We start from the raw sequence: 220,724 nt of genomic DNA on the forward strand, positions 1-220,724 counted from the left end.
AGCGGGCAGTACACCGTCGACCTCGCGGAGGGGTTCCCGCTCCTGACCACGAAGAAGATGGACGGCTACCGGTGGAACTCGCTCATCCACGAGGTGCTGTGGTACCTCTCGGGCGAGGAGCACATCCGAAACCTCCGCGAGGAGACGAAGATCTGGGACGCGTGGGCCGACGAGGAGGGGACGCTCGACACCGCCTACGGTCGGTTCTGGCGCCGCTATCCGGTCCCGGAGGACGACGCCGCGCTCCCGGGCGAGACGTGGCCGGACGACGCGCACCGCTGGGTCACCGTCGAGGAGGACGCCGACGGGACGACCCGACGGACCTTCGACCAGATCCAGTACGTCCTCGACACGCTGGAGGAGAACCCCCACTCGCGCCGGATGGTCGTGAACGCGTGGCACCCGGCGAACGCCGCCGTCTCGACGCTGCCGCCGTGTCACTACACCTTCGTGGTGAACGTCCAGGACGGCCGGCTCAACCTCCACCTCACGCAGCGCTCGGGCGACATCGCGCTCGGCGTCCCGTTCAACATCGCCGCGTACGCGCTGCTCGCGAACGCGCTCGCCCAGCGGACCGGCTTCGAGGTCGGGGAGTTCGGGCACACCGTCGTCGACGCGCACGTCTACTGCGGCCGCGGCGACCGCGGGAAGTGGTACGCGAACAACCTCAGGTACGTCCAAGAGCGGATCGCGAACGTCGAGAGCAAGGAGGCGTACCTCGACGTGAAAAGCTGGGTCGAGCGGACCGCGCCGGACGAGCCCAACGGCCAGGAGGGGTACGACCACGTCCCGGGCCTCCTCGAACAGCTCTCGCGGACGCCGCGCGACCGACCGCGGATCGAGATCGCGGACAAGCCCCTCGACGAGCTCACCTACGAGGACGTCTCGGTGGTCGACTACGACTCCGCGGACGGCATCTCGTTCGCGGTCGCGGAGTGATGGGGGACGCCGACGCGCCCGGGTCGGAGCGCGACGCCGGCGCGCCCGAATCGGAGGGCGACGCCGATCCGGACGTGGTACTCGTCGCCGCCGTCGCGGACAACGGCGTGATCGGCGACGGCGGCGGGATGCCGTGGCACTACCCCGCCGACCTCGCGCACTTCAAGCGGCTCACGACCGGGCACCCGGTGATCGTCGGCCGGAAGACGTACGAGCGCATCGCCGAGCGGATCGGCGGGCCGCTCCCCGACCGGACGAACGTCGTGTTGACGACGCGTTCGATCGGCGACGCCGACCTCGCCGACGGCGCGGTCGTCGCGCACGACGTCGAGTCCGCGCTCTCGCGAGCGACCGCCGACGCCGCCGAGCGCGGGGTCGACGCCGTCTACGTCATCGGGGGCGCGACCGTCTACGCGGCCTACCTCGACCGCGCCGACCGGATGGTCATCACGGAGATCCCGGAGCGACCGGCGGGCGACACCCGCTTCCCGGAGTGGGACGCCGACGCGTGGGCCGAGCGCGACCGCGAGACCGACGGCGACCTCGCGTTCGTCACCTACGAGCGGTGCGACGCGGAGTGACGGGCGCCGGGACGTGGCTTTTCGATCGCCCTCGGACCGCCGCTCACTCTAAGAACCGCGACTCGGCGTCGCCCGGGGGCATCATACACCGGTCCTTCTTCCCGAACCAGCGGTACCGGTTGTCGGCGACGAAGTCGTACGCGCGGTCCCGGACCGCTCGCGGTACGAACCGGAACGGGGAAAGCAGCCGGTAGGCCCCGCCGAGCCCCGTCGCGATCCGGATGATCGCCGCCGACTTCACGTAGCTCTCGCCGTCCTCGATCAGGACGACCGAGTCCAGCTCGTCGGTCGCGAGGTCGTGTTCCGCCAGCAGCGACCGTCCCACGTCGGACTGGAGCGAGGCGAACCGGTACTTCCCCTCCGGGTCGCGGGGGAGGACGAACTGTACGAACCCGCTACAGAGGTTACAGACGCCGTCGAAGAGCACGACGGCGGCGTCGTCCGGGATGTCCTCGTCCATTGCCTGACGGACGTACGCGGCCGTCGCAGTTCAGGATTCCGGTGGAGGCGGCGCGAGGCGACGACGGTGCCGTCGCACGGAAAACTTATACGCGTTCCTCGTCGTCACCAACAAGTTGGAACGCAAGACTATGGCTGGAACCCCCTCCGACTCGACCGCCCGGTCGCGGCTCTCGGCGGCCGTCCGACGCCTTGGAGACGCCGTCGCCGCGCGCGTCTCGGTCGACCGCCGCGCGCTGGCCGCGTTCCGGATCGGGCTCGGAACCCTGTTGATCGTCGACCTGCTCCTCCGCTCGCGCTCGTTCACCGCCTTCTACACCGACGCCGGCGTCTTGCCGCTCCGAGCGTTCGCCTCCGACTACGCGACGAACAACTCGCTCCACGCGCTCTCCGGCGAGCCGTGGGCCGTCGCCCTGCTGTTCGCGCTCGCGGGCGCCCTCGCCCTCTCGCTGGCCGTCGGGTACCGGACGCGGCTCGCGACGATCGCCTCGTGGCTGCTGCTGGTCTCGCTCCACGCCCGCAACCCGATGGTGTTGAACTCGGGCGACACCCTGCTCCGCATGCTGCTGTTCTGGAGCGTCTTCCTTCCGCTCGGCGCGCGCTGGTCGGTCGACGCCGTCAGGCGCGCCGACCGCGAGGGCGGCGGCGACGGCGATTCGCCGTCACCGAGTTCGGGCGGGACCGCCGTTGCGAGCGTCGCCACGATGGCGGTGCTGCTACAGATCCTCGTGATGTACCTGACGAACGCCGTCCACAAGTTCGCGAGCGAGCCCTGGATGAGCGGAGAGGCGGTCGCGTACGTCATGCAGGCCGACCAGTTCACCTACCTGCTCGGCGCGTACCTCGCCGATTTCACCGGCCTCCTGCGCGTGTTCACGGTCCTGTGGGTCGCGCTGCTGTTCGCGTCGCCGCTGTTGCTCCTGTTGACCGGGCTCCCGCGCGCCGGCCTCGCCTCGCTGTTCGTCGGCATGCACCTCGGGATGGCGGTCACGATACGGGTCGGCCTCTTCCCGATAATCGTCGTCGTCGGCTTCATCCCGTTCCTCCAGACGCCCGTCTGGGACGCCCTCAAACGGGTAGCCGACCGCCTGAACCTGTCGGCGCCGCTCGCGCGCTGGAAGGCCCGCTCCGAGTCCCTCGCGCGGACCGCGCTCTCCGCCGGCCCGTCGCTCCCCCGCCCGGCCGCGTCTGAACGCCTCGATTCCGTCCGCGGCAGCGACCTCGGCGCGGGCCTCGCCCGCGGGCGCGTCCTCTTCACGACGGTCCTGCCGTACGTCTTCCTCGTGTTGATCCTCTTATCGAGCGCGGCGTCGGTCGGCTACGCCGAGGTGCCGGAGCCCGCCGACGAGGCCCTAGACGCCGCCGAGATGGACCAGTCGTGGCAGATGTTCGCCCCCGACCCGATACACACGACGCGCTGGTACGTCGCGGCGGGCACGCTCGAGGACGGGAGCGAGCGGGACGTGTTCCGCGACGCCCCGGTCACCTTCGACAGACCGGCGCGCGCCGAGACCACCTATCCGACCTCGCGCTGGCGGAAGTACCTGAAGAACGTCTACGGCGCCGACAACGAGAACCACCGCTCGTACCTCGCGAACTACCTCTGCGGGGAGTGGAACCGCACCCACGAGACGGCCGTGGAGAACGTGACTATCTACCAGTCGTACGAGCGAACCAACCCCTACAACGGGACGGTGGAGGCCGCGAACCGGTTCGAGCTGATCGAGTACGACTGCTCGGGCCCGTTCGTTCAGCGCGACTGAGCCGCGCCGACGGCGGTGTTCGGCCCCGCGTCCGGCCTGTCCCTGCCCCGCACGAGCGTCAGGAGCCGTCGCTCGCGGCGTCCACGGGCTCGACCTCGATGAGACGCGCTATCTCCTCGGGGAGGCTCTGGTCGTCCGTCGGCGTCTCGACGGTCACCATCCCGAACGGCGCCACGTCGACGACGGCGAGCTCGACCCCCGGGCGGACGCCGGCGTCGGAGAGGTAGCGCAGCTCGGCGTCGCCCTGGTGGCGGATCCGGCGGACGACGACGCGGTCGCCCTCGGCGGCGTCGACCAGTCGGACGGTGTCGTCCGCCGTCGGCAGCGAGAGGTCGGCGTCGGGGATGGGGTCGCCGTGCGGGTCGACCGGCGGGTTGCCGAGCGCCTCGGCGATGCGGTCGCTCAGCTTCTCGGAGACGTGGTGTTCGAGCCTGTCGGCCTCGTCGTGGACGTCGACCCAGCTGTAGTCGAGCTGCTCGGTCAGGAACGCCTCCAAGAGCCGGTGGTGCCGGAGGATCTCTAACGCGACGACCTCGCCCTCCTCGGTGAGCGTCACGCCCTTGTACTCCTCGCGGTCGACGAGCCCCCGCTCTTCGAGCTTCTTCACCATCGAGGAGACGGTCGGCGCGGTGACCTCGAGGTAGTCGGCGAGGGCCGAGGTCGACACCCGCTCGCCTGTGTCGCGCTCGATGGCGTAGATCGATTTGATGTAGTCCTCCATCACCGCGCTGATGACGTCCGACGACGCCCTCGGTCCGGGCCCGTCGTCGGCGTCGGTCTCGGGGCTTCCGCCCGCTCCGTTCCCGTCGCCCGCGTCGACGCCGTTTTCGTCGCCCGCCACGGTCAGTCACCCCCCGCTCCGGCGTCCGGGGCCGCGTCGTCGGTCTCGATGCTCTCCATCTCGGGGACTTCCCGCCCGCCGCGGGCGGACTGGACCTTCCCGACGGCGACCGCGCAGACGTAGATGCCCACGGCGACGAGCACGATCACCCCGCCGGCGGTGACGCCGCCGTAGTAGGCGACGCCGATGCCGAGGAGGACCGCGAGCTCCGCTAAGACGACCGAGACGACGAGCGACTCGGTGAAGCTGCGGGACACCTGCGTCGCGCCCGCGACGGGCACGACGAGCATCGCCGCCACGAGGATGACGCCCATGATCTGCATCGCGCCGACGACGACCATCGCCGTCAGCATCACCATCACGCGGTTGTACCAGTTGACGGAGATGCCGGAGACGGCGGCCGCGGTCTCGTCGAAGGTCACGTACAGGAGCTGGTTGCGGGTCACCGCGACCGTGCCGACGATGACGACGAACAGGACGAGCAGGATCCCGGCGCTCTGGGGTGACACCGTCGAGAGGCTCCCGAAGAGGAACTGGTTCACGCCGACCGCGAGCCCGCCGGCGTTGAGGCTGATGAGCGTCGTCCCCAGCGCGAACCCCGTCGAGAGGACGATCGCCATCGAGACGTCGTTGTACGCGTCCGTCGTCTCGGAGATGAGCTCGATGAACAGCGCGGCGATCATCGCCACGACGACCGCGGTGAGGTACGGCGACACCCCGAGGTCGATGACGGCGTTGAGGAAGAGGCCGACCGCGACCCCGGCGAACGCCGTGTGCGCCAGTGCGTCCCCGATCAGCGCGAGCTGGCGGTGGACGAGGAAGGTGCCGATGAGCGGCGCCATCACGCCCACGCAGAGCCCGACGAGCACCGCCCGGTGCATGTACCGGTAGCGCGGGTTCAGCATCTCCAGGCCGGAGAGGTAGTACGCCCAGTCCATCAGCCAGTACCACTGGGCCAACACCCAGCGGAGGGCGGCGAAGAGGGCCTCCCCGACGCCGGCGAGGCCGCCCTGTAACGCGAGCGCCGCCGGCTGCGAGCCCGCGGCGAGGGGCAGCGACTGGTCGGCCGCGGCGAGGAGCCACGCGGCGAGCGCGGCGGTCAGCGGGTCGCTCATTCGGCACCCCCGGCGAGGAAGCGCGCCTCGGTCCCGAACGCCCGCGCCAGGGCGTCGCTCTCGACGAACTCCTCGGTCGGGCCGTCGAAGTAGACCTCGCGGTTGAGACAGACGACGCGGTCGGCGTGCTCGACGACCGCGCCGAGGTCGTGCTCGATGAGGACCACGGTGATCCCCGCGTCGTTGAGCGCGTCGAGCAGGTCGTAGAACGCGTCGACGGACTCGGCGTCGACGCCGACGGTCGGCTCGTCTAACACGAGCAGGTCGGCCTCGCCCGCCAGCGCCCGGGCGATGAACACCCGCTGGCGCTGGCCCCCGGAGAGCCGCCCGACGCGCCGGTCGGCGAACGCGCCCATCCCGACGGTCGCGAGCGCGTCGTCGACGACCGCCCAGTCGGCGGCCGTGAGCCGCCCCGAGACGACGTTCGCGGCCCACCGCGCCGTGCGGACGGGGTCGTCGGACAGCCCGTCGGCGAACGCGCCGTCGGCCAGCCGGTCGAGCCCGAGGTACGGGAACCGGCCCATCTTCACCACCTCGCGGACGGTGATCGGCATGTCCCGGGCGGCGCTGGCCTGCTGAGCGACGTAGCCGATCCGCTCGCCGTCGTCGAACCCCGCCGCGTCCTCGCCGAACAGCCGGGCCGTCCCCGCGTCGGGCCCGAGCAGCCCGAGCATGAGCCGCATCAGCGTCGACTTGCCGGAGCCGTTCGGCCCCACGACGGCGACGTACTCGCCGGAATCGACCGTCAGCGACACGTCCTCGACGACCGGCGTCGCCGTGTAGCCGAACGTCACGCCGGCGAGGTCGATCACCGGCTCCGCCGCGCCGGCGGCGCCGGCCTCGGCCGAGCGGTCGGCGCGCTCGACGACCGCCGCCCGGTCCGCGTCGTCCGCGCTCATACCGGCTCGAAGTTCCGCCACTGTTCGACCCACCCGTCCGTCGGCGCCGCGGCCTCGGGCGTCTCGTTACCCAAGACGATCTCGAACGTCGGCATGTTGATGTTGTACGCGATCTCCTCGTACCCCCAGTCCTCCGCGAGCCACTCCTCGCGGATCCCGGCGTACGGCGTGACCGGGAAGTACGCCTCGACGGCGGTCTCGCGGACGAGCTGCTGGGCCGGGCGCTGCGACTCGAAGACGCCGTTCGCGATGTACCGGATGTCGTTCTCGCGGATCACTCGCGTCGCCTCGCGGATGTCCGCGGGCTTGACGTCGCCGCTCGCCGCGAGGCTCGTGACGAGCGGGCGCATCCGGACGCCGTACCGCACGCCGATGTACTGGAAGGCGTTGTGCGCGGCCAGTTGGACCACGTCGCGGTCCGACCGCTCGAACATCGCCTCGTAGTCGGCGTCGATTCGGTCGAGCACCTCGCTTTTGTACCGGGCCGCGTTCTCGCGGATCGTCTCGGCGTGGTCCGGGAGGAGGTCGACGAACCCCTCGGCGATGTTGTCGACCGACCGCTTCGCGCGGAGCGGGTCCAACCAGAAGTGCGGGTCCTTCCCGCGCTGGGCGCCGACGCCCTCCTCGTCGCGGTCGAGCGACGCCGCGAGGTCCACCAGGTCGATGCCCTCGCGGGCGTTTATCAGCGCGGTGTCCGTCCCGTCGGCCTCGACCGTCCGGATGGCGCGGTCCGCCCACGGCTGGAAGTCCTCGCCGACGTGGACGAACGCGTCCGCCTCGACGATCCGCCGCGTGATGCTCGCGTTCGGCTCCCAGCCGTGGCCGTGGAGCCCCGTCGGAACGAGGTTCTCGACGGTCAGCGGGGTCCCCTCGGCGACCTTTCGCCCGAAGTCGTAGAAGCTGAAGAAGGAGGCGACGGCGACCGGCCCGCCGTCGTCGCGCTCGGCGCGTCCCGACCCGACCGGCGCGCTCGGGAGCGCCGTACACCCGGCCGCCCCGGCCAGGGCCGTCGCGCCGCCGATGCGAAGCGCGTCGCGCCGCGTCACCGACCGTCCGTCGTCCGCGTCGGATATCATATTACATACCACATCCAATTATTAGGCTCGTCTAATCCTAGCCTTCTGCGTATATATACCCCTTTCGGTGAGGATGGCAGGCGTCGGCGTACCGGAGTGTCGGCGGAGCGGTCGGCGGGCGCCGCTCCGCACCGTCTCACCCCCAGTCAGCCGTCGAGGAAGGTCGTGCCGCGTCCGATCCGGGTCTGGTACGCGCGCGCTTCGATACCGGCGCCGGCGAAGCCGTCGAGCATCGCGGCCGCGACGTCCCGGCGGTCGCGCTCGCGGCAGGCGGCGATCACGGCGGGGCCGGCGCCGCTGACGGTGACGCCGGTCGCGCCGGCGCCGAAGGCGCGCTCGCGGACGTCGTCGTAGCCGGTGATGAGGCGGGCGCGCTCGGGCGTGACCACGGGGTCGCTCATGCCGGCCCCGACGAGGGCCGGGTCCGAGCGGCACATGCCGACCGCGAGCGTCGCCGCGTTGCCGACGGTCTCCACGAGGTCCTCCATCGAGGCGCTCTCGGGGACGACCCGGCGCGCGTCGCGGGTCGAGACCGCCACGTCGGGGAGACAGACGACGAGGGGGATCGCCGCGTCCACCGAGCTGGTCCCCTCGGCGGTCGTCACGGTGAACCCGCCGAGGATCGAGGGGGCGACGTTGTCCGCGTGCGCGACCCCGGAGACGACCGCCTCGCCCTCCGCCGCGATCGGGACGAGCTCCTTCCGGGAGCGCCCGCGGTCGTACAGCCGGTTGAGCGCCACCGCCGCGCCGGCCGCGCTCGCGGCCGAGGAGCCGAGCCCCGAGGCCGGGCGCACGCCCTTGTCGATGTGGATCCGCGCGGGCGCGTCGAGCGCCTCGACGACGGCGCCGACGGTGTTCTTCTCGGGGTCCTCCGGGATGTACTGCGCGCCGACGCCCGTGACCTCGATCGTCGTCTCGGCCGCCTTCTCGACCGTGACGACGTCCGCCGGTCGCGAGAGGGCCGCCCCGAACACGTCGAAGCCGCTCCCGAGGTTCGCGCTCGTCGCGGGGGCCCGTACCGTTACCATGGCGGGGAGTGTCCCCCCCGGAGCAAAAAGGAGCGGGATCGAACAGATACTGAGACGGGGACCGAATCGGTCGCGGTCGGGCGGAGAGAGACGGGAGAAAGCGGCGTCGCGGGCGGTTCGAGCGGACGGCGCGGTCGGCGGTCGGTCAGCGGCGTTACCGGGCCATCGTCCACAGCAGCGCGCCGACGAGGACGAGCGGGACGCCGAGGAGGATGAACGTCGGCGGCATCGTCGTGTACGGCGCCATCAGGAAGACGACCCCGAAGACGGCCAGGATCGACGCGATGACCTTCTGTGACTTCAGCGGCGCAGCCCCCAGGAGCGACACGAGGAGCCCGAACAGGATGATGTGCCCGAGGTGGTAGTCGAGCAGGAACGTGTCGATGACCAGCGGCGAGAGCATTCTTGGCCGAAGGTCCGAGCGATTCGCGCATTAAAGTTCCGTTTCTCGTGGCCCGGGGCGCTCGCCGCGTGCCGATAGTATAAGGGTCGCCGGTGCGACCGGGGACCGTGCGACTCGTTCAGGTCATGATTCCGGCGGGCAAGCGGGCGGCGGTCGTCCGCGCGCTCGACGACGAGGGGGTCGACTACGTCGTCACCGACGAGACGAGCGGCCGGGAGTACACCGCGGTCGCGACGTTCCCGCTGCCGACCGCCGCCGTCGAGCCGGTCCTCGACCGACTCCGGGAGGCCGGGATCGACGAGAGCACCTACACCGTCATCGTCGCGGCCGAGACGGTTATCTCGCGGCGGTTCGAGGCGCTCGAGGAGCAGTACGAAGAAGACGCCGACCGCGGCGGCGACCGGATCTCCCGCGAGGAGCTTCAGGCGAAGGCGGACGACCTCGCGTCCGGGCTCGGGACCTACGTGCTGATGACCGTCATCTCGGCGGTGATCGCCACGGCGGGGCTCCTGCTCGACTCCCCCGCGACCGTGGTCGGATCGATGGTGATCGCGCCGCTCATCGGGCCGGCGATGTCGGCCGCGATCGGCACCGTGGTCGACGACGAGGCGCTGTTCCGGCGGGGCGTGCGGATGCAGGTCGTCGGCGTCGCGGTCGCGGTCCTCGCGGCGACGCTGTTCGCGCTCGCGCTGCGCTCGCTCGCCTTGGTCCCGCCCGGGCTCGACCCGCTGGAGCTCGCGGAGGTGTCGGAGCGGCTCGCGCCGAACGTCCTCGTGTTGGTCGTCGCGGTCGGCGCCGGGGTCGCGGGCATCGTCTCGCTGATGACCGGCGTCTCGGCGACGCTCGTCGGCGTGATGATCGCGGTGGCGCTCATCCCGCCCGCGGCCGCCGTCGGGATCGGGATCGCCTTCCGGATCCCGCGGCTCGTGCTCGGCGCGGGCGTCATCGTCGCCGTGAACGTCCTCTCGATCAACCTCTCGGCGCTCGTAATGTTGTGGTACGAGGGGTACCGCCCCCAGCGGTGGTTCCGCGAGGACGACGCGCGCTCGGCGTTCCTCAAGCGCGTCGCCGTGCTGGCGGTCGCCATCGCGCTGCTCTCGGTGTTCCTCGGCGGCGTCACCTACGAGTCGTACGTCGCCTCGACCACCGAGGCCGACATCCGCGCGGCCGCCACCGACGAGCTGACCGCGGTCGACTCCGAGTTCGAGCTCCTCGAACTGAGCGTCGAGCGGACGGGGACCGTCCCTCCGCTCGAAACGGACCGGGTGGTGGTCACCGTCGGCGTTCCGCCCGGCAGCACCGTCGCGGGGACCGCGCCGGCGCTCGATGACCGGATCGAGTCGGTCGTCGACCGCGAGGTCGACGTGGAGGTCCGCACGGTGACCGTGGAACGCGCCTGAGACCGGCGGCGCGCGGCGGGACGCCGCGGTGGGGCGAAGAGGAACTACTTTTTACGGGGGTGCCGTGAGACCCGCCAGTGACCGACTCACAGCAACCCGACGACGATTCCATGCGGGAGGTCGTCGAGCGGTCCCGGAGCGGGGCGCCCGCGGTCGGCGAGGCCGTCCGGGACCGCTTCTCCTCCGACGAGGTGTTCCAGCGGATCATCGCGGCCGCGGACGAGGAGGTGACCTCGGGGAGCCGTGAGCTGTTCTTCAGCGGGCTCGCCGCCGGGCTGGCGATCACGATCACGTTCATGCTGTACGCGTCGCTGACGGCGGCGACGGACTCGCACCCCATCCTGAGCGTCCTGCTGTACCCGCTCGGGTTCATCTACATCATCATCGGCGGCTACCAGCTGTACACCGAGAACACGCTGCCGCCGGTGGCGCTCACGCTCGAACGGCTCGCGAGCCTCCCGACCCTGCTTCGCCACTGGTCGATCGTCTTGGCGGGCAACTTCGTCGGCGGCGCGATCGGGGCCCTCGTCCTCTCGTACGGCGGCGTCTTCACCGGCGAGACCGTCGACGCGGCGCGGTACATCTCGCAGGGCGGCTTCGCCGTCGACTTCGTCCCGCTGTTCTTCAAGGCCGCGATGGCCGGGCTCATCGTCGCCGGCGTCGTCTGGGTCGGCTTCGCCTCCACCGACTCCGTCAGCCGGATGCTCGTCGTCTACCTCGCGTTCCTCGCGATCCCGCTCGGCGACCTCTTCCACGTGGTCGTCTCCTTCACCGAGGTCCTCTTCCTGTTCTTCGAGGACGGTATCCCGCTGTACGGCGCCGAGATCAGCCTCCTCGCAGGGCTCGTCGGGTTCGTCCTCCCAGTGCTGCTCGGGAACACGATCGGCGGGGTCGTGCTCGTCACGCTCGTCAACTACTTCCAGACCAGCGAGGAGCGCCTCGAAGAGGCGCGCTTCGAGGGCATGAGCCGCCGCCTCACCGTCCCGGAGTGGGTGTTCGGCCGCGCGGCCGGGCGCTCGTACGTCCCCATCCTGGACGCGACCGAGGCCACGCTGTTCGCCGGCGAGGGGTACCGGATCATGGTGCCGATCACGAACCCCCGGACCGACGGGCCGATCGTCGAGCTCGCGGCGCGGCTCGCGAGCAGCCACGAGGACGGCGTGGTCCACATCGTCCACGTCGTCCAGGCGCCCGAGCGCATGTCGCTGTCCTCCGGCGACGCCGGGCGTCGCATCGCGGACGTCTCCGCGGAGGGGATGGGGAACCTCCGGTCGACCGCGGCCGACTACGACGTGGACGTGTCGACCTCGACGGTCGTCTCGCACCGCTCGTTCGAGGAGATGTTCAACATGGCGCGCCGGACCCGCCCCGACGCCGTGCTGATGGGCTGGGGCGACGACCAGCTGTGGAGCGCCGCCCGCGCCGAGCGGCCGATCGACGAGCTCACCAACCAGCTCCCCTGCGACTTCCTCATCCTCAACGAGCACGAACTGGACACCTCGCGGATCCTCATCCCGACCTCCGGGGGCCCCGACTCGGCGCTCAGCGCCGAGGTGGCGCGGGTGCTCGCCGAGACGACCGGCGCCGAGGTGACGCTGCTCCACGTCGTCGACGACCCGAGCGACAGGGCGCGCGGCGAGGCGTTCCTCGCGGGCTGGGCCGACGAACACGGGCTCGACGACGCCGAACTCGTCGTCGACGACGGCGGCGACGTGGAGGACGGGATCTGCCGGGCCGCCGCCGACAAGACGCTCGTCATCATCGGCGCCACGGAGAAGGGGCTGCTCTCGCGGCTCGTCTCGAACTCCCTCCACCTCGACGTGATCCACGACGTCGACGCCTCGGTGCTGCTCACCGAGCGGCCGAGCAGCCGGTCGCTGCGCGAGCGCCTGTTCGGCTCCGGTCGCCGGGCCACCGACCTGTCTCCCGGGGTCGAGCGCGACCCGGAGCGGTCGGCGGGGACCGACGTGCGGTCGATCGAGGACCACGAGGCGGACGCCGGCGACCACGCGGACGCGACCGGGAACGGCGAGGCGGACGGCGCCCTCGCCGATGTCGGCGGGGCGTCCGCCGACGCCGACGGGGCGTCCGCCGACGCCGACGGGGCGCCCGCCGCAGACGACGACGGCCCGGAGGACGAGCAGCCGCACCTCGACGACACGTTCGTCGCGGACCACGACGCGGCGGACGAGGAGGCCGCGGAGGAGGCGGACGCCGAGCGCGACGGCGACCGATAGGCAAAACGGCTCTTTGCGTTATCTGCGGTTTATACGTCGTCCGGGCGCGAACGGTCGCGTATGAACAGGCGACTGACGGCACTCATCGGCATCGCGGCGCTCGTCGCGCTGGCCGGCTGTGCGGGGTTCGCGGGCACCGCCACCCCGACCGGCGGCGACGACGCGCAACTGGAGCGGAGCATCGAGGTGACGGCCACCGGCGAGGCGGCGTCCGCCCCGGACCGCGCCACCCTCCGGGTCGCGGTCACCGCGACCGGCGGCGACGCCGAGGCGGTCCGCGACGAGCTGGCCGCCGGCGAGGCCGACCTCCGCGCGGCCCTGACCGACTGGGGGCTCGACGAGGAGGCGATCCGCACGGAGCGCTACGACGTGCGGGAGGCCTACGAGACCCGGGACGACCCGAACCGGACGCGCTACGAGGGCGTCCACCAGTACGCGATCGAACTCGGCGACGTCGACGCCGTCGGCGAGGTCGTCGACGTCGCCATCGACGCCGGCGCCGACCAGGTCCAGCGGATCCGGTTCGGCCTGAGCGAGGAGCGCGAGCGCGAGCTCCGCGAGGAGGCGATCACGGCGGCGATGGCGAACGCCGACGACGACGCCGCCGTCCTCGCGAACGCGAGCGACCTCGAAGTGGTCGGCGTGTACGACGTCTCCACGGCGCAGTCCGGCTCGACGCCGTTCGTCGCGGAGCGCTACGCGGCCGCCGGCGGCGACGCCGGAGGCGCGTCCACGAGCGTCCAGACCGGCGACGTGACCGTGCGCGTCTCGGTGAACGTCGTCTACGAGGCCGTCCCGGCCTGACCGGCGGCGACCGCTCTCTTTCCGTCCGACCCGGCTCGGTTACTCCCCGTCGCGCGTGGGGAGGTCTGGCTCGAAGCCGACCGCCTCGACGGCCATGTCGAGGACGGCCTCGACGTTCTCATCCTCGGTGACGCTCATCGTCGCGTCGACGGACTCCGCCTTCACCGCCTCGAAGCGGTCGTGTTTGTTCGCCACCGTGAGCAGCGGCACGTCGGCGCCGAACAGCTCGCGGACCTCCTCGCGCAGCTCGATCTGGACGTCGAGGGGGTAGCCGCAGTCCCCGGAGGGGTCGATGACGAAAACGACGGCGTCGGCGAGGTGTTCGAGGGCGCTCACCGCCTGCCGCTCGATGTCGTTGCGCTCGTCTTCGGGGCGGTCGAGCAGGCCGGGCGTGTCGACGATCTGGTACCGGACGTGGTTCCGGTCGAAGTGGCCGATCTGGACGCCCTTCGTGGTGAACGGGTACTCCGCGATCTGGTTCGACGCGCGGGTGACGCGGTTGACGAACGACGACTTCCCGACGTTCGGGTAGCCGGCGACGACGATGGCGGGCTCGTCGGGCCTGACGTCGGGGAGGACCTTCAGCTGGTCCCGCGAGTCGCCGATGTAGCGCAGGTCGTCTTCGATCTGGTCCATTACGTCGGCCATGCGAGCGAACGCCTGCTTCCGGTGTTTCCGCGCGGTGTCGACGTCGGAGTTCCGAATCTTCGTCGTGTACTCGTCGCGGAGGTCCTCGATCTGGCGGCTGGCCCACATCACCTGCGAGAGCGCCTGACGGAGGCGGTCCACGTCGACGATGGCGTCGGCGAGCTCGTAGTAGAACGGGTCCACGTCGAAGCCGAAGTCGGGCCACGAGGTGACGACGTTCTCTAAGTTGTCGGAGAGCACGTTGCCGGCGGTCCGTAGCATCGACTCCTGCGCCTCGTGGCCGCGCTTCGCGCGCCCGGCCCGCGACGCCCGCGAGAACGCCTTGTCGACGAGTTCCTCCGCGCGCGGAGTCGTCGGGAGGCCCTCAAATATCATTGTTACCCGCGTTTCACCGCCGACGCGTATAAGAGCGTCCGTTCGCGGACCGCCGCGACACGGCGGCACACGGGCGGACGCGGGGTCTGTGGGGACAGCGGGAGCGGCCGGCGCCGAGGGACCGCGTCTGTGATGAACGATAGTCATCTTCTACGCTCATATTTCGAGATATATTTATGCTTCAGAGAAATACAACCGCTCATGGCACGCTCGTTCACGCCGACGTCGTACGAGGACCTCGACCCCGACCGTCGCCCGAGCCTGGCGGCGGCGCTGGTCCCGGTCCTCGCCGTCGTGGCGTTCCTCGGAATCGGCTCGGCCCTCCTCGGCCTTGACCCGCACCCGCCGCTCATCTGGAGTATCGCCTTCGTCGGCGCCTTCGGCCTCTGGCTCGGCTACGACTGGGAGGACCTCTTCGACGGCATCGCCAACGGCCTCGTGATGGGCCTCCAGGCGCTGCTCATCATCTTCACCATCTACGGGCTGATCGCCACGTGGGTCAGCGCCGGCACGATCCCCAGCCTGATGTACTACGGGTTGGAGTTCCTCTCGCCGACGATATTCCTCCCCGCGGCCGCGGTGCTCGCCGCGGTCGTCGCGTTCGCGATCGGCTCCTCGTGGACCACGGTCGGGACGCTCGGCGTCGCCTTCGTCGGGATCGGCGCGGGGCTCGGCGTTCCCGCGCCGATGACGGTCGGCGCCGTCCTCTCGGGCGCGTACGCCGGCGACAAGCAGTCGCCCCTCTCCGACACGACGAACCTCGCGGCCGGCGTCACGAACACCGACCTGTACGCGCACATCCGCCGGATGCGGACCGGCACCGCGATCGCCTTCGGCCTCGCGGTCGTCGGCTTCGCCGCCCTCGGCCTCCGCACGAGCGGCGACATACCGACGGGCGAGATCGCGGCGATTCAGGGCGGACTCACGGAGGCGTACGCGATCACCGTCCTCGCGTTCGTCCCCCTCGTCGTCACCTTCGGGCTGGCGCTGCGCGGCTACGCCGCCCTCCCGACCCTCGTCGCCGGCGTGTTCGCCGGTGCGTTCACGACGATGCTCCTCCAGGGAACCGGCTTCGTCGCCGCGTGGGAGATATTCATGTACGGGACCGCGCCGGAGTCCGGGTCCCAGACGGTGAACGACCTCCTCGCCACCGGCGGGCTCACCGGCTCCGCGTGGACGATCACGGTCGTCGTCGCCGCCCTCTCGCTCGGCGGAATCTTAGAGCGGACCGGGGTCCTCGCGGTGATCGCCCACGCGTTCGTCTCCGGCGTGCGGAGCCCGGGCCTGCTCGTCGGGGGGACGGGCGTCTCCGCGATCTTCATCAACGCGCTCACCTCCCAGCAGTACATGAGCATCGTCCTCCCGGGCGTCACGCTCCGAAACGCGTACGACGAGTTCGGGCTCGACACCGACCAGCTCTCCCGCGCGGTCGAGGCCGCCGGCACGCCGACCGGCGCGCTGTTCCCGTGGCACGCCGGCGCCGTCTTCATGGCGAGCGCCACTGGCGTGCCGACGCTGGCGTACGCGCCGTACTACCTGTTCGCGTTCCTCTCGCCGCTCGTGCTGTTCGTCATGGCCGCGACGGGCTACACGCTCGACGCGAGCCCGGCCTCGGCCGACCCCGCCGCGACCGACGCGGCCGCCGCGCCGGGCAGCGACGACTGACTGACGCGCGCACCGACCGGCCCCGCGTTCGACACGTTTACGCGGCCGCCGCGCCGTCCGTCTCACATGAGCCTGGAGGTCGCCGTCGCCGCCCCGTTCAAGACCCGGGCACAGGACCGGCTCGGCCAGGGGGAGTTCGTCGTCGCGCTGTCCTTGGAGCGGGAGTGGTTCTCGCCCGACCAGGCGAAGCGGCTCGTCGACGTCGCCGTCGGTCGGGGGCTGCTGGCGTCCGAGGACGGCGACCTCGTCCCGCAGTTCGACCCGGCGGAGGTAACCGTCCCGGAGGGGTTCGTCCCCGACGAGTCCGTCCTCCGCGAGCAGTCCACCTTCGAGAGCGCGCTCGACGCCATCGTCGCCGCCGGCGTCGAGAAGCAGCGCGCGGTCGCCGCGATCAACGAGCGCCAGCGGGCGCTCGCGGTCACCATCGAGGCCGCCGCGGTCCTCTACGCCCGCGAGCAGGGCGCCGCGGTCGACCGGCTCGCGGCCGACGTGCGCGAGGCGCTCGCCGCCGACGCGGGCGACGACGGGACCGCGGAGCCGACCGACGCCGACGACCCGGAGGTCGCGTGAGATGGTCGCCGACCGCCTCGACGACGGCGTCCGGATCGCGCAGCTGCTCGCCTCCGAGGTGACCGGCAACGAGAGCGGGCTCCGCGGGCTGACCGTCGCCGACGCCGACCGCGACGTCGAGCCGACGCCGGACGGCGCGCTGGCGTACCGGATCGCCCGCGAGGCCGGCGACCCCGTCGCCGAGGTGTACGTCCAGCCGGACCGCGCGCGGATCGAGGCGCTCACGGCCCCGGACGCGGTCGCCGACGCCGCGGCGGCCGCGGGCCTCCGGGTCCGCCCGAAGGCGGTCCGCCCGCCGCGGACGCTGGTGTTCGTCGAGGACGGCGCGGCCGTGAAGCGATCGCTCGCGGTCCTCGAAGCGCTTCGAACCGGGCCCGACGCCGAGTGATCCGCGCCGGGTGAGAAATTGTCGCCGACGGGCGGGGGAGCCCGTCTCGGGGGTCGCTACTCGGGCTGTCCGCCGTCGCCGACCGCGACGCTCGGGCCGGGCGCGGCGCCGGGGTCGGCCCCCTCGCCGGAGACGTCGAACTCGCGGACGAGCGCGCCGAGCCGCTCGGCCTGCTCCGCGAGCGACCCCGCCTCGCTCGTCGCCTCGCTCATCGCGCTCAGCTGTTCGTCCGCGGCCTCGGCGACCGCGTCGGCCTCGTCGGCCGTCGACCCGCTGATGTCGGCGACCTCCTCGGCCATCGAGACGGTCTCCTCCGTGCTGGCCGCTTGATCGTCGGTGGCGCGGCTGATCTCGCGGATCCCCTCGCCGGCCTCCGCGGCGTTGTCCGACACTCGCGCGAACGCGTCCGCGGCGTCGTCGACGGCGTCGGCGCCGGCGGCGATGTTCTCCTCGGCGCTCCGGACCGCCTCGACGGTCCCCTCGGTCTGCGACTGCGTGGCGCCGATCAGCTCCTCGATCTCCGTGGCCGCGTCCTGCGTCTCCTCGGCGAGCTGTTTCACCTCGTCGGCGACGACCGCGAAGCCGTCGCTCCCGCCCCCGCCGCCGCCGGCGCGGGCCGCCTCGATGTTCGCGTTCAGGGCGAGCAGGTTCGTCTGCTCGGCGATGTCGCCGATGAGGTCGACGATCTCGCCGATGTCCTCCATCCGCTCGTCGAGCTGCTGGACGGTGTCGGCCGCGCTGTCCAGCGCCTCGCGGGACTCCTCGACGCGCTCGATGGCGGCCTCGGCGGTCTCCTCGCCGTCGTCGGCGATGTCGGCCGTCTGCTCGGCGACGTCCACGACGGTCTCGGTCGAGGAGGCGACCTCCTCGATCGTCGCCGAGAGGTCGTTCATCTCGTCGGACACCTGCCGGAGCATCTCGCGCTGCTCGTCGGCGCCCTCGGCGATCTCCGTGACCGACTGGCTGACGACCTCGCTGCGGTCGGCCGCGGTCTCGACGCCGTCGACCGTGTTCGCGCTCGCGGTCGACACCTCCCCGGCGAACGAGCGGACCTCGCCCATCGCCTCGTCGATGTCGTCCATCATGCCGTTGAACGCCTCGCCGATCTGGGCCATCGCCTCGCTCTCGCTGTCCGCGTCGAGCCGGACGGTCAGGTCGCCGTCGGCCGCCCGGTCCATCGCGGCGCTGTACGCGTCGGCCTTCGTCTCCAGGTGGCTGTTCAGGCGTTCGACCTCCTCGCGGCGCTTCTCGACCTCGGCCTTCGCGGCCTCGACGTCCTGGATCTCGGACTGCTTCTGCTCCGCGAGTTCGAGCTGCTCTCGGGCCGCCTCGCGCGACTTCTCGATCGAGTACCAGTTGACCATCAGCGCGCCGACCAGCCCGAGCACGAAGAAGGCGTGAATGCCCCCCCAGATCACCGGGTTCTCGATCGCCGCGGTGTGGTTGTAGACGAGGCTCGAATCGATGAGGCTGAACGCGCCGTGGCCGACCGCCACGTACAGGACGCCGACGGCGAACGGGAGCCAGTCCTCGTACAGCGCGAGCACCCCGACGAACACGAAGAAGCTGAAGTGCGCCTCGATGTATCCGCCGGACAGCTTCACCATCGCCATCGAGACGGTCATCAGGCTGAACGCCGTGAGCACCGTCCGCTGGCGGCGGTCGAGCTGCGACAAGCTCGCCAGCCCGGCGGTGCCGAGGATGACGGCGACGAACCCGCCGAGCATCCACAGCGGCGTCGCGGGGATCTGCGCCCCGGTGATCGATTCGGTCCCGCTGTACAGCCCCATCGCGACCAGGAACGGCACCTGGATAACGGTGGCTATCAGGATGTTCCGGTGTCGTGGCTTCCACATCTCCGTCGGCATCGAAGTGCCGTCCGGGACGTAGCGGAGCACCTCGCGCACCTTCTCCGTCAGCCCGCCCGATCCCCCCGCGTCGACCCCCGTCGCAGTCTCTGCCATATCTGTCGGTTGTCGTATATCATAAAAGCACATCGCCTCCAACTATTATCGCTGATATCGTCGTTTAGGCTCTGAGGGGCCGGAAATTAAGACAATTGGTGGTGTCTAGTTGACACCAGCTACCGGCCGCTATTGCCCCTTCTTCGGCGATAGTCGAACGTGTTCGCGGACGCGAGCGGTGTCGCCCCGGTCGCCTCGTCGCCCTCGGCCGGGTGACGCCGCCGCCGGCGCGGCCGACGGGTTTTACCTTCGGCCGGTCCGCGGTACGGTCGTGACGCTCGATCCGATCCACGTCGAGAACATCGCCCGGCTCGCGTACGGCATCGGCGGCGACGTGGACGCGACGGACCACGACGACCTCGCGGAGCGCGTGTGGCGCGAGTGGCTCCCGGAGCTCCGCGCCGACGGCCGAGTCGTCGTCGAAGCGCTCGGCGACCACGAGCGCCGGCGCGCCGCCATCGACGACGTGGCGCTCGCGGCGCGCCCGTACGAGACGGTCCACGGCCTCGATTCGGGGACGATCAACCCCACGACGTTCAAGAACGGGCTCGTCGTCGACGTCGCGCACGCGGCGATGGCGAGCTCGCCGACCGACCTGGACCTCCACCGCGACCGCACCATCGTCGCCACCGTCCACGCCGGCGACTCGACCGCCGGCTTCGACAGCGAGTGGACCCGCCGCGACGAGGGCCACACCCGCCAGCGCGTGTTTCACGTCCCGCGGGTGAACCGCTACGCGGAGCGGGTCGTCCACGCGCTGGCCCTGTACCTCGCCGAGGGGACCCACGCGCTCGACCACGCCGACGAGGTCGACGAGCTCCTCGTCCTCGACGGCCCCGTCTACCCGAAGGAGCTGTTCACCTGGGCCGACCGCGACCCGGAACTGGGCGCGCTCGCCCGCGAGGCGAAACCCCGCGCGGTGGTCGAGAAGTACGTCCGCCTCGTCGAGCGGTTCGTCGAGCGGGACGTGCCGCTGGCCGGCTTCGTCAAGAACCCCGCGAGCACCACCGCGGTCCGGGCGCTCGCGCGCGCCGGCGTCGAGTCGCCGTGGCCGGACGACACCGCGCTGTTCACCCGCCTGCTGGAGCGGCGCGAGCCGGACGGGGACGGCGTCGGCGGCGCGGGCGCCGCGGGCGACCGCGACGCGGACCGCGGCGCCCGCCTCGACGACGACCTCACCTTCACCACGTGGTTCCGCAGCCGCGGCGGCGCGGACGCGCCGATGGCCGCCGACGGCGACGCGCTCGGCGTCGAGCGCGAGCTCGACCCGGCGCTGTACGAGCCGACGTTCATGGTCGTCTACGACCCCCGGACCGACGTGACGTACAAGCTGGAGGCGCCGTACGCGTTCGCGCGCGATCCGGCGACCCGCGAGCGGCTGACCCGACAGGTGGTCGCGGAGGTGGCCGCGACGCGCGGCCCGCCGGAGCCGGTCGCGAAGGCCGACGAGCTGGCCCGGATCTCGGCCACCGAGAAGGCGGCGCTCCGCCGGAAGTTCGAGGAGCGGCTCGGCAGCGACCAGCAGGCGACCTACGACGACCTGCGCTGGGGGACGGACGGGTACTGAGACGCGGTCGACTTCGTGTAACGAGCTGACTCCGTGACGACGGCGAGACCTCCAAATCCCCAGCCGCGAGGCCGCCGCACACTCGCTGTGCTCCTCGCTCGTTCGCTTCGCTCACTCACTGCGGTGCTTGCGTCGTCTGCGACGGCCTCGCGGCTGCCCCTCTGAGTCCCGCCCCGCACTGCGCCGCACGGCGCCTCACGCCTCCCCAGCCTCGTCGCTGGCGGCGACCGCCGCCAGCGACTCCCTCGCGCGTGCTCCTCGCGGCCGCCGGTGGCGGCCGCTCGCAGGCACGCGCCACCGCGAAGGTGATAGGTGTCCGTAGGAACGTCGCTCCGGCCCTCAGAGCGCCTGCGAGAGCAGCACCACGTAGATGGCGGCGTTGTACACGCCGTGCGCTAACCCCGGGACCACGACGTTGTCCGTCCACTCGTAGAGCGCGCCGAGGACGGACCCGAGCACGACGACGACGCCCACGTACGCCCACCGCTCGGCCGGGGTGCCGGAGACCGAGGGGAGGTGGATCAGGCCGAACGCGAGGCTCGCGATGAGCACCGCGGGGACGGCGTCGAACGCGCGCCGGACGCCCCCTTGGACGACGCCGCGGAACAGCAGCTCCTCGACCGGGCCGACCACCGCGAGCGACACCGCGATCATCGCGAGGTAGTAGGTGACCGGGTCGCCCGCGGGGACGACCGCCTGGTTCTGTCCGGTCGAGAGCCCGACCTGATCGAGCGCGAACAGCGCGCCGTACTGGAACGCGAAGAGGACGGCCCCGCCGCCGACGACGATCGCCGCCTGGCGCGCGTCGGGCCGGGACGCGCGGGCGAGCTCCCACTCGCCCGTGATCGCGAGGTACCCGGCGACCGCGACCGCGAACCCGCCGAACTGGAGCACCGTCCGGAGCAGTTGGTAGCCGGTCGACCCCTCCGCGACCAGCCCGATCGAGACCGCCAACTCCGCCGCCGGGACCGTGATCGCGCTCGCGACGAGGAGGGCGAACACGATCGCGAACAGCGCGCTCGCGACCCGGAGCACTCGCTCGGCGACCGCCGAGCCGGGTGCGTCGTCGCTCATTGGAGGGCGTACGGCGCCCCGAGGCTTAGACGCACCGGATGTCGCTCGGCGGTCGCCGCGCGTCTGACTCGGGAGCGGGCGCGGAAGTCACTCGATCCGCAGTTCGCGCTTCTCGTCGACCGCCTCGGCCTCCGCGAAGTCGCCGCCGCCGAGGAGCCCCCGGGCCGCCTTCTTGCCCCACTCGACCGCGGGCTGCGTGAACGTCGAGACGCTCGCGAGCTCGCCGTACAGCACGCAGGCCGCCTCCATCCCGAACAGCAGCTCGCCGAGCGCGCGCTCGTCGACGCGGTCGACCTCGACGCGCACGTTTGGGACGCCGGCGGCCGCGAGGCTCGCCTCGGTCGCCTCGAACTCCGCGTCGAGCAGGTCGCCGAGCGACGAGCCGCCGAGGTACGCGAGCCCGTCGAGGTCGGTCTCCGGGATCGGCGCGTCGGCGCGCTCGGTCGGGCGCACGAGCGTCACCAGCTTGTCCGGCGGGCCGGCGCGGTACAGCTGGAGCTGGGAGTGCTGGTCGGTCGCGCCGAGCGCGCGGGCGGGCGTCTGCCCGAGCCCGTCCTTCCCGAGGCTCTCGGCCCACAGCTGGGCGAACCACTCCGCGAACGTCTCCAGCGACTCGGCGTACGGCATCACGGCGTTGGTGAGCGCGCCCCGCTCCGCGAGCGCGTACGTCGCCGCCCCGTAGGCGTAGGCGGGCGACTCGTACAGCGACCCCGCGAGCGCGTCCATCCCGTCGCGGCCGCCAGCGAGGACGGCCTCCACGTCGTGGCCCTGGAGCGCGGCGACCGCGAGCCCGACCGTCGACAGCGCCGAGAACCGTCCGGGGACCCCGTCGGGGACCGGCAGCGAAGGCAGGTCGTGGCGGTCGGCCAGCTCTCGGAGGTTCCCCGTCTCGCCCGTGGTGACGAGGGTGCGCTCGGTCCAGTCGACGCCCGCGTCGGCCATCGCCTCGCGGACGACGAGGAAGTTCGCGAGCGTCTCCGCGGTCGTCCCCGACTTCGAGACCACGTTGACGACGGTGTCGTCCAGCGGGAGGCCGGCGAGCAGGCGCCGGGCGTCGTCGGGGTCGACGTTGTCGAGGACGTAGGCGTCCACGTCGCTCGCGAGGGCGTTCGACAGCGTCGCCGCGCCGAGCGCGCTCCCGCCGATGCCGACCGTCAGCACCGCCTCGGGCCGGTCGAACCCGTCGACCGCGGCGTAGATCGCGTCCGGGTCCGCTGTCTCGGGGAGGGTCAGGGCGGCGTACCCGAACTCGTCGTCGGCCATCCCGGTCGCGATCCGCTCGTGCGCGGCCGCGACGCGGTCGTCGAGCCTGTCCAACGTCTCCGTCGTGAGCCCCGGGGTCGTCTCCAGGGCGTTACCGAGGTCCACTCGCATACGTGTCTCACCGCGCGAGAGGGACTTAATAACCGCCGGCGGACGGCGGTCGCCCGTCGCCCCGCCGCCGGTCGGCGCGACGCGCGAGCGACGGGGCTCGGTCGGCCCCCGGTCGATCGGCGCTCGATCAGTCGGCGGCCGCGATCGGTTCCTCCTCCTCGCCGAGCGCGGGTCGACCGACCCAGCGGTCGAACGCCAGCGGACCGGAGCCGAGCGTGAACACCGCCGAGGCCATGCCGAACAGCGCCACGTGCGCGAGGACCGGGTCGTCGGGCAGCCCGAACAGCGTCGTCGTGAACAGGGCGAACGAGAGGGCGGCCGCGCCGCGGGTGAAGAAACCCGCGATCAGCGCGAGGCCGACGGCGACCTCGGTCACGCCGGCGCCGACGACCCACAGCCCCGCGTCGACCGGCACGACCGACGTGAGGTCGTACTTCTCGACGACCTGAAGCGCGCTCCCCGGGTCGGCCAGCTTCTGGATCAGCCCGAGGTAGACGAACGAGACGCCCATCCCGACGCGCAGCACGGTCGGCACGTAGCGCCGCAGCGGTCCGGTCGCCTCGTCGAGGAACGACTTCAGGTGGTGAACGGGGTCGACCCGACCGTAGTACGACCCGGGCGTGCTCGCGACCTCTAGGAGCATGTCGTCGGCGCTCGGCCGCCCGCCGCCGAGGATCCCCAGCGCGACGAACACCGGGACGTACTCCACCGCGAGGACGACGAGCGGGTCGACCGCGACGAGCACCCACGCGTACGTCAGCAGGCCGACCGCGGCGGCGATCCGGGTCGCGAGCCCGAAGAGGAGGGCGAAGCCGAGCCCGATGAACAGGAGCCGGAGGAGCGGGCTCGCCGCGGGGTCGAACGAGAGCGTCGGCGCGAACAGGTACCCCTGGAAGCCGGCGCCGACGAGGGGGAGCCCGACGGCGAGCCGCAGCATCCACGGGACGAGGTCGCCGTACCCGGCGAGCTTCTCCCGGAGGACGACGACGTCGACGATGGTCGGGCGCACCCGGAGGTACGCGGCCAGCCCGGCGACCGCGACGAGCCCGGACCCGGCGAAGAGGGCCGCGTTGAACGGGTCCGAGAGCACCTCGGCGACGAACGCCGCCGCGTCGAGCGGGTCGCCCGAGTCCTCGGTGACGTAGTCGACGTGGGCGGCGACCGGCCGCGCGACGAGCGTCGCGAGCAGTGCGACCGCGGCGGCGGCGACCGATCGGTGACGAACGGACATGCCCGCGTTACGGGCCGGACGCACCTAACGCTATTTCTTCACGAACGTTCGTCAAAGGGGCTGAGACGGTCGGTTCGTCCCCTCGGCGGCGGGCGTTACGGCGCCCGCGCGACGACGCCGAACGTCTCTGTCCGCGTCGCCGCCGAGGCGACCTCGAAGCCCGCGGCCTCCAGCGCGGCGACCGCGTCGGCGGCGGCGAACCGCTCGTCGACGGGCGGGCCCCGCTCGCCGTCGCCGTCGGCCGACCAGTCGAACGTCGCGACGACGCCGCCCGAGCGCACGACGCGCGCGAGCTCCGCGACCGCCGCGTCGCTCGCGAACTCGTGGTACGTCATCGTCGAGACGGCTCCGTCGAGTTCGCCGTCCGCGAACGGGAGGTCCTCCACGTCGCTCGCGACGAGTTCGACGTTCTCCGGCGTCCCCTTCTCGCGGTACCGGTCGTGCATCTCGCGCTGGACGTCGACGCCGTAGACGGTCTCGACGTGCGGCGCCACGTCGTCCGTGTAGAAGCCGGTGCCGCTGCCGAGGTCGGCGACGACCGCGGCGTCGGCCTCGACCAGCGGCCCGACCAGCTCCTCCGCGGACACCCAGCGGTACCGCCCGGGGCGCTCCAGCCGGTCCGCCTGCTCGGCGTCGAACGTGTGGAATCCCATGCGCGGTCTTGTCCGCGGAGTACTAAAACGCGTCCGGTCGCGCGGTGCGGGACCGCCGACTTCCGCCGCGACTCACCACTCCGATTCCAGCGCGTCGAGGAGCCGGTCGACCTCCGTCTCCGTCGAGACCGCGTGGACCGACACCCGGACCCCGTTCGGGTGCGGGAGCGAGCGGACGACGACGTCCTCCTCGCCGAGCCGCTCGACGGTCGCATCGGGGTCGTCGACGTCGATCGTGACGAGTCCCGACTCGTAGGCTCGCGGGCTGAGGAGCCGGTCGTCGGGCACGCCCGCCTTCAGTCGGTCGGTGAGCGACTCGATCCGCGACTCGATCGCGTCGAGCCCGACCGCGTCGATCGCGTCGAGCGCCTCGACGAGGCCGACGTGGGCCGCCGCCGTGGTCGTCCCGATCTCGAACCGCCCCGCCGCCGGCTTGAACTCGATCTCGTCGCCGGTCGGGTCCGCGACGCTCCGGTAGCCGACGGCGCGGGGCGCGAGGTCGGCCGCCGCGTCGCGGTCGACGTAGAGGAACCCGGCGCCCCACGGGCCGAGCGTCCACTTGTGGCCGGCGGCCGCGACCGCGTCGGCGCCCCACTCGTGTACGTCCATGCGCATCTGCCCGGGCGACTGGACCGCGTCGACGAGGGTGAACGCGCCGGCGTCGTTCGCGACCTCGACGAGGTCGGCGACCGGGAGTCGGGTGCCGTGCGTCCACGTGATCGCGCTGAAGCAGACGAGGCGGGCGTCCGCGACGGCCGCGGCGTACTCGTCGCGGTCGAGGCGACCGTCCTCCGTCTCCAGGACGCGCACCTCGACGCCCTCGCGTTCGAGACGCCGCCACGGGAGGACGCCGGCGGGGTGTTCGAGGTCGGTCCGGACGACCACGTCGCCCGGCTCCCAGTCGATCGCGCCGGCGACGCGGTTGATCCCGTCGGTCGTGCTTTCGGTGAGCGCTATCTCTTCGGGGTCGGCGCCGACGAACGCGGCGATCCGTTCGCGCACCCGGTCGTACGTTTCGAACGCGCGCTCGTAGGGGTCGGTCGTCGCGGAGCCGTACTCGTGGTCCTCGACGAACGAGGCCGCCGCCTCGACGACGTACTCCGGGCTCGGGCCGTGCGCGCCGAAGTTGAAGTACGCCGCGTCGCCGAGGGCCGGGACGTCCGCGCGGAGCTCTCTGGGGGTCATACCGTCGTCGTCGAGTCGAATCGTTCTCATGGTGTCGGTTTCGGCGACTCGGGCCGCGGCGGATCGGCCGCCGACCGCGCCCCGGCTGCTTCGGCGTGCTGCGCGTTCGGGACGGCTCAGGCGGCGTGCTTCTCGATCGCGTCGGTCAGGGCCTGCTCGGACTGCGCGCCGACCATCCGGTCGACGAGTTCGCCGTCCGCGAACACGAGCAGGGTCGGGATGCCCTGGACCCCGTACTCGCCGGCCAGCGCCTGGTGGACGTCGACGTCGACCTTCAGCACCGCCGCGTCGGTGTCCGCCGCGACCGCCTCGACGGCCGGTTCCATCATCTGACACGGGCCGCACCAGTCGGCGTAGAAGTCCACGAGGACGACATCGTTATCGGCGACGTGCGCCTCGAACGCGTCCGCGTCGGTCAGCTGGATCGGTTCCGCAGGGGCCGCTTCTGTCGAACTCATACCCACGCCTACGCGCCTCGACGTGATAATGGTTTTGGATAGAACTCACAATACTACGAGACACGACCCGCGTCGTCACTCCGGCCGGGTCGCGGTACGAGCCGGCCCGGCCGCTGTCGGAGCCGGAAACGACGCTGACCGGGCGACCGCCCGAACGCGGCGCGTCGGAGTGCTGAGAGAAACTGAGAAATGCCGGTCGGCGGCGACGCGGCACGCGCTTCGATTACTGGATGTGGCCTTCGCGGCGCAGCTGGTCGGCGTCCTCGTCCTCGTACCGCCACTCGACGTTCGCCTTCTCGTCCTGCCAGTCCCACGGCTCGGCGAGGACCACGTCGCCCTCGCTGATCCACGTGCGGTACTTCATGCGGCCGGGGATCCGACCGAGGCGCTCCACGCCGTCGGCGCAGCGCAGCTGAACGTGGTTGCCGCCGAGGTGTTCCGTCACCACGGCGAACACTTCGTCGTCGTTGGGCATGCGGAGGTTCTTCCGCCCGGATTCTTCGCTCATACCACCCGTAGTGCGCTCGCCCGTATAAGTGATGGGAGACGCGTGTGTACCCCCGTCATGCGGTCTGTTCACACGATTGCCGCGTCGCGGGCGGGGCCCTCACTCCGCGTCGGTGACCGCGGCCGAGCGGTCGTCGCCGGCGGCGGAGGCCTCCTCGCTCGGCGCGTCCTCGCCGGGCGCGCGGCCGCCGAACGCGGCGTCGACCTGCGCGAACGTCTCCGCCTGCGTCCCGGAGTTGTCGACGACCACGTGGTCGGTCGCGATCTCGTCGAACAGCTCCTTGAACCGGAGGTGGATGTCGAAGTCCGCGTCGCTGATCCCGTCGCGCCGCTCGATCCGTCGCTCGACGACGGCCTCGTCGCAGGCGACCTCGACCAGGTCGAACTCGGCGGCGGCCGCGGCGGCGGTCTCGCGGGCGTCCGCGCGGAACCGCGCGTCAGCGAACGTCGCGTCGAGGACGACGGCGTCGCCGGCGTTGACGTCGTCGCGGGCGCGCGAGAGGAGTTCGGCGTAGACGGCCGCGGTCTCCGCGTCGGTGTACTCGGGGTCGTCGAACAGCTCCTTGCGGATCACGTCGGTGCGGCGGATCCGGCCGTCGACGCGGTCGGCGACCCGCTCGGCGACGGTCGTCTTGCCGACGCCGGGGAGCCCGCAGACGACGACCAGCCGCCCGGACGGCGACCCGTCGTCGGTAACCGAAGCGGCCGCGGTCGACGCCTCCGAAGCGAGAGAATCGGACGCGTCACGCTTCGAAGTCGGCGATTCGCTCCGGTCCGGTCGTCGGCCGCCTCCGTCGCTCATCTACCCGTACCCTCCGGGGTGACGCTAAAGAAACTTCGCATCGCCCGCCCCCGCGAGCCCCGCCGCGCTCCGCTTCCGGTCCGTGCGGCGCGGCGCGCGCCGACCGCCCGAGCGGTCAGGCGTCCTCGTCGGACGGCGGCCGCTCCGAGAGCCGGTCGAACCGGTCCTGCGCCGCCTCCGAGCGCGCCTCCGTCCGCTCGGGATCGTAGGCGGCGGACTCGATGCGCTCGCCGTCGAGAGTCACCGAGAGGACGGCGTCGGCGCGTCGCCCGTCCGGCGGGAGCCGCGCGGTGTCCACCACCGCGTCTCCCACCTCCTCCCCGTCCCGCTCGAAGAACACGGTCGCGAGCCCGTCCTCGACGGCGTCGACGACCGCGGTGTACTCGCCGTCCGGGAGGTCGACGTCGCTCACTCGTAGCTCACCTCCAGCACGCGGTCCCCCTCGGCGTTCGAGAGTATCACGGTGTCGCCGGCGTTGTTCCAGACCGGCGACCCCGCCCCCCAGTACAGGTCCCTCTCGGTGTCCGCGCCGCTCCCGGTCCGCAGCGTGACCGTCTCCCCGGCGCCGAGCGCGAACCCCTCCGGGAACTCGTAGCTGTGGCCCGCCTCGTCCGCGACGGTCCACCCGGACAGGTCGATCGGCTCCCCGCCCGTCTTCTCGAAGACCACGTACTCGTCGTTGAGGTTCTCCCCGTCGGCGCCCTCGGCGTCCGCGTTGATCGCGGCGACCGCCAGCGCGTCCGCGCCGGTCGCCGTCCCATCGTCCCCGTCGTCGCCCCCGGTCTCGCTGTCGGTCCCGCCCGCGACCGGGTCGCCCCCGAGGCGAGCGCGCTCGACGACCTCGCCCCCCGCGCCGGGCTCGATCGGTTCGGCGTCGCGGAGCGCGAGCGGGTCGGTGGGGGCGTCGCGCTGCGTCCGCACGGAGACGCCGCTCCCGTCGCTCACGAGGACGACGTTCCCGTGCGTCGCGGTCCAGTACGTCGGGATCGACCGCTCCGCGAACCGCCGGAGCACCTCCTGGGTCGGGTGCCCGTACTGCGAGTCGTACGCGCTCGACACCACGACCGCCCGCGGCGCCACCGCGTCGACGAACGGGCCGCTCGACGAGCTCGACGAGCCGTGGTGGCCGGCCTTCAGCACGGTCGACCGCAGCTCCGCGCCGTACGTGTCGATCAGGTACGCTTCCTGGTCGTCTTCGGCGTCGCCGGAGAGCAGGAAGCTCGTCTCGCCGTGCGTGAGCTTCAGCACGATGCTGTTCTCGTTGCGCGCTTCGCCTTCGAGGTACGGCTCGGGCGGCCCGAGCACGTCGACCTCGACCGCGCCGAACGAGATCGCGTCGCCCTCGCGCGTCTCGTACAGCGTCACGTCGTGTTCCTCGACGGCGTCGAGGTACTCGGCGTACGTCTGCGTGCTCGCGGCGATCCCGGGGTCGTAGACGGCTCCGATCCCGTCGGCCTCCGTCTCGTAGTACCCGATGATCGCCGCGTTGCCGCCGATGTGGTCCGCGTCGTTGTGCGAGGTGACGAGGTGGTCGATCCGCGTGACGTCGTGTCGCCGGAGGTACTCCAGCACGTACTCCCCGTCGTCGTTGTAATGTCCCGTGTCGACGAGCATCGTCTCGCCCCGCGGCCCGCGGATCAGCGTACTGACCGACTGTCCGACGTTGATGTAGTGGACCTCGACGGTCCCGTTCCCCGTCTCGGCCGCGGTCTCGTCGCCCGTGTCCGGCCCCGTCGGCGCCTGATCGCCGGGCGCCGCGCCGGCACAGCCCGCGAGGACGACGATCCCCACGACCAGGAGGACTTCGAGCGCACCCCCTGTTCGTTTCATATCTCCTTAATGCGCTACACAGGGAAAGAGGTACGTGTCCGGTACCGGTCCTGACCGGCCGGTCGACGGAGTCGGCGGTGCCGCCTTTCCGACAGTCTACTCGATCGACGGTTCGTGGATTTCATCGGTCGGTGGTCGATCAGCGGTCGGTCGGCGGTCACCCCAGCGGTGCCCGTCGCCATCTGAGAACACAGTAATCCGAGTTCCTTCGACGGCACACACGTCTCTCGCCGTCGTGCGGTTTTCGGGTATAAGGAAGTGGGTTGGGGCAGATTTGAACTGCCGGCCTCCTCCATGTCAAGGAGGTGTCATAACCGGACTAGACTACCAACCCGCATGGGCTTGCTGACGCATCTTCTCGTTTCCGAGGGACGTAATTGAACCTTTCGTTTCCGCCCGCCCGCCGACGCGGATCCAAGCGCCCGATCAGGAGACGGCGCGGCGACGATTTCGGGTTCGGCCGGGGTCATCCGGCGTCGTCTCGGGCCGTCCGGGGTCGAGCCCCACCGACCTCGCGCGGCGACCTCTCGGCCGCCGGCGCGGTTCCGACCGGTTTTACCCGTTCGGCGAGAGTCCGTGGGTATGGTCGACCTTGCCGCCCGCACGGAGAGGCTCGACGCGTACCTCGCCGAGCGCGGGCTCGAAGCGGTCTGGTTCGCGCGCCCGAACGGGTTCGCGTGGCTCACCGGCGGCGACAACGTCGTCGACGACGACGCGACGACTGGCGTCGCGGCCGCCGGTTACGACGGCGAGCTCCGCGTAATCTCCGACAACATCGAGGCGGAGCGGCTCGCCGCGGAGGAGCTTCCGGACGCGTTCGCGGTCGAGTCGTTCCCGTGGCACGCCGACTCCCTCCCGGAGGCGGTCGCCGAGCGCTCCCCCGCGCCCGCGGCCGCCGACTTCGACGTGCCGGGCTTCGAGGCCGTCGACGGGAGCCGGCTCAGACAGCCCCTCACCGACGACGACGTCGAGCGGTACCGCGAGCTCGGCCGCGAGGTCGCGGCCGCCGTCGAGACGGTCTGCCGGAACCTCGAACCCGAGGACCCCGAGTACGAGGTCGCGGCCGGCATCGACATCTCGCTCGCCTCCCGCGACGTGGACACGCCGGTCGTCCTCGTCGGCGGCGCGGAGCGGGCGCAGTCGTTCCGCCACTACACGCCGACGGACGCGGCGCTCGGCGACTACGCGCTCGTGTCCGTCACCGCCGAACGCGCCGGCCTGTACGCCTCGATGACGCGAACCGTCGCCTTCGACGCCCCGGACCGGTTCGAGGAGCGCCACCGCGCCGCGGCGCGCGTCGCGGCGACCGCGGTCCGCGCTACCGAGGCCGCGGCGGCCGGTGCCCTCTTCGGAGGCGACGAGGCTCCCGACACCGCCGGCGACGTCTTCGGCGTCATCCGGGACGCGTACGACGCGGTCGGCTTCGGCGACGAGTGGGAGAACCACCACCAGGGCGGCGCGGCCGGCTTCGCGGGCCGGGAGTGGTTCGCGACGCCCGGCGGCGACGAGCCGGTCCGGTGGCCGATGGGCTACGCGTGGAACCCGACGGTTCAGGGGACGAAAAGCGAGGACACGCACCTCGTCGCGCCGGAGCTGACCGAGCGGCTCACGAAGACCGGTCGGTGGCCGACCCACGAGGTCGAGCCGGTCGACGTCGGAGGACTCGACGGCGAGCCCGTCGAACTGGCGGCGCCGGTCATCCGATAACGGCGCCTCCAGCGAGGCGCTGGCTCTGGGTATCCCGCTCCGGACCGGGGTGCGCGCCGCGGGTCAGTAGACGTACTCGCTCTCGTCGATGCCGACGTAGTCGCCCTTCACCCGGCGCTTGTTCCACTTGTAGCCGAGCATCAGCTTCAGCGACTCCCAGCCGGACCGGTACGGCTGCGAGAGGAGGTTCCCGCCGGCCTCGGCGGCGAGCATCGCGTCGGCCGCCCCGATGACGCGGTTCCAGTCGTCCGGGCCGTAGTCGGCGACCATGTCGGCCATCGTCACGTTGCGGACGACCTCGTCGCCGATCGCCTCCTTCCAGCGGCGGTTGTAGGCGGCCAGGTCGCCCTCGGCGGCGAGTTCGCCCGCGATGGCGCCGGTGCGGACCGCCACGTGGTCGCCGCCCTCGTGGAACGCCGAGGTCGTCCCCATCGCGCCGCCCGCGACCGCGATGCCGGCGTCTACGGGCGAGTCGATCGGTCGCGTCGACGAGATCGGGTACGTCTCCGTCCCGTTCCGCTTTCCCGCCTCCTCGACCAGCGGGAAGTCCTCCTCGACGTCGTACTCGTCGCCGTACTGCCACTCCAGGAGGCGGCGGACGTACTCGCCGCCCTGCGGGATCGACTCGTCGTCCTCGCGGAGGAGGGCGTACTCCGAGGCGTCCACCTCGTCGATGTCGAGGCCGATCGGCATCGTCAGGCCGACGCGGCAGACCCGGTCCGCGTTCGGGAAGATCCACGGGTACGCGGTCTCTCCGGGCATCACGCCCCACCAGAAGACGATGGCGTCGTTCACCTCCTCGAACACCTCCTCGGGGACGCGCCGGTACTCCTGGTAGGCGATGTGGTTCGCCGTGCGGGAGGCCAACCGCTCGGAGGCCTGCGCGTCCGCCGGCAGGTACTCGTCGAGGACGCGGTTCGTCACCGTCCGCTGCGGGCCGTCGGCGAGGACGACGAAGTCGGCGCCGACGCTCCCCCCGTCCGCGAGGTCGAGCACGTGGCGCGGGCCGTCGTCGACGGGCGCGACCGAGAGGTCGGTGTCGACCCCGCGGACCGAGGTGCCGACGCGGTACTCGGCGCCCGCGTCCTCGGCGCGGTCGCGGAGCCAGTCGTCGAAGCGGGCGCGCTGGAAGGTGTAGCCGAACATGTCGTACGAGGACTCGATACCGGTCGAGGTCAGCGTCGCCGCCTCGTCGGGCCCGCGGAACTCCGCGCGGCTCAGCTCGCGCTGAACGACCCCGTCGTCGAACTCGTCGGGGTGGATCCCCATGATGTCCACCCAGTAGTCCAGGATGCCGGCCGCGTCGGTCGAGTCCGGACCGAGACGGTCGCGGTCGGCCCGTGGGACCCCCTTCTCGATGACCAGGGCGTCCGCGCCGCCGGTCGCGGCCGCGTGCGCCGCGGACGACCCGGCCGGCCCACCGCCCACGATCGCGACGTCTACGCGTTCCATACACCGAGAGGTTCCCGTCCGGCTATTAAATTCACGGTCCCCGGCGCGGCGCGAACCGGCTCGCCGTTCCTGCGCGGCCGCGCGGCGCCGTCCCCCCTCCGCCGACGCCGGTGACCGATTGATCATGTTCGATTATCGGTAGTAAGAGCGCCGGAGAGACACGTTTTTACGGGGGACGGGGATTCATCCGGCACACAAATGGCACGCGAGACGTGGGCGACGCGAGCGGGCTTCATCCTCGCCGCGGTCGGCAGCGCGGTCGGGTTGGGGAACGTCTGGCGGTTCCCGTTCATCACCGGCCAGTACGGCGGATCGTCGTTTCTGATCACCTACTTGGCGTTCGTCGCGCTGATCGGGTTCCCGGCGATCCTCGTGGAGTTCGTCATCGGGCGCCGGACCGACCGGAACCCGGTCGGCGCGCTGCGGGAACTCGGCAGCGGCGTCTGGGGGTCCGCCGGGTGGCTGTTCGTCGTCACCGGGTTCATCATCCTCTCGTACTACAGCGTCGTCGCCGGCTGGTTCCTGCGCTACACGCTCATCGGGATCACCGAGGGGTACACGCTGACCGACCCGGCCGAGGCCGAGGCGCTGTACCAGACGGTCTCGACGGGGCTCGACACGCTCGTCTTCCACGCCCTGTTCATGCTGCTCGTCGTCGGCATCATCGCCGCCGGCGTCAGGCGCGGGATCGAACTGAGCGTGAAGGTGATGATCCCCGCCATCCTCGTGCTCCTCGTCGGCCTGGCCGGATACGGGTTCACGCTCGACGGCGCGAGCGCGGCGTACGCCTACTACCTCTCGCCGGACTTCGGCACGATCGCCGCGAACTGGACGGAGATACTCCCCGCCGCGGCCGGACAGGCGTTCTTCACGCTCTCGCTCGGGATGGGCGTGATGATCACCTACGCCTCCTACCTCGGCGAGGACCGGAACCTCGCTGCCGACGCCGGGATCATCGCGACGATCGACACGCTCGTCGCCGTCCTCGTCGGCTTCGTCGTCTTCCCCGTCCTCTTCACGGTCGGGATCGAACCGGGCTCCGGCGGACCCGGCGCGATCTTCGTCAGTCTCACGGCCGCGTTCGCCGGGATCCCCGGCGGCCGGATCCTCGGGATCGTCTTCTTCGGCATGGTCGGGATCGCCGCGCTCTCGTCGGCGATCAGCATCCTCGAAGTGCTCGTCTCCTACCTCATCGACGAGGTCGGCGTTGCCCGCGTCCCGGCGTCGGCCGCGCTGGGCGCCGCGGTGTTCCTGCTCGGCGTTCCGGTGACGGTCGACTCGATCTTCCTCGGCCTGTACGACGGGCTCGCGTACGGCATCCTGCTCGTCCTCGGATCGCTGCTGCTCGCGCTGTTCGTCGGCTGGGTCGTGCCCGGCGTCGGTCGCGAGGAGCTCCGGACGGGGATGGGCGACGCCGCCGGCTTCGACGGCGCGTGGATCTGGGTCGTTCGACTCCCCCTCGTCTTCGTCATCTTCGTCTCGTTAGTCCTCGGCGTCACCGACTACGTCGGCTTCCTCACCGGCGGCTTCGCCGACTGGCTGGCCGCGCGGTAACCGCGGGTCGCGGGGGTGTCGCCTTCCCGCCTTAGACGTGTTCCTCGCGCGGCTGGACCACGACGAAGCCGTCGGCGCCGTCGAAGCGCATCTGGTAGCGCTCGCCCGACTCCTGGCCGATCATGTCCGAGAGGCTCCGGTTGACCTCCACGTCCGGCGACGTGCCGCCCCACGCGACGGTCGCGCTCGGGTCGGTCGCCACCGGCGGTTCCAAGACGATCGGATCGCCGTGCGTCGTGATCGCGACGTAGCCCGGGCCTTCGAGGTAGACGTTGCTGAAGCCGCCGGCAAGCGCGCCGGCGAGGCTGTCGATGGTGTTGATCTCGTAGGAGAGCGACTCCTCGAACGCGAGCACGTCCTCGCCGTTGACCGTGATCGACTCGCCGGCGCCGAGTTCGATCACCTGGACCTTCTTACCGTCGTCCGCGAAGTAGACGTGGCCCTGCCCCTCGACGGCCATGATCGGCGTCCCCTCGCCGGTGGCGGCCTCCTTGAGGAAGCCGGTGATGCCGCCCTCCGCGGAGGCCTTCCCGGTGAACGACACGTCGCCGGTGAACGCCACCATCGAGCCGGCCTTCGCCATGACGGTGCCGTCGACGTCGACGTCTAAGGTGTAGCTGTTCTCGCGCTGGAAGGGTTCCGCGCTGTCCGTCGGTGCGTTCGCGGCGGTGAATTCGTCTAGGTTCATGGTACGGGGACCGAACCGCAGCGGTTCGGCTGTACGGGAATTCCGCGCTATCGGTTAAGAAGGTATGGGGCGGCGTGCGAGCGCCTCGCACGGGGCGCCCGCGACGCGCCCGGGCTCAGTACACGACCAGCGCGAGGTAGAGCTGTCCGATCCCCGCGACGACCATCACGGCGCCGGCGATCCGCTTCAGCAGGCCGGCGTGGGCCATCACCCGGTTCGCGTTGCTGACGAGGCCGACGCCGGTCGCGACGGTCGTCGCGGCCATCAGGACCGCGACGGTGCCGGCGTAGATGCCTACGAGCAGTACCGCCGTCTCCAGCGGGAGCGCGATGGCGCGGGCGACGACGCTGAGGAACACCGGCGCCACGCAGCCCGCGCCGGCGAGCGCGTACCCCGCGCCGAACACGCCGAATCCGAGTACGCTCGACCGCCGCTCCGGCAGCGGCACCGACACCGACGGCGCGCGCCCGGCGACCACGAGCAGGCCGAAAGCGATCAGTAGCGCTCCGACGAGCGTCTCGAACACGGTGATGTTCGACAGCGTCGAGTAGCCGACTCGGACAGTCGCGCCGGCGAGCAACGCGAACGTCGCGAGCACGCCGACGGCGGCAGCGATACCTCGAACTCCCGCCCCGACGACGGACGCGGAGTCGGCGTCGACGGAGTTCACGTAGAAGCCGACGTACCCGGGTAAGAGCGGGTACGCGCACGGCGAAAAGAACGTTGTTACGCCCGCAGCCACGGCCAGCGGGACGTTCGTCGCGAGCGAGATGTCGGTCATGAGTCGGGTCGCCGCGTCATCCGTCGAGCGCCCGCTCGATGCCCGCGACGAACTCGTCGGCGGTGTGCGTCCCGGAGGTCGCCCACCGGACCCGTCCCGAGGCGTCGATGGCGCGGGCACTGGGATACCTCCCGACGTCGAGCCGCGCCGCGAGTTCGGCTGAGACGTCGGCGGCGACGAGCCAGTCACCGTCGTGTTTACGCCACCAATCCACCACCTTGTCCTCGCTAATCCTCTCGCCGACGGGCTCCGTCGTCACGGAGACGAACAGCACCTCGTCGCCGATCCGATCGTGGGCCGCCGCGAGGGCCGGCATCTGCTCGGCGCAGGGGGGACACCACGTCCCGAAGAAGTCGACGAACGTCGGCCGGCCGGGCGCGGGAAGCGTCACCTCACCGCCTCGGCTCCCGGGCGCGTCGACCGTGTCGAGCGTCACCGGCTCGATCGGCTCTGGAGCGTCGCCGCCCCCGAGTGCGTCCGGGACCCCGCCGGTCGCGACGACCCCGGCCCCGCCGAGCGCCCCGGCGCTCGCGAGCCCCGCCAGCAGGTGTCGTCGCCTCACGCCGTGACCACCCGCCGGAAGTCGTCGACGATCCGTTCCACGTCGGTCGCGGGGCCGCGCGGGTACGCGCGCTCGACGATCCCACGCTTGTTGACGAGGAGGATGAGCCCGTAGTGCGGGAACGTGTACTCCAAGCTCTCGTAGTCGTTGTCGAACGCCTTCTCGATCTTGAGCCCGAACTCCTCGTCGAACAGCTCCTGGCCGCGCTCGTACGTCTCCGGGCGGAGGAAGTGCCAGTTGCCGGCGTCGAGGTCGACCCCGCGCTGGTCCGCGTACTCCCGGAGGACCTCGGCGGTGTCGCGCTCGGGGTCGAACGTGGTGGGGAGGAACGCCGCCTCGTCTTCGAACCCCTCCTCGGCGGCGACCTCCTGCGCGCGCCGAAGGCGGAGGATGAGGGCCGGACAGACGCCGTCGGGGCAGTTGGTGTAGAACATCGTCCACAGGAACGCGCGCTCGCCCTCGAACTGCGCCGTCGATATCTCCTCGCCCGTGATCGGGTCGGGAACGGTGAATTCGGGCATCTCGTCGCCTTGGATCGGGTGGACCGGGTCTCCCCGAGTCTGCTCCGGCGGGCCGAGGATCGTCCCCTCGGGACCGGACTCGCCGAGGACGCCGGCACAGCCGGCCGTGGCGGTCGTCCCAGCGACGGCGCCGGAGGCGGCGAGCGAGCGGAGGAAGTTGCGGCGGTCCATGTCGTTGCCCGACCTACGTGGTCGCTCGTAAATGAACCCCGCGCCTGGTGGCGCGCGATGAACACGACCGATATCGCCCGGAAAGCGGTCCCAGCCGCCGTGAACGGCCGCTCCGGTGCGATCAGACCGGTGGACAAACGTCCGGAACCCCCGTGGTACCGTGACCCTCGCAAGGGTTATCCCCCAACCGGCTGTACGTTTATTCGCAATGGCAAACGGTAAGGTTGATTTCTTCAACGACACTGGCGGCTACGGTTTCATCTCGACTGACGACGGCGACCTCGACGACGACGAAGACGTGTTCTTCCACATGGAAGACGTCGGCGGCCCGGACCTCGAGGAGGGGCAGGAAGTGGAGTTCGACATCGAGTCGTCCCCCAAGGGGCCCCGCGCGACGAACCTCGTCCGCAACTAACCCTTCACACCGCGGACGACGCGTCCGCACGAACCACCGGATTTCGGCCGTCGCTCGACGCGATCGGCGCCGTCTCCGTTTCTCTCACACGTATCACGCCTCCGCGAGCGGCGGCTGATCGCTGCCGCGCGACGGCCGGCCCTCGCGGAGCGACGCGATCGACCGTTTAAATACGAGCGCGGGCCAAGTCGGGCCCAGTGAGCGATCCGATCCCGACCGGCTGCCGGCCGGTCGACGAGCTGTTGGGCGGCGGCTTCGAGCGCGGCGTCGTCACGCAGGTGTACGGCCCGCCGGCCGCGGGGAAGACGAACCTCGCGCTCGCCGCGGCGGTCGAGGTCGCGGCCGGCGGCGACCGCGCCCTCTACGTCGACACCGAGGGGCTCTCCATCGACCGGTTCGAGCAGATGGCCGCCGGCCGGCTCGACCGGGGCGACGGCGACGAGGACCTCGAAGCGCTCGCCTCGCGGCTGGTCATCTCGGAGGCGTACGACTTCGACGACCAGCGCGAGGCGGTCCGCGACGCCGAGGAGCTCGCCGAGGAGGTCGAGCTGATCGTGTTAGACTCCGCGACGGGCTTCTACCGGCTGGAGCGCGCCGGCGACACTCAGGGCGGCGAGTCGCTCCGGAAGGTCGCAAAGCAGGTGACCCACCTCCTCTCTCTCGCCCGGCGTCACGACGTCGCCGTGGTGATCACGAACCAGGTGTTCACCGACCCGGAGGGGGACCGGGACCGCGCGCTCGGCGGCAACACCCTCAACCACTGGACCGGCGCGATCCTCCGCGTCGACCGGTTCCGCGGCGGGAACCGCCGCGTGACCCTCGAAAAGCACCGGTCGAAGCCCGCGGGCGACACCGCGACCTTCCGCATCGTCGGCGACGGGCTCGCGGAGGGCGCGGACGGGTAGCCGACGCGGCGAACGGCCGCGGAAGGCGGAGAAGAAGAGGGCGGTCGGTGGACCGGACGGCGGCCTACCGGCTCACAGCTCGCCGAGCTTCCGGAGGAGCTGGCCGCGGTACTCCTCGTCGGCGTTGACGCCCTTGATCTCTAAGACGTTCCGCTCTAGCTTGTCGAGCGCGACGTGGAAGGCGTGCTCGGCGCCGTACCCCTCGCCGGAGCCGCCGACCTGCCCCTCGTTGGTGCGGAGGCGGATCTGACACTGGATCAGGGGCGTGCCGCGGAGCTTCTCCTTGTGCGCGTGGAGCCGGACGTGCGCGTGGATGACCTGCATCTCCGCGTACTTGTCCGCGACCTGCTCGATGGACTCGACGATGTGTTCGCGGGAGGTCCCCTCCAGCAGGTCGACGTTCGTGATCTGGACGTCCATCGAGTCCTGCTCGGTGAACGTGAGCGCGCGCAGCACGTCGGTCTTCGTCACCATCCCGGCGACGGTGTCGGCGCCCTCGGGGGTGACGACCAGCCCGGAGACGTCGTTGTCGAACATGCGCTGGACGACCGTCTGCGCGGTCTCGTCGTTCGCCGCCGTGACGACGGGGTTCGACATGATGTCGTAGACCGGGATGTCGAGCATCCGGTCGATGTCGCCGGCGCGGTCGCCGCTGCCCTGCCGCTCCTGGTCGCGGACGACGAACTCCACGATGTCGTTCGTGGTGACGACGCCGACGAGGTCACCCTCGTCGTCGAGGACCGGGAGCCGGGAGACGCCGTTCTCTCGGAGGCGGTTGATCGCGCGGCCGACGCTCTCCGTCTCGCCGATGCCGATCACGTCCTCGGTGGCGATCTGGGCGACGGTGATCGCGTCGAGGCTGTCGATGACGGCCTCGAGGATCTGGTCGACGGTGACGATCCCGTAGAGCTTCTCCCCTTCGTAGACGGGCGCGATCTTCACGTCGCCCTCGACGAGGAGCCGAGCGGTCTCGCGTACGTCCTCGTGTCGGTCGACGGAGGGCGCGGGCTTCATCACCGCCGACACCTTCGTGTCGTCCTCCATGCGCGACCGCACCAGCTGTTTCTCGCCGACGACGCCAGCGTACTCGCCGTCCTCGACGACGACGATCCCCTTGGGGTTCTCTCGCTCGAAGATAGAACGGACCTTGGCGAGCCGCTCGTCGACGTCGACCTCCACGTATTCCGCGACCGCGATATCAGAGATGTTCATAGTCCACTCCGAGGGTTCGACGGGCCGGGTATTGAAAGTGCGGGAGTCGTCGCGCACGCCGACACGTCTCGCCCGTTCGCCGGAATCCGCCTGAAGGTATTTGCGTGTCGCCGACCAAGTCGTCGCGTGAAAATCTCGACCGCCCTGATCGCCGCCGGCGTCGCGCTGATCGTGATCCCGCTGCCGGTTCCGATCCCCTTCGTCGGCGTGATCGCCGGCGCGCTCGCGGTGCTGGGCGGGCTCTTCCTCCGCCTCTTCGGCGTGTGAGGCGCCGTCCACCCGGCGTGTGAAAGCTTTTTGCCCGTTACCCCCGCACGGGGATGCGTGTACGACGCCGTCGTCCTCGACAACGACGGGGTGTTGGTCGGACGGACGCCGTTCGACACGCTCCGCGAGGCCGCGTGGGACGCGTTCGTGAGCCTCGGCGTCGAGGATCCCGACCTCTCGCACGTCGACGACGTGGCCGTCGGCGTCGACCCCGCGACCCTGACCGACATCTGCGAGCGGTACGGGGTCGACCCGACGGAGTTCTGGCGGGTCAGGGACGAGACCGCCGCCGCGGCGCAGATCGACGCGGCCCGGAAGGGGCAGAAGACGCCGTACGACGACGTGGACGCGCTCCGCGCGCTCGACGCCTCGCTCGGCGTCGTCTCCTCGAACCAGCAGGAGACCGTCGACGCCCTCCTCGACCACTTCGGGCTGGCGGGCCACTTCGAAGTCGCGTACGGCCGCGAGCCCTCGGTGGCCAGCCTCTCGCGCAAGAAGCCCTCTCCCTACTACCTCGAACGCGCCCTCGAGGACATGGGCGCCGAGACGGCGCTGTTCGTCGGCGACAACGAGTCCGACGTGCGCGCGGCCGACAACGCGGGGATCGACTCCGCGTTCCTCCGCCGCCCGCACCGCCGGTCGACGGAGCTCGCCTGCCACCCGACCTACGAGATAGACGACCTCCACGACCTCGTCAGCATCTGCGGCCGCGCGCCGACCGACGGTCCGGCCTGACCGCCGGCCCTCGCGGACGACGCCGACCGACCGGGGCCCGACCGCAATCCTGAACTACGCGCCCGACGAGTCAGAGCCGTGTCCGCGCCCTCCGCACGCGTCGGGTCGCGCCGACGCACCGACCGAGACGCACTCGACGACGCGACCGCCCGCTACCGCCGCGCCGAGCGCGCGGTCAGTTGGACGCTCGCGCTGCTCGCCGCCGGCGCCGTCCTCGCGGCCGTCACCGCGCTCTCTCTCTGGCCCGGGGTGGCGGTCGCCGGCCTCCTCTTGCTCGCGCTCCGCGCGCCCGCGTTCCGGCGGCGCGGCACCGCGCGGCTCCGGACGGACGCCCCGCCCGCGACGGTCGTGCGCGAGTTCGCGTCCGGGAAACCGCCGATCCTCGCGTTCCAGTGGGCCGTCGCCGACGAGGTGCGCGAGGTCGACGACGGCCCGACCGACTCCGCCGACGGAGACGCGTCCGGAACGGCCGCGACGTACGAGTTCTCGTACCTCTTGGGGCTCAAGACGGTCGAGCTCGACCTCTCCGTCGACGCGAGCGACGGGGACGCGCTCGGCGGCGCGGTCGACGCGGGCGAGTCCGAGCGCCGCCCGGTCGCGACGGTCGAAATCGAGGGGACTGCCGGCGGGAAGCCGTGGGCGTCGTACGCGGTCGCGGTCCGCGAGGCGGCCGACGGCGGGAGCGTGGTCGACGTCGAACTGCGGCCGACGCGGCGGTTCGACCTCCGCCGCCTCCCGCAGGGACGGGTCGCGGAGCGGTACTACGCCGACGTGCTCGCCGCGCAGGGATACGAGGTCGTCGAGCGGTCGGTGTCGATGACGCGGTGACTCACGCGACCGGTTCGGCCTTCGGCGCGTCGACGACGGTCCGGGAGACGCCCTCCGCGTCGGCCGCGCCGCGGACCTCGATCCCGCGCAGTCGGAAGGCCAGCGCCGCGTCGTTCCGGGCCGCTGGCGACCGGGGGCGAAGGACGGTCTCGCCCTCGTCGCCGTCGTCGCGGACGACGACCACGTCGCCGTCCCTGAACGCGACGTACTGGACATCGCGGGTCGACACCTCGACGCGGGCGTTCTGGAGCGCCGTGACGCCGGTCCCGGCGAGCGCCGTCGCGAGCGCGAACCCGGCCACCTCGATCCCCTCCCCGGACCCGGCGGCCAGCTCGATCAGGGCCCCGAGGAGGGCGATCGCGCCCGCGACGGCCGACCAGCCAACCTCGCGTCCGACGGGCGGCGCTCGGCCGCTCGCGAGGCGCCTGACGGTCGTCTCGGCCACGCGAGCGAGCCCCTTCCGAACGCGGATCTCGTCGGGGGCGACCTCGACTCGTCCCACGGTCGTCGCGAACGACCACGTCCCGGTCCGGGTCACGCGGCGCGGGGATCGATCGGCGCTCGTTCGACGGGCGGCGCGGACGGAGCGGGTCCGGCGCGGGGGCCACGCGGAGGGCGGACTGACATCGTCGCCCCGGGCTACGAGCGCCGCCCACCTAAGTGATCCCGTGGCCTCCGGCGCCGCGTCGGATTGCGGTCGCCGACGTGACGGGAGGCTTTTGTCCGCGTCGCCCGGACGCCGGCGCATGGACCTCCCGCCGGTCGGCCTCGGAACGATGGGGATCGATGACCCGGACGCGGTCGCGACCGCGCTCTCGGTCGGCTACCGCCACCTCGACACCGCTCGGATCTACGACAACGAAGCCGTCGTCGGCGACGGGCTCGCCGCGGGGCTGACCGCCGTCGACCTCGATCGCGGCGACGTGACCGTCGCGACGAAGCTGTGGATCGACGACCTCCGGGGCGAGGCGGTCGCGCCCGCGGCCCGCGAGAGCGCGGAGCGACTGGGGGTCGACGCGATCGACCTGCTGTACGTCCACCGACCGCGCGGCGACTACGATCCCGAGACGACGCTGCCGGCGCTCGACCGACTGGTCGAGGAGGGCCTCGTGCGGAACGTCGGCGTCTCGAACTTCGAGCTCGCGGACCTCGACCGCGCGGTCGAGGTCCTCGGCCGCCCGCCCGCCGCCCACCAGACCGAGCTCCACCCGCTGTTCTACCGTCCGGAGCTGCTCGACCACGCCCGCGAGCACGGCTACCCCGTCGTCGCCTACTCGCCGCTCGCCGGCGGGCGGGTGCGCGAGGTCGACGCCGTAACCGAGGTCGCGGACGCGCACGGGACGACGCCCGAGGCGGTCGCGATCGCGTGGGCCGCCGCCAAGGAACCGGTCGTGACGATCCCGAAGGCGTCGAGCGAGGCGCATCTCCGGGCGAACCTCGCCGCGGCCGACCTCGACCTCACCGACGCGGAGGTCGCCGCGATCGACGCCGTCGAGCGCGAGGAGGAGCTGTTCCCCGAATAGTCGATCCATAAATTCGGATCAGATCTGATTCAAATCGGGCTAGATACGCACGATCCCGGTTCACTTTTACCTCGGGACCGCCGACGGTCGCGTATGACCGAGATCATCGACGGCGAGTCGGTCGCGGCCGACGTGCGCGGCGCGGTCGCCGACGAGGTGACGCGGCTCTCCGACGCCGGCGTCGAGCCGGGGCTCGCCACGGTGCTGATGAGCGACGACCCGGCCAGCGAGACGTACGTCTCGATGAAACAGCGCGACTGCGAGGAGGTCGGCATCGAGAGCTTCCACGTCGAGATCGACGCCGACGCCCCCGCGAGCGAGCTGTACGAGACGATCGACGACCTCAACGACCGCGACGACGTCCACGGGATCTTGGTCCAGCTCCCGCTCCCGGACCACGTGGACAAGCGGACGGTCCTCAGACGGATCGACCCGGAGAAGGACGTGGACGGCTTCCACCCGGAGAACGTCGGCCGCCTCGTCGCGGGCGACGCCCGGTTCAAGCCCTGCACCCCCCACGGCGTCCAGAAGCTGCTCGACGCCTACGACGTGGAGACGGAGGGCGCCGACGCCGTCGTCGTCGGCCGCTCCGACATCGTCGGCAAGCCGATGGCGAACCTGCTGATCCAGAAGTCGCCGACCGGCAACGCGACGACCACGGTCTGCCACTCCCGCACCGAGGACTTGGAGGGAAAGCTGGCGGGGGCCGACATCGTCGTCGCGGCCGCCGGGCTCCCCGAGTTCGTCGACGGCTCGATGCTCAAGGAGGGCGCGACCGTGATCGACGTGGGCATAAACCGGGTCGACGCGGACACCGAGAAGGGGTACGAACTCGTCGGCGACGTTGACTACGAGTCGGCCAGCGAGGTGGCGGGGGCGATCACCCCGGTACCCGGCGGCGTGGGACCGATGACGCGCGCGATGCTCCTCTACAACACGGTGAAGGCGGCCGGGCTCCGGCGCGATGTCGACGTGAACTTACCGTAGCGCTCGCCGCTCAGTCGTCGTCGGCCGCGGCGGCGCGGTTCCGGATCTCGATCCGGCCCTCGATCTCGGGGTCGATCCCCCGCTCGCGGGCGTAGTCGGCCAGCACCTCGTACTGGATGTCCGCCTCGTCGATCCGGTGGCGCTGGGCGAGCGTCGGGTACTCGTGTTCCGAGTGGAGCAGGTACTCGGAGACGGCGACCGTGTAGCGGGCGTCGGGGTCGATCGGCTCACCGCCGACGGTGGCCTCCAAGATCAGTTCGGCGTCGTCGTCCCAGACGACCCGGGCGTTCGAGACGTGGCCGTGCCACCAGTCGTCCTCGCCGAAGTCCACGTCGGGCGCGGCCATCTCGCGGAACACGTCGCCGAGCTCCGCGCCCGTGACCGAGGCGAGCGCGACGGGCTCCTCGAACGGGATCAGACTGATCAGGTCCGCCTTCGTCACGCCGCCAGTCCACGGGTCGCCCTGGCGGAGCCCGCCGGCGTTCGACAGGCCAACGTCGGCGTCGTGGACCCAGCGGAACGCGTCCGCGACGAAGTTGCCGACGCGGCACTCCCCGCCGTGGACCACGTCGCCCGTCCGCTCGATCGGCTTCTCTACCGTGTCGACGACCTCGCCGAGGTCGGCCGCGGCCATCCGCTCCGCGAGCGCGGTTTCGAGGCCGGGCGCGGGGTCGGCCCCGTCCGGTTCGTGGAGCGTCGCGGTCGGGGGGTCGGCGTCGAGGTCGATCTCGGCCACCGTCTCCCCGTTGACGCCGGGCCGGACGAGCAGCGTGTCGTCGACGACCTCGTTCCGGCGACTGTGGACGTGGCCGCCGAGGACCGCGTCAACGTCGAGCCCGCGGGCGAGGTCGTCGTCGCCCGCGCCGAGGTGCGAGAGGACGACGACGCGATCGAGGGGGTCGGCGCCGGCGGCCGCGCCCCTCTCGCTCGCCGGCGCCCCCCGGTCCCGGCGCTCGGCGACCGCGGTCCGCATCTCCGCGAGCGCGTCGCGCGCCGCGGCGACGGGGTCGTCGAACGAGAGGTCGGCGGCCATCGGGTTCAGCGAGTCCGTCGCGGGGTCGGTGACGCCGACGAACCCCACCGTCTCGCCGTCGACCTCGCGCGTCGCCCACGGGACGACGCCCTCGGCGCGCCCGAACGGCTCGCCGTCCTCGTCGCGGACGTTCGCGGAGACGAACGTCGCCGGCGAGTCGGCGACGAGGTCGCGGAGCGGGTCGGGCCCGTAGTCGAACTCGTGGTTGCCGAACGTGTCGAGGACGGTGTCGGTCGCCTCGTAGAAGTCGAGGACCTGCCTGCCGGTCGCGACCAGCGAGAGGACGCCCGGCGCGGTCGTGTCGCCGGTGGCGACGACCGCGGCGTCGGGCCCCGAGAGCGCGCGGATCCGGCCGGCCAGGCGGGCCGCCCGCTCGGGGGCGTCGAAGACGTTCTCGATGTCGGAGTAGTGAACGAGGCGGACCATTCGATGTGGGACGGGAGGGGCGAGCGGGGCTTAAAAATCGCGGAGTCGGCCGGCGCCCGCGCGGTCGGGCCGGGGGCGGCTCGCGCGCCGTCCGTTCCCCCGCCCGCGGTTTCGCCCCGTGATCCCCGCTCGCACACGCGCAGGACATTGAAAGCGCTTTTATGGATGTCCGGACTACGACGGGGCACAGCCTCTGTGGGGTCGATGATGTGCCGTTCCGTTAGGGACCGACCACGGGACGGACACGCGAGCCTACACGGAGGATAGGTGAACAACATATGCCCGTTTACGTAGACTACGACACCCCGGCGGACCTCGCGGAGCGATCCCTCGAAGCGCTCGAGGTCGCCCGAGACACCGGCACCGTGAAGAAAGGAACCAACGAGACCACCAAGGCCGTCGAGCGCGGCAACGCCGACCTGGTCATCGTCGCGGAGGACGTCTCCCCCGAGGAGATCGTGATGCACCTCCCCGAGCTCGCCGAGGAGAAGGGGATCCCCGTCGCCTTCGTCGACACCCAGGACGAGGTCGGACAGGCCGCCGGCCTCGAGGTCGGCTCGGCCGCCGCCGCTGTCGTCGACGCCGGCGACGCCGACGACGACGTCGAGGACATCGGCGAGAAGGTCGCGGAGCTCCGATAACCTCCCATGAGCGCAGAAGAGGGCACCGGCGACTCGACGACCGCGGAGGTCATCGAGGTCGTCGGCAAGACCGGGATGCACGGCGAGGCCATGCAGGTCAAGTGCCGCATCCAGGAGGGATCGAACCAGGGCCGGATCATCACCCGGAACGTCCTGGGTCCCGTCCGTCTGGGCGACGTGCTCCAGCTGCGGGAGACCCAGCGCGACGCCGACTCCATCGGAGGCCGATAACCAATGGTCGAGACACGCACCTGCGATTACAGCGGTGAGGAGATCGAGCCCGGCACGGGCACGATGTTCGTCAAGAAGGACGGCACCGTCCTCCACTTCGTCGACTCGAAGGCGGAGAAGAACTACTTCCTCGGCCGCGAGGCGCGCGACGTCGAGTGGACCGAGGAGGGCCACCGAGCCGGAGGCGACGAGCAGTGAGCCACCACGACGAGCGCACGTTCGTGATGGTGAAGCCCGACGGCGTCCAGCGCGGCCTCATCGGCGAGATCGTCTCTCGCTTCGAGGAGCGCGGGCTCAAGCTCGTCGGCGGCAAGTTCGTTCAGCTCGACGAGGAGCTCGCGAAGGAGCACTACGGCGAGCACGAGGATAAGCCGTTCTTCGACGGCCTCGTCGAGTTCATCACCTCCGGCCCCGTCTTCGCGATGGTGTGGGAGGGCGCGGACGCGACCCGACAGGTCCGCGCGATGGTCGGCGAGACCGACCCGACCGAGTCCGCCCCGGGCACGATCCGCGGCGACTTCGGCTTAGACCTCGGCCACAACGTGATCCACGCGTCGGACCACGAGGACGAGGGCGCCAACGAGCGCGAGATCGACCTGTTCTTCGACGACGAGGAACTCGTCGACTACGACCTCGACACCTCGGCGTGGGTGTACGAGGAAGAGGACCACTGACGCCGCTCGCGGATTTCGCTTTTCGCCGCCGCCCCGCCTCCGGAGAGCCATCGCTCGCTCGACACACCGCGTTTCCGGTGAATTCTCCCGGAGAGTTCCGCTCTGTCGTCCGGTTTCTCCCGACGGACCGCACATAAACGACAGCGACGGTCCCCCGCCGGCTCAGGTGTCGACCGCGATCGCGGTCCCGTCGTCGGTGACCACGATCACTTCGTCGCCGCCGTCGCCCGTCACGTCGGCGAACAGGGGCCCGCCGTAGACGACGACATCGGCGGGGCCGCCCCGGGCGAGCACCTCGCCCTGCTGGGTCATCGCGAGCACCTCGCCGGCGCGGTTGACCACGACCGGCGCGCGCTCGCCGTTCCCGTCGACGTCGCCCATCCGCGGCTCGTTGATCCGGGTCGAGGCGCCGTACTGCTGTTTCCAGACCACTTCGCCGTCGAGGAGGTCGACGGCCCAGACGCTCCCGGAGCCGCCGACGTACACCCGACCGGGGTCGGCGTCCCCCACGGCGATCGGGCGGTCCTGGAGCTTCACCTCGTACCGGTCGGAGCCGTCGCTCGTCTCGACGGTCTCGATGTTCCCGTTCGCGCCGCCGAGCGCCAGCACCGGTCCGTCGCGACTGTCCGCCGCGTTCCAACTCAGCGGGTTCACGCTCGGCTCGGTCGTCCAGCGCGTCCCGCCGCTCGCGTCGAGCATGTGGACCGTCGCGGGGTCGCCGGCTGTCGTCAGCACCGCCAGCCCGCCCCGCTCGCCGGCCTCGGCGTCGGGCTCGGCGACGAGCGGTCGCCGGGTCACCTCGCCCGACAGCGAGGCCTCCGCGACCGCGTCGCCCTCGCCGTCGACGACGAGAACGCCCCCGTCGGCCGTGACCGCGGCCACCTCCGCGCTTCCGTCGCCGGTGAGGTCGCCGATGGCGGGGCGGATCCCCGATGGGCCGCCGAGGTCGACCGCGAACCGCCTCGCCCCGTCGGCCGCGTCGACGACGACGAGCCCGCCTGACGCCGTGGTGAGCGCGACGACCGGGTCGCCGCCGAGGGTGCCCGTCGCGAGGCCGCTGACGCCGACGGGACCGTCGCCGGAGCCGTCCCCGTCGTCGCCGCCGCCGCGCTCGGCGTCCGGCCCGGCTATCGGCACCGTCCACGGGGTCTCATCGGTCCCGACGATCGTCGCGCGGACGACCCGCGACCCGTTCTCGACCGCGGGCCGGAGGAGGAGCGGGTCGCCGTCGACGGTCGCGACCACGGCGCCGCTGCCGTCGTCGCCGGCCGCCGGTTCCGACTCCCACACGACCGTCGTCCCCGTGGTGGCGTCGTCGACGCCGACGAACGCGAACAGCGCCACGCCCACGCCGGTCGCCCCGCCGGCAAGCAGGATCAGCGTCGCGAACAGGACGCGTCGGTCCATTTGAACCCCATTCGGGCGTCGCCGTGAAACGGTTGTCGGATGCGGCCCCCCGGCCCGCGTCGCGGGGAGTACTGCCCGGATCCGGCCCTACCGTCCCAGCAGCGTCCCCACGTGGTCGGCGCGCTCCTCGCCGACGAGGTCGCGCAGCGCGGCGGGGTCGCGCTCGCCGTCGGCGTCGACGAGGTAGACGGCGCCGTCGCGGTCGCCGTACGCGCCGTGGAGGTCGTAGACGAAACCGTACACGGTCGCGTCCGCAGCCTCCTCCCGCCCGCGGGCGAACGCGACCTGCTCGTGGACGTTGTGCTCGACGAGGCGGTCGCGGAGCGAGGGGTCGGCGTCGTCGCCCCGGTACTCGCCCGCCGCGTCCCCGCCCGTCTCGTCGGTCGCCCCGCCGACGACCCGCGGATCGCTCAGCCCGTCCTCGACGATCGGCAGCAGCGCCTCGACGTCGGCGCGGACGCCCGGTTCGCTCGGGAACTCGCCTGTGCGGGCCGCCGTGAGCGCGGCGTCGACGGCGCCGCACCCGGTGTGGCCGACCACGACGAGCACCTCGGTGTGGGTGTGTCCGAGCGGATACGCCACGCTCCCGTCGAGGACCCGCTCGCCGTCGACGACGGCGCTGACGCTGTTGCCGATGGTGCCGGACGCGAAGAGGTACCCCGGTTCGTCGACGGCGAACATCCCCTCCTGCGAGACGCGCGAGTCGGAACAGCAGACGGAGACCACGCCCGGCCGCTGTTCGTCGCGGTGCCGGTCGAAGGAGTCGGGCGACAGCGCAGCGACGTGGTCGTCGTTGCGGTCGAGGAGGTCGGCGAGTATCCGGCCGTCCATACCGTCCCGACCGCCCGCGGGAACAAAAAACGCCGTGCGCGGGGCCTCGCCGAAGCGGACCGCGCTCGCCGCGCGGGCAGCCCTCCTCAGGCGACGAGTCCGACGAGGGAGACCGCGATTCCGACGACGAACACCGCGAGGAGCGCGACCGTCGCGATCACGACCGCCGGGGCGAGGGCCTCCTCGTTCTCGTCGAGGACGATGTCTTCGAGGTTCTGCATGTTCGCCCCCTCGTCGCCGCGGGGTTTGAACGCTTCGACCGAGCCGCCGGACCGCGCGGCGTCGCCTCCGCCGACGTGTTTTAGTGCGTCCGGCGTGGCGGATACGCCAACACGATGCCACGCGAAGAGTACCAGACGAAGTTAGAGGGGCTCCGCGACGACGTACTCTACATGAGCGAAGTGGTCGCCGAGCGCCTCCGCAAGGCGCTCGACGCCCTCGAACGGCAGGACGAGGAGTTAGGCGAGGAAGTGATCGCCGGCGACGCCGAGATCAACGACCGCTACCTGGAGTTGGAGGGGCGGTGTACGGACCTCATCGCGTTACAGCAGCCGGTCGCGGGCGACCTGCGGTTCATCGCCGCCTCGTTCAAGATCATCACGGACCTCGAACGGATCGCGGACCTCGCGACGAACCTCGGGGAGTACGCGAAGCGGGCGGACCGCGAGGCGTTCCCCGACGTCGACGTTCAGCGCATCGGCGACGACACGCTGGCGATGCTGGAGGAGGCGATGGACGCCTACGCGGAGTCGGACCCCGAGCGCTGTTACGCGGTCGCCGAGGCGGACGACGACCTCGACGCCGCCTGCGAGGCCGCGAGCGACCTCGTCGTCCGCGACCTCATCGAGCGCGACGAACTCCGCGAGGAGGAGGACGTGGAGGCGACGATGCGGAACGTCTCGCGGCTCCTGCTCACGATCCGCGACCTCGAACGCGTCGGCGACCACGCGGTCAACATCGCGGCCCGGTCGCTGTACATGATCGAGAGCGACGACGCACTGCTGTACTGACCGGCGCCCGGGCCCCTCCGATCTTCCGCCGCGTCGACGGTCCGGCCGCTGTCTCCGTCACCGACCCGGCACAGTCCGCGCCGCCGGCTCGGAACCTGTCACCGAGCCTGACGCTGCCCCCCTGTTATATCCGTCAGACCGGCGATGTCCGACGCATGGTTCTCGGAGCAATCGTCTCGTTCGTCGTCGCGCTGCTGGTCGGCGGCCTGGGCATCTACGTCAGCGGTCGGATCGTCGCGGGCGTCGACGACTACTCGCACGCCGTGGTCACGGCGCTGCTCGGCGCCCTCGCCTGGGCGCTCGGATCGCTGATCCCGCTGATCGGTCCGGTCGTCGCGCTGGTCGCGTGGGTGTGGGTGATCAACTGGCGGTACCCCGGCGGCTGGAGGGACGCGGCGGTCATAGGACTCGTCGCGTGGGCCGCCGCCCTGGTCGTCATCGCCGTGCTGAACGGCGTTCTCGGGCTCGGTATCAGCGCGTTCGGGGTGCCCGGCGTCTGAACCGGCTCTCCCCTTGCGAACGCCGACCCTGGTTCGGGAGGGGCGACCTGGCGTTCAGGTGACGATTTCGATGCGGGCGCCCCCCGCGGCCCCCTCGTCGATGCGTACGTCCCAGCCGTGCGCGTCGACGATGCGCTCGACGATGGCGAGGCCGAACCCGCTCCCGTCCTGTCCTCGTCGTGTGGCCCTTCTCGAAGACGCGCTCGCGCCCGCGCTGCGTCGGCCGGCCTCGATGCTCTCGCTCGCGACCCGATGAGCCGGCGCGGTCCCGGACCGAACGCCGGCCGGAACGGCCGCTCCGGGATCCGCGGAACTCAGTCGGCGGCGGCGGGCGCCGTCAGGGCCTCGGCGCGCGTCAGACCGCGGCCCACCACGCCACGACGACCGCGACGCCGCCGAGGATCGAGCTCAGGACGGCGTGGCGGCGGAGCCGGTCCCGGAGCTGGTGACCGTCGGCGTCGTGGTCCGCGGCGTCGACCGGGCACGTCTCGCTCCCGGTGGTACACTCCGGCAGCAGATCGACGGCGACGTGAAGGAACACGCCGGCGGCGATGCCGAACAGGAGCCCGCGAAGCCCGCTCTCCGGCGAAACCCCGGCGATGCCGACCGGGAGAGCCACGATGCCGACCGCTGCCGCGGGCAACAGCAGGGCGATGACCGACTGCCCCCGCTCGGCGAGGCGACGGGCCGCGGCGTACCCGGCGGGCGCCTTGTGCGAGACGAGCGCGATACCGAGAACGGAGGTGAGCGAGGGCATCGCCGCGTAGATCGCGCCGATGATCGCACCGGCCGAGAGCGCGTGAACCGTCAGTTCAGCCGTCGTTCGATCGACGGGCAGCTCCCGATGTGTGAACAGGTGTCCGACCGTGTGGCCGGCGTACCCGCCGAGGAAACCGATCGCGATGCCGAGACTGCCGAGCCGGCCGTGCTGACCGAGTGCTTGGGGGATCAAGAAGAGCGCGGCGCTGGTCACCATCGCGCCGCTGGCCAGCCCGTACCCCCAGACCGGCTCCAAGGGGTTGCTGCTCCGCACCGCACGCGCTCCGAGCGGTGCGCCGACGGCCATCGCCGCGAACGCGGTCCAAGAGACCGCCACGAGCTTCCAGTTAACACCGTCGACTATCGCTGCCACCGACAGGAGTATGAGCGCCATTAGTCCCGTCGCTCCGACGGCTCGTTCCCGGACGGCCGTCGATCGATCCGTCGCAACTCGGGAGTGATGGTCTCCGGTCACTATTGTGCGGTAATAACTAAATTACCTGAATTAATAAAACTTCGGGGCACGTGTCTAAACCGGACGCGGACCCGCACCTACGGACCGCGGAACAGCCGCGATGACGGTTTGAACGGGGTTACACGGCGGATTACACCCAGAGGTAATCGGCGACGCACCCTCGCCGAGCGGGCCGTGATCTCAGTCGTCCGCCACGGCGGGGGCCGTGCTCGGTTCCGCGTCCGCTCCGGCCTCCTCGGGAGTCGGTTCCCACGTCAGGTCACCTTCGTACTCGAAGGCGCGGTGGTCCCGCGTCGGGTCGACGACCGTCAGCGACAGCCAGCCGTTGTCCAAGAGCCCCGCCACCGACTCGTTGTCGGCCAGGATCTCGGTGACGCGGTTGACCGGCGCGTGGACGACCGTCGAGAGCCGGAGGGGCAGGTGGTACGGCTCGTCGTCGGCGGCCATGACCGACTGGAGCGGGAGGCCGGTCATCAGGTCGCCCCCGTTGCCCTGGTAGACCCCGACGTTCCCGACGGGATTGTGCGTCACCTTCGACCCGCTGCCGTACGCCGCGTTGTCGACCGTCGAGAAGTAGTACTGCGCGTTGATCCACTGGGTGACGACCATCGGTCCGGCGAGGATCGCTTCGAGCGCGTCGCCGTCCGGGTCGGTCGCCCAGTCGTACGAGTGGAGGAAGGCGCGCCCGTCGAGGTCGAGGCCGTCCGTCAGATCGCGGGGTCCGACGACGAAGCCGGCGTTGCCGGCCAGCCCCCACTCGGGGCGCGTCTCGGCCCAGTCGCCGGCGCGGCGCTCGGTCTCGCGGACGCCCGCTCCCGCGGCGGCCCCGCCGGTGCGCTCGTCGGCGGCGCGCTCGCGGGCGGCGTCGAGGTCCGCGCGCAGCCGTTCGAGCTCGGCGGCGTGCGAGTCGGGCACGTCGCGGTCGTACAGCGTCACCTCGTCGGTCGTCGTGTTGTGTTCGGCGGCGAGGAAGACGGTGTCGTCGGGCACGTCGATCCCGCGCTCGCGCAGTCCGTCCCTGACCTCGGGGTCGTTACAGATCGCGGCGAGCACGCGGGCGCTCGGCCCGCCCGGGTTGCCGGCGCAGGCGCCGCAGTCGAGGCTGGAGTCGTAGGGGTTGTTCGCCGTCTCGGCCGCGTGGCCCGTGAAGACGACCAGGCGGCCGAACGACTCCCACCCCATCAGCTCGAACGCGGTCGCGGCGTACTCGACCCGCTCGTCGCGGGACAGCCCCGTCGGAAGCCCCTCGCCGTCGGCGTCGTGTCCGTGGACGCCCGGGTCGCAGAACTCGTGGTCGCCCGGAATCGCGCCGTCGGCGCCGCCGAGCAGGTCGCGTACCCGACCGGGGACGAGCGTGCGCGCGGCGAGCGCGAGCCCGTACCCGCTCCCGGCGCCCTCGACGAAGCTGAACGCGGTGGCGGGGTTCGACCGCAGCGTCTCGACCACCTCGCCGGCGGCCTCCGCGAGGCCGCCCCAGCGGTCGCGGCTCCTGCGCGCGGCGCCGTCCGTCGGGACCTCCTCGACGCGGTGCTGCGGGTCGAGGATCGGCGGACAGGCGTCGACGGACACGTCGGCGCCGTAGCCGCTGTACTCCATCGGGACGCCGAAGAAGCCGGCGTACCCGTGCGTCTCGTAGTCGCCGGTCGCCTCGACGTGCCGGCGGATCACCTCCGAGCGCGTGTCGATACAGAAGACCAGCTGGGCGTCCGGGCGACCCGACGCGCCGCCGTCGGCGCGCGCGCCGCGCTCCTCCCCGCGGGCCTCGCTCTCGGCGGCGACGCGCTCGACGAGCCCGTCGCGGTACGTCGCCTCCCACGCGCTCAGGAACGCGCCGGCGATCTCGTCGCTCGGCTCGACCGCCGGCCCGTCGGTCTCGGGCGGCGAGAGGTCGACCTCGAGGGAGTCCGCCAGCGCGAGCCGCGCCGCGAGGTACCCCGTCAGCGTGATCGGGTACGCGGACTGCCACGCGCCGCCGTCGTCGGCGCGCCGCTTGAGCAGGCCGGTCCACCCGGGGAGCGCGGCGAACTGCGCCTCGAAGACGGCCTCCCACCGCTCGCGGGGATACGGCGCCAGCGCGGTCTCGATCGCCTCGGTCGGCGACGCCGGCAGGTCGGCGACGAGCCCGTCGTCGGGAATTTCGTCGTCGTGGCGGGCCACCGAGCGGAACGCGTCGTAGAACCCCGCCTCGCGGTTCGGCATCGACCACTCGGCCTGCCCCTCGTCGAGGAACGCCGAGAGCCACTTCGTCAGCACGCGGTCGACGCGGTCGGCGCCCGCGTCCGAGCTGTCCGCCTCGCCGGCGCCGCTCGCCCCGCCCGCGTCCTCGGCCGCCGCCAGCCGCTCCAGCACGGCCTCCGGGTCCATCTTGTATCCCCGGTCGGTCAGCTCCGCGTCGAGACGCTCCGGGTCGATCCGCCCCTCGTCGAGGGCCGCCCGGAACGTCTCCGCGCGCGGGTAGCCGCGGCCGCCGAGCAGGGTCGCCGCCCGGCTCACGGCCTCGTCGAACGGCAGGTCCTCGAAACCGGCGAGGGGGTTCGCGGTCACGAACGAGTGGACCGGCCAGACCGAGCCCACCGCGGTCGCGGCCGCGTCGATCTCCGCTTCGATGCCGTCGGCGTCGTCGGTACCGGTCTCAGTTGTCATTGTACTCCTCCGTGGCGGTCAGAACGGTGTTCGAGGCCGGTTGGCCCGCGTTCAGCAGTGCGACGTAGAGGCGCTCGCTCCGCTCGTGGACGCCGGTCTCGACCGCGACGTACGCCGCGAGGAAGGCGACGGCGACGACGGCGTGGACCGCGGTCAGCTCGGTCGGCGCGGAGACGAGCGGGAGCCCGGAGAGGACCCCCGAGACGGCCCGATACGCGAGCGCGTACACGCCGATGGCCGGGAGCGCGACGAGCGGGACCGCCGCGTAGCGGGCCGCCGTCGAGAGGGCGGTCTGCCGGACGGCGCTCCGGGCTGCGTGGAGCGTCGTGAGCGTCACGAACCCGGCGAGCAGCAGCCCGGTGTCGACGCTCGTCCCCTTCCCCGTCAGGAGCGCGAACGTCGCGCCGCCCGCGAGCCCCGTCAGCAGGACGACGACCGCGCCGACGACGCCCGTACCGCCGGCGTCGTGGCCGGTCGCTCCCGGGGCCGCGCGCTCGACCTCGTCGCCCGCGCTCAGGAAGTGGTACGCCTTGTAGAAGCCGTGGAGGATGAGGTGCGTGACGGCGGCGCCGAAGAAGCCGAGCCCGGCCTGGACGATCATGAAGCCCATCTGCCCGACCGTCGAGCAGCCCAGTTCGCCCTTCACGTCGGAGCGAACGGTCTTGAGCAGCTTCCCGCCGAGGGCGCTCGCGGCGCCGACGACCACGATAGTGAGCATCAGCCCGGTCTCGACGGTCACGACGGGCGCGAAGCGGAGCAGCAGGATCCCGCCCGCGTTGACGAACCCGGCGTGCATCAGCGCCGAGGCGGGCGTGGGGGCGGTCATCGAGGAGAGCAGCCAGCCGTGGAACGGGATCAGCGCCGACTGGATCATCGCCGCGAGGACGAGCGCGGCGCCGGCGACGAGCCACGCGGGCCCGCCGAGGGCGTCGGCGCTCGCGGCGACGCCGGATATGGTCGTCTCGCCCGTCGTCCGCCACAGCGCCGTCAGCGCGACGCCGAGCAGCGCGCTGCTGGCGAGGAAGTGACGCCGGGCGACGCTCGCGGCGGCGCGGGCCTGCGGCCAGCCGTCGACCGTGCCGACGAGCCGGGCCATCAGGAGCCCCATCGCCAGCCAGCAGGTCCAGAACAGCGCGACGTGGTCGGCCGCGACGAGCGCCATCACGGCGAGCGTGAACCCGAAGACGCCGAGGAAGAAGTCGGTCTCGTGGGCGCTCCCGGCCATGTAGCGGCGCGAGTAGCTGTGGACGATCCCGCTGAAGAACGTGACCACCACCCACATCAGGACGGTCAGCCCGTCGACGGCGACCGCGCCGGGGACCTCCCACGGTCCGCCGAGTCGGAGTCGGGCGACGAGGACGGCGACGCTCGCGGCGAACAGCGTCCACGCGAGCCGTGTTAGTGCGACGGGAACGGGCGACGCGTTCGCCGTCTCCCGGAGCGCTCCGACCGTCCGTTTCGAGGTGCGTCCTGACATCGTTCGAGCCGTCACGCGACCGCCGCCGGAGTCCGGACCGCGTCCGAATCCGAATTCGGTCGCATCTACCTGCTTCAGAGAACGTAACGTCTATTAAAATTGTCTGTATTCACAATTCGTTCGCAGATCCCAAATTAAAGAACATTATGTTTATTGACTCGCGACCGCACAACGGACGAGCCCGGCCTTCGGCCGCGCTCGACTTTCGCCCGCCCGGCGTCGCCACTCAGGAAACCATAACGTCCCCCGGTCCGGAGGGGCGGTATGGAAGAACTCTCGGGGACCGTCCTCGCCGGCGAGTCGTTCGAGCCGGTGCGGGGGCGGGTCGTCGTCGAGGACGGGCGGATTGCGGCGGTCGAGGAGACGGCCACGGAGTCGACTGACGTCGTGCTGCCGGCGTTCGTCAACGCGCACACCCACCTCGGGGACTCCGTCGCGAAGGAGGCGGCCGTCGGCCTCTCGCTCCACGAGGCCGTGGCGCCGCCGGACAGCCTGAAACACCGCCGGCTGGCGGCCGCCGACCGCGACGAACTGGTGTCGGCGATGCGCCGCACTCTCCGATACATGCGCCGGACGGGCACCGTCTCCGCGCTGGACTTCCGCGAGTCGGGTCTTCCGGGCGCGCGCGCACTCCGCGAGGCGGCCGAAGACACGGGCGTCGACCCGTTCGTCTTCGGCAGCGGCGACCCGGCGGTGCTCGACGTGGCCGACGGCTACGGCGCCTCCGGCGCTAACGACGACGACTTCGCCGCCGAGCGCGCCGCCTGCGAGGAGCGCGGCGTCCCCTTCGCGATCCACGCCGGTGAGCCCGACGCGACCGACATCCACCCGGCGCTCGACCTGGACCCGGACCTGCTCGTCCACATGGTTCACGCCGAAGAGGAGCACCTCGAACGGGTCGCGGACCAGTCCGTTCCGGTCGCGGTCTGCCCGCGCGCGAACGCGGTCCTCGGCGTCGGGACGGCGCCGATGCGCGACCTGGTGGACCACGCGACCGTCGCGCTCGGCACGGACAACGTCATGCTGAACCAGCCGTCGATGTTCCGCGAGATGGCGACCGCCGCGAAGCGGTTCGACGTCACCGACCGGGAGGTGCTGCGGATGGCCACCGCCGCCGGCGCCGAGATCGCCGGGCTCGACTGCGGCGTCGTCGAGCCCGGGCGGCGGGCGGCGCTGCTCGTCCTCGACGGCGACTCGGACAACATGTCCGGGACGGCCGACCCGGTCAGCGCGGTCGTTCGGCGCGCCACCGGGCTGGACGTGAAGCGGGTCGTCGGCTGACCGCCCCGGTCAGTCGCCCTCGTGCCGCTCCGCGTCGAACCGCCCGAAGGGGGTGGTCTCGTGGGTCCGCACGAGCACCTCGTCGGCGACCGTGACGCCCATGTCGAGGAGCGCCTGCGCCACGGGCGTGATGTCGCTGTCCGACTCGCCGACCACCGTCACGAGCAGGTTCTGCTCGCCCGTCACGAGCTCCTGGACCGACACCACGCCGTCGATCTCCAGGATGTCGGGGATGAGCTCGCCGCGCTCCGGGATCGACGCGGTGCAGTAGAGCAGCATCCGGAGCGGGTACCCCGACCGCTGGTAGTCGACGCTGGCGCTGTACCCCTTGATCACGCCCTCCGACTCGAGCCGCTGGATGCGCTTGCGGACGGTGCTGTCCGAGGTGCCGGTCCGCTCCGCGATGTCCCCGGACGACGTGTTCCGGGCGTCGGCCTGGAGCGCGTAGAGGATCGCCCTGTCGACGTCGTCGATCGCGCCGTTGTCCATACCCCGTCGATAGGCGCGTGTCGCTTTATACGTTGGCGCGCGGCGTCCGGCGGCGCCTCGCTCGCGCCGATCCCGACGCCTACATACGGACTCCGCCAGTGGGTCGGGTATGGCGCCCTACACCGTGGACATCGACGTGCGGTTCCGCGACATCGACGCGCTGGGTCACGTCAACAACGCCGTCTACGCGACGTACGTAGAGCAGGCGCGGACGCGATTCTTCCGCGACGTGCTCGACATCGACATCTCGCAGTCGTCGACCGTGCTGGCGTCGCTGTCGATCGACTTCCGTCGCCCGATCGAGTTACCGGACGAAACCGTGACGGTCACCGTCGAACTGGCCGACTTGGGGCGGTCGAGCGCGACGATGACCCACGAGATCCGCGTCGGCGACGCGGTCGCCGCGGAGGCCGAGGCGACGGTCGTCGCGCTGGACCCGGAGACCGGAGAGCCGGCGCCGATCCCTGAGGAGCACCGGGCCGAGATGGAGTCGTACCACGACCTCTGAGGGGCTCGGGGGACCGGGTCCCGCCGGCCGGTCCGCGCCGGACGCACACCTTCTTGACGCCGCGGACGGATCGATCGGTATGAGCGTTCGACTGTACGCCCTCGACGGGTGTCCCTGGTGCGAGACGGCGGCCGACGCCTTGGAGGAGGCGGGCGTCGACTACGAGACGGAGTGGGTGGAGGCGCTCCACTCGCGGCGGAACGAGGTCAAGCGCGTGAGCGGCCAGCGCGGCGTCCCGGTCCTCGTCGACGAGGAGCGCGGCGTGACGATGGCCGAGAGCGCGAACATCGTCGAGTACGTCGAGAGGACCCTCGCATGAGCATCTACACCGGCCGCGGCGACGAGGGCGAGACCGACCTCCGGGACATGAGCCGGGTGTCGAAGTCGAGCCACCGCATCGAGGCGTACGGCTCCGTCGACGAGGCGAACGCCCTCCTCGGGACGGTCCGACCGACGGGCCACGACGACGTCGACGACCTGCTGGAGACGATACAGAACCACCTCCACATCGTCCAGGCGGACCTCGCGAACCCCGACCCCGACCCGGACGACCCGCAGGTGGAAAGCGATCACACCGCGGAGCTCGAGGACCGCATCGACGCGTTCGACGAGGAGCTGGAGCCGCTCCAGTCGTTCATCCTCCCGGGCGGCGGCGAGGCCGGGGCGGCGCTTCACCACGCGCGCGCCGTCGTGCGACGGGCCGAGCGCCGCGTCGTCGACCTCGCGCGCTCGGAGCCAATAAACGAGGCCGTCGTCACCTACCTCAACCGGCTCTCCGACCTCCTCTTCACCCTCGGGCGGGCGGTCAACGCGCGCGACGGCGAGCCCGAGGAGTCGCCCACGTACTGAGTCGCCCCGAGCGCGCGATTTTTCCCCGTTCCCCGCGAGGTGGTGGTATGACGCTCGACAGCTACGCGGCGGCGGTCGACGGGCTCGACCCGGACCCCGGCGAGGTCGAGACGGCGGAGCTACTGGTGACCGACGACGTGCTCGTGAAGGCGTTCGTCCTCGGCCCCAACGCGGCGGTCGACCCGCATGAACACGCCGACGCCACGAACGTGTTCCACGTGCTGGAGGGGGAGCCAACCGTGGTCCGCGACGGCGAGGAGGCGGCGCTCGCGGCGCCCGCGGTGGTGCCGAACGAGCGGGGCGCGGTCCACGGCGCCCGCAACGACACCGACGAGCGAGTCGTGCTCACGGCCAGCATCGCACCCCTCCCCTGATGGACGGCGAAATCGATCCCGAGGCGCTGTCGGCGCTGCTGGACGAGGGCGACGGCTCCCCCGACGAGTCGCTGCGTATCGTCGACATCCGCGATCGGCGCGCGTTCGACCGCGGCCACCTCCCCGACAGCGAGTGTATCCCCTTCCCGGAGCTGACGAGCCGGGTCGCGGAGCTGGAGGGCGCGGACCGGATCGTCACCGTCTGTCCCCACGGCGTCGCCAGCCAGCAGGCGGCCCAGCTCATCGGGACCTACGAGGGCACGCAGGACGCGCGCGTCGAGAGCCTCCGCGGCGGCATCGAGGGGTGGCAGGAAGCGGTCGGCGAGCTGATCGAGTCGCCGGCGCCCGAGGGGGACGACGGCGCCGACGAAGGCCCAACGTCTCCCTTCTGACGCGGCCCGACCGCCCCGGGACCGGGCTTCTCAGACCGCGCGAACCCGAACCCGCCAGAAGTCGCGGAACGCGTCGTCGAGCGCCGCCTCCGGCTTCCCGGTGGCGTCGGAGACGTCGGTGACGTCGGCGCGGTCGCGCACCCGCCCGAGGACGCTGCGCTCGCCGACGGCGATCACGCGGTCGAGGTCGTTCGCGTCGGCGACCTCGGAGAGCGCCTCGGTCGCCCGGTCGAGGTGGTCGTCTATCTGTCCCTCGCGGCGGCGCTCGAAGCGCCCCTGCGAGAACCCACCCTTCGAGTGGGCCTCCTTCACGTCGCTGGCGAACCCCTCGAAGGCGACCCGATCGGCGCCCTCGTAGGTGCCCACGGCGAAGGTGTCCGAGCGGACCAGCGCGAACGCGAACCGGCCGGTCGGGCGGAACCACGACTCGTCGAGCCGGAAGCGGTCGCTCCACCGGTCGAACGGGTCGGGCGCTATCGGCGGGGTCAGGGCGACGCTCACCGCGCCGGTGTCGTCGGCGAGGACCACGGCCGGAGCCGCGCGCCGGACGAGCGCCGCGCGCTCGCCGAACCAGTCCGCGACGGTCGCCGGGACGGAGTCGGCGTCGGGGACGAACGCGGTCAACAGCCCCTCGGGGTCGTCGCTCTCGACGGCGCGGAAGCGGTCGAGCGCGTCGGTCAGCTTCGGTCCGCGCAGGTCGCTCACGCGCCGGAACTCGACGGACGCCTCGGTCCCCTCCGCGCGCTCCAGCCGCTCCTCTAGCGACTCGATCCGGTGTTCGAGCTCGTTGACGCGCTCCTCGGCGCGCTGGCGGTCGGCGACGGCGTCGGACCGGCGCTCCTCTTCGGCCTCCGCGCGCCGTTCGAGGTGTCGCTTCTCCTCCTCTAACTCCTCGATGCGCTCCTTCAGCTCGGCGCGCCCGAGCAGCCTGTCGATCATACCGAATCGGCGACCCCCTGCGACCTAAAAGGTGTGTCTGCGGCGGCACCTATTCGTAACCGAACGACGCTGTGGCGCGTGCCTGCGAGCGGCCGCCCTCGGCGGCCGCGAGTCGCACGCGCGAGGGAGTCGCTGGCGGCGCCAGCCGCCAGCGACGAGGCTGGGGAGGTGTGAGGCGCGGTTGCGGTGCCGTGCGGGGCGGGACTCAAAGGGGCAGCCGGGAGGCGGTGTTCACGGCCGAGCTGCTGACGCTTATTTATAAGCGAGCGGTTGGAAATTTGGCGGTGTTCGCCGCTCTACCGTCAGCAGTCACTCATAGCTGAGCGGCCGAGGACTCGAGAACGTTCTCCACCCCTCTCTGACCGGCTAGTTATGAACAGCAGCTACGATCGACGGGAAATCCGGAGTCACTTCTCGCGTATCACGCGTTCACGAACGGCTCCCAGCCCTCCCAGCGCAGCAGCTTCTCGGCGCGGTCCGCGTCCGCCAACAGCACGTTCCGGCGGTCCGGGAGCGTCTCGTCGGCGAGCTCCCGGGGAATCGCGAGCGTCCCGCTCGGCACGTCGTCGTCGCCGGCGACCGGAATGTGGCCGCCGCCGACCTTCATGACGAGCGGGGCGTCGAGTCGCTCGACCCCCTCGCCGTCCGCGTACAGCTGCTCGTTGACGTGCTCGTGGTCCGCCCGCTGGATGACGGCGCGCTCGCCGCCGTGGGGTTCCACGTACAGTTCCCCCAGGTAGTAGCCGCTCGAGAATCGCTCGAACATACTATGCGTGCTACTCTCTGCCATGACGGGATATAAGCGTTTCCCGCGACTCGCGCGCGCTGAGATTCGGCGGTGGCGTCCGCTACGGAGCGAGCACGTCGCCGTCGTTCGCTCGGTAGTACGCGGCCAACGGCGTGCCGCGCCCGCCCTCGGCCTCGAACAGGTCGGCGAGCCACGCCACGGCGTCCGGGTCGTCGTTCGCGGCGTACCCGAGGAAGTTGTCCCTATCGCCGTGGATCGCGAGGTACGCCGTCGTCCGCCCCTCGACGGTGCTCAGGTACCACGCGAACGGGAGGTCGGTGACGACGCTCACCTCCACCCCGGCCTCGACGATGGAGCGCGCCCGCTCCGGGCTCTCCGCGGCCAGGTACTCCGCGACCGACTCCGTCAGGACGTACGACAGCTCCAGCGACTCCTCGACGACGGTGCGGCGGTACAGCGTCGAAACGAACCGCTCGTCGTTGGCGGCGATCGATGCCCCCCGGAGCCGGTCGGCCGCCTCGACGACGCGCTGAAGCCGGGACAGCACCGTCGCCGGCGGCGTCCCGGCTATCGTCACCACCTCGGCGTCCGCGAAGAACCGGTGGTTCCGCGGCGACGACGGGAGCTCGTTGAGGACGCCGTTCGCGGTCTCGACGGCCTCCGCGACCGCGACCGCCTCGTCGACGGTGTCCAGGAGGATCCGGCCGGCGTACGTCGCCTCGTAGCCGTCCGCGCCGCGCTCGACGAGCCCGTCCGCTTCGAGGGCCCGGACCGCGCGGTTGACCGTCGACCTGGAGTGCTCGAACGCGTCGACGAGGTCCCGGATCCGCGCGGGGCCGTCTGCGAGGCGGACGAGGTACTGCCGACGACTGAAGGCGAGGTCGAGCACGAGTGAATTGTCGGACAGCCATCAGTAATACGTGTCGTTCGAGGAAGAGGTCTCGCCGCGTGCGGGCACCGGCGCGCGGCGCGGCGCCGCGCGCGCCGGGACGGCTACGAGTCGTCGCGCCGCGCGACCTCGTGGCGGCCGAACCCGTACCGGAGGCGGTTCGCGAGCCGCCGGGAGAACCGCCCCTCGTTCCGCGAGTCGAACCGCTCCGCGAGCGCCTGGTAGATGATCGGGACGGGCACCTCCTGTTCGAGCGCCTCCTCGACCGTCCACGTCCCCGTCGAGCCGCCGGCCACGTGGTCCGCCACGTCGCCGAGGTCGGAGCCCTCCTCGCGGAACGCCTCCTCGCAGAGCTCCAGCAGCCACGAGCGGATCACGGCGCCGTTGTTCCAGGTGCGGGCCACCGACTCCATATCGAGGTCGTAGCGCCCGTCGGTGAGCAGTTCGAACCCCTCGCCGTACGCCTGCATCAGCGCGTACTCGACGCCGTTGTGGACCATCTTCACGTAGTGGCCCGAGCCGGACTCGCCCATGCGGTCGTGGCCGCCCGGGCCGGTGGCCACCGCGTCGAAGACCGGGACCATCGCCTCGTAGGCCCACTCCGGGCCGCCGACCATCAGGGAGAACCCGGCTTCCGCGCTCGCGGGACCGCCGGAGGTCCCGCAGTCGAGGTATGCGGCGTCCGTCGCCTCGGCGCGGCGGACCGACGCCTCGAAGTGGGAGTTCCCGCCGTCGACGACGACGTCGTCGCCGTCGAGGTGGGGCTCTACGTCCGCCAGGGTGGCGTCGACGGCGTCGCCCGCGGGCACCATCAGCCAGATCCGCTTGCCGTCGGCCTCGCCCGACCCGTCCAGCCGCTCGCAGAGGTCCGCGACCGAGTCGGCCGGCTCCGCGCCGTTCGCCGCCGCCTCGGCGGTCGCCTCCGCCGAGAGGTCGAACGCGACCACGTCGTGGCCCGCCTCCAGCGACCGGTTCGCGACGATCTGCCCCATCCGACCGAGTCCGATGACCCCGAGTTCCATGCGCGAGGGGTGGCGACCGCCCGCCGTAGTGGTTCCGGTTCGGCTCCTCGCCCGCCTGCCCGCCGCGGCGCTATTCGCCCGCCTCGGCCTCGCGCTCCCCGAGGTGCGCGCGGAGCGCGTCCACGTCCTTGTTGCCCGCGCCGGTGTTCAGCAGGACGACGGTGTCGTCGGGGCCGAACTCGCCGGACTCGGCGAGCGCGAACGCCCCGGAGACCGCGGCCGCGCAGGTGGCGCCGACCTCCAGCCCCTCGCTCCGCGCGACCTCGATCGCGGCGTCGAGGATCTCGCGGTCGGTCGTCGCCACCGCCCCGCCGTCGGACTCGCGGACCGCGTCGAGGATCAGGTGGCTCGCGCCCGGGTCGGGGATCGCGATCCCGTTACAGGCCGTGTCGACCTCGTCGTCCGCGAGCGGCTCGTGGCGGTCCGCCCCCGACTCGTAGGCGCGGACGATCGGGGCACAGCCCGCGGCCTGCGCGGCGTACATCGGTACCAGCCCGTCGGTCCAGCCGAGGTCGCGCGCCTCGCGGGCCGCCTTGTGCATCCCCACCAGCCCGACGCCGCCGCCGGTCGGGTAGACGACTGCGTCGGGCGCCTCCCAGTCGAGCTGGGCCAACAGCTCCAGCGCCATCGTCTTCTTCCCCTCGTGGCGGTACGGCGTGACGAACGTCTTCGTCGAGTACCACTCGGGGTGCTCGTCCATCGCCTCGGCGTACGCCCGCCCCGCGTCGCCGATCTGCGAGTTGCCGTCGACGGGGTCGGTGACGGTGAGGTCCGCGCCGTGGACCTCCGTCATCGCCTTCTGGGTGAACCCCGCCCGGGAGGGGAGGAACACGTGCGCGTCGAGGTCCGCGCGGGCCGCGTACGCGGCGGCCGCCTGCCCCGCGTTGCCGGCGCTGTTCAGCGCGACCTCCGCCGCGCCGTGCTCGCGGGCCGCCGTCATCGCGGCCGCCTGCCCGCGGTCCTTGAACGTCCCCGTGGGGTTCGCGCCCTCGTCTTTCAGGAGGACGCGGCCGACCCCCATCGCGTCCGCCAGCGCCGGGCACTCGACGAGCGGCGTGGCGCCCTCGCCGAGCGACACCGCCGCCTCGGCCGGGAACGGGAGCAGTTCGTCGTAGCGCCACATCGACCCGTCCGGTCGGGCGTCGAGCGCCTCCGGCGTCAGGTCGATCCGGTCGTAGTCGTACTCGGGGTCGAGGATACCGTCGCAGTCGGGACAGCGGTGCGTCGCCGTCTCCGCGTCGAACGTCTCGCCGCAGTCGACGCAGGTCAGGCCGATGAACGCGTCTGTCGTCTTCATGCGCTGCGGCTCGCGTGCCGGGGACTTCGGTGCTGTGGTCGCGGCGCGATCCGAGGCATTCGGCGTCGCAGTCGCGGGTACTTATGCTCGAAACGAATGAAGGGGTACGCCGAGGGGGACCGTAGCCGTACCTCCACGGGAGATGCTCGCTCCAGCGACCGCGTTCGATCCGCCGCGGGAAGCGAGGTGGAACCGATGAGCCGAACGGAACTGCGGTTGGGCCTCCCGACCGGATCGTGGCTCGGGGACGTGTCCCGACGCGTCCCCGCGGCGACGCTCCGGGTCGCGGAGACGATCGCGGTCGACGGCTCGGCGGCGACCGACGACGACGGCCTGACGGCGACCGACGACGACGGCCTGACGGCGACCGAGGCGGACCTGACGGCGGCCGCGACCGTCCGCGTCGGCGGCACCGACAGGGACCGCGTCGAGGCCGCGCTCCGCGAGCACGACCGGGTCGACCGCGCGACGGCGGTCGAGCGCCGAGGGGACGTTCGCACGCTCCGGGTCGTCGGCCGCGCGCCCGCGTACCTCCCCGCGGCGCGGGCGGTCGGCCTCCCGATAGCGGCGGCGGTCGAGGTCGTCGACGGCCGCGCGGCGGTGAGCGTCGTCGGCGACCGCGACCGGGTCGAGGCGTTCGGTCGACGGCTCGCGGCCGACGGCGTGACGGTCGGCGTCGCCGCCACCGGGAGCGACGAGCCGGAGCGCACGCTCACGGAGGCGCAGCGCGAGTTGGTCTTCGAGGCGGTCAAGAGCGGCTACTACGACACTCCCCGGCGGTGTACCCTCACCGAGCTGGCGGCGGCGAACGACATCGCGAAGTCGACCTGTAGCGAGACGCTCCACCGCGCGGAGGGGCGGGTGATGCGTCGGTTCGTCGACGGCGGAGGGCCGTTCTCGGCGTCGGAGGCCGGAGACGTCGACGACGGGGGCGGCGAGAACGTTCCCACCGAGACGGCCGCGCTCGACGGCGAGGAGTCCGACGCGGCCGAGCGCGCCGGCGACGAACTCGACGGCGAGGAGTTCGACGCGGCCGAGCGCGAGGAGCCGGTTCGGTCCGCGGCGACCGAGCCGTGAGCCCCGCGGTCGCCGCGTCGGTCGCGGCGACTACTCCCCGTCGAGCGCCTGCCACGACAGCCGCGGGTTCCGCGCGGCGCCGACCTGGTCGATCCGGCTCGCGGCGGTCCGGCTCGGCGCCGCGTCGAGCGCCTCGTCGGTGTCGGCGTACGCGAGGTTGAACGCCTCCGCGAGGTCGTCGAGGGAGGACTCCCCCTCTATCTCGGTCGGCTCGGTCAGCATCGCCTCCGGCACCATCTCCGGCCACTTCGTCGTCGGCGGGTGGACGCCGAAGTCGAGCATGCGCTTGGCCACGTCGGCGGCGTCGCGGTCTCCCGCCGTCGCCGCGAACTCGTGGTGGAACGGGCCGAAGGGCACGTCGAGGTCGATCCGCTCGGCGAGGTAGTTGGCGTTGAGGACGGCCTTCGCGGCCGCGTCCGCCAGCCCCTCGTCGCCGAGGCGCGCGATGTACGCGTACGCCTTGATCGCCACGAGCCAGTTCCCGGCGAAGCCGTGGACCTTCCCGATCGTGTGCTCGGGCTGGAACCGCTCGTACCCCTTCCCGCCGTTCGTCTCGCGCACCCGCGGGGCCGGGAGGAACGGCGCCAGCTCGTCGACGACGCCGACCGGCCCGGCGCCCGGACCGCCGCCGCCGTGGGGGGTCGCGAACGTCTTGTGGACGTTGTAGTGCATCACGTCGAACCCCATGTCGCCGGGGCGGCCCCGCCCGAGCAGCGCGTTGAGGTTCGCGCCGTCGTAGTAGAGCAGCCCGCCGGCGTCGTGGACGATGTCGGCTATCTCCGCGATGTCGCGCTCGAAGAGCCCGACGGTGTTCGGGTTCGTCAGCATGAGCGCGGCGGTGTCCTCGCCGACCGCCGCCTCCAGCGCCTCCAGGTCGACGCGGCCGTCGTCGCCGGAGGGCAGCTCGACCACGTCGTAGCCCGCGGTCGCGGCCGTCGCGAAGTTCGTCCCGTGGGCGGACGCCGGGATCACGACCTCGGAGCGGTCGTTGCCGTGGTGCTCGTGGTACGCCTTCGCGACGAGGATGCCCGTGAGCTCGCCCGCGGCGCCCGCTGGGGGCTGGAGCGTCACGGCGTCCATTCCGCCGATCTCGGCGAGGGCCTCCTGGAGCCGGTACTGGAGCTCCAAGTTCCCCTGCGCGGAGCGCGCGGAGCGGTCGGGGTGGATCGCCGCGTTCGGGTCGGCCGCCACGTCCTCCGTGAACTTGGGGTTGTACTTCATCGTACAGCTCCCGAGCGGGTACGGCCCCGCGTCGATCGCCCAGTTCATCTGCGAGAGCCGGGTGTAGTGGCGCGCCGTCTCCGGCTCCGAGGGGTTCGGCAGCGTCAGCTCCTCGCGGGTGAGGTCGTCGGGGAGCGGGGAGTCCTCGCGCACGTCGACCGTCTCCTGGCCCTTCTCCGAGAGCAGCGGCTCGCGGACGCCCTCCCCCTCTCGCTCGTAGTTCGCCTGGTCGTGGATCATCAGAGCACCTCCTCGAAGGCCGCGACGAGCCCGTCCGTCCGCCCGGCGTTCAGGTCGGTGACGCACACCTGAAGCAGGTGGTCGCCGATCGCGTGGACCGCGAACCCCTCGGTCTCTAAGTCCTCGGCCACGGCCGGCGCCGGCTGGTCGACGCGCACCGCGAACTCCCGGAAGTGGTGGCGGTCGTGGACCGGCGCCGCGGCCCCGGAGAGGCCGTCGATCCGGTCCGCGAGGTCGGCGGCCTCGCGCACGCAGTCGTTCGCGAGGTCGACGAGCCCGTCGGGCCCGAGCGTCGCCGCGTGGATCGCCGCGCGGAGCGCGACCCACGCCTGGTTCGTACAGATGTTCGAGGTGGCCCGCTCCTTGCGGATGTGCTGTTCGCGGGTCTGGAGCGTCAGGGTGTACGCGCGGTCGCCGTCGGCGTCCTCGCTCGCGCCGACGAGCCGGCCGGGGACCTGCCGCAGGAAGTCGTCGCTACACGCGAAGATCCCCAGCCCCATGCCGTAGGCGGTCGGCAGCCCGAGCGACCCCGCCTCACCGACGACGACGTCGGCGCCGACCGCGGCCGGCGACTCGAGGACCGACAGCGCGACCACGTCCGAACCGAGGACGAACAGCGCGTCCGTCTCGTCGGCGAGGTCGCCGATCGCCGCGAGCCGCTCCTCGATACAGCCACGGACGGTCGGGCTCTCGGCGTACAGCATCGCCACGTCGTCGCCCGCGCGGTCCGCGAGGGCGTCGACGTCGGCGGTCCCGTCGGCCATCGGGTACGTCTCGACGGTCAGGTCGGCGCCGTCGCAGTAGTTCTCCAGCACCGCCCGCTTCCCGTCGCGGAGCTGTTCGGGGACGAGGACGGTGTCGCCGGAGGTCGACCGGACGCGGTCCGCGAGCGTCGCGGCCTCGCCGAGCGCGGTCGCGGCGTCGTACATCGAGCAGTTCGCGACGTCGAGGCCGGTCAGCTCGACCAGCATCGACTGGTACTCGAAGAGCGCCTGGAGGAACCCCTGGGACACCTCCGGCTGGTACTGGGTGTAGCTCGTGAGGAACTCGGCGCGGTCCGCGAGGTGGTCGACGACGCTCGGGACGTAGTGGCCGTAGTGTCCCCGGCCGAGGAACTCGGTCAGGTCGTCGTTCCGAGCGAACATCCGCGCGCACTCGTCGCGGATCTCGCGTTCCGTCCGGGGTTCGATGCCGAACTCGCCGTCGAAGCCGACGGCGTCGGGAATGTCGAACAGGGCCTCCTCGTCGTCGACGCCGATCTCGGCCAGCATCGCCGCGGTCTCTTCGTCGGTGTGGGGCGCGTACGGCGTGCCGTTCGCCCGGCTCATCGGTGCGTCTCGCCTCGTCCGCGGCGGTTCGGTCGTCTGTCGGCGGCCCGTCCGGGTTCGACTCGTCGGTTCGGGGGTGAAGTGAGGTCGGAAGGTGGCGTGGTCATATTCGTGTGTCGGATGGGTGTGTCGTCCGGTGTCCGCGGTCCGCGCTCCGGGGTGTCCCCGGCGTCACGCGATCTGGTCGTCGTACTCGTCGGCGTCGAGCAGGCCGTCGGCCTCGCCGTCCGCGGCGGGGGCGACCTCCAGCATCCACCCCTCGCCGTACGGGTCCTCGTTGACGAGTTCCGGGCGGTCGAACAGGGCCTCGTTGACCGCGACGACCTCGCCCGAGACGGGCGCGTACAGGTCGGAGACGGCCTTGATAGACTCGACGACGCCGAACGACTCGCCGGCGGCGACCTCGTCGCCGACGTCGGGGAGTTCGACGAACACCACGTCGCCCAGCTCGTCTTGCGCGAAGTCGGAGACGCCGATACGGACCGCGTCGCCGCCGGTCGTCGCCCACTCGTGCGATTCCAGGTACCGTCTGTCGTCGGGAACGTCGAAGCTCATTGGTCAGGGTCGCCGCGGTCCGCTCGGAGGCCTGGCCGCACGGGCGCCGGGCCGTCGGCGCCGTCGCCGGGGGCGACCCGTCGGTCGGCTGCGGGCGGCGTCCGCGATCGGATGGCGGTCCGCGACACGTGTGGATCACCCTTCCGGCGACGAGGAAATAAAAGGTGTGTTCGCGGCGGTCGAGCCGGGGATCGCCGGCCCGAGCCCGCGTCGCGCCGCCCCGTCAGGTCCAGCGGTCGAGCCCGGTCTGGACCTGCGACTCCGCGATGCGCTCGAACCCCCGCTCGACCTCGTCCGCGGCGACGCCCCACTCGTCGACGACGTACTCGCGGGCGGCCTCGACGTCCGGGTTCACGTCGGCGTCGACCGCGACGTCCTCGGCAGGGGGGTCCATGAACAGCTCTCGGACCGCCTCGGCGTTCTGGATCTCGGCGCCGCGCGCCTCCAGGACGCCCCACAGGTCGCCGTGTTCGCGGATCGACTCCACCGCCGTCTTCGGTCCGATCCCGCGGACCCCCTCGTTGAAATCGGTGCCGCAGAGCATCGCGGCGTCGACGAGCTCTTGGCGGTCCAGTCCGAGGTCGTCGAGCGTCGCCGCCAGGTCCATCAGCTCCGGGTCGCCCTTGCTCGTCAGCTGGCGGAGCGTCGTCGGCGCGCCGAACAGGAGGGTGTCGTAGTCCTCGCTGCCGGCGTGGTCGACGGTCCCGGTCGCGGCCATGTGCGCGCACTGCGCTTCCCCCTCCGCGGGCGCCTCGACGACCGGCACGTCGAGCAGTTCGAGCAGCTCGCGGGTCGTCTCCTGGATCGCGTCGGTGAGCCGCTGGGTGCGGGCCTCCAGGCGCGCCGCCTCCACGGCGTCGCCGCGCTCCGCGGCGGCGGCCCTGCGCTCCTCGGCCGCCTCGCGCTTCTCGCGCCGCTCGGCAACCTCGTCCGCCTTCAGGTCCGTGACGGCGCCGTCGAACACCATCACCGGGATCAGGTCGTGCTCGAAGAACTTCGGGAGCCCCTGGACGACCCCGATGAGGTTCGCGACCTCGACGCCGTCGGCCGTCGTGTACTTCTCGTCGCTCGTCCACTTGACCGTGGTCGTGAGGTAGCGGTACAGCCAGTTGTGCGCGTCGACGGCGACGACGCTCCCCTCGATGTCCGCGAAGGGGACGTCGCGGATCGACGCGAGGTCGCGCAGGTCGGCGTTTCCCATCGTCGGTCAGTGGGGCGCGCCGCTATTAAACGCCCTCCGGTCCCGGTCCCGCGCCGCCCGGTCCGTCTCCGCTGCCGTCCGGTCCGCCTCCGCTGCCGCCCGGTCCGCCTCCGCTGCCGTCCGGTCCGCCTTCCACCGGAACTCGCCTGCCGACTTCTGGGCAGTTTATGTGCGTCACGCGCGTACGGGCCCCTGACTGAATGGTCTCCCCGTTCGAGGTGTTGGAGGTCGACGAGGACGCCGACGACGACGCGATCGAACGGGCCTACCGCGAGCGCGTCAAGCGGGCGCACCCGGACCAGGGCGGGTCGCTCGACGAGTTCCAGCTCGTGCGTCGCGCCTACCGAGAGCTGTCCGAGCGCGACGGGGACGGCGATGAGGGCGACGACCGGGCCGACCCGGCGGACGTGGACCTCACGAAGGGAGCCGACGCGCGCGAGCCCGCCTCGACCCGCGTCGAGTTCCTCGACTACGAGGCCGTCGTCGACTACGGCTGGTCGCTTGACGACGACGAGCTGTTCCGGAAGGCCGGCCACGCCGACCTCGCCCCCGACGCCCACGGTCGGCTGCTGGTCCACCCCGACGAGAGCCTGCTGGAGGCGGCCGAGCGGAGCGGCTTCGCGTGGCCCTTCTCCTGTCGCGGCGGCGCCTGCGCGAACTGCGCGGTGTACCTCGCGGAGGGCGAGCTCTCGCAGCCGACCGACCACATCATGCCCGACGACCTCGCCGAGCGCGGCTTCCGGCTCTCCTGTAACGGCTACCCGCTGACCGACGAGCTGTCGGTCGTGTTCAACGTGAAGCAGCGGCCGGAGCTCGACGACCTCATCCTCCCGCCCGGTCCGTTCACGCGCCGCTGAGCGCCTGCGGCGCGCCGCAAAAATCTCCGTGGTTGCCCCCGGAACGCCGAACGCCGGCGACCGCGGGCGACGCCCTCTCCCTCACCCCAGCAGGTACCGGAGCGCCGGCGTGTTTCGAACCAACTCCGTCTCCTCTAACGCCCGGTCGATCCCGACGATCCGGCCCGCGCCCCACGCGCCGAGGCCGAACAGGAGCAGCAGGTACACGAGCGAACTGTCGACGAAGTAGCCGTGCGCGACCGGGAACCCGTCCACGAGTCCGCCCTGCCACGCGGCGGTCCAGAACATCGACATCTGGATCGCGCCCATCAGCGCGGCGAACCGGAAGAAGACGCCGAACAGCAGCGCCAGCCCGATCAGGATCTGTCCGAACACGACCATCGGGTCGACGATAGCCGCGTAGTCCGCGAAGAAGAGGAACAGCCCCTGGAGCGGGTTGGCGTCGGCGACGGCGTTCTGGAGGAACCCGACCGAGCTCCACGCGAGCGGGTCGGCGAGGCCGCCCTCGAACAGCTTCGACAGCCCCGCCTGGAGGAACACCCACGCCATCACGACCCGGAGTCCGAGCATCGAGTACGCCAGCCAGGTCTCCGAGTAGTTGAAGTCCACGTTGCGGCCGAGCAGGTCTGCGCGAAGCGTCCGTTCCGACGGTTGTGTTGCCATTGTGTAACACCTCACGTGAGGAAGTTTCATACACCAGCAATAATCTACCGGCGGAGCCGATGCTCGTCGGTTCTACGCGAAGCGTAATTCAAAACCGCCGAACATATTCGCCTCGGGCTGACGGCCGAGAGCGGGGACGCCCGGACCGAACCGGCCCGGCGGCTCAGAACGACTCGGCGACGGCGGCGACGACGGCGTCCTCGACCGCGTCGCGCTCGCCGGAGAGGAACTCGATTTTGCCCTCGCGGACGCCGGCAGTCGCGATGTCGGCGTTCGGCGCGAGCTCGGCCGCGCGCTCGGCCACGTCGCGGACGGAGACGTCCGCGGTCGTGCGCACGTACAGCTCGTCGGTGCCGACGCCGACCGTCGCGAACGGTTCGCCGTCTACGCGCCGCCGGTGGAGGTCGTCGAGCAGGAGCGGCGTCGGCGGGAAGTCGTAGCGGTGGGTGTAGCCGTCGGTGTCGAGCAGCGCGAACTCGACGCCGTCGACCGCCTCGGTCACGACGTTCGCGTCCGCGGTCTGGATCTCGGTCTCAAGCTTCTCGCGGAACTGCTCGGAGACGTGCGCCGCGAGGTCGCCGCCGTCCGAGAACAGGAGGTCGGCGATGAGCTCCCGCTTGTCCTGGTACGACTGGTAGTACGCCTCCAGCGCGACGGCCTCGCGGAGCTCCGCGACGCGCTCGGCGTCGTAGCCCGCGTCGCGGGCGAGGTCGACGTAGCGGTCGGGGGCGTCCGCCCAGTAGCTCACGGCGGGCAGGTGCCGCAGGTCCTCGCGGACCTCGCCGTTGATCGCCGACGCCAGCGACGCGACGAGCGCGCCCGTCGAGAGCGTCTCGTCGCCGCCCACGTCGGACAGCTCCGGCGAGACGAGCGTGTCGACCGCGTCCCGGGTCTCCGGGTCCGCGACCGCGGCGTCGACGACGACCGCGTCGACCCCGTACACCGACAGCAGGTCGATGCCGTCGGCGGACTCGGTCGTCGAGCCCGCGCCGACGAGCAGGAACAGGGGGAGCTTCTCGTCGTGGCGGTCGCGGTCCTGGAGCATCCGCGTCGCGTCGTTGGTGGCCGCGTCCATCCCGTACACCGGCTCGTCGAGCGGGCGACGGGTGAAGTAGTGGTACTCGGCGTCGCTCTTCGCGTGCTCGTCGCGGATCAGCGGGAGCACGGCGCGCTCGACCGCGGCGCCCGCGACGTAGCCGTCGGCGGTGGCCGGGTGGCGGACGACGATCGGCCGCGATTCGAGGACCGCCCGGCGGACCGCCTCGGCCGCGTCGAGGAGGCCGTCGGCGAGTTCGGCGACCGTCTCGTCGCCGGCCAGCGGCTGGAGCCCCTCCGGCCGCGCCTCGTCCGTGAGCGCCTCGGCCAGGCGGCGGCGGACCGCCTCGGCCGCCTCGCCGTCGAGGAGGACGAGCGCCTCGGACTCGACCTGGATGTCGCCGCGGTGGCTCTCGACTTCCCCGTCGACCCGCACCGCGTCGCCGACCTCGACGTCCGGGTGCGCCCGGACGCCCGGCTCGACGAACGCCGCCACGTCGACGGCGCCGGTCTCGTCGCTTACCTCGAACACCGTCGGGCCGCCGGTCTGACGGACGCCGACGACCTCGCCCTCGATCCGGACCACGTCGCCGACGGCGTCCCCCAGCGTCTCGATCGACACGCGCTCCGGTTCCCCGTCGCCCTCGGCCTCCGGCGTCTCCTCGTCGCCGGTGGTCGCGACGTCGTCGGTCTCGGGCTCTGCGGATTCCGTCTCGCCCCCGGCGGGTTCCGTGTCAACCCCTGTCTCGTCGTCGGACTCCGCGGCCTCGTCCGACTCCGTCGCCTCGTCTTCGGGCGCCGCCGTCTCGGTGCCCGTGTCGGCCTCGGCGGGCTCTGCGTCGGCCTCGGCGGACTCCTCGACCGGCTCGTCGTCGCTCTCGTCGGTCGGCTCCGCGGTCTCGGCGGACTCCTCGGTCGTCGGCTCGTCGTCCGGGTCCTCGTCGGGGAGGTGTTCCCCGGAGGACTCCTGGACGAGGACGCCGCGGAACTCGCGGTCGGCCTGCCGGATCGACCAGGCGAGGTCGACGTTGCCGTTGTCGCGGACGCCCTTCACCTGGACGAACACGTCGTCGCCCGGCTCCCAGCTGAGGCTGTCGAGCCGGCGGTCGAGTTCGGAGCGGTGGAGCAGCCCGGTGACGCCCGGCGCGAGGTCGACGAACACGCCGAACTCGGCGTACCCGTCGACGACCCCCCGGTAGAACCGGCTCGGAACCAGGTCTTCGGGGGAGTCGCCGCGGAAATCGAACACGACGTCTTCCTGGTGCGAGTCGCAGACGCGACCGCCCCCGACGTCGGTGCCACAGATGATACAGGATCCCATTTGAGTACACCGAGAGTCTCGGGCCTAAAACGGTTGTCGAAAGCCCGCTGGCGGCGGCGCGAGCGCCCGGCGCGTCACGCGCCGAGCAGCGTTCGCGCGGCGGCCACGGCGCGGTAGCCGACCCCGTAGCCGAGCGCGGCCGGCGGCACCGCGGCGACGGCCGTCCGGAGCGGTCCCAGCCCGTGGACTTCGCGGAAGCCGACGAACAGAAGCACCGCCGCGTACGCGCCGCAGGCGACCCTGAGCTCCGGGATCGCCGGACCGGCCAGCGCCATCGGCGAGCTCGCGTACGCCACGGCCTGAACCGTCTCGCTCACGCCCCCGCGGTCCCGCAGGGAGAAATGTCCGTCGGCGATCTCGACGCTCGCGACGACGACGGCGACGGTCGCCGCCGCCGCGGTCAGGTGGAGGCCGACGGGCGCCGCCAGCGCGACCACGACGAGGAAGACCACGGCCTGCGAGAGCAGGGGCGAGGAGGGGACGACGACGGGCATCGCGGCGGGGTCCGACGCGATCCACCCGAGCGTGAACGCCGCGGCGACCGCCACCGCGAACGTCAGCGCGGGCGCCTGGTCGCCGGGCGTGATCCCGTTCGCGAACGCCCGCCGCGGCCGGACGAGCACCTCGGCCCACGTGCGCGCTATCCCCCGCGGGCCGCGAGGCCGACCGCCCGACGAACCGCTCATCCGAGAGGTCACGACGGCAGTTCGACCGCGCGGAATAACCCGTTTCCGGTTCGGTCCCGTCCGCGGAGTCGACCCGTGCGTTCGGGGAGGTCGCCTCCAGACTTATCAGCGCTGATACGCGGCGCGCAAACCCTTATAACGGCCCCCGCTGACTGTCGCTCGAATGGCCGCGTTCAGCAACGACGAGCGAGGGTTCACCCCGCTGGCGGGGACGGGGCTGCTGGTCGGGGTCGTCGTGCTGCTGCTCGCTCTCGTCGGCGCGGCGGTGTTCGGGCTCATCGACGGCGTCGCCCCGCCGGACGCCGAGTTCGAGGGGCAACAGCAGAACGGCTCCCTCGTCGTCGTCGCGCTCGGCCCCGAGCCGGTGCCGGCCGAGGAGCTGTACGTCCGCGGCGAGGACCCGGACGGCAACGTCCAGTTCGGCGCGTGGCCCGGCGACGGGATCGTCAGACCGGGCGATCAGGTCGTCGTGCCCAACGCGACCGGCAACGAGAACTTCGAGGTCGTCTGGGAGCCCGTGGCGTTCGACACCCGCGAGACGCTCGGCAGCTACAACGGCGAGGACTCCGCGATAGAGGAGTGGAGCGAGGAGAACGGGGGCGCCGCCGCGGGCGGCGCCGTGGGCGTCTGAGGCCGGTCGGCGTTCGACCCCCGGGCGACGCCCGCCCGCGACCGCTCACGCGACCGCGACCCGCTCGCCGCGCTCGTCGGCGCGCTGGATCGCCGCGAGGACTTTCTGGACCTCGTAGCCGTCCTCGAACGACGGCTCGAACGACCGCCCCTCGGCGACCGCAGAGAGGAACTCGTAGCTCTCGTGGACGAACGTGTGCTCCCACCCGATCACGTGTCCGGGGGGCCACCAGCGGTCGACGTACGGGTCCGACTCCTCGGTGACCAACACCGTCTCGTAGCCGCGGTTCCCCTCGCGGAGGACCTCAAGTTCGTTGAGTCGCTCCAAGGAGAACTTCAGACTCCCCTCCGTCCCGTGGACCGCGACCGTGTGGTCGTTCTTGTGGCCCGCGGCGACGCGGCTCGCCTCGAAGGTCCCGGTCGCGCCCGACTCGTAGCGGACCTGCGCGCCGTACGCGTCGTCGACGGTCACGTCGCGGTACTCGGTCACCTCGCCGTCCTCGTCGTAGACCGGGCGCTCGTCGACGAACGTCGTGAGCCGCCCCGACACGCGCTCGATCTCGCCGACGCGGCCGCCGACGAGGAAGTCCGCGAGGTCGATGGTGTGCGCCCCGAGGTCGCCGAGCGCGCCCGACCCCGCCATCTCGGCGTCCATCCGCCACGCCCACGGCGCCTCGGGGTCGACGAGCCAGTCCTGGAGGTACCGCCCGCGGACCTGTCGGATCTCGCCGAGCTCGCCGTCCTCGATCAGCCCCTTCGCGTGCCGGATCGCGGGGACGAACCGGTAGTTGAATGCGGTCCCCGCGGTGACCCCCGTCGCCGCGGCGGCGTCGCGCATCGCCGCCGCCTCCTCGACCGTCGGCGCGAGCGGCTTCTCGCAGAGGACCGGGACCCCGGCTTCGAGGGCCGCGATCGACGGCTCCGCGTGGACGTGGTTCGGCCCGAGGTTGTAGAGGACGTCCACCTCGTCGATCACCGCCTCCCAGTCGGTCGCGGTGTTCGCGAAGCCGAACCGCCCCGCCGCCTCGGCCAGCGCTTCCTCGTCGCGCCCGACGAGCGCGTGCCGCTCGACTTCGGGCGCCTCCGGGAAGAACATCGGGAGCCGCGCCAGCGCGTTCGCGTGCGCCTTGCCCATGAATCGATACCCCAGTACGCCGATCCGCAGTGGTTCGTCGGTCATTGTCGTGGATTCCTCGGTCGCCGCCTCACTCCGCCCAGTACGCCTCGCCGGGTTCCGTCTCGAAGACCGCGCGGTCGAGCACGTCGACCGCCTTCTCTAACCCCTCGCGCGCCGAGGTGAGCGAGTCCTCGTGTTCGATCGACAGCGCGCCCTCGTAGCCGACGATCCGGAGCGTCGAGACCACGTCCTTCCAGTGCTCCTCGCCGTGCCCGTAGCCGATCGAGCGAAACAGCCACGAGCGGTCGGCCTCCTCGGCGTAGCCCGTCGTGTCGAGGACGCCCTTCACGCGCGAGTTGGCCTCGTACACCCGCGTGTCCTTCGCGTGGACGTGGTGGATCGCGTCGCGCTCGCCTAGGAACCGGATCGCCTCCGTCACGTCGATCCCCTGCCAGTAGAGGTGCGAGGGGTCGAAGTTGGCGCCGATCCGCTCGTTGGTGGCCTCGCGCAGCGCGACCATTCCGGTCGGCTCGTACACCAGCATGTTCGGGTGCATCTCGACCGCCACGTCGACGCCGTGATGCGCGGCGTGTTTCGCCAGGTCGCGCCAGTACGGGACCGCCACCTCGTCCCACTGGTAGTCGAGCGCGTCGGCGTGCTCGGTCGGCCACGGCGCGGTCACCCAGTTCGGCGTCGAGTCGCCTGGCGCGCCCGCGGGGAGCCCGGAGAAGCAGGTCACCGTTTCGACGCCGAGCAGGTCGGCCAGCTCGATCGCCTCGCGCAGTTCGCGGTCGGCCGCCGCGGCCCGCTCCTCGTCGGGGTGGAGCGGGTTGTTGTGCGTCGCCAGCGCGGAGATCCGGAGCCCGTGCCCGTCGAGCAGGCCGCGCAGCTCGTCGCGCGCCTCCCCGTCGCCGAGGAGCCGCTCGCGGTCCGCGTGGTCCTCGCCGGGCCAGCCGCCGACGCCGAGTTCGACGGCGTCGACGCCGAGGCCGTCGAGGTACGCGGCCGCGTCTTCGATCGGTTCGCCGCCGAGGGGGACGGTCAGCACGCCGATGTCCATGCGCGGGCCTACACCGACGCCCCCGATAAGTGTTCAGGGGGCGCCGCCGGGCGGGGCCTCGTCCGGTCGACCGGCGGCCGCGCGGCCGTCTCCGTGACCGTGCGTTTCCGCCCCGCACCGCGTCGCTCCGCCGCGAACGGTCGCGTTAAGTTTGGCGTGAATTGTGGTAGACGGCGAAGGCTTCGAGCCAGTTTTGAGCTGTCTCTAGCGCGACATTGCTGAAACTATTCGCAAATGATGATGTTCGTCGTTCTATCTCCCAAAAGACACGTTCGATAGCATTCCGATTTCCATGTCGAATGATTTGAAATCGATACCCGTCTTCAGCAAGAACTGATCCAAGATAGTCTGCGTCATCGACGAGAAATTCGACGTTATTCAGCTGATAGCGCCGGTGTAGCTCGGTGAGAAACCATCGCGTTGTCTGTTTATTTGCGGTCGGATAGAGGCTCAAGTGAAGGATCTCGTTCGTCTGTGGATCAACCGCGGCGTACAGCCAGAACTTCTGGCCGTGGAGGCGGATCATCTTTTCGTCAACCGCGAGTTGATCCTCGGAGACGGTCGAGATCGGCTGTAGATCGGCCTTATGAACCCAGTTGTGGATCGCGACGTGACTTCGACTGATTCCAAACAGTTCAAGATGCTTACTTACCTCGCGCAGTGACATACCGGCTAAGTGACTGCGGATCCCTAGTTCAATCGCCCAGCGCGGCGTTCGATCTCGCTCCACAAACGACAAGTCGATCCACGTGATACGTTCGCTGAGGCGTTCGATTTCGGCCATAAGCACTCTGAAGTCGAGCGCCTCATCCTCTAAGTTAACGCGACCCCGCGAACCGCATGAGGTTTTAACGGGTGGAACGCGTATGACGGGATATGGGAATCCTCTCGCGCGCCTCCTACGTCGTCCGCTCGAAGGTGAACGCCCTCCTCAACCGGGCCGAAGACCCGACGGAGTCGCTCGACTACTCCTACGAACAGATGCGCGACGAGCTCCAGGACGTCAAGCAGGGGATCGCCGACCTGACGACCCAGAAGAAGCGCCTGGAGATTCAAAAGCGCAAGCTTGAGGAGAACGTCGAGAAGCACAACCGCCAGGCCCGCGAGGCGGTCCAGCAGGACCGCGACGACCTCGCGCGGAAGGCCCTCGAGAAGAAGAAGTCGAAGATGAACCAGATCGAGGAGCTGGAGGGCCAGATCGCCGAGCTGAACAACACCCAGGAGCAGCTCGTCGAGAAGAAGAACAAGCTCCAGAACCGCATCGAGGAGTTCCGCACGAAGAAGGAGACGATGAAGGCGCGCTACGAGGCGGCCGAGGCCTCCTCCCGCGTCTCCGAGGCCATGACGGGCGTCGGCGACGAGATGGAGGACGTGAGCCGCTCCATCGAGCGCGCCGAGGAGCGCACCGAGGAGATGGAGGCGCGCGCCGAGGCGATGGACGAGCTGGAGGACTCCGGCGCCTTCGAGGACGCGCTCTCCGACAAGGACAGCATCGACCGCGAGCTGGAGGGCCTCTCGACGGACAGCGAGGTCGACGCCGAGCTGGAGACGCTCAAGGGCGAGCTCGGGAAGAGTGAATCGGCCGACGACGGCGACGCCGTCAGCGACGAGGACGTCGACGCCGAACTGGCGGACATCGAGTCGGAGATCGACGCGGACGAGTTAGAGAGCGATCTCGACGGCGATTCGAGCGCAAACCTCGACGAGGAGCTCGACGTCGAGCTAGAGGAGTCGGAGTCCGACGCGGACGAGCAGCGGAACTGAGGTCCCGTCCCACCCGCGGTCGGTCCCCGCGGTCCCCGCCTCTCGGTTCTCGTTTCCGAGCCGTTCAGTCCGAGGCCAGGCGCGCGCCGGTCCCCGCGCGGTTCTGGTCCGCGAGTCGGATCTCGCCGTCAGCGAGGTCGACGCCCGCGTACGGGTCCTCGGCGAGCAGCAGCGATCCGTCGAGGTCGGCGTAATCGAGGAGCGGCGCGAGCTGCGCGGCGGCCGCGATGGACGCGTTCGCCTCGATCATACAGCCGCACATCACCTCGAGGCCGTGGGCCCGCGCGGCGGCGATCAGTCGCCGGGCCTCCGGGAGGCCGCCGGCCTTCATCAGCTTCAGGTTCGCGATGTCGCAGCGGTCGGCGATCGCGGGCACGTCCGCCGCGGTGACGCAGGACTCGTCGGCGGCGACCGGGAGTTCGGACCGCTCGTAGACGTAGCGGAGCCCCTCGGGGTTCTCGGCGGGGACCGGCTGCTCGACGAACTCCACGTCGCGGTCGGCGAGCCACGCGCTCTTCGCGACCGCCTCCTTCGGCGTCCAGGCCTCGTTGGCGTCGACGCGGAGCCGGGCGTCGGGCGCGGCGTCGCGGACCGCGTCGATAAGCTTGCGGTCGCGGTCCGTGCCGAGCTTGATCTTCAACACGTCGTACCCGGCCGCGACGGCGTCTGCCGCCTTCTCGCGCACGCGTTCTGTCTCGTCGAGCCCGACCGTGAACGAGGTCTTCGGCGCGTCGCTCGGGTCGAGGCCCCACAGGCGGTAGAGCGGGACGCCGAGCCGCTTCGCCGCCAGGTCGTGGACGGCGATCGAGACGGCGCAGCGGGCGGCGGGGTTGCCGTTCACCACCTGCCGGAGCTCGGCCTCGATCTCGCGGACCGCGTGGGGGTCGCCGACGCGCTCGACCGCGTCGAGGAGGGCCGGCAGCACCGCCGTCACGGTGTCGGCCGTCTCGCCGTAGTGCGCCGACGGCGCAGCCCCGCCGACCCCGCTCATCCCCGCGTCGTCCGTGATCCGCACGACCACGTTCTCCGCCTCGGTCTGCGTCCCGCGCGCGATGGTGAACGGGTCGTCGAGCGGCAGCGAGACCCGTTCGAACTCGGCGTCGAGGCTCATCGGCCGCCGACCCCCGCGTCGACGATTCCGTCCACGATTCGCTCCGCGCCGTCGCGGACGGGGTCGGCGGCCGGGACGCCGACCGCGTCGCCGAACTCGGTCACGGCCTCGGCGGCGGCCGCGTCGTCGCTCACGTCCTTCGTGTTGAGCGCGCCGGCGACGACCGCGGTCTCGCGGACGGGCGCCGCGAGGTCCTCGTAGAGGTCGACGTAGTCGGCCAGCGGCGGGAGGTCGAACGACTCGTAGCCGTGGACGACCTCGCGGCCCGCGGCGTGACACAGGACGAGGCCGTCCGCCATCGACCCGTGGAGGATGCCGCACGTGACGGCCGAGTAGGCGGGGTGGACGATGCTTCCCTGTCCCTCGACGACGAGCAGGTCGTGGTCGTCGCCGACCGCGACGAGCATCTCCTCGACGGCGCCCGCGGTGAAGTCGGAGACGACGCGGTCGATGGGGTTCCCCCAGCCGGCGATCATGATCCCGGTCTGCCCGGTGGGGACGAACGCGGCGTCGATGCCGCGCTCGCGGGCGGCGGCGACGATCTCCAGCGAGGCGGTCATCTTCCCGACCGAGCAGTCGGTCCCGACCGTGAGCACCACGTCGGCGTCCACGTCGCCGGACGCCCCGGTCGCCACGCTGAGGTCGTCGTCGGGCCTCCGCACGTCGATCAGGTCGACGCCGTGCTCGGCGGCCAGCGCGGCCAGGTCCTCGTCCTCGTTCAGGAAGTAGTGGAGGCCGCTCACCACGTCGCAGCCGCCCTCGACCGCGGCCTCGACGTCCGCGCGCCACGACTCGTCGAAGCCGCCGCCGATCGGCGCGATGCCGATGTACAGCGCGTCGAGGTCCCCTTCGGCCGCGTCGTGCGCCTCCGCGAACGACGAGACGATCGGCGCGTCGGAGACGTCGGCGACGTGGTCCGCCACGCGGTCGCCGGCGCTGTCGCGGTCGAGGACGGCGCACACCTCCTGGTCGCCGTAGCGTAACACGCCGAGCGCGGTCTTCGCGCGGTCGGGGAACTTCTCGTGGGCGAGGACGGCGATCCGCTCGTGGTCCATGATGGGTCGCTCGCCCCGGGAGTTGTTAAAAGAGTCGAGGGTCGACCGGGCGATCGACTCGACCGCGCCGATTCCGTCCGACGAGATCCGAACGACGGCTGCGACACTTATAACCGAACTGCGGTGGCGCGTGCCGGCGAGCGCCCGGAGCGAAGCGGAGGCCGCGAGGAGCACGCGCGAGGGACGCGGTGAGCGCTCGAAGAGCGCGAACCGCGAGGCTGGGGAGGTGTGAGGCGCGATTGCGGTGCGGAGCGGGGCGGGACTCAAATGGGCAGCCGGGAGGCGTTCGCCGCCGATCTACTGCCAGCTATTCATCAACGACCGACCGGCGACTACTCAAAAAGAACGACAGCGGACTCGGAAAATCCGTATCAAGCGCTGCCGTCGACGAACTGCTCGGCGCCCTCGTAGAACCAGTAGCCGTTCTCGCGCATCGCGCGGCCGAGCTCCTGGTGGAACTCGACGAAGTCCGCGAACTCCTCCTTCTCGACGTGCTCGAAGATCTCCTCGACGGAGACGACCGTCTCGAAGTCGATCCGGATCGGGTGGTCGCCGTACTGCTCGACGTACTCCGCCGCCGTCAGCGGGAAGTCCTCCTCCTCGTCGATCTTCTTCGCGAGCACGGCGTGGCCGTACTGCCGCATGCCCTCGCTCCCCTGCTCGCCGTCGGGGTCGTGTGGCCAGTCCATGTGTTGAGGTTCGCCGGATCGGGGATAGTGGTTTCGGATGCGGCGGTGGCGGTCGGCCGCGCTTCGCGCGGCTCCACACCCCGACCGGGCGCATAAGACACTTCACGGCCCCCGGTGTGACTCGCGACATGCGCCGCAGAGCCCTCCTCGCGTCCGCGGCCGCCGCCTCGACCGCCTCGCTCGCGGGCTGTCCCACGCCGCCGTGGACCGACGATCCCACTGAAATCGACGGCGCTGAGGTGACGTTCCGGCGCGAGTACGACGGCGAGATCGATGTCACCGGGTCCGGCGGGAACGACGTCGCTGAGGTCCGCCGCCGACTCGATGGCGACCCGCCGCGGCTGGTCGTGGCTGGCTCGCTCCTCGACGGCCCCCGACGCTGCTATCGGGTCACCCTGTTCGAGGCCGCGCTCGACGAGGGGACGCTCCGCCTCCGGATCGTCGCCGAGGACGACCCCGATTCGGACGTCAACCGCTGTTCGGACGTCGCCGAACCCCACCCGTACTCGGTCGCCGTCGCGTTCCCCGAGGCGCCCGTGCCGGAACGCGTCGTCGTCCGACACGGCGACGAGACGGTGCTGGAAGAGCGGGTCTGAAAACTCCGACCCCGCTCAGTCGTCGGCGGACGCGGCGCCGTCGCCCGCGGGCTCGATGTCGACCTCTATCTCCGCCGAGGCGGCCTTGTACTCCGGAATCTTGGCGCGCTCGTCGAGCACGTCGTTGGTGAGTCGGTTCGCGGAGGCGGCCGCGAAGTGCGGCGTGGTCCAGACGACGCCCTCCTTGATGTCCTCGGTCACGTCCGCGCGGACGGTGATCTCGCCGCGCCGGGACTTCAGCGTCACGTGGTCGCCGTCCTCGATGCCGTACCGCTCGGCGTCGTTCGGGTGGACGTCGACGAAGTTCTCCGGGTGCTGCTTCGAGAGCGTCGGCGACCGCCGGCTCATCGTCCCGGTGTTGTAGTGCTCTTCGAGCCGCGCGGTGGTCAACACGAGCGGGTACTCCTCGTCGGGGGTCTCCTTCGGCTCCTGGTGGACGACGCCCTCGATGCGGCCGAGGCCGTCGTCGGTCTCGAACGAGTCCGCGTAGAGGAACGAGTCGCCCTCGTCGCCCTCCTCGTAGCAGGGCCAGTGGATCCCGGTCTCGCCGAGCGCGTCGTAGGTCATCCCGTGCATGATCGGGCACACCTCGCGCAGCTCCTCGAACACGTCCTCGGGCCCCTCGAAGTCGAACTCGTCGCCGTCAAACAGCCGCGTGCCGACCTCACAGAGGATGTCGAGGTCGTGGCGCGTGTTCTCGTGGACCTTGTGGACGCCGCGCATGCGCTGGACGCGCCGGTCGGTGTTGGTGACGGTGCCGTCGCGCTCGGCCCACGTCGTCGCCGGGAGCACCACGTCCGCGAGCTCGGCGGTCTCGGTCATGAAGATGTCCTGGACCACCATGAAGCCGAGCTCCTCGCGGAACCGCCGCTCCGTCTCGTTGCCGTCGGGCTCGCTCATGATCGGGTTCTCGCCCATGACGTAGAGCCCGTGGACGGTGTCGCCGATCGCGTGGGAGATCTCGACGTTCGTCAGCCCGGGCGCTTCGGGGACCTCGAAGCCCCACACCTCCTCGACGCTCTCGCGCGCCTCGTCGTCGTCGACGAGCTGGTACCCCGGGAGGACGTTCGGCATCGCGCCCACGTCGCAGGTGCCCTGGACGTTGTTCTGCCCGCGCAGGGGGTTGACGCCGGTGCCGGGCCGGCCCAGGTTCCCCGTGACCAGCGCGAGGTTGATCTCGTTCTGGACGTTGTCGACGCCGCAGGTGTGCTGGCTCATCCCCATCCCGGTGAAGATGGCGGCGTCGTTCGCCATCGCGTACTTCTCGGCGGCGAGTTCGATGTCCGCCAGCGGGACGCCGCACTCCTCGGCGGCCGCCTCCACGTCGAAGTCCGCCAGCGTCTCCTTCAGGTGGTCGATCCCCTTCGTGCGCTCCTCGACGAACGCCTCGTCGATCCAGCCCGCGTCAGGCTCCGCCTCGTGGCGCTCCAGGATCGTCTTGAGGACGGCGTTCAGGAGCGGGATGTCGGTGCCGGGCTTCAGCTGGAGGTGCATGTGCCGGTCGGTCTCGTCGATCTCGAACGACCGGGTGGTCTTGTTCGCGTGCGGGTCGACCTGGATGACGGTCGCGCCCTCCAGGACGGCCTGCCGGAAGTACTGGCTGTTGGCGATCGGGTGCTGCTCGCCGGGGTTCGCGCCCTGGATCCACAGCACGTCCGCCGCGTCCTCCAGGTCGGCCATGCTGTTCGTCATCGCGCCCATGCCCAGGCTGGTGCGCAGCGCCCAGACGGTGGAGGCGTGACACATCCGCGTACAGTTGTCCACCTGGTTGGTGCCGTACCGGCGCGCCAGCTTCTGGATGAGGTAGTTCTCCTCGTTGAACGTCTTCGAGGAGCCGAAGAATCCCATCCCGTCCGGGCCGTGCTCCTCGCGGATCGACCTCATCTCGTCGACGACGCGGCCGAGCGCCTCCTCCCAGGTCGCCTCGCGGAACTCGCCGTTTTCCTTGATCAGCGGCTCGGTCAGCCGGTCCTCGTGGTCGACGACCTGCGTCGCCGCGCCGCCCTTGATACAGACGCTCCCCTCGTTCACCGGCGCGTCGCCCCACGGCATAAAGCGCATCTCGCCCGGCTCGTCGCCTTCGAGCACGCGGATCCCGCACCCCACGCCGCAGTACGGGCAGATCGTCTTCACCGCGTCGTCCGGTTCACTGGACATCCGTCTCACCGTCCCCGTGTGTGTTCATACCACACGATCTATCGTCGTCGTCCATGAGTGTATCGGTGGTCTGGAGCCCCAGCGTCGCCGAACGCGCGGAGTCCGGTCGCCGCGCCGTCGGCCTCTGCGCGTCCCTAGTTAACATCAGTCGTTTCAAAATTGTTAAGCGTAATTATTATGGAAAAACATTTACTACGGATTGTTAACACGTTACAATTGGGATCAACATGAGAGCAGTTGTTTATCAAGGCCCGTACGAGGTGGCCGTCGAGGACGTGGACGAACCGGAGATCGAACACCCGAACGACGTCGTGGTCGACATCACGACCTCCTGTATCTGCGGGTCGGACCTCCACATGTACGAGGGGCGGACCGCGGCCGAAGAGGGGATCGTGTTCGGTCACGAGAACATGGGGATCGTCAGCGAGGTGGGCGACGCCGTATCGACGCTGGAGGAGGGCGACCGCGTCGTCATGCCGTTCAACGTCTCCTGCGGCTTCTGTCAGAACTGCGAGGAGGGGTATACCGGCTTCTGTACTAACGTCAATCCCGGCTTCGCGGGCGGCGCGTACGGCTACGTCGCCATGGGCCCGTACCCGGGCGGACAGGCCGAGAAGCTGCGCGTCCCGTACGCAGACCACAACGCCCTGAAGCTCCCCGAGGGGCGCGAACACGAGGACGCGTTCTCGCTGCTCGCGGACATCTTCCCGACGGGCTGGCACGGCACCGAACTGGCGAACCTCCAGCCCGGCGAGTCGGTCGCCATCTTCGGCGCTGGCCCCGTCGGGCTGATGGCCGCTTACAGCGCGAAGATCAAGGGCGCGGCCGAGATTTACGTCGTCGATCAGGTGCCGAGCCGACTGGAGCTCGCGGAGGAGCACTGCGACGCCCACGCCATCGACTTCTCGGAGGGCGACCCCGTCGACCAGATCATCGAGGAGCACGGCGGCATGGTCGACAAGGGGGTCGACGCAGTCGGCTACCAGGCGACGGACCCCGACGACGTCGACACTGAGACCGAGGACTACTCCTACCAGCCGGCCAAGGAGAATCCCGCAGTCGTGATCAACAACCTGATACGGGTGGTCCGGCCGACCGGCGAACTGGGGATTCCCGGCCTGTACGTCCCGGAGGACCCCGGTGCGCCCGACGACATGGCCGCGCAGGGGCGGCTCGGCATCGACTTCGGGAAGTTCTTCGAGAAGGGGCTCAAGTGCGGCACCGGCCAGTGTAACGTGAAGGAGTACAACCGGTACCTGCGCGACATGATCATCGAGGGCCGCGCCGACCCGAGCTGGGTCGTCTCCCACCGGGTCGACCTCGAGGACGCGCCGGAGATGTACGAGGCGTTCGACGCCCGCGAGGAGGGCGTCACGAAGGTCCTGTTAGAGCCCTGAGACCGAACGCGTCGCGCCCCGAGAACCGCTATTTTTCCGCGCCCGCCGTCACGCCCTGAGCCACGCCTTCGGGTGGTCGCTCCGGAGGTGCGCCTGGTACTCCCGGACGAGCGCCGGATACGAGTCCGCCACGCAGTGCCAGTCGCAGAGGTCGCACTCCCGTTCCACTCTGTCGTCGTCGCCGCGGACGTGGCCGCCGCGTCTGTAGGTCGGCATTTGATGCTCCGTCGGCTCGGGTCGCCTCGCGCCTGAGTCACGTACGCACTCACCACGGTTCAGACTGTCGACGACCCGCGCGCGAGACGCGCCGCAGAGGGCGGCGACTGGTCCCGCCCGGCGAAACGGGTATGCTACTCCGGGACGTGGTGACGGCCATGTGTCAGTACTGTAACTGGGCATTCCACGACGGGTGGGGGGAGCTCCTGAAGTACGACGAGACGTACCAGTCGGCGGTCGGCGCGGAGACGGAGTCGACCCACGGGTTCCACGACGAGTGGGACGACCTCCGGAGCGAACTGGGGATCTAAATCGGGAACACCGCGTCGGGGTCCGCCGTCGCCTCGCCCTCGTCCGCCACGAGCCCGCCCAACTCCTCTCGGATCCGTTCCTCGTGGAGGTCCTCGCCGATGAACACCAGCCGCGTCCGCCGGTCGTCGTCGGGGCCCCACTCGCCGATCGGTCCGGCCTGGACCGACGGGCCGGCCTGGCTCACGCCGATCACCTCGTCGGTGCCGGCGACGCGGACCACGCCCTTCGCCCGGACGATCGACCCGTCCCAGTCGTCGAGCCACTCGGCGAGCGCGCCCGGGTCGAGGGGGTCGCTCGACCGGTAGACGAACGATCCGACCCCGTGGGCCGCGGCGGCGCCCTCGGAGTGGACGTGGTCGTGGCCGCCTCCGTCACCGTGATGACCTCCTCCTCCGTCCCCGTCGTGGCCATGGCCGTCCGCCTCCTCGTCGGCGATGGCGCGCTTCCAGCCCGCCGACCCCTTCGCCGCCGCGAAGTCGAACCGGCCGGTGTCGAGCACCTCGTCCGGGTCGACCGCGGAGTAGGTGGTCCGGATCCGCTTCGCCCTCGGTCCCAGCCGCTCCGCGACCGACTCGATCCGGTCGAGCACGTCGTCGGGGACCATGTCGGTCTTGTTCACGAGGAGGACGTCGCAGAACTCGATCCCCTCGACGAGCACGTCCGCGAGCGGGCGGTCCGTCTCCGGCTGTGCGCCCCCCGGCAGCGTCTCGCCCGCGTCGAACTCCTTCCAGAAACCGTACGCGTCGAGGACGGTCACCATCGTGTCCAGCCGGAACCGCTCCCGCGGATCGACGTCGCTGTCGTCGGTCCCCTCCGTGAACGCCCGCGCGACCGGTACCGGCTCCGAGATGCCCGACGACTCCACGAGGAGGTAGTCGAACTCCCGGGAGTCGGCCAGCGCCGCGGCCCCCGAGAGGAGGTCGTCCTGGAGCCGACAGCAGATACAGCCGTTCGAGAGGTCGACGACCCCCTCCTCGTCGTTCTCGCGGGCGATCTTCTCGGCGTCGACGTTCACCTCGCCCATGTCGTTCAAGATGACGGCGAGCCGCCGGCCCCCCGGGTTCGAGAGGAGGTGGTTCACGAGCGTCGTCTTCCCGGCGCCGAGGTAACCGCTGAGGACGGTGACCGGGATGCGCGCGTCTGTCATGTATGATACCAATGACCACGTCTGTATGAAATGATCGATCGGGTGGATTAGAGAACGTTCATCCGTCTCACCGCCGTACCGCGAGGCGATGGACCTGAGCGAGTCGACCGTCCGGGACCGCGCCCGGGCGTACGCGGAGACGGAGCCGCTGTACGACGTGGAGCGCCAGCACGTCGAGACGGTCCCGAAGACGTTCGCGGGCGACGAGTACGGGCGCCGCGACGCCCAGTGGATCGTCCGGTGGTACTTCCGGCGGTACCTCGGCGAGTATCCGGACCGGGAGCGACGAGAGCGCGAGGACGCCTTCCGCGACAACGACTTCGGCGACGTGATCGACGCGCTCGACGCCGCCGTCGACGCCCTCGGCGCCGGGGACCCCGAGGGAGACGCACACGCCGACGAGGGGCGCGACCTCGACGCTCCGGCCGACGAGGACTGCGACCTCGACGCCGCCCTCTCGGCGCTCACCGCGCTCGACGGCGTCGACGTCGCGGTCGCGTCCGCCTTCTGTCAGTTCCTCGCGCCCTCGCGGTTCGTCGCGATCGACCGCCGGACCTGGGCGGTGCTGGCCGCGACCGGCGAGCTCGACGGCGACTATCCGGACCCGCCGTCGGCGGCCGACTACCGGCGGTTCGACGACGCCTGCCGGGCCGTGATGTCCCGGACCGGCGTCGACGCGTGGACGCTGTACCGGGCGCTGTGGCGGTCGTTCGAGGAGGTCTCCGGAGGGAGTCCGTAGCGTTACTCGACGACCTCGACGACCGGGTCGTCCGCGATCAGGCGCGTGAGGAGGACGCGCGGCACGTCGGCGCGGTGGAGGATCTCTCCGGCGACCGCCCGCGCCGCGGCGGCGTCCGCGTCGTCGTCGACCTTGTTCACGACCGGGATCGCGGTCGCGCCGCTCGGCGCGCCCTTCAGCCCGCCGGCCGGGCTCGCGAGGACGGTCGCCACGTCGGCCGGGCGGATCTCGTCGCCCGTCTCGCGGCCGGTGATCGCGGCGACCTCCTCCGGCCGGTGGACGAGGTCGTCGGTGAGCGGCTCGCCGACGACGTGCGCGCTCGCGATCGGGACGACGACGTCCGCGTTCGACGGGATCTGCGGCTCGCGCTCGCCGGGGGCCTTGAACTCACGGAGGCGCGCCCCGTCGGCCTTCACGAGCGTCGCGCCGGGCGCGGCGTCGGCGACCTCCGCGACGGTCGCGGTGTCGTACCCGAGGTATCGGTCCGACCGATCGCGCTCGGGGACCAGCCCCAGCGGCCAGTCCCCCTCTCCGACCTCGTCGAGCGCGGCCACGGGGTCCTCGGTCACGCGCACCGCGGCGACGCGGTCGTCGAAGATCGGTATCCGGACGCTCGCGGTCACGACCGCCCGGTCGAGTCGGTCGGCGAGCGCGAACAGCGTCGACTTCTTGCCGCCCGCGCCGACGACGCAGACGGTCGCGTCGCGGGCGTCGAGCGCGGTCGTCAGGTCCATGACCGGCCGTTCGGCCGCCGCCGGGGTCACTCTAACGGTGGGGCTGGCGGGAGGCGGTCGGGCGGGTCCCACCCCGCGCGGCGAACAGATTGATACGTCTCCGCCGCGCAGAGCGCCTGAATGAGTCGGAGCCGAACCCACGTCCTCCGGGTCGACCTCGACGCGGGCGAGACAGTCCGAGAGCGCGTCCCCGAGGGGTGGCGACGCGACTACGTCGGCGGGAAGGGGCTGGGGGCGCGCTACCTCTACGAGGAGCTGTCTCCGGGGACCGACCCGACCGCCCCGGGGAACGCCCTCGCGCTCTTCGTCGGGCCGCTCGCGGGCTACCTCCCTGGCGAGACGCGCTACGCCGCCGTGACGAAGTCGCCGCTCACCGGCGGCTTCCTCGACTCGTACGCCGGCGGCGACTTCGCCGACCGCCTCGCGGGGTCGCTCGGCGACTGTCTCGGCCTGCTCGTGACGGGCGCCGCGGACCGTCCGGTCCGGGTCGAGGTCGAGGGGGGTCGCGCACGGATCGAGCCGAGCGACGCGTGGGGCGACGACGCCGCCGAGACGGCCGCGCGGTTCCCGGACGCCGGCGTCGCCTGCGTCGGCCCGGCGGGCGAGCGCGAGGCGGCCTACGCGACGGTCGCGAGCGACGGCGGCGACCACCAGGCCGGCCGCGGCGGCGCCGGCGCGGTGATGGGATCGAAGCGGCTGAAGGCGGTCGTCGCCCGCGGCTCGCCTCCGGCTGTCCCGGACGACCTCACCGCGCTCCGCGACCGCGACGCAGCGGCGTACGGCCGCGACCCGACCGGCGAGTGGCAGGCCGCTGGCGAGACGGTCGAGACGGTCGACTACGCCGACGAGGTGGGGATCCTCGCGGCGGAGGGGTGGACGGCGACCGGCTTCGACGGCGCCGACGACATCGGTGTCGAGGCCGCGCTGGAGCGCGCGACGGGACGCGAGGGCGAAGATCAGACCGTCCCCGGCGGCTTCCGGATCGACACCCCGGACGGCGAGGTGGTCCCGCGCGGCGCGGCGCCGATCACGCTCGGCGCCGGCCTCGGAATCGACGACTTCGACCGCGTCGTGGCGCTCTGCGGGGTCTGCGACCGGCTCGGCCTCGACGTGATCGGCGCGGGCAACGCGGTCGCGTGGGCGGTCCGCGCGGGCGAGGCGGGGGTCGTCGACTGTCCCGTCTCGTTCGGCGACGCCGACGGCGCGGAACGGCTGCTGGAGTCGATCGCGGCCCGCGAGCCGGTGCGCGGTCTCGCCGTCGACCCGGATCTGCCGGACGCGCTCGCCGACGGGATCGACGCCGCCGTCGACCGGTTCGGCGGCGCGGACCTCGTGCCCACGGTGAAGTCGATGGCGCTGCCGGGGTTCGACCCCCGCGCCGCCGTCGGGGTCGCGCTCGCGTACGCGACGAGCGACCGCGGCGCGTGCCACCGCCGCGCGCGGCCGCAGGACACCGAACCGCTCGCCCGCCCCGACCGCTCTCCCGCCGATCAGGTGCGAGACGTGGTCGGCGAGCAGAACGCCCGCTCCGTGCTGTGGAGCCTCGTCGTCGACGACTTCGTCGGCGAGGCGGTCGGAGCCGACCTCGGCGCGGAGTGGCTCGCGGCGGTCGACCACCCCGCGGTCGACCCCGCCGCGCGCGGCGACGACGCCGCGGACGGCCCTGTCGACGCGCTCGCGAGGACCGGCGAGCGGATCTGGACGCTCACGCGGCTGTTCAACGCCCGCGAGGGGCTCGACCGCGCGGACGACGCGCTCCCCGAGCCGCTCCGCACGCCGGCCGCGGACGGGACGCCCGGGGTCGACGCCGACGCCTTCGACCGCCTGCTGGACCGCTACTACGCCGCGCGGGGATGGGGCGAGCGCGGGCTCCCGACGCCCGAGACGCTCGCCCGCCTCGGCCTCGCGGGGATCGCCGACGACGCGACCCCGCTCGACGAGGGGCCGATCGACCCCGCGGCGGGCCGTTCGGACGACTAACCGGCGGAGGAGAGCGGGCACCGACCGCCGACCGCGGGCCCGGGCGGCTCAGCGACGCAGCCCGCCTTCCGACTTGATCCGCATGATGTGCCGGACGTTGAGGTATATCTCTTCGGGCGAGGTCTCCTCGCCCGAGTCGTACAGGTCCGAGACCCGGTAGATGATCGCCGAGAGCTGCTTGCTCTCGGAGCTGTCCCCGCGCACGTCCTCGCCGACCTCGCGGAGGAACTCGCGGACCTCCTCGTCCGCGGCGAACTCGCCGCCTCCGGCGTCGTCCGGCACGACCGGGTCGACCCCCGCGGCCGCGAGGGGGTCCTCGCGGTCGTCGCCGCTCGCGGCCCCGTCGTCCGCGCCGCCGCTTCCCTCGGCGTCTGGGGCGCCCTCGCCCGCGTCGGTCGTCTCGCCGTCCGCCGCGTCGGTCATCGGCCCTCGCTCACCCCGCGGCGGCGCACGACGCCGGCGTTGTTCGCGACGTTCTCGACGAGCACCTTGAACGCGTCCGCGGTCTCGCCGTCCTCCAAGACGACTGGCTCGCCGTCGTCGCCGCCGGTGCGCACGTCGGGATCGAGCGGGATCCCGCCGAGGAACGGGAGGTCGTGCTCCTGCGCGAGCCCCTTCCCGCCGCCGGAGCCGAATATCTCGTGGAACCCGCCGCAGTCGGGACAGCGGAAGCCGGCCATGTTCTCCGCGATGCCGAGGACATTCGTGTCGTGCTTGCCGAACATCCGGAGCCCTTTCACCGCGTCGTCGAGCGCCACGTCCTGCGGCGTCGTGACGATCACCGCCCCCGTCAGCGGCAGCGTCTGGAGGATGGTGAGCTGCGTGTCGCCGGTGCCCGGCGGGAGGTCCATCACGAGGTAGTCGAGGTCGCCCCACTCCACGTCCTCGACGAGTTGGGTGATGATCTTGTGGACCATCGGGCCGCGCCAGATGACGGGGTCGTCCTCGCCCGTGAGGAAGTCCATGCTCATCAGCTTCACCCCGAACCGCTCGGGGGGAACGATCGTCTCGCCGTCCGTCTCCGGCCGCTGTTCCGCCGACACCATCCGCGGCACGTTCGGCCCGTACACGTCGGCGTCGAACAGGCCGACGCGGGCGCCGAGCGCCGAGAGCCCGGCCGCGAGGTTCACCGCGACGGTCGACTTCCCGACGCCGCCCTTCCCCGAGGCGACCGCGATCACGTTCTGGACGCCCGGCAGGACCTGCTCGTCGGCCGAGAGGTCGACGGGGATCGACGCCGACAGCTCCACGTCGAGGCCGGTGTCCGCGAGCGCGTCCCGCACGTCGTCGGCGATCGCCGACTCGGTCGGCGAGAAGGGGGCGCCGAGCGCGAGCGAGACGCGGGCCGTCCCGTCCTCGACCGCGACGTCGTTCACCAGCCCGAGCGAGACGATGTCGCCGCCGAGGTCCGGGTCGCGCACGTCCGCGAGCCGCTCCCGCACGTCCGATTCGTTCATGCCCGAGGGGAGGGCCGTGGGTCGAATAAGGGTTCTGTACCCGGGCGCGCCGCCGTTCCCGGCGCGACCGCGGTCGACCGGTCAGTTGATCCGGGTCCCGGCGTCCTCCCCGCGCAGGAACGGCGCCAGCCCCTCCGCGCCGAACACGTGCGCCGGCGCGTCGAGCGCGAGCAGCTCGCGCACCTTCGCGGCCATCCCCCCCGACACGTCGGTGGCGTCGCTCGCGCCGAGCGCGTCCGCGACCGCCTCGAACGCGTCGATCGCGTCGATCACGTCGCCGTCGCCGTCGAGGACGCCAGGGACCGTCGAGCAGACGCCGACCCGGCGCGCGCCGAGCCCCGCGGCGAGCTCGACGACCAGCTCGTCGCCCGAGACGACCGTCACCCCGTCGCCCGCCGTCGCCACCCCGTCACCGTGGAGAACCGGGACGAACCCCTCGCCGAGCAGCGTCGCCGTCGACCCGAGCGGGAGGTCGAGCCCGCCGCCCGTCCCCGCCGTCCGCGCCGCGAGCGACAGCGGGTGAACGGGCACCGCGGGCACGCCCCGCTCGCGGAGCCGGTCCAACACGTGCGCGTTCAGCCGCTTCATCGCGCCGTGGACCGCCGCCACCGCGTCCGCGTCGCGCGTGCCCGCCGTCGTCGACACGCCGCGTTCGCTGGCGTGGTGGTGCCCGAAGCTCCCGCCGCCGTGGACGACCGCGAGCCGGTCGACGTCGCCCGCCGCGAGCGCGTCGGCCACCGCGTCGCAGGCGGCGTCGAGCGCGTCGCCGTCGAGGGTCTCGGGCCGGTCCTTCTCGGTGATCAGGCTCCCGCCGAGCTTGAGGACGACCGGCGGCACGCCGGCGGCGGGGTCCGCAGCGCCGTCCGCGCCGTCGCCCGCCGCGCCGGGGCCCGTCACGGCTCCACCACCCGGACGCCCTCGGTCGCCAGCTCGGCGCGGAACGCCTCCTCGCAGCCCTGGGTGAACGAGAGCGCGGTCTCCGTCGCGTCGCTCTCGTCGAGCGCGACGATACAGCCGCCGCCGCCCGCGCCGGTGAGCTTCGCGCCGTGCGCGCCCGCGTCCCGCGCGGCCCACACCATGGCGTCGAGCGACCGGGCGGAGACCCCCAGCGCCGCGAGCAGCCCGTGGTTGAAGTCCATCAGCTCGCCGAGCGCCGCGAGCAGCTCCGGGTCGGGCTCGCTCCCGGGGTCGGCGTCGGCGAGGAGCCGCTCGCCCTCCCGGACCAGGTCGCCGACGGACTCGACGGTGTCGGCCGCGAACTCGTGTTCCGCGCGGAGCGCGCGGACGCCGGCGACCAGCTCGCCCGTGTCGCCCGCGCCGCCGTCGAAGCCGACGACGAACGGGAGGTTGGGGGCGTCGATCGGCTCGCAGTCGTCGCCCTCGACCCGGACCGCGCCGCCCATCGTCGAACAGAAGGTGTCCGCCCTGGAGGCCTGCCCGTCCTGGACCTCGAACTCGGCCTGATACGCCCGCTCGGCGAGTTCTCGGCGGTCGAGCGGCTCGCCGAGCGCGCGCGTCGCGGCGTCGATGCCGGCCACGACCACCGCCGCGGACGACCCCAGCCCCGCGCCCAGCGGGATGTCGCTCTCCACGGTGATGTCGAAGCCGGCGTCGGGGGCGTCGGCCGCGTCCCGCGCCTGCTCGACGGCGGCGTCGACGTACCCCATCGCGGCCTCGACGAGCGGCGTCGGCACGTCCACGTCCGGACGGTCGCTCGTCCCCCCGGAGTACTCCACGGTGAACCCGTCCAAGGAGAGGTCCTCCGCCTCGACGCGCACGTGGTCGTCCTCGCGCGGCTCGGCGGTCACCGCGGCGCGTCGCTCGATGGCCGCCGGCACGGCCGGCTCGCCGTAGACGACGGCGTGTTCGCCGAAGAGGTACACCTTCCCCGGCGCCTCGCAAACGGTCATACGACGACGGTCGCTCCGCGGGCTTACAGTCGTTGCGCTTGCCGGAGCGGCGCGTTCCGCGGTCGCACCCCTACTCCGCGTCGCGTACCGGCTCGCCGGACCGGACCGCCCGCCGGAGCCCGACCTCGGCGACGTCGCCGGCGCGCTCGGCGGTCCGTCGGAGCGCACGCGAGGCCCAACGCAGCTCCGCGGCGCTCGGTCCCGCCTCGTCCAACCACCGGTCGAACGAGTCGATCCGCTCGCGCGCCTCGCGGGCGGCGACGACCGCGTCCCGCGCGGCGGCGACGGGGTCGTCGCCGAGGGTCACGCCCACTCCGTCGACGACGACGTCGCGGACCGTTCGGCCGACCTCGCGGAACGCCTCCAGCGGCGGTCCCTCCGGCGGCTCGTCGAGCGCGGCGGCGGCGGCGCCGATCTCCGACGCGACGTCCCCGAACCGGCGGAGCTCGCGCATCGCGGTCCACGACTCGAACAGCTCCGGCCGCGTCGCGCCGAGCGCGTCGACCTCGCTCAGGTCCGCCGCCCCCCGAGACACGGACCGCTCGATCATCGCCGCGAGGCGCTCGACCTGGTCGTCTCTGGAGCCGACCGGCGACTCGTCGGGCGCCGCCTCGAGCGACTCGACGGCGTCCGCGTGGATCGAGCGCGCGGTGAACGACAGCTGGCGGAGCGACTGGCTCACGGAGACCTCCTCAGAGTCTAACATGATCCGCACCGTCGTCTCGGTCTCGGACTCCGCGGCCACGGACATCCCGATCCGACCCCGAGCGGTCCGCTCGACGACGCGCCGCTGCGCCGGGGTGAGCGCCCCGTCGCACTCGATCGTGACCTCTCGAAGGCCGGCGGCGTAGGCCGCTCGCAGCGCCCGCGCGATCACCTCGGGCTCGGCCGACTCGATCCGGCCGGCGGCCGGCGCGTCGGCGTCGCAGCCCTCGGGCGTCTGGACCGCCAGCACGCCGTCGATGTGATCGTGGAGGCTGACGGTGTCGCCGGCGGTGACGCCCTGCGACTCGGCCCACTCTTTCGGCAGCGAGACGGTGTACGTTCCGTTTCCGACGGTCTGGACCTTGCGGGTTTCCATGCTCAGTAGAGTAGCTCCGGGTCGTTCTCGACCATGTACAGGGTTCGCGCCGCGATGTTCACCGCGTGGTCACCGACCCGCTCTAAGTCTCGCACGGTCAACAGCAGCCGAGACACGTCGTCCAACAGCCGCTCGGCGGCCCACCCGTCGTCGTCGGTCTCGGCGATCAGTTCGCGAGTGACGCTCTCGCTCGCGCGCTGGCAGAGCGCGTCCACCTCGTCGTCGTCGGCGGACACTGCCCGGCACGCCGCGGGGTCGCCGGTCTCGTACGCCGCGAGGCTCCGTTCGAGGAGGTCGAGCGACGCCGCGCCGATCGCGTCGACCGCCACCTCCGGGGCGACGGTCTCCCGCGCCGCCAGCGAGTAGTTCGCGAGGTTCACCGCGAGGTCGCCGATCCGCTCTAAGTCGGTGATGATCTTGAACGAGGCGGTGACGAACCGGAGGTCGCCGGCGACCGGCTGCTGAAGGGCGAAGAGGTCGACGCAGCGGTCCTCTAACTCGAGGTACGTCTCGTTGACCTCGTCGTCGCCGGCGGCGACCTCCCGCGCCAGCGACTCGTCCCGGTTCTCGACGGCCTCCAGGCTGTCTCCGAGCCGCTCCGTCACGAGGTCGCCCATCGCGAGCACCTCCGAGCGGAGCCCGTCGAGCGACTCCTGGTACCGTTCTCGGGGCACGGAATCACCCGAACTTGCCGGTGATGTAGTCCTCCACGCGCTCGCTGTTGGGGTCCTCGAACACCTGGTCCGTGTCGCCGTACTCGACCAGTTCGCCGCCCGTGAGGAACACCGCGGTCTGGTCGGAGATGCGGGCCGCCTGCTGCATGTTGTGCGTGACGATGATAACGGTGTACTCCTCCGCGAGGTCGTCGATCAGGTCCTCGATCTTCGCGGTGGCGATCGGGTCGAGCGCGGAGGCCGGCTCGTCCATCAGGATGACCTCGGGGTCGACGGAGAGACATCGGGCGATACATAGGCGCTGCTGTTGCCCGCCGGAGAGGCCGAGCGCGTTGTCGTCGAGCCGGTCGCTCACCTCGTCCCACAGCGCCGCGTCGCGGAGGCACCGCTCGACCAGCTCGTCGCGCTCCTCAGCGTCGCTCCGGTTCAGGAGCCGAGCGAGCAGGCCCGTGTCGAGGTCGCCGTGCTTCTCCGGGCCGTAGGCGATGTTCTCGCGGATCGACTTCGGGAACGGGTTCGGCGACTGGAACACCATCCCGACCCGCTTCCGGAGTTCGACGAGGTTGACCCCGTCTTGGTAGATCTCCTGGCCGTCGAGCCTCACCGAGCCGTCGATCCGGGCGGAGCTGACGCGGTCGTTCATCCGGTTCAGACACCGGAGGAACGTCGACTTCCCGCAGCCCGAGGGGCCGATCAGGGCGGTGACGCTCTTCTCGGGAATCTCCATCGAGACGCCCTTCAGCGCGTGGTCGTCGCCGTAGTGGACGTGGAGGTCGTCCACGGACATCTTCGCTTCGCCCCGGAACTCGTAGTCGGTCCATTCGGACTGGGTCTGTTCGACAGTCTCACCGGGAGTCGTCGTGAGCGGCTGGTCGCTGTCCGTCGTCGCGGTGTCGGTCTGGGTCTGTGGGTTGGTGTTTTCGCTCATTGGTAGTTACGTGTGCTTGAGGCGGCGCCGGAAGTAGTAACGCGTGACGATGCCGACCGCGTAGAACGAGAGGACGACGACGAGCAGCACGAACGCCGTCGCCCAGCGGAACTCGTCCGCGTTGCCGACGTTGCTGCTCGCGCCGACGCCGGCCGTGATGAGGGCGTACAGCTGGTACGGCAGCGCCGACGTCGCCTCCATCAGCGCCGGATTCGCCACGAACGGCGGCGCCGACGTGAACTGGAAGCTCCCGAGGACGTCGACTGTCTGTGAGCCGGGAATGAACGTCCCGCCGGCCATCGTCAACAGGATCGGCGCCGTCTCGCCGGCGATCCGGCCGACGCCGAGGATGACGCCGGTGACGACGCCCGGGAGCGCCGCCGGCAGCACGACGCTGCGGATCGTCTGCCACTTCGAGACGCCGAGGGCGGCGCTGGCGTCGCGGTACTCGTCGGGAACGGAGAGCATCGCCTCGCGCGACGTGATGACCACGAGCGGCAACAGCATGAAGCCGAGCGTGATCATCCCGGCGAGCAGCGACTTCCCGTTACCGAACCGCGGGATGAGGAACGCGAACCCGAACAGCCCGAAGACGATACTCGGGGTGCTCCACAGCCCGTTGGTGGCGACCTCGACGACCTGCGTGAACCGGCCCCGCTCGGCGTATTCGGTGAGGAACAGCGCCGCGCCGACGCCGAGCGGGACCGCCAGCACGACCGCGCCGATGACGAGCCAGACAGTGCCGACGATCGCCGGCAGCACGCCCTGGAAGTCGTTGAACAGGGCGACGCCGTTCATCACGAACGGCACGGAGACCGGCAGCGCGACCGAAACGCCGAAGACCGACATCGTCGGCCCGCTGCCCAACCCGAACTCGGCGCCGTTCAACAGGCCGGGGATCCCCTGGACGACGACGAAGGCGACGAGGATGAAGAGGAACGCGACGATGGAGAGCGCGTTGAGGTAGACGAGCACGTACGCGCCCATGTGGCGCCCGCGAGCACCGAAGCCGCCGTACGCCTTCGCCGACGCCCAGCCGCCGTACAGGGAGGCGAACAGCGTGGACGCGGGGATGAGGAACTCGGCGGTGATGGCGGCCTGCTGGGCCCAGTCGAGCTCCCACGCCCACTCCGGACCGATGACGCCGGTCAGGAACACGAGCCCCGTCAGCGCGAGGAGGGCCCCGAGCGGGAGCGTCGAGCCGACGTCCTCCCGCGGGAGGACGGTGAGCGCGAACGCGAGGCCGCCGACCGCGACGCCGCCGAGGACGCCGACGGCGGTGCCGAGCCCGAGCGTCTGACTCACGACGCTGCCGCCGATGACGACCCACGGGACGGCGGCGCCGAAGCCCGCGATGAGCCCGGCGCTCGGGTCCGGGTCCGTCTCGACGTAGCCGAGCCGCGACCCGGCGCCGAAGGCGATCACCGCGACGCCGAGCGCGGTCAGGAGGCCGCCGAGCAGCGTCACGGTCTGGACGCCGAGCAGCGACCCGGTGAGGCTGACGCGCTCGAACAGCGCCGCCACGGCGAGCGCGAAGAGGGTCGCAGAGAGACCGACGGCCACGCCGGCGACGGCGTCCGTCTCGGTGGTCTCGGACTCGACGAGCTTCGCGTCGGTCTCGCTGGCACCGGCCATCAGACCTCACCTCCCAGCCGCTTGTACATGCGCCACTCGATGTACTGCGCGCCGATCGAGATGACGAGGACGGTGACGAACAGGATGACGCCCGCGACGAACAGGGCGTCCATCTGGAGCCCGTCCGCCTCGCCGTAGTTCCGCGCGATGATCGAGGTCAGCGTCTCCTGCCCGTAGAAGACGTTGACGAGCGGGTCCGTGAGCCGCGGCACGCCGCGAAGCATCACCGTGGCGGCCATCGTCTCGCCGATGGCGCGGCCGACGCCGAGCAGAACCGCGGCCGACACCCCCGAGAACGCCGCCGGGAGCGTGATCGAGGTCATCGTCTGCCAGTCGGTCGTGCCCATCGCCAGCGAGCCGCTCTTCATCGACTCGGGGACGCTGCTCAGCGCGTCCTCCGCCACGGAGACGACCGTCGGCAGCGCCATCAGGCCGACGACGATCCCGACGAACAGGTACGACCCCTGCCCGGTGGTCTGGAACTGGTCGGAGGCCCACGGGCCGAGCACGGTGAAGCCGATGAACCCGTAGACGATCGAGGGGATCCCGGCGAGGATCTCGACGCCGGGCTTGACGACCTCGCGGACGGTGGGCGGGGCGATCTCGGAGAGGAACAGCGCCGCCGAGACCCCGAGCGGCGCGGCGACGGCCGACGCGATGAGCGTCACCATCACCGTCCCGTGGATCATCGGTACCATCGAGTACCGGATCGGCGGCGAGACGGCGTCCCAGTTCGGCTGGATGAACATCCTGAGCCCGGGGACGGTGACGCCGAACACCGTCGCGCTCTCGTACTGGATGACCGGGACCGACTCCCGGAAGATGAACACGATGATGAGCCCGAGGATGAGAATCGTCGATATGGTCATCATCAGCGCGATGGTGTACGCCGTCTCCTCTTGGTACCGGAACCAGCCGATCCCCGCGGCGCCGAGGAAGACGACGAACGGAACGATCGTGAGGTCCGAGACGGCCAAGAACCCGACGAGCGTTCCGAGCAGCGACATCGCCATCACGAGTATGATCGCGAGCGCGGCCGGTTCCGTGTCCTCGACGAACTCGCGGGTCCGCCGGATCTGGGCGCTTACAGCGCTGTTTATTCGTCCGCTCTGAGAGTCTGTTACCTCTGCCATGAATCTGTTATGAGTGCCATTTGCGTCTTGCGTGTATTATAGAAGTGGTGTTTACGTCGAGAGGGGAGTTTGCGCGTCCCGGAGTCTGCGGACGACGGCCCGGGCGGGCCGCGCCGGATCACGTGGCAGCGCGTGACCGAGCGTCGAGGCGGAACCGGTCTACGGCATCAGCAGGTCTTCCGTGGCCACGGACGAGACCTGCTCTTTCATCGTTTCAAGGTCGCTGGTCGGGAGCGGGATGTAGTTGTTCCCCTCGACGAAGACGGTCTGTCCGAACTCGTTGAGGAACATGTTGACGAACGCCGCCTCGCGCGCGTCATACCCGCCGCCGTCGGGGTTGTCTTCCTCGATGAGCGTGTACATGTGGAGGTCGCGGTTCAGCGGGTACTCGCTGTCGAAGATGGTGTTCTCCGCGTCCCGGCTGGTCTCGTACAGCGTGCCGTCGAACTCGATCGCGATGGGCGTCACTTCCGGCCCCGTGAACGCGAGCGCCATGTACGCGATGGCGCCCTCGTTCTGGGCGACGGCCTGCGCGACCTGCTGGTTCTGCCCGAAGCGCGTGTCGACGCCGGACATCGAGGCGTCGGCGCTCCCGAGCATGTTCAGGCGGAACGAGGTGTCCGTCCCGGAGCCCTCGGCGCGGCCGATGACGTAGATCTCCTGGTCGTAGTCGACGCCGTCGATCTCGCTCCAGTTGGTGATCTCGTCCTGGTAGATCGCGCGGATCTCCTCGCCCGTCAGCTGGCTCACGCCGGCGTCGGCGACGTCGGAGCTGATAACGACCGGCTGGCCGTCGCGACCGACGACGTTGTCGACGACCGTGCTCTGGGCCTTCTCCTCGCTCCAGTCGAGCTCGGCCGTGATCGGGCCGGAGGAGTTCCCGATGTCGACGAGCCCCTCGGTGACGGCCTCGCAGCCGGTCCCCGAGTGGCTCAGGCCGACCGTCGTCGGGAACGGCGGCGAGGAGCGCTGGTCGGTCGGCTCGTAGCCGAACTTCGCCGCGAAGTAGTCGGCGATCTTCATGTCGCCCGCGCCGTCGGACGAGAGCTGGTCCCAGCCGGGGACCGAGCCCTCGTCGTTCGACCCCCAGTACTCGCCGTCGCTCGGCGGCGCGTTGGAGTTCCAGTAGGAGCTCCCCGTGTTCGAGATGGGGTACACCGTCGAGGAGCCCTCGGCGTTGAGCAGCGCCGTGTTGAGACCGGAGCCGTCGTCGCCGCCGGACCCTCCGTCGCTTCCGTCGCTTCCGTCGCTTCCGTCGCTTCCGTCGCCGCCGGAACCGCCCGAACCGCCGTCACCACCGTCGCTGCTGCCCCCGCAGCCCGCCAATCCGGCGGACCCGAGCGCCCCGGACGTGATGAGAACTTTCCGCCGCGATACGCCTCCGTCAACCCAGTTCCGGTCTGACATCGAGTGGAGACAGGCAGTAGTGTATTAAGCTGGTTTATATTTCTGATATGTCGGTATCCGTGGCCGGGTAGAGGCGTCTGTAGATCCCATATTAGTAATATCGGGTTCAATAGGATATATAGACAAATATAGCGCTCTGCTGGCCTCTATCGCATAAATACGTATCTGACCGAAGGTATTACTCCGCCGCGTCGAAAACGGACGTGCATGTCTCGACCCGCGACGGAAGACGTTTCAGTCGACGTACTTGTCGACGAGGTCTCCGATCGAGTCGACGCGGATCCGGAGTCGATCCGCCGTCGGCTCGACCCCGTCACCGACGACGGGACCGTGACGGCCGCTGCCTTCGAGTCGACCGTCACGGACGTGTCGCAGATCCTCGCCACCGCCGAGACCCGCGTCGACCTCGCGACGCGCGCTCACGAGGACGCGACCGCGGCCGCCGCCGACGCGCCCGACCTCGACGTCGTCGAGGTCCGCAGACGGGCGTTCGGGGCGCGGCTCGACGACCTCCGGGCGGAGGTCGAGGCGCTCGCCGACGACCTCGGGGCGGCCAGGGCGGACCCCGAGTCGCCGATGGACGTCTACCGCGCCGCGGTCGAGCTTCACGAGGTGACGACCGGCGCACAGGACGTGGTCCGCGTCGCCCACGACCTCGAAACCGAACTCGAGGCGTTCGAGGCGTGGCTCTCTTCCGCGAACCGCCGCCACGACGGGCTCGTCGACGAGGTCGAGGCCGCCGAGGAGTCCGCCGAGTCCCTCGCGGAGACCGTCGGGGCGCTCCGGGCCGCCGAGGAGCCCGACCCGGAGCGACGGTTCGAGGCCGGCGTCCAGGCGCGCGTCCTCGACCTCGTCGTCGCCGACCTCCGCGCCGAGGCCGAGGACCTCCGCGCGTGGGCCGAGCGCGACGGCGTCGCCTTCCCGGACGACGTCGACGCGCGGCTCGACGAGCTTGAGGCCGAGGTGGCCGCACACGGCGCGGCGCTCGCCGACGGCGCGGACCGGGATGACCGGTTCGGCGAGCGGCTCGACGCGCTCGACGCGGAGCTCGCGGCGATCGAGCCGCCCGTCGCGTGGGCGCGGGTGGACGAGACGGTCGCGGAGGCGCGGTCCGCGCTGTCCGACGACGGCGGAGCGCCCGCCGACCGGGCTCGTCAGTAGTTTGACTACCGCGATGTCGCAAGGAGGCGACGCGTCGACGCGGGCTCGCGCCGCGACCGCGGTCGCCCTCCTCCTCCTGCTCGCCGGCTGCGGCGGCGTCGTTCCGGGCGGGGCGGCACCGCCCGACGCCTCGCCGCCAGACTCGCCGCCGATCGACTCCGAGCCGAACGAGACCGCAGACGAGCGGCTCGTAGACGTCCCGTTTCCGGCGGGGTTCTCCCGGACGGGGATCGACATCGCGACGGCGCGCGAGCGGTCCGTGACCTTCCTCCGAACGGAGCCGGTGACAGGGGCCGCGGTCGAGCGCTTCCGCGCCGGGGCGTACGCCGACTACGAGTACGACGCAACCTCGGAGCGGACCCGGTTCCGACTCGACGTTCACAACGGGTACGTCGACGTCACGCGCAGCGAGGTGTACGTCGACGGGGGCGTCCGGTACAGCCGGAGCGCCCGGAACAGGGACGTCTCCTTCGAGGCGTCCAACGGCTCGCTGGCGGAGACGCGGTACCGCGCGGCCGACTCGATGTGGGCGGTCGCCTCCCGGATCCTGACCGTGGCGGACTTCCGCGCGGTCCGGACCGTCGACGAGGACGGCGAGCGGCTGATCCGCTACGCGCCGACGGACATCGCGGTCCGAAACGCGACCGACATCCGGGGCTACCTGACCGTCGACCGGAACGGCGTCGTCCGAGAGGCCGTCCTCGCGTACGATCGGGCGGGCGAGTCCAAGCGGTTCGAGTACGCGGTCGCTCCCCGCTCCGCCGACAGTGAGGTCGCGCCGCCCGCGTGGCTCCCCGCGGCGCGAGCGGACGCCTAGGCGCCGGGAAAGCGTTGATTCATCCGCAACGCGACCGAGGAACCGTGCCCCGCCACACCTTCGCCCTCTGTTGCGTCCTCTTGATCGCGACCGCCGGCTGTACCGCGCCCGGCGGCTCCGCGGCCGACGCGACGGTCGAGAACGCCGAGTCGACGTCGTACCGGATGACCGCATACCTGATCGACGACCGGGTCGCCGCCGGTGACCTCACCGTCCGCGTGACGGACGGCGCCGGGACGCGGGAGACGATCGAACTCGTTCGGCTGGACGCCGCGGGACCGTACTACGACCTGTTGCTCGGTGCGGCGCGGAACGCTACGGTGCGCCGGCTGTCCGCGGAACTCGCTGAGCCACTCCTTCGTGTTTTCCGACGGCCCGGAGAACGGGTACCGGTCGACCTGCTCGTGACCGAGACGCCGCGACGGAACGCGAGCGACCGGTTTAAGTGGATCTGCTGATGGATCGGAACCGATGCCCTCCACAACTCGCCGCGCGTTCGCCGCCGGGCTGTCGACAGTCGTCGCCGCCGGGTGCGTCGGCCGCGACGACGCCGACGCCGCCCCCCACTGGGTGAGCGTCTACCTCGCCGACCGCGAGGCGACGCGCGACGTGACCGTGACGGTCCTCGACGCGAGCGGCGCGACGCTGTTCGAGGAGTCGTACCGGCTCTCCGACGACAACGAGGCCAAGGAGGACGCGACGTTCCCCGGGCCGGCCGAGCCGGAGACGGTCGTCGTGACCGTCGACGACGCCCGGTTCGAGCGCGACTGGCCCGGGTTCGAGCGGGCGTCCCTCCCCTGCGACGGGCCGAACAGAAGCGGCGTCGAGCTCTGGATCGAGTCCGCCCCGGACCAGGGCCCCGACCTGCGGCTGGAGGCCGACTGTCAGCACGTCACCGAGGCGTGAGCCGGGAGCGACGCCGGAGGAAACGGCTTCGGAACGTTATATATCAATATATACGGGTCTTAGCGGCGCTTAATAGGTGCTCAGCCGTATCGATGGGCAATGGGTCGCTTCCACCCGGACGTCGAACCGAACCACCTCGATATCGACATCGACGAGTACGAAGACGCGTACGTCGTCGGTGACGTTCACGGCTGTCCCGAGCCGCTCGACCGGCTGCTGTCGAAGCTACGCGTCACCGACGACGACCTCGTCGTGTTCGTGGGTGACCTGGTCCGGAAGGGCCCCGACAGCGCGGCGGTCGTCGAGCGCGTCCGCGAGGCGGACAACATGTTCACCGTCCGGGGGAACAACGAGGAGAAGCTGCTGCGCGGCGACAAGTCGCTCGACGCGCTGTCCGAAGCGGACCTCGAGTGGATGGCGTCGCTGCCGGTCGCGATCGAGATCGGGGACAACCTGATCGTCCACGGCGGCGTCGACCCGCGCGAGCCGCTCGACGCGCACACGATCGATGACCTCCAGACCACCCGGTCGCTGGTCCCGGGCGGCAGCTACGACTCTCCGTACTGGTACGAGGAGTACGAGGGGCCGCCGCGCGTGTTCTTCGGTCATACCGTCCTCGACGACCCGGTCCTCACTGAGGGCGCGGTTGGCCTTGATACCGGCTGCGTCTACGGCGGGTCGCTCACGGCCTACGACCTGCGGAACGAGTCCGTGACCGCCGTACCCGCGCTCCGCGGCGGCGTTGAGCGCAGCGACGCCAAGATCGTCGACGTGGCCGAGCTGGGCTGAGCCGCTCGGCGCCCGCTCGGCCGGCAGCGACCGCGAGAGTCCTCCTCGGAACGCCGCGCTCTCGCCGATACGACGCGCTCGCTCCCGGCATCGACGACCGGCCGGCCGCACGCCTGTCACCTCGACGATCGCGTCGACGGCCGACTGACATGGGCGGCGGTCGACGGGCTCCCGCCGGGCGGCCCGCCCTCTCCCAAAGCTTATGTCTCAGCTACGAAACCAAATTCCTGCTATGTCAACACCAGCCACAGACGCCGGGGACGGTCGCGTCGACGGCGACACGACGCTGGCGGCGCTCTCTCACGCGTCGGCGCTGTTCGCCTCCTTCCTCGGGCCGATCCTGTTCCTGATCCTCGCGGACGACGACGACGAACTCGTCACGCAGAACGCGAAGAACTCGCTGAACTTCCAGATCGTCGTCTTCGCCGCGCTCATGCTCGCCGCCGTGCTGAGCTTCGTGTTCGTCGGGCTTCTGCTGTTCCCGATCATCGCGGTTGTCGACCTGGTACTGGTGCTTCTCGCGACCGTGAAGGCCAACGACGGACAGGTCTACTCGTACCCGTTCACGCCGGACATCGTCTGAGGTCGTCGTCCCTTCAGCGCGATGCCGGCGGCTAGCGGGCGGTGACGGAACGAAACGGAAGTGGACTCGAAAACCGACCGCGTTAGAGTTCGTCCTCGAAGTCTTCGAGGGCGAACACGGTGTCGGCCCCGCGGCGGTCGAGCGTCTCGTTGGCGAGGAGCCAGTAGACGACCGACAGCGCGCGGCGGCCCTTGTTGTTCGTCGGGATGACGAGGTCGACGTTCGACAGCTGGTTGTTGGAGTCGCACATCGCGATGACCGGGATGCCGACGGTGATGGCCTCCTTGACGGCCTGCGCGTCACCGATCGGGTCGGTGACGACGACGACGTCCGGCTCGATGTAGCCGGCGTAGTCGGGGTTCGTCAGCGTGCCCGGGATGAAGCGCCCGGTGCGGGCGCGGGCGCCGATGGCGTCCGCGAACTTCTCGGCCGGGAACCGGCCGTACTGCCGCGAGGACGTGACCAGGATCTGCTCCGGGTCGTAGCTCTCGAGGAAGTCCGCGGCCGTGCGGATCCGCTCGTCGGTCAGGCTCACGTCGAGGACATACAGCCCGTCGTCGCGGACGCGGTGGATGAACCGCTCCATGTCCTTCGTCTTCTGCTGGGTCCCGATGTGGACACCGGCGGAGAGGTAGTCCTCGACGGGAATCAGCAGGTCGACGTCGTCGTCGGGCATGACGTCGTCGTCGAACGGGGAGGCCTCCTCTTCGGCCTCCTCTGCGGCCTCGCTCTCGGCGTCGGCAGACGCCCCAGTTTCGGCGTCGGCAGACGCCCCCTCGGCGCCCGCGTCGGCGGTCGGTTCCTCGGTCGTGTCGGCCTCCTCCTCGACCGCCGCGTCGACCGCCTCGGTCTCCGCGTCGTCGTCGAGTTCGACCGCGTCGTTGTCTTCGCTCATGCGTGGTGTGGGCCCGTCATACCGCGTCGTCCGCGATGCGGACCAGTTCGTTCAGCTTGGCGGTGCGCTCGCCGCCGACCGTGCCGGTCTTGATGTAGCCGGCGTCGGTCGCCACGGCGAGGTGTGCGATGGTTGCGTCCTCGGTCTCGCCCGAACGGTGGGAGATGACCGTCTCGTACCCGTTGCGGGCGGCGAGTTCGACCGCGTCGAACGCGTCCGACAGCGTTCCGATCTGGTTCGGCTTGATCAGGATGCTGTTGGCCGCGCCCGCGTCGATCCCGTCCTGAAGTCGCTCGACGTTGGTGACGAACAGGTCGTCGCCGCAGATCAGCGTCCGGTCGCCGACCCGCTCGGTCAGCTCCGCGAACGCCTCGTAGTCGTTCTCGTCGAGCGGGTCCTCGACGTACGCGAGGTCGTACTCGTCGACGAGGCCGGCGACGTACTCGATCTGCTCGTCGGCCGACTTCGTCTCGTCGCCGTAGACGTACGCCTCTCGGTCGTCGTCGTACAGCTCGGCGGCGGCCATGTCGAGCCCGAAGCGGATCTCGAAGCCGACCTCCTCCTCGACCCGGTCGACCGCCTCGTCGACGACCTCGAACGCCTCCGCGTCCGAGATCGGTGGCGCCCACGCGCCCTCGTCGCCCTTCGCCGCGGGCACGCCGCGCTCGTCGAGCACGTCCGCGACAGCCGCGTGGACCGCGGCGTTCGCGAAGACGGCCTCCGAGACGCTCGGCGCCCCGACGGGGGCCGCGAGGAACTCCTGGATGTGGGTCGCCTCCTTGGCGTGCTCCCCGCCGCCGACGACGTTGCCGAGCGGAATCGGGAAGTTCTCGCCGCGGAACGCGCCGCCGAGGTGCTGGTACAGCGGCGCGCCCAGCACGTCGGCCGCCGCCTTCGCCGCCGCCATCGAGATGGCGACCGCGCTGTTGGCGCCGATGGCGGAGAAGTCGTCCGTCCCGTCGGCGGCGCGCAAGGCGTTGTCGACCGCGCGCTGGTCGCCCGCGAAGACGCCTTCGAGGCGCGGCACCGCGTGCTCTCGGGCCTTCGCGATGGACTCGCTCGCGGGCAGTTCGATCGCCTCGTACTCGCCCGTCGAGGCCCCGCTGGGGGCCGCGCCGCGGCCGAAGCCGCCGGACTCGGTGAGCACGTCGGCCTCGACCGTCGGGTTCCCGCGCGAGTCGAGGACGCGGCGGAGCGAGACGCTGGTGATCCGCGTCATCAGCTCTCCCTCCGGACCGTGAACGGGAGCGCGCCCGCGTCGTACTCCTCCGCGGCGACGAGGATCGGCTCCGTCTGGTCGGTGTCGATCAGCACGGGCGCCCCGTAGGACACCTGTAGCGCTCGCGCGCCGAGGATGCGTGCCTTCTCGTATCGATTGTATCGCTGTCCTGACATGGTTACTGGTACGGCGAGACGACGTCGACCAGGTCGCGGTGGCTGACCAGCATGCGCCGGCAGCAGTGCCGGTCGACCCCGAGGTCGTCGAGCACCTCGCCGGGGTCCTCGTCGCCCTCGCGAGCCCGCTCTTTGAACTCCTCCCAGTGTTCACCCACGACGTTGCCGCACGTGAAACACCGGACCGGGATCATCATGACTGGATCACCTCAGCGGTAGGACTTCTGGTAGCGAGCGCGCGCGCCGGGTCCGCCCCACTTCTTGGGTTCGGACTGGCGCACGTCGTTGACCAGCAGGGTGCGGTCGAAGTTCATGTACGCGTCGCGCAGCTCGGCGTCGCCGAGGTGCTGGACGAGGCCGCGGGCGATCGCGGTCCGGGCCGCGTCCGCCTGCCCGCTGAAGCCGCCGCCCTCGACGTCGATGTCGATGTCGACGCCCTCGCGGAGCTCCTCGCCCGCGATGCGGAACGGCTCCAGCATCTTGAGCCGCGCCTGTTCCGGTTCGACCAGCTCGACTGGCTGGGAGTTGATGCGCACGCGGCCCTCGCCCTCGCGCACGGTGGCGCGGGCGACGGCCGTCTTCTTCTTGCCTGAGGTGTTCGTTACCATGTGACGTTGGCTCCCAGAGACTCGGAGATGTCCCCGAGCGTGGTGAATTTGATGTTCGAGAGGCGGTCGAGCGAGGTGCCGTCGAGGACGACGCTCTCGACGTCCTCGTCGCGCTCGTAGGGGTTCCCGACGTACACGCGCACGTTCGAGAACGCCTCGCGACCGTCCTCCGACTTGTACGGCAGCATGCCGCGGATGGCGCGCTTGAAGATCCGGTCCGGGCGCTTGGGGTAGTAGGGCCCGCTGTCCGAGCCGAGCTCCGCGCGCTTGTGGTACGTCTCCATCGTCGACTCCTCGTTGCCGGTGATGACGGCGCGCTCGGCGTTGACGACGGCGACGGTCTCCCCGGCGAGGGCGCGCTGCGCGACCTCGGAAGAGACGCGACCGAGGATACAGTCGCGGGCGTCGACGACGACGTCCGCGTCGATCTTCGCGAGACTCATCGGATCACCCGCACGTCGCTCCCTTCGGGGTTCTGTTCGATGAACTGTTCCAGCGTCACCGCTTCGCCGGCCTGGTCGATCTTCGTCCGGGCGGTCCCGGAGAAGTCGACGGCGGCGACGGTGACGTTCGTTTCGAGCACACCGCTGCCCAGCACCTTGCCGGGGACGACGACCGTCTCGTCTTCCTGAGCGTACCGCTCGATGCGGCCCAGGTTGACCTCAGCGTGCGTGCGCCGTGGCTTCTCCAGTCGGTCGGCGACGTCCTGCCACACGTTGGCACCGGAGCCACGCGAGACCGACTTCAGATCGGCGATGAGGTTCTGTAGTTTCGGGTTCGTCTTGCTACTCATAGCTGTCCCTCCTGAACGGAGAGTTCGTGGAAAACGGAGTGCAGGGAGCAGGATTTGAACCTGCGGACCTCTACAGGACAGCGCCCTGAACGCTGCGCCGTTGGCCTGACTTGGCTATCCCTGCGTGCACTCCATCGTATTCCGGCTCCCTTCAAACCACTTTCGGTCCCGCCGTCCGCCGCGTCGGCCGCGGGCGCTCCGGCGGTCGGAGCGGGGCCGCGGCTGTCGGCGGGGGCGACGGTCAGGGTGTTGGTTCGAAGGGCCGTCATTTCCTTAGACTGCGACTTTCGTCTGTAGTTCGTCCGCGCGCTCCTCGATGGAGTCGATGGCGCGGAGCAGCAGTTCCTCGACGTCGAACGAGCCGTCCGTCTCGATGTGGAAGACGAACGCGCCCGGCACGTCCTCGACCGCGACCTCCTTCCCGGGGAACCGTTCCGAGAGGTCGTTGTCGAACTCGTCCGTGAGCTCGATGTCGCCCTCGGGCGTCTCGATGACGCCGCGGAGGATGTTCGGCTCGTCGTCGTCGAACTCGCCCCGGTCGCCCTCGACCGTGACGCGCTGGAGGTGGCGGTAGCCGACGGAGACGCCGCCCTGGTGTTTGGCGTGCTCCTTGCCGGTGTCGAGGACCGCGTCGGCCTCGAACTCCAACCGCTGTCCCTCCTTCAGCTCGATGATCGGGACGTTCTCGTCGGCGACCTCGACGAGCGGGTCGCTGCTCTCGATGTCGCCGGAGTACGCCGTCGCCGGGCCTTCGACGTCGAGCGCGAGGGTGACCTCGTCGCCGAGTTCGAAGTCGTCGAGCGGCGTCGTCAGGGGCACGAGCCCCAGACGCAGGCCGATCATCTCGTCGAACATGACCGAGGAGTTCTCGACGAACCGAACGGTGTCGATCGAGAACGTCGGGACGTCGGCGATCATCGCGCGGCGGATGCCGTTCGCGAACGCCGGCGTGAGCCCGCGGATCAGCACCCGCGCGCTGCGTTCGTCCCGTTCGACGTACTGGACGTCGAATTCGTCTTCGGTCATGTCAGACTCGCTTGTTCTTCGGCGCCTTCGTCCCGTCGTGCGGGATCGGCGTGACGTCCTCGATGCGCCCGATCTCGACGCCCGCACGCGAGAGCGCGCGGATCGTCGCCTGCGCACCGGGACCGGTGGACTTGTTGAGGTTGCCGCCGGGGCCGCGCACGCGAACGTGCACGCCCTCCAGACCGGCGTCCTTGACGCGCTCGGCGACGACCTCCGCCATCTGCATGGCGGCGTACGGCGACGCCTCGTCGCGGTTCTGCTTCACCACGGTGCCGCCGGACGACTTGGCGATCGTCTCGGCGCCCGTCTCGTCGGTGACCGTGATGAGCGTGTTGTTGAACGACGCGTACACGTGGGCGATGCCCCACTTTCCGTCCTCGGATTCACTCATGGTTGGTTACTCCTGTGACTCCGCGCGCTCGGGGTGGAGATCGTCCGCGAGCGGGCTCGTCTCGTCGAAGGCGATGGCGCCTTCGTCGTCGACGTCCACCTTCACCGACGGGCGCGTGACGCGGGCGCCGCTGACGGTGATGTGGCCGTGGACGATGAACTGGCGGGCCTGCTGGGTCGAGGAGGCGAAGCCCTGTCGGTAGACGACCGTCTGGAGGCGACGCTCCAAGAGGTCGGTCACGTCGAGCGACAGGACCGTCGAGATGTCGTCGTTGTCGCCGAGGATGCCGATGCGGCGAAGTCGAGTGACGAACTCCGCGCCGGCGTCCTGGGCGGCCTCGACGTCGCCCTGCGCCTCGCCGAGCAGCCGTCGGGCCTCCCGACGCATGTTACGCAGCTCGGACTGGGCACGCCAGAACTCCTCTTTGTTCTTCAGGCCGTACCGCGAGAGGAGATCGGACTCCTCGGCGATGCGCTCGCCCTGGTACGGGTGGTTCGGCGTCTCGTAGCCCTTGGTGTTCTTTCCGGTGCTCATTCGTCGTCACCGCCTTCGTCGTCCGCCATCTCCTCGCGGATCTCCTCGACGTTGACCCCGATGGTCCCCTCCGAGCGACCCGTGGACTTGGTGCGCTGGCCGCGGACCTTCTGCCCGCGCTTGTGGCGCACGCCCTTGTACGATTCGATGACCTTCATCCGGTTGATGTCGTGACGGCGCTTCTCGCTGACGTCGGTGCCGACGAGGTGCGTCGTCTCTCCGGTGAAGAAGTCGTTCTGTCGGTTCGTCATCCACGACGGGACGTGGTCTTCGAGGTTCTCGGCGATGTCGACCACCGCGTCGATGTCCTCCTCGTCGAGGAGCCCGAACGTGGCGTTGCGGTCCACGTCGGCCTTCTCGGCGACCAGCCGCGCCGTGCGCGTGCCGATGCCGTCGAGTTCGGACAGGCTTCGCTCGACCGTCTTCGTCCCGTCGAGGTCCGCGCCCCCGATCCGAACGAAGTACTGGAGGTCTTCCTCCTCCTCCGGCGAGTCGTCCTGTGATTCTTCCGTGCTCATGTGTTGGTTGTGGTGAGCCCTACCGACGCGAATCGGCGGTACTCGTCCGTTCGAGCGTTGCGGCGGGGATTCGAACCCCGGAGGCAGTGACGCCACAGAGTTAGCAACCCTGCGCCTTGGGCCAGGCTTGGCTACCGCAACCCGCGTTGTATCATCGCCCTTGCGGACTCGGGGCCCGACGCCCCTGCAGTTCGTGCGTTCGTATGCTCCCGCCTTCGGTACTTAAACATCACGAAACGGTCGAGTCGCTGTGGGGGTCTCGCACGGTCAGTTCGCGCGCAGTCCCGCGGGTTCGCGTCTCCGTTCGCGGGGCCGGTCCCCCGTTTCCGTGAGGCGTAGTGTTTAGTGGGTCCCGCGGGAGGGTCCGAGCATGAAGGCCGTTCAGTTCGCCGACCACGGCGACCGCGACGTGATCGAGTACGGCGAGTTCCCCGACCCCGAACCGGACCGCGGCGAGGTCCTCGTCGACGTGAAGGCGGGCGCGTTGAACCACCTCGACGTCTGGACGCGACGCGGGATGCCCGGCATCGACCTGGAGATGCCGCACGTTCCCGGCAGCGACGCCGCGGGCGTCGTCGAGGCCGTCGGCGACGGCGTGACGCGCTTCGAGCCGGGCGACCGCGTCGCCGTGAGCGCCGGCGTCTCCTGCGGGGACTGCGAGTTCTGTCGCAACGGCGAGGAGTCGCTGTGCGTCTCCTTCCACATCATCGGCGAGCACGTCCGCGGCGTCCACGCGGAGAAGGCAACGGTGCCCGCGGCGAACCTCGTCCCGGTCCCGTCCGGCGTCGACTGGGAGGTCGCCGGCTCCGCGTCGCTCGTCTTCCAGACCGCGTGGCGCATGCTCCAGACGCGCGCCGACATCGAGGCCGGCGAGAAGGTGCTCGTCCTCGGCGCCTCCGGCGGCGTCGGCCACGCCGCGGTCCAGATCGCCGACCACGCGGGCTGTGAGGTGTACGCGACCGCCTCCACCGAGGAGAAGCTCTCGCACGCCGAGGACTGCGGCGCAGACCACGTCATCGACTACGAGGCGAACGACTTCGCCGAGGAGGTCGCCGCGCTCACCGGCAAGCGCGGCGTCGACGTGGTCGTCGACCACGTCGGCGAGGCCACCTACCCGAACTCGCTGAAGTCGATGGCGAAGGGCGGCCGGCTCGTCACCTGCGGCGCCACGACCGGCCCGAACCCCGGCGCCGGGCTCAACCGCATCTTCTGGAACCAGCTCTCCGTCATCGGCTCCACGATGGCGACGCCCGGCGAGGTCGACGACGTGCTGGAACTCGTCTGGGACGGCACCTTCGAGCCCCGCGTCCGCGAGGTCCTCCCGATGAGCGAGGCCGCGCGCGCACACGAGATGATCGAAAACCGTGAGGGCTTTGGCAAGGTGGTGCTAAAGCCGGACAGTGAGCTCTGAGACCGACAACGACGACGCGGACGCGACCGCCGACGGTACCACCGACGGCGGCTACGTCCACGTCCCGGGCACCGACGACGGCGCCGACGCGACCGACAGCGCCGGCGCCGGCGGCCCGACCGCCGCCGACGAGCCCGCCGCCGACGGCTTCGGCCGCAAGGGGTGGGCGCTGACGGCGGCGATATTCATCTGCGCGCTCGTCATCCCCGGGATCATCTACGTCTACCCGTACGCCGCGGGCTGGTTCGGTCTCCCCTTCTTCGCGACGTACCTCGCGCTCCCGCTCGTCCCCGCGCTCCTCCTCGGCCTCGTCGCGGTCTGGTCGATGACGGCCGCGACGGCCGACGACGAGCCCTGACCGAGCGGGGCCGGATTGCCCGCGAACGGACGGCCCCGCCGCGGCCGAACGACAACCGTTTTGAACGACACCCGCGCAGTGGTGATATGTTGATCACCGTCTCCGGCCCGCCCGGCAGCGGGAAGAGCACTAACGCCGTCCAACTGGCGGACGCGCTCGGCCTCGGACACGTCTCCGGCGGCGACATCTTCCGCGAGATGGCGGCCGAACGCGACATGACGCCCGTCGAGTTCAACGAGTTCGCCGAGGAGGACCCACAGATCGACCGCGACCTCGACCGCCGGCTCCGCGAGATCGCCGTCGAGCGCGACGACGTGGTCCTCGAATCGCGGCTCGCCGGGTGGCTCGCGGCCGACCACGCCGACTTCCGGTTCTGGTTCGACGCGCCGCTGTCGGTCCGCGCCGAGCGGATCGCGGCGCGCGAGGCGAAGCCGGTCGACCGCGCGCGAACGGAGACGGAGCGCCGCGAGGCCTCCGAGCGCAAGCGGTATCGGGAGTACTACAACATCGACATCGAGGATCTCTCGATCTACGACGCCGCGTACAACACCGCCCGCTGGGGCCCCGAACCGTTCCTCGACGTCCTCGTCGCGACCGTCGAGGCGTACGACCCCGAGGACGACGAGGGGAAATCGCCCGTCGAGGGCGTCGCGTACGACTTCTGAGTCCCCAACCCGCCTCCGCATGACAGACGCCTCAGACTCCGACGCCGACGCGCTCGCCGACGGGGAGGACCCGCTCAGGGCGCCGCCGGGCGAGCGCTCGGTGCCGGAACTGCTCCGGTTCGGCGTCGTCAACCTCGACAAGCCCGCCGGCCCCTCATCGCATCAGGTGTCGGCGTGGGTGCGCGACGCGATAGACGAAACGCTCGCCGCGCTCGATCCGGCCGGTCCCCCCACCGGCGGCGTCGCCCACTCCGGAACCCTCGACCCGAAGGTCACCGGCTGCCTCCCCACGCTGACCGGGGACGCGACGCGCATGGCGCAGGTGTTCCTCGAAGGCGCGAAGGAGTACGTCGCGGTGCTGGAGCTCCACGGGGCCCCGCCGGCGGACTTCCGCGAGGTGGTCGCGGAGTTCGAGAGCGAGGTGTACCAGAAGCCGCCCCGAAAGAGCGCCGTGAGCCGTCGCCTCCGCACGCGGACGGTCCACGACCTCGACGTGCTGGAGGTCGCCGACCGCCGGGCGCTCCTCCGGATCCGCTGCGAGTCGGGGACGTACGTCCGGAAGCTCTGTCACGACATCGGGCTCGCGACGGGGGTCGGCGCGCACATGGGCCACCTCCGCCGCACCGCCACCGACCCGTTCGACGACCGCGACCTCCGCCCGCTCCAGGACCTCGTGGACGCGCTCGCCTGGGCCGAGGAGGGCGACGACGCGCTCCTCCGCGAGGTGGTCCGTCCCGCCGAGGACGCCCTGACGCACCTCCCCGCGGTGGCGGTCGCGCGGTCGGCCGCCCGCAGCGTCGCGACCGGCGCGCCGGTGTACGCGCCCGGCGTGATCGACGCGGACGACGCGGCGGTCCCCGGAACGGTCAGCGGTCGGGAGCCCGACGCCGACGAGGGCGATCCGCCGCTCGTCGCGTGTTTCACCCCGGACGGCACCGCGGTCTGTCTGGGGCGAGTCGTCGGCGACCCGAGCGCGGACGGCGGGAAGGTCGTCGACTTGGAGCGCGTTCTTTTATAGGTCCGCCACCGCGTCGACGCCGGCGACGCGTTCGACGAGAGCGAGGCGGTCGACGCGGCGGGAACGTCACGCGCGACGGTCCGCGCCGAACATGACGGGTACGTCCTCGGCCGGTGCGAGGGGCTGGCCGTCTACGAGGGCGACCCGATCGGGAGTCTCGCCGTCCGGGACGGCGGCGACCCCGTGGCGTCGCGGGACGCCGCCGACGAGTGAAGCGAAGTCCTTAATTACCGGACCGCCGTTCGTCTGCGTGTAGTCAGGGACCGTGGGGTAGTGGTATCCTATGCGGATGGGGTCCGTATGACCTGAGTTCGACTCTCAGCGGTCCCATAAAAATTCTGACTGGTTTCCATTGCCACCAGTCTCAACCCTATCAAGCGCCTGAAAACCGCATTCAGGGGGGTGCGCTATGAACCGCCAGATCGGCGGTTCAGTCGACGGCCGATCATGCCGGTACTGCGACCGGCACGTGTCGGATCGCTTTTGTGCCGTATTCGGCGACGAAGACGGAGTCGCACACCGCTGTCTCGGATGCGACTGCTTCCGTCGCATCAGCCGCGGCAGCGCCGCAGGCGTCGACGTCGACCTCGTCGACCCCGCTGAGGACCCGAACCGTAACCGTGGCCAGCGTGTCGGCGCCCCGCTGCGCGCTGACGGAGGAAACCGATGAGCCGTCCACGAAGCCAGCCGTGGTACTCGGGTGCTCATCGAGCCCTCGAACCGGACGTCGGTCCCGTCGACGAGCACGTGATCTGTGAGTGCGGTCACTGCGACCGGGAACAGAGCTACCGTCTCCCCTGGCCCGTGATCGGTGGCGACATTGCGTATTGCGAGTACCACGTCGCCCGGTACCGCGAACACAATCCCGAGATCTGGGAGCGTGTCCGCCGCCTCGACGGTGTCGACGATCCCGGGATCTACGCAACCGTCGGCAACCGATTTCTGACGCTCAACGAGATTCCAAAGGAGATCGCCGTCGACGGCGAGAAGATGCGCCGAGTCGCGCTCGGCGTCGACGGGTGGGCGCTGTTCGACAGCGCCGAGCCCGACGATGATGGCCTCGTCCATTTCGTGACCGTCGATCGGGACCTCGAACCACGCGAGTGTGTAGAGATAGACCGCTCGTCCGCAGGCGACTTCGTCAGCTGGTTCCGTGAACACGAGGGCGTCCACGACCTCGATCCGGACGCTCGAAAGGCGCTCTACGGGGGTGAGTCCGATGCTGAGTGATCGAGACGACGTCGAGCCCTGGACCACCGCGCATCGCGTCCGGATGCCCAAGGGGTTGGACCGATGACCGACTCGGTTCTCATCCGCCGTCCGATCGCCCGCTGGACCGGCGGCGCCCGCATTGCGGCCTGCCCTCGCTGTCAGGAGTCGGTCGAAGACTCGCTTGGCTCGCCACAGATACCGACGATGCGGCTCGCGAACCAGGGTCCCCGGCGCGTCGACGGCAACACCGTCTGTGTTCGCGGCTACTGCTGTCGGTCCTGTGAGTACGTCCTCGCGATCGGTCCCGGAGATGCGAACGTCGAGGTCGGCTCCTCTCGCGACCGCGGCGGCGAGCCGTGGGTCTCAATCGGGGCCGTCTTCGCCGACGGCTCGAAGCGCCCCGTCGTCGTTCCCGCTGGCGAGGTGGTGCCGTGAGCGACGACTACCTGGAACCCGGGCCGCAGGGTGACCTCGACGAGTTGCTGAACGACGCCGAGCCCGTCACTGGTGACGAGGAGGACTCGATCGAGGCCGTCGTCGATTCCGACGAGGCGCGTGAGCTTCGCGATGCCGCCAACGAGGGAACTCGGCAGGTCCATCCCAAGAGTCCCGAGTCGACCCAGTACCGAACCTTCGACGTCGAGGGACCGATTGAGTGCGTCGAGCCGCGTGTTCACGCGTTCGGCGCCCACCTGCTGTTCTCGCAGCCCGACACGAGTCAGAACGGCCATCCCGGATCGTTGTCGCCGTACGACGCGATCGTCTCGCAGTACGAGCCGAGCGTCGCCGAGGACATCGAGTCGTTCGTTTTTGACGGGGAGCTCTGGGAGATCAACGCGGACAAGACGAAGTACTGGTCCGGCGGCATCGCCGCGCCGACACGCCCCTACGAAACGTTCAACGAGTACCAGATCGCCGTCCGAGCGCAGGACGGTCTCGGTGAGCGGAAGGCGTCGTTCCAGTTCCGCCCGTCGCTTCCGAACGCACGCACAGCTGACGGCGAGCGCATCGGGTCGATGCCGGAGGATCTCCCGTACGGCCTGCGCGTTCAGGCGAACTCCAGCAACTTAGAGCCGGACGAGGTGATCCCGCTGCTCCGTCGACTCGCTGAAGAGCTCGACATCAGTACGCACTACTTCCGCGACGAGTGCGTTCACGACCACTCGAACGCCTATCAGATGGAGATGTACCTCCGCCTGGACCGCAGCGCCGGCGAGCAACACGTCGCCGGACAGGGCGCGGTCCTCGATCAACTCGCGCTCTTCGGGTCGAACAACCGCGGGAGAGGAGAGTACAAGTGGGACAACGAGAAGGTTGTCGGCCATCGCAACGCCGTCGCGCTCGACGAGTCGACTTGGAAGAAGCTCACGGAGAAGCCGAACGGCGTCGGAAAGCTGGTGAAGTACTACCACCCTGAGTTCGCCCGGTCCGAGGAGACGTCGTCGGACGACGATCCGCTCTCGGACCCGAAGCTCGAACTCCAGTGGTCGAAGGACTACTCCGACCTCGCCTCAGTGCCCTGGAGCGAAGAGGGCGCGTTCGACGTCGACGCTCTCCGGAAGGAGCTCGACGAGTCGCTGCTGAACGTCCTCCTCTGGGCAGGCCTCCCGACGCGCGCTGATCCGCGTGTCTACACGGCGGATCACTACTTCGAGGCGACAGAGTCAGAGCGAGATCTCGACCTCGTGGACAACAAGATGCCCAGCGTCCAGGAGGGCGAAGAGCAGCAGGCAGTCGCGCACTTCGCGCGCGGCGACGCGACCGAGTCCGAGCGATCTGTGCTGGCCGCGCTGACCGACGGCGGCGACGGCGCCGACGTCGAGCAGTTGGCCGAGCTCTCGGACACGTCTCGCTCGACGGTCTACCGCGCCGCGGAGAAGTTCGACGACCTCGTTGAGGTCGCGAACGCGAAGATGTCGTTTGAGGACAGCCTGATCCGCGAGAAGTTTCAGGACCTGCTGAGCACTTTCGAGGACGTTACGGACTGGGTCGTCGGCGGTGTTCGGCAGCTGGCGTCGGCGGAGACGGAGATGATCGACCAGGACTCCGCGCTCGCACGCTGGGCTCGGCGCCACGGTATCTCGATCACTGAGTCCGTCGACGGGATGGTCGTCGATCTCGGCGGCCAGCCCCTCTCCCGCGTCGAACTCGTGAAGCTCATCCGCGCCGGCGTCGACGCGGCTGAGGACACCGGCTCGATGGCGTACCGGAAGTTCATCAGCGGTGAGTTCTCCTGGACGGAGAAGGAGAAGGGACGTCGAACGGGTCAGCGGCCGATCAACCGGAACGGGGACGTTCTCTTCTCGTCGAAGCTCCCCCGCTGACCACCGACAGCTGAGTGGCAACACTATCCTGCCCCCTGTTTCGTGTCCACCTCGTAACGTTTTGAGTGGTATCTGAGCCGATTTTGCTCTCGATCGCGGTCGCGGTCGACCTCGACGTCGTCGCGACCCCGGCGGTTGGTCAGGGTTCGATCCCATGGGCTGGGACAGACCCCTTAGGGAGTGTGCCTAAGGGCACCCCCTTCGGGGGAAAATACACAGCAACCGCTTTCAGAAGTTCCACCTGAAGCACTCGAAGCCGGGGTTTGGCCAGCGCGAAAAATTTTCACTCCTAACCACCCGAAGGGTGTTTGGGTACCAACCGGCGCGTATCGCTTCGAACGCTAATAGCGACACAGCACGCGCCGAGAAGCGGGTGCTGTTCTGCTGGCGGCGCTACGCGGCCACAACTTCGTTGAGCCGCCCGAGCGTCTGCTCGACGACCCACTCGCCGACAACACTCCAGAGAGCGTCGACGGCGGTCGACAACTGTGACGTCATGGCGGAGACGTTCGGGTCGACCCAGCCAAACGCAATCAAGAGTCCACCGGCGACGAGCAGGACGATCCCGTATCCGGCCATCGAGGAGATGCTGTCACCGATTATCTTCCCGATTTTGACGAACTTGAGCACGTAGAGCGCACCCATCAGCAGCATCGCGCCCATGAGTAGCTGCTGCCCGGCGCCGAGTGCCTCCAGCGCTTCGAGGAGCCAGCTCATCAGTCTGACCCCTCGTCGCCGCCGTCTCTAAACCGGCCGCCGACGATCACCTGCGGTCGGTCGTCGTCGGGACCGTTGTTCGCGCGGTACTCACGGACCAGCTGGATGACGGCGTAGCCGCCGATCAGGATCGCGATGAGGAACGCGTCGGAGTTGACGAACTCCGCGAGGAGGTCGCCCTCGCCGAGGCCCTGGAGCGCGACGACGCCGGCAACGGCGACTATCGCGATCCACCGCGCGGTCGTGAACTCGTTGGCCTCCCGGAGGAGGAACAGCGAGCCGACAGCGATCCCACCGACCGCGAGGATAGCGCCCGTTTCGGAGCCGATACTGTACAGTCCGGCTTCGTTGGCCGCCACAGCGACGGCGACGCCGATAGCGCCCGTGAGCAGTCTGTTCTCCCCGACCGTCACGAGGCCGCTGCCAGCGGACGAGAGTCCACTTTCGACGGCGGATTCGAGCGCGCCACCGATGCGCGGAACGCGACCCACGAGGCCGCCGACGCTTCCGGCGAACCGCTCGACCGCTTCTCGCGAACTCGCCGGCCGCGTGCCGGCGACGAAGAGCATCCCGACGCTGCCGAACAGGACGATGAGGCTCGGGAGGTTCCCGGTCGTAGCGGCCGCGAAGATGCCGCCACCCGGACCGTCCGTCGACGTGCTCGGCGCCTCCGTCGGCACGATCGACACGAGGCCGACATCGTCGCGACTCACCTCGATCGCGTCTGGCTTCTCGGCAGAGCCGAGCTCGCTGCCGGAGCCGTCCACGACGGCGTACCACTGGCCGTCGGTGCCGGCGACGTACTCGGCGGTCCACGAGTCACCGACGACCGAGGCCGGCTCGACGACGAACTCGGTGTTGGTCGCGTTGAGGCTCTCCGGGACGCGGACGCGCATGGAGTTCCGGTCGGGCGAGACGCGAGCGGAGAGCGTGTTCAGCGTGAGCTTCGAGCCACTGCTCGCGTTCGGCGCGTAGAACTGCTGCGACCCGTCGCTGTAGAGTTCGACGTAGTCGCTCTCGGCGCTGTACGTCTCGTTCTCGGCGTAGTAGACGAGTCCGCCCTGTGGCGTCTCGCCCACTTCGAGGTAGCTCCCGGAGTTCCACGAGTCGAGCTGGATACGGGAGTTCATGTCGAACCCGACCGGCGTCGCGCGGACGACCGAGATCTCGGAGTTGTGCGCGTCGACGCGCGAGCCGGTGGAGCGGACCTCGATGGTCGTTCCCTCCGGCACCGGGTCGCCGGCGAGCGCCGCCACGTCGACGTCGAGCGTCGTCCCCGAGAGGTTCGCGGCCGACTGCGGGACACTCGACCAGCTCCCCGTCTCGTTTAGCCGGTAGTCGAGCGCTCGCATCGAGAGGACCGTGCGAGCGTGCGGGATGGTGAGGGAGGCGTTCGCTCGCGCCGTCGTATACGTCTTCGAGATATTGTAACGCTCGGAGAGCGCTTCGCTCTCGTAGTCGACGGTGCGCGGCGATTCGAGGCCGTGGCGGTACTCGACGTCGACCTGCGGCTCGGGGCCGTCCCCCGAGTAGGAGCCGTCGCCGACGTGGACGGTGACGTTGTTCTGGCCGTCTTCGAGCCACGAGACGCTGCCGCCGAGGTCGACGGTCTCGCCTTCGGCGAGGGTGCCATTGTAGGCGGCAGTCTCACCGTTCAATTCCACGACGGGACCGCGCGTCTGACTGACCTCTGTCCATGACACAGAAACGTCAACCGGTCCAGTAACCGACATCTCGCCTGTATTCGACCCAGTTGGAAGGTCGAGAGACTCCGTAACCGTTTCTCCACCTGAGAGTTTCCCCGAGTGAGATACGGTAGTTCCGCCTATCTCAATCGACGGATCTTCCGTGATCGAGGTTTCTGTCCATGAGAGGTCGTATTCCACCTGATTTGAGGTAGCTCCTGATATTTCTATGGAGTCCGTTGACCTCGATATGTCGATATTCTTTGTCTCCTGTTCGTCAATTGGTGCCGTATATGTGATAACACCTGAATCGTCTGTTACGGACACCTCAGCGGTGTTCTGCGAGATTCGGGTGAAATATGGCTTGTAAAATGTATAATCGTTATATCCGAGTTTTAGGTCGTTATCATTGATGGAGTCAACCTCTCTAAGACCAACAGAAACCGTCTCTCCGGTGGTTTCAAAATTAAACCCGGACAAGCTGAAGTGGGTACTCTCACCCTGAACAACGTTTCCGGTGAGTGCCCCCACTTTCTCACCGTTGGCAAAGGGGTCCGTGTCGCCGTTCGCTAGGTAGACCTCTGTCTCGATAGATTCCCCGTCACTCGCGTAGATATAAGTCTCAAACTCTTGGATAACTGCTGGTGGCTCTTGTCCGGCTTCGTCTGACCAATCCATAACATACGTATCTTGGAGGCGGTCTTTCTGCTGATCTACATAAAATTTGCTATCCGATGGCTCATACTCTCCATCACCGGAGTTATGAGCAAACGTTATTTCCGCATTTGACGGCGCTTCGGTCCCGTCCACGTCAATTTGCTCTGTTGTCGTTCCACCATTGTTGGTCCCCGAAACCGTGCGGGTGTTCGTCTCCGATTTGCCGGTGAGTGTGACGGTTTCATTTTCTGGGGCTGTGTTACCTCCGACATCAATTGAAATAGAGTCCCCGTCACTGGTTGTAGTCATCACAGACTCTGAAACGGTGTTATTGACGCCCGTCACATTGATCGATAGGTCGTCGACGGAGTCGCGCGAGTCCAGTTGGTACGTGTGACGAGTGCCGTCGACGGCCGGCCGGTCACGGATGACCAGCTCGCCGCCGAAGGTGACCGTGTTCGTCGAGAAGCCGCGAACGTAGAACGCCGCGGAGTCGCCGCGGACCTGTATCGTCTCGGTGTAGGTCCCGTTCTCCTCGTGAGCGATACGCGCGACCGACGGAACGCCGCCTTGAGTCCGGTTGAACCACTCCGTCGGCACCGAGACCCAGCGGCCGTCATGCGTCCGGTCGTCGGAGAGGTTCAGCGCCGGTTCGCCGTTGACGGTCGTCGTCTCGACGCGCATCGTCTGCGCGCCGGCCGAGGCATGTACCGTCGGGCTCTCGTCGTCTCGGAGGTGCGACGCCGGGATAGCGTTCAGTCCACCGAGCGGGCCGCGGTTAACGCCGCCGTCGACCTCTTGGAGTTCCGTGCCGTCAGGAGTCACGACCGTGCCGTTGTTCGGCTTGATCTCGGTGTCGTCCGAGGGCATCAACAGCATCGGGCCGGCGGCCATCGCGACGATGACGACCCCGAGCAACCCGACGACTTTCAGCTGCTCGTCGTCGAGATAGTCGTCGATGTTCATGCCGACCTCCATCGCGTGGGGGAGTGGGGGGCTGGCGTACGCGCGGGCGCGTAACAGTCTGGCTGACTCGGTTCGACTCGATTTCGGCGATTGTTTGAGATCAGTTTCATTTGGCGCTCACTCTCCGAACTTCCGGCGAGATGATGCGGAGCTTCCCCGGAACCTTGTATCGACGAGGGAGATCGTCCCAGCCGAACTCGGTGTACTGGCCGCTCGTCCAGAACAGGCCGCGGCCGAGCTTCCACGTCGACGTCATCTCGGTGCTCATCGGCGGTCGAACGCCGATGATCTCGTCACTACCGGTGGGGTTGTCGGTGCCTGAGAGGGTGACTCCCCAGCGCATTTTCTTTCGGATCATCCACGAGATCTCTCTCGGCTTCTGTGTGAGCAGCACGAACGACAGCCCGTTCCGGCGGAAGTCGACGTACTGCTGACTGACGGCGTCGATCTTCGTCGATAAGCCGCCGTTGTCGTTCGATGCGTGGTGTTTGAACAGGTTGCTCGCCTCGTCGCAGACCCACGTCGTCCGCATCGAGCGCTGCTCGTTGACGTTGTGGTGAACGAGCCAGCTGAACCACCAGTGACTCGTCGGCGTCACCTGCTTGTCCTCGAGCTCGGGATCGTGTCGAGCTCGCTCCGCTTCCCAGACGCTGGTGTACTCCAGCGGCGGGCACTCCGATGCCTGTCGGGTGATACGCTCACACCTTCGGAACCTCGGGTCGGGGTAGACGACGTGGAACGCACCCGACATGAGGACGTTGTTGTTCAGGTCGTCGAGGTCGCTGTACCGCTCGACGCGCCAGACGATGTCTTCGAGGTCGACCTCGATGGGCTCGAAGTCGGTCTCGGCGAAGCCTGAGTCGTCCTCCGGCGGGGCGAGTTGGACTTTGTACTCGATACCCTCCGGCAGACAGACGACGGCCCACGGCGCGAGCGGGAGCCACTCGGTCCGCTGCGGCGTCCCTCGCCACACGACGGCCTCGCCGTTGACCTCCATCCACCGCCCGATGAACGTCGACACGCTGGTGGTCTTCCCCCGCCCCATTGGCCCGTGGATCAGCGCGTCCGACCCACCGGTCGTTTCGAGGTCGCTGTCGTCGACGGTCGTGTCCGGGTTGGTTAGATACTCAAAGACGCCTTTGCGGGCGTCGGAGAGTCCGCTGAAGTCCTCGAAGTCGAGTCGGAACCCGTCCATATCGGACGTATGGACGATCGCGTCGAGCATCGCCCGGGGGTGCCGAAGCGTGCTGTGTGGCGGCGTCCCCTCGACCGGGTCTGACGTCCGCTCCAGTCGGTCGAGGAGCTTCGGGAACGGCGTCATCTCCATGTGCCGGACCAGGTTCTCGCCGATGCTGTGCCGCCGCTTGTCGTTTTGGACCTCCCGAGTAGCCTCGATGTTCGTCGCTTCGAGGCCTGAAAGCCACTCGTACAGATACTCCGGGTCCTGTACGACCTCAAGCATCGAGTCCGCCGAGTCCACCGGAATGTCTTCTGGGATGTTCGCTGAGTTGCTCACGATAGGTTGCCTCCAGTAGAGGATGCGACTCGCCCGCTCGGCAGCTCCTCGGCGTTCGAGGAGGCCGTTCGGAGCGCACTGTTCCACGCCGGGAGAACGTCTTGCGCGAGCATCGAGTCGAGGACCGTCGTCTGCTCGTTCGCGAGCGCGGTCCACCACTGGCTCATCGGGTTACAGACGGTCGCGGTGAAGTCGCGGGGGAGGTGTCCCGAGGCCGCGTACGCGACTTCATCCGCCCACTCGACCGCGTCCGCCTGCGATTGGACGCCTTCGCCGAACGGCGTCCGGAGCGCCCGGTGCTGGTCTACCACGCGCTGGTGGAGGCGCGGGCGCATCGCGATGAACCGCTGTCGGTCGGTGTGGCGGATGCCCTCCTGGTCATCTGTGAAGTCGTTCGACTGCGCTCGGATGACGTCGACGGCCTTCTGGAACGCCGGCGAAAGCACGTCCTGAATGATGCGCGTACGCTCAGTGCGTGCTTCAGACGGCGAGGGCGCCGTATCGCCACAGATCGCCTCGCGCTTCGCGGCCGAGTCGAGGCACGCCGCGACAGTCCACTGGTCGTTGATGAGGTGACCGAACCAGTCGTCCGGGACGCGCCCGACGGAGATCGCGGCCGCGACGTGCGACCACACGAGCAGCTCGTGTCGGCTCTTGAACCCGGACCGGAGCCGGGATCGAACGTCTCCCTGCTGCGCCCGAAGCGTTGGGAGCGCGGGAACGTGCGCTGACTCAGCCGTCCGCTCGTCGTCTTCGCGCTGGATCGAGATGATCGACCCGAGCGGGTCGGGTGACGTGGTGGAGCTAATCGTCCGCCACCCCCGATTCGACGTCGTTGTCGAAGTCCCACGGCGCCGGCGCGTCTCCGTCTCCATCGCCGTCGTCCGAGCTCGAGGAGGCGTCGACGTCGTCAGCCATGTCGGTGCCGAACATATCGTCCATCTTCTCGGCCATCTCCTTCCGCAGGGTCTGAACCGTGGACTGAGCACGGTCGAGCGCCTGCCAGTCCATGTCCTGAATCTGCTTGTGGAGGTCCTCGAACGTCCGCCGGGCGACGTACTCCTGGCGCTCGGTCGCGACGGTCGCCCGCACGTCCGAGTAGTGGTACGGCGCCGGCTCGACGGACATCTGCCCGTCGACGGCGACCGTCCCGGCAATGAGCACGGGGACGAGCGCGAGCGCGACAGCAACGAGCTGCGCGCCGAAGACGGCCATCCCGCCGAAATAGCCGAGCGCGCCGCCACCGACCGCGACGGCGAGGAACGACCAGTTGAGCTTCTTCGCGAAGTTCGAGAGGCTCGTTGAGATCGCAGCCGGGAGGGCAGCGATGCCGTCTCCCTCCGGCGGGTCCTCAAGCTCGTCGTCCTCGACATCGACCGTGAGCGACGGCGCGAACGAGAGCGTCGCCGGCGAGTGCGTGAGGACCTCCTCGCTCGTCGGGTCGACCTCGTACATGCGTTCGAGGTCGGAGTCCGCGTCTCCCTCGTCGACGGTCGTCAGGTCCTCTCGTGGGACAGCCGCCGGGTCCGCCCAGTAGCGGGCGATCATCGGCGTGAGCCCCTTCGCGGGCGCGTAGAGCGTTCCTCCGCGGCTGACCACGGTCTTGATGCGGTTCGGAACCAGCCGGCTCGACGCCGCCTCGTCGCCCGTCGGCGTGACCGCGTCGTCGTCGAGACGCCGCTGGAAGAAGCCCGCCTTCTCCGCGTCGGCGTCTCGGAGCCCGAGCATCAGGATCAGCCCGATGAGACCGACGACGAGTCCCACAACGGCGGGGGCGTTCGCGAGTACGGCCGCGGTCGCGAAGGTGGCGAATCCGGCCGCGCCGATGAAGATCACACCCGAGAGGACTAGCCAAAAGCCGAGTCCCTTCTGCGCGCCGATCACGATGCGGTCGAACACGTGGTCGGCGATCTTTCGGCTCGCGAACAGCGAGATCAGCGCCGGGAGGAGGATGAAGATCCCGCCCCACCGGAAGAGGTCGCCCTCGGAGTCGACCGAGAACGCCGGCGACTGCGCGAGCGGGTTACTCTGGTGTTCGAAACGCCAGCGGGCGCCGTCGACGAGCTGGCCGTCTCGCTCAAGCCACATCGTGACCTGAACCGTCTCATCGAAGTGCGGCTGGAGCGCGATTCGGGACGCGTCACGACCCTTCTCGACGTCGATCCCGACGCGCTGTACCTCTTGCTCGGCTGCGTACGACCGCTCCTGCCCGTTCGGTCCCGTAGTGGTCTCGGGCGTCCAATAGACGAGTACGACCTCGTACTCGCCCACAGCGTCAACGTACGCGCTGGTCTCGAAGGTCAGCGTGTTCGTTTCGACGCGCGTCGACGGCGTCAGCTCCTTGTCCTGCGAATTGATGAGCGAGAGCGTCGAGTACTTGACGAACGCACCGCCGGTCCCGAGGCTTCGCTCGGACGGGATCGTGACCGCCTCCGCGGTACTCGGTGGGCGCGTGCCCCCTCTCCGCAGCTCTTCGAGCGAGAACGGTCCAGGTTCTTGCCACGTCGCGTTCGCTCCCGTCTGTGCGGGTCCGTGGGCCTCCACAGCCGCCGTGGCGTCCGCCTGAGTACCCACGGCGGCGCCAGCCACCGGCACGAGCGCACTCGCGACGAGAAACGCGGCGGTCGCAATGACCCACGCGCGCTTCATCGCTCCCCCTCGACGAGATCGACGGCAGTGCGGAACTCAATGGACTCGTATCGGAACCGCAAGAACGCCCATATCAGGCAGTATCCGAGCATAAACCCGGCGTACCCGATAGTGAGCGTTTCCCCGAACCCACCGCCGGCTGTGACGAGTATCAGACCGAGTGCGAGCACCAGACAGGTCGCCCACCCCGCTAGGTGTACACCCCGCAGCGGCGGGAATAGGCTGCTCATTCGCGCACCTCGTCGTATTCGCCCTGTTCGTAGCTTCCGCCGTCGGCGATCGCCTCGATCGGCGGCGAGCGCTCAACGTCACGATTTGCTGTCCGTTCAATCTCTCTCAGTCCAACCGGCCGAAACCGCTCGTCGACGCGGTCGTCGATCGGCGGCGCCGCCTCGATCTCGTCGAGGCGCTCTCCGCAGGTCGCGCAGTACCGCTGTGACTGGACGTCGATCCGCGAATTACAGTTCGGGCATGCGTCGGCCGGAAGGACCTCGTCGCGGAGGTAGAACAGCAGCACCCCGGAGAGAACGCCGGCGAGTATCACGCTGTCAGCGTCGGCGAAGAAGCCGAGTGCGGCCACACCTGCGGCGCCGGCGTAGAGCCCGAAAGCGGTTCCACGCGGTGCGTCGAGGAACCACTGCCGGATCGTTCGACGAGTGGAGAGTTTCATGCGCTCACCTCGTCGAGCGAGTCCATCCGGTCACCGGCCACGAACGCCACGACAAAGCCGATCACCGCAATTCCGAGCAATACGCCAACCAGAGCGCCCTGTAAGATGCTACCGTCCGTCGGGAACGCGAAGCTCGCGGCAGCGGTCGCGATGAGTGCCGCGGCCACGTTCGCGGACCAGAGGCCCGCGAGCCGCTTCTGGGAGGTCTCCGCTCGTGGGAGACTGAAAGGCACGACCGTCGACATCAGTTGTCGTCCTCCGTGGCGGCGTAGGAAGCCGCCGCCCAGGTGACCACGGCAACGAGGCCGACGGCCGCCAGCTCGCCGCCGGTGAGCTTGAACCCGAGGCTGTCGATCGCGATGACGCCGGCGGCCCCGCCGGCGAAGCCGGCGAGGGCCGTCGCCCCGATCTCCCAGAGGACCGGACCGGCCCACAGACCGCCGAGGAGCCCGCCAGCGCCGAGGATCCGGTCCATCGTCATCGCGCCTCGCATCTTTCCGCCCGCCTTCTTCGGCCCGAGCAACAGGTACGCGAAGACATCGGTGTACTCACCGATGACGTACCCGAAGCCCGCGATGATCGTCCATCCGAGGATCGCCTCGGTGGTCATCGCAGCCATGCTACGCACCCTCCGGTTTCCGCGTTGTTCGACCGCCGTTCGTGATCGTGGTTGTGTGAGTCATGAATCTTCGATTGATTCTTCGAGATCGTTTCCAGCGTCCAGGACAAGCTTCGCGAGCAGAATCACGCCCGTCGCGACGAGCGCTTGAACCGCGTACTTCTCCGGGAACGGGAGCTGTTCGCTGACTGTGACGCCGATCGACGAGATGAGGAACAACTGGTTGATGTTCCCCCACAGCCAGAACGCGATCCCGTCCACGAACGGTATGTTGAACAGCGCCGCAACCGCCGCGAACAGGCCGCTTACTATCGTAGCCGGGTTTTTGAGTAGAGACATTTCAGGTTCCGAGTATCCCCGCGAGCCCCGGCACCGCATCCGCGATGACGAGGACGATTCTCTCCGTGACGAACGCGAACACGTACGCGACGACGACCACCTCACCGGCGAGGATAACCGGTGCGAGTGGGCCGCCGATCGATGCGAACGCTGCTCCCGCGTCGATCACCGTTGACACGACGCCGAGGAGGCCGGTCCCTTCGACGGACGATCCGCCGATTATTGCTCCGGCCTCGACTAGTTCAGTCCCGATGAACAGCGGGATATCCACGAGACCCAGCGTTCCGACGAGTCCCGGCCCGGAGCCTTGGAAAACGAACGTGATCAGGTCCAGAATCGTGACCACGACGTTGTTCAGACCACGGAGTAGCGGCGAGAGGATCGCACCGAGGATGAATCCCGTTGGGGAGCTCGCAAAGCGGCGAAGCGTCTCTGGAAGCGTGTACCCCTCGCTACCACTGTCACTGGTCGTGTCAGGTGCGGCCGCCATGTCACCCACCTCCGAGCAGCCTCGAAGCTGCCGCTTGGAGTCCAACTGAGAGGACGTAGACGCTCGCGAGCACGATACCAACGTTGACCGGCAGCGCCAGCACCCCGAACTGCGTGGAGCTGAACTCGAACGCGCTTCCGTAGGCACCTCCAATCCCGCCGATCGTCAGTTCGATCAGGCCGGGCGCTTCTGCGGTCGGATATCGTCCGACCCCGAGAGAGACTTCGAATCCCGTAAGGAACGTCGCGAGCCCGCCGAGGATCGACGTGACCGCGTCCGAGATGGCAGCTACAATGTTGGTTACCCCCACCACCACGGTCGCGAGTATCGACGCGCCGATCGATTGGCCGAGCTTACCCCAATTCACGGGGTTCGAAGCGTTCAGAATCGGAACCGCGCCTGACGTGTCGCCGTTGATGAACTCCAGAAGGCCGTCGCTGCCGGATGCGCTCACCGGGCGTCACCTCCCTTCGTCTGCGGCGACGTCGAGGTCATTCGTCCGCAACCGCCTCCTCGTCGGCGCCGATCACCGGGACGTCGAATGGGAGACCAGGGAACAGGTTCCCGGTCTCCTCTTCGTTCAGGAACCGCGCGAGCAGGAACAGGCTCAGGAGAGCGAGTCCAACCGTCAGCGGCAGCGCGAGGATCCCGGCGATCGTCTCGCCGAACACCGATCTGATTGCCGCCTCCGATATTGCTGAGCCGGCGAGGATCAGGTCGGCAGGTCCGGTCAGGAGCCCGTCGAACAGCGACGCGATCGACTCGCCGGCGCCCTCGAACGGTGAGGTCGCGAACTGCGTGATCGCGTCAATGATGTCGATAATCGCGATGAACGGTGAGGTGATCAGGCCGACGAGCGACGCGCTCAGGAGCGTGGCCACGCTCCCGCCTTCGGACAGGTACGTGACGATACCGTTGAGCGTGTCCACGCCACTGCCACTGCCGAGCGAAAGGGTCGGCATGTTACGCCCCCAAGCGCTCTTTTACCGGGTCCCACAGGCCAGCGAGGTAGGACACGGCGAGGACGACGACGGCGATCAGCCCGTTCGTAGGGTTGATGAGCCCGCTACCACCGACGCCGGCGAAGGCTCCACCGCCGCCCGATTGGTTGACTGTGGTCCCGATCTCGATGTTGTCCGCAGACTCCTCATCGGAGTCGCTCTCATCCTCGGTCACGACGACGCGATAGGAGTCATACTGCTCCGAGTCGGCTGTGAACGTCTGCCGCGCCGTGTCGTTTTCGTCGGCGGACGAAATGGTCCCGGAGTCGACCTCCGTCGAGAGCCCGTCAGCGATACCGTAGACGGTATAGTTGAGCGCGTCGCCGCTCGTGTTCGTGACTTCCAGGTAGACGCTCTCAGTCTCGCCGTCGACGGTCACCTCCTTGTCTGCGAGCTCAGTACCAGACTGCGCGACCGCCGGTACCGCCATCGACGTGAGGAGTGCGAGCGCCAGCAGCGCCGCGAGTCCCGTCTTCTTGATATTCATGCGTCGCCTCCGTAGCCGCCGCTGCTGCGAGTGTGTGTCATTGAATTTCGAAATCGCCCGTTTCCGGCGGGCAAGCCGTACTTATCGGCTAGTTCGACATTGACCGGGTACCGCACCCGGAACCGTTCGAGATACTCAACGAAGCGGTCGCCGACCGCCAGCCCGCAAGGGCCGTCGCTCACGGGTCCCGACCACCTCGGATTCTCTCAGTTACGTCATTCATCGCTGTCTATCGTCCGGAATCGGACGATAGACCGGCCGTAATGTCCCCCTCGGTTGAACCCTCGTCTCAAATGGGACAAAGCAACCTTTCGTCCATGTCAGAGGTATCTTTAAGAGACCCAGACAGTACGGCGCTGCTATGCAGAAGCTACAGGACCACGGCGGATCGGGTGTCGTGACGCTCCCGCGCGATGACCTCGAAAAGGACGACCTCTTGGAGGAGGGCGATCTCCCGGACGAACAGCACCTCGACGTCGATCGGCTCGGACGGCGGACCTACGTGGTCCGGATCCCCGAAGAGGGAGGCGACCTCCCGGAGCTGGCGCAGTGCGAAGTCGTCGAGCGGCTCGCCGCGAAGCGAGCGCTCGATCTTGGTGTGAGACGGGGTACGCCGCAGGCGGACTGACACTCTACTTGTTATCGCGCGTTCTTGTACGAGCACAACGAGCCGAGGTCGGAGCAGATAGCCTTTGTACACAGTCCTAGAATACAACAATAAAAGGAGCAATAACATACAGCTGATAGCAAATTTAACATCAGATGATTCTAATATCACTGTATTAACATGGTTTTCAGAAGTTACGTATTAAAAAAGAGATTAAGAGAACACACCTGCGAACGCACAGGCAATTCCGTCACCCCATGGAATGTGTCCGGTGTCCCTGATGAAGGCATGTTTCTGAGACCTTTCCAGAAGCTACTCACAGAGTACGATAATAAAGCTGCGAGGAATAATAGGTTAGAAAAAGTATTAGATTCGTTAGAAAAATCTGAATGTATTATCTATTCTATTGTGTGTCGTATATCGATTGGAGGAAAATTAGCAGAAATCCCTACCCCTGAAAAGGTAGCTATTGATGAAAAAACTGAATTCTTTGATTGTGGGATCACAATATCAGGACATACCTCACTCGTCATAACAGATGAGAAGATCCAAATGTTCGTTCAAAATAATGAGGATTACCATGACGGGATGTTTCTAGATCACATTCTCTACTCAAATTTGGATGCTGTACTATACAGTGAGGCTGGTGAGTATCTACAAATAGAGAAGGGAGATCTGAAGTACAGATTCTTTGGAAGCGCACGCCGATTTGATGAGAAAGAACGCCACAACGCTGCCCAGTTTATCGCTGAGAGTGCTGGGTTAGACTTGACCTTACATTCTGAGAAACCTCAACATACCGCGAACGAAGACGATGTTAACCCGGTTAGTACTGATTCAGACAAAGAGATAGAGCAGGAAAAATCCTGGAAAGCGCATAAAAAGGCCACAGATAGGGAACCGCCGGTTGAGAAAGGAGATATTGTCAACATCGGCGTGCTGGATATCAATCTTCATCACACAGGTGATAGAAGGGCATTTGGTAAGTACGAAGGCTTCGCTATTCACGTTGAAGAGGTCCCAGCAGATTTGAGTGAGGGTGACTTTATTGATGTGAAAATAATGTATTTCAACCATGGTCGAACTTCTGCTACAGGGGTTTGTCTAACTAATAATTGAGATTTCTGGGGTTTCGAGTGTCTGGGGTAGCATATTCACTCAGATCAAACTATCCGTACTGGATTTAAATACATTAACTCTTCTAGGCGACCGACCGATCACGTCGGCTACATACTCAAGCGCCCGTCGATCCTGTTTGTATGTTATAACGAGGATGTTGGCAGTTCATTCACGCTCGGCAAACTTTTCTAAGTATATCTCTTTTTTTTCTAGTAGATTTGGAACCGTTCGTCGTGGAACTCCAGAATGACGTGAAGCCTTCCGGTGGGACCAGCCCTCCTCCTCGACAGCGACGATTGCGTCGACGGCGTTGCTGAACTTGTCGGTCGGTTGGAGATAGCCGTCGTCATCAGTTGTGAACCCGTACGGTGGCCGTGTGGTCCACTTCCCGGCTTCTTCCGCGGCTCGAAGTCCCTCGACGACACGTTGGCGTATCATGTCGGCCTCGAGCTCGGCTGCCATCCCGAGTGTGTTCAGGAGGATTTTGTCCCGCATGTCGAGGTCGTCGCCCGGTGGAATCTCCAAGTCGTCGTTCCGAACGTAGAGCCCGCAGTTGTGATCCTCGACGATCTCGCCGACGGTGCGATGGAGGTCGCGCATGTTCCGGGAGATGCGCGTGATCGACCGGACGACGATCGCGTCGACGGCGCCGTCCTCGACGAGCGCCATCAGCTCCCGGTAGCCTTCGCGGTCCGTGTCGGTCCCGGTCGACTTGTCTGCGAGGACGTGCTCGGCGTCGACGTCGAGGCCGAGATCCCGTGCGTAGTCGAGCAGGTTGTCGCGCTGTGTGTCAAGCTCTTGGTCGCGGGTCGAAACCCTCGCGTAGACAGCTGCGTTCGCCATGCTCCTGCCCGCATGTCTACCTGTATTAAAACTAAGCCCCTATTCGCCAGATGGGCGAGAAGGATGTGCTTCTCGCCATGGCTGGGCGCAAGGTTGCTTGCCAAATCGAACAACTCAATCTGATTCAAATGGTTAGACGCATGTGTAGCACCCTCAAAATCTGACATTTCACCACGATATCCCAAAGGGTGCTGGGGTGTCACAGTTTACCACTGACCCATCCTCAACGTTTAGATAATGAATACGAATGAACTCTTCACAGTCCTCTAAGCCTGGGCTCTGTTCCAAAATGTCTTCGTCATTTTTAATCTGTGAAGCCTCGTCATCGCTACTTGAAATGAAGAACGGAACAGCAACATCGTAACCTTCTGACCTCTCCTCAAGATGGCCTTTGAATCCCCTTAGCGGGCCCATATATGGAGTCCCTCTGGGTCCGACCTCATCCGAAAGACGAGCATCCGTGGTTATGTACTTCAGCACCAACCTAGTGTCGTCAATAAGAGACTCTGTTTGAAGTTCAGGTGCTACAATAATGTCCTGAAGACTTGTTGCTTCAACATCTGGGTGGCAGAGACGGCGTTTCTTGATGTCTTTCGCGATGCCCGCATCTCGCTCGTCGGCGACTGATTCTTCAAGAAACTCATGGATCGCTGTTCTAAGCCCGTCTGTTGTGAATTCATCCCCTTCTGGGGCGATAATATACAGCGATCCGGACCGTTTCTTAAATCGATACTCTCCAGGGGTTGCTAACGGTGCTATCATCCCCAATTGGTCCGTCTCCAGCTGGAACCCGTATGATAACAGACGAGAGCGGGACCAACTCCCTTCGAGCGGATCTTTATTTTTCGCGTAGTACTTGCTATCAAGGACTGCTACAGGGCGTCCATTTTTACGGACTACGTGATCAGGCTGACTGGATAGGGTTAATTCGTCATCCTCGAACAATCGATATGACTCCTTCGCGATTGAGACATCCTCAACACCTTCTGTGAAAGGTTGTGACTCTATTTTTTCCAGCTCATTCTCTAATGTGAGCCCAACATAAGATTCAAATAGAGATTCCATCCCAATGATGTACTCCATAAGTAGCTCTTCTCGCCCTTGATCAAGGGGCTGCCCGATTGTTGAGGAAAGAATGGTTTTTGATATCTGGAGTACATCCGAATAGTAGTATCGCTGCCGCGGAATGTCTTTTGTGCTCACCTGAGATACGTCTCTGAGCGAGATGCTTCCCCCAACAACACCTCGTTGCTCGAGCCGTCTGACAGAGCGTTCAAGCCTCGAGAAAATTTGCGTATAACTCTGTACTGGATCCGTGGAGGCGTACAAGTGAAACAGCTTCTCAAGTTCTTTGCCAGCCCGATAGATAACATCATTTATCGGAATACTATATTCGATTGTCTTTTCGACGAACTCGTGCTTTGGAACGCCACTTGGCAGGTCAAAATTCAGTAAACTCTTCTCAATATCGATCCTTCCACGACCATCGAGTCCTTCAGTTCGTTTGCGATCAAATGACCGCATAAGTCCATGCCGAAAAACGTCTTCCAGACTATCGAGATAATTGAGCGCGACGACAATGAATACATCCTCAATTCCGATATCATCTGCCAGGAATTCTCGAATTGGAATTCCACGGTATTCTAAACTGCGCCGCTGTTCACCCACTGCTAAAAACATCTCCAAGATCTCGCTCCACCCAATTTTAGGATCAATTTGGAGCGTGGCGTTGGGGGTGAGGTTGACAATTCCGACTACATCCTCGACATCGATTACGAGCCCTTCGTCGCGAATTTCAACCGTAGCAACCTTTGAGTCGTCGCTATTGTTTGTCGGTTGGACATGTTTGACATACGTATTTGCTGCTTCACCTTCAGAGAACGCTGCCCGCTTTAGCTGGCGAACTATATCAGATGGGTAATCCTCAACCGTCCGCTGCCCCTTTTCCTCAACCTGAATATGAGGCTGTAGTGCCTGCTCACCATCTTGGCTGTTGGAATACCCTTCACCCCCATTGTGAGTACTCATCGGCCACTCAGGCGTTGCTCCTCACTTTGGTAACGTTGTTCAGCGAGCTCAATGGCCGGCGACAGGTCGAATGAGTTGAACGACTCGTCTAACTCTCTGTAATGTTCGGGTAGTTGCTCTATCTGTGAGAATGTTGCGTCGTTGAGTAGGCGTGGTAATATGTATATTTTGAACGCCTCACCTACCGCTCGCCCGGGTTCGTCATTATATACCCCAACCCCATGATCAGCTTCTGGTAAAACATTTTGTTTAGTTGCCTGAGATAAGAAATCGACGACATCTTTGTAGTGCATTGGACCGAACTGGTGGATTCCTTCACCCTCGCCACCATCACTAGAATAATTTAGACCTTCATAGTCTTCGTGGAATAACGAGACGAGTTCTGGACTGTCGATAGGCGTGTCGGATAATGCACTATCGGACCAGTCGTGGAACAATTGATCGCGATCCCCGTAATTGTACCCGCCCACCTTGATCATTGCAAAGCGCCGAGTAATGGCGTCATCAAGCTCGTTGACCGTTCGATCTGAGACGTTCATGGTACAAATGATCTTTACACGAGGGTCCAAGGTCACCGTCGTACCATCATCTGTCTCAAACAAAGTCTGCGAACGGTTTTCTATAGCGGTGTAGAGGGGCCCGAAGATCCTTGAGATATCTGCACGTGTGAGTTCATCAATAATCAGCCCCCAATTCTCGTTAAATTCCTTTGTTTGGAGAGCAGCGTGTGAGACACAACCTGGCTCTTTCACATATTCTACTTCGTCATCGGTGTAGTCAGGAGCAATCCGACCAATTATGTCTTGATCTGTCCACGATGGCGCCGCTGTTTCAATGTCATATCCAACAGCGGCTTCCATTGCGAGTTGTTTGGCGAGGGTGGTTTTGCCAGTACCAGTTGGGCCATACAACACAACCGGTTTTTCGACTGAGAGGGCAGCAAGTGCGTTATCCCATACAGAATCAGGAACAGCTACACGGAGGTCACGAGGGTCGTCTTCTCTGGTGACAACGTCCCTTTTCAGTTCGGTCGATATGTGCGGACTCGCAAGGATTGCTTCTCTAACTCGCCCAATTCCTCGGTAGCCATCATATAAGATATCAACTGGTTCCGGTCCAAAATCTTCATCAAGTTCATTTAGCAAATAACGTATCGTATCGGCTTCGGACGCTTCTTTAATAGCCCTCACTGCCGTTTCGACATCGCGACGGATTTCAGAGTTCAGCCGTTTTGCGTCATCTAATTTGTAGTCGGAAGTGCCCTCATGTCGGCTCATAATACACTAATAGGGTATGTAGTAAGTAAATCCATGGAATGACAGTTGATTGGAATTTAGTGGATTTCGTCAAAAGCGACTTTAACATAGCCAGCAACGCCAGTGTGTCCGATCGTTCACCAGTTTCCGGACAACCATTTCTACTTCACCGCGAACCAAGATTTATGCCGATTACGCGCGCTCTCTGCTTCGTCTTCTAGATGCTGTGCCCTCTCCACGGCCGGTTTTAGTTTCTCTTTCAGTTCATCTCGTGAGAGCTTCTGTTCTCTCCTCGGCAAGGCTTTCACAGCACGACAGTCGAGAATTAGCGAATCAATGATGTGTAAGATATCATCATTAATGCCAGATGGTGCTTGGCTCACGTGATCTGCTAAGGCCGAGTTCACGCCCGCACAGGTATCACGTGAGTTCATAGCTTTTGGACCGGTGACGTCTGCTGTATCGAGTCTAGCAACCCGCCCAGCCAGACGCTCTGTCCTAGCATACCACTGTACTATCTTTCGTTTTCTTTCTAATCGATGTTTGGCCACGACCGCACCAAATCCACCAAGAATTCCACTTAAAAACCCGGAAATAACCGGAGATAAACTAGCTATCACTACATCAACCATATGTGTGAGAACTAAAACAGTGACGGTCAGAGTCTGATGCGGTGTATCAGATTCTCCGCCAGTTCCCGGACAAACAACCACACAGCTGGTACACCGAGCTACAAGTAATTCTAGGCGAGGAGGTGGAAACCCATTCAGGGGTAATAATAAGAGGTTCCTATGGCTCCTCAAAAATGAATTTGGAATGGAGCTTGAACAGCTACTCGAAGACATTGCCATCGAAAACGCCGAAATCGAATTTAAGCATGAAAATGAAAGCCACCTAGATATCGTCAAAGAGGCTACCTCCTTCGCCAATAGCGGGAGTGGAGCCATTATCATCGGGGTGGCTGAAAATGAAGACGGATTTGTTGTTACCGGTGTTGAGAATCCACAAAAACTTGAGGAGAACATCAGTCAGACGATTGATCAGCGTGTTTCCCCTCGAATTGAACCTACAATCGGAGTCCATGAACTTGGAGAGAAGTCGGTGGTAATCCTCGAAGTGAGTGGTGGAACTGAGGTACACAGTTACGGAATAGATTCCCCGAAGTTTCCAGCGCGACAGGGGTCAACGACGATCTATCTCAATGGGGAAGACCTCCGTTACCGGTATCGCCATCAAATGTCTGGTGGTCTGGATGAAGACCGTACAAAGGAATCCGACGGCAATCAAGAGCAGGAGAAGCAGACGTTAGAATCGACGTATCATTGGCTGGATCACGGGACACATCTTATTCCAAAAACTGACGGAAATATCGCGAGTGTCTGTACTTTCGGGGAGCTCTATCTCCCACCGAATCCCGTTCGCATGTCCGCTCGAGTGACTCGACCAACAATGGACACCGTTGAGCACGTACTTGCGCGCCTAGCAGAGACCTTTGACCTGGATAATGCTAGAAGTCATTTCACAATCAACCAGAATCAAGCCGCGTGGACTGGAAGCGGGCTCTCGACCTTCTTCGAAGAGATAGAGTCACAAGGACGACGATATGAAAACGCAGATCTTGATCCCTCGCAGTTATACAAGTGCGAAGAAGCAGTCTACGTGGCAAATACGTCTATTCCATACCCGGAATCTGTTCTCATGGTCTATGTCGAGCCGTGGGTTTCCGACAGTTTTGCCCGTCATTTCCAAATTGTGCTAGTCACGGATGGAATGCCTGTAGACACGGAACCACTGACAGAATTAGGTAAAAATGCGGATGTACACTTCGGAACCGCAGAATCCGTTGAGGTAGATTACAAATCTGTCCCGAATCCAGAAGACCTCCCGTTTAGGCCCATAGAGCGCATCCGTAACCACGAAAAAGGCGATGATGGTGGGGAAACAATCGGAATCCTAGCTGAAAACCCCTTCCACGGCAAAGCAGACCTCGCTGCCCGCGTTTTGGGGGTTACAGAGTCCACTCCGCTTATAGAATTCCAGTACGCCTTCGGTCATTTCCTAAATTTGCCTCCCGAGGAACTACCCGAGATCTCTCCTACTCGTTTTCGCGTTGTGGATTACGGAGAACTTGCTGATTTTCCAGTGAACGCACTCCATGCTGACTTCCAACTAAATTGGTGATATTCAGTTGATTACCGAGGTTTAGCACTGTATTCAATCAAACGACAACCACGTTTGAGCTTGAGAACAGGCCCACTGAGTCTTTTATTTTCAATCAATGTGGCTACTCGCCAGCCTGGCTAGATGGACCTGCTTCTCGCCATACTCATCACCGCTCGGTGGATTGTCGCAGATAAGAAGCCTACAGATCCTCAATCAGACCGGAAAGCCGCGCTTCCACTTCCTCGTCGCTAAGGTCGTCAACATCAACATCCACCTCTGGCTCCAACTCTGGAGGCGTATCGAGATCACTACGACCGGTCTCAGTCTCCATCGGTGGGTCTAGGTGGGGCATGGACTATTGTCATGTTGTATCCCAATTCGTTATAACATTTTCCCGTGCCTCACTTTCTGCCTCTTTAATATCATCGAGCTTACCGCGTAAATCGGTTATTTCACCTTCATCGAATTCTCTGATACCTGCCTGTGTGACCTCAATCATGTCCATGTCCTGACCAACGCCCTGTCTTTCTTCGGCCTGTGATTTGGCTTCTACCACTGTGAAAATACACTCCGGAAAGTCACACGCAGAGTCATATTCACGCCGAATGAAAGTTAACCTCGCAGATTGAGTCCCCGATCCGATTACTCCGTAGCCGATGTCGGTGAAGTCCGTATAATCGTTTCCAGCAATTAAATACAAGCGCGACTTTGATTGTGATGTCACTGCGAGCAGAATCTGGACCTGATCAGAGAACTTGTTCTTGTATTCCATCGACTGTTCCAAGACGATCCGCTGTACTTCTACGGGGATCTCAATTTCATCATCTTTCAGATCCTCCAGTTCGTATCCGAGGGGAGAAAGGACGTTATTCGAAATTGTCTCTTGAACGTGATGCTTGTACGCTGTTAGCATCAGCTCTCGTGCGCCCTCAGCCTCTACAACATTGTTTGCTGCTGCGAGCTGCCGAGCAGTATCTGCTATTGAGTCAATCATTACGCTACTCCCGGATCCAACCATCGCAGCCGATAGCTGGTCTGTCTGAATGATTGGTTCAATTTTGGCAGACGTGTCTTCGTATTCAACACCTCCAGACTGTCCGACCGTTACCATCCGGTCAGCTGCGACGATAACACTCGGATCCTCTTCACTCGAGCAAATCGCACCAATTCCAACGGTCATATCTAACTAAACGAAGTCAAATCATAAAAAAGAACCAAGAGCGGAGTGAAAGTATAATTCTCGTCGAAAAATCGCAGACTGCGGCCAGATACCTAACGAAATCACAGGGGGTTTAGCTGCTGGGAGTCACCTGGGGAGCCGCACAGGGCACTGTCTATAACATCGGGTGTTTCCCGTGACAGGCGTTGAGATGCTAGTAACACCAGATCAGCTGTCACACCGGGCCTGAGCATCTTGGATCGTCGAATAGCTCTTGGGTCAGTCAAACAGGCTCGCTACCGGATTTAGTCTACAAGTTAAGACCCATCCGGAACCATCCGGAACACCCCGAGTTCACTTTATGTACTTCCCCGAGAATCCTCGGAGACGTGATAAGCAACGGATCTGTCTTCGAAGACGACCACCTCCCTGATCCGATCGTCGGCCGGAACAGCCACATGAACGAGGTCACAGATGCCCTCGCACCGATCGAAGACGGCCAGCGTGCCGAGAACTGTTTTCTCTTCGGTCCCTCCGGTGCCGGGAAGACGACCGTCGCGAGGGCCGCCGTTCGCGAGCTCCGACGCGAGGTCCTCGACGTCCCGTACGCCTACGTGAACTGCTGGCGGGACTACACGCGGAACGCGGTCCTCGAACGCCTCTCTCACGACCTCGTCGGGACGGCTGTACCACGCTCCGCGTCGACGTCGACGCTCCTTGATCGCGTTCATCGCGACTTCAACGGGCCGGGCGTCGTCATCCTCGACGAGGTCGACCAGCTGCGCGAGACCGAGTTACTCTACGACCTCCACGAGTTTCGCGGGCTCTCGTGGATCGGCATCGCGAACGACGAGGTGGACCTGCTCGCCGATCTCGACGAGCGTGTTCGGTCTCGCGTCTCAGTCGGATATCGGGTCACGTTCGACCGGTACGGCGAGGACACGATCGCGGAGATCGTCCGGCTCCGTGCTCGCGCCGGACTCGGTCCCGGCGCCGTGAGCCAGGAGGTCTGCGAGACAATCGCGCGCCTCGCCGACGGCGACGCTCGCATGGGGATCACGACGCTCCGGGCGGCGGCGCGGAAGGCGAGCAGCGAAGGTTTGTCGAACATCCCAAAGCGGCTCGTCAAGGACTCGATCTCCGAGGCCGAACGCGAAATCGCGCGAAAGACGTACTCGAAGCTCACCGACCACCAGCGAGTCGTCGTCGACGTGCTTCAAGAAGATGGACCGCTGATCCAGCGTGAGCTCCACGAACGGTACTCCGAGCGCCACGACGATCCGGTTAGTCTGCGGTACTTCCGAGACGCACACTTGGCGAAGCTGGAACACTACGAGCTCGTCGAGACGGAGAGCCGGTCCGGAAAGAAACTCTACAGCCTCGCAGAGCCTGCCAACATCGGCCGTGTAGCGCAGCCTTAGCCGGCACGAGGACGGATCACTTTCTCAGAACGAATCTTGAATCAGCAAATAGCGTTTCCTAAGGTACCAAACAGGCTCGCGAAGCCACAGCCAGTTTCTTATCGGCGCACGTGAAAGTCGGCTTTAATGTCGGCCTCCGGCTCACAAACTGAGTTCGATTTTGACGACTTTGACACCGATGTCTCCCGCAGCGATGAGGATGCTGTCATCGAGGCGATCGCCGAGTCCATCAACAGGATGCGCGATCAGATCAATGACGACGATCTCGATGGCATTCTGCGATCAACGCCTGCTCCGTACAAATTCAAGTCCAAGTACACCACCGACCAGCTGGATCCCGAACCGTTCACGAAGGCGCGTGTAATCGAGCCCCTGCTCGAGACACTCGGCTACGATGACTACGGGTATGAAGCGGGCGATTTCTCTGACACACGTGGCGAACAGGCGGACTACGCAATCTCGCTTCGTGACGTCGCCAGCGTCGACTCCTCTCGGCTCCTGATCGAAGCGGAACCGCTCAACAAACCCCTTGAAGACCGCGGTCACGGGCTCGACCAGGTAAAGTCGTGGCTCAGTCAACGCGAGTTCGAGTCTGACTACGGGTTCGCGACGGACGGCATCCGCTGGATCTTCGTCCGCTACGACGCCGACTCGTACACCCACAACGTCATCTCCGATGTCGATCTCCGTCCTGTTTTCCAGCGACTCCACCAAAACGCGTCGACGGCGAACGATCCCGTGACCGAGGTCGTCACCGACGAGGAACGCGAACTCGTCGCGGAGCTGGTGCGGACGTTCGCGAACACGAATTTCCGCTCGATTATCGATGACGCGCAGGATGTCATCAAGGAGAAGCAGGAGGCCGTCACCGACGAGTTCTACGACGATTACATCAAGTACGTGTTCGGCGTCGCGGAGGGCGAAGACGAGCGCCGAGCTCGGAGCCTCGTCGGCGACGGTGTCATGCCACCGGACGACGCCGACGGTGACGACACACGGCTGTTCTCTGTCGACTTGATGAACCGGCTCATCTTCATCAAGTTCCTCGAAGACAAGCGCATCGTCCGACCGGACTTGCTGCGCACCATCCTCGATACCTACGAGAGCGGCGTGTACCCCCAGACGATGTACAAGTCGTTCTTCGACCCGCTGTTCTACGACGTCTTCAACGAGAAGGAAGACGAGCGGGAATCGCACATCGAGGACATCGATCTCTACAGCGAGATTCCGTATCTCAACGGTGGGCTGTTCCGACCGGAACTGAGTAACGACTCCGAGATCGACGAGCGCGGATTCAACGTCCGAGACAGCGTCCTCGAATCGATCATCGAGCTCTTAGAGCGCTACCAGTTCTCCGTCGACGGTGGGCCGACAGACATCGACCCGAGTGTCCTCGGTTCGGTGTTCGAGAAGACGATCAACTACCTCACCACCGACCCCGGCGATCAGAATGCCGACTTGGGTGCCTACTACACCCCGAAGGAGATCACGCGGTTTAGCGCCGAGCAGACGGTTCGTCCCGCACTCAAGGAACGATTCGAGCGCATCTTGATCGAGGATCGAGGGTGGCCCGAAGCCGAGATCAAACAGTACGACACGCTCTACGAGCTCATCGATGGGCTCGCTGCGTCGACAGATCTCATTACGACGTTGCTTGACGACGTCGACGATTTCTACGTCGTGGACCCGTCGATGGGATCGGGACACTTCCTCACGTCCGTCGTCGAGGAGATCACCAACGCTCGGCAGGAGCTGTGGGCAACGATCGACGAGACTCCGCGCCGGCACCGGGTGAAACAGACGACGGTACAGGAGAACATCTACGGTGTCGACATCATGGAGCCGGCCGTCGAGATCGGGAAGCTGCGATTGTGGCTCTCGATCGTCTCCGAACTGGAGGCCGAAGACGTCGATGAGCTGAGCACCGAGCAGCTGGCATTGCCGAATATTCAGTACTTCACAAAGCCGCTTAGTTAGAACGTCTGCTTGCTGAAGGTGTGTCTACGACCCAGCAAGCAGACGGTGAGATCCATGAGGACCAGCTTCTTAACTTTCTCGTCAACCGCCTTGACGAGGAAGTTCCGCTCTCCTTAGCGAATAATGCTCAAATCACTTCTGAGGACATCTACGAGGTCCTCGTCGGCGCTTGCGCCGACGGGACCTCTGTCTCTACGCTCTGTGCTTCGAGCCAGAACACACCCGCTGCGAACACGATCCTCTACCACCTCCGGACGAAGTTCGAGCCGGATCGGCTCGAACGAGTCGCTAACACGCTCCTGCGAAAGAACCTTGATGAACTGCTCCCCGAGCAGGTGGAGGTCTGCGCAGACCTCCACCTGCGGCCCTACTACGGTGACGAAGACGACACAGACGGCCTCTATCATTCGGTCGCAAAGCGTGGAACCACCGCGTTCCACGCCTACGCCACACTCTACGCGCGTGTGAAGAACAAGCGTTACACGCTGGCGGTACGCCGTCTCGAAGACGGCGATACCGCCAGCAGCGTCCTCGCTGAGTTCCTCGGTGTGCTCGACGGCCTTGACGCCGAGGTCAAGGCCGTCTACCTTGATCGTGGATTCTACGACAGCAAGTGCCTCACGCTGCTTCAAGCGCACGATTACGCGTACGTGATCCCGATCATCCGGTGGGGTGAGACGATTCAGAAAGAACTCTCGAAGGGATGGAGCCGCGTCATTCAGCACGACCTGACAGGGAAACTCGACGGTCATAGCTGGACCGTCGAGTTTCCCGTCTACATCGACTGTACGTACCTAAACGGGAAGTACGACGAGAACGGCGTGGCGCGTCACGGCTACGCCGCTGACGCGCCGTTCATCGGCTCACCACGCGACGCTCGATACCACTACAGCAAGCGGTTCGGTATCGAGTCGAGCTATCGCTTGTTTGAGCAAGCGATAGCGACAACAACAACACGAGATCCAACGGTACGGCTGCTGTACGTCGTGGTGAGCCTGCTCTTACAGAACGTCTGGCGGTACCTCCACTACGAATATGTGGCGACGCCCCGCCGAGGCGAGCGTCGCCTCTGGTGGTGGCCGTACAAGGAGTTCGTCAATATGATTCGACGTGCTGCGTGGACGGCCCTCGCGGTGCGTCGGGCCGTCCCCGCGAATCGGCCACCTGACGACCGATTTCACCGCTAACCACCGACCGAGCAAGCCAGCGGAGTGAGTGGCGACGCTGTCGCGTCGGCGGCTAACCGCCGCCGACAGCGACAGCTCTCCATCGATCCGTCTGTGATTCTCTCGTCGAGACCGTCAGTACAACCGCTTCGACACAGAACTCAGACCGCAGAAACAGCTATGCGAGGATGCTTTGTGAGGTACTGAGACTGGCTTGACAGGCACAATATACCCACGAGAAATCCCGATCCGCCACGGATGAAGGGAGAGGATAATCCCCGCTCCGTATCGAAAGATGATCTTCTAGCAGATTACAAACGTGTAGCAGGGGAACTAGACAAAACACCCTCACAATCTGAATATAATGAGTTCGGAAAATATTCTTGGCGAGCAATACGATCTCATTACGGTTCTATGGGCGCCATGCAGGACGCAGCGTCTCTAGAGCGCCTTAGAAAGGGCCGAGTGACTCTTGAGTGTGAAGCTTGCGGAGAAGAGTACAGCGTAAAACACGCAAATAAGGATAAAAGTCGGTTTTGTAGCCGCGACTGTCTCGGTCAATGGATGTCTGAGAACATGACCGGGGAAAACAATCGCTACGATTACAATCAGACTGAATTCACCTGTGAGTGGTGCGGTGAGTCGTATTTCAGAGCTGCGAATAGGGAAGGGGAAACCCGTTTTTGCTCACAAGAGTGCCTTGTCGAATGGCGATCTCGCGAATACTCTGGTGAGAACCACCCTCGATGGAAAGAGAACGGGGACTATTACCGGGGCCCGAATTGGCACCGTCAGAGGTCCAAAGCACGTAAGCGGGATAACCACGAGTGCCAGCACTGTGGGAGTTCCGATTCAGAGCTAGACGTTCACCATATTATCCCATTTAGGGAATTTGACGACTACGAACGGGCAAATAGGCTTCAAAATCTCATTACACTCTGCGATAGCTGTCACTCAAATGTTGAATGGGGAAACATTACTATACAGTCGAAGCTCGGGACATTTTCTCAGTAATTCCTCCACTATATCCAATAGCCGGTGCCGTTCTCCCTCGGGAAATTTCAGTAAAGCGTAAATACGCTATGTTCGGATTCTCTCCGCGCTGATCTGTGCTTCCTGCGAATGACTTCGATAATGCGTCTCACCGGGATTCGTCCAGTTCGTGATTTCTAAATCCCGAGCGTGGACCGTCCGTGACGACACGACAGTTATCTCTCTCCCCTCCGCTCGGTACCACACGAGCGCGTAGCCGCCGTCAGCGTCCGCGAGCGTCTCGTGCTGGTCCTCCCAGAACTTGAACGTCGGTCGGACGCCATTGACCATCGACCCTTTCACGTCCCACGGACGGCCGTCCTCGTCGCTCGCGTCGAACTTGAGTCCGTCCACGACGGGATAATCAAGCGTGAGCGGGTAGCGGTCCGTCGCCCACAGCTCGACGAGCTTCCCGTACCGACCGACGATCGCCGGGTCGTAGCTCACGACGATCCTCGTTTGGGTTGCGGTTGGTCGCCGCGCCGATCGACGCCGACGAACGAATTTCGACCGAACTCCGGCCGCGCGGCCCCCCGCGGATTCGGACCCCCCGCCGGGATCGCACGCGTATAAACAGAGGTATGCGCCGGGGCGGGCGGGTGAATGAACGTACGAACCCCCGCCGGGTCTGTCGATTCACGCGATGGCATCGTTCAGTACCTCGCCGTGGTCGCCGTCCCTGTATTCAGCCATGCGGTCGGAGACCCACGCCGCGGAGTAGCCGACGAGGTCGCCCGCGTCCGCGTACGTCATGCCGTGGTTCTCCACCGCGCGGATCGCCTTGCTGATCGCTTCCTCGCGCCGGACCGAGTCGGCGTCGACGCCCTCGCTCTCGTCGTCCTCGTCGACGAGTTCGATCGCGAACTCGCTCGGCTCGTGTTCCGGGTAGTTCGCGGCCGTGTCGGTCAGGCCCTTGTAGTCGCTCCCCTCTTCCCAGTCGTCCTTGCCACCCTCGCTCTCCAAGAGGCGAGCGCGACCCGGGTCCGACCGCGAGGGCTTCTCGATCGCGAGCGACGCGACCCGGCGGATCGACTTCGCGGTCTTCGTGCGCGTGTGCCCGACGAGCAGCACGCTCCCGCGCTTCGGGTTCGGCCCGTGTTTGGACTCCTTCTTGCGGATGAACAGCAGCGAGTCCGAGAACTGCTCGGCCGCCTTGTTGCCCGAGCCAAACCCGGAGAGTTCCTGCGCGATCTCGTCGAGGACCGCCAGCACCGGCCCCTCGATCTCCGCCATCGCTTCGAGCATCTCCCGGTCGGAACGCACGACGCGGTCGAAGCCGTCCCACGACGTGTTCCCGATGAGCGCGCCGCCGGTCCGGATCCGCCACGCCATCGCCACGTCGAGCGTCGTCGCGGTCTTGCCCGAGCCGGGCGCGCCAAAGACGAGTCCGATCGCGCCCTCGTGCGCGAGCTCGCCGGCGGCGTCGCGGTAGAGGTCACCGCCCTCGCGCTCCTGTCCGGTGAGCCCGGTCGCACTCTTCATTTGCGAGACCGAACCGTGTCGCACCGCCTCGTCGATCGTCTCGGTCGCGGCGTTGGAGATGATGAGCCGGCCGATTCGGGTCTCTTCGATCGGCTCGTCGAGCAGCCCGTCGTAGTAGTTGAGGACCGCGAGCGTCCGTCGGTCGTCGACGAGCCCGGCGTATCCGCGGACGTGCTCGCCGGGATCCTCGCCCCGGAGCGCGCTCGCGAGTTCCGCCGCCGCGTACGCGCCGGTCTTATCGGACATGGTACCCCCGAGTATGGACCCAATTCAATAGCCGGGCGATCGCCTCGGAAGTCCATCCAGCGCCGTTGATAAACGCTACTATGAAAATCAGGGCAGAGACGCTATCGATCGGTGTTCCGGCTGCGCTCTGATTCCATATCTGTAGGGCACCGAAGGCAACGCCGAAGTGCGCCCCAGTAACGAGATAGACTATCTCGTCGGAGTCGTCGCCGGGGCCGTATGGATCGGATCGCGCCGGCTGATTACGCATCTTCCACCTCCAGCGCTTCGGTCTCGTCGAGCAGCTCGAAGCCGATCGTGTCTCCGTGTCCGTTCCGCTCGGTGTCGATGTCGTCTCCCTTCATGCTCCGTGGTTTGAGATCGTCCGGTAGTTCCTCGTCGAGAATCGCCGAGACGGTCGCGCCCTCGTCGTCGAACGATGGCGTGAGCGTCGGATCGAGGATCGCCTCTTGATCCTTGAGCCGACGCTTGTCGAGCGTCCGGGCGATCGACCGGAGCCGCCGCTTGAGGCGCCGCGCCTCTTGGGCATCCGGCTCGAACTCCTCGCGGAGCTCGGCGACCGCTTCGAGCGCGTCGACGACCTGAACGTTGCCCGCGAGCTCGGAGCCCGCGACGGACTCACGCCAGTTCGCGACGGCGACGTTGTCCTCGGGTCGGTACTCGCGGCACTCGTACACGCGCTTCGCGACTGGCCACTCGAAGAGACTCCCGGCGTGTACGTCCATGTCCGCGAACTGGTCCTCGCTGAGCTCGTAAACGGCGCCGCCCGTGTCGTCGTCCGCCTCGAACGCGACGAGATAGATCCCCTCTTCCTCGGGCAGCAAATCGACCACGTAGCCGCCGGCGACGTACCCGCCGATCGCGATCGCGACCGCGGCGGTGGCGACGACGCCGGCGCCGTCGATCTCCCACGGGTATGGATACCGACCGCGCTCGGCGCCGGCGATGAACAGCAACACAAGCCCACCGGCGAGGATCGGCCGCTCGCGGGCCGTTTCGATCAGGTTCATAAGACCCTCTCGACTGATTTCTCCTCGTCCTCGCGCCGATTCTTGACGACGCGGAAGGTGAGCCCGGCGCCGCCGACGCCCGACAGGAGAATGAGGATCTGTGCTCGTTCGTAGCTGATGGGCGGCCGGTCCGGTGTCGTCTGTCCCGTCGAGACGTACGCGAACCGGTTGTTCGCGATGCTGCCCGGCGTGGTCATGGTGACGGCCGCCTGCCCGGCGCGGAGCGGGACAGAGACGAACACCTCTGTCTGCCCTTCCGGAAGGCGATGCTGGTAGATTCGCCCGGAGCCGGAACCCTCACCGAACTGGACCGCCTCGGTGAGCGTTATCCGCGTCGACTCGTCGCTCTCGAAGAGCAGCCTGAACCCGCCTCGGTCGCGGTCATACTCCCACTCGACGAGACGGGTGTCGGCGTCGATCTCCTGGGCGTAGGTCTTCGGTTCGCCGACGTCGACGGAGGTGTTCGTCTCAAGACCGGGTCCGCTTCCGTTGCTCTGCCCGGCGACGCTACCAACCGCAACACAAGCCGCGAGGCTGACCGCAACACAAAAAATCACGATACGGCGCATGGTTAGACACCCGGGATGAACGACTGAATCGTCGTTTCAATCCAGTTCACCGTGAGGCCGACCGGGTCGTAGCCGAGCGCGACCATCACGACACCGATAAGCACGGCCGCGAACCCGAGTTTTAGAAGCGGGTCGACGGCGAAACTGATGATCGACAGATACGGCGCGAGAGGATTGAACATATCAGTTCGTGCCTCCCTGTGTGAGCGCATACAGAACACCGATCCCGCCGACGACCGCTGCGACCACTCCTGTGCTTGGCCCCGATCCGGTGAAAAAGCCGGCTCCGGCTCCTCCCGTTGGTTCCTGTGATTGTTCTAAGAGCCTTCGCTGTTCCTCTCGAATGCTCTCTAACTCTTTTTCTATTGACTCCACGTCCGCCGACTGTGCCGTCTTGCTTTCTGGCGTCACTTCCTCAACGGAGTTACCCTCTGGGTCGGTCGCTTCCAGTACCGTGAACGGGTTTACCAGTTGAGTGAAGTCGGAAGTTTTCTCCCCCGTCTCCGTGTCTACGTACTCATATGATACGTATATCGGATCCTCGAAGTTGTTGGGGTCGTATGTATTTCCAACTTTGAACCCCGCCGGATTGCCGTCGCTATCGTTCGGCTGTGCGTTGGTATAGATCTCGGCGTCTACCTCGTACTTCTCGCCGGAGTCGTTTTGTAACTCAAGCCGGAGAGAGAAACTCCCCGACGTTGGGATTCCCATCATCCCAGCCTGCGCCTCTCGAATCGACAACCCCGTATTGTTCCCGAGTTCGGTCGCGGCAGTCACCGGGTCTAGGACTTTCTCGCTGGGAATATCCCCCGCTTCATAGTTGTTATAGAGATCATCGGCAAGCCCTGAGAGCTGTGTAGTAACATCATTATATTTAGTTTCCACTTCCGCGAACGCGGTTTTCATCCTATCAAATCCATATCCTATGTCGTCCGCTTTGAATCGCGGAACAACACTACCGTCCTTTGTTGGTGATGCTAGGTCAAAACGAAGTTCTAATTCACTACCGGAATCCGGGTCGGGATATTCCGCAAAAGCCCCATTTCGTTGTAGTTGCTGGCCGTCAATTCCGTGTACAGCCTCGGTTTCTAAGCCGAAAGGTTCATCATAAATATCTCTATATTCGCCACTTATCCATACGACAAGAAATTCTTGTGCTACCGGGTCCACTTCTGGATGGGCTAGATAAGTTTGGTACATCTCTGTGACTTTGAAATGTTGTGCCCGATAGTGACCTACGATATTTTCTTGAATAGTTAGATAATATTCTCTTATCGCCTTATCCATCTTGTTTTTTGCCTCACTTTTCGATTTTTCCTGATTTAACGCTTTTACTAGTGCGGCTTTGCCTTTAGCAATAGCCACGTTTTCACTATTTACTAGGTTATTCTCGATGGAGGTCATTACCCGCTCGTCTACGGACTTCAGCTCTAGAAAATCCTCTTTAATGCTCGATTCAAGAGCATTTTTGCCCGTATAATTCGAGTAGTCCCTATCGGGCCCGGTAAATAGGTCTACACTTTCATTTATCAGGTATCCTAGCGCCGCTGCTCCTGCCGCCGCGCCCACACCAAGCGGCGCAATCGCCGCAGCTGAACCGACAGGGGAACCGCCCATTCGTGAAGCCCCGCCGATCGTCGCCGCGGACCCGACACCCACAGCTGCCGCTTTTCTCATTACCCCCCGCCGCGTGAACGTCCGATCGTCGTCTAATTGTGTTGTGGTCATGCTAGTCCTCGCGACTGAGGTAGATCGCCCCGAGGAGGGCGATCGCCGCCACGATCAAGCCGGTCGAGGCGCCCGTACCGCCGAGACCACCGCCGGCACCGCCGGAGACGCGCTTGATAACGCCCCAGTCGACCGACTCGATGAGAGACCCGTCGCCCGAGCTCGTCACCGAGATATGGACGCGAGTGTAGTTGCCTCGATCGTCGTCGGTGAGCGCATACTCGTAGGATTCGACAGACCCACTCGACAGGGTTCGTGTTTCGTTCAGCAGCTCGGTTCCGTTCCCGATATCGGTCCCGTTCGGTAGCCCCTCAACGACGACCGTCACATTCGGCGCCGGATCGCCGGAGTAGATCGGAGCCGCCGTCACGTCGGCATATGCGCTGTCCGTGTCGTTTGTGACCTCTACGGTCCCGTTGTCGACGGCCGTGTCGGCCGCGACGCCGCCGGCGGCGAACCCGCCGAGCAGCACGACGACCGCGAGAAGGAGCCCGCCGGCCGCGATTGTGTTGCGGTTCATGAATCGTCACCCCGAATCGAGTCGACGACGTCGGTGACGTCGTAGACGCCGAGGTGATCGGCGAGCGTGATCACGCCGGCGACGGCGACTGCGCCGTAGACGACGGTCGCGACGACCGGCGAGGAGAGCGCGGTCGAGAACTCGGCGACGGCGTTGTAGTCGAAGAACTCAACGAGCCCCCAGTTGAGGGAGCCGATCGAGGTGAGGATCCAGATCACTCCCGCGATCGTGTCCTCCCCGTCCCAGATCGAACTCATAGCATCCACCCCAGCGCGAGCTGGCCGGCAGTAACCGCTACCACGTACAGGAGTCCCCACAGGTCGGAACTCTGGAAGAAGGTACCGACCGTGTCAGGGAGCGCGACGAACGCGACCGGAAGCACGAGCGTCCCGATAGCCGCGAACATGTACCAGCCTTGAAGCCCCTGAATGTCGTCAGAGAGCGACTGAAACTCGGTGTTGTCGTTCGTCAGGATAGTGCCGACGATCGACCCGTAGCCGATGATCCACGCGGTCGAGAGGCCGATCCCCGCGACGGTGAACTGTGTCGCACCAAAGTTCACGTCGAACAGTTGGAACGTTGCGATACCGACAAGCATGAACGCCGAGGCGAGCCCCGCCACTACGAGGGCGGCGTCAACGGCGTCGAATTCCATTTTCGCCATGCGAGCGGCCGGGCCACGGTGTTCCCCATATACTCCCGCATTCAGTACGGTCTGTTCCCGTTCCGTGTCACTTTGAGGTACATTTAAGTGAACCACCGTGCCCGCGAGGGTCGATGGGCTTCAAAAGTCTCGTCGACCGCGACGGTAGCGGAACCGTAACGATCGACAAACAACACCTCGAACTTGACGGATTAGTCGCAGAGGACGGTTCGATCAAGGAGGCCGACGCTCACACGCAGCGCGTCGGCGAGCGTGCGTACCTGGTGCGCTTCCCCGAAGACGGTGAAGTGCCGACGCTGCTCGAACTCGTGGGGCGAGCGTGAATCCTCGTGGAGAGGGGTTCTCGACGCGACCCCGTGGGGTCCGACGCAGATGTATTCACGATCCGCGATCTATGTACTTCGCTCGGCGCAACCGGCGCGTGAGGTACATAGAAATCGCTCGCGTTGCGTGTGGCGGCCGCGGTGATCGTAGCCGACCCGTGGGTACCACTTCAAAACGGACCGGTTCAGTTACTCCAGGACGACGGGATCACAACCCCCGTACATACAATGTGGTATAAATGAGCCGTCGAACAAGCCTCAAGATCACCGACGAACGCGAGCGCCAGCTCGAAAAGGCGAGCGAGATTGTAGCGAGTGGTCCCGACGACGACCCGCCAATGAGCGTCGTTATTGACGCTGCGCTCGCGCATCTGATTCAGTCAAAAAGAAATATCCGCGACGCTCGTGAAGAACTTGATCCAGAAACAATTCAAAAATTCAATACCTCGGTGCTTGGACTACGATATCGGACAAAAATAGAATCGAACTGGAGGTGAGTATCCAGTCAGCCTCCTCGATTTAGTTGAAGTCGAGGTCTTCCTCGAAGATGGCACTCCCACTTGGGTCGTGAATTATTCTGACCGTCTGTGTGTCAGATTGGGAACTCCCTGTGGAGTAGTCCGCTACCTTTTGTTGACCCGTCTCCCAATCCCCTTCTGGGAACGCACCCTCGTAGCGCTCTCCGTCAATCGATAAGACGAGATCACCAGCGGCAATCGTCTGACCACCGGTCTTGACGATTGTAATATTCTCACTTCCGTTATTCACTTCTACAACGTCGAAACTCGCTTGCGGCGCCGTGTCACCTAACTGGTCGCCGAGTCCTAGCACGAACGTCCCGATGACGGCCGCCAGGATGACAGTAATTGCGACCATGAGTATAACACCGATGACAGGACTGACCGCCCTATCCTCTGTGTTGGATTGGTTGCTTGGTTTCATTGTTTGAACCCAGCGGCCACCGACGAACGAGATATTGGCCCAACCGGGCGCCGTCGTTGACGCCCAAGTCGGCCAAATTTCCGTTCGGCTCGGTTGCTGGTTAGAGTAGGGTATACAGAGGCTACTTATGTACTTACTGGCGTGAGTATCAACTGAAAAAATCAGACGAATAGACTCAAATCCGCTGACGTGTGCTTTTCTCTATGGAACCCACGGCGAAAGCCCTCTCCCGGACTTACAGCGATCGCGTGTATCCGGACCCGTGGGAGAAGGTCCTCGATTACCGCCGAGTCCAGGAGTATGCCGCGGAACACCCGAACGCTGGACGGGTCCGCACTGGGCGAGCCCTCGATCTCCCCGCCGGGCGCGTCCGGGGCTGGCTCAAGGATGTTGTGCCCGACCCGGTCCGGGGAATTAATGTCGCGATCGACCGCGGCTGGCTCGATCCTCCCCCCGACAGCGAGATGGCTGCCGCACTCCTTGAGTTACTCGCGCACGTCCTTGCCGGCGGAAGCATCTCGGTCAGGAACTACGTCCCCGCGGTGACACCGGGTGAGCGAATCTCCGCCGAGGAGATCCGCGATGCCTTCGAGCGTGTCGGCGTCGAGACGCGCACCCGCAACGCCGACACACCGGAGCGCGCGACCGAGATCGTTCCCACTCGTGACGGGACGGTTCTCGGACGGTGTCTCGTCGCGATGGGCGCACCGACCGGCGTAAAGACGTCGCTCGACCACCTCCCTGCGGTTGTGTGGGAGGTACCTCAATCGGTCCGGCGGTCGTTCGCGCGGATATACGTCCGACACCGCGGGCTGAACTACGCCGACAAATCGACGACACGCGTTCAGGTCGAACGGCCGAGTTCGTTCATTACGGAACTCCGAGAATTACTGGACGACGTACTCGATGAGCGCGTCACCACGGGCGACACGGGGACGGGGATCACGATCTCGGCGGCGGCCGCGCGCGAGCTCGGTGTCGAGTAGCTGCGGAACTCACCTCACTCGTCTTCGAGGTCGCTGGCGTCGAGGTCGCCGGCGAGATACGCGCGTCCCATGTCTGTAATTCGGTAGTACCCCGAGTCAACCGGCTCGACGAGACCGGAATCTTCGAGCTTTCCGATCCGTCGTGAGACCCAGTTTCGAGTGTATTCGAGGTTCTTGGCGATTACGGCGGGCGTCAGGATGAGATCCGACTCGGCGAGTAGCTCAAGAACCCGATCGTCGGTCTGGTTCATCCAGTCCACCCGGGGGCGCATACCTTCGCCTCATGTGGATTCATATAACAGATACCGGTTCGGTTCGCTTCAATCATCTTTTGGTGTTTGATACTACACTGTTTGTTGGGTTAGAATTAAGTCGTCGGTGTTCTTCGGAGTGTACAACGGAAGCACTCTCGTGGACCCGTCGCTCTCCGATGGGTCCGGCTCGAAGGACAGCGGACCCCGCTGCTGGAGACAGCGGGCCCGCGTGGGCTTCCGTGAGGTAGCACGAAAGCCATGTTCGACCACTACGCGTCAGGGTTTGAAATCCCCGATCGACCGAGGAACCGCAACACAATCGCCGGACGCGACCACTTTCAGTTTCACCGCCCACCTTTGGATCTCCTCTTTTTAACACCCGTTCTTCAGTCGGAGTCGATGCCTCCGAAAGAAGTTGTGCGGATCGAAGACCGGCAGGACAGGTGGCGGTACGTGTGTCCCCGCGGCCACCGCTCGTGGGAACCGACGAATCATCACTTCTGGTGTAAACAATGTGCTTCAGGGGACGAATTCGACGGCGTGTTCCATACCCTGCGCGACCAGAAGACCGGCGCGGAACTCGCTCGCGACCAGATTCGACTGTTGACTGACGCGGGACCGTACGATCGCAAACTCGACGGTGAGGAGGGATCCGCGTGAGCGACCAGAGCGGACACGCTCGTCGGATCGCCGAGCAGCTCGCGATGTACGACGACGGGGACGACGAGATCGAAGAGCCGGAGGACTCCGATGAGTGATGAGCTAGAACCGATTCCACCCGAGCGAGCCGTCGAGATGCACCTCGACCGGATGAAAGAGGATCGCGCTGAGTGGACTCAGACGACCCACCGGAGCGAGCTTCGGCCGTTCGTCGAGTGGTGTCGCGAAGAGGGCGCGATCGACAACCTGAACGAGCTCTCTGGTCGGGACCTGTACGAATACCGCATCTGGCGACGCGAAGGCGGGTACAGCAACAGCAAGGTCGACGAACTCGCGAAGAAGACGCTTCACTCGAACCTCTCGACGTTGCGGTCGTTCCTCAAGTTCTGCGGGGAGATCGAGGCGGTTCATTCGGACCTGTACGAGAAGGTGCCGCTGGTGAAGCTCACCCGTGACGACGAGGTGAGCGACTCATATCTTCGACCGAAGCGGGCCGAAGACATCGTCGAGTACCTCTCTCGGTACGAGTACGCGAGCCGCGATCACGTCGTGTGGGCGTTGATCTGGCACACCGGCGCTCGCCTCGGTGCCGTCCGATCGCTCGATCTCCAGGATCTCGACTTGGAGGGAAACCAGCCCTCGATCGAGTTCGTTCACCGGCCGGAGACGGGAACCCCGCTCAAGAACGACACCGCGAGCGAGCGAATCAACCGTATCAGCCGCCGAGTCGCACAGATTCTAGAGGACTACATCGACGGTCCGCGGACGGACACCGTCGACGACCACGGGCGGAACCCGCTCGTCACTACCGACGCGGGCCGGATCGCGGCCGGGACCATCCGGACGGCGTTCTACCGATGGACTCGCCCGTGCTTCATCGGCAAGGAGTGTCCGCACGACGAGGATCCGGAGTCGTGTAAGTTCGCGACGTTCCGGCACGTGAGCGGGTGTCCGTCCGCTCGGTCACCCCACGACGCTCGCAAGGCGCGGGTGACCAAGTACCGGAACGACGGCGTCCCTCGGGGCGTCGTCTCGGACCAGCTCAACGCGAGCGAGGACGTTCTCGACAAGCACTACGACCGCGCTTCGGAGCGCGAGAAGGCAGACCGCCGCTGGCAGATTATACAACAATGAGTAACACACAAATTCAAGCCGAATACAACGAGATAACTGCGGGACTCAAGTCCTGTAGCGCCCACTTCCTCACCGATCGCTTTTACACCGATCTCGATTTTCCCGTGGTGAACCCAGCCGAACGGGGACCGATCTGGGCGGCGCGACCGTCGCCGCCCCGCGTACCGCACCGTCGCCGCCCCGCGTAGGTCCGAGCAGATCGGATTCGATCTCGCGTCGCTCCGCGGCCCGGTCGCTCCCGTCCGGAGTACAACTCTCTCGCACCGCGGAACAAGCAAATTTGAATTGTGTACACTGAGGTTTCTCAACTGAGCTGAGAACCGGCCGCAGCGCAAGCTCGCCGTGAGATAGACAACAAGACTTTGCTTGTGGCGGCCAACGGGCCGGTAATGGGTGACACAGCGGGCGGCGGGTCGCCGGACGTCCTCGAGAACAAGCGGAGCGCGACGCGCTATCAGGTGCTCGTGGAGATCGCGGCCCGCCAGCCGGCGGTGAGCCAAGGGGAGGTCGCGGACGCGATCGGCGTGACCTCACAGGCGGTCAGCGACTACGTCCGCGACCTCGTCGAGTCGGGCTACGTCGAGAAGGGCGGCCGCGGGCGCTACGAGGTGACCAAGGAGGGCGTCGACTGGCTCATCTCCCGGACCGACGACCTGGAGACGTACCTCGAACGGGTGAACTCCGACGTGTTGGAAAGCGTCGAGGTCGACGCCGCGATCGCGCTCGACGACGTGGCGGAGGGGAAGGAGGTCGGGCTGGTGATGCGCGACGGCGTCCTCCACGCCAACCCCGCCGGCGGGACCGCGACCGCGGTCACCGTCACGAGCGCGGCGAGGGGCGAGGCCGTCGGCGTCGCCGACTTCGAGGGCGTCGTCGACTACGAGACGGGGACCGTCTCGGTGCTGCCCGTCCTGACCGTCACCGACGACGAGCGCCTGGACCCGGACGTGGTCTCGACGCACGTCCCGGACGAGGGCCTCGTCGCGGTCGCCGGGACGGAGGCGTACGCGCTCGTCTCCCGGAGCGACGCCTCCCCGGACGTCCGGTTCGGGACCGCGGAGGGCGTCGCCGAGGCGGGGATGCTCGGCCTCGACGTCCTCTTGGTCGCCGTCACCGACGAGATACCGCGACACACCTCCAAGCTCCGCGACCGGAACGTGCCGCATCGGGTGCTCGACTCGGACGCGTTTTAGCCGCCTCGGGCCCTTCGCTCTCGCTTTCGGCCCCCTCGCGCCGGTGCCGTCGCCCGCGTCAACGACGGGCACGTCGGATTCGGGCGGCTGATCCCGACCGCCGTCCGCCCCCCGGGCCTGACCGCGCCCGCGGGGTCGCGGGCGCCTTCCGTATCTTTTTGTGACTCGTCCGTATCCTCGGTAGGCGTGCCTATTCGGAGAGCGAAACGGGCGGAGTCACTCTACGCGGCGGTCGAGGGGTACGACCTCGTCGTCACCCCCGACGCCCCGCTGGCGAGCGCCATCAACCGCCGCCTCGACCGCCCGCACTTCGGGACGTTCGCGACCACCCCGCGCCGCCTCGCCGCCGGCCGCCGCGAGCAGGCGGAGGACCGGCGGGCGTTCCTCGAACTCGTCACGTCGACGGACCGCGACTGGAAGGCGGTCGCGTACGCCGTCGGCAACGTCCTCCAGTGTTGGGAGCACACCGGGCGGCTCGACGCGATCCTCGAGTACGACGCCTACGTCGACGACGCGACCCGCGAGGTCGTCGCGGGCATGCGAACGCTCCGGACCACCTCGAAGCGGCTCACCGAGTACGAGATCGACGAGGGGCGGTCCGTCGCCGTCGTCGGTCACGATCAGCTGACCGCGCTCGAACGCGGCGTCCTCCCCGAGTCGTTCGACCGCGTCGACCTGTTCACCGACGAGGCGTTCGACCACCCGCCGTTCCACGTCTTCGAGTCGGCGACGGACGTCGTCGCCGCGCTCCTCGAGACGGTCTCCCCGAGCAACGCCGAGAACGTCGCCGTCGTCCTCGACGGCGGGGGGCGGTACTCCTCGCTCGTCGAGTCCGCGTTCGAGGCGGCGGACATCCCCTTCTACGGCGGGCCGGGCTTCGCGGACGACCCGCATCACCGGGCGTTCGTCCGGCTCCTCCGGCTCTGCTTCCGGGGCTCCGAGACGACCGTCGGCGACGCCGCGCCGGTCCTCTCGCAGTTGGGGATCGACGTTCCGGTCGCCGACCGCGAGCGGCGGATCGAGGCGGTCGACGGGGCGGGCGCGGCGTGGCTGCGGTCGTTCCGCGACGCGGCCGCGGACCGGACGTTCGCGGCGGCGCTCGACGCGTACGCGACCGAGGCCGGCGTCGATCTGAGCCGCCTCGACGAGGAGCTGCGCCGTCTGGGCCTCGCGGACGAGCCCGTGACCGAGGACGCCGTCGACCGGCTCGCGTACTACCTCCAGACCTACGAGGTCCCCGTCGACGCGGACAACGAGGGGGTCCTCCTCGCCGACGCGAAGTCGTCCGCGTACGTGGACCGACCCGTCGTCTTCCACCTCGGCATGGGCGAGGCGTGGACGCACTCGGCGCCCCAGCGGCCCTGGGTCGACACCGAGGCGCAGTTCGACCGCTACGTCGGCGACTTCCAGCGCCTGCTCCAGAGCGGCGACCGGCGGTACTACCTCGTCCAGGACGCGGCCGGCGGGGAGCCGATCACGCCGTGCCTGTACCTCGGCGACCTCCTCGACGACGAGTTCGAGCGGTTCAGCGACCTCGATTCGGTCGAACACCGGCGCCGCCCGCGGCCGACGGGGGAGGGCTTCGACCGGCAGCCGACCGGCGTGGAGCCGGAGTCGGTCGAGACGGTCAGCCAGTCGGCGCTCAACAGCTACGTCAACAGCCCGCGCGACTACCTCTTCGACCGGCTCCTCGACGCGCCGGACCGGGAGCGGTTCGTCGAGGGGAACCTCTTCCACGACTTCGCGGAGTTCTACGTGAACCACCCCGACGCGGTCGCCGCGGCCGACGCCGGCGACCTCGTCGACGCGATGCTCGCGGAGGCGGCGGCGTTCTTCGCGGCCGACGAAGAGCCGCTCCGCCGCCGCACGTACCGCGTCGGCCTCGAACTGATAACGGCGTACCTCGACGAGGCGGCGCCCGAGTCGGACGACTTCCTCACGCCGGCCTCGGGGCGGGGGACGAACTTCTTCGCCGACTACTTCGACGAGCCCGTCGACTCGCCGCTCACCGAGCGCTGGTTCGAGGACGCGTCCCTCGGCCTGAAGGGAAAGATCGACCTCGTGCGGTCGCCCACCCACCTGCTCGATTACAAGAGCGGGCGCAGGAAGCTGGCCTCGCAGGTGGTCGGCGGCGCGGCGACCGACCCGCCGGCGGACGCGCCGAACTTCCAGGCGGCGCTGTACCTCGCGTACTACCGGTCGGTCCGTCCGGACGAGCGGCTGGAGTTCACGTTCTTCCACTTCCTCGAACCGATGGCGGACGCGATCGCGGGCGAGGCCGACCTCGACGACGCGCTCACGACCGTCACCTACCACCCGGTCGCGTTCGACGAGTACGTCGCCTCTCGCGAGGCCTACGAGCGGCTGTTGGACGGCTACGCCGACTGCCGGGAGACGTTCGCGGACCTCGGCTACGAGGCGTACGAGGAGATTCTGGCCCCGCTGACCTTCCCCGAGACGACCGACAGGGGCAAACTGCGCGACTCCGCGTTCGCCGCGCGGTTCACCGACGCCGTCGACGCGGCGACCGCGGCGGGCGTCGACGCCGAGAAGGGCGTCGACCAGGCGATTCGGGAGCTCAACGGCGCCCGGAGGCGGGCGTTCTTCCGCGAGGACCCTGACGCGTTCGAGTCGTTCGTCGGCGAGCGCCTCGACGAGCTCAACGAGCGACGCGCCGGCGAGGAGCGGTTCCCGGTCGACGGGCTCGGGGGCGAGCCGAACTACCGGCGCGTGGACAACCGCGACCTGCTGCTGGAGGGCGACCGATGAGCGAGCCGACGCCGAACGACGCGCAGCGGGAGCTCATCGAGGGCACGGAGGGGACCTACCTCGTCGACGCCGGCCCCGGGACGGGGAAGACGTTCGCCGTCACTCGCCGCTACGGCCGGATCGTCGACCGGCCCGAGACGGACCCGGACGACGTGCTGCTGGCGACGTTCACGCGGAGCGCCGCGACGGAGATGAAAGCGCGGATCGTCGACCACAGCGCGTACGGGCTGCGGGAGCTGGCCGACGCCCCGATCCGGACGTTCCACTCGCACTGCCACGAGCTCCTTCAGGAACACGGGTACGCCGCGCCGACGCACCTCGGCATCGACGAGCGGATCACGGGCTCGACGCGGATCCTCGACGACGAGCTGATCGAGGCCGAGCGGTTCCGCGAGTTCTTCGGCGGCTTCCGCGACGACCACCCGGAGCACGCCGACTTCTACCGCGTGCTCTCGTCGCCGGGCGAACTGCTCGACCTGATCCGGGAGCTCGCGTCGAAGGGGGTCTTCCCCGCCGCGGACGGCTGGTACCGCGACGGCGAGTCTCACCTCGACGGGGACTTCGAGGCGTTCAAAGAAAGGTTCGACGCGGTGAACGAGCCCCGCAACGACGGCCGCAAGCAGTCGGTCCTGCGCGAGGACCTGAGCCGGTTCGGCCGCGACAAGACGCACCTCCCGGACGCGCCCTCGAAGTCGGCGCTGCGGGGCGGTCGGGGGACCAAGCGACTCAACGACGACGTGGCCGAGGCGGTGTTCCGCGAGGACCGCGAGGCGCTCAAGGCGTTCGTCCACGACGCCTACCTCGGGTACCTCCGGTTCGCGCTGCGTCGCAACTACCTCAGCTTCAGCTTCCTCCAGCTGTTCGCGTTCGTCCTTCTCTGCGAGAACGAGCGCGTCCGGGAGACGGCGGCGTTCGAGTACGTCACCGTCGACGAGTTCCAGGACACGAGCGAGGTCCAGTTCAAGCTCGCGCTCCTCCTCTCCGCGACGGACAACCTCTGCGTCGTGGGCGACTGGAAGCAGAGCATCTACTCGTTCCAGTACGCCGACGTGGACAACATCCTGGAGTTCGAGGGGCGCCTGGACCGGTTCGCGGCGGACCTCAACGCCGACGCGGACCGCGTCCCGTTCGACTCGCCCGACCCGACCCGGATCGAACTGCGGGAGAACTACCGGTCGACGGCGTCGGTGATCGACCTCTCCGAGCGGGCGATCGCGACGCCGGCGTCGAGCGACGAGCCCGTCGACGCCCCCCTCGACGACGTGGTCGAGCTCTCCGCGAACGCCGCGTTCGACAACACCGTGATCGAGGGGATCCGCCACGAGGACGAACACGAGGCCGTCCTCTCGAAGGTCCAGGATATCGTCGGCAACGACGACTACGCCGTCGAGGGCGAGGACGGGGAGCCGCGCCCGCCGGAGTACGGGGACGTCGCGGTGTTCACGCGGACCCGCGACTACGGGCGGGAGCTGCTCGACGTCGCCGCGGAGCACGACTTCCCGGTGGCGTACGACGGCGGGATCGAGCTGTTCCGGACCGACCCGGCGAAGCTGCTGCTCGCGTGGCTCCGGATCCTCGACGTGGACGCCGACCGCGGCTGGGCGGTGGTGCTCGAACGGATCGGCTACGCGGTCGACGAGATTGACCACATCTTGGGGACGGGGTCGTACCCGGCCGGGCCGGCCGAGTTCCGCGACGAGCTCCGCGGGCTGGAGTCGGTCGGGGCGGTGGCGCGCCGCGTCCTCGACCGGTACGGGTTCACGGGCGACGTCGCCGACGTGCTCTTAGACACGGTCCAGTCGGTCCACGACTCGACGACGGCGACGCGCGGCGACCTGATCCGGCACATCGAGCGCGGCGTCGAGACCGGCGGCACGGTCGACGTCAGCGCGTCCGCGGGCGACGACGCGGTGACCGTCCAGACGATTCACACGGCGAAGGGGCTGGAGTATCCGATCGTCGTCATGGCGAACATGAACGAGGGGCGCTTCCCGCCGCGGGCCGGCGGGTCGAGCGTCATCCAGTTCCGGGACCCGGTCGGGCTCCGCCGGCGGAAGGTGTACTCGGAGGACGGCGCCCACCCGCACGTGTACGACGACTGGCGGTACGACGTGGTCAGGCGCTGTCTGCCGCGGGGGTACGACGAGGAGCGGCGGCTGCTCTACGTCGCGGTGACGCGCGCGGAGAGCCACGTCGTGTTCGCGGCCGGCGAGGACCCGAACGCGTTCCTCGCCGAGCTCCCGGTCTCCGTCGAGGAGGCCGATCCCGACGTCGAGCCGCTCGACCGCGGCGAGCCGGCCGACGCGGACCTCCCGTTCGCGGTCACGGCGCCCGACGGGCCGATCGGTCACACGCCCCACTCGCTGATGGACGAGTCGGTGTTCGAGGACGCGGGCGAACGGCCGGAGCCCGGTCCGGAGGCCGACCCCGAGACGCGGGGGATGGACTTCGGGTCGCACGTCCACGACTTCGCGGAGGCGTACGCCCTCGGCGACGACGTGACGCCGTCGAACGACCACGAGCGGCGGATCGCCGAGCTCCTCGACGGCCTGTCGGGCGACCTCCGGGTCGAGGAGCCGGTCACGCTCCCGGTCGCGGTCGACGGCCGGCGCGTCACCCTCTCCGGAATCGCGGACCTCGTCCGCGTGACGCCGGACCGGGTCGAGGTGATCGACTACAAGACGGACGCGACCCGGCGCGCGCGGGCCGAGTACCGGAAGCAGCTCAGCGTCTACTACCACGTCCTCGACGAGTGGTTCGCCGACAGGCCGGTCGAGACGAGCCTGTTCTACACGAGCGACGGGACCCGCGAGCGGATCGAGCCGCTCTCGCTCGGCGAGCTCCGTGCGCTCGTCCGCGCGACCGAGACGGGCCCCGAGTGACGGGGTCGGATTTTTCACGGCCCGAACCGGAGAACGCGTATGTTCGTTCCCGTCGCACCGCGGGCCCGGGCCGGAGTCAACGACTGCGACCGCCTCGCGGCGCGGAGGGGCCACTCGTGACCGACGACGCGGCGGCCGACGCCGAGCGGTCCGGTGCGCTCGACGCGTTCCGCCGGTTCTTCGCGCTAGAGCGGGACGTGCTCGTCCTGTCGGTCGCGATGTTCGCGTTCAGTCTCGGCTTCCAGATGACGAACCGGTTCCTCCCGGAATACATGGTCGCGCTCGGGGCCTCGGGGTTCGTCGTGGGGCTCTTCGGAACCTTCGGTAACGTCATCTCGGCGCTGTACCCGTACCCCGGGGGCGCGGTCTCCGACCGAATCGGGTCGCGGTACGCGCTGACCGTCTTCGGGCTGCTGTCGACCCTGGGCTTCGTCGTCTGGCTGGTCGCTCCGGCGATCGGCCCGGTCAACGTGGCCGGGGTGGTCGTCGAGCCGTGGATCTGGGTCTTCGTCGGCCTCGTCCTCGCGCAGGCGTGGAAGTCGTTCGGCCTCGGGGCGACGTTCGCGGTGGTCAAGCAGGCGACGGCCCCTTCACGGCTGGCCGCCGGGTTCGCCAGCACGGAGACGTTCCGGCGGACGGCGTTCCTGATCGGCCCGGTGCTGGCCGCCGTCCTCATCGGCCTGCGCGCGGAGTTCACCGTCAGCTTCCGGTACGTCCTCGCGGTCGGAGTGGCGTTCGGCGTCCTCGGAACCGCCGTCCAACACGTCCTCTACGACGCGAGCGGCGACTCCATCGGCGACTCGTTCGCCGGGCTCGACCGGATCCGACGAGACCTGCGGGAGATGCCGGCGCCGCTGCGGCCGCTGCTCGTCGGCGACACGCTCGTGCGGTTCGCGAACGGGATGGTGTACGTGTTCTTCGTGCTCGTCGTCACGCAGTTCTTCCAGGTCGGCCTCGACACCACCGTCGCGCTCGGCGGGTTCTCGTACGCCGTGGACCTCTCCCCGCAGGCGTTCTTCGGCTACCTGCTCGGCGTCGAGATGCTCGTCGCGCTGCTGATCATGGTCCCGGCCTCGAAGCTCGCGGAGCGCGTCGGGCTCAAGCCGGTCGTCGCGGTCGGCTTCGCCGTCTACGCCGTCTTCCCCGTCGTGCTGATCTACGCGCCGGCGCTCGCGGGGTCGGCGCTGCCCCTGTCGGCGGTGATGGTCGCGGTCTTCGCGTTCTCCGGGCTCCGGTTCGCGGGGCTGCCGTCGCACAAGGCGCTGATCGTCGGCCCGGCGGAGAGCGGGTCCGGCGGCCGCGTCACCGGGACGTACTACCTCCTCCGGAACGCGATAGTCATCCCGAGCGCCGCGGTCGGCGGGTACCTGTGGGACTTCGTCAGCCCGGAGGTCGCGTTCACGGTCGCGGCGGTCATCGGCGTCGCCGGTACCGGCTACTTCCTCGCGTTCGGGCAGGAGTTCGAAGCGTACGCCTGACCCTGAACTCAGTCGGCCGGCTCGGGACGCTCGCCGTCGTCGCCAGTGCGCTGCCGCTCCGGGAGCGGCCCGTCGTAGCCCTCGGGGACGTACGGGCAGAGGGGGTCGCTGTCCGTCGGGTCGCCGGTCGCTGCGTACGCCCGCGAGCGACTCCCGCCGCAGACGTGGCGGTACTCGCAGGCGCCGCACTTCCCCGAGAAGCCGTCCGGGTCGCGGAGCGACTCGAAGAGGTCGGCGTTCCGGTACGCGTCGACCACCGAGCGATCGCGGACGTTGCCCGCGGACTCCGGGAGGAAGCCGGACGGGTACACCTCGCCGGTGTGGCTCACGAACGCGAAGCCGCGCCCGGCCGTGATTCCGCCGCGCCGCTGCGCGAAGCCGTCCGCGTCGCCTCCGTCCGCCCGCTGAATCCCCACTCGACGGTAGAACGGCGCCTCGGTCGTCTTGACGCCGAACCGCTCCTCGTCGGACACCTCGTGGAGCCACGCCATCACGTCCTCGGCGCGCCCGGGGTCGATCGGGTCGAGGACGCGGCCGCGACCCACCGGGACGAGGAAGAAGACGCTCCAGAGGACGGCGCCCAGGTCGCGGACGCGGTCGCGGATCGCGGGGAGGTCGTCGACGGTGTCCGCGCAGACCGTGGTGTTGACCTGGAGCGGGATCCCGGCGTCGCGGGCGGCGCGCGCGGCCTCGACCGTGTCCGCGAAGCTCTCCTCGCCGCGGAACGCGTCGTGGCGCTCGCGGGTCGGGCCGTCGAGACTGAGCGCCATCCGCGCGATCCCGGCGTCGGCGAGGTCGCGGACGCGCTCCGGTGTGAGCGACCGCGTCCCGCTCGGCGTGATCGTCATCCGGAGGCCCAGGTCGTCCCCGTACGAGACCAGCTCCGTGAGGTCGTCGCGCGCGAGCGGGTCGCCGCCGGAGAGAACGACCAGCTGCCCGTCGCCGAACGCGGCGGCGTCCTCAAGGAGTCGCTTCCCCTCCGCGGTCGTCAGCTCGTCGGGGTGCCGCTGTGGTCTCGCGTCGGCGCGGCAGTGCCGACACGCGAGCCCGCAGGCCTGCGTGACCTCCCAGACGAGGACCAGCGGCCGCCGGTCGGTGTCGAGGTCGTCGAACATCTGTCGGGATCGGATACGGTCCCGATCCGTTTGGGGCCGTTCCCGAACGTGTTCCCCCGCGCTCTCGGCGGGCGGAATCGGCCTCGCGCGCGACGTCGACCCGCGTCCCGGCGGGATCCGCGAGCGCGAGCCCGCGGTCGCCGACGTGCGCGTCGGCGTCGAGGCGGCGCCGCTCGACGCCGCGGTCGGCGAGCCGGTCGCGCCAGTAGCCGAGCGAGTCCGGCGGCACCGCGAAGGCGACGGTCTCGTAGCCGGGCTTCCCGGTCCGCCCGGGGTCGGCGTTCGGGTCGGGGAAGACCGTGAAGGCGGAGCTCGGCGAGCCGGTCGCGTCGCATAAGTAGAGGTGGTACTGGAGGCGGTCCTCGCAGTTCACCGTCCGGCGGAGCAGGCTGAGGCCGAGCGTCTCGCCGTAGAACGCGGCGCTGGCCTCGGGGTCGCCGACGATCCCCGTGACGTGGTGGAGCCCGGGGGTGTCAGAGAGCATGCGCCGGATCGGCGTCGCGCGGGAAAGTCCGTGTCGGTCGGGGCGACCGCGAGGCCCGGCGGCGAGGTCAGGAGAGCCACAGCAGCCGCAGGTTGCTCGCGGTGAGGTACGTCCCCGTCGCCGTGAGCAACACCGGCGGGAAGTAGTACAGCAGGCTGTCCCCGTCTCGCGCGCCCTCGACGCTGATCCAGAGCATCACGAGGTAGACGGCGATCTTCAGCGCGACGAGCCCGGAGAGCCCGAACGACTCCAGCGCGAACCGCACCACGGGGTTCGCCTCTTCGATCGTCGGCACGTATCGGAGGAAGGCGACGGTGGAGACGATGTCGCCGACGCCGTACGTCGCGGTCGCCGCGATCCACAGCCAGTAGAACTCGTTCGGGCGCCGCCGGTAGGCGGGGCGGCGGCGGGAGCGGTCGCGGGATCGAGCCACGTCCCGAAGTGTCGAGCGGCGGACGTGAATCTGCCGGTTCCGAGGTCCCGCTCGCCGCTCGCACTTCCTCGCCGCGCAGGGGAGACGGCGAGACGCCGACCGCCGTCCGGCCGACTTAAGACGGCTCGCGCCGTCACGCCGCCCGTGACGGAGCCGCGGACCCGCGACGAGAAACTGGAGCTCGGCGTCGAGCTGCTGGCCCACCTCGAACGCGAGGAGATCGACCTCGCCGCCGCGGTCGACCGGATCGAGACGATCACGACCAGCCCGGCGCTCACCCGCGACGTCCTCGACGCGGCCGAGAAGCGCGGCGTCATCGACCGCGAGGGCGCCCGGCTCCGCGTCCGCACGGGCGGGACCTACGTCGAGTACGACAGCCAGGTCGTCGCCCGCGAGGGCGACTTCGAGTGCCGGCGGTGCGGGGCCTCGATTTCGACGGGCCACTTCGTCGAGTTCGACGCCGGCGAACTCGGGGCGTTCGGCTCCTCGTGTATCCGGAAGGTGACCGGGCGGGAATCGGAATCGGAGTCGGAGTGACCACGCCGTCGACCCCGCACGCCACCGCCGCTCGGTCGAACCCGCCGGAGTATTTACGTCGGCGCCCGAAGCGGCGGTAATGACCGCGCCGAACCGGAACGTCCTGTGGGCGACCGCGCTCGTCGACGAGCTCGTCGCCGCGGGCGTCGACGCCGTCGTCGCCTCGCCGGGCAGCCGCTCGACGCCGCTGACCGTCGCCGCCGCGGGCCACGAGGAGCTCCGCGTGTTCTCACAGCTCGACGAGCGCTCCGCCGCGTACTTCGCGCTCGGCCGCGCCCGCCGGACCGGCCGCGTGACGCCGCTGATCTGTACCTCTGGCACCGCCGCCGCCAACTACCACCCGGCCGTGATGGAGGCGAGCGAGGCGCGCGTCCCGCTCCTCGCGCTCACCGCCGACCGGCCGCCGGAGCTGCGCGACTCCGGCGCGAACCAGACCGCGGACCAGGAGAAGCTGTACGGCGACGCCGTCCGGTTCTACAAGGACCTCCCCGAGCCGGCCGCGAACGACCGAGCGCTCCGGTCGCTCCGGACTACCGTGGCGCGCGCGGTCGGGGCCGCCGAGGGCGCCGAACCGGGACCGGTCCACCTCAACGTCCCGTTCGCGAAGCCGCTGGAGCCGACGCCGGTCCCGGACGACGTGCCGGACGACCTCCCGGAAGCCGCCGAACACGGCCGCGACGGCCCCTACGTCGACGTGACGCCCGGCGCGCCGGAGCCCGGCGACGACGAGTTGCGCGCGCTCGCGGCCGAACTGGGCGACGCGGACCGCGGGCTGATCGTCGCCGGCCCCGCCGACCCGCCGGGGATCGACTCGGAGTCGGTCACGGCGCTCGCGCACGCGACCGGGTTCCCCGTGCTGTCCGATCCCCTCTCCGGGCTCCGGTACGGCGGCCACACGCGCGTCGCGCCGGTGATCGGTAACTACGACGCCTACCTGTCGGGCGACCTCGCCGGCGACGGGCCGGAGGGCTGGAGCGACCCCGACCTCGTCTTCCGGCTCGGCGCCTCGCCGACCTCGAAGCGGCTCCGGAAGTACCTCGCCGGGACCGACGCCGCCCAGTACCAGGTCGATCCCGCCGGCGGCTGGCGCGAGGCCGAGTTCGCCGCGACCGACCTCGTCGTCGCCGAGCCGAGCCGGCTCTGCGCCCGCCTCTCGCGGCTCGTCGCGGGCGGGGGCGGAGACGGCGGCTGGCGCGCGCAGTGGGAGGAGGCGGACCGCGTCGCGCAGGCGATCCACGCCCGCGAGGAAGAAGCGAGCGGGGATTCGGCCGCGACCGACGCGACCGACGCGGCGTTCCACGAGGGCGACGCCGTCCGCGCGGTCGCGGACGCGCTCCCAGACCCGGCGACGCTGTTCGTCTCGAACTCGATGCCCGTCCGCGACCTCGACCGGTTCGTCGGGGCGACGACCGCGAACGTCACCGCGCTCGGCAACCGCGGCGTCTCGGGCATCGACGGCATCGTCTCCAGCGCGCTCGGCGCGGGCAGCGGGACGACGGACGACCTCACGCTCGTCGTCGGCGACCTCGCGCTGTACCACGACTCGAACGGGCTGCTCGCGGCCGACCGCTGCGACGTCGACGTGACGGTCGTCGCGGTCAACAACGACGGCGGCGGCATCTTCCACAAGCTGCCGATCGAGTCGTTCGAGCCGCCGTTCACCGAGTCGTTCAAGACGCCGCACGGGCTCGACTTCGAGCCGCTCGCGGCGCTCCACGGCCTCGCGTACGAGCGGATCGACGCCCGCCCGGACGCGCTCGCCGACCGCGGCGACGACCCCGCGGAGCGCGCGGCGGCGGTCGCGGAGGACGTGACGGCCGCCGTCTCCCGGGCCCACGAGGCGGCGGGGTCGCACCTCGTCGAGGTCGAGACGGACGCCGAGGCCAGCCACCGCACCCGGGAGCGGCTGGCGACCGCGGTCGACCGCGCGGTCCACGGTCCGGAGTCGGACGGGTCGTAGCCGCGCGAGCGTCCGACTCGCGGGGATCAGGGGACGACCGGGGTCGGTCCCTCGCGACGGCGCTCACCGAGCGCGACCCCGGCGTACGCGACGACCGCGAACTGGATACCGACGCCGAGGCTCGCGCCGAGCGCGAACACCGCGGTGACGACGGGGCCGCGGTCCGGACCGAGGTACCAGAACACGGCGACCGACCCGAGCAGGAAGGCGACGGTCGCGCTCGCGCCGGTCGCCAGCGCGGTCGACGTGGCGGAGGCGTCGGCGTCGCGCAGTCCGGCGAGGAGGGCGGTCCCGAACAGCACTCCGTACACCAGCAGGAACGCCGTGAACCGGGCGCTCACGAGGTACGTCGAGAGCGTCTCGGCCGACGGGAGCGCGACCGGCGATTCGAGGAGGATCGGCGAGAGGCGCCTGATCCCGCTGATCGCGACCGCGACGACCGCGGCGACGACCGGGGGGAGGGCTGCCGTGCGCATGTCCGAGGGAGCGCGCGGGCCTCACTTATACAGTCCGGTCGGAGCGGGCGCGGTCACGGCACGGTGACGACCGCCGCCGCGCGCACGTCGCGGCCCGTCGCCGCCGCCTCGCCGACGATCCGGTAGGTGCCCGAGGGCGGCCGCCGCCACGTCGCCTCGTAGCCGACCGCTTCGCCGGGCGCGACGGTCTCGCTCCCGAGCGCCTGCGTGAACATCCGGTTCGCGCCGTAGCGCCAGACCGGGTCGGCGTCCTCCCCGTCGGCGTCGGAATCGACCTCGGCCGCCGGGTACGCGGTGAACTCCGCGCGCTGCCCGGTCCGGAAGTCGAGCGTGACCGGCGTCGACCCCGCGTTCTCGATCCGCAGCGAGAGGGTCAGCCCGTCGTCGATCGCCGCCGTCGCGAGCGTCGCGTCGAGCATGGGGGCGTCTGCGACGCCCGCGGGTAAAATACCTCGGCGGCCGCGTCCCGGGACCCTCGGAAGGCGGCGAGCGGACCGGCCGACGACGGCTATAAGCCCCGCCTCTCCCTACCTCGCGGCGTGCAGGTCGTCGGCTACGAGACGGACGCCGCGAGCGGCCCGCCGGAGTCCGACGGGGACGCGGATTCGACCGCCGCGGCGAGCGGACCGATCGGCGGCGGGCTCTACGTCGCGAGCGACGGGACCGTCGACTTCGTGGACGCGAGCCCCGGGACCGAGCTCGCCTTCGGCCTCGGCGAGCGCTGCTGCGCGGGGACGGTCCACGAGGGCGACCACGTGTCCTGCGACGCGGCGGACGCCCCGTACTGCGACGAGCACTCGGGGGTCTGGGTGTGCGCGCGGTGTACCGGCACGTGCCTGAAAGACGAGATGGACTGCCACGAGTCGCACGCGATGTACCTCGCCGCGTTCGCGCCGGACGTGCTGAAGGTCGGCGTCACCCGCGAGTGGCGCCTCGGGACTCGCCTCCGCGAGCAGGGCGCCGACCGCGCGGCCCATATCCGCACCTTCCCGAACGGCCGGATCGCCCGCGAGGTGGAGGCCGAGCTGGCCGCCGGCGACGACCTCGTCGACCGGGTCCGCGTCCCGACGAAGCTCGACGGGTTCGGGCGGGCGGTCGACGAGGCCGCCTGGGAGGCGCTCCTCGACCGGTTCGACCCGATCGAGCGGTTCGCGTTCGACTACGGGCTCGACCTCGACGAGCGCCCCGTCGCCGAGACGATGGCCGCGGGGACCGTCCGCGGCTGGAAGGGGCGCGTGCTGGTGCTCGACCGCGGCGGCTCGACGTACGCGGTCGACGCGCGCGACCTCGTGGGGTACGAGCTGACCGACGCGGTGCCGGAGCGCGAGCTCCAGTCCAGCCTCGGGGCGTTCGGCGGATGACCGGGGGCGTCCTCGCGACCCTCTTCGGCGACCCGTTCGCGGTCATGAACACGGTCGGCCTCGTCGCGTTCGCCCTCGTCGGGGCGAGCAAGGCGGTCCGCGAGGAGTTCGACCTCTTCGGCGTCGCGGTGGTGGGGCTGGCGATGGCGTTCGCGGGCGGCGTCACTCGCGACCTCCTCGTCGCGCGCGTCCCGCTGGCGCTGCGCTCGCCGGTCGAGATACTCCTCGGACTGCTCGGCGTCGCGCTCGCGGTCGGGCTGAGCGCGTGGCTCGCCAGCCCGGACGAGCACCCGGTGACGCTCGTCGCCGACGCCGTGGGCCTCGCCGCCTTCGCCACGACCGGCGCCATCGTCGCGACGGACGCCGGCGTGTCCGCGTTCGGCGTCGTGGCCGTCGCCACGATCAACGCCGTCGGCGGCGGCGCGCTCGCCGACATCCTCCTCGACCGGTCCCCGTTCATCCTCTTCGAGGACTTTTACGCGAGCTGCGCCGTGCTCGGCGGGATCGCATACTGGCTGGTCGGCGTCCTCGGCGGCCCCTCGGGGGTCGCGGCCGCGGCCTGCGCGGCGGTGACGGTCGGGCTCCGGCTCGTCGCCGTCGCCCGCGGCTGGCGGCTCCCGACCGCGAAGGGGCTCGGTGACGGGTTCGGTCGGTAGGCGCGGGGCGACCCCCCCACTGCCCGATCGACGAGCGGCCGACCTCCTCAGCGAGCGAACCCCTCGAGCGCGACGACGCGGCGGACGCCGAGGTACGCGGCCGCGGCGATGGCGGCGTACGCGATCACCAGGACGCCCGTCGCCGCGCCCGCGCTGTCGATGGCGAGCCGCGCCACCGCGTTCGCCGGGCCGCCGGCCATCGCCGTCGCGCCGCCGAACAGCACGAGGACGGCGACCGAGTAGAGCAGCTGGGCCGCCCGCCGGTCGGGCGCGACCGCCGCGATACCGACCGCGACCGAGACGACGAGCGTCGTCAGCGCGGTCATCAGCGCCAAGATCGGGCCGACGTTCGCGACCGACGTGCCGTTCGCCTCCAACAGCAGGAGCCATATCAGCGCCTGGCCGGGCGCGATCCCGATCGCCGCGATCGCCTTCCCGTCGACGATCTCCGCGAGCGTGACCGGCGCGACCCGGAGCAGCTCCATCGTCCCCCGATCCAGCTCCTCCGTGATCGAGTCGACCACGAGCGACCCCGAGATGAACACCGGGAGGAAGACGAGGAGGGGGATCAACACCGTGTAGGTGAACGTGAAGTACGGGCTGGTGTCGCTGCGGTCGGGCAGCGGCAGCGGCGACTCCTGAAGGTGCGAGCCGCGGGCGTCGCGCTCGTTCAGCTCGTAGGTCCGCAACAGCTCGCGCAGCTGTACCACGATCACCGTCGTCTCCACGGTGGTGTCGGGAGCGGTGACGGCGGCCGACACCCGCCCGTCCTCCGTGCGGGTCGCGACCACCACCGCGTCGGCCGCGTTCCGCTCGAAGGCGCTCCGGGCGGCGCTCGCGTCCTCGTACGGCGTGACCGTGGCGCCCGGCACCTCGCTCGCGGCGCGCTCCAAGTCGTCGACCGCGTCGCCGGCGCCCGCGACCTCGATCTGCGCCCCGTCGAGCGAGCCCGGGTCGTACATCGAGACGAGCCCGACGACGAGGAACGACGAGAACATCGCGATGAACAGCTGGATCCCGATCGCCAGCAGGATCGTCTTCTCGGCGCGCAGCCCGGCTATCTCCCGCCCGGCGATCGTCAGGCGGCTATCCAAGGCTCACCACCCCGACGTTGTACGCGGCGTGGCCGAGCGTCGCCAGCGTCAGCGCCAGCGCGTAGGCGGTCCGGCCCCGGCTCGCGCCGAGGCTCGCGACCCCGGTGGTCGCGACGTGGAGGACGAGCGGCGCGAGGAACAGCGCCGCCAGCGCGAGCGGCGGCAGCCCGGAGAGGCCGGCCACGTCCGCGAAGGCGGCGCGGCCGAGGAAGAGGTCGGTGAGCCCGACCGCCTGGACGACCGCGGTGGCCTTCTCCGCGAGGAAGAAGCCGGTCCCCGAGGCGGCGCCGACCGCGAGCGCGACGCCGAGGGCCCCTTCCCCGTCGGTTTCGGCGGTTCGGGCGAAGACGCCGCGCTCGAAGCCGGCGTAGAGACCGACGCTCTTCGCGACCTCCTCGATGAACGCGATGGTCACGAGCAGCACCGGGATCGACACGGTGACCGGCAGCGCGAACAGCACCGCGACGGCCAGGAGCTCCGCGACGAACACGAACGGGATCGTACAGGCGGTGAGGAACGCGACGCGGGCGAGCGCGCGGAGCCGGTCCCGCGTGAGGAGGCCGGCGTCCGCCGGCACCGGTGAGAGCCGGACCGCGAGCGCGTCGAGGAACTTCCGCGTCACCGGCTTCTGCGAGAACATGTCCTCCTCGCGGTAGACGCCGAGGCCGAGGCCGAAGAGGAGGGCGGCGCCGACCGCCATCGGCGCGGTCGAGAAGAGGACCTCGCCGGCCGAGACGGCCTCGCCCTGGAGGTCGAAGACGACGAGCGTCAACGGCGAGACGAGCGCGACGGGCGTCACGTTCGTGAAGATGGCCGGGACGAACGCGTAGGTGGTCAGGAGGACGCTCACCCCCACCGTGACGAAGGTGAGCTCCTTGAACGAGCGCGCGAACATCGCGCCGACGAAGGTGGCCCCGAGGAACGTCGCCGCGACCGGCGCCACCGCGACCACGGAGAGCGGCCCGCCGCCGACGAGGAGGGCGATGAGGGTCGTGACGACCGCGGCGGCCGCCGCGTACGGCAGCGTCTTACCGGCGACGATCTCGGCCGGTGACAGCGGCGTGACGAGCAGCGGCTCTCCCCGCCGGTTCGTCCGCTCGTCGAGGATCGACGAGCCGTACGCCTGGATCAGGAAGTTCATCGGCACGAGGAAGACGAACGCCAAGAGCAGCGAGGTGAACGGGAACGGCGGCGTGATCGACCCGGGCGAGCCGACCGTGTCCGCGCCGAACGCCGCGCCGCCGATGGAGGGGACAGCGAAGCCGCCGTCCTCGCCGGACGCGCTTCCGTCCGCGACGGAGCCCGCGTCGTCCGAGCCGTCGCCGCCGTCGCCTGCGCCGCCGTCCGGCCCGTCACCGTCATCTGACCCGCCGCCCGACCCGCCGCCACCGTCGCCTGCGCCGCCGCCAGACCCCCCGTCGCCCCCGCCGAGGGTCGCGCCGTCGTCGAAGCCGGTCGTCCGGCCGACGTACCGAAGCGTGACGACGACCGGGAAGGCGGCCGTGCGGTTCGGCTCGGCGCGCATCAGCCGTTCGTTGTGCGACTCGACGGCCTCGCGGACCGACGCGGCCGCCGCCTCTCCCTTCCGCGTGTCGCTCGCGCGGACGACCACCTCCTCGACGTCCGCGCCGTCGATCGCGCGGTCGTCGCCCGCTCCGGGTCGCACCACGGTCACCACGACCGCGTCGGCGGAGTCGCCGAGCGACGCGGTCCCGGCTGGCACCGGGCGCAACGAGGGGGCTTCCTCGATCGCCTCCGCGTACGGCGACTCGGCGTCGACCCCCACCCGGTACACGTTCTGGTCGACGTCGAGGCCGGCGACGCCGGTGGCCACGCCGACCCCCACGACGCCGCCGGCGACGAGGAGCAGAGCGACCCCGGCCGCGAGCGTCCGGCGGTCCACGCCGCCTGAGGCGCGGGCGGACTCCCACCTGGCCACGCGGAAGACGCGGCGGCCGGCGACCGCGAGCCGTCGGCCGACGCGGCGCAGCCGGTCGGTCACTCGGTCGCCTCCGTCGCCGTCGCGGGGGTCGTCTCCTCACCGCCCTCCGACGCGTTCGCGTCGTCGTCGCTCGTCTCGTCGGAGTCGCGGTCGCTGTCGGTCCCCCTGTCCGAGCTGCCGTCGTCGCCGTCGCTCCGTCCGTCCGCACCGCCGCCCACGGTGTACCGCCCGGGCATCGGCCGGCCGACGATGTCGAGGAACACGTCCTCCAGGCTCGGCTCGCGGCTCCGGATGTCGACGACCTCGCCGCCGACGTCGGCGACGGCCTCGCGGACGGCCGCGACGGAGTCCATGCTCGGGACCGCCGTCCGGTACCGGTCCCCGACCTCCTCGGTCGCCGCGTCGAGGTCGTCGAGCGCGGGCGTCGCGGCCGGCTCCGCGTCGGTGAACACGCGGTAGGTCGTCTCGCCGTGTCGCTCGCGGATCCCGTCGACGCTCCCGCGGGCGACGATCCGCCCCTCGTTCATCACCACCACGCGGTCGCAGACCGACTCGACGTGGTAGAGGTTGTGCGCCGAGAAGACGACCGTCTTGCCCGTCTCGCGGAGCTCGCGGGTGAACGCCAGCACCGAGTTCGTCGTCACGGGGTCGAGCCCGGAGGCCGGCTCGTCGTACACCAGCACGTCCGGGTCGTTGACCAGCGAGCGGGCGATGGCGACCTTCCGTTTCATGCCCTTCGAGACGTCGCCGAGGCGGCGCTCGCGGTGGTCGAGTTCGAGGCGGTCGAGCGCGGCGCCGATCCGCTCGTCGGCGACCTCGCCGGGCACGTCGTAGAGGTCGGCGAAGAAGCGGAGGTACGACAGCGCGGTCATCTCCTCGTACAGCGGCGACTCTTCGGGGAGGAACCCGAGGTGCCGGCGCATCTCGGGGTCCGCGGCGTCGAACCCGGCGACGGTCACGTCGCCGTCGGTCGGCTCGACGAGGCCGGCGACCACCTTGAGCGTCGTCGTCTTGCCGGCCCCGTTCGGGCCGACGATCCCGAACACCTCGCCGTCGTCGACGGCGAAGTCGCTGTCCACGACGGCCGCGAAGTCGCCGTAGGTCTTCCGCAGGCCCGACACCTCGATCATGCGCACGGCTCCGCCGTCGGCCGGGTTAAACCCACGCCCGCGGGTATCAACCGCGAGAACGGTCCGGGAGGAGGGCGACGGAGACAGCGAACACGGGGAAGCGGCGAGGACGGCAAAAACGGGGAAGGCGACACGGCCGCGCGGCTCTTCGGTCGAGGGCTGATCGACGCCGGTACGTCCGGCGAGAAACGGCGGTCGGCGTTACTCCTCTTCTTCCTCTTCCTCGACGGCTCCCCGTCCTCGCTCCCAGACGCCGTCGGCGGACGTGTCGTTCGGTGCTGTGTGCGAGACATCTTTCATGGTGTCGCGATCGCTTGCCATATTGACCCTCGATAGCCCGGAACCCCGTATTAACCCTTCGTGGAAAGAGATAATGAGTCCTGATAACATATTAGGTATTAATATCCGCACGATGTCAGCGGTCGGACCTCTGGACGCGCCTCGGAAAGCAGTGGGTTCTGCGGCGCGGAAGCGACCGAACGTTTCGATCTTTTCGGGCGGCCGCAGCGATGAGGTAGACGGACCCCGGAGGAATCGACGTGTTCGGAAATCGCGACGCGCTCGGGAACGTCGACCGCGGCGACGGCGGGTCGGTGGTCCGGGAGGGCGCGACGCTCGCCGTCGGTCGCGACGTCGCCGCGCCGCCGGAGGCCACGGCGACGGCGCTCCGCGACACGCGGCGCTGGCCCGACTGGAGCCCGTCCGTCGGCGGCGTCGAGAGCTCGGACCGGTACGTCGAGACCGGGACGACCGGCCGGGTTCGAGTCGCCGGCGCGTGGGTCCCGTTCAGGGTATCGTCGGCGACGCGCCTTCGGTGGGACTGGGAGGTCGCCGGGATACCCGCCACGGGTCACCGCGTCGAGCGGTACTCCGGGGACCCGGACCGGTGTCGGGCGGTGATCGAGGTCCCGCTCGTCGCGGCGCCGTACGTGCCCGTCTGTCGGCGCGCGCTCGACCGGTTCGCGGCGCTCGTGGAGGGCGAGTGAGCCGGGCGGCGACCGGGGGTCTCAGTTCTCGTACCCCGCTTCGAACGGGTCGATGACCTCGCTGCCGGGCTCGTCCTCGTCGCGGGTGAATCCCGGCCCCCGCGTCGCCAGCTCGAAGACGAGCCCGTCGGGGTCGGTGAAGTAGATGCTCTTGAAGTAGGTGCGGTCCTTCACCTCTGAGACCTCGACGCCGTGCGTTTCGAGGTGGTCCTGCCACTCGCGGAGCGCCTCCACGTCTTCGACGCCGAACGCGAAGTGGTGACTGGCGCCCGGGCCGGGCGCCCCCTGCGAGTCGGGGTACTCGAAGTAGGTGACGTTGGTCCCCGGTTCCCCTTCGGGCGTCGGCGAGTAGTAGTAGTGCGGCGTCCCGGGGTCGTCGTAGTTCTGGGTCCGCTTCACCGTGTGCCAGCCCAGTACGTCCTCGTAGAACGCGGTTGTCTCCTCGATGTCGGTGCAGATGTTCGTGACGTGGTGGAGCCCGGTCGTCGGCGGCGCGTCGGTCATGTCTGGGCGAACAGTCGGCGGGAGCACAGTTAGTCGTACTGGCGGCGGTGTCGGCCGGCCCGACGGCTCGACGGGGTCGCCGAGCGGCGTTTCGAAAAGGCGTCCGGGGCAACCGCGCTGCGCGTGTACAGTGGTAGCGGACCGCGTGTGCGCGGTGGTCGCGAGTCGACGCGTCGTCGGGGTCGGGTCCGCCCGCGGCTCAGAACAGGCCGACGCCGACCGCGTACGGCCACGCGGTGCCGCCGACTGCGAGCAGCGCGAGCGCCGCGCCGGCGCCGTAGACGTTCTTCAGGAAGCTCGTCATCTCGTTCTGCTTCTCCTCGGGGTCGTCCATCGACCAGAAGTCGTGCATCGTCACGGCGGAGACGAGGAGGAAGAAGGCGAGCGCGCCGGCCGCGACGACCGGGAACGCGCCGGCGACCACGGCGACGCCGCCGAGCACGAGCACGGCGCCGGAGGCGATGACCGAGAACGTCGGCGCCGGGAGGCCCTTGAACTCGGCGTAGCCGGCCATCGTTTCGAGGTCCATGAAGTGGTTGAGCCCCATGAAAGCGAGCGTCGCGCCGAACAGGATCCGGCCGAGCAGGAAGAGTTCGCCTGAGAGCGGGGCGTCGAACTGAAGCGGTATCGTCGCGAATTCAGCTAACATCGTGTAACCTGCTATACGGACGTAACCTATTTATCGATTCCCGGACAATTGGGTTAGTAGGTAACACCGATGTCATCGGAGGATCTCTCGACGGCGGAGTCGGCTGAGGCGGCGGAGACGACGGAATCGAGTCCCGACGCGACGACGGAGGCGACGGCGCCCGAGACCCCGTGCCCCGTCATCGACTCGATCGAGCAGATCGGATCGCAGTGGCGGCTCGTCGTCCTCCATGAGCTGTTGAACGGCGAGGCGCGGTTCAACGAACTCAAGCGCGAGACCGACGCGAACGCGCGGACCCTCTCGCGCGTGCTCGACGACCTCCAGGAGACCGGCTTCGTCGACCGGCGGATAGAGGAGGACTCGCCCGTGGCGACGTACTACAGCCTGACCGACAAGGGCGAGTCGCTCGCGCCCGTCTTCGAGGAGATCGACGACTGGGCTCACGAGTGGCTCGCAGAGTGCGAGGCGTAGTCGAGAGATCGAGTAATCGAGGCGTCCGAGCGCACCGGACGGCGAAACGCACACCCTTCTGCGGCGCGTACGTATCTGCGTGTACGCCGGACTGAAGAGCACCCCCTGTTGCCTGTGCGGCCGGGACGACACCCACACCCGAATCGCGGTACCGCCGCGGGCGCTCCGCCTCATGGAGAACGGGGAGCCGATAGCTTGGCGCGACGTGGTCGGCACGGTGACGCTCCGCTTCTGCGCCGACGACTGGGACCTCGTGAGCGAACTCGCGATCGAGATGGGTACGCACCCGCTCTCGCGGTGTAACGCCGCGCACGTCTCGCTCGACCTCCGCGAGGACCACGAGGCGCTGCTGTCGGCGACGAAGGCGGAGACCGACCAGACCGAGCTGGAGGCCCGGCTGTCGCGCGAGGCCGAGGCGACCCTCGACGCGGTCGACGACCCCTACACCGAGGAGCGCGACGTGGTCGAGGCCGTCGTCGTGTTGCGCGCGCTGGAGGAGCTCGGGGTGCGCGAGCGGTCCGACGCCGACGCCGCCGGCGCCGCGGCGGCCGCGGACGACGACTGAGCGGGCCGCGTCACCACCTGACCTCGAATCCCTCGATCCCCTCCGGCTCGCCGTACTCGGCGTCCACGCCGTTGACCTCGGCGGCCCGGCTCCCCGTCTCGCACCACGCGACCATGTCGCGGACGTCGCCCTCCGGCCCCTCGAAGACGGCTTCGACTCGGCCGTCCTCCAAGTTCCGAACCCAGCCGTCGACGCCCTTCTCGCGGGCCGTGTCGCGGGTGGTCGCCCGGTAGTAGACGCCCTGAACCCTGCCAGAGACGAAGACGTGCGCGCGAACGCGGTCGGTCATCGGTCGGTGGTGCGCCCGCCGGCGTGTTAAACGGTCCGCCGGCGGCCCACTCGCGGCGGGTCGACCCCCGGCGGGCCGACCTCGCGCCCGCAACCGACGCCTACTAACTCCCGGGCGCCGACGGGGTCGACATGGACCTGTTCGGAACCGCAGGCATACGCGGCGGCGTTGAGGACCGTGTCACGCCGGCGCTCGCGCTCGCCGTCGGGCGAGCCGTGGCCGCCGAGATACGCAGCCGAGCCGAGGGGTCGTCCGCGGGGTCGACCCCCGAGTCGACGGTCGTGCTCGCCCGAGACGGGCGAGTTACCGGCCCGGCGCTCGCCGCGGCGATGGAGGCCGGGCTGTCGGCGGGCGGCGTCGACGTGCGCCGCGCCGGGCGACTCCCGACGCCGGCGCTCGCGTACGCCTCGCGCGGCCGCTACGGCGTGATGCTCACCGCGTCGCACAACCCGCCGACAGACAACGGGATCAAGCTGTTCCGCGACGGCGTCGAGTTCGACCGCGACGCGGAGCGCGCCGTCGAGGCGCGGGTCGCCGACGAGGCGGCGGTCGCCCCGTGGGACGACTGGACCGAGGCGGTCCGGACCGACCCGCTCGGGGACTACCTCGACGCCGTGCGCGAGTACGCCGCGGGGTTCGGCGCGCCCCTCGACGGGCTCCGCGTCGCGGTCGACTGCGGCAACGGGATGAGCGCGCCCGCGACGCCGGCCGTCCTCCGCGAGCTGGGCGCCGACGTGGTCACGCTCAACGGCAACGTCGACGGGCACTTCCCCGGCCGCGGGAGCAAGCCGACCCCCGAGACGCTGGCCGACCTGCGGGCCTTCGTCGCCGACGCCAACGAGGGCCTCGAGAACCCGGGGAGACCGACGCCCGGCGAGTCCGGCGAGGGCGGCGGATCGGGGAAGACCGAAGGGTTCGCCTTCGGGATCGGTCACGACGGCGACGCAGACCGGATCGTGATCGTCGACGCGGACGGCGAGGTCGTCCACGAGGACACGGTCCTCGCGCTCCTCGCGGAGCGGTACACCCGCGCGAGCGACGCGGCGGACCCCGTCGTCGTGACGACGCCGAACGCCTCGGGGCGCATCGACGAGCGCGTCCGCGAGGCCGGCGGCCGGGTCGAGCGCGTGCGCCTCGGCGCCCTCCACGAGGGGATCGCAGCCGTACGGGAGGAGGCGAGCACTGCCGGCGCGGTCGGCGAGGCGGGCGCGGTCGGCGAGGCGGGGGCCGCCGGAGAGGTCGGCGTCGACACGCGCGTCGTCTTCGCGGCCGAGCCGTGGAAGCACATCCACGTCGCCTTCGGCGGGTGGATCGACGGCGTCACCTCCGCGGCGGTGATCGCCCGCCTCGTCGCCGACGAGGGGCTCAACGCGCTCCGAGCGCCGATCACGGAGCGCCCGTACCGGAAGGTGAGCGTCTCGTGTCCCGACGACGCGAAGGGCGACGTGATGGACCGCTTAGAGACGGCGCTGCCGGAGGCGTTCCCCGAGGCCGCGGTCGACACCGACCACGGGGTCCGGCTGGAGTTCGACGACGCCTCGTGGACGCTGGTCCGCCCCTCCGGGACGGAGCCGTACGTCCGGGTGTACGCCGAGAGCGACGAGGTCGACGCGCTGGTCGCCGAGGTCGAGGGCGTCGTCGAGGACGCGGTCGCGGCGGCCTGAGCCCTCCCGTGGCCGGGAGCGCTCCCGATCGAGTCCCGGTGACGGCGGGCCGTTTACGACCGTGAGAGATTCGGGTTCGTGGATCGAACCCGTCGATACCGGGGTCGGTTCCGTCGGGTTCGCTTCGAACGTCCGCACGAACGTGTGACAGCCGCGGCAGGGGAACGACGAATTTATGCCCCGTTCCGACGGGATCAGTAGTGAGATGGCATCCGACTTCGAACGGCGGCGGTTCATCAAGGCGGCAAGCGCGGCGGGCCTGATCGGCCTCGCCGGATGTAGCGGCGGTCCGAGCGACGACGAAAGTTCGGACGGCTCGGACGGGTCCGACGGTTCGGACGGATCCGACGGCTCGGACGGGTCTGACGGTTCGGACGGATCCGATGGGTCCGACGGCTCCGACGGCGGGAGCGGTCCGGCGGCGAACATCGGGATGGTGTACGCGACCGGCGGCCTCGGCGACGGGTCGTTCAACGACCAGGCCCAGCAGGGCGCGATCGAGGCCGAGGAGGACTTGGGAATCTCCTTCCGCGAGGCCCAGCCCGACGAGGTGGCGCAGTTCAGCACCTTCCAGCAGCAGTTCGCGAACTCCAGCGACCCGGACTACGACCTGGTGTGCTGTATCGGGTTCCTCCAGGCGGACTCGCTCGCCGACACCGCGTCGTCGTACCCCGACCAGGACTTCATGATCGTCGACTCGGTCGTCGACGCGGACAACGTCGCGAGCTACACCTTCCGGGAGCACGAGGGGTCGTACCTCGCGGGGCTGATGGCGAGCCTACTCACGACGCGCTCGTTCTCGGCCGGCGCCGGTTCCACCCAGGGCGACTCGACGAACCTCGGGTTCGTCGGCGGCGTCGAGTCGGACCTGATCCAGAAGTTCCAGGCCGGCTTCGAGGCGGGCGTCTCGGCGGGCAACGACGACGTCGACGTCAGCGTCAACTACACGGGCAGCTTCAACGACCCGGCCGCGGGCCGCGAGGCGGCCACCTCGATGTACAACAGCGGCGCGGACATCGTCTACCACGCCGCGGGTAACACCGGTACCGGCGTCTTCCAAGCCGCCCAGGAGCAGGGGAAGTTCGCGATCGGCGTCGACCGCGACCAGTCGGTCACGCGCCCGGACTACGCCGACGTCATCCTCGGCAGCATGGTCAAGCGCGTCGACACCGCGGTCTACAACGCGATCGAGGCGACCGTCGACGAGGAGTTCCCCGGCGGCTCGAACGTCGCCCTCGGGCTCGGCAACGACGGCGTCGCGCTCGTCTACGGCGACCAGCTCGGCTCCGAAATCCCCGACGAGGTCACCGAGGAGGTCGCGACCGCACGCGAGAACATCATCGCCGGCGACATCGACGTTCCCTCCGAGCTGTAGGCGTCCATCGACAGGGGTCACCCGCGCGCCGCCGCACCGGATATTGTCGGCGCTCCGACCGATCGGCGCGCCGCGGGGACCGAATCATATCCAAACATATTCAGCCACCCTCGAATCAGAGGGAAGTAGACCAATGGCCACAGCCGTCCACCTCGACGGGATAACCAAGCGGTTCCCCGGCGTCGTCGCGAACGACGACGTCGACCTCGAGGTCGAACGCGGCACCGTCCACGCCCTTCTCGGTGAGAACGGGGCCGGGAAGACGACGCTGATGAACGTCCTTTACGGCCTCTACGAGCCGACGTCGGGAACGGTTCGGCTCGACGGCGAACCGCAGGCGTTCGACTCGCCGCGGGACGCGATCGACGCCGGGGTCGGGATGATCCACCAGCACTTCATGCTGGTCGACCCGATGACCGTCACCGAGAACATCACGCTCGGGAGCGAGCCGCGGAAGTGGGGCGGGCTCGCCGTCGACCGGGAGGCGGCCCGAGAGGCCGTGGCCGACCTCGCCGACCGGTACGGCTTCGACGTGGACCCGGACGCGCGGATCGAGGACGTCTCGGTCGGGGAGCAACAGCGCGTCGAGATCCTGAAAGCGCTGTACCGGGGCGCCGAGACGCTCATACTCGACGAGCCCACCGCCGTGTTGACGCCGCAGGAGGTCGACGAGCTGTTCGAGGTGTTAGCGGAGCTGACGGCGCAGGGCAAGACGATCATCTTCATCACCCACAAGCTCGGCGAGGCGATGCGCGCGGCCGACGAGATATCGGTCCTCCGGGACGGCCGGAAGGTCGGGACCGTCGCCGCGGACGCGACCAGCCAGGAGGAGCTGGCGGAGCTGATGGTCGGCCGCGAGGTGCTCATGGACGTCGACCGCGGAGCCGCGGAGACCGGGGACGTCGTCGCGTCTGTCTCTGACGTCGTCGTCGAGGACGACCGCGGGGTCCGAGCGGTCGACGGCGTCTCCTTCGACGTTCGCGGCGGCGAGGTGTTCGGGATCGCGGGCGTGGACGGCAACGGACAGACGGAGCTGGTCGAGGCGGTGACCGGGCTCCAGTCGGTCGACGCGGGCGAGGTCCGCTTCCTGGGCGAGGACGTGACGACCGTGTCGCGGCGCGACCGGATCGACGCCGGAATGGCGTACGTCCCCGAGGACCGGCAGGAGCGCGGGCTGGTGATGGAGTTCGACCTCGTCGAGAACGGGCTGTTGGGGAGCCAGCACGACCCCGACTTCGCCGCCAACGGCCGCGTCGACTGGCCGACGACGCGCCAGCACGCGGAGGCGATCATCGACGAGTACGACGTCCGCCCGCCGGACGCCGACGCGGACGCGGAGTCGCTCTCGGGCGGCAACCAACAGAAGTTCATCGTCGGCCGGGAGTTCGAGCGCGACCCGGAGCTGGTCGTCGCCTCGCACCCGACGCGCGGCGTCGACATCGGCTCGATCGAGTTCATCCACGAGCGGCTGCTGGAGCTCCGCCGCCAGGGCGTGGCGGTCCTCCTCGTCTCCTCGAAGCTGGAGGAGGTCCAGGGGCTCTCCGACCGGCTGGCGGTCATCTACGAGGGGGAGTTCATCGACGTGGTCGACCCCGACGAGACGACCGAAGAGGAGCTCGGGCTCCTGATGGCCGGGGAGCGACCGGGCGAGCGCGCCAACGGCGACCCGGACCCCTCGTCGCCGCCCGACGGATCGGGCGCGGCGGACGACGGGGCGGCGGCCGACGCGGTCGATCCGGCAGGTGACCGGGCGTGAGCGTCGCCGACCGCGCCCGCAACGTGCTCTCCCGGCTCGCCACGGCGTCCGGGACCGAACGGATCCTGATCAGCACCGCCGCGCTCGTGCTCTCCGTGCTCATCGGCGCGGTGCTCGTGCTCGTCGCCGGACGCATGACGACGTGTACCGCCGGCGAGGCGGTGTACTACTTCGGGACCGGGTTCTGTTACGACCCGATAGCGGTGTTCGACCGCCTCTTCCTCGGCGCGCTGGGCGACCCCTTCAGCGGCGGGTGGTCGCCGAACGGGCAGTTCGCGGTCACGCTCCGCGAGACGACGCTCCTGATCTTCACCGGCCTCTCGGTCGCCTTAGCGTTCCGCGCCGGGATCTTCAACATCGGGACGCAGGGGCAGCTCGTCGTCGGGGCGCTGGCGACCGCGCTCGGCGTCCTCTGGGCGTCGTCGCTCGTGTCGGGCGTCGTCGGGACGATCGTGTTGATCCCGTTCGGCCTGCTGGTCGGGGCGGTGTTCGGCGGGCTCTACGGCGCGATCCCCGGCCTGCTGAAGGCGTACGCCGACGCCAACGAGGTCATCACGACGATCATGCTCAACTTCATCGCGACCGGCGTCGCGCTGTACCTGGTCAGCGGCGTGTTCAAAGACCCCGAGAGCGCCGCCAACCAGACGGTTCCACTCCCGGAGTTCGCGCAGTTCCCGGCGGTGCTGTTCGGCGCGAGACAGGACTTCTCGCTGGTCGCGCTCGCGTTCGGGCTCCTCGCGCTCGGCGCGCTGTACTACCTCCTCGAACACACGGCGTTCGGGTACGACGTCCGGACGAGCGGCGTCCAGCCGGAGGCGGCCGAGTACGGCGGGGTCGACGCCGAGCGCACCGTCGTCGCGAGCCTCACGCTCTCGGGCGCGCTCGGCGGGATCGCCGGCGCGATGTACGTGATGATGGTGCTCGGCACGTTCCAGACCGGGATCCCCTCGTACGGCTTCGACGGGATCACCGTCTCGATCCTCGCGGGCAACAACCCCCTGGGCGTCGGGATCGCCGCGCTGCTGTTCGGCGTGCTGAAGAGCGGGACGACGGTCGTCCAGTTCGCGACGGACGTGCCGCCGCAGCTGGTCGGCGTCCTCCGGGGACTCATCATCCTGTTCGTGGCCATGCCGGAGTTCTTCCGGCTGCTCGCCCGCGGGCTCCCGGGGATCGGCCGAGGGCCGGAGTCGGCCGCGACCGACGGCGGCGTGCCGGTCGACGGGGGTGAGACCGATGAGTGACGCCCCCGAGGACGGGTCGACGAGCGGTCCGGTCGCCGATTCGGGATCGATCCTGGAGCGGTACTCGACACGCGCGCTCGTCGCCGCCGTCACGGTCGTCGGGATCGTCGCGCTGCTGCTCGCCGGACTGGCCTTCCCGGACTCGATCGCCGGGACGCTCGCGGACGCGCTCACGAGCCGGTTCACGCTCGCGTCGGCGCTGCGCCTCTCGGTCCCGATCGCGTTCGCGGCCCTCGGCGGGATCTTCGCCGAGAAGTCCGGCGTGATCAACATCGGACTGGAGGGGCTGTTGATCATCTCGGCGTTCAGCGCCATCTACGTCGCCGACATCACCGGCGGGGTCTGGGTCGGCTACGCGGGCGGCGTCGTCGCGAGCACGCTGCTGGCGGCGCTGTTCGCCGTCGTGACGATCGGCTTCCGGGCCGACCAGATCATCGCCGGGCTCGCGGTGTGGCTCATCGCGCTCGGGCTCGCTCCGTTCGCCTCTCAGGTGTTCTACGGGAGCCCGAACTCCCCGACCGTCGCGACGACGGGGTCGATCTCGGTGCCGGTCCTCGCCGACATCCCGTTCTTCGGCGCGCTGTTCTCGGCGTCGCCGTCGGTGTACATGCTGTTCGTCGCCGTCGCCGGGTCCTGGTACGTGTTCGAGCGGACGGCGTTCGGCCGGTGGATCCGCGCCAGCGGGGAGAACCCGAAGGCGCTCGACACCGCCGGCGTGAGCGTCACGCGAGTCCGCTACGCCGCGGTGCTGATCTCGGGGGTGCTCGCCGGGATGGGCGGCGCGGCGCTGTCGCTCGACCTCGGCCAGTTCACCGGGAACGGCCCGACGATGGTCAACGGGAAGGGGTTCATCGCCATCGTCGCGTACCTGTTCGGCAACTACAACCCGGTCGGGACGTTCTTCTCGACGATGCTGTTCGCCGGGCTGGACGCGCTCCAGACCGTCCTCCAGACCCAGGGGATCGGCGTCCCCCGCCAGCTCATCCGGATCACGCCGTTCGTGGTCGTCATCCTCGTGCTCGCCTTGGTCGGCCGGACGCGGCTCCCGGAGGCGGCGGGCGAACACTACGAGACCGAGGAGTAATCGGCGGCGCTCGGGACGCCCCCGCTCCGCCGCGTCAGTCCGACGCCCCCGCCTCGTCGGCCGGCGACGGCAGCCGCAGGTCGGCGAAGTCGTCCGCGTCGCCGACGCCGGTGACGACCTTGACCTCGTCGGTGATCGGGACGCCGACGCAGGAGAGGCGGGCGTTCGCCGCCCGGATCTGCTCGTCCGAGAGGATCGACTGCCCCGGCATCGCCACGTCGCCCTCGACGACGATCACGGCGCAGTTCGAACAGGCGCCGCCGCGGCAGGCGTACGGCCACGATCGGCCGCCGCGCTCCGCCGCCTCGAGGATCGACTCGCCGGGCTCGACGAGGAAGCGCCCGTACTCCGGGAGGTCGAGGTCGGCCTCGGCGGCCTTCGCGAACAGGTCGTCGTCGTCGATCGACCACCCGCGCTCGTCGACGACGGCCCTGTCGAGGTGGTAGACGGTCGAGGGCGTCCCGCTCCGGACCGGCTCGACCGACCCCTCGGCGTACCGGCGGACCACGTCGGCCGCCTCCGGGACCGGCTTCTCGTCGAGGGCGTCGAACCACTCGCGGACGGTCGCGGGCGCGAGGTTCGACTCGTCGGCGACCGCCTCGAGGTCGACCCCTTCGAGGCGGGCGACGGTCGAGACGAAGCCCGGCGAGTCGAGGGCTTCGACCGTCTCCGCGACCCACTCCTCCGAGCGGCCGTACCACGATGCCAGCTCCGCCGTGCCTATCCCCCGGTCGTACGCGACGGCGACCATCAGCGCCGCGGTCGCCTCCGACGACCGGACTTCCGAGAGCCACGCGCGGAGGCGGTCGGCGTCGACCTGATCGAGGTGACCCATATCACGAACCTCGGTCTGCGGCCCGTTAAACGGTGAGCCTGAACAGTTAGGCTCCGCGCCGTCCGCATCGCGACGCGGCCCTCGCGAAATCCGTCGCCTCCGACGCGACCGAAACGGGAGCAAAGAGTTTTGCCGGGCGCACGACACGGTCCGGTAATGGGTATCGACGAGTACGACGTCGTCGTGGCGGGCGCCGGGACCGCCGGCTGCTACGCCGCCGCGACGATCGCGAACGAGGGGCTCGACGTCGTCATCGTCGAGCGGAAGGACGCTGAGGAGGCCGGCCACATCGCCTGCGGCGACGCCCTGAAGGGCGCGGACGCCTTCCCCGAGGCGATCCCGAAAGCGCGGCTCGAACCCGCGTTCACGAACACCGGCGTCGACCACGGGCGCTTCGAGATCCCGCAGGAGGACACGATCCTCGAGATCCCGGTCCCCGGCGAGCTCGCCGTCATCGACCGCTGGGAGTACGGCCGTCAGATCATCGCCGGCGCCGAGGACGCGGGCGTCGACTTCCACTACGACACCGTCATCAACGACGTGCTCCAAGACGAGACGGGCCGCGTCACGGGCATTCACGCGGTGCGAGAGGGGGAGCCGGAGACGTACACGGCGGACGTCGTGATCGACGGCGCCGGGTCGCTCTCGCTGCTCCAGGACAAGGCCGACTTCGAGGGGACGACCTTCGACACGAACGTCCGGTACTCGCAGTTCTGCTCGGCGTACCGCGAGATCGTCGACGTGCCGGAGCCGGTCGAGTGGGACGACGCCCTCGTGTTCAAGGCGACCGACCGCGCGGCGGGCTACCTCTGGTACTTCCCGCGGACGGCGACGGAGATCAACGCCGGGCTCGGCTTCCAGATGACCGAGGAGCCGATGCAGCTCGTCGAGTCGCTGAAGCGGGACCTCCGGGACCGCCCCGAGTTCGAGGGCGCGGAGGTGCGCGACAAGCTCGGCGCCGCGCTCCCGACCCGCCGGCCGTACGACTCGGCGGTCGCGCCCGGCTACATGGCGGTCGGCGACGCCGCGGGCCACGTGAACCCGACGACCGGCGGCGGCATCGCCGGCGCGGCGTACGCGGGCAAGTACGCCGGCGAGCAGGCGGTGAAGGCGGTCTCCGACGGCGACGTGAGCGAGGAGAACCTCTGGCGGTACAACACCCGCGTGATGGACCACTTCGGCGGGCGCTACGCCGGCCTCGACGTGTACAACGTCCTCTCGACCGCGGTCGACGTGGACGACCTGATGGGCCTCCTCGCGTCGCTGCCCGGCGAGAAGCTCGCGGAGGCGTTGTACGAGGGGTCGACCTCGATGTCATTCGGGCTGAAGGTGAAGGCCGCGATCAAGTCGTTCGGCTACTGGGGGACGATCCGGAACTTCTACCAGACGAAGTCGCTGGCCGACGAGCTGATCGGCCACTACGACGAGTACCCGACGAGCCCGGCCGCGATGGCGAACTGGACCCGCGAGCGCGACGCCATCATGGACCGCGTGTACGAGACGACCGGCGCCGACGCGAAGTACTGAGGCGTGAGCGGCTACCGACTCACGGCCGTCGAGACGGTCTTGGAGGAGGGGTCGTGGGCGTTCACGGCCCGCGAGGGCGACGCGGACCGCGAGGTGGTCCTCGTGCCCTGTGCCGACGAGTCGGACGGCTGGGGAGACGAGGTGGACTCCGGCGGCGGACAGCCCGTCCGCGCGTGGATCAACCGCTGTACCCACGAGGCCCAGCGGCTCCACCGCGAGGGGGTGGGCGCCGTGACGCGCGGCGGATCGGTCGTCTGCCCGAAGCACGGCTCGGCGTTCGACGCCTGCGAGGGCTCCTGCGACAACGGCGAGGCCGCCGGGACGACGCTCCGGTCGATCGATATCGAGGTCCGCGACGGCGCGGTGTTCCTCACCGACGACGACCTCACGTACCTCTACGAGGGGTTGCCGGACGACGACGGCGACGCCGACGGGCCGGCGTCGAGTTCGCACCTCACGTTCTGATCGCCGTCGCCTTCCGCCGACTTCGGCTCGTTACGGTCGCGTCTCGGCGACCCGCCGGACCGCGCCGGCGATGACGTCGATACCGATCCCGATGTCGTCCTCGACCACGTCGAAGTCGCTCGTGTGGTGGCCGCCGGGGTGATCGGTGCCGACGCCGAGGTAGCAGGCGAGCCCGCCCTGCTCCTGGACGCGGTTCATGAGGTAGGTGGCGTCCTCGGAGCCGCCGAGGTCGTCGCTTTCGACGATGCTCGTGACGCCCGCGACGTCGCCCGCGGACTCGCGGACGAGGCCGGCGAGCGCGTCGTCGCTCGTCGCGCTCGGCGCCTCGCCGAGCGTGGACACCGCGACCTCGCAGTCGTGCATCTCCGCGGCCGAGCCGAGGATCCGGTCCGCGTGGTCAGACATGTACTCCGCGAGCTCCGTCGTCTGCCCCCGAAGCTCGCCCTCGATGTGCGACTCCTCGGGGATGATGTTCGTCGCGGTACCGCCCCCGACGAGCCCCGCGTTCACCCGCGTGGGGCCGTCGGCGTGCCGCGGGATGGCGTAGAGGTTCTGGACCGCGGCCGCCATCGCCTGGACCGTGTTCCGGCCCTGCTCGGGGCGCGCGCCGGCGTGGGCCGGCTCGCCGGAGAACTCCGCGAGGAAGTGCCGCACCGCGAGGAACCCCTCGACGCCGCAGACGACCTCGCCGGAGGGGTGATCGAGGCCGACGTGGACCGCGTAGAGGTAGTCCACGTCGTCGAGGTGGCCCGACTCGGCCATCGGCTTGCCGCCGGCGACCTGCTCTTCGCCCGGCTGGAAGAACACCTTCAGCGTGCCAGAGAAGTCGGAGTCGAGGACCGCGTCGAGCGCGCCGAGCCCCATCGTCGCGTGGGCGTCGTGACCGCAGGCGTGCATGAACCCCTCGTGCTCGGAGCGGAACCCCTCGCCGGCCGGGACGTGGTCGCCGGCCTCCGACTCCGTGATCGGGAGCCCGTCGATGTCGACGCGGAGGCCGACCACGGGGCCGTCGCCGCGCTCGGCGACCGCGACGCAGCCGGTGTAACCGCCCGAGAGCTCGTCGAGAATCTCCGGGTCGGCGCCCGCCTCGCGGGCCTGGTCCTCCCACTCGGCCAGCGTCTCGTCGTCCGGGACGTTCAGGCGCTCCTCGCCCGCCAGCGCGTCGGGGCCGACGTGGAGCGCCGTCAGGTCCCGCTCGCGGAGTGCCTCGACGATGCGGGCGGTGGTGTAGAACTCGCGCCACGCTGGCTCCGGGTGGCGGTGGAGGTCGCGGCGGAACGCGCGGTACTCGTCGCTGTCGAGAGCGCTCATACCGTCGGGTGGCCCGGCGACCGCTTAAACGATCGCCTCGCGGAGAGCGACGCGGGCCGCGCCGCCGACCGCTCGCGGTCGCCTCACTCCCCCCCGGTCTCCATGCGCTCCGAGTAGTCCCAGGCGTGGAGCCGCTCGGGCTCGATCCGGATCTCGACCTCGTCGCGCTCGGGCCGCAGGAGCCGCTCGGCGGTCGGGTTGTCGGTCCCGCCGAGGTACCTCGTCAGGAGCGACCGCAGCAGCCGCTTGTCCTCGTCCGGGACGACCGTCGCCCGACCGCGGCCGCGGACCCCCTTGTACGGCGGGTCGTTCGTCGACACGTCGAAGGAGACGTGGTCGTCGTGCTCGACGAACTCGACGAGGTCGGCGCTCTCGCTCGTCGCGCAGCGGATCGCGCCGGCGGGGGGTCCGGAGCCGCCGTCTCCGTCGGGATCGGCCCCCGCGTCCGGGTCCCACGCGAACCACAGCGAGACGATCCACGGGCGGTCGCTCGGCGTGCGGCAGCCGAGCCGGACCGGGACGCGCGCGGCGGCGAGGTACTCGTCGACGCGGTCGCGGTCCCACGGGCCGGTCGGATCCATACCGATCGCTCGGTCCCGGACCGCCTAACAGTTGCGGCGGGGCTCCGAGGCGGATGGCCCGTGGGGGCCGCGGCGCCCGCGGAACACAAGAGAATTGACCGTCCCCGCGCGAGTGGTGGTATGACCGAGTACTTCGAGGTCCACGAGCGCGACGGCGCCGCCCGCCTCGGGGCGGTCCGCCTCGCCGACCCCGTCACGACGCCGGCGCTCGCGGACCCGTTCCTCGACGACGCCGGGAGCCTCTGGGCCGGCGACCGCGAGGTGCCCGACGGCGACGAGTCCGCGCTCACGGTGCTGCCCCACCGGTCGTTCCCGGCCGGGACGCGCGACGAGGTCCGCGAGTCGTTCGCGGTCGACCACCCAGACGCGGACTTCCCCTCTGCCGCGGTCGTCGACAGCCGGAGCGCCCGCGACCTCGGCGCCGACGCGTACCTCCTCTCGGACGCCCAGGGGTTCGTCGGCCACGGCGAGGCGTTCCGCGACGCGGTCGTCCGGGCGAAGGCGGACCTGCCGCCGGACGCCGCGCTCGGCCTCGCCGGCGTCGCCACGCCGCGGAACGTCGCGCTGCTCGCGTACGCCGGCGTCGACCTCGTCGACGCGACGCTCGCCCGGACGAAGGGCACCCAGGGGATGTACCTCACCGCCGACGCGGAGCACTTCCTCGAGGACCTCGACGAACTGCCGTGCGCCTGTCCGGCCTGCGCCGGACCGCGGAGCGAGTTCACGCGCGCCGACTGCGCCGACCACAACGTCAACGCGCTCCGCGCGGAACTCCGTCGCGTCCGCGAGCGGATCCGTAGCGGCCGCCTCCGCGACTACGTCGAGGGGCAGGCCCGCCACGAGGGGTGGCTCACGGCCGCGTTCCGCGAGTTCGACGACCAGTGGGGGTACCTGGAGGAACGCACGCCCCTCATGCGCGACGCCGAGGTGACCGCGGCGTCGGCGGAGACGCTCGACCGCGTCGAGATCCGCAGATTCGCGGACCGCGTCACGAGCCGCTACCGCAACCGCTTCACCGACCAGCCGCTCGTCTTGGTCCCCTGCTCGGCGACGAAGCCGTACAGCGACTCCCAGAGCCACCGCCAGTTCCACGACGCGATCCAGTGGCGCGGCCACACCGTCTCGATGACCTCGCCCATCGGCGTGGTCCCGCAGGAGCTGGAGACGACCTACCCCGCGCAACACTACGACTCGGTCGTCACCGGCGACTGGAGCGAAGACGAGATCGAGTTCGTCGCCGAGGTCCTCCGGCGGTACCTCGAACGCAACGACTACTCCCGCGTCGTCGCGCACGTCCCCGCGGACGGCTACCGCGAGATCTGCGAGCGCGTCGAGCGCGACCCCGCGGTCGACGTGCCGTTCGAGTACACCTGCGTCGACCACCCGACGACCGACGAGTCACTCGGGGAGTTGAACGCCGCCCTCCGGGGCGAGCCCGCCTACAGCAAGCGGGAGCGCGAGCACAACACCGTCCGCGGCATCGCCGACTTCCTCCTCGGCGACGGCGCGGGCGACGACCTGTTCGGCGGGCCGGGCGAGGCCGACGTGCGCACCACCGGGCGCTACCCGAAGCTCCAGGTGTGGGGCGACGACCCCGACGCCGGCCGCGAGGGCGAGCCCGGCGAGCAGCTGGCGACGATGGTGCCCCAGTACGGCACCCTGTCGTTCACCCTCGCCGGCGCGCGGCGCTGGGTCGCGAGCGACGCGCCGACGAAGCGCGTCGAGATCGACTCCTTCGTCCCGCGCGGCTCCGTCCTCGCGCCGGGCGTCGTCGACGCCGACGGCGACGTACGGGTGGGCGACGAGGTCGTGGTGGAGGGACCGAAGGCGTTCGCCGTCGGCCGCGCGGCGATGTCCGGCCCGGAGATGGCGGGGTCGACGCGCGGGGTCGCGGTCGAGGTGCGACACGCCGAGGAGAAGTGAGCCACCGCCGAGGAGGCCGTTCGCCCCGGTCGTCCGAGCGCCGCGCTCGTCGCGGAGCCGCGCGCTCGTCGCGGAGCCGCGCGCTCGTCCCGTCCCGAGGTGGACGCCGAGCGCCGCGGTGACCGCTCACGCGCGGTGAAGACCGCTTACGCCCCGTGTTGCTCGACGTACTCGCGGGCCGCCTCGCGGATGACCTCCTCGGGGCCCTCGACGCACTCGCGGCGGAGGTCGGGGTACTGCCCGTCGAGCGCGCGGGCGACGTGCCCGTCGAGTTCGGCGACGGCCTCGACCGCCATGCCCTCCAGGTCCTCCGAGAGGAGGCTGGCGACGGCCCGGCTGACCGCACAGCTCCGGCTCTCGAAGGCGATCTCCTCGATGCGCCCGTCGGCGACCGTCACGTGGAACTCGCCGTCGTCGCCGCAGGTCGTCTCCTCCGAGGGCTTCACGAACGTCGGGTCGGCGAGCGCGCCCGCGTTGCGGGGGCGGTGGTAGTGCTCGCTGATGCGGTCGTGGTAGCGGTCGGAGGCGAGGTACGCGTCCAGGTCCTCGCGGGCCGAGTCGACGACCTCGAGGAGGCGGTCCACGTCCGCGCGGGTGTTGTACACGTAGAAGGACGCGCGGGCGGAGCCGGGGATGTCGAGCCGGTCGTGGAGCGGCTGCGTACAGTGGTCACCGGCGCGGATGGCGATCCCGCGGTCGTTGAGGAGGCTGGAGAGGTCGTGCCCGTGGACGCCCTCGACGTTGAACGAGACGAGGCCGGTGCGCTCCTCGCCGACGCCGGGGCCGTACGCGCGGACGAACTCCCGGTCCGCGAGCTCCCGGAGCAGGTACTGCGCGAGGTCGTTCTCGTGCTCGCGGACGGCGTCCATGCCGAGCTCGGCGAGGTAGTCGACGGCCGCGCCGAGCGCGATGCCCTCCGCGATCGGGGGCGTTCCGGCCTCGAACTTCCAGGGCAGCCCGTTCCACGTGGAGTCGGTGAGCGTCACGTTCCGGATCATCTCCCCGCCGAAGAGGAACGGGTCGAGGTCCTCCAGCAGCTCCCGCTTCCCGTACAGCCCCCCGATCCCCGTCGGGCCGGCGAGCTTGTGTCCGCTGAACGCGAAGAAGTCCGCGTCCATCGCGCCCACGTCGACGGGGCGCGTCGGCGCGGACTGGGCGCCGTCGACGACCGCGTACGCGCCGTGGTCGTGCGCGAGGGCGGCGAGGTCCGCGACGGGGTTGACCGTCCCGAGCACGTTCGAGACGTGGGGGACGCAGACGACCGCCGTGTCGTCGGTGACGATGTCGCGGGCGGCGTCCGCGTCGAGGTGGCCGTCGGCCGTGACCGGGACGTGGCGGACGGTCGCGCCCGTGCGCTTGGCGATTTGCTGCCAGGTGACGAGCGAGGCGTGGTGGTCCATCTCCGTCGCGACGATCTCGTCGCCCTCGTCGAGGTGCCGGCCGAGGCCGTACGCGACGAGGTTGATGCTCTCGGTGGTGTTCTTGGTGAAGACGATCTCCTCGCGGCCGTCGGCGCCGAGGAAGTCGGCGACGCGGTCGTGCGCCCGTTCGTAGGCGACCGAGGCCTCGTGGCTCAGCTCGTGGATCCCGCGGTGGACGTTCGCGTTGTACCCCGCGTAGAACTCCTCGAAGACCTCGTACACCTGGCGGGGGGTGTGCGTGGTCGCGGCGTTGTCGAGGTAGGTGAGCGGATGACCGTTCACGCGGCGGTCGAGGACGGGGAAGTCCGCACGTACCGCTTCGGCATCGAAACCCATGTCACTACCGAGAGATCAGTTCTTCATAAATTGATCGCAGATGATACTGGTACTCAATAACGCGGTCGACGGGGGCTACATGGCCGACGAGATCGCTCACTTCCTGCCCGACGCCCGCGTGTACGAGTACCCGCACGAGGACGGCGACCCGAGCCTCGACGGCGTGGACGGCGTCGTCATCGGCGGGAGCGAGGTCGGCGTCTACGACGAGCCCGACCAGCCGTGGATCACTGCTCAGAAGCGGTTCGCGCGCCGACTCGTCGAGGAGGGGGTCCCGACGCTCGGCATCTGTTTCGGCCACCAGATCCTGAACGCCGCGCTCGGCGGCGAGGTCGTCGACAGCGGGACCTCTCGGCTCCGACTCTGCGACGCCGACCTCGACGCCGACGAACCGCTGTTCGACGGCGTCGAACCGACCGTGCCGGTGCTCCACTCCGACGTGGTGACGGAGCTCGGCGACGGGATGGACGTCATCGGCCGCGCGGACTACTACGAGTACTTCGCCACCCGCCACCGCGACCGGCCGGTCTGGTCGGTCCAGTACCACCCCGAGTTCACCCCCCGGATCGTCGACGAGTACGACGGCTGGGAGGCGACCGACCGCTCCTTCGAGGACGTCACCGCCACCCGAACGCTCGCCAACTTCGCGGCGCTCGCGGACTCGTCCGCGGGCGACTCGTAGCGGCCGCGTGCCTGCGTTCGAAGGGGCGGCGGGGGGCCGTTCGAGAGCCGCGCCGGTCGCGCGTCACGCGCGTCGGTCCGGGAACACCATCACGGGGACGTCCGCCGCTCTGATGAGGTGACCGCCGGGGTCACCGGTGATCGTTCGTTTCCAATCGTCGATGTCCCTCGGAGTGAAGGCGACGAGCGTCGCGTCGGTCATGCCGATCGCGTCGACGAGCGCCGCGGCGACCTCTCGCGCCTCGAGCGTCACCCACTCGAAGCTGAGATCGTCACGGTAGAGAATGTCGAAGAACGTATCGTAGGTGGCCCCCGCGAACTCGTCTCGTCCGGTCTTGATCGTCGTCTCGTCGCCCTCACCCGGGGTCACGTGCGTCACGATGAGCGTCGTCCCCGGGTCGAGATGCGGCCGAACCGCCCGCGCCGTGGCCTCGGCGTCGTCCGGGCCCGCGATCGGTATCAGGATCCGCTCGAATAGCTCGTCGTTCACGAGCGTCCCCTCCGAGGGCGCGACCAAAAGCGTATGGGGCGCCCCCGGGTACCGTCCCCGTGTTCGGACCGCCGGACGGCCGGCGGCGTCGAACGCCCGCACGGAGCGACCCGACGCGGCCGCCCCGTCGGTCACACCGGGAACCCCGCCGGTCGGGGGCCGCGGAACCCGGCCCGAGACCGTTCGCCGGCGGCGCTCCCGGACGCTCTCTCCCGAAGATCGTTCACTCGTCGGCGGCGTCCTCCGTGCCGGCGCGTTCAGAGGTCTCCGCTCCCTCCGCGTCCGCGAGGAGCAGTCCGGTCCCGCCCGCGGCGATCATGCCCACGCCGACCGCGCGCAACTGCCGGAGGTACGCCGGCTTCGCGTCGAGTTCGTCGGCGTTGTGGAAGTTCTTCCCGATCATCTTCTTGGTGAGGCGAACGCTCGCCCGTGGGAACAGCGCCGTCACGACTCCCTGCAACAGCACCAGTGCCGACCCGAACAAGCGCGCTTTCTTACAATTGTCCATACCGAACTATCGGTGACGCGGCCGCATAACTATTGTGCCTACCATCCAATACTGGCCTCGGATCGAGCTTCGATCGGAATCTCCCAGCTTCTTACTCCTTAAGTATTGTGTAGGATTCACAATATCAATTCGCTCGAACGGCGCCCGCACGTGACTCGAGGAGCGGCGATCTGCTCGCCGCCCGCCTCAGTCGTCCGCGGCCGCTTCGGGCCGGTACGCCTCGCTGATCGCCTTCCACTTCCCGGAGCGGAACCGCAGGTAGTTGATCGCGGCGGGGATCGTCGTCTCGGCCATGAACGCGAGGTAAAGCCCCCACAGGCCGATCGCGGGCAGGGCCACCTCCGGGAGCGTGAACCCGACGAACGGAATTTCTATCAGCGGGGTCACGAAGCCGACGAGCGGGAGCTCTACCGCCGGGATCGTGAGGACTTCGGGAACCGTTACCGCCGGCGTCGCGTCGTGCGCGCCGACGTACGCGAGGGGGATCGAGACGCAGAACATCCCGAGGAACTGGCTGGCGAAGGGGATCTTCGTGTCGCCTGCGGCGTCGAGGGGGCCGGCCGCTCCGCCGGAGACGCCCTGGAAAATCACCGCCGCGCAGGCCGCGTACACGAGGTCGACGGCGATCGGGATCTCCGGGCTGGTGGGCGACTCGGCGAACAGCGAGACGATGTCGGTCGCGAAGGTCGCGATCAGCACCGCGGAGACGGCATACGTCGCCACCGAGAAGCGGATGATGTCGCGGGCGTACGCCTCCGCCTCGTCGGGGCGCTCGACGCCGAGCTCCTGCCCGACCAGGCTGGAGGAGGCGAGGCCGAATCCCCAGCCGGGCGTGTTCATGATCCCCCAGATGCGGCGGGCGATGACGAACGCCGCGACGGTGTTCTCGCCGAACACGTCGAGGATGGCGAGCATGGGGAACTCGGCTGCGGTCCACACGAGGTTGCGCGCGCCGACCGGGACGCCTATCTCGACGAGGTCGCGGAGCATGCCGGGGTTGACGTACGAGCCGGTCGCGTCGATGGCGACCGGGAACTCGCCGATCAGCGGGGCGCTCCCGCGGACGAGGCCGACGGTGAAGCCGGCGACGGCGAGCACGTTCGAGAGGACGGTGCCGACCGCGGCGCCCTCGACGCCCCAGCCGAGGCCGAAGATGAACAGCGCGCTGAGGACGATGTTGGCGACCGCGCCGCCCGCCCGGACCTGCATCGCGGTGTAGGCGTCGTCGCAGCCGACGAGCACGCGGCTCCCGACGAGGTTGAGCGCGGCGAACGGGACGCCGAGCCCGACCACGCGGAGGTAGTCGGCGCCGTGAGCGATCGCGGCCTCGTTGCTGCTCAGGACGTCGATGAACGCCGGCGCGTACAGCCAGAAGGCGCCGCTGACGGGGACCGTGATCGCGATCACGAGGAGGACGCTCGACCGGACCGCGTCGCCGAGCTCGGCGAACGCCTCGGCGCTGAACCGCTGGGAGACGAGGGCGATGGTGCCGCCGGCGACCCCGCCGCCGAGCGCGAACGCGAGCCCCCAGTAGGGGCCGGCGAAGCCGACGCCGGCGACGGCGCTGGTGCCGACCGCGACGCCGACCATCGCGACGTCGACCGCGTTCTTCGACATCCGCGCGATCCCCGTGACGATCCGCGGCCACGCGAGGTCGGTGGTCCGGACCACGCGGTGGCGGTCGATCAGGCCGACCCGGGCGAGCGCGAAGCCGATGTACAAGATGAGCAGCCGAAACGGGTTCGGAAGGCGGGAGATCAGCTCACGGGGAGAACTCGGGAGGCGAGACACGACGGATGGGCCCGTTTCCCGCTGGCGGCTAAAGGGGTTTCGTCACGCGGCAGGCGGTTCCGGATCGGCGGCGGTCTCGGGCCCGCAGCGGTCCGCGGTCAGGCGCCCGAGACCAGGTAGACGGCCGCGGCGGCGAAGGCGATCCCGAGCCCCTTCCGGGCCGTGAACGACTCGCCGAGGAAGAGGAAGCCGATCACCGACGAGAAGACGAGGAACATCGCGAAGATGGGCGTCACGACGCTCACGGGCCCCAGCGAGAGCGAGCGGTAGAGGGCGAGGATACCGATGCCGAGGAACACGCCCGCCGCGAGGACGTGCGCCAGCTTCGGCGACCCGAGGTGGGCCGTGAACCCCTGTCCGGTGTACGCGATCACGCCGATCGCCATGGCGACGAGCAGCGTGTTCGAGACGACGACGGCGACGTCGCTCGGGATCGCGTTCGGTCCGGTCGTGGCGACGCGCATCAGCGGCGAGACGAGGGCGTACGCGCCCATCGCGAGCAGCGCGTACGGGAGATAGGTCGTGGCCGTAGCGTCCATGTGCCGCGGTCGGCGTCCGGCGTCAAGTGCCTATCGACCCGCGTCCGGCGGCGCCCGCCGCGAGACCGAACCGCCCGCGGCCGACGGGCCGTCGGCGGGCGGCTCCGAGGCCTCGGCCCCTTCGTCTTCGGCCCTCACCGCTGTCCGGTCGAGCGGAACGGCGACCGTCACGAGCGTGCCCGCGGGGTCGCGCTCGTCGAACGAGATCCGGCCGCCGAGGTGGTCGACGCCCCACTTGACGATCCACAGGCCGATTCCGCTACCGTGTCGGAGGGGGGTCTCGGTGCCGCGATCTAAGACGTCGTACTCGGCCGGGTCGATCCCGGGGCCGTCGTCCGCGACGGTGATCTCGACCCACCCGTCCGAGACCGCGGCGTCGACCCGCATCCACGGCGCGTCCGCGTCGTTGTGTTGGAGCGCGTTCGAGCAGAGGTTCTCTAAGACGACCACCAACACCCCTCGGACGGGGACGGTCGGCACGTCCCCGACCTCGGTCCGCGCGTCGGGATCGTCCGCCCGCGCCTCCGCGACGGCCTCGTTGACGACCGTCGGCAGCGGCGTCCACTCCGACTCGTCCGTCGGATCGAACAGCTCGCCGGCGGTCCGAGTGCGCTCGCTGAGGTCCAGCATCCGCTCGGCGCTCTCCGAGATGACGGATAACGCGCGCTCGTCTGTCGGGTCCGAGCGGAGCTGTTCGAGGTACCCCAGGATGAGGTTCGTCTCCGTGCGAACGTCGTGCCGGAAGACGCGGTTGAGTACGTTGAGCCGCTGTTGTTGACCGAGGTACGCCCCCACGTCGTGGTAGGTAATCACCCGCGCAGTGGTGCGGTCGTGGTCGTCGACCACGTCCCTGATCGTCGCCTCGTAGGGCCGCTGCCCGTCGCGCCCGACGACCCGTATCGCCCGCGGCTTGTCCTCCCCGCCGTCGTCGAGTTCGCGGACCGCGTCGTACTTCGGGACGACCGCCGACGCCGGCTCCCCGATGGCCGCGCGGCGGTCGACGCCGAACGTCTCGGCCGCGCTCTCGTTCAGGTCGACGAGGAGCCCCTCCGTCCCGACGACGAAGACGGGGTCGTGGAGCTGCTCGAAGACGAGCTGGCGCGCGCGGCGGCGCGGGGCGGGCGCGAGCGTCAGCAGCCGGAACCGCGAGAGCGCGAGCAGGTACGCGACCCCCGAGACCCCGAACACCAGCGGCGTGGGGTCGAGTCCGGGGACCGGGATCGCGCCAGAGAGGTACGCGACGCTGCCGGCCCACGGCGCCGCGGTCCCGACGAGGAGCGCCGCGCTCTGTCCCCGGAACGGGCGGGCGTCGTCGCGGATCAGCTGGATCAGCGGGACCGATCCGACCGCCCCGAGGAGGTAAGTGTAGCCCGCGATGATGTAGTACAGCGGTCCGGGCACCACTTTGAGGAACGTGCCGACGGCCGTCTCGCGGACGACCCGGTCGGCCGCGAGGAGGTTGCCCGGGTCGCCGGCGGCGGCGACCGCGACGGTGGCCGCGGGCACGACGGACACCATCGCCACGGAGAACGGCGTCACGTAGCGGTCGTAGCCGGTGTACGCCAGCGCGAAGAAGAGCCACCCGACCGGGATGACGACGACGCCGACCCACTGGACGTCGTACCACAGCGCCTTCGCCGGCAGCGTCGTCGCCTCCAGTTCGAAGACGAGGAACGTCGCCCACCAGACCTGCCCGGCGAGCAGCACCGCGAGCCACGTCGCGCCCGGTTCCGGGCGCTCGCGCCACGCCAGGATCGCCGCCGCCAGTCCGACCGCCACCGCCACGAGGAGGACGACGGACAGAGGGCTCAACGCCGCCATAGAATTTTTACGGACATTGTATTTATAACTCATCGGGTTGTGATTATCTATCGAAAAAATCGGGATCTGGGGCCCTCAGCGCCTGAGATTACGCCGCCTCACAGCGCGAACGCGAGGAGGACGACGCCGGCGACGAGGTAGCTGCCGTCCGGGACGACGCCGAGCGCCGTCCCGCCGAGCCTGTCGGCGAGCGCGGTGATGGTCATCGAGACCACGAGACCGACGCCGAGCGCGACGAGGGCCGGCGTCGACGCGGCGCCGGTCGTCGCGGTGACGGCCAGCAGCCCGGCGGCGACGGCGTCGACGCCGAGGAGGATCCGTCGCGTTCCGGCGACCCCGAAGACGACCGGGAGCGTCGCCACGCCCTGCGCCGCGTCGGCGGCGGCGTCCCTGACGTTCGGGACTTCGACGTCCACGAACGAGCGGACGAGGACGTACGCGAACAGCAGGGCGACCGTCCTCGGCCCGACCGAGTCGACGGTGACGCCGGCGAACGCGAGCGGCGCGGCGACGACCGCGACCGCCCAGGCGAGCGCGACCGCCGCGGAGTTGAGGAGGAACACGTCCTTGAGCCGCGGCACCGAGGCCGCGCCGAGCGGCGCGAGGCGGTCGCCGAGGGCGGGGAGCCAGTCGGTTGCGTAGCCGATCCACACCGCGCCCGGGACGAGCGCGAGCGCCAGCGCCGCGGGCCCGGCGCCCGCCGCGAGCGCGACCGCGAGCCCGTAGCTCACGGCGGCGGCGACCATCAGCTGGTCGGCGTAACGGAGCGCGAAGCGGGCGCGCAGCGGCGTCGCGTCGGCGTCGCCCTCCGCGTCGGCGACGTGGTCCGCCGCGTACACGGAGAAGGCGATCAGCCCGACCGCGACCGGCGCGGCGGACCGCTGGACCCCGAGCGCGGCCGTCACGAGCGCCACCTCGACGGCCGCGACGAGCGTGGTGAACGGGGCCCCCGCGGCGAACGCGGCGACCCGGCGCACGGCGCTCGTGTCTGGGGAAGTCACGTGCGAGCGATACTGCGATGTCGTGCCGTCTGCCGTCGACGGCTTCGTCGGTTCGTTTGCCATAGAGCCGTTCGCCGCCGGCCGACGGCGAACGTACGGTATGGGAGATCGAACCGTATCTATCCACCCCGTTCAGCGTTAATAAAATGCGAATTAGACCCGTATCAGGTCCACCGGTCCGGCCCGTCGCGGGGGTTCGGGCTTCAGTACGCTTTTGACCCGAGCGGCCGATTTCCCGCCCATGGACGGAACCTTCGATCACGTGATGATCCGCGTCGAGGACTTAGAGGAGAGCCTCGACTGGTACCGGACGCACCTGAACTACGAGGAGAAGGGCCGCTGGGAGGCCGACACCTTCACGAACGTGTTCCTCGGCCCCGAGGACGTTCACGAGGACGGCGCCCGCTTGGAGCTCACGTACAACCACGACGGCCGCAGCTACGAGATCGGCGACGCTTGGGGCCACATCGCGGTCCGCGTCCCCGAGGACGCGCTCCAGGAGTCGTACGACCAGCTGATGGACGAGGGCGTCGAGGACTACCGCGACCCCGAGTCCTGCGGGAACCGCTACGCGTTCGTGAAGGACCCCGACGGCCACGAGATCGAGATCGTCAAGCGCGACCACGGCGCGAAGTGGAGCATCGACCACACGATGATCCGCGTCGAGGACGCCGACGAGGCGCTGGGCTACTGGACCCGCAAGTTCGAGTACACGGAGTACCCGGGCCGCTGGGAGGCCGACACCTTCTCGAACTACTTCGTGGCGCCCGAGGACGCGGCCGAGGAGGCGATGAAGCTCGAACTCACCTACAACTACGACGGCCGCGAGTACACGATGGGCGACGGCTGGGGCCACGTCGCGGTGCGCGTCGACGACCTCGACGAGGCGTGGGACGACCTCATGACCCGCGAGGCGCCCGACTACCGCGACCCCGCCTCGTGCGACCACAACTACGCGTTCACCAAGGACCAGGACGGCCACGAGGTCGAACTGGTCACGCGGGACTGATCGACGCCGCTCGGCCGGGGTCACACGGGCGCCGCTGCGCCTCTGCTCCCTTTTTCCCGCCCGATTCGAACCGGCTCACTCCTCGAACTCGACACCCGTGATCTCGAACCGCGCGCCGCCGTCCTCGCTCGCTCCCGCCCGCACCGACCAGCCGTGCGCGTCGGCCACCTGCTCGACGATACGCAGCCCGAACCCGGTTCCCGACTGCGAGGTCGTGTGCCCCGCCTCGAAGACGTCTTCCCGGCGGTCGGGGTCGATCCCCGGGCCGTCGTCGGCCACGTAGAAGCCGTCCGGCAGCGTCCCGACCGCGACCGTCACGTCGTCGCCGCCGTGTTCGATCGCGTTCCGCATCAGGTTCTCTAACAGCTGTTTGAGCCGTCCCTCGTCCGCGAGGATCATCCCCTCTGCGCCGGCGCGCAGCGTCGCGTTCCGCGTGTCGACCGTCCGCCAGCAGGAGCCGACGACCCGGCTCAGGTCCACCGGGTCGGGGTCGGTCACGGGGTCGCCCTCGCGGGCGAGCGTGAGCAGGTCGTCGATCAGGGCGGTCATCCGGCCGTGCGCGCGCTCGACGGCCGCGAGGTGGTCGCTGTCGCACTCCTCGCGGGCGAGTTCGGTCCGGCCGCGCGCGACCTCCAGCGGGTTCCGGAGGTCGTGTGACACCACCCCCGCGAACTCCTCTAAGCGGTCGTTCTGTCGCTCCAGTTCCGACGTCCGCTCCGCGAGCCGGTGGGTGCGCGCCTCGGCCTGGAACGCCGTCTCGGCCGCCGTCGCCAGGATTCCGGCGAGGTACTCGTCGACGCCGCCGAACACGCCGGGCTCCGTCTCGCCGACCGATATCGTCCCGTAGTCGCCGATCGGGACGATCAGCAGGCTGCGGAGGTCCGTGTCGGCGTCGAGCGCCTCGGTCTCGCGGATGTCGTCGAACTTCCGGGGCTCGCCGGCGTCGAACGCGCCCCAGTTCAGGCTCCCCCCGTCGGGGGTGTACGTCCGCCGTTCCGGCAGCAGGTCCACCGCCTTCGGCGAGACGGCCATCGGCACCAGTCCGCCGGCGTCCTCGTCGTGGATCCGGACCGTGACGATCGAGAACCCGAGCACGTCGGTGGCGGCTTCGACCGCCCGCTCCGCGATCTCCTTCCGCGAGTCCGCCCGGACGAGGGTCCGAGTCGCGTCGTGGAGCCGCTCCACGCGGCTCTCCCGCTCGATGCGGTCGAACGCCGCCTCGAGGTGGCCGGTGAGGATCTCGGCCACGAGCACGTCGGTGTCGGTGAACTCGTTCGGCTCCGGCGAGGAGACGACGAACAGCCCGTGGTCCCCGATCGGGCGCAACACGAGGCTCTCCGCCGGCGAGGGCTCGTCGAGCGGCTCGTACGCCGACAGCTCGTCGACGACGAGCGACTCGTCGCTCCGGTAGGCGTCCCACGCCATCGCCGCCCGCGTCCCCGGCGGCGCGTCCCGGTCGTACGACGGCTGCTCCTCGAACAGCGCGGGCACCGACTGGCCGAGCGCGACCGGTTCGAGGCGGTCACCCTCCTCGGTGCGGAGGTGGATCCCGCTCAGTCCCGCGTCGATCAGGTCGTCGACCGCGTCCACCGCCAGCTCGGCCGCTTCCTCGGTGGTCCGGGCGTAGTTGAGGTCCCGGGTCCACTCGCGGAGCCGGGCGAGGGTCCGCTCGCGCTCCTTCCGCTCGGAGACGTCCCGCGTGGTGACGACGTATCCCTCGGTGGCGTCCGTCTCGATCCGCTCGCTTCCGACCGATTCGAGCCACCGGTACTCGCCGTCGGCCGTCTCGAACCGGTACTCGGCCGTCGGCGGGCCGCCCTCGGCGTCCAGCTCGCCGAACGCCGCCCTGACCGCCTCCCGGTCCTCCGGGTGGACGTAGTCGAGCGACCGCTCGCCGAGCAGGTCCGACGGGGCGTGGCCGGTCACGCGCTCGCAAGAGGGGCTCAGGTACCGGAACCGCCAGTCGCGCGACAGCACGGCGACCACGTCGCTGGCGTGTTCGATGAACGCCCGGTGGCGGTCGCGGTCGGTGGCGTCGCGGATCACGCCGACGAAGTGTCGCTCGCCGTCCGCGGTGAACTCGCCGTACGACAGCGAGACCGGGACCTCGTGACCGTCGCGGTGGAGCGCGTCGAACCGAACGTCCGACCAGTCGACGCTCCGCTCGCCGGTGGCGAGGTATCGCTCGACCGCGCCGAGGTGGTCGTTCCGGTGCCGGTCGGGCATCAGCGTCGTCAGCGGCTCGCCCTCCAGCTCGCTCGGCTCGTACCCGAACACCGACTCGACGGCCGGGTTCGCGAACTCGATCACGCCGTCGGTGTCGACCGACAGGATCGCGTCCGACGCCCCCTCCGCGACCGCGCGGAACTGACCGACGGCCTCCTCGGCCTCCCGTTCGGCCCGCCGCTTCTCGACGGCCTCGACGACCCTGTTCGCCAGCCGCTCGTACCGCTCCGTGCCGCCGCGCTTCTGGAGGTAGTCGGTGACGCCGGCGGAGATCGCTTCGCTCGCGACCTCCTCGGACCCCCGGCCGGTGAAGAGGATGAACGGGAGGTCCGGGCAGCGCTCGCGGACCGCGGCGAGGAACGCCAGCCCGTCCCGGCCGGGCATCTCGTAGTCCGAGACGACGCACTCGAACTCGCCGTCCGCCAGGGCGTCGAGCCCGGCGTCCGCGTCGGGCGCCGTCTCGACCGCGATCCGGTCCGCCTCGCGCTCTACGTACGAGGCAGTGACCTCTCGCAGGTCCGGGTCGTCGTCGACGAGGAGGACCGGGATGCGGTCGGGCATACGCTCGGAATACTTACCATTCGCGTATAATGGTTTTGCCCGTCCGCGCCTCGGACCCCGAAAATCGACGGGGAAGGCCGCGAGCGACGTCGGCTCCGGGGCGGCGTTCACTCGCCGCGGGACCACGCCGAGTGGCTCGACGCGCTCGCGCTCGGCTCACTCGTCCGGGGACCGGTCAGGCGCGGGACGGAAGACGACGAGCCGCTCGCCGTCGGTGGCCCGCTCGCCGACGGCGGCCGTCACCGCGTCACCGATCGCCACGTCCGGGGCGGCGTCCTCGTCCGAGTCGTCGCCGCGGACGATCCCCGTCAGCCGCGTCGGGCCGAAGTCGACCACGGCGGTCGCGTACGGCGCGTCGTCGGCGAAGCGGGGCGACGGGACGTGGACGACGCTGTACGTCTCGACGGTCCCCGTCTCGCGGAGCGGCTCCCGCGAGAGGTCCGGCAACCCGCACTCGGGACAGACGCGGCGCGGGGGGAGCGAGCCGTGGCCGTCCGGACACGCGAGCGCGAACCCCTCGCCGTCCGCGAGCGCGTCGAGCCACTCGGCGTAGTCGCGGTCGGTCGGCGGGGCCTCCCCGCCCGTGTCCGCGTCGCTCATTCCGCCACCTCCAGCACGTGGACGACCGCGCTGGCGACGGTCCCGCCCGCGTTGTGCGCGACGCCGACCTCGGCGTCGGGGACGTGCTCGCTGTTGGGGTGGTCCCCGCGGAGAAGGCGGGTCAGCTCGGCGATCTGCGACCCGCCGGTCGCGCCGACCGGGTGGCCCTTCGCCTTCAGCCCGCCCGAGAGGTTCACCGGGAGGTCGCCGTCGGCGGTCGTGACCCCCTCGCGGGCGGCCGATATCCCCTCGCCCGGCTCGAACAGTCCCAGCGACTCCAGCGCCAGCACCTCGGCGATGGTGAAGCAGTCGTGGACCTCCGCGACGTCGACGTCGCTCGCCCCGACGCCGGCGTCGGCGTAGGCCGCGTCGGCGGCGTCGTCCGCGGCGGGCGTCCGGGCGAGGCGGTCGCGGTCGCCGAGCGCCATCCGGTCGGTCCCCTGTCCGGTGCCCGTCACCGCGACCGGCGCGTCGAGGTCGTTCCGCTCCGCGTACTCCGCGGAGACCAGCACGAGCGCGCTCGCCCCGTCGGTGATCGGGCAGGCGTCGTACAGGTGGAGCGGCGCCGCGACCGGCGGCGCGTCCATCGCCTCCGCGACGGAGACCTCCTTCCGGTACTGGGCGTACTCGTTGGGCACGGCGTTGGCGTGGTTCTTCGACGCGACGTGCGCCAGGTCCTCGCGGCTCCCGCCGTAGGCGTCGAAGTAGGCGTTCGCCATGAGCGCGTAGGCGCCGGGGAAGGTGACGCCCGACCGCACCTCGAAGAGGTCGTCGGCCGCGATGGCGAGCCCCTCGGTGACCTCGGCGGTCGGGAGGTTCGTCATGCGCTCCATCCCGCCCGCGAGGACCACGTCCGCGTCGCCCGTGGCCACCGTCCGGACCGCCTCCCGGACCGCGACGCCGGCCGACGCGCACGCCGACTCGTAGCGCGTCGCCGGGCAGCGCACCCCGGCGGCCTCGGCCATCAGCGGCGCCTGGTGGCCCTGATGCTCGGCGAGCGCCCCCATGAAGTTGCCGTAGTTCAGCTCTTGGACGTCGGCCCTGTCGACGCCGGCGTCCTCGAACGCCCGAAGCGCGGCCTCCCCGAACAGGTCGCGGCCGGTGCGCTCCGGGTGACTGCCGAAGGGAGTGAGCCCGACCCCGGCGACGCGTACCTCTGTCATACACGAACGATGATCGGGGACGTGATTTATCTCTGCCGGAAGCGGGAGTTCCGGTTCTCCGGCGGAAACGAACGGCCCCGCAGAGAACGAGCGGGTCGCGGCGGTCGCGTCCGGTCAGCCGATGTAACGCAGGTCGTCGTCCGGCACCGCCGGTCCCTCCTGCATCTCGCGGATCTTGCCGACGACTTCCTCCATCTCCTCGGCGCGGTCCTCTAAGCTCTCGTAACCGACGGAGAGGTCGAGGACGGACTCTAGGACCTCCAGCACGGCGCGGGCGCTCTTCGGGTCGACGAGGTAGCCGCTCGTCTCGCCCATCAGGCAGGCGGCCTCGAACCCGCGGCGACCGCCGAGCCCCAGGACGAGCCCGGAGACGCCGACGATGCCGCCCGCCGGCTCGTCGGCGCGGAACTCGACGCCGGCGTCCTCCAAGTCCTCCGTGAGCGCGTCCTCGGAGGCCGCGCCGAGGACGGTGTACTCCTCGACCAGTTCGCCGGTCGGGACGCCGCCGAGCGCGAACGCGCGCTCCGCGCCGAACGCCTCGGCCACGTCGAGGAACGTCGAGGTGAGCTTGTAGTGGCCCGCGTTCGACCCGGCCTGGTGGTCGCCGGTCAACACGAGCAGGTCGGCGCCGTCGGTCTCGACGGCGTGGAACTCGGCGCAGGTCAGCTCCGCGACCCCCCCGTCGTCGACGTTCACCTGCGGCGGGAACTCCGTGGCGTACACCCGGCGGACGAGCTCCCCGTCGAACTCCTCCAGCAGGTGTTCGGCCGCCAGCTTCCCCACGTGCCCGACGCCCGGCAGCCCCTCGATCAACACCGGGTCCGTGAGCTCCGGCGTCGCGACCTCGTCGATCTCGATGTCCTCCATACTCCGTCCGTCCGGGCGGCGGTCACAAGAGCGTGGCTATTCCGGTGGCTCGCGATCGAGCGGTCATGAGGACAGCCCGGACGCCGCCGCGGCGTCCGCGCCTACTCCGAGCCGCGTCGCCGCGCCCGCCGTCGGTACTCGCCGTACGGGTCTTCCGGGCCGAACGGGGCGGGCGCGCTGTTCTCGGTCGGGCCGCCGCAGACCGGACAGCGCTCGCCGAGCGCGTACACCGGCCGCTCGTGAGCGGCCGCCCAGTTCGCGCAGACGCGGATGTCTGATTTCACGGATGAAAAGCGTCGGGTCGGACCGAGTTACTCGTCGTCTTCGCGCCGCTCGCGGTGGAACTCGCCCTCGCCGCCGGCGGCCTCGATCGCCTCGCGGGCGCGCTCGGCGGCGGCTTCGAGCTGCGACTCCGCCGTCTTGTAGTCCGGCGCGCGGACCTTGATCCGGTACTCGGGCGAGCCGACGTAGCCGACGTCGAGGTCGACGCCGTCCGGGACCTCGCCGTTCCCTTCGGCGGCGGCGAGCGCGTCGCGCACGTCGTCGACGCCGTCGGGGGCCGCCGATTCGAGGTCGACGTAGCCGGTCACGTCGACGTACGGGACGGAGACGTTATCGCGGGCGGCCGCGACGACCGCGTCGACGGTGTCGGCGTCGACGTCGACGTCGTCGAGCGCCTCGTCGCCGCGGATCGCCGCCGCCTCGAAGGCGTCGTAGAGGCTCTCGTACTCCGCGAGGAGCGCGTTGGCGACCGACGTGTAGCGGTCGTCGTCGACGTCCTCGCCGAGCGCGATCTCCATCCAGTTGTCGGCCTTCTGGGCGTTCTTCCAGTCCTGGATCGTCTCCTTGCGCTGGTGTTCGTTGACGTCTTTGATCGAGAGGTCGATCTGGTTCGACGACTCGTCGACCTCGAGCACCTTCGCCACGACCGTCTGTCCCTCGCGGACGTGGTCGCGGACGTTCTTGATCCAGCCGGACGCGACCTCGCTGATGTGGCAGAGGCCGCGCTTGTCCTCGTACTCGTCGAGGTCGACGAACACGCCGAAGTCGGCGATCTCGTCGACGTCGCCGACCACCAACTCGCCGGGTTCGGGCCAGCCGCTGTACTTCATGACGGAGCGGTGAGGCGGTTACCGCGCCTCAACGGTTTCGACGATTTCGCCGTGAAGCTCCGCCTCCCCGCCGGTGGGGGTCGCGAGGGTCGTGCCGCAGACCGCGCACGACACCGTCGAGGAGGCCTTGCCGAAGACGACCTGTTCGTTCTCGCAGTCGCCGCAGGCGACGCGGTGGAAGTCTCCCGCCATGCTTACTCCTGGAACGTGAGACGGCCGGCGCGCCATCCCTCGCGCATGTGGGCCTTCCCGCAGTCGCCGCAGCGGTACTTCAGGTGGGTCTTCTTCGTCGGCTTGTCGCCACCGGGCACCTTCGAGTACCCGCCGGCGTTGCCGATGGTCGCGAGCGCGCGGCGTCGCTGTCGCGCGTCGCGTTTCATTCCGGTCGCGCGACCCGATCGGACCTTCTCCACCTCGTGCTCCTGGTGGGAGTCACAGTGGGGGCAGTACGTGTTGAAGCGGCGTGGCATTTCCATGGATATCGACCTTGAGACGCGGTTCGTCGCCGACGCTTAAAACGGGTTTGGTCTGGGCCGCCCGCGAGCCGGCCCGCGCGGCGGTCCGCGTCCGTCTAATCCTCCCACTCGGCGACCGCGCGCACCGGCGACCCGTCTGCGCCGCGGAGCCGGAGCGGGAAGGCGGAGAGCCGGAACCGCGCCGGGAGGCCGTCGAGGCCGCAGAGGTTCTCGACGACCGGGAGCGAGGCGCCCAAGAGGACGTCGTGGGCGGGGGTCCCCGCGGGTTCGCCGTCCTCACTCGCCTCTCCGTCTGCCCCTCCGCCCGCCGTCGGCGTCGGGTCCGGTCCGAAGGCGTCGAGCCCGACGCCGACGCCCGCCTCCCGACACCGCTCCGCGGCCGCCGCGGTCAGGTACGGGTGGTCGCGGTATCGGTCGGTCCCCCAGTGCGACTCCCAGCCGGTCCGGAGGACGAGGAGGTCGACCGCGGGGTCGAGGGCGTCCGGTTCGGGGAGCGCGCCGGGGCGGATCGGCTCCCGCGGTTCGAGCGGGCGGGGGTCGACGAGGCGGGCGTCGAACGCGAACCGGCCGACGTCTCGCTCGTCTATCGACTCGCCCCCGCGCACCGTATGCCGCGGCGCGTCGACGTGCGTTCCCGCGTGCGTTCCGGTCCGGAGCTCGCTCGTCGCGTAGCCGTCGGCCTCGTGGGTCGCGGCGGGCGCGAGCGTCACGTCGGGGTCGCCGGGGTAGGTCGGCATCCCCGTCTCGATCGGTCGCGAGAGGTCGCGGAACACGAGCGGCGGTGCGGTCGCGTCGCGGTTAAGTCGGTCGCCCTCGCGGCCCGCGTCGCCGGCGACCGCGCTCCCTCGGTCGCCGAGGTTCCGCGGCCCGAACGTATTTCCTCCGCCCGCCGCTGGGTGCGTTCATGTCGGAACTGCCGCTGGACGCGTACTACGACCTGACCCAGATCGGCGAGGTCGCCGTCTCCCCCGCCGGCGACCGCGTCGCCTTCACCGCGACCGAGTACGACCAGGCCGCGGACGAGGCGGTCTCCTCCCTCTTCGTCGCCCCGATCGACGGCTCCCGCGAGCCGCACCGCCTGACGAGCGCCTCCGGCGCCTCCGCACCGTCGTGGGGGCCCGACGGCGACCGCCTCGCGTTCGTGGCCGCTCGCGACCGCGACGCCGAGAAGCGGGTGGGCTGGCGCGACCGAGACGACGAGGGGGACGAGGAGGACGCCGAAAGCGGGGACGAGGACGCGGACGCCGAGAGCGAGGGCGACGGCGAGGAACCCCTCGGAAACGGCGACGACGGGCCCAAGCCGCAGGTGTGGATCTTCGACCTCGCGCTCGGCGGCGACGCGCGGCAGGTCACCGAGCGCGACGAGGGCGTCGCCGACTTCGACTGGTCGCCCTCGGGCGACCGCCTGGTGATCGAGTCGCGCGACCCGACCGACGAGGAGTCCGAGTACCTCGATCAGGTGCGCGAGGAGGGCGGCCCCATCGAGACGACCCGGCTTCAGCACAAGGTCAACGGCGCCGGCTGGACCGACGAGGTGACGCGGTACCTGTTCGTCGTCGACCTCGACGAACCAGGGAGCGACCCCCGCCGGCTCGACGACGCCTACGGCGGCGGCGCCTTCGAGGACATCGCCGGGATGGACCCGACGTGGGGCCCGGACGGGCGGATCGCGTTCACCTCCTGCCGGCTCGACCGCCCGGACGACACCTCCGTCCGCGACCTCTACGCGGTCCCGGCCGACGGCGGCGACGCCGAGCGGCTCACGGGCGGCGATCTGACCCACGGCGCGCCGGCGTGGCGCCCCGACGGCGACGGGATCGCGACGGTAGCCAGCGACCCCGACGACCCGCCCGCCCCGGCGGAGGTGTACCTCGTCGACGCAGCGGACGAGGCGGACGCCCGCGGCGAGCCCGCCTCCCTCACCGCCGCGCTCGACCGGACGGTCGCCCGCGGCGGCGAGCCGGCGTGGGTCGACGGCGAGATATACGCCCGGATCGCCGACGAGAGCCAGACGCGGCTGGTCCGCGTCGAGACGGACGGCACCGTCGAGCGCGTCTTCGAGGCGCAGGGCCGCGACCGCGCGATGGCCGGGGTCGACGTGGCCGACGACGGGTCGACGGCGGTCGTCGTCCTCTCCGACCCGACCGAGGGCACCGACCTGTACGCGGTCGACGTCGACGACCTCGACGCGGCCACGGAGCCCGACTCCTTCCGGCGGCTCACCCGCGTCAACGAGTCGCTCGTCGACGAGTTCGCGGTCCCGGAGGCGCGGCGCGTCGAGTGGGAGTCCAACGGCTGGACGCTCGACGGCGTGCTCTACCACGACCCCGAGATCGACCCCGAGTCCGGCGACCACCCGCTCGTGGTGGCCATCCACGGCGGGCCCATGTCGTACGACGAGCCCGTCTTCAGCTTCGGTCACGCGGCGCTGACGAGCCGGGGCTACCTCGTCTTCCGCCCGAACTACCGCGGCGGCACCTCGCGCGGCCGCGAGTTCACCGCCGAGCTCACCGGCAAGTGGGGCACCGCGGAGGTCGACGACATCGCCGCGGGCGTCGAGTCGCTCGCGGACCGCGGCTGGGTCGACCCCGACCGCGTGTTCGGCCACGGCTTCTCGTACGGCGGCATCGCGCAGGGGTTCCTGGTCACGCAGGAGCCGGACCTCTTCGCCGCCGCGGCGCCGGAACACGGGATCTACGACATCCGGTCGGCGTTCGGCACGGACGACACGCACGTCTGGATGGAGGCGGAGTTCGGGCTCCCGTGGGAGAACCCCGAGGCGTTCGACGCGTCGACCGCGATCCTCGACGCCGGGAACATCGAGACGCCGCTGCTCGTCATGGCCGGCGGCGAGGACTGGCGCTGTCCCCCCTCGCAGTCGGAGCAGCTGTACGTCGCCGCCCGCAAGCAGGGGGTCGACGCAGAGCTGGTCGTCTACCCGGACGAACACCACAACATCGGCGGCCCCGACCGCGCGATCCATCGGCTGGAGAAGATCCTCGACTGGTACGAGACCCACGACCCGGCGGTCGAGGCCGAGTCCGGGGACTGAGCCGCGCCGTCGGTTTCTCGGCGCCGACGGGCCGCCTCAGTGCTCGACGAACTCGACCAGCACGCCGCCCGTCGAGCGCGGGTGGCAGAAGGCGACCTCGTGGCCCCACGCGCCGGGGCGCGGCTCCTCGTCGACGAGGTCGATGCCGAGGTCGCGGGCGTCGTCGAGCGCGGCCGGGAGGTCGTCGACCGCGAGCGCGACGTGGTGAACGCCGGGTCCCTCGCGGTCGAGGTAGTCCGCGATAGTCCCGCCGGCGTCCGGTTCGAGCAGCTCGAAGTAGCCGCCGCCGTCGAGTTCGAGGAAGACGACGCGCATCCCGTCGAACGTTTCCTCGTGAGCGACCGGGGCGTCGACCAGGCCGCCGAACAGGTCCGCGAGCGCCGTGGCGTCCCGCGTCGCGACGCCGACGTGATCGAAGCGCATACCCGACCGTCGCGGCGCGCGGACATAAATGGCCCCGGGCGGCGCGACCGAGCGGGAACGCGGTCGGGAGACGTGGGCGACTGTCGGTCCCGGCAGCCCGGTCGACCGATGGAAAGTGTTGGGTAGCTCCAGTGACAACGGGCGGCAGAGCCATCCCGTGAGCGACCAGAACCCCGACACGGCCTTAGAGCAGAAGACGTCGCGGACGATCCTCGACTCGATCCTCGACAGCGCCGTCCACGAGATGAACCGCGAGCGGTCCGGGCTGCTGCTCTCCGGGCTGTCCGCCGGGCTCGACATCGGGTTCGGTCCCCTCCTGATGGCCGTCGTACTGACGCTGTCGCCGGGCGGATACGGCGACCTCGGGACCGAGCTGCTGCTGGCGACCGTCTACTCCGTCGGGTTCGTCTTCGTCATCCTCGGTCGGTCGGAGCTGTTCACGGAACACACCATGCTCGCCGTGATCCCCGTGATGGACGGGCAGGCCTCGCTCGGCCAGCTGGGCCGCCTCTGGGGGCTGGTGTACGTCGGGAACCTGATCGGCGGCCTGTCGTTCGCCCTGCTCGCGACCCTGTTGACGCCCGGGCTCGGCGTCGTCGAGGCCGCGGCGTTCGAGGAGATCGCGCTCAAGCTGGTCACCCACGACCTCACGTGGCTGTTCGTCGGCGGCGTGTTCGCCGGGTGGCTGATGGGGCTGCTGGCGTGGCTGATCACGGCCGCCCAGGAGACGACCGGTCGCCTGCTGCTCGTCTTCATCGTCACCGGTACCATCGGGATGCTCCACCTGCCGCACTCGATCGCGGGCAACGTGGAGGTGCTGTTCGGGCTGTTCTCCTCGCCCGCGATATCGATCGCCGACTACCTCTCGTTCCTCGCGCTCGCGACCGTCGGCAACGCGGTCGGCGGCGGGGTCTTCGTCGCGGCGCTGAAGTACGGCCACGTCGTCAGGGGCGCGGACTGAGCGCGCCGCCGGGGGCGGCTCGGAACCGTCGCCGCCGCCTTCCCGCTCACCGCCCGGGCTTGTACTCGCCGAACTCGTCGCGGAGCACGTCAGATATCTCCTGGACCGTCGCGTACGCCTTCACCGCGTCGACGACGTGGGGCATCACGTTCTCGGACCCCTGCGCGGCCTCGCGGAGCCCCGCGAGCGCCTCGTCGACCGCGTCGTCGTCGCGCTCGGCCTTCACCCCGTTCAGCCGGTCGCGCTGGTTCTGCTCCTGCTCGGGGTCGACCTCTTCCAAGTCCATTTCCGGCTCCTCGTCGACCTCGAACTCGTTGACGCCGACGATGATCCGCTCGCCCTCCTCGATCTCCCGCTGGCGCTCGAAGGCAACGTCCTGGATCTGTCGCTGGACCCAGCCGCTCTCGACGGCCTCTAACATCCCGCCGCGGCGGTCGACCTCTTCGAGGATCTCGAACGCCTCCTCCTCGATCCCGTCGGTGAGGTCTTCGACGTAGTACGAGCCCGCAAGCGGGTCGATCGTGTCGGCCGCGCCGGACTCGTGGGCGAGGATCTGCTGCGTGCGGAGCGCGGTGCGCACGGACTTCTCGGTCGGGAGCGCGAGCGCCTCGTCTTTCCCGTTCGTGTGGAGGCTCTGGGTGCCGCCGAGGACCGCCGCGAGCGCCTGATACGAGACGCGGACGACGTTGTTCTCGATCTGCTGGGCGGTGAGCGTCGACCCGCCGGTCTGGGTGTGGAACTTCAGCTGCTTCGACTTGGGGTTCTCCGCGCCGAAGCGCTCGTCCATGATCTGCGCCCACATCCGCCGTGCGGCGCGGAACTTCGCGGCCTCCTCGAAGATGTTGTTGTGGGCGTTGAAGAAGAAGGAGAGCTGCGGGGCGAACTCGTCGACGTCGAGGCCCGCGTCGAGGGCGGCCTCGACGTACTCGATGCCGTCGCCGAGGGTGAAGGCGATCTCCTGGGCCGCGGTCGAGCCGGCCTCGCGGATGTGGTAGCCGGAGATGGAGATGGTGTTGAACTTCGGCGTCTCGGCCGCGCAGAACTCGAAGATGTCCGTGATCAGCCGCATCGACTGCTTCGGCGGGTAGATGTAGAGGTTCCGCGCGATGTACTCCTTCATGATGTCGTTCTGGATGGTCCCCCGGAGCTGGTCGCGCGGGACACCCTGCTTGTCGCCCATCGCGACGTACATCGCGAGGAGGACGGCCGCCGGGGCGTTGATCGTCATCGACGTGGAGACCTCGTCGAGCGGGATGGAGTCGAAGACGGTCTCGAAGTCGTCCAACGTGTCGATGGCGACGCCCGACCGCCCGACCTCCCCCTCGGCCATCGCGGCGTCGGAGTCGTATCCCATCTGCGTCGGGAGGTCGAACGCCATCGACAGGCCCGACGAGCCCTCGTCGATGAGGTAGCGGAAGCGCTCGTTCGTCTCGGCGGCGGTGCCCATCCCGGCGTACTGGCGCATCGTCCACAGCCGCCCCCGGTGCATGGTCGAGTAGACGCCGCGGGTGTACGGCTCCTCCCCGGGGTAACCGAGGTCCTCCCGGTAGTCCACGTCGACGTCGGCGGGCGTGTACAGCGGGTCGACCTCCTGGCCCCCGGTGTCGGTGGTGAACGTCTCCTCCCGCTCGCCGAACCGGTCGACAGTGTCGCCGTAGGTCCCGTCCTCCCACGACTCCTTGGCCTCCCGGATCGCGGCGAGTTCCTCAGGATCGTACATTATTCAACCGGTCGACCGAGCGGGACTTAACAGTTTTCAGGGTCGCCGAGCGCCCGGGCCGGGCTCGGCCCGGCCGGCCCGCCGGTCCGATTTAAGTTTCACGCGTCCGAGACGGCGGTATGGACGTGCTCACCGACCCCGCGCGTCGGTTCTTGGCCGCGACGGCGCCGGAACACACCGAGACGCAGGCGGAGATGGCCGACCTCGCCGACGAGTGGGGCTTCCCGATCATCGGGCCGGAGGCGGGGGCGGTCCTCCGCCTGCTCGCGCGACTGACGGACGCCGACCGCGCCTTCGAGTTCGGCTCCGGCTTCGGCTACTCCGCCACCTGGTTCCTCCGTGGCGGCGCCGGGCACGTGGTGTGTACCGAGTTCGACGCAGACGAGGCCGAACGCGGCGTCTCGTTCGCCGCCGAGGGCGGGTACGCCGACCGCGTCACCTTCGAGGTCGGGGACGCGATGGAGACCGTCGACCGCTACGACGGCCCCTTCGACGTGGTGCTGATCGATCACCAGAAGGAGCGGTACGCGGACGCCTACCGGGCCGTCCTCCCGAAGGTCCGGTCCGGCGGCGTGGTCGTCGCCGACAACATCGCCCGGGGCCCGATCGACTTCGGCGACCTCGTCGCGCACTTCGAGGCCGGCGAGCCGCTCCCGGACGCCGCCGTCGACGCCCAGACGCGCGGCGTCGGCGAGTACGTGGGGACCGTCCGCTCGGACGACGCCGTGGAGACGGCGGTCCTCCCCGTCGGCTCCGGCATTTCCGTTTCGACGGTCGTCCGATGAAACCGAGCGAAACGGTTATCATGTCGAGTAGAAAACAACTACGCAGATGAGACAAGCGGACGGAGCCGGCGGCGACGAGGGGGGACGAGGGGCGTCGCTCGTACGCGTCCTCGTGGTCGACGGCGAACCGGCGTTCGCCGAGACGGCGGCCTCGCGGCTCGAAGCGCGCGACGACCGGTTCGAGGCGGTCACGGTCGAGGGCGCCGAGTCGGCGCTGGACGCGCTGTCGTCGGCGTCGTTCCACTGCGTGGTCTCCGGGTACGAACTGCCCGAGGTCGACGGCGTCGGGCTGTTAGAGACGGTCCGCGACCGCCACGGCGACGTGCCGTTCGTGCTCTTCACCGGGTCGGGGTCGGAGGCGGTCGCCAGCGACGCCGTCTCGGCCGGCGTCGACGAGTACGTCCGACGGGACGAGCCGGCGGACGAGTTCGCGCGGCTCGCGAGCGCGGTCGCGAGCGCGGTCTCCGAGGCGCGCGGCGGTCGCCGCCTGGCCGCGCACCTGGAGCGCACCAGCGACGCGTTCTGTCAGGTCGACTCGGAGTGGCGGCTGACCTACCTCAACGAGCGGGCCGCGGGGTTCGTCGAGCGCGACGCGGACGCGCTGCTCGGCGAGCGGATCTGGGAGCTGTTCCCGGAGGTCGCAGGCACCGAGGCGGAGGCGGCGCTCCGCGAGGTCGTCGAGACCGGCGAGGCGACCGAGTTCGAGCACCACGTCGACCGCCTCGACGCGGAGCTCGCGGTGAACGCCTACCCGACCGCCGACGGGCTGGCGTTGTACTTCCGCGACGTGACGGAGCGCCGGGAGCGCGAGCGGGAGCTCCGGGAGGTCTCGGAGCGGCTCCAGCTTGCCGTCGAAGGGGCCGACGTCGGCGTCTGGGACTGGAACGTGCGGACGGACGAAGTCCGGTTCGACGACCGGTGGGCGGGGATGCTCGGCCACGACATCGACGAGATCGACTTCGACCTGTCGACGTGGGAGGACCGCGTCCACCCCGACGACATCGACGACGCCTGGGACGCCATCGAGGCGCACTTCGCCGGCGAGACCGACCCCTACCAGAGCGACTTCCGCATGCGGACCAAGTCGGGCGACTGGAAGTGGATCCGCGACCGGGGCCGCGTCGTGGAGCGGACCGAGGACGGCGAGCCCCTCCGGGCCGTCGGGATCCACATCGACGTCACCGAAGAGAAGGAGCGCGAGCGCGAGCTCGAACGCTACCGCCGCATCGTCGACGAGCTGCCGGAGTCGGTGTGTATCTACGACGCCGACGGCCGCATCGCGCTCGCGAACGACCACATCGCCGACGTGTTCGGCACCGACCCGGAGTCGCTCGTCGGCCGCGAGAGCCGCCTCGTCGAGCGCATTCAGGCGGCCGACGGCGACGAGTACGGCGAACTCGTCGAGGGCGAGCGCGACTCGCTGACCGGGACGGTCGAAGTCGACCTCCCGGACGAGCCCGCTGCGATCGTCGACTACGGGCTGACACGGCTCGTCATCGACGGGGAGTTCGACGGGGTGCTCGGCATCTCCCGCAACGTCACCGCCGAGCGGCGCCGACAGCGTCGGCTCGAACGCACCTCCGCGCGCCTGGAGGCCCTCTTCGAGCGCTCGCCGGACATGGTCGACATCCACGACGAAGCGGGGTCGATCGTCGACGCCAACCGCGCGATGACCGACGCGCTCGGGTACGACCGCGAGGAGATAGTCGGGATGGACGTGTGGGAGGTCGACGCCGAACTCGACCCCGAGGAGGGGGTTCGGCTCTGGGAGGGCCTGGAGGTGGACGAGACGGTCCGACTGGAGACGACGTTCGCCCGCGCCGACGGCTCGACGTTCCCCGCCGAGGTCCACGTGCGGCGCATCGACGTCCAGGGCGAGGACCGGTTCCTGGCGAGCAGCCGCGACATCTCCGAGCGGAAGGCGTACGAGCGCCGCATCGAGCGGGAGAACGAGCGGCTCGACGAGTTCGCGAACATCGTCTCGCACGACCTCCGGAACCCGCTCAACGTCCTCTCGGGGTACCTCCGGCTCGCGCGCGAGACGGGGACCGACTCCTACTTCGACCGCTGCGAGCGCGCGCTCGACGAGATGGAGCGGCTGATCGAGGACGTGCTCGCGCTCGCCAAGCAGGGCGAGGCGGTCGGGTCGTTCGACCCCGTCAACCTCGGCGACCTGGCCGCCGGGTACAGCGACGACGCCTTCGGATCGGCGGACGGCGAGGACCCGTTCGGCGACGACGCGGCCGGCGGGGACGAGCCGGACGCGCCGGTCGAGGTCGTGGTGGAGGCCGACGGGGAGATATGCGCCGACCCGGGCCGGGTCCGGCAGCTCCTCGGGAACCTGTATCGAAACGCCGCCGAACACGGCGGGCAGCGCGTCGTCGTCGGCGACCTCCCGGACGGGTTCTACGTCGAGGACGACGGCCCCGGGATCGACGCCGACGAGCGGGACCGGGTGTTCGAGAGCGGCTACACCACCTCCGAGACGGGCACCGGCTTCGGGCTCTCCATCGTCCAGCGCATCGCCGAGGCGCACGGCTGGGAGGTGGCCGTGACGGAGGGGGAACGCGGGGGCGCTCGGTTCGAGTTCACCGGGCTCGACCGCCCGGGGGCGGACGCGGACGGGCCCGCGCCGCCCGCCGACCCCTCGGGCCCGGTCGCCGAAGAGGCGGAGCCGCGGGACTGAGCGGGCGGGGACGGTCGAAAAAAAGCGGGCGTCGACGCGGGAGTCCGGCCTCAGAACGCGCCGGGGTAGACGCTGACGTCGGCGTGGAGCTCCTCGCGGAGCGCGCTGTGGACGTGGCAGATGCCCTCGGCGCGCTCGGCGATGTCGGCGGCGGTCTCGTCGTCGAGGTCGGCCTCGACGTGGACGTCGAAGGCGATCGATTCGAGGTCGTCCTCGTCGTCGAGGTCGGCGCTCGCGTCGATCTGGATCTTGCCGAGGTCCTCCTCGCCGCGCTGGCTCCCGCCGACGCGGAGCGCCGGGAGGTAACAGGAGGCGTACGTCGCGACGAGCGTCGCGTTCGGGTTCGGGCCCGTCTCGTCGGTGGCGTCGATCTGGAGGTCGAACTCGCCGACCTGGCTGGTGCTGGCGTACCCTTCCTCGGAAACCGTGGACGTCTCGATGTCTGCCATAGTCGACCGACCCTTCGTCCTCCCGCCGCTAAAGGCTGCCGACACGGGACGTGAGTGCCGGGGGACGGACGGGGTCGATACAGCGCGGTCGCGTCGCTCCGGACGGGAACGCTGCGAAAAATGGCGGAATCACCGGAGGGGTCGTCGCCCCCTCAGTCGAGCGTGTACGTCTCGTCGCCCTCCAAGACGACGGGTTCGGCGGCGGCGCCCGCGGCCTTCACCTCGTTGACGAACTCGCGGGTCTCGATCTCGATCGGCCCGAACGAGTCGTAGTGCATCGGGAAGACGACGTCGGCGCCCACCCAGTCGGCGGCGATGCCGGCGCCCGCGGGCCCCATGGTGAAGTGGTCGCCGGCGGGCAGGGCGGCGGCGTCCGGTTCGAGGTACGGGGCGATCACGTCGACCATCTCGGACATCAGGCCCGTGTCGCCGGCGTGGTAGAACGTGGTACAGTCGGGGTCCGACTCCTGGGTCGGCTTCTTGTCGCCGACGACGAACCCGGTCGGCATGCCGGCGGAGTAGTCGGGGTCGTTCTCGATGCCGTTCGAGTGGTCCGCGCGGACCATCGTCACCCACGCGTCGCCGCACTCGGCGGTGCCGCCGATGTTCATGCCGCCGGCCGGGAGCGTGTGCTCGTGGCCGAAGTTCTCCTGGACGTAGCCGGTCAGC

The 220,724-nt window shown here is 69.1% G+C and carries 233 protein-coding genes, 4 tRNA genes and 3 pseudogenes (1 of these 240 running past the window's edge); 93 read left to right on the forward strand and 147 right to left on the reverse strand.

The features are described 5' to 3' along the window. Positions 1-939: thymidylate synthase (gene thyA / locus AMR74_RS05110; protein ID WP_053771000.1), on the forward strand; the 939-nt coding region annotated here is incomplete at its 5' end. After that, the gene (locus tag AMR74_RS05115; protein ID WP_053771001.1) at positions 939-1,520 is read left to right on the forward strand and encodes a dihydrofolate reductase; all 582 of its coding nucleotides are present in this window, start codon (positions 939-941) and stop codon (positions 1,518-1,520) included. The genes thyA and AMR74_RS05115, both read left to right, overlap by 1 nt. A 43-nt stretch (positions 1,521-1,563) precedes the next feature. Here AMR74_RS05115 and AMR74_RS05120 read toward each other — a convergent pair whose 3' ends face one another. Beyond that, a complete protein-coding gene (locus tag AMR74_RS05120; RefSeq protein ID WP_053771002.1) occupies positions 1,564-1,980 on the reverse strand; it encodes a thiol-disulfide oxidoreductase DCC family protein in 417 nt (138 codons plus the stop codon). A gap of 130 nt (positions 1,981-2,110) precedes the next feature. Here AMR74_RS05120 and AMR74_RS05125 point away from each other — a divergent pair, with 130 nt between their 5' ends. Further along, the gene (locus AMR74_RS05125; RefSeq protein ID WP_053771003.1) at positions 2,111-3,742 is read left to right on the forward strand and encodes an HTTM domain-containing protein; all 1,632 of its coding nucleotides are present in this window, start codon (positions 2,111-2,113) and stop codon (positions 3,740-3,742) included. A 58-nt stretch (positions 3,743-3,800) separates the two neighbouring features. Here the strand turns inward: AMR74_RS05125 and AMR74_RS05130 are convergent, their stop codons facing one another. The 6 genes from AMR74_RS05130 to AMR74_RS05155 form a co-directional block, all read right to left on the reverse strand. Further along, a complete protein-coding gene (locus tag AMR74_RS05130) occupies positions 3,801-4,463 on the reverse strand; it encodes a metal-dependent transcriptional regulator (RefSeq protein ID WP_053771483.1) in 663 nt (220 codons plus the stop codon). Between the two features lie 122 nt (positions 4,464-4,585). After that, positions 4,586-5,698, reverse strand: coding sequence for a metal ABC transporter permease (locus AMR74_RS05135; protein WP_053771004.1), 1,113 nt, complete (start codon positions 5,696-5,698; stop codon positions 4,586-4,588). After that, positions 5,695-6,597: a metal ABC transporter ATP-binding protein gene (locus tag AMR74_RS05140; RefSeq protein WP_053771005.1), complete on the reverse strand. Its 903-nt coding sequence runs from the start codon at positions 6,595-6,597 to the stop codon at positions 5,695-5,697. The genes AMR74_RS05135 and AMR74_RS05140 overlap by 4 nt, the downstream gene beginning before the upstream one ends. After that, positions 6,594-7,643: a metal ABC transporter substrate-binding protein gene (locus AMR74_RS05145; RefSeq protein WP_077152270.1), complete on the reverse strand. Its 1,050-nt coding sequence runs from the start codon at positions 7,641-7,643 to the stop codon at positions 6,594-6,596. The genes AMR74_RS05140 and AMR74_RS05145 overlap by 4 nt, the downstream gene beginning before the upstream one ends. 176 nt (positions 7,644-7,819) lie before the next feature. Continuing rightward, positions 7,820-8,701, reverse strand: coding sequence for a homoserine kinase (locus AMR74_RS05150; protein WP_053771007.1), 882 nt, complete (start codon positions 8,699-8,701; stop codon positions 7,820-7,822). Between the two features lie 154 nt (positions 8,702-8,855). Next, entirely contained in the window at positions 8,856-9,104 is a 249-nt protein-coding gene (locus tag AMR74_RS05155; protein ID WP_053771008.1) for a hypothetical protein, read from the reverse strand. A 125-nt stretch (positions 9,105-9,229) separates the two neighbouring features. On the opposite strand from AMR74_RS05155, the gene AMR74_RS05160 reads away from it, so the two are divergent. The 3 genes from AMR74_RS05160 (at position 9,230) to AMR74_RS05170 (ending at position 13,545) form a co-directional block, all read left to right on the forward strand. After that, a complete protein-coding gene (locus tag AMR74_RS05160; RefSeq protein ID WP_053771484.1) occupies positions 9,230-10,504 on the forward strand; it encodes a TIGR00341 family protein in 1,275 nt (424 codons plus the stop codon). Between the two features lie 77 nt (positions 10,505-10,581). Next, positions 10,582-12,741 carry a formate/nitrite transporter family protein gene (locus tag AMR74_RS05165; RefSeq protein ID WP_053771009.1) on the forward strand — a complete coding sequence of 720 codons (2,160 nt, stop codon included), beginning with the start codon at positions 10,582-10,584 and terminating at the stop codon, positions 12,739-12,741. Positions 12,742-12,801: 60 nt separating this feature from the next. Next, positions 12,802-13,545: an SIMPL domain-containing protein gene (locus tag AMR74_RS05170; RefSeq protein ID WP_053771010.1), complete on the forward strand. Its 744-nt coding sequence runs from the start codon at positions 12,802-12,804 to the stop codon at positions 13,543-13,545. Between the two features lie 39 nt (positions 13,546-13,584). On the opposite strand, the gene AMR74_RS05175 is transcribed toward AMR74_RS05170, so the two are convergent. Beyond that, the gene (locus tag AMR74_RS05175) at positions 13,585-14,568 is read right to left on the reverse strand and encodes an NOG1 family protein (RefSeq protein WP_053771011.1); all 984 of its coding nucleotides are present in this window, start codon (positions 14,566-14,568) and stop codon (positions 13,585-13,587) included. A 201-nt stretch (positions 14,569-14,769) separates the two neighbouring features. On the opposite strand from AMR74_RS05175, the gene arcD reads away from it, so the two are divergent. From arcD to AMR74_RS05190, 3 genes are all read left to right on the forward strand, one after another. Then, positions 14,770-16,233 (forward strand): arginine/ornithine antiporter ArcD, encoded by a 1,464-nt coding sequence (gene arcD, locus AMR74_RS05180; protein WP_053771012.1) that lies wholly within the window; start codon positions 14,770-14,772, stop codon positions 16,231-16,233. A gap of 66 nt (positions 16,234-16,299) precedes the next feature. Beyond that, entirely contained in the window at positions 16,300-16,803 is a 504-nt protein-coding gene (locus AMR74_RS05185) for a DUF2240 family protein (protein ID WP_199236369.1), read from the forward strand. A 1-nt stretch (position 16,804) separates the two neighbouring features. Further along, positions 16,805-17,191, forward strand: coding sequence for a hypothetical protein (locus AMR74_RS05190; protein ID WP_053771013.1), 387 nt, complete (start codon positions 16,805-16,807; stop codon positions 17,189-17,191). Positions 17,192-17,247: 56 nt separating this feature from the next. Here the strand turns inward: AMR74_RS05190 and AMR74_RS05195 are convergent, their stop codons facing one another. Next, the gene (locus AMR74_RS05195) at positions 17,248-19,155 is read right to left on the reverse strand and encodes a methyl-accepting chemotaxis protein (RefSeq protein ID WP_053771014.1); all 1,908 of its coding nucleotides are present in this window, start codon (positions 19,153-19,155) and stop codon (positions 17,248-17,250) included. Between the two features lie 271 nt (positions 19,156-19,426). On the opposite strand from AMR74_RS05195, the gene AMR74_RS05200 reads away from it, so the two are divergent. Beyond that, positions 19,427-20,722 (forward strand): DNA double-strand break repair nuclease NurA, encoded by a 1,296-nt coding sequence (locus tag AMR74_RS05200; protein ID WP_053771015.1) that lies wholly within the window; start codon positions 19,427-19,429, stop codon positions 20,720-20,722. A 339-nt stretch (positions 20,723-21,061) separates the two neighbouring features. Here the strand turns inward: AMR74_RS05200 and AMR74_RS05205 are convergent, their stop codons facing one another. From AMR74_RS05205 to AMR74_RS05255, 11 genes are all read right to left on the reverse strand, one after another. Then, positions 21,062-21,796, reverse strand: a complete 735-nt coding sequence (locus tag AMR74_RS05205; RefSeq protein WP_053771016.1) for a CPBP family intramembrane glutamic endopeptidase — start codon at positions 21,794-21,796, stop codon at positions 21,062-21,064. Between the two features lie 87 nt (positions 21,797-21,883). Next, on the reverse strand, positions 21,884-23,170 hold the full coding sequence (locus tag AMR74_RS05210; RefSeq protein ID WP_053771017.1) for a hypothetical protein: 1,287 nt from the start codon (positions 23,168-23,170) through the stop codon (positions 21,884-21,886). Between the two features lie 127 nt (positions 23,171-23,297). After that, positions 23,298-24,401: a DoxX family protein gene (locus AMR74_RS05215; protein ID WP_053771018.1), complete on the reverse strand. Its 1,104-nt coding sequence runs from the start codon at positions 24,399-24,401 to the stop codon at positions 23,298-23,300. A gap of 95 nt (positions 24,402-24,496) precedes the next feature. Continuing rightward, entirely contained in the window at positions 24,497-25,054 is a 558-nt protein-coding gene (locus tag AMR74_RS05220; protein ID WP_053771019.1) for a class I SAM-dependent methyltransferase, read from the reverse strand. Positions 25,055-25,126: 72 nt separating this feature from the next. Further along, positions 25,127-26,269, reverse strand: coding sequence for an aminotransferase class V-fold PLP-dependent enzyme (locus AMR74_RS05225; RefSeq protein WP_053771020.1), 1,143 nt, complete (start codon positions 26,267-26,269; stop codon positions 25,127-25,129). Positions 26,270-26,355: 86 nt separating this feature from the next. After that, entirely contained in the window at positions 26,356-26,697 is a 342-nt protein-coding gene (trxA, locus tag AMR74_RS05230) for a thioredoxin (RefSeq protein ID WP_053771021.1), read from the reverse strand. A gap of 223 nt (positions 26,698-26,920) precedes the next feature. Next, complete coding sequence (locus tag AMR74_RS05235) at positions 26,921-27,205, reverse strand: translation initiation factor eIF-1A (protein ID WP_006628131.1); 285 nt, start codon at positions 27,203-27,205, stop codon at positions 26,921-26,923. 99 nt (positions 27,206-27,304) lie between these two features. Then, on the reverse strand, positions 27,305-28,006 hold the full coding sequence (locus AMR74_RS05240; protein ID WP_053771022.1) for an AAA family ATPase: 702 nt from the start codon (positions 28,004-28,006) through the stop codon (positions 27,305-27,307). 115 nt (positions 28,007-28,121) lie between these two features. Continuing rightward, positions 28,122-28,418: a DUF3006 family protein gene (locus AMR74_RS05245; protein WP_053771023.1), complete on the reverse strand. Its 297-nt coding sequence runs from the start codon at positions 28,416-28,418 to the stop codon at positions 28,122-28,124. After that, positions 28,415-29,836: a lamin tail domain-containing protein gene (locus tag AMR74_RS05250; protein ID WP_205625948.1), complete on the reverse strand. Its 1,422-nt coding sequence runs from the start codon at positions 29,834-29,836 to the stop codon at positions 28,415-28,417. Before AMR74_RS05250 ends, AMR74_RS05245 begins: the two co-directional genes overlap by 4 nt. A 259-nt stretch (positions 29,837-30,095) precedes the next feature. Then, a tRNA-Val gene (locus AMR74_RS05255) sits at positions 30,096-30,170 on the reverse strand. A gap of 248 nt (positions 30,171-30,418) precedes the next feature. Between AMR74_RS05255 and AMR74_RS05260 the strand changes: the two genes are divergently transcribed. Next, a complete protein-coding gene (locus AMR74_RS05260) occupies positions 30,419-31,543 on the forward strand; it encodes a M24 family metallopeptidase (protein ID WP_053771024.1) in 1,125 nt (374 codons plus the stop codon). Positions 31,544-31,606: 63 nt separating this feature from the next. On the opposite strand, the gene AMR74_RS05265 is transcribed toward AMR74_RS05260, so the two are convergent. Beyond that, positions 31,607-32,995 (reverse strand): NAD(P)/FAD-dependent oxidoreductase, encoded by a 1,389-nt coding sequence (locus AMR74_RS05265; RefSeq protein ID WP_053771025.1) that lies wholly within the window; start codon positions 32,993-32,995, stop codon positions 31,607-31,609. A 198-nt stretch (positions 32,996-33,193) separates the two neighbouring features. Between AMR74_RS05265 and AMR74_RS05270 the strand changes: the two genes are divergently transcribed. Then, a complete protein-coding gene (locus AMR74_RS05270) occupies positions 33,194-34,549 on the forward strand; it encodes a sodium-dependent transporter (protein ID WP_053771026.1) in 1,356 nt (451 codons plus the stop codon). Between the two features lie 31 nt (positions 34,550-34,580). Here the strand turns inward: AMR74_RS05270 and AMR74_RS05275 are convergent, their stop codons facing one another. From AMR74_RS05275 to AMR74_RS05290, 4 genes are all read right to left on the reverse strand, one after another. Beyond that, complete coding sequence (locus tag AMR74_RS05275; RefSeq protein ID WP_053771027.1) at positions 34,581-35,237, reverse strand: AIM24 family protein; 657 nt, start codon at positions 35,235-35,237, stop codon at positions 34,581-34,583. Between the two features lie 115 nt (positions 35,238-35,352). Then, entirely contained in the window at positions 35,353-36,018 is a 666-nt protein-coding gene (locus AMR74_RS05280; RefSeq protein ID WP_053771028.1) for a cytochrome c biogenesis protein CcdA, read from the reverse strand. A gap of 16 nt (positions 36,019-36,034) precedes the next feature. Then, positions 36,035-36,580, reverse strand: coding sequence for a TlpA family protein disulfide reductase (locus AMR74_RS05285; protein ID WP_053771029.1), 546 nt, complete (start codon positions 36,578-36,580; stop codon positions 36,035-36,037). Next, a complete protein-coding gene (locus AMR74_RS05290; protein WP_053771030.1) occupies positions 36,577-37,272 on the reverse strand; it encodes an SCO family protein in 696 nt (231 codons plus the stop codon). The genes AMR74_RS05285 and AMR74_RS05290 overlap by 4 nt, the downstream gene beginning before the upstream one ends. A gap of 208 nt (positions 37,273-37,480) precedes the next feature. On the opposite strand from AMR74_RS05290, the gene AMR74_RS05295 reads away from it, so the two are divergent. Then, positions 37,481-37,687: a cold-shock protein gene (locus tag AMR74_RS05295; protein WP_004595330.1), complete on the forward strand. Its 207-nt coding sequence runs from the start codon at positions 37,481-37,483 to the stop codon at positions 37,685-37,687. A 197-nt stretch (positions 37,688-37,884) separates the two neighbouring features. Further along, a complete protein-coding gene (gene radB / locus AMR74_RS05300) occupies positions 37,885-38,592 on the forward strand; it encodes a DNA repair and recombination protein RadB (protein ID WP_053771031.1) in 708 nt (235 codons plus the stop codon). A gap of 72 nt (positions 38,593-38,664) precedes the next feature. Here radB and AMR74_RS05305 read toward each other — a convergent pair whose 3' ends face one another. Then, entirely contained in the window at positions 38,665-39,804 is a 1,140-nt protein-coding gene (locus tag AMR74_RS05305) for a CBS domain-containing protein (RefSeq protein WP_053771032.1), read from the reverse strand. A gap of 126 nt (positions 39,805-39,930) precedes the next feature. Here AMR74_RS05305 and AMR74_RS19015 point away from each other — a divergent pair, with 126 nt between their 5' ends. From AMR74_RS19015 to AMR74_RS05315, 3 genes are all read left to right on the forward strand, one after another. Beyond that, positions 39,931-40,071: a hypothetical protein gene (locus AMR74_RS19015; protein WP_167551893.1), complete on the forward strand. Its 141-nt coding sequence runs from the start codon at positions 39,931-39,933 to the stop codon at positions 40,069-40,071. A gap of 57 nt (positions 40,072-40,128) precedes the next feature. Beyond that, positions 40,129-40,806, forward strand: a complete 678-nt coding sequence (locus tag AMR74_RS05310; protein WP_053771033.1) for an HAD family hydrolase — start codon at positions 40,129-40,131, stop codon at positions 40,804-40,806. Positions 40,807-40,884: 78 nt separating this feature from the next. Next, the gene (locus AMR74_RS05315; protein ID WP_053771034.1) at positions 40,885-41,634 is read left to right on the forward strand and encodes a hypothetical protein; all 750 of its coding nucleotides are present in this window, start codon (positions 40,885-40,887) and stop codon (positions 41,632-41,634) included. Position 41,635: 1 nt separating this feature from the next. On the opposite strand, the gene AMR74_RS05320 is transcribed toward AMR74_RS05315, so the two are convergent. Then, the gene (locus AMR74_RS05320; protein WP_139042963.1) at positions 41,636-42,136 is read right to left on the reverse strand and encodes a hypothetical protein; all 501 of its coding nucleotides are present in this window, start codon (positions 42,134-42,136) and stop codon (positions 41,636-41,638) included. Positions 42,137-42,380: 244 nt separating this feature from the next. Between AMR74_RS05320 and AMR74_RS05325 the strand changes: the two genes are divergently transcribed. Next, a complete protein-coding gene (locus AMR74_RS05325) occupies positions 42,381-43,157 on the forward strand; it encodes an aldo/keto reductase (protein WP_053771036.1) in 777 nt (258 codons plus the stop codon). A 93-nt stretch (positions 43,158-43,250) separates the two neighbouring features. Next, the gene (locus AMR74_RS05330; protein ID WP_053771037.1) at positions 43,251-44,144 is read left to right on the forward strand and encodes a bifunctional methylenetetrahydrofolate dehydrogenase/methenyltetrahydrofolate cyclohydrolase; all 894 of its coding nucleotides are present in this window, start codon (positions 43,251-43,253) and stop codon (positions 44,142-44,144) included. 10 nt (positions 44,145-44,154) lie between these two features. On the opposite strand, the gene AMR74_RS05335 is transcribed toward AMR74_RS05330, so the two are convergent. Continuing rightward, complete coding sequence (locus tag AMR74_RS05335) at positions 44,155-45,603, reverse strand: bifunctional metallophosphatase/5'-nucleotidase (protein WP_053771038.1); 1,449 nt, start codon at positions 45,601-45,603, stop codon at positions 44,155-44,157. Positions 45,604-45,881: 278 nt separating this feature from the next. On the opposite strand from AMR74_RS05335, the gene rpl7ae reads away from it, so the two are divergent. From rpl7ae to ndk, 4 genes are read left to right on the forward strand one after another with little or no spacing between them, the layout of a single operon-like run. After that, positions 45,882-46,244, forward strand: a complete 363-nt coding sequence (gene rpl7ae / locus AMR74_RS05340) for a 50S ribosomal protein L7Ae (protein ID WP_006112392.1) — start codon at positions 45,882-45,884, stop codon at positions 46,242-46,244. Between the two features lie 6 nt (positions 46,245-46,250). Continuing rightward, positions 46,251-46,475: a 30S ribosomal protein S28e gene (locus AMR74_RS05345; RefSeq protein WP_004595321.1), complete on the forward strand. Its 225-nt coding sequence runs from the start codon at positions 46,251-46,253 to the stop codon at positions 46,473-46,475. 3 nt (positions 46,476-46,478) lie between these two features. Continuing rightward, positions 46,479-46,673, forward strand: coding sequence for a 50S ribosomal protein L24e (locus tag AMR74_RS05350; RefSeq protein ID WP_004595320.1), 195 nt, complete (start codon positions 46,479-46,481; stop codon positions 46,671-46,673). Further along, on the forward strand, positions 46,670-47,149 hold the full coding sequence (gene ndk / locus AMR74_RS05355) for a nucleoside-diphosphate kinase (RefSeq protein ID WP_053771039.1): 480 nt from the start codon (positions 46,670-46,672) through the stop codon (positions 47,147-47,149). Before AMR74_RS05350 ends, ndk begins: the two co-directional genes overlap by 4 nt. 162 nt (positions 47,150-47,311) lie before the next feature. On the opposite strand, the gene AMR74_RS05360 is transcribed toward ndk, so the two are convergent. From AMR74_RS05360 to AMR74_RS19780, 3 genes are all read right to left on the reverse strand, one after another. Next, positions 47,312-48,556: an outer membrane protein assembly factor BamB family protein gene (locus AMR74_RS05360; protein WP_053771040.1), complete on the reverse strand. Its 1,245-nt coding sequence runs from the start codon at positions 48,554-48,556 to the stop codon at positions 47,312-47,314. A gap of 87 nt (positions 48,557-48,643) precedes the next feature. Beyond that, complete coding sequence (locus AMR74_RS05365; RefSeq protein ID WP_053771041.1) at positions 48,644-49,387, reverse strand: carbonic anhydrase; 744 nt, start codon at positions 49,385-49,387, stop codon at positions 48,644-48,646. A gap of 86 nt (positions 49,388-49,473) precedes the next feature. Beyond that, positions 49,474-49,608: a hypothetical protein gene (locus AMR74_RS19780; protein WP_255409701.1), complete on the reverse strand. Its 135-nt coding sequence runs from the start codon at positions 49,606-49,608 to the stop codon at positions 49,474-49,476. 114 nt (positions 49,609-49,722) lie between these two features. On the opposite strand from AMR74_RS19780, the gene phoU (AMR74_RS05370) reads away from it, so the two are divergent. Beyond that, a complete protein-coding gene (gene phoU, locus AMR74_RS05370; RefSeq protein WP_053771042.1) occupies positions 49,723-50,397 on the forward strand; it encodes a phosphate signaling complex protein PhoU in 675 nt (224 codons plus the stop codon). Positions 50,398-50,552: 155 nt separating this feature from the next. Next, complete coding sequence (locus AMR74_RS05375; protein WP_053771043.1) at positions 50,553-50,897, forward strand: hypothetical protein; 345 nt, start codon at positions 50,553-50,555, stop codon at positions 50,895-50,897. Positions 50,898-50,951: 54 nt separating this feature from the next. Here AMR74_RS05375 and AMR74_RS19915 read toward each other — a convergent pair whose 3' ends face one another. The 4 genes from AMR74_RS19915 to AMR74_RS05390 form a co-directional block, all read right to left on the reverse strand. Then, positions 50,952-51,215, reverse strand: a complete 264-nt coding sequence (locus tag AMR74_RS19915; RefSeq protein WP_121599837.1) for an ATP-binding protein — start codon at positions 51,213-51,215, stop codon at positions 50,952-50,954. A gap of 37 nt (positions 51,216-51,252) precedes the next feature. Beyond that, positions 51,253-52,050, reverse strand: coding sequence for a zinc transporter (locus tag AMR74_RS05380; protein WP_053771044.1), 798 nt, complete (start codon positions 52,048-52,050; stop codon positions 51,253-51,255). Between the two features lie 261 nt (positions 52,051-52,311). Continuing rightward, complete coding sequence (locus AMR74_RS05385) at positions 52,312-54,774, reverse strand: DUF2309 domain-containing protein (RefSeq protein ID WP_053771045.1); 2,463 nt, start codon at positions 54,772-54,774, stop codon at positions 52,312-52,314. Continuing rightward, positions 54,764-56,251: a proton-conducting transporter transmembrane domain-containing protein gene (locus tag AMR74_RS05390; protein WP_053771046.1), complete on the reverse strand. Its 1,488-nt coding sequence runs from the start codon at positions 56,249-56,251 to the stop codon at positions 54,764-54,766. Before AMR74_RS05390 ends, AMR74_RS05385 begins: the two co-directional genes overlap by 11 nt. Positions 56,252-56,515: 264 nt before the next feature. Between AMR74_RS05390 and AMR74_RS05395 the strand changes: the two genes are divergently transcribed. After that, entirely contained in the window at positions 56,516-57,532 is a 1,017-nt protein-coding gene (locus tag AMR74_RS05395; RefSeq protein ID WP_053771047.1) for an amidohydrolase family protein, read from the forward strand. 9 nt (positions 57,533-57,541) lie between these two features. On the opposite strand, the gene AMR74_RS05400 is transcribed toward AMR74_RS05395, so the two are convergent. After that, positions 57,542-58,021, reverse strand: coding sequence for an Lrp/AsnC family transcriptional regulator (locus tag AMR74_RS05400; protein WP_053771048.1), 480 nt, complete (start codon positions 58,019-58,021; stop codon positions 57,542-57,544). Positions 58,022-58,130: 109 nt separating this feature from the next. On the opposite strand from AMR74_RS05400, the gene AMR74_RS05405 reads away from it, so the two are divergent. The 5 genes from AMR74_RS05405 to AMR74_RS05425 all read left to right on the forward strand — a co-directional run bounded on the left by AMR74_RS05405 (position 58,131) and on the right by AMR74_RS05425 (position 60,144). Further along, entirely contained in the window at positions 58,131-58,529 is a 399-nt protein-coding gene (locus AMR74_RS05405) for an acyl-CoA thioesterase (RefSeq protein WP_053771049.1), read from the forward strand. A gap of 79 nt (positions 58,530-58,608) precedes the next feature. Beyond that, positions 58,609-58,848 carry a glutaredoxin family protein gene (locus tag AMR74_RS05410; protein ID WP_053771050.1) on the forward strand — a complete coding sequence of 80 codons (240 nt, stop codon included), beginning with the start codon at positions 58,609-58,611 and terminating at the stop codon, positions 58,846-58,848. Further along, complete coding sequence (locus AMR74_RS05415) at positions 58,845-59,378, forward strand: cob(I)yrinic acid a,c-diamide adenosyltransferase (protein ID WP_053771051.1); 534 nt, start codon at positions 58,845-58,847, stop codon at positions 59,376-59,378. Before AMR74_RS05410 ends, AMR74_RS05415 begins: the two co-directional genes overlap by 4 nt. A 47-nt stretch (positions 59,379-59,425) precedes the next feature. Continuing rightward, a complete protein-coding gene (locus tag AMR74_RS05420) occupies positions 59,426-59,752 on the forward strand; it encodes a cupin domain-containing protein (protein WP_053771052.1) in 327 nt (108 codons plus the stop codon). Beyond that, positions 59,752-60,144: a rhodanese-like domain-containing protein gene (locus AMR74_RS05425; protein WP_053771053.1), complete on the forward strand. Its 393-nt coding sequence runs from the start codon at positions 59,752-59,754 to the stop codon at positions 60,142-60,144. Before AMR74_RS05420 ends, AMR74_RS05425 begins: the two co-directional genes overlap by 1 nt. Before the next feature lie 30 nt (positions 60,145-60,174). Here AMR74_RS05425 and AMR74_RS05430 read toward each other — a convergent pair whose 3' ends face one another. From AMR74_RS05430 to AMR74_RS05450, 5 genes and pseudogenes are all read right to left on the reverse strand, one after another. Next, positions 60,175-61,083 (reverse strand): Vms1/Ankzf1 family peptidyl-tRNA hydrolase, encoded by a 909-nt coding sequence (locus AMR74_RS05430; RefSeq protein ID WP_053771054.1) that lies wholly within the window; start codon positions 61,081-61,083, stop codon positions 60,175-60,177. Positions 61,084-61,504: 421 nt separating this feature from the next. Continuing rightward, positions 61,505-61,849, reverse strand: coding sequence for a DUF5802 family protein (locus AMR74_RS05435; protein WP_053771055.1), 345 nt, complete (start codon positions 61,847-61,849; stop codon positions 61,505-61,507). Positions 61,850-61,931: 82 nt separating this feature from the next. Next, positions 61,932-62,720, reverse strand: coding sequence for a MarR family transcriptional regulator (locus AMR74_RS05440; protein ID WP_053771056.1), 789 nt, complete (start codon positions 62,718-62,720; stop codon positions 61,932-61,934). A 104-nt stretch (positions 62,721-62,824) separates the two neighbouring features. Continuing rightward, a pseudogene (locus tag AMR74_RS05445) lies at positions 62,825-63,769 on the reverse strand (NADP-dependent phosphogluconate dehydrogenase); the annotation flags it as partial. A gap of 43 nt (positions 63,770-63,812) precedes the next feature. Further along, positions 63,813-65,039, reverse strand: coding sequence for a threonine synthase (locus tag AMR74_RS05450; protein WP_053771058.1), 1,227 nt, complete (start codon positions 65,037-65,039; stop codon positions 63,813-63,815). A 195-nt stretch (positions 65,040-65,234) separates the two neighbouring features. Here AMR74_RS05450 and AMR74_RS05455 point away from each other — a divergent pair, with 195 nt between their 5' ends. Continuing rightward, entirely contained in the window at positions 65,235-66,116 is an 882-nt protein-coding gene (locus AMR74_RS05455; RefSeq protein ID WP_053771059.1) for a helix-turn-helix domain-containing protein, read from the forward strand. Between the two features lie 30 nt (positions 66,117-66,146). Here the strand turns inward: AMR74_RS05455 and gcvPB are convergent, their stop codons facing one another. From gcvPB to fen, 4 genes are all read right to left on the reverse strand, one after another. Then, positions 66,147-67,577 (reverse strand): aminomethyl-transferring glycine dehydrogenase subunit GcvPB, encoded by a 1,431-nt coding sequence (gcvPB, locus tag AMR74_RS05460; protein ID WP_053771060.1) that lies wholly within the window; start codon positions 67,575-67,577, stop codon positions 66,147-66,149. Next, on the reverse strand, positions 67,577-68,905 hold the full coding sequence (gene gcvPA, locus AMR74_RS05465) for an aminomethyl-transferring glycine dehydrogenase subunit GcvPA (RefSeq protein WP_053771061.1): 1,329 nt from the start codon (positions 68,903-68,905) through the stop codon (positions 67,577-67,579). Before gcvPA ends, gcvPB begins: the two co-directional genes overlap by 1 nt. A gap of 171 nt (positions 68,906-69,076) precedes the next feature. Then, positions 69,077-69,460, reverse strand: a complete 384-nt coding sequence (gcvH, locus tag AMR74_RS05470; protein ID WP_053771062.1) for a glycine cleavage system protein GcvH — start codon at positions 69,458-69,460, stop codon at positions 69,077-69,079. A gap of 223 nt (positions 69,461-69,683) precedes the next feature. Then, positions 69,684-70,661, reverse strand: coding sequence for a flap endonuclease-1 (gene fen, locus AMR74_RS05475; protein ID WP_053771063.1), 978 nt, complete (start codon positions 70,659-70,661; stop codon positions 69,684-69,686). Between the two features lie 200 nt (positions 70,662-70,861). Here fen and fer (AMR74_RS05480) point away from each other — a divergent pair, with 200 nt between their 5' ends. Further along, positions 70,862-71,518 (forward strand): ferredoxin Fer, encoded by a 657-nt coding sequence (gene fer / locus AMR74_RS05480; RefSeq protein ID WP_053771064.1) that lies wholly within the window; start codon positions 70,862-70,864, stop codon positions 71,516-71,518. Between the two features lie 81 nt (positions 71,519-71,599). On the opposite strand, the gene AMR74_RS05485 is transcribed toward fer (AMR74_RS05480), so the two are convergent. From AMR74_RS05485 to AMR74_RS05495, 3 genes are all read right to left on the reverse strand, one after another. After that, entirely contained in the window at positions 71,600-72,181 is a 582-nt protein-coding gene (locus AMR74_RS05485) for a DoxX family protein (RefSeq protein WP_053771065.1), read from the reverse strand. Positions 72,182-72,344: 163 nt separating this feature from the next. After that, positions 72,345-74,537 (reverse strand): OB-fold nucleic acid binding domain-containing protein, encoded by a 2,193-nt coding sequence (locus tag AMR74_RS05490; protein ID WP_053771066.1) that lies wholly within the window; start codon positions 74,535-74,537, stop codon positions 72,345-72,347. A gap of 74 nt (positions 74,538-74,611) precedes the next feature. Continuing rightward, positions 74,612-75,223: a YIP1 family protein gene (locus tag AMR74_RS05495; protein ID WP_077152253.1), complete on the reverse strand. Its 612-nt coding sequence runs from the start codon at positions 75,221-75,223 to the stop codon at positions 74,612-74,614. 163 nt (positions 75,224-75,386) lie between these two features. On the opposite strand from AMR74_RS05495, the gene AMR74_RS05500 reads away from it, so the two are divergent. After that, the gene (locus AMR74_RS05500) at positions 75,387-75,854 is read left to right on the forward strand and encodes a type IV pilin (RefSeq protein WP_053771068.1); all 468 of its coding nucleotides are present in this window, start codon (positions 75,387-75,389) and stop codon (positions 75,852-75,854) included. Between the two features lie 45 nt (positions 75,855-75,899). Here the strand turns inward: AMR74_RS05500 and AMR74_RS05505 are convergent, their stop codons facing one another. The 3 genes from AMR74_RS05505 to AMR74_RS17090 all read right to left on the reverse strand — a co-directional run bounded on the left by AMR74_RS05505 (position 75,900) and on the right by AMR74_RS17090 (position 78,814). Beyond that, entirely contained in the window at positions 75,900-77,033 is a 1,134-nt protein-coding gene (locus tag AMR74_RS05505; protein ID WP_053771069.1) for a Gfo/Idh/MocA family protein, read from the reverse strand. 25 nt (positions 77,034-77,058) lie between these two features. Beyond that, complete coding sequence (locus AMR74_RS05510) at positions 77,059-78,030, reverse strand: sugar phosphate isomerase/epimerase family protein (RefSeq protein ID WP_053771070.1); 972 nt, start codon at positions 78,028-78,030, stop codon at positions 77,059-77,061. A 145-nt stretch (positions 78,031-78,175) separates the two neighbouring features. Beyond that, positions 78,176-78,814, reverse strand: a complete 639-nt coding sequence (locus AMR74_RS17090) for an IS6 family transposase (protein WP_077152271.1) — start codon at positions 78,812-78,814, stop codon at positions 78,176-78,178. A gap of 92 nt (positions 78,815-78,906) precedes the next feature. Between AMR74_RS17090 and AMR74_RS05515 the strand changes: the two genes are divergently transcribed. Next, on the forward strand, positions 78,907-79,794 hold the full coding sequence (locus AMR74_RS05515; RefSeq protein ID WP_053771071.1) for a PspA/IM30 family protein: 888 nt from the start codon (positions 78,907-78,909) through the stop codon (positions 79,792-79,794). 64 nt (positions 79,795-79,858) lie between these two features. Here the strand turns inward: AMR74_RS05515 and AMR74_RS05520 are convergent, their stop codons facing one another. From AMR74_RS05520 to AMR74_RS05535, 3 genes are all read right to left on the reverse strand, one after another. Then, a complete protein-coding gene (locus tag AMR74_RS05520; protein ID WP_053771072.1) occupies positions 79,859-80,905 on the reverse strand; it encodes a dipeptide epimerase in 1,047 nt (348 codons plus the stop codon). Next, a complete protein-coding gene (locus AMR74_RS05525; RefSeq protein ID WP_053771073.1) occupies positions 80,902-81,960 on the reverse strand; it encodes a DUF1611 domain-containing protein in 1,059 nt (352 codons plus the stop codon). Before AMR74_RS05525 ends, AMR74_RS05520 begins: the two co-directional genes overlap by 4 nt. Positions 81,961-82,331: 371 nt before the next feature. Then, positions 82,332-82,649 carry a DUF5785 family protein gene (locus AMR74_RS05535; RefSeq protein ID WP_053771075.1) on the reverse strand — a complete coding sequence of 106 codons (318 nt, stop codon included), beginning with the start codon at positions 82,647-82,649 and terminating at the stop codon, positions 82,332-82,334. A 128-nt stretch (positions 82,650-82,777) separates the two neighbouring features. Here AMR74_RS05535 and AMR74_RS05540 point away from each other — a divergent pair, with 128 nt between their 5' ends. Beyond that, a complete protein-coding gene (locus AMR74_RS05540; protein ID WP_053771076.1) occupies positions 82,778-83,245 on the forward strand; it encodes a hypothetical protein in 468 nt (155 codons plus the stop codon). Between the two features lie 15 nt (positions 83,246-83,260). Here the strand turns inward: AMR74_RS05540 and fdhF are convergent, their stop codons facing one another. After that, positions 83,261-85,402, reverse strand: coding sequence for a formate dehydrogenase subunit alpha (fdhF, locus tag AMR74_RS05545; RefSeq protein WP_053771077.1), 2,142 nt, complete (start codon positions 85,400-85,402; stop codon positions 83,261-83,263). 227 nt (positions 85,403-85,629) lie between these two features. On the opposite strand from fdhF, the gene AMR74_RS05550 reads away from it, so the two are divergent. Continuing rightward, positions 85,630-86,799, forward strand: a complete 1,170-nt coding sequence (locus tag AMR74_RS05550; RefSeq protein WP_053771078.1) for a glutathione-independent formaldehyde dehydrogenase — start codon at positions 85,630-85,632, stop codon at positions 86,797-86,799. A 48-nt stretch (positions 86,800-86,847) separates the two neighbouring features. On the opposite strand, the gene AMR74_RS19020 is transcribed toward AMR74_RS05550, so the two are convergent. Continuing rightward, positions 86,848-87,015, reverse strand: a complete 168-nt coding sequence (locus tag AMR74_RS19020; protein WP_167551894.1) for a hypothetical protein — start codon at positions 87,013-87,015, stop codon at positions 86,848-86,850. Positions 87,016-87,146: 131 nt separating this feature from the next. Here AMR74_RS19020 and AMR74_RS18400 point away from each other — a divergent pair, with 131 nt between their 5' ends. Continuing rightward, on the forward strand, positions 87,147-87,326 hold the full coding sequence (locus AMR74_RS18400; protein ID WP_137707173.1) for a hypothetical protein: 180 nt from the start codon (positions 87,147-87,149) through the stop codon (positions 87,324-87,326). Here AMR74_RS18400 and AMR74_RS05555 read toward each other — a convergent pair. Continuing rightward, entirely contained in the window at positions 87,323-88,474 is a 1,152-nt protein-coding gene (locus tag AMR74_RS05555) for a CobW family GTP-binding protein (protein ID WP_053771079.1), read from the reverse strand. The genes AMR74_RS18400 and AMR74_RS05555 overlap by 4 nt on opposite strands. Positions 88,475-88,562: 88 nt before the next feature. On the opposite strand from AMR74_RS05555, the gene AMR74_RS05560 reads away from it, so the two are divergent. Next, positions 88,563-89,213 carry a hypothetical protein gene (locus AMR74_RS05560; RefSeq protein ID WP_053771080.1) on the forward strand — a complete coding sequence of 217 codons (651 nt, stop codon included), beginning with the start codon at positions 88,563-88,565 and terminating at the stop codon, positions 89,211-89,213. Between the two features lie 2 nt (positions 89,214-89,215). On the opposite strand, the gene yqeC is transcribed toward AMR74_RS05560, so the two are convergent. Beyond that, positions 89,216-89,947, reverse strand: a complete 732-nt coding sequence (yqeC, locus tag AMR74_RS05565) for a selenium cofactor biosynthesis protein YqeC (protein ID WP_053771081.1) — start codon at positions 89,945-89,947, stop codon at positions 89,216-89,218. A gap of 120 nt (positions 89,948-90,067) precedes the next feature. Here yqeC and AMR74_RS05570 point away from each other — a divergent pair, with 120 nt between their 5' ends. Then, complete coding sequence (locus tag AMR74_RS05570; RefSeq protein WP_053771082.1) at positions 90,068-91,927, forward strand: aldehyde ferredoxin oxidoreductase family protein; 1,860 nt, start codon at positions 90,068-90,070, stop codon at positions 91,925-91,927. Positions 91,928-91,975: 48 nt separating this feature from the next. On the opposite strand, the gene AMR74_RS05575 is transcribed toward AMR74_RS05570, so the two are convergent. The 10 genes from AMR74_RS05575 to AMR74_RS05620 all read right to left on the reverse strand — a co-directional run bounded on the left by AMR74_RS05575 (position 91,976) and on the right by AMR74_RS05620 (position 102,152). Next, positions 91,976-92,350 (reverse strand): hypothetical protein, encoded by a 375-nt coding sequence (locus tag AMR74_RS05575; protein WP_053771083.1) that lies wholly within the window; start codon positions 92,348-92,350, stop codon positions 91,976-91,978. Then, entirely contained in the window at positions 92,347-93,384 is a 1,038-nt protein-coding gene (locus AMR74_RS05580; RefSeq protein WP_053771084.1) for an Mrp/NBP35 family ATP-binding protein, read from the reverse strand. Before AMR74_RS05580 ends, AMR74_RS05575 begins: the two co-directional genes overlap by 4 nt. Before the next feature lie 81 nt (positions 93,385-93,465). Continuing rightward, complete coding sequence (locus tag AMR74_RS05585; RefSeq protein ID WP_053771085.1) at positions 93,466-94,281, reverse strand: isopentenyl phosphate kinase; 816 nt, start codon at positions 94,279-94,281, stop codon at positions 93,466-93,468. Beyond that, on the reverse strand, positions 94,278-95,294 hold the full coding sequence (gene mvk, locus AMR74_RS05590) for a mevalonate kinase (RefSeq protein WP_053771086.1): 1,017 nt from the start codon (positions 95,292-95,294) through the stop codon (positions 94,278-94,280). Before mvk ends, AMR74_RS05585 begins: the two co-directional genes overlap by 4 nt. Positions 95,295-95,364: 70 nt before the next feature. After that, positions 95,365-96,375 carry an AbrB/MazE/SpoVT family DNA-binding domain-containing protein gene (locus AMR74_RS05595; protein ID WP_053771087.1) on the reverse strand — a complete coding sequence of 337 codons (1,011 nt, stop codon included), beginning with the start codon at positions 96,373-96,375 and terminating at the stop codon, positions 95,365-95,367. Between the two features lie 2 nt (positions 96,376-96,377). Next, positions 96,378-97,049 carry a phosphate signaling complex protein PhoU gene (gene phoU / locus AMR74_RS05600; protein WP_053771088.1) on the reverse strand — a complete coding sequence of 224 codons (672 nt, stop codon included), beginning with the start codon at positions 97,047-97,049 and terminating at the stop codon, positions 96,378-96,380. A gap of 4 nt (positions 97,050-97,053) precedes the next feature. After that, positions 97,054-97,977, reverse strand: a complete 924-nt coding sequence (gene pstB, locus AMR74_RS05605) for a phosphate ABC transporter ATP-binding protein PstB (RefSeq protein ID WP_053771089.1) — start codon at positions 97,975-97,977, stop codon at positions 97,054-97,056. 6 nt (positions 97,978-97,983) lie between these two features. Next, positions 97,984-99,612, reverse strand: coding sequence for a phosphate ABC transporter permease PstA (pstA, locus tag AMR74_RS05610; protein ID WP_053771090.1), 1,629 nt, complete (start codon positions 99,610-99,612; stop codon positions 97,984-97,986). After that, positions 99,612-100,745 (reverse strand): phosphate ABC transporter permease subunit PstC, encoded by a 1,134-nt coding sequence (gene pstC, locus AMR74_RS05615; protein ID WP_053771091.1) that lies wholly within the window; start codon positions 100,743-100,745, stop codon positions 99,612-99,614. Before pstC ends, pstA begins: the two co-directional genes overlap by 1 nt. A gap of 159 nt (positions 100,746-100,904) precedes the next feature. Next, positions 100,905-102,152, reverse strand: a complete 1,248-nt coding sequence (locus AMR74_RS05620) for a PstS family phosphate ABC transporter substrate-binding protein (RefSeq protein WP_053771092.1) — start codon at positions 102,150-102,152, stop codon at positions 100,905-100,907. Positions 102,153-102,359: 207 nt separating this feature from the next. On the opposite strand from AMR74_RS05620, the gene AMR74_RS05625 reads away from it, so the two are divergent. The 6 genes from AMR74_RS05625 to AMR74_RS05650 all read left to right on the forward strand — a co-directional run bounded on the left by AMR74_RS05625 (position 102,360) and on the right by AMR74_RS05650 (position 106,408). Then, on the forward strand, positions 102,360-103,313 hold the full coding sequence (locus AMR74_RS05625) for a hypothetical protein (RefSeq protein ID WP_053771093.1): 954 nt from the start codon (positions 102,360-102,362) through the stop codon (positions 103,311-103,313). Between the two features lie 13 nt (positions 103,314-103,326). Next, complete coding sequence (locus AMR74_RS05630) at positions 103,327-104,130, forward strand: hypothetical protein (RefSeq protein ID WP_053771094.1); 804 nt, start codon at positions 103,327-103,329, stop codon at positions 104,128-104,130. A gap of 44 nt (positions 104,131-104,174) precedes the next feature. Beyond that, a complete protein-coding gene (locus AMR74_RS05635) occupies positions 104,175-104,588 on the forward strand; it encodes a hypothetical protein (RefSeq protein ID WP_053771095.1) in 414 nt (137 codons plus the stop codon). Positions 104,589-104,601: 13 nt separating this feature from the next. Next, positions 104,602-105,036 (forward strand): hypothetical protein, encoded by a 435-nt coding sequence (locus tag AMR74_RS05640; protein ID WP_053771096.1) that lies wholly within the window; start codon positions 104,602-104,604, stop codon positions 105,034-105,036. Between the two features lie 99 nt (positions 105,037-105,135). Beyond that, entirely contained in the window at positions 105,136-105,825 is a 690-nt protein-coding gene (locus AMR74_RS05645) for a metallophosphoesterase family protein (protein WP_053771097.1), read from the forward strand. 232 nt (positions 105,826-106,057) lie between these two features. Then, on the forward strand, positions 106,058-106,408 hold the full coding sequence (locus tag AMR74_RS05650; RefSeq protein WP_053771098.1) for a DUF4870 domain-containing protein: 351 nt from the start codon (positions 106,058-106,060) through the stop codon (positions 106,406-106,408). Between the two features lie 82 nt (positions 106,409-106,490). Here the strand turns inward: AMR74_RS05650 and rpsB are convergent, their stop codons facing one another. The 13 genes from rpsB to AMR74_RS05715 all read right to left on the reverse strand — a co-directional run bounded on the left by rpsB (position 106,491) and on the right by AMR74_RS05715 (position 112,709). Beyond that, on the reverse strand, positions 106,491-107,303 hold the full coding sequence (rpsB, locus tag AMR74_RS05655; RefSeq protein ID WP_053771099.1) for a 30S ribosomal protein S2: 813 nt from the start codon (positions 107,301-107,303) through the stop codon (positions 106,491-106,493). 16 nt (positions 107,304-107,319) lie between these two features. After that, positions 107,320-108,522 (reverse strand): phosphopyruvate hydratase, encoded by a 1,203-nt coding sequence (gene eno / locus AMR74_RS05660; RefSeq protein ID WP_053771100.1) that lies wholly within the window; start codon positions 108,520-108,522, stop codon positions 107,320-107,322. After that, positions 108,522-108,698, reverse strand: a complete 177-nt coding sequence (locus tag AMR74_RS05665; RefSeq protein WP_006628057.1) for a DNA-directed RNA polymerase subunit K — start codon at positions 108,696-108,698, stop codon at positions 108,522-108,524. Before AMR74_RS05665 ends, eno begins: the two co-directional genes overlap by 1 nt. 2 nt (positions 108,699-108,700) lie before the next feature. Next, positions 108,701-108,895, reverse strand: coding sequence for a DNA-directed RNA polymerase subunit N (locus AMR74_RS05670; RefSeq protein WP_006628058.1), 195 nt, complete (start codon positions 108,893-108,895; stop codon positions 108,701-108,703). Positions 108,896-108,907: 12 nt separating this feature from the next. After that, complete coding sequence (locus AMR74_RS05675) at positions 108,908-109,306, reverse strand: 30S ribosomal protein S9 (protein ID WP_053771101.1); 399 nt, start codon at positions 109,304-109,306, stop codon at positions 108,908-108,910. Next, positions 109,300-109,749, reverse strand: coding sequence for a 50S ribosomal protein L13 (locus AMR74_RS05680; RefSeq protein WP_053771102.1), 450 nt, complete (start codon positions 109,747-109,749; stop codon positions 109,300-109,302). The genes AMR74_RS05675 and AMR74_RS05680 overlap by 7 nt, the downstream gene beginning before the upstream one ends. Next, positions 109,746-110,099: a 50S ribosomal protein L18e gene (locus AMR74_RS05685; RefSeq protein WP_053771103.1), complete on the reverse strand. Its 354-nt coding sequence runs from the start codon at positions 110,097-110,099 to the stop codon at positions 109,746-109,748. The genes AMR74_RS05680 and AMR74_RS05685 overlap by 4 nt, the downstream gene beginning before the upstream one ends. A 39-nt stretch (positions 110,100-110,138) precedes the next feature. Continuing rightward, a tRNA-Leu gene (locus AMR74_RS05690) sits at positions 110,139-110,223 on the reverse strand. A 149-nt stretch (positions 110,224-110,372) separates the two neighbouring features. Then, positions 110,373-111,125, reverse strand: a complete 753-nt coding sequence (locus AMR74_RS05695) for a DNA-directed RNA polymerase subunit D (RefSeq protein WP_053771104.1) — start codon at positions 111,123-111,125, stop codon at positions 110,373-110,375. A 1-nt stretch (position 111,126) separates the two neighbouring features. Continuing rightward, positions 111,127-111,516, reverse strand: coding sequence for a 30S ribosomal protein S11 (locus tag AMR74_RS05700; RefSeq protein WP_004046448.1), 390 nt, complete (start codon positions 111,514-111,516; stop codon positions 111,127-111,129). 6 nt (positions 111,517-111,522) lie between these two features. After that, the gene (locus tag AMR74_RS05705; protein ID WP_053771105.1) at positions 111,523-112,050 is read right to left on the reverse strand and encodes a 30S ribosomal protein S4; all 528 of its coding nucleotides are present in this window, start codon (positions 112,048-112,050) and stop codon (positions 111,523-111,525) included. After that, positions 112,047-112,568, reverse strand: a complete 522-nt coding sequence (locus AMR74_RS05710) for a 30S ribosomal protein S13 (protein ID WP_053771106.1) — start codon at positions 112,566-112,568, stop codon at positions 112,047-112,049. Before AMR74_RS05710 ends, AMR74_RS05705 begins: the two co-directional genes overlap by 4 nt. Before the next feature lie 55 nt (positions 112,569-112,623). After that, positions 112,624-112,709 (reverse strand) — tRNA-Ser (locus tag AMR74_RS05715). A gap of 229 nt (positions 112,710-112,938) precedes the next feature. On the opposite strand from AMR74_RS05715, the gene AMR74_RS05720 reads away from it, so the two are divergent. The 10 genes and pseudogenes from AMR74_RS05720 (at position 112,939) to AMR74_RS05755 (ending at position 119,556) form a co-directional block, all read left to right on the forward strand. After that, positions 112,939-113,979, forward strand: a complete 1,041-nt coding sequence (locus AMR74_RS05720) for a zinc-binding dehydrogenase (protein ID WP_053771107.1) — start codon at positions 112,939-112,941, stop codon at positions 113,977-113,979. Continuing rightward, positions 113,969-114,337 carry a hypothetical protein gene (locus tag AMR74_RS05725; RefSeq protein WP_053771108.1) on the forward strand — a complete coding sequence of 123 codons (369 nt, stop codon included), beginning with the start codon at positions 113,969-113,971 and terminating at the stop codon, positions 114,335-114,337. The genes AMR74_RS05720 and AMR74_RS05725 overlap by 11 nt, the downstream gene beginning before the upstream one ends. A gap of 86 nt (positions 114,338-114,423) precedes the next feature. Then, positions 114,424-115,002 carry a (d)CMP kinase gene (gene cmk, locus AMR74_RS05730; RefSeq protein ID WP_053771109.1) on the forward strand — a complete coding sequence of 193 codons (579 nt, stop codon included), beginning with the start codon at positions 114,424-114,426 and terminating at the stop codon, positions 115,000-115,002. Between the two features lie 19 nt (positions 115,003-115,021). Beyond that, entirely contained in the window at positions 115,022-116,020 is a 999-nt protein-coding gene (locus AMR74_RS05735) for an RNA-guided pseudouridylation complex pseudouridine synthase subunit Cbf5 (protein WP_053771110.1), read from the forward strand. Next, positions 116,021-116,233 (forward strand): annotated as a pseudogene (locus AMR74_RS19505) (succinylglutamate desuccinylase/aspartoacylase family protein); the annotation flags it as partial. A 46-nt stretch (positions 116,234-116,279) separates the two neighbouring features. Next, positions 116,280-116,350 (forward strand) — tRNA-Pro (locus AMR74_RS05740). A 79-nt stretch (positions 116,351-116,429) separates the two neighbouring features. Beyond that, the gene (locus AMR74_RS20030; protein WP_077152254.1) at positions 116,430-116,690 is read left to right on the forward strand and encodes a DUF7563 family protein; all 261 of its coding nucleotides are present in this window, start codon (positions 116,430-116,432) and stop codon (positions 116,688-116,690) included. Continuing rightward, entirely contained in the window at positions 116,687-117,250 is a 564-nt protein-coding gene (locus tag AMR74_RS05745; RefSeq protein WP_053771111.1) for a hypothetical protein, read from the forward strand. The genes AMR74_RS20030 and AMR74_RS05745 overlap by 4 nt, the downstream gene beginning before the upstream one ends. Positions 117,251-117,313: 63 nt before the next feature. Beyond that, entirely contained in the window at positions 117,314-117,667 is a 354-nt protein-coding gene (locus AMR74_RS05750) for a hypothetical protein (RefSeq protein WP_053771112.1), read from the forward strand. Then, positions 117,664-119,556, forward strand: a complete 1,893-nt coding sequence (locus tag AMR74_RS05755) for a DUF7845 domain-containing protein (RefSeq protein WP_053771113.1) — start codon at positions 117,664-117,666, stop codon at positions 119,554-119,556. The genes AMR74_RS05750 and AMR74_RS05755 overlap by 4 nt, the downstream gene beginning before the upstream one ends. 393 nt (positions 119,557-119,949) lie before the next feature. On the opposite strand, the gene AMR74_RS05760 is transcribed toward AMR74_RS05755, so the two are convergent. The 15 genes from AMR74_RS05760 to AMR74_RS18410 form a co-directional block, all read right to left on the reverse strand. Beyond that, on the reverse strand, positions 119,950-120,273 hold the full coding sequence (locus AMR74_RS05760) for a hypothetical protein (RefSeq protein ID WP_053771114.1): 324 nt from the start codon (positions 120,271-120,273) through the stop codon (positions 119,950-119,952). Then, complete coding sequence (locus AMR74_RS19510; RefSeq protein WP_240471129.1) at positions 120,273-123,581, reverse strand: hypothetical protein; 3,309 nt, start codon at positions 123,579-123,581, stop codon at positions 120,273-120,275. Before AMR74_RS19510 ends, AMR74_RS05760 begins: the two co-directional genes overlap by 1 nt. Positions 123,582-123,687: 106 nt before the next feature. Then, on the reverse strand, positions 123,688-125,097 hold the full coding sequence (locus AMR74_RS05775; RefSeq protein WP_053771117.1) for a hypothetical protein: 1,410 nt from the start codon (positions 125,095-125,097) through the stop codon (positions 123,688-123,690). Next, positions 125,094-125,972, reverse strand: coding sequence for a hypothetical protein (locus AMR74_RS05780; protein WP_139042965.1), 879 nt, complete (start codon positions 125,970-125,972; stop codon positions 125,094-125,096). The genes AMR74_RS05775 and AMR74_RS05780 overlap by 4 nt, the downstream gene beginning before the upstream one ends. Continuing rightward, entirely contained in the window at positions 125,902-127,746 is a 1,845-nt protein-coding gene (locus tag AMR74_RS05785; protein ID WP_053771118.1) for a hypothetical protein, read from the reverse strand. Before AMR74_RS05785 ends, AMR74_RS05780 begins: the two co-directional genes overlap by 71 nt. Then, positions 127,743-127,976 carry a hypothetical protein gene (locus AMR74_RS05790; RefSeq protein ID WP_053771119.1) on the reverse strand — a complete coding sequence of 78 codons (234 nt, stop codon included), beginning with the start codon at positions 127,974-127,976 and terminating at the stop codon, positions 127,743-127,745. Before AMR74_RS05790 ends, AMR74_RS05785 begins: the two co-directional genes overlap by 4 nt. Continuing rightward, the gene (locus tag AMR74_RS05795) at positions 127,973-128,416 is read right to left on the reverse strand and encodes a zinc ribbon domain-containing protein (RefSeq protein WP_053771120.1); all 444 of its coding nucleotides are present in this window, start codon (positions 128,414-128,416) and stop codon (positions 127,973-127,975) included. The genes AMR74_RS05790 and AMR74_RS05795 overlap by 4 nt, the downstream gene beginning before the upstream one ends. After that, positions 128,413-128,661 (reverse strand): hypothetical protein, encoded by a 249-nt coding sequence (locus AMR74_RS05800; protein WP_053771121.1) that lies wholly within the window; start codon positions 128,659-128,661, stop codon positions 128,413-128,415. Before AMR74_RS05800 ends, AMR74_RS05795 begins: the two co-directional genes overlap by 4 nt. Continuing rightward, positions 128,661-129,035, reverse strand: a complete 375-nt coding sequence (locus tag AMR74_RS05805) for a hypothetical protein (protein WP_240471130.1) — start codon at positions 129,033-129,035, stop codon at positions 128,661-128,663. The genes AMR74_RS05800 and AMR74_RS05805 overlap by 1 nt, the downstream gene beginning before the upstream one ends. A 60-nt stretch (positions 129,036-129,095) precedes the next feature. After that, on the reverse strand, positions 129,096-129,374 hold the full coding sequence (locus AMR74_RS05810) for a hypothetical protein (RefSeq protein WP_082356854.1): 279 nt from the start codon (positions 129,372-129,374) through the stop codon (positions 129,096-129,098). Between the two features lies 1 nt (position 129,375). Next, positions 129,376-129,864: a hypothetical protein gene (locus tag AMR74_RS05815; protein ID WP_053771122.1), complete on the reverse strand. Its 489-nt coding sequence runs from the start codon at positions 129,862-129,864 to the stop codon at positions 129,376-129,378. Between the two features lies 1 nt (position 129,865). Continuing rightward, on the reverse strand, positions 129,866-130,318 hold the full coding sequence (locus AMR74_RS05820) for a hypothetical protein (RefSeq protein WP_053771123.1): 453 nt from the start codon (positions 130,316-130,318) through the stop codon (positions 129,866-129,868). Between the two features lie 37 nt (positions 130,319-130,355). Further along, positions 130,356-130,826 carry a hypothetical protein gene (locus AMR74_RS05825; protein ID WP_053771124.1) on the reverse strand — a complete coding sequence of 157 codons (471 nt, stop codon included), beginning with the start codon at positions 130,824-130,826 and terminating at the stop codon, positions 130,356-130,358. Between the two features lies 1 nt (position 130,827). Then, positions 130,828-131,352 (reverse strand): hypothetical protein, encoded by a 525-nt coding sequence (locus AMR74_RS05830; protein WP_205625949.1) that lies wholly within the window; start codon positions 131,350-131,352, stop codon positions 130,828-130,830. Beyond that, positions 131,349-131,534, reverse strand: coding sequence for a hypothetical protein (locus tag AMR74_RS18410; RefSeq protein WP_139042966.1), 186 nt, complete (start codon positions 131,532-131,534; stop codon positions 131,349-131,351). The genes AMR74_RS05830 and AMR74_RS18410 overlap by 4 nt, the downstream gene beginning before the upstream one ends. 179 nt (positions 131,535-131,713) lie before the next feature. On the opposite strand from AMR74_RS18410, the gene AMR74_RS05835 reads away from it, so the two are divergent. Then, on the forward strand, positions 131,714-131,980 hold the full coding sequence (locus AMR74_RS05835) for a hypothetical protein (protein ID WP_053771125.1): 267 nt from the start codon (positions 131,714-131,716) through the stop codon (positions 131,978-131,980). Positions 131,981-132,139: 159 nt separating this feature from the next. Further along, positions 132,140-133,078 carry a hypothetical protein gene (locus AMR74_RS18415; RefSeq protein ID WP_139042968.1) on the forward strand — a complete coding sequence of 313 codons (939 nt, stop codon included), beginning with the start codon at positions 132,140-132,142 and terminating at the stop codon, positions 133,076-133,078. 165 nt (positions 133,079-133,243) lie between these two features. Here the strand turns inward: AMR74_RS18415 and AMR74_RS05845 are convergent, their stop codons facing one another. From AMR74_RS05845 to AMR74_RS18420, 4 genes are all read right to left on the reverse strand, one after another. Continuing rightward, positions 133,244-133,921, reverse strand: a complete 678-nt coding sequence (locus AMR74_RS05845) for a recombinase family protein (protein WP_053771127.1) — start codon at positions 133,919-133,921, stop codon at positions 133,244-133,246. A gap of 168 nt (positions 133,922-134,089) precedes the next feature. Next, positions 134,090-135,949: a 5-methylcytosine restriction system specificity protein McrC gene (locus tag AMR74_RS17105; RefSeq protein ID WP_077152255.1), complete on the reverse strand. Its 1,860-nt coding sequence runs from the start codon at positions 135,947-135,949 to the stop codon at positions 134,090-134,092. Continuing rightward, positions 135,946-137,226: an AAA family ATPase gene (locus tag AMR74_RS05850; RefSeq protein WP_053771128.1), complete on the reverse strand. Its 1,281-nt coding sequence runs from the start codon at positions 137,224-137,226 to the stop codon at positions 135,946-135,948. The genes AMR74_RS17105 and AMR74_RS05850 overlap by 4 nt, the downstream gene beginning before the upstream one ends. A 140-nt stretch (positions 137,227-137,366) precedes the next feature. Then, positions 137,367-137,825, reverse strand: a complete 459-nt coding sequence (locus AMR74_RS18420; protein ID WP_139042969.1) for a hypothetical protein — start codon at positions 137,823-137,825, stop codon at positions 137,367-137,369. Between the two features lie 196 nt (positions 137,826-138,021). Here AMR74_RS18420 and AMR74_RS17110 point away from each other — a divergent pair, with 196 nt between their 5' ends. Beyond that, positions 138,022-139,386: an AlbA family DNA-binding domain-containing protein gene (locus AMR74_RS17110; RefSeq protein ID WP_077152256.1), complete on the forward strand. Its 1,365-nt coding sequence runs from the start codon at positions 138,022-138,024 to the stop codon at positions 139,384-139,386. Between the two features lie 181 nt (positions 139,387-139,567). On the opposite strand, the gene AMR74_RS19030 is transcribed toward AMR74_RS17110, so the two are convergent. Beyond that, positions 139,568-139,720, reverse strand: a complete 153-nt coding sequence (locus AMR74_RS19030; RefSeq protein WP_167551895.1) for a hypothetical protein — start codon at positions 139,718-139,720, stop codon at positions 139,568-139,570. 9 nt (positions 139,721-139,729) lie between these two features. Next, on the reverse strand, positions 139,730-140,548 hold the full coding sequence (locus tag AMR74_RS18425) for a hypothetical protein (protein WP_139042970.1): 819 nt from the start codon (positions 140,546-140,548) through the stop codon (positions 139,730-139,732). 368 nt (positions 140,549-140,916) lie between these two features. Between AMR74_RS18425 and AMR74_RS05860 the strand changes: the two genes are divergently transcribed. The 4 genes from AMR74_RS05860 (at position 140,917) to AMR74_RS19920 (ending at position 146,105) form a co-directional block, all read left to right on the forward strand. Next, entirely contained in the window at positions 140,917-141,948 is a 1,032-nt protein-coding gene (locus AMR74_RS05860; RefSeq protein WP_077152257.1) for a Cdc6/Cdc18 family protein, read from the forward strand. Positions 141,949-142,074: 126 nt separating this feature from the next. After that, positions 142,075-143,925: a type IIL restriction-modification enzyme MmeI gene (locus AMR74_RS05865; RefSeq protein WP_205625950.1), complete on the forward strand. Its 1,851-nt coding sequence runs from the start codon at positions 142,075-142,077 to the stop codon at positions 143,923-143,925. A gap of 20 nt (positions 143,926-143,945) precedes the next feature. Further along, positions 143,946-145,112, forward strand: a complete 1,167-nt coding sequence (locus tag AMR74_RS05870; protein ID WP_053771130.1) for an ISH3 family transposase — start codon at positions 143,946-143,948, stop codon at positions 145,110-145,112. A 237-nt stretch (positions 145,113-145,349) separates the two neighbouring features. Further along, positions 145,350-146,105: a homing endonuclease associated repeat-containing protein gene (locus AMR74_RS19920; RefSeq protein ID WP_082356855.1), complete on the forward strand. Its 756-nt coding sequence runs from the start codon at positions 145,350-145,352 to the stop codon at positions 146,103-146,105. A 66-nt stretch (positions 146,106-146,171) separates the two neighbouring features. Here the strand turns inward: AMR74_RS19920 and AMR74_RS05875 are convergent, their stop codons facing one another. The 9 genes from AMR74_RS05875 to AMR74_RS05915 form a co-directional block, all read right to left on the reverse strand. Next, the gene (locus AMR74_RS05875; protein WP_053771131.1) at positions 146,172-146,570 is read right to left on the reverse strand and encodes a hypothetical protein; all 399 of its coding nucleotides are present in this window, start codon (positions 146,568-146,570) and stop codon (positions 146,172-146,174) included. Between the two features lie 189 nt (positions 146,571-146,759). Further along, entirely contained in the window at positions 146,760-147,851 is a 1,092-nt protein-coding gene (locus AMR74_RS05880; protein ID WP_053771132.1) for a hypothetical protein, read from the reverse strand. A gap of 242 nt (positions 147,852-148,093) precedes the next feature. Further along, a complete protein-coding gene (locus AMR74_RS05885; RefSeq protein WP_240471131.1) occupies positions 148,094-148,861 on the reverse strand; it encodes a hypothetical protein in 768 nt (255 codons plus the stop codon). Then, on the reverse strand, positions 148,858-149,430 hold the full coding sequence (locus AMR74_RS05890; RefSeq protein ID WP_053771133.1) for a hypothetical protein: 573 nt from the start codon (positions 149,428-149,430) through the stop codon (positions 148,858-148,860). The genes AMR74_RS05885 and AMR74_RS05890 overlap by 4 nt, the downstream gene beginning before the upstream one ends. Before the next feature lie 2 nt (positions 149,431-149,432). Next, a complete protein-coding gene (locus tag AMR74_RS05895; RefSeq protein ID WP_053771134.1) occupies positions 149,433-149,612 on the reverse strand; it encodes a hypothetical protein in 180 nt (59 codons plus the stop codon). A gap of 1 nt (position 149,613) precedes the next feature. Then, positions 149,614-151,158 carry a hypothetical protein gene (locus tag AMR74_RS18430; RefSeq protein WP_139042971.1) on the reverse strand — a complete coding sequence of 515 codons (1,545 nt, stop codon included), beginning with the start codon at positions 151,156-151,158 and terminating at the stop codon, positions 149,614-149,616. Between the two features lies 1 nt (position 151,159). Beyond that, complete coding sequence (locus tag AMR74_RS05905; RefSeq protein WP_139042972.1) at positions 151,160-151,630, reverse strand: hypothetical protein; 471 nt, start codon at positions 151,628-151,630, stop codon at positions 151,160-151,162. 44 nt (positions 151,631-151,674) lie between these two features. Further along, positions 151,675-151,935, reverse strand: coding sequence for a DUF378 domain-containing protein (locus AMR74_RS05910; protein WP_053771137.1), 261 nt, complete (start codon positions 151,933-151,935; stop codon positions 151,675-151,677). Beyond that, a complete protein-coding gene (locus tag AMR74_RS05915; protein WP_053771138.1) occupies positions 151,932-152,342 on the reverse strand; it encodes a hypothetical protein in 411 nt (136 codons plus the stop codon). Before AMR74_RS05915 ends, AMR74_RS05910 begins: the two co-directional genes overlap by 4 nt. Positions 152,343-152,455: 113 nt before the next feature. Between AMR74_RS05915 and AMR74_RS05920 the strand changes: the two genes are divergently transcribed. Next, on the forward strand, positions 152,456-152,665 hold the full coding sequence (locus AMR74_RS05920; RefSeq protein WP_006113927.1) for a hypothetical protein: 210 nt from the start codon (positions 152,456-152,458) through the stop codon (positions 152,663-152,665). A gap of 239 nt (positions 152,666-152,904) precedes the next feature. Then, positions 152,905-153,162 (forward strand): DUF7386 family protein, encoded by a 258-nt coding sequence (locus AMR74_RS17120; protein ID WP_077152260.1) that lies wholly within the window; start codon positions 152,905-152,907, stop codon positions 153,160-153,162. 22 nt (positions 153,163-153,184) lie between these two features. Here the strand turns inward: AMR74_RS17120 and AMR74_RS05925 are convergent, their stop codons facing one another. Then, entirely contained in the window at positions 153,185-153,607 is a 423-nt protein-coding gene (locus tag AMR74_RS05925) for a type IV pilin (protein WP_053771139.1), read from the reverse strand. A gap of 203 nt (positions 153,608-153,810) precedes the next feature. Between AMR74_RS05925 and AMR74_RS05930 the strand changes: the two genes are divergently transcribed. Then, complete coding sequence (locus tag AMR74_RS05930; protein ID WP_053771140.1) at positions 153,811-154,593, forward strand: hypothetical protein; 783 nt, start codon at positions 153,811-153,813, stop codon at positions 154,591-154,593. Between the two features lie 14 nt (positions 154,594-154,607). Here the strand turns inward: AMR74_RS05930 and AMR74_RS05935 are convergent, their stop codons facing one another. Continuing rightward, positions 154,608-154,865 carry a winged helix-turn-helix transcriptional regulator gene (locus AMR74_RS05935; RefSeq protein ID WP_053771141.1) on the reverse strand — a complete coding sequence of 86 codons (258 nt, stop codon included), beginning with the start codon at positions 154,863-154,865 and terminating at the stop codon, positions 154,608-154,610. Positions 154,866-155,105: 240 nt separating this feature from the next. Here AMR74_RS05935 and AMR74_RS19515 point away from each other — a divergent pair, with 240 nt between their 5' ends. The 6 genes from AMR74_RS19515 (at position 155,106) to AMR74_RS05965 (ending at position 164,963) form a co-directional block, all read left to right on the forward strand. Beyond that, positions 155,106-155,507, forward strand: a complete 402-nt coding sequence (locus tag AMR74_RS19515) for a hypothetical protein (protein ID WP_240471132.1) — start codon at positions 155,106-155,108, stop codon at positions 155,505-155,507. Between the two features lie 90 nt (positions 155,508-155,597). Continuing rightward, positions 155,598-156,641 carry a tyrosine-type recombinase/integrase gene (locus AMR74_RS05945; RefSeq protein WP_077152261.1) on the forward strand — a complete coding sequence of 348 codons (1,044 nt, stop codon included), beginning with the start codon at positions 155,598-155,600 and terminating at the stop codon, positions 156,639-156,641. 389 nt (positions 156,642-157,030) lie between these two features. Further along, complete coding sequence (locus tag AMR74_RS05950) at positions 157,031-157,834, forward strand: DUF7839 domain-containing protein (protein WP_053771144.1); 804 nt, start codon at positions 157,031-157,033, stop codon at positions 157,832-157,834. Positions 157,835-158,020: 186 nt separating this feature from the next. Next, entirely contained in the window at positions 158,021-160,603 is a 2,583-nt protein-coding gene (locus tag AMR74_RS05955; RefSeq protein ID WP_053771145.1) for a PD-(D/E)XK nuclease family protein, read from the forward strand. Beyond that, positions 160,600-163,485: a UvrD-helicase domain-containing protein gene (locus AMR74_RS05960; RefSeq protein ID WP_053771146.1), complete on the forward strand. Its 2,886-nt coding sequence runs from the start codon at positions 160,600-160,602 to the stop codon at positions 163,483-163,485. Before AMR74_RS05955 ends, AMR74_RS05960 begins: the two co-directional genes overlap by 4 nt. A 116-nt stretch (positions 163,486-163,601) precedes the next feature. After that, on the forward strand, positions 163,602-164,963 hold the full coding sequence (locus tag AMR74_RS05965) for an MFS transporter (RefSeq protein ID WP_053771147.1): 1,362 nt from the start codon (positions 163,602-163,604) through the stop codon (positions 164,961-164,963). Positions 164,964-164,971: 8 nt separating this feature from the next. Here the strand turns inward: AMR74_RS05965 and AMR74_RS05970 are convergent, their stop codons facing one another. From AMR74_RS05970 to AMR74_RS05975, 3 genes and pseudogenes are all read right to left on the reverse strand, one after another. Then, entirely contained in the window at positions 164,972-166,078 is a 1,107-nt protein-coding gene (locus AMR74_RS05970) for a radical SAM protein (RefSeq protein WP_053771148.1), read from the reverse strand. Next, positions 166,071-166,562 (reverse strand): annotated as a pseudogene (locus AMR74_RS17125) (VOC family protein); the annotation flags it as partial. The pseudogene AMR74_RS17125 and the gene AMR74_RS05970, both read right to left, overlap by 8 nt. Positions 166,563-166,629: 67 nt before the next feature. Beyond that, complete coding sequence (locus tag AMR74_RS05975) at positions 166,630-166,995, reverse strand: hypothetical protein (RefSeq protein WP_053771149.1); 366 nt, start codon at positions 166,993-166,995, stop codon at positions 166,630-166,632. A gap of 144 nt (positions 166,996-167,139) precedes the next feature. On the opposite strand from AMR74_RS05975, the gene AMR74_RS05980 reads away from it, so the two are divergent. Together AMR74_RS05980 and menD are read left to right on the forward strand one after the other, a co-directional pair. Next, positions 167,140-167,532 carry a DUF5830 family protein gene (locus AMR74_RS05980; RefSeq protein WP_053771150.1) on the forward strand — a complete coding sequence of 131 codons (393 nt, stop codon included), beginning with the start codon at positions 167,140-167,142 and terminating at the stop codon, positions 167,530-167,532. A 79-nt stretch (positions 167,533-167,611) separates the two neighbouring features. Further along, positions 167,612-169,492 (forward strand): 2-succinyl-5-enolpyruvyl-6-hydroxy-3-cyclohexene-1-carboxylic-acid synthase, encoded by a 1,881-nt coding sequence (gene menD / locus AMR74_RS05985; protein WP_053771151.1) that lies wholly within the window; start codon positions 167,612-167,614, stop codon positions 169,490-169,492. A gap of 26 nt (positions 169,493-169,518) precedes the next feature. On the opposite strand, the gene AMR74_RS05990 is transcribed toward menD, so the two are convergent. Both AMR74_RS05990 and AMR74_RS05995 read right to left on the reverse strand, forming a co-directional pair. Continuing rightward, complete coding sequence (locus AMR74_RS05990) at positions 169,519-169,968, reverse strand: hypothetical protein (protein ID WP_053771152.1); 450 nt, start codon at positions 169,966-169,968, stop codon at positions 169,519-169,521. A gap of 53 nt (positions 169,969-170,021) precedes the next feature. Next, a complete protein-coding gene (locus AMR74_RS05995) occupies positions 170,022-170,387 on the reverse strand; it encodes a BsuPI-related putative proteinase inhibitor (RefSeq protein ID WP_053771153.1) in 366 nt (121 codons plus the stop codon). A gap of 120 nt (positions 170,388-170,507) precedes the next feature. On the opposite strand from AMR74_RS05995, the gene AMR74_RS06000 reads away from it, so the two are divergent. Both AMR74_RS06000 and AMR74_RS06005 read left to right on the forward strand, forming a co-directional pair. Next, positions 170,508-171,329, forward strand: a complete 822-nt coding sequence (locus AMR74_RS06000) for a DUF2797 domain-containing protein (protein ID WP_205625951.1) — start codon at positions 170,508-170,510, stop codon at positions 171,327-171,329. Further along, positions 171,326-171,985, forward strand: a complete 660-nt coding sequence (locus AMR74_RS06005) for a trimeric intracellular cation channel family protein (protein ID WP_053771154.1) — start codon at positions 171,326-171,328, stop codon at positions 171,983-171,985. The genes AMR74_RS06000 and AMR74_RS06005 overlap by 4 nt, the downstream gene beginning before the upstream one ends. A gap of 47 nt (positions 171,986-172,032) precedes the next feature. Here the strand turns inward: AMR74_RS06005 and AMR74_RS06010 are convergent, their stop codons facing one another. The 3 genes from AMR74_RS06010 to AMR74_RS06020 are packed head-to-tail and all read right to left on the reverse strand — an operon-like array spanning position 172,033 to position 176,151. After that, positions 172,033-173,079, reverse strand: coding sequence for an ABC transporter permease (locus tag AMR74_RS06010; protein ID WP_053771155.1), 1,047 nt, complete (start codon positions 173,077-173,079; stop codon positions 172,033-172,035). Beyond that, entirely contained in the window at positions 173,072-175,081 is a 2,010-nt protein-coding gene (locus AMR74_RS06015) for an ABC transporter permease (RefSeq protein WP_053771156.1), read from the reverse strand. The genes AMR74_RS06010 and AMR74_RS06015 overlap by 8 nt, the downstream gene beginning before the upstream one ends. Then, a complete protein-coding gene (locus tag AMR74_RS06020; RefSeq protein ID WP_053771157.1) occupies positions 175,078-176,151 on the reverse strand; it encodes an ABC transporter ATP-binding protein in 1,074 nt (357 codons plus the stop codon). Before AMR74_RS06020 ends, AMR74_RS06015 begins: the two co-directional genes overlap by 4 nt. Positions 176,152-176,690: 539 nt before the next feature. Between AMR74_RS06020 and AMR74_RS06025 the strand changes: the two genes are divergently transcribed. Next, positions 176,691-177,137, forward strand: a complete 447-nt coding sequence (locus AMR74_RS06025; protein WP_053771158.1) for an SRPBCC family protein — start codon at positions 176,691-176,693, stop codon at positions 177,135-177,137. 21 nt (positions 177,138-177,158) lie between these two features. Here the strand turns inward: AMR74_RS06025 and AMR74_RS06030 are convergent, their stop codons facing one another. Further along, complete coding sequence (locus AMR74_RS06030; RefSeq protein WP_053771159.1) at positions 177,159-177,641, reverse strand: VOC family protein; 483 nt, start codon at positions 177,639-177,641, stop codon at positions 177,159-177,161. A 199-nt stretch (positions 177,642-177,840) separates the two neighbouring features. Next, positions 177,841-178,290: a DoxX family protein gene (locus AMR74_RS06035; protein ID WP_053771160.1), complete on the reverse strand. Its 450-nt coding sequence runs from the start codon at positions 178,288-178,290 to the stop codon at positions 177,841-177,843. Between the two features lie 69 nt (positions 178,291-178,359). On the opposite strand from AMR74_RS06035, the gene AMR74_RS06040 reads away from it, so the two are divergent. Continuing rightward, entirely contained in the window at positions 178,360-178,761 is a 402-nt protein-coding gene (locus tag AMR74_RS06040; protein ID WP_053771161.1) for a winged helix-turn-helix transcriptional regulator, read from the forward strand. Between the two features lie 79 nt (positions 178,762-178,840). Beyond that, positions 178,841-179,326: a hypothetical protein gene (locus tag AMR74_RS06045; protein ID WP_053771162.1), complete on the forward strand. Its 486-nt coding sequence runs from the start codon at positions 178,841-178,843 to the stop codon at positions 179,324-179,326. Positions 179,327-179,336: 10 nt separating this feature from the next. Here the strand turns inward: AMR74_RS06045 and AMR74_RS06050 are convergent, their stop codons facing one another. Then, the gene (locus tag AMR74_RS06050) at positions 179,337-179,615 is read right to left on the reverse strand and encodes an acylphosphatase (protein WP_053771163.1); all 279 of its coding nucleotides are present in this window, start codon (positions 179,613-179,615) and stop codon (positions 179,337-179,339) included. 131 nt (positions 179,616-179,746) lie between these two features. On the opposite strand from AMR74_RS06050, the gene AMR74_RS06055 reads away from it, so the two are divergent. From AMR74_RS06055 to AMR74_RS06075, 5 genes are all read left to right on the forward strand, one after another. Then, a complete protein-coding gene (locus tag AMR74_RS06055; protein WP_053771164.1) occupies positions 179,747-181,279 on the forward strand; it encodes a phosphomannomutase in 1,533 nt (510 codons plus the stop codon). 205 nt (positions 181,280-181,484) lie between these two features. Further along, positions 181,485-182,654: a BMP family lipoprotein gene (locus AMR74_RS06060; protein WP_053771165.1), complete on the forward strand. Its 1,170-nt coding sequence runs from the start codon at positions 181,485-181,487 to the stop codon at positions 182,652-182,654. Between the two features lie 133 nt (positions 182,655-182,787). Beyond that, on the forward strand, positions 182,788-184,410 hold the full coding sequence (locus AMR74_RS06065; protein WP_053771166.1) for an ABC transporter ATP-binding protein: 1,623 nt from the start codon (positions 182,788-182,790) through the stop codon (positions 184,408-184,410). After that, entirely contained in the window at positions 184,407-185,651 is a 1,245-nt protein-coding gene (locus AMR74_RS06070; RefSeq protein ID WP_053771167.1) for an ABC transporter permease, read from the forward strand. The genes AMR74_RS06065 and AMR74_RS06070 overlap by 4 nt, the downstream gene beginning before the upstream one ends. After that, entirely contained in the window at positions 185,644-186,735 is a 1,092-nt protein-coding gene (locus AMR74_RS06075) for an ABC transporter permease (RefSeq protein WP_082356856.1), read from the forward strand. Before AMR74_RS06070 ends, AMR74_RS06075 begins: the two co-directional genes overlap by 8 nt. Before the next feature lie 34 nt (positions 186,736-186,769). Here AMR74_RS06075 and fer (AMR74_RS19785) read toward each other — a convergent pair whose 3' ends face one another. Next, the gene (gene fer / locus AMR74_RS19785; protein ID WP_053771168.1) at positions 186,770-187,570 is read right to left on the reverse strand and encodes a ferredoxin Fer; all 801 of its coding nucleotides are present in this window, start codon (positions 187,568-187,570) and stop codon (positions 186,770-186,772) included. 156 nt (positions 187,571-187,726) lie between these two features. On the opposite strand from fer (AMR74_RS19785), the gene AMR74_RS06085 reads away from it, so the two are divergent. Together AMR74_RS06085 and AMR74_RS06090 are read left to right on the forward strand one after the other, a co-directional pair. Next, the gene (locus tag AMR74_RS06085) at positions 187,727-189,097 is read left to right on the forward strand and encodes a geranylgeranyl reductase family protein (RefSeq protein ID WP_053771169.1); all 1,371 of its coding nucleotides are present in this window, start codon (positions 187,727-187,729) and stop codon (positions 189,095-189,097) included. Positions 189,098-189,100: 3 nt separating this feature from the next. Further along, a complete protein-coding gene (locus AMR74_RS06090; protein WP_053771170.1) occupies positions 189,101-189,562 on the forward strand; it encodes a Rieske (2Fe-2S) protein in 462 nt (153 codons plus the stop codon). Between the two features lie 30 nt (positions 189,563-189,592). On the opposite strand, the gene AMR74_RS06095 is transcribed toward AMR74_RS06090, so the two are convergent. Together AMR74_RS06095 and AMR74_RS06100 are read right to left on the reverse strand one after the other, a co-directional pair. Beyond that, positions 189,593-190,873: an amidohydrolase gene (locus AMR74_RS06095; RefSeq protein WP_053771171.1), complete on the reverse strand. Its 1,281-nt coding sequence runs from the start codon at positions 190,871-190,873 to the stop codon at positions 189,593-189,595. Positions 190,874-190,956: 83 nt separating this feature from the next. Continuing rightward, complete coding sequence (locus AMR74_RS06100) at positions 190,957-191,454, reverse strand: pyridoxamine 5'-phosphate oxidase family protein (RefSeq protein ID WP_053771172.1); 498 nt, start codon at positions 191,452-191,454, stop codon at positions 190,957-190,959. Positions 191,455-191,574: 120 nt separating this feature from the next. On the opposite strand from AMR74_RS06100, the gene arcS reads away from it, so the two are divergent. Beyond that, positions 191,575-193,377 (forward strand): archaeosine synthase subunit alpha, encoded by a 1,803-nt coding sequence (gene arcS / locus AMR74_RS06105; protein ID WP_053771173.1) that lies wholly within the window; start codon positions 191,575-191,577, stop codon positions 193,375-193,377. 146 nt (positions 193,378-193,523) lie between these two features. Here arcS and AMR74_RS06110 read toward each other — a convergent pair whose 3' ends face one another. Then, on the reverse strand, positions 193,524-195,134 hold the full coding sequence (locus AMR74_RS06110; RefSeq protein ID WP_053771174.1) for a SufS family cysteine desulfurase: 1,611 nt from the start codon (positions 195,132-195,134) through the stop codon (positions 193,524-193,526). Positions 195,135-195,174: 40 nt separating this feature from the next. Between AMR74_RS06110 and AMR74_RS06115 the strand changes: the two genes are divergently transcribed. Then, positions 195,175-195,816: a type 1 glutamine amidotransferase gene (locus tag AMR74_RS06115; RefSeq protein WP_053771175.1), complete on the forward strand. Its 642-nt coding sequence runs from the start codon at positions 195,175-195,177 to the stop codon at positions 195,814-195,816. 63 nt (positions 195,817-195,879) lie between these two features. Here AMR74_RS06115 and AMR74_RS06120 read toward each other — a convergent pair whose 3' ends face one another. The 6 genes from AMR74_RS06120 to AMR74_RS06145 all read right to left on the reverse strand — a co-directional run bounded on the left by AMR74_RS06120 (position 195,880) and on the right by AMR74_RS06145 (position 202,028). Next, complete coding sequence (locus AMR74_RS06120; protein ID WP_053771176.1) at positions 195,880-196,305, reverse strand: universal stress protein; 426 nt, start codon at positions 196,303-196,305, stop codon at positions 195,880-195,882. A 223-nt stretch (positions 196,306-196,528) separates the two neighbouring features. Beyond that, a complete protein-coding gene (locus AMR74_RS06125) occupies positions 196,529-196,813 on the reverse strand; it encodes a hypothetical protein (RefSeq protein ID WP_053771177.1) in 285 nt (94 codons plus the stop codon). 186 nt (positions 196,814-196,999) lie between these two features. Beyond that, the gene (locus AMR74_RS06130) at positions 197,000-198,604 is read right to left on the reverse strand and encodes an MATE family efflux transporter (RefSeq protein ID WP_053771178.1); all 1,605 of its coding nucleotides are present in this window, start codon (positions 198,602-198,604) and stop codon (positions 197,000-197,002) included. 98 nt (positions 198,605-198,702) lie between these two features. After that, positions 198,703-199,143 carry an EamA family transporter gene (locus tag AMR74_RS06135; protein WP_053771179.1) on the reverse strand — a complete coding sequence of 147 codons (441 nt, stop codon included), beginning with the start codon at positions 199,141-199,143 and terminating at the stop codon, positions 198,703-198,705. Between the two features lie 30 nt (positions 199,144-199,173). Further along, positions 199,174-200,964 (reverse strand): histidine kinase N-terminal 7TM domain-containing protein, encoded by a 1,791-nt coding sequence (locus tag AMR74_RS06140; protein WP_053771180.1) that lies wholly within the window; start codon positions 200,962-200,964, stop codon positions 199,174-199,176. Positions 200,965-201,062: 98 nt separating this feature from the next. Continuing rightward, positions 201,063-202,028 (reverse strand): UbiA family prenyltransferase, encoded by a 966-nt coding sequence (locus AMR74_RS06145; RefSeq protein ID WP_053771181.1) that lies wholly within the window; start codon positions 202,026-202,028, stop codon positions 201,063-201,065. 178 nt (positions 202,029-202,206) lie between these two features. On the opposite strand from AMR74_RS06145, the gene AMR74_RS06150 reads away from it, so the two are divergent. Next, the gene (locus AMR74_RS06150; protein ID WP_053771182.1) at positions 202,207-202,974 is read left to right on the forward strand and encodes a VOC family protein; all 768 of its coding nucleotides are present in this window, start codon (positions 202,207-202,209) and stop codon (positions 202,972-202,974) included. A 75-nt stretch (positions 202,975-203,049) separates the two neighbouring features. Here AMR74_RS06150 and AMR74_RS06155 read toward each other — a convergent pair whose 3' ends face one another. The 9 genes from AMR74_RS06155 to AMR74_RS06195 all read right to left on the reverse strand — a co-directional run bounded on the left by AMR74_RS06155 (position 203,050) and on the right by AMR74_RS06195 (position 210,752). After that, positions 203,050-205,761 carry a hybrid sensor histidine kinase/response regulator gene (locus AMR74_RS06155; protein WP_053771183.1) on the reverse strand — a complete coding sequence of 904 codons (2,712 nt, stop codon included), beginning with the start codon at positions 205,759-205,761 and terminating at the stop codon, positions 203,050-203,052. 156 nt (positions 205,762-205,917) lie between these two features. Then, a complete protein-coding gene (locus AMR74_RS06160) occupies positions 205,918-206,361 on the reverse strand; it encodes a Zn-ribbon domain-containing OB-fold protein (protein ID WP_053771184.1) in 444 nt (147 codons plus the stop codon). Further along, a complete protein-coding gene (locus tag AMR74_RS06165; RefSeq protein ID WP_053771185.1) occupies positions 206,358-207,524 on the reverse strand; it encodes a thiolase domain-containing protein in 1,167 nt (388 codons plus the stop codon). The genes AMR74_RS06160 and AMR74_RS06165 overlap by 4 nt, the downstream gene beginning before the upstream one ends. Positions 207,525-207,638: 114 nt before the next feature. Further along, entirely contained in the window at positions 207,639-208,391 is a 753-nt protein-coding gene (locus AMR74_RS06170; RefSeq protein ID WP_053771186.1) for a proteasome assembly chaperone family protein, read from the reverse strand. Between the two features lie 101 nt (positions 208,392-208,492). Next, positions 208,493-208,675 carry an RNA-protein complex protein Nop10 gene (locus tag AMR74_RS06175; protein WP_053771187.1) on the reverse strand — a complete coding sequence of 61 codons (183 nt, stop codon included), beginning with the start codon at positions 208,673-208,675 and terminating at the stop codon, positions 208,493-208,495. A gap of 27 nt (positions 208,676-208,702) precedes the next feature. After that, positions 208,703-209,503 (reverse strand): translation initiation factor IF-2 subunit alpha, encoded by an 801-nt coding sequence (locus AMR74_RS06180; RefSeq protein ID WP_053771188.1) that lies wholly within the window; start codon positions 209,501-209,503, stop codon positions 208,703-208,705. 18 nt (positions 209,504-209,521) lie between these two features. Further along, positions 209,522-209,695, reverse strand: a complete 174-nt coding sequence (locus AMR74_RS06185) for a 30S ribosomal protein S27e (protein ID WP_004595868.1) — start codon at positions 209,693-209,695, stop codon at positions 209,522-209,524. Between the two features lie 2 nt (positions 209,696-209,697). Then, on the reverse strand, positions 209,698-209,979 hold the full coding sequence (locus tag AMR74_RS06190; protein ID WP_053771189.1) for a 50S ribosomal protein L44e: 282 nt from the start codon (positions 209,977-209,979) through the stop codon (positions 209,698-209,700). A 95-nt stretch (positions 209,980-210,074) separates the two neighbouring features. Beyond that, positions 210,075-210,752: a cyclase family protein gene (locus AMR74_RS06195; protein ID WP_077152262.1), complete on the reverse strand. Its 678-nt coding sequence runs from the start codon at positions 210,750-210,752 to the stop codon at positions 210,075-210,077. 131 nt (positions 210,753-210,883) lie between these two features. On the opposite strand from AMR74_RS06195, the gene AMR74_RS06200 reads away from it, so the two are divergent. Beyond that, positions 210,884-213,031, forward strand: a complete 2,148-nt coding sequence (locus AMR74_RS06200; RefSeq protein WP_053771190.1) for a S9 family peptidase — start codon at positions 210,884-210,886, stop codon at positions 213,029-213,031. A 36-nt stretch (positions 213,032-213,067) separates the two neighbouring features. On the opposite strand, the gene mce is transcribed toward AMR74_RS06200, so the two are convergent. Next, positions 213,068-213,454 (reverse strand): methylmalonyl-CoA epimerase, encoded by a 387-nt coding sequence (gene mce / locus AMR74_RS06205; protein WP_053771191.1) that lies wholly within the window; start codon positions 213,452-213,454, stop codon positions 213,068-213,070. 157 nt (positions 213,455-213,611) lie between these two features. On the opposite strand from mce, the gene AMR74_RS06210 reads away from it, so the two are divergent. Continuing rightward, on the forward strand, positions 213,612-214,415 hold the full coding sequence (locus tag AMR74_RS06210) for a formate/nitrite transporter family protein (RefSeq protein ID WP_053771192.1): 804 nt from the start codon (positions 213,612-213,614) through the stop codon (positions 214,413-214,415). 46 nt (positions 214,416-214,461) lie between these two features. On the opposite strand, the gene AMR74_RS06215 is transcribed toward AMR74_RS06210, so the two are convergent. Beyond that, a complete protein-coding gene (locus AMR74_RS06215; protein ID WP_053771193.1) occupies positions 214,462-216,135 on the reverse strand; it encodes an acyl-CoA mutase large subunit family protein in 1,674 nt (557 codons plus the stop codon). Positions 216,136-216,254: 119 nt separating this feature from the next. Between AMR74_RS06215 and AMR74_RS06220 the strand changes: the two genes are divergently transcribed. Together AMR74_RS06220 and AMR74_RS06225 are read left to right on the forward strand one after the other, a co-directional pair. Further along, entirely contained in the window at positions 216,255-216,920 is a 666-nt protein-coding gene (locus AMR74_RS06220) for an O-methyltransferase (RefSeq protein ID WP_053771194.1), read from the forward strand. 46 nt (positions 216,921-216,966) lie between these two features. Further along, positions 216,967-219,606 carry a PAS domain S-box protein gene (locus tag AMR74_RS06225; protein WP_053771195.1) on the forward strand — a complete coding sequence of 880 codons (2,640 nt, stop codon included), beginning with the start codon at positions 216,967-216,969 and terminating at the stop codon, positions 219,604-219,606. Between the two features lie 50 nt (positions 219,607-219,656). Here AMR74_RS06225 and AMR74_RS06230 read toward each other — a convergent pair whose 3' ends face one another. Both AMR74_RS06230 and AMR74_RS06235 read right to left on the reverse strand, forming a co-directional pair. After that, entirely contained in the window at positions 219,657-220,055 is a 399-nt protein-coding gene (locus tag AMR74_RS06230; protein ID WP_053771196.1) for an OsmC family protein, read from the reverse strand. 152 nt (positions 220,056-220,207) lie between these two features. Beyond that, positions 220,208-220,724: the 3' portion of a metal-dependent hydrolase gene (locus tag AMR74_RS06235; protein ID WP_053771197.1), read on the reverse strand. The gene runs 206 nt beyond the window's last position; only the last 517 of its 723 coding nucleotides appear in the window; its start codon lies off the right edge, out of view — the gene reads right to left on this strand; its stop codon occupies positions 220,208-220,210.

It is taken from the genome of Halorubrum tropicale, from assembly GCF_001280455.1.
Taxonomy (GTDB): Archaea; Halobacteriota; Halobacteria; order Halobacteriales; family Haloferacaceae; genus Halorubrum; species Halorubrum tropicale.

Coding starts and splice junctions, on each gene's coding strand:
- AMR74_RS06160 (WP_053771184.1), bottom strand. CDS start 206,361: ATGAGCGACGCGGACACGGGCGGGGAGGCCCCGCCGACCGACCGCGAC.
- AMR74_RS06055 (WP_053771164.1), top strand. CDS start 179,747: ATGGACCTGTTCGGAACCGCAGGCATACGCGGCGGCGTTGAGGACCGT.
- AMR74_RS05835 (WP_053771125.1), top strand. CDS start 131,714: ATGCAGAAGCTACAGGACCACGGCGGATCGGGTGTCGTGACGCTCCCG.
- AMR74_RS05825 (WP_053771124.1), bottom strand. CDS start 130,826: ATGCCGACCCTTTCGCTCGGCAGTGGCAGTGGCGTGGACACGCTCAAC.
- AMR74_RS05450 (WP_053771058.1), bottom strand. CDS start 65,039: ATGAAGACGACAGACGCGTTCATCGGCCTGACCTGCGTCGACTGCGGC.
- AMR74_RS06095 (WP_053771171.1), bottom strand. CDS start 190,873: ATGAGCGCTCTCGACAGCGACGAGTACCGCGCGTTCCGCCGCGACCTC.
- AMR74_RS05435 (WP_053771055.1), bottom strand. CDS start 61,849: ATGTTCGAGCGATTCTCGAGCGGCTACTACCTGGGGGAACTGTACGTG.
- AMR74_RS05910 (WP_053771137.1), bottom strand. CDS start 151,935: ATGAGTTCGATCTGGGACGGGGAGGACACGATCGCGGGAGTGATCTGG.
- AMR74_RS17110 (WP_077152256.1), top strand. CDS start 138,022: ATGGAGCTTGAACAGCTACTCGAAGACATTGCCATCGAAAACGCCGAA.
- AMR74_RS06225 (WP_053771195.1), top strand. CDS start 216,967: ATGAGACAAGCGGACGGAGCCGGCGGCGACGAGGGGGGACGAGGGGCG.
- AMR74_RS05685 (WP_053771103.1), bottom strand. CDS start 110,099: ATGAGTAGCAAGACGAACCCGAAACTACAGAACCTCATCGCCGATCTG.
- AMR74_RS05455 (WP_053771059.1), top strand. CDS start 65,235: ATGAGCCGAACGGAACTGCGGTTGGGCCTCCCGACCGGATCGTGGCTC.
- AMR74_RS05805 (WP_240471130.1), bottom strand. CDS start 129,035: ATGGCTGCGATGACCACCGAGGCGATCCTCGGATGGACGATCATCGCG.
- AMR74_RS05365 (WP_053771041.1), bottom strand. CDS start 49,387: ATGGACGGCCGGATACTCGCCGACCTCCTCGACCGCAACGACGACCAC.
- AMR74_RS06150 (WP_053771182.1), top strand. CDS start 202,207: ATGGACGGAACCTTCGATCACGTGATGATCCGCGTCGAGGACTTAGAG.
- AMR74_RS05215 (WP_053771018.1), bottom strand. CDS start 24,401: ATGTCCGTTCGTCACCGATCGGTCGCCGCCGCCGCGGTCGCACTGCTC.
- AMR74_RS05745 (WP_053771111.1), top strand. CDS start 116,687: ATGAGCCGTCCACGAAGCCAGCCGTGGTACTCGGGTGCTCATCGAGCC.
- AMR74_RS19510 (WP_240471129.1), bottom strand. CDS start 123,581: ATGAACATCGACGACTATCTCGACGACGAGCAGCTGAAAGTCGTCGGG.
- AMR74_RS05500 (WP_053771068.1), top strand. CDS start 75,387: ATGGCCGCGTTCAGCAACGACGAGCGAGGGTTCACCCCGCTGGCGGGG.
- AMR74_RS05515 (WP_053771071.1), top strand. CDS start 78,907: ATGGGAATCCTCTCGCGCGCCTCCTACGTCGTCCGCTCGAAGGTGAAC.
- AMR74_RS05675 (WP_053771101.1), bottom strand. CDS start 109,306: ATGGTAACGAACACCTCAGGCAAGAAGAAGACGGCCGTCGCCCGCGCC.
- AMR74_RS05260 (WP_053771024.1), top strand. CDS start 30,419: ATGGTCGACCTTGCCGCCCGCACGGAGAGGCTCGACGCGTACCTCGCC.
- AMR74_RS05390 (WP_053771046.1), bottom strand. CDS start 56,251: ATGTCAGGACGCACCTCGAAACGGACGGTCGGAGCGCTCCGGGAGACG.
- AMR74_RS18430 (WP_139042971.1), bottom strand. CDS start 151,158: ATGACCACAACACAATTAGACGACGATCGGACGTTCACGCGGCGGGGG.
- AMR74_RS05800 (WP_053771121.1), bottom strand. CDS start 128,661: ATGTCGACGGTCGTGCCTTTCAGTCTCCCACGAGCGGAGACCTCCCAG.
- AMR74_RS05895 (WP_053771134.1), bottom strand. CDS start 149,612: ATGTTCAATCCTCTCGCGCCGTATCTGTCGATCATCAGTTTCGCCGTC.
- AMR74_RS05850 (WP_053771128.1), bottom strand. CDS start 137,226: ATGAGCCGACATGAGGGCACTTCCGACTACAAATTAGATGACGCAAAA.
- AMR74_RS05705 (WP_053771105.1), bottom strand. CDS start 112,050: ATGAGCACCGGAAAGAACACCAAGGGCTACGAGACGCCGAACCACCCG.
- AMR74_RS05170 (WP_053771010.1), top strand. CDS start 12,802: ATGAACAGGCGACTGACGGCACTCATCGGCATCGCGGCGCTCGTCGCG.
- AMR74_RS05495 (WP_077152253.1), bottom strand. CDS start 75,223: ATGAGCGGTTCGTCGGGCGGTCGGCCTCGCGGCCCGCGGGGGATAGCG.
- AMR74_RS05795 (WP_053771120.1), bottom strand. CDS start 128,416: ATGAAACTCTCCACTCGTCGAACGATCCGGCAGTGGTTCCTCGACGCA.
- AMR74_RS05430 (WP_053771054.1), bottom strand. CDS start 61,083: ATGATCGACAGGCTGCTCGGGCGCGCCGAGCTGAAGGAGCGCATCGAG.
- arcD (WP_053771012.1), top strand. CDS start 14,770: ATGGCACGCTCGTTCACGCCGACGTCGTACGAGGACCTCGACCCCGAC.
- AMR74_RS17120 (WP_077152260.1), top strand. CDS start 152,905: ATGAGCCGTCGAACAAGCCTCAAGATCACCGACGAACGCGAGCGCCAG.
- AMR74_RS06030 (WP_053771159.1), bottom strand. CDS start 177,641: ATGACCGACGCGCCGCCGACGACCGGGCTCCACCACGTCACGAACATC.
- AMR74_RS05780 (WP_139042965.1), bottom strand. CDS start 125,972: ATGGAGACGGAGACGCGCCGGCGCCGTGGGACTTCGACAACGACGTCG.
- AMR74_RS19030 (WP_167551895.1), bottom strand. CDS start 139,720: ATGCCCCACCTAGACCCACCGATGGAGACTGAGACCGGTCGTAGTGAT.
- fdhF (WP_053771077.1), bottom strand. CDS start 85,402: ATGTCCAGTGAACCGGACGACGCGGTGAAGACGATCTGCCCGTACTGC.
- AMR74_RS06085 (WP_053771169.1), top strand. CDS start 187,727: ATGGGTATCGACGAGTACGACGTCGTCGTGGCGGGCGCCGGGACCGCC.
- AMR74_RS05195 (WP_053771014.1), bottom strand. CDS start 19,155: ATGGCAGAGACTGCGACGGGGGTCGACGCGGGGGGATCGGGCGGGCTG.
- AMR74_RS17105 (WP_077152255.1), bottom strand. CDS start 135,949: ATGAGTACTCACAATGGGGGTGAAGGGTATTCCAACAGCCAAGATGGT.
- AMR74_RS05135 (WP_053771004.1), bottom strand. CDS start 5,698: ATGAGCGACCCGCTGACCGCCGCGCTCGCCGCGTGGCTCCTCGCCGCG.
- AMR74_RS05785 (WP_053771118.1), bottom strand. CDS start 127,746: ATGAAGCGCGCGTGGGTCATTGCGACCGCCGCGTTTCTCGTCGCGAGT.
- AMR74_RS05130 (WP_053771483.1), bottom strand. CDS start 4,463: ATGGAGGACTACATCAAATCGATCTACGCCATCGAGCGCGACACAGGC.
- AMR74_RS05510 (WP_053771070.1), bottom strand. CDS start 78,030: ATGGACATCGGCGTGCTGACCGTCCCCCTCGGCGGCGAACCGATCGAA.
- AMR74_RS06180 (WP_053771188.1), bottom strand. CDS start 209,503: ATGAAGTACAGCGGCTGGCCCGAACCCGGCGAGTTGGTGGTCGGCGAC.
- AMR74_RS05490 (WP_053771066.1), bottom strand. CDS start 74,537: ATGGGATCCTGTATCATCTGTGGCACCGACGTCGGGGGCGGTCGCGTC.
- AMR74_RS05120 (WP_053771002.1), bottom strand. CDS start 1,980: ATGGACGAGGACATCCCGGACGACGCCGCCGTCGTGCTCTTCGACGGC.
- AMR74_RS05680 (WP_053771102.1), bottom strand. CDS start 109,749: ATGAGTCTCGCGAAGATCGACGCGGACGTCGTCGTCGACGCCCGCGAC.
- gcvH (WP_053771062.1), bottom strand. CDS start 69,460: ATGAGCTTCGACGTTCCCGACGACAGACGGTACCTGGAATCGCACGAG.
- AMR74_RS05960 (WP_053771146.1), top strand. CDS start 160,600: ATGAGCGAGCCGACGCCGAACGACGCGCAGCGGGAGCTCATCGAGGGC.
- AMR74_RS05950 (WP_053771144.1), top strand. CDS start 157,031: ATGGGTGACACAGCGGGCGGCGGGTCGCCGGACGTCCTCGAGAACAAG.
- AMR74_RS05280 (WP_053771028.1), bottom strand. CDS start 36,018: ATGACCGACATCTCGCTCGCGACGAACGTCCCGCTGGCCGTGGCTGCG.
- AMR74_RS05415 (WP_053771051.1), top strand. CDS start 58,845: ATGAGCATCTACACCGGCCGCGGCGACGAGGGCGAGACCGACCTCCGG.
- arcS (WP_053771173.1), top strand. CDS start 191,575: ATGACCGAGTACTTCGAGGTCCACGAGCGCGACGGCGCCGCCCGCCTC.
- AMR74_RS05810 (WP_082356854.1), bottom strand. CDS start 129,374: ATGTCTCTACTCAAAAACCCGGCTACGATAGTAAGCGGCCTGTTCGCG.
- AMR74_RS05295 (WP_004595330.1), top strand. CDS start 37,481: ATGGCAAACGGTAAGGTTGATTTCTTCAACGACACTGGCGGCTACGGT.
- AMR74_RS06145 (WP_053771181.1), bottom strand. CDS start 202,028: ATGGCAAACGAACCGACGAAGCCGTCGACGGCAGACGGCACGACATCG.
- AMR74_RS05625 (WP_053771093.1), top strand. CDS start 102,360: ATGTCTCGACCCGCGACGGAAGACGTTTCAGTCGACGTACTTGTCGAC.
- fer (WP_053771168.1), bottom strand. CDS start 187,570: ATGGGTCACCTCGATCAGGTCGACGCCGACCGCCTCCGCGCGTGGCTC.
- AMR74_RS05695 (WP_053771104.1), bottom strand. CDS start 111,125: ATGACCGAAGACGAATTCGACGTCCAGTACGTCGAACGGGACGAACGC.
- fer (WP_053771064.1), top strand. CDS start 70,862: ATGGTCTCCCCGTTCGAGGTGTTGGAGGTCGACGAGGACGCCGACGAC.
- fen (WP_053771063.1), bottom strand. CDS start 70,661: ATGGGAAACGCCGACCTGCGCGACCTCGCGTCGATCCGCGACGTCCCC.
- AMR74_RS05410 (WP_053771050.1), top strand. CDS start 58,609: ATGAGCGTTCGACTGTACGCCCTCGACGGGTGTCCCTGGTGCGAGACG.
- AMR74_RS05375 (WP_053771043.1), top strand. CDS start 50,553: ATGGTTCTCGGAGCAATCGTCTCGTTCGTCGTCGCGCTGCTGGTCGGC.
- AMR74_RS05270 (WP_053771026.1), top strand. CDS start 33,194: ATGGCACGCGAGACGTGGGCGACGCGAGCGGGCTTCATCCTCGCCGCG.
- pstB (WP_053771089.1), bottom strand. CDS start 97,977: ATGAGCGAAAACACCAACCCACAGACCCAGACCGACACCGCGACGACG.
- AMR74_RS05210 (WP_053771017.1), bottom strand. CDS start 23,170: ATGCGAGTGGACCTCGGTAACGCCCTGGAGACGACCCCGGGGCTCACG.
- AMR74_RS05150 (WP_053771007.1), bottom strand. CDS start 8,701: ATGGTAACGGTACGGGCCCCCGCGACGAGCGCGAACCTCGGGAGCGGC.
- phoU (WP_053771042.1), top strand. CDS start 49,723: ATGCCACGCGAAGAGTACCAGACGAAGTTAGAGGGGCTCCGCGACGAC.
- AMR74_RS05995 (WP_053771153.1), bottom strand. CDS start 170,387: ATGCTCGACGCGACGCTCGCGACGGCGGCGATCGACGACGGGCTGACC.
- menD (WP_053771151.1), top strand. CDS start 167,612: ATGACCGCGCCGAACCGGAACGTCCTGTGGGCGACCGCGCTCGTCGAC.
- AMR74_RS05305 (WP_053771032.1), bottom strand. CDS start 39,804: ATGAACATCTCTGATATCGCGGTCGCGGAATACGTGGAGGTCGACGTC.
- rpl7ae (WP_006112392.1), top strand. CDS start 45,882: ATGCCCGTTTACGTAGACTACGACACCCCGGCGGACCTCGCGGAGCGA.
- AMR74_RS05275 (WP_053771027.1), bottom strand. CDS start 35,237: ATGAACCTAGACGAATTCACCGCCGCGAACGCACCGACGGACAGCGCG.
- AMR74_RS05290 (WP_053771030.1), bottom strand. CDS start 37,272: ATGGACCGCCGCAACTTCCTCCGCTCGCTCGCCGCCTCCGGCGCCGTC.
- AMR74_RS05520 (WP_053771072.1), bottom strand. CDS start 80,905: ATGAGCCTCGACGCCGAGTTCGAACGGGTCTCGCTGCCGCTCGACGAC.
- AMR74_RS05525 (WP_053771073.1), bottom strand. CDS start 81,960: ATGGACCACGAGCGGATCGCCGTCCTCGCCCACGAGAAGTTCCCCGAC.
- gcvPB (WP_053771060.1), bottom strand. CDS start 67,577: ATGATCCACGACCAGGCGAACTACGAGCGAGAGGGGGAGGGCGTCCGC.
- AMR74_RS05970 (WP_053771148.1), bottom strand. CDS start 166,078: ATGTTCGACGACCTCGACACCGACCGGCGGCCGCTGGTCCTCGTCTGG.
- AMR74_RS19920 (WP_082356855.1), top strand. CDS start 145,350: ATGAAGGGAGAGGATAATCCCCGCTCCGTATCGAAAGATGATCTTCTA.
- rpsB (WP_053771099.1), bottom strand. CDS start 107,303: ATGAGCGAAGACAACGACGCGGTCGAACTCGACGACGACGCGGAGACC.
- AMR74_RS19020 (WP_167551894.1), bottom strand. CDS start 87,015: ATGCCGACCTACAGACGCGGCGGCCACGTCCGCGGCGACGACGACAGA.
- AMR74_RS05425 (WP_053771053.1), top strand. CDS start 59,752: ATGGACGGCGAAATCGATCCCGAGGCGCTGTCGGCGCTGCTGGACGAG.
- AMR74_RS05505 (WP_053771069.1), bottom strand. CDS start 77,033: ATGACCGACGAACCACTGCGGATCGGCGTACTGGGGTATCGATTCATG.
- gcvPA (WP_053771061.1), bottom strand. CDS start 68,905: ATGAGCCGGGCGAACGGCACGCCGTACGCGCCCCACACCGACGAAGAG.
- AMR74_RS05700 (WP_004046448.1), bottom strand. CDS start 111,516: ATGAGTGAATCCGAGGACGGAAAGTGGGGCATCGCCCACGTGTACGCG.
- AMR74_RS05555 (WP_053771079.1), bottom strand. CDS start 88,474: ATGACAGACGCGCGCATCCCGGTCACCGTCCTCAGCGGTTACCTCGGC.
- AMR74_RS05265 (WP_053771025.1), bottom strand. CDS start 32,995: ATGGAACGCGTAGACGTCGCGATCGTGGGCGGTGGGCCGGCCGGGTCG.
- AMR74_RS05620 (WP_053771092.1), bottom strand. CDS start 102,152: ATGTCAGACCGGAACTGGGTTGACGGAGGCGTATCGCGGCGGAAAGTT.
- AMR74_RS06215 (WP_053771193.1), bottom strand. CDS start 216,135: ATGTACGATCCTGAGGAACTCGCCGCGATCCGGGAGGCCAAGGAGTCG.
- AMR74_RS06155 (WP_053771183.1), bottom strand. CDS start 205,761: ATGCCCGACCGCATCCCGGTCCTCCTCGTCGACGACGACCCGGACCTG.
- AMR74_RS06110 (WP_053771174.1), bottom strand. CDS start 195,134: ATGGGTTTCGATGCCGAAGCGGTACGTGCGGACTTCCCCGTCCTCGAC.
- AMR74_RS05925 (WP_053771139.1), bottom strand. CDS start 153,607: ATGAAACCAAGCAACCAATCCAACACAGAGGATAGGGCGGTCAGTCCT.
- AMR74_RS06005 (WP_053771154.1), top strand. CDS start 171,326: ATGACCGGGGGCGTCCTCGCGACCCTCTTCGGCGACCCGTTCGCGGTC.
- AMR74_RS19515 (WP_240471132.1), top strand. CDS start 155,106: ATGTTCGACCACTACGCGTCAGGGTTTGAAATCCCCGATCGACCGAGG.
- AMR74_RS05380 (WP_053771044.1), bottom strand. CDS start 52,050: ATGGCGCTCATACTCCTGTCGGTGGCAGCGATAGTCGACGGTGTTAAC.
- eno (WP_053771100.1), bottom strand. CDS start 108,522: ATGACGCGGATCACCAGCGTCTCGCTCCGCCGCGTCCTCGACTCGCGC.
- AMR74_RS06190 (WP_053771189.1), bottom strand. CDS start 209,979: ATGGAAATGCCACGCCGCTTCAACACGTACTGCCCCCACTGTGACTCC.
- AMR74_RS06115 (WP_053771175.1), top strand. CDS start 195,175: ATGATACTGGTACTCAATAACGCGGTCGACGGGGGCTACATGGCCGAC.
- AMR74_RS05175 (WP_053771011.1), bottom strand. CDS start 14,568: ATGATATTTGAGGGCCTCCCGACGACTCCGCGCGCGGAGGAACTCGTC.
- AMR74_RS05830 (WP_205625949.1), bottom strand. CDS start 131,352: ATGAATATCAAGAAGACGGGACTCGCGGCGCTGCTGGCGCTCGCACTC.
- AMR74_RS05815 (WP_053771122.1), bottom strand. CDS start 129,864: ATGGCGGCCGCACCTGACACGACCAGTGACAGTGGTAGCGAGGGGTAC.
- AMR74_RS05890 (WP_053771133.1), bottom strand. CDS start 149,430: ATGCGCCGTATCGTGATTTTTTGTGTTGCGGTCAGCCTCGCGGCTTGT.
- AMR74_RS06185 (WP_004595868.1), bottom strand. CDS start 209,695: ATGGCGGGAGACTTCCACCGCGTCGCCTGCGGCGACTGCGAGAACGAA.
- AMR74_RS06050 (WP_053771163.1), bottom strand. CDS start 179,615: ATGACCGACCGCGTTCGCGCGCACGTCTTCGTCTCTGGCAGGGTTCAG.
- AMR74_RS18400 (WP_137707173.1), top strand. CDS start 87,147: ATGCTACTCCGGGACGTGGTGACGGCCATGTGTCAGTACTGTAACTGG.
- AMR74_RS05990 (WP_053771152.1), bottom strand. CDS start 169,968: ATGCGCACGGCAGCCCTCCCCCCGGTCGTCGCCGCGGTCGTCGCGGTC.
- AMR74_RS05630 (WP_053771094.1), top strand. CDS start 103,327: ATGTCGCAAGGAGGCGACGCGTCGACGCGGGCTCGCGCCGCGACCGCG.
- AMR74_RS05945 (WP_077152261.1), top strand. CDS start 155,598: ATGAGTGATGAGCTAGAACCGATTCCACCCGAGCGAGCCGTCGAGATG.
- AMR74_RS05330 (WP_053771037.1), top strand. CDS start 43,251: ATGACCGAGATCATCGACGGCGAGTCGGTCGCGGCCGACGTGCGCGGC.
- pstC (WP_053771091.1), bottom strand. CDS start 100,745: ATGGCAGAGGTAACAGACTCTCAGAGCGGACGAATAAACAGCGCTGTA.
- AMR74_RS05880 (WP_053771132.1), bottom strand. CDS start 147,851: ATGTCCGATAAGACCGGCGCGTACGCGGCGGCGGAACTCGCGAGCGCG.
- AMR74_RS05205 (WP_053771016.1), bottom strand. CDS start 21,796: ATGAGCGACGACGCACCCGGCTCGGCGGTCGCCGAGCGAGTGCTCCGG.
- AMR74_RS05235 (WP_006628131.1), bottom strand. CDS start 27,205: ATGAGCGAAGAATCCGGGCGGAAGAACCTCCGCATGCCCAACGACGAC.
- AMR74_RS19780 (WP_255409701.1), bottom strand. CDS start 49,608: ATGCAGAACCTCGAAGACATCGTCCTCGACGAGAACGAGGAGGCCCTC.
- AMR74_RS05345 (WP_004595321.1), top strand. CDS start 46,251: ATGAGCGCAGAAGAGGGCACCGGCGACTCGACGACCGCGGAGGTCATC.
- AMR74_RS05405 (WP_053771049.1), top strand. CDS start 58,131: ATGGCGCCCTACACCGTGGACATCGACGTGCGGTTCCGCGACATCGAC.
- AMR74_RS05240 (WP_053771022.1), bottom strand. CDS start 28,006: ATGAGCGACGGAGGCGGCCGACGACCGGACCGGAGCGAATCGCCGACT.
- AMR74_RS05185 (WP_199236369.1), top strand. CDS start 16,300: ATGAGCCTGGAGGTCGCCGTCGCCGCCCCGTTCAAGACCCGGGCACAG.
- AMR74_RS06140 (WP_053771180.1), bottom strand. CDS start 200,964: ATGGCGGCGTTGAGCCCTCTGTCCGTCGTCCTCCTCGTGGCGGTGGCG.
- AMR74_RS05595 (WP_053771087.1), bottom strand. CDS start 96,375: ATGGAAACCCGCAAGGTCCAGACCGTCGGAAACGGAACGTACACCGTC.
- AMR74_RS05125 (WP_053771003.1), top strand. CDS start 2,111: ATGGCTGGAACCCCCTCCGACTCGACCGCCCGGTCGCGGCTCTCGGCG.
- AMR74_RS05575 (WP_053771083.1), bottom strand. CDS start 92,350: ATGACCGACGCGGCGGACGGCGAGACGACCGACGCGGGCGAGGGCGCC.
- AMR74_RS06170 (WP_053771186.1), bottom strand. CDS start 208,391: ATGGAGGACATCGAGATCGACGAGGTCGCGACGCCGGAGCTCACGGAC.
- AMR74_RS06200 (WP_053771190.1), top strand. CDS start 210,884: ATGTCGGAACTGCCGCTGGACGCGTACTACGACCTGACCCAGATCGGC.
- AMR74_RS05385 (WP_053771045.1), bottom strand. CDS start 54,774: ATGACAACTGAGACCGGTACCGACGACGCCGACGGCATCGAAGCGGAG.
- AMR74_RS06020 (WP_053771157.1), bottom strand. CDS start 176,151: ATGATCGAGGTGTCGGGCCTGCGGAAGACCTACGGCGACTTCGCGGCC.
- AMR74_RS05420 (WP_053771052.1), top strand. CDS start 59,426: ATGACGCTCGACAGCTACGCGGCGGCGGTCGACGGGCTCGACCCGGAC.
- trxA (WP_053771021.1), bottom strand. CDS start 26,697: ATGAGTTCGACAGAAGCGGCCCCTGCGGAACCGATCCAGCTGACCGAC.
- AMR74_RS05930 (WP_053771140.1), top strand. CDS start 153,811: ATGGAACCCACGGCGAAAGCCCTCTCCCGGACTTACAGCGATCGCGTG.
- AMR74_RS05735 (WP_053771110.1), top strand. CDS start 115,022: ATGACAGACGCCTCAGACTCCGACGCCGACGCGCTCGCCGACGGGGAG.
- AMR74_RS05670 (WP_006628058.1), bottom strand. CDS start 108,895: ATGATGATCCCGGTCCGGTGTTTCACGTGCGGCAACGTCGTGGGTGAA.
- AMR74_RS05935 (WP_053771141.1), bottom strand. CDS start 154,865: ATGCGCCCCCGGGTGGACTGGATGAACCAGACCGACGATCGGGTTCTT.
- AMR74_RS06125 (WP_053771177.1), bottom strand. CDS start 196,813: ATGGACAATTGTAAGAAAGCGCGCTTGTTCGGGTCGGCACTGGTGCTG.
- mce (WP_053771191.1), bottom strand. CDS start 213,454: ATGCGCTTCGATCACGTCGGCGTCGCGACGCGGGACGCCACGGCGCTC.
- AMR74_RS05720 (WP_053771107.1), top strand. CDS start 112,939: ATGAAGGCCGTTCAGTTCGCCGACCACGGCGACCGCGACGTGATCGAG.
- AMR74_RS05250 (WP_205625948.1), bottom strand. CDS start 29,836: ATGAAACGAACAGGGGGTGCGCTCGAAGTCCTCCTGGTCGTGGGGATC.
- AMR74_RS06060 (WP_053771165.1), top strand. CDS start 181,485: ATGGCATCCGACTTCGAACGGCGGCGGTTCATCAAGGCGGCAAGCGCG.
- AMR74_RS06220 (WP_053771194.1), top strand. CDS start 216,255: ATGGACGTGCTCACCGACCCCGCGCGTCGGTTCTTGGCCGCGACGGCG.
- AMR74_RS05225 (WP_053771020.1), bottom strand. CDS start 26,269: ATGAGAACGATTCGACTCGACGACGACGGTATGACCCCCAGAGAGCTC.
- mvk (WP_053771086.1), bottom strand. CDS start 95,294: ATGACCGTTTGCGAGGCGCCGGGGAAGGTGTACCTCTTCGGCGAACAC.
- AMR74_RS05325 (WP_053771036.1), top strand. CDS start 42,381: ATGGACCTCCCGCCGGTCGGCCTCGGAACGATGGGGATCGATGACCCG.
- AMR74_RS05845 (WP_053771127.1), bottom strand. CDS start 133,921: ATGGCGAACGCAGCTGTCTACGCGAGGGTTTCGACCCGCGACCAAGAG.
- AMR74_RS05640 (WP_053771096.1), top strand. CDS start 104,602: ATGCCCTCCACAACTCGCCGCGCGTTCGCCGCCGGGCTGTCGACAGTC.
- yqeC (WP_053771081.1), bottom strand. CDS start 89,947: ATGGACCTGACGACCGCGCTCGACGCCCGCGACGCGACCGTCTGCGTC.
- AMR74_RS05395 (WP_053771047.1), top strand. CDS start 56,516: ATGGAAGAACTCTCGGGGACCGTCCTCGCCGGCGAGTCGTTCGAGCCG.
- AMR74_RS05665 (WP_006628057.1), bottom strand. CDS start 108,698: ATGTCAGGACAGCGATACAATCGATACGAGAAGGCACGCATCCTCGGC.
- AMR74_RS05115 (WP_053771001.1), top strand. CDS start 939: ATGGGGGACGCCGACGCGCCCGGGTCGGAGCGCGACGCCGGCGCGCCC.
- AMR74_RS06075 (WP_082356856.1), top strand. CDS start 185,644: ATGAGTGACGCCCCCGAGGACGGGTCGACGAGCGGTCCGGTCGCCGAT.
- AMR74_RS05535 (WP_053771075.1), bottom strand. CDS start 82,649: ATGGACTGGCCACACGACCCCGACGGCGAGCAGGGGAGCGAGGGCATG.
- AMR74_RS05155 (WP_053771008.1), bottom strand. CDS start 9,104: ATGCTCTCGCCGCTGGTCATCGACACGTTCCTGCTCGACTACCACCTC.
- AMR74_RS05580 (WP_053771084.1), bottom strand. CDS start 93,384: ATGAACGAATCGGACGTGCGGGAGCGGCTCGCGGACGTGCGCGACCCG.
- AMR74_RS05140 (WP_053771005.1), bottom strand. CDS start 6,597: ATGAGCGCGGACGACGCGGACCGGGCGGCGGTCGTCGAGCGCGCCGAC.
- AMR74_RS05885 (WP_240471131.1), bottom strand. CDS start 148,861: ATGAACCTGATCGAAACGGCCCGCGAGCGGCCGATCCTCGCCGGTGGG.
- AMR74_RS05360 (WP_053771040.1), bottom strand. CDS start 48,556: ATGGACCGACGCGTCCTGTTCGCGACGCTGATCCTGCTTGCCGGCGGG.
- AMR74_RS05160 (WP_053771484.1), top strand. CDS start 9,230: ATGATTCCGGCGGGCAAGCGGGCGGCGGTCGTCCGCGCGCTCGACGAC.
- AMR74_RS06040 (WP_053771161.1), top strand. CDS start 178,360: ATGTCATCGGAGGATCTCTCGACGGCGGAGTCGGCTGAGGCGGCGGAG.
- AMR74_RS05350 (WP_004595320.1), top strand. CDS start 46,479: ATGGTCGAGACACGCACCTGCGATTACAGCGGTGAGGAGATCGAGCCC.
- AMR74_RS05550 (WP_053771078.1), top strand. CDS start 85,630: ATGAGAGCAGTTGTTTATCAAGGCCCGTACGAGGTGGCCGTCGAGGAC.
- pstA (WP_053771090.1), bottom strand. CDS start 99,612: ATGGCCGGTGCCAGCGAGACCGACGCGAAGCTCGTCGAGTCCGAGACC.
- AMR74_RS05750 (WP_053771112.1), top strand. CDS start 117,314: ATGACCGACTCGGTTCTCATCCGCCGTCCGATCGCCCGCTGGACCGGC.
- AMR74_RS06230 (WP_053771196.1), bottom strand. CDS start 220,055: ATGGCAGACATCGAGACGTCCACGGTTTCCGAGGAAGGGTACGCCAGC.
- AMR74_RS05865 (WP_205625950.1), top strand. CDS start 142,075: ATGTCGGCCTCCGGCTCACAAACTGAGTTCGATTTTGACGACTTTGAC.
- AMR74_RS05760 (WP_053771114.1), bottom strand. CDS start 120,273: ATGAGCTGGCTCCTCGAAGCGCTGGAGGCACTCGGCGCCGGGCAGCAG.
- AMR74_RS06065 (WP_053771166.1), top strand. CDS start 182,788: ATGGCCACAGCCGTCCACCTCGACGGGATAACCAAGCGGTTCCCCGGC.
- AMR74_RS05400 (WP_053771048.1), bottom strand. CDS start 58,021: ATGGACAACGGCGCGATCGACGACGTCGACAGGGCGATCCTCTACGCG.
- AMR74_RS18415 (WP_139042968.1), top strand. CDS start 132,140: ATGGTTTTCAGAAGTTACGTATTAAAAAAGAGATTAAGAGAACACACC.
- AMR74_RS05190 (WP_053771013.1), top strand. CDS start 16,805: ATGGTCGCCGACCGCCTCGACGACGGCGTCCGGATCGCGCAGCTGCTC.
- AMR74_RS05710 (WP_053771106.1), bottom strand. CDS start 112,568: ATGAGCACGGAAGAATCACAGGACGACTCGCCGGAGGAGGAGGAAGAC.
- AMR74_RS05570 (WP_053771082.1), top strand. CDS start 90,068: ATGAGTCGGAGCCGAACCCACGTCCTCCGGGTCGACCTCGACGCGGGC.
- AMR74_RS05220 (WP_053771019.1), bottom strand. CDS start 25,054: ATGGGATTCCACACGTTCGACGCCGAGCAGGCGGACCGGCTGGAGCGC.
- AMR74_RS05920 (WP_006113927.1), top strand. CDS start 152,456: ATGGGCTTCAAAAGTCTCGTCGACCGCGACGGTAGCGGAACCGTAACG.
- AMR74_RS05915 (WP_053771138.1), bottom strand. CDS start 152,342: ATGGCGAAAATGGAATTCGACGCCGTTGACGCCGCCCTCGTAGTGGCG.
- AMR74_RS05485 (WP_053771065.1), bottom strand. CDS start 72,181: ATGGCAACACAACCGTCGGAACGGACGCTTCGCGCAGACCTGCTCGGC.
- cmk (WP_053771109.1), top strand. CDS start 114,424: ATGTTGATCACCGTCTCCGGCCCGCCCGGCAGCGGGAAGAGCACTAAC.
- AMR74_RS05650 (WP_053771098.1), top strand. CDS start 106,058: ATGTCAACACCAGCCACAGACGCCGGGGACGGTCGCGTCGACGGCGAC.
- AMR74_RS20030 (WP_077152254.1), top strand. CDS start 116,430: ATGAACCGCCAGATCGGCGGTTCAGTCGACGGCCGATCATGCCGGTAC.
- AMR74_RS06165 (WP_053771185.1), bottom strand. CDS start 207,524: ATGACAGAGGTACGCGTCGCCGGGGTCGGGCTCACTCCCTTCGGCAGT.
- AMR74_RS06100 (WP_053771172.1), bottom strand. CDS start 191,454: ATGGATCCGACCGGCCCGTGGGACCGCGACCGCGTCGACGAGTACCTC.
- AMR74_RS05540 (WP_053771076.1), top strand. CDS start 82,778: ATGCGCCGCAGAGCCCTCCTCGCGTCCGCGGCCGCCGCCTCGACCGCC.
- AMR74_RS05335 (WP_053771038.1), bottom strand. CDS start 45,603: ATGGTCCGCCTCGTTCACTACTCCGACATCGAGAACGTCTTCGACGCC.
- AMR74_RS06035 (WP_053771160.1), bottom strand. CDS start 178,290: ATGTTAGCTGAATTCGCGACGATACCGCTTCAGTTCGACGCCCCGCTC.
- AMR74_RS18425 (WP_139042970.1), bottom strand. CDS start 140,548: ATGACCGTTGGAATTGGTGCGATTTGCTCGAGTGAAGAGGATCCGAGT.
- AMR74_RS06135 (WP_053771179.1), bottom strand. CDS start 199,143: ATGGACGCTACGGCCACGACCTATCTCCCGTACGCGCTGCTCGCGATG.
- AMR74_RS17090 (WP_077152271.1), bottom strand. CDS start 78,814: ATGGCCGAAATCGAACGCCTCAGCGAACGTATCACGTGGATCGACTTG.
- AMR74_RS05645 (WP_053771097.1), top strand. CDS start 105,136: ATGGGTCGCTTCCACCCGGACGTCGAACCGAACCACCTCGATATCGAC.
- AMR74_RS05560 (WP_053771080.1), top strand. CDS start 88,563: ATGGACCTGAGCGAGTCGACCGTCCGGGACCGCGCCCGGGCGTACGCG.
- AMR74_RS05790 (WP_053771119.1), bottom strand. CDS start 127,976: ATGAGCAGCCTATTCCCGCCGCTGCGGGGTGTACACCTAGCGGGGTGG.